Consider the following 230,686-nt stretch of genomic DNA (forward strand, 5'->3'; position numbering starts at 1 on the left):
TGAGGAAATACATTATAGCGATGAACCAGCTATTTCATTAAATCAATTATTAAATTCTTACGATTTGTGGTACGTAGATATTAATGCAACACAAGGTTATGGCGAAACCCCTTTTTTACAAATAGCATTTACAGTGTCTTTTGATCATGGCCGTTTGTATGCTAATAATAACTTAGTTGGCTTTGGAAGTCAAGGTAATGGCTACGGTGTACAAATAGGAACTTATGATGCTTATGATATGATTTTGGATGTAAATCATATTATTGATGGTTATGATAGCTTCGATGTGTACCAAGTAGATTATAATACTATTGAATTATACAATCCTTTTAATGATACCTCTTATTTTTTAGAGGGTTACCAGAAATCTAATTTTGATTATGACTATATCTTCTATGATAACATTCATTATTTCTTACAAGAATACGATGCTTGGGAAAAAACATACACAAGTAATTATGGAGTTTTAAATGATTTTGATAATGAGAATTACCTTCAGTTTTTATCTGGTGGAAATGACGATACATTTAGAAGTTCTCAAGACGTAAACGCTTACAATATTAATAACATTTATTGGGATTTTATAGGGAGTTATGGTGTAGGTAATGTGTCAGGAAATATGTACTTAAAAACATTAACATTAGATTATGATTTCTTTGACAATGAATTCTTTGAACTCAGCGTTATTAATGATAGTAAGATTGCGTTATACCATTCGAGTTCTGGTACTGTTTATGAATTTACAGGAAGAGGATATATACAATATTACAGAAATGCAAATGTAGAAGATGGTAAAGGGGCTAAACAGTCTGAAGAACTTAAAAAACGTAAGCAAAAAACAAAGAAAGTAGAGAATACTAGAGAAAACACAAGAAGCATATAAATAGAAACTTAAATTATATGATAGAATTTAAATTTAGGTGATCTAAGTGACCTCAAAAAAAGATAAAATCATAGAAATGAAACTAAATTTGGTTGGTTATTTAGTTTCAAAACGCTCAGATAAAACACTTGTTTTTCTGAGCGTTTTCTTTTTAATTAGTTGGAAATTAATCAAGATGGTTAGCGTTTGTACCTCTTTGATTAGTTATCCTATAAATAAGTGCTAATATGATTATAGTCTACTTTTTAATGTTTTTATAATTGCTTTAGTAAAATTTCTAGATCTTTAAGTTCATAAGGTTTCTCTGTAATAATTTTAGAAGAATTCAATAAAAAATACATTGGTGTCGCAGAAACACCATAGGTTTTTACAATTGGATTGTCCCATTTCCCTAGGCCAATTTGATGAATAAAATCGGGGTAGTTCTTAATTTCTTTCGTCCAATTTTGGTCATCATCTTCTAATCCAAAGGCGACCACTTTTAAATTTGGTTTGTTTGCTACCATTTTTTTTACTTTAGGCAATTCATTTAAACAGTGGCTGCATGTGCTGCTCCAAAAAATCAATAAGTAGTTTTCAGCTCCTTCTAATTGGTGTAAACTTGTTTTTTTTGCGTTTAAAGTGATTTCAAAATCGGGTGCCTTGCTACCTAAAGATGTGTTTTTAAAAGAAATAAGCATATCTTCTAAAACTTTGTTATTGGTAGATTTTGCTAATTCTAATAAATAATGATCTGTAATATAATTAGCAATAGTATTGTTGTTTAAGGCAACAAAATTATGCCAAAGCATTTCTAATAAACTTGTTTTAATAACCAGGTCATCATTGTTAATTGCTGCTGCAACATCGTCAATATGTTGTTTGTATGTTGCTTCACTTGGATTGGCAACCATATTAAAAACATACGCTGTTACTCGGTCTGTTAAATACGAGGAGCTCTGTAGTAGATAATCGCTAAAATCTACCTGACTTAAATAATGCGCTTTAAGATGTTTAGAATAGGTGCTAATATCTTCGTAGTTCTCTGGGATATATGGTCGGTTGGCTTTTATAAAATTGAAGACTAACTTATCTTTAGCTAATTCTTCATAAGCGGTTTGTGTATCTTTTAAAGTTTTGAAGATAGCATTGAAACCTTTTTTGTCATTATTCGCTTTAGAGTAATAATTACTAATGGTTTGGTTTACCATCTCTATACTTTTTAAATACGACTTCCAGAGCTTGTTTTCATCAGAGACTTTAAACTCAACACCTTTTTCATGACTAAAATTAAAGGCAACACTCTCTTTTCCGTCATAGATAAAATCGAAATTATTTTCTTCAGGTGGAATGGCATACACAATTTTATATATGCCAGGTGTTACGGTAGAATCTAATTGAATTTCAAAATTACCATCACTGTCTAATTGCCCTTTATTGACATAATTGGCGCTTTCTGGTGTTGCTTGGTACAGAAAGGCGTAGCTAAAATCTTTTGCTGGGGAAAATGTGCCTTTTATACTTTGAGCTTGTGATAATAAGGGTAAAATCAACAAGAGGATTAATAATTTTTTCATGATTTAATATGTTTTATATAAAGCTTTTTTATTAATTGTTATTTTATTTTTCTGCCTTTGATACCACTAGCGCAACCGTAAAAATAATTGATATATTCGACTTCAAAATGATCTCTTTTAAAAATTTGAAAAGCATGTTTTGAATTGCCAAATGCTTCTGTATAAATACCTAACATTTTATAAGTTTCAGGGCTGCCTAAAAAGAGCTTTCCTAAGATTGGGATGACGTTTTTTAAGTAGAACATATAAAAAGGTTTCCAAATTTTAGTTTTAGGAACAGAGACGTCAATTAATGAAAATTCACCATTTGGTTTTAGTAGTCTATCAATGACATTTGCTAACGCATTTAACTGTTCTGTATTAAACGTTTTTAGTCCAAAACCTGAAATAACATAATCTGCAGATTTGTCGCTTATTGAATTTTGAAAAACATCCTCTTTTAAAATTGTAATTTTAGATTCAGGAAATTTCAGTTTATTTTTTTCAGCTTGTTTAATCATTTCAGAGGAAAAATCAAGTGCAATTATTTGTGTGTTTTTAGTGTCTTTTTTGAGAATATGTTTCCAACATTCTCCCATCCCTGTCATTAAATCTACAACGACCTTACCATCTTCAACGTTGATTTCTGAAATACATTGTTTTCTCCATCGTTCACTAAACCCAAATGACGTAATGTAGTTCATTTTAGAATACGACCCCGACATTTTATCAAATAGCATTTCAACGAATTTAGGTTCGTAAATTTCTTTCATAAGTTAGAGCTATTCCTCATTACAATTCGTCTTAAATGTCTTCAAAAAGTAAGCCATTATTTCGTTTTAGATCGTATACTTTCAATAATAACGGTTGCTAAAATTAAACTACCTCCAATATAGGTGTTTATTGTTGGAATTTCATTCAAGAAAAAAAAGGCAATTATAATTCCGAAAACAGGTTGCGAACTTCCAATGATACTTGCTGTACTGGCTTTAAAATAACTCAAACTATTTACAAACATTGTATGGCCTATAGATGTTGTAATTAAAGCTAGTAGTAGAACATAAGGATATTGTGTTGTAATGTTAGAGGTATCCATAAAATATAGTACAGGCGCTAATAGTACAGTTAAAATGGTTACTTGATAAAACATAAGCATTGTGCCATTGTACTTCGTAACATGCTTTTGTAATATTAGAATTCTAAGCGCATAACACAATGCCGAAAGTAAACCACACAATAAACCTTGTAATTGGCTACTTGCTATATTAAATTCTGGAGCTAAAATATAAATCCCAAGAAGTACCATAAAACCTAAAAGGATATGTATAGGATCAAATTTAACTTTAGTAAATAAGGGTTCTAATAGGGCAATCATAACTGGAAAGGTGAATAATGAAAGCATACCAGTGGCCACATTTGATAATTTTAGAGCATAGAAATAGGTAATCCAATGACCTCCCATTAAAATGGCAGCAATAATGAAAGTCCAGCGATCTTGGTTGTTTTTTATTTTTAAATTAATGCCTTTGTAAAGACAAAAAATTAAGAGAAAAACTACAGATAAGGAAGAGCGCCACCAAATAATAACTGGTGTAGGCATATCTATAAATTTACCTAAGGCTCCAGATGTACTAATAAAGATGGTTGCTATTGTGAGTAGCAGTAAGTGATTTAAATGGCTTTTTTCGCTCATTTTATACCTGATAAAGCAGATAGTGCTTGTTTAGTCGTTTTTATTTTATCGAAAGTAAGTAATAAGCGCAGTCCATTTCGGGTTTGTTTTTCTTTCATTTTACATTTACTTGCATTCATCTGTACAAATTGTAAGACTTTAGTAAATGCTTCACTCTGATAAAAGCCACTTTGTTGATCTTGAATAAAATAACCAATCATTTTGCCTTGTTTCATAATCAGTTTTTCAATGCCCATTTTTGTGGCAATCCATTTAAGTCGTACACTATCTAATAAATCTGAAACCTGTGTTGGTAGTTCTCCAAATCGGTCAATAATTTCAGTTTCAAATTTAGCGAGTTCTTCTTCGGTTTTTATCGCGTTGAGTTTGGTGTAGAGATTTAAACGTTCCGTAATATTGTTGATGTAATCGTCTGGAAATAGTAACTCAAAATCGGTATCTATAGTTATGTCTTTTACATATTCCTTTGGTTTACCGTCGTCTTTGTATAAATCTGAAAACTCCGTTTCTTTTAATTCGTCTATGGCTTCATTTAAAATTTTCTGATAGGTATCAAAACCAATATCATTAATAAATCCGCTTTGTTCTCCACCGAGTAAATCACCTGCACCACGAATTTCTAAATCCTTCATCGCAATGTTAAATCCGCTACCCAATTCTGTGAATTGTTCTAAGGCTGAAATTCGTTTTCTAGCATCGGCTGTCATTGCCGAATATTCTGGCGTAATAAAATAACAAAAGGCTTTTTTGTTACTACGACCAACACGACCTCGCATTTGGTGCAAATCGCTTAAACCAAAATTGTTAGCATTATTAACAAAAATGGTATTTGCATTTGGGACATCTAAGCCACTTTCTATAATTGTGGTGCTCACCAAGACATCAAACTCACCATTCATAAACGCGAGCATGAGATTTTCTAATTTTTTACCATCGAGTTGCCCATGACCAATACCAATTTTGGCATCAGGCACTAATCGCTGAATCATACCGGCGACTTCTTTTATATTTTCAATTCTATTATGAATAAAAAATACTTGACCACCACGCTGAATCTCATAACTCACCGCATCTCTAATGGTTTCTTCACCAAAACGAATCACATGACTTTCAATAGGATAACGGTTTGGTGGAGCTGTATTAATAACGGATAAATCTCTAGCTGCCATCAAACTAAATTGAAGCGTTCTAGGAATAGGCGTGGCTGTTAATGTTAACACATCAACATTCTCTTTAATAGTTCTCAGTTTTTCTTTAACGGCAACTCCAAATTTTTGCTCTTCGTCAACAATTAGTAAGCCTAAATCTTTAAATTTTACGTTTTTGCTAGCCAATTGATGCGTACCAATAATAATATCAATGTTTCCTTTTTCTAAACCTTCTAAAGTTTCGCGTTTTTCTTTAGCCGTTCTAAAACGGTTAACATAATCAACAGTTACCGGAAAATCTTTTAAACGTTCTTTAAAAGTACGTGAATGTTGATATGCCAATATCGTCGTTGGTACTAAAACAGCAACTTGTTTGCCATTATCTACGGCTTTAAAAGCGGCTCTTATAGCAACTTCCGTTTTACCAAAACCAACATCACCACAAATTAGGCGATCCATTGGTCGTTCACTTTCCATATCAGCTTTTATATCTGCTGTAGACGTGATTTGATCTGGAGTATCTTCATACACAAATGAAGCTTCGAGCTCCAATTGCATATGGCTATCTGGTGCGTACTGAAAGCCTTTTTTTAGTTTTCGTTTGGCATAAAGCTTAATAAGGTTAAAGGCAATTTCCTTAACTCTTGATTTTGTTTTTTGCTTTAAGGTTTTCCACGCTTTACTTCCTAGTTTATAAACGGTTGGTGGTTTGCCATCTTTACCGTTAAACTTAGTGATTTTGTGTAATGAATGGATACTGAGGTATAAAATATCGCGCTCGCCATAAACTAATTTTATGGCCTCTTGCTTTTTGCCTTCAACATCTATTTTTTGTAGACCTCCAAATTTACCAATACCATGATCGATGTGCGTAACATAATCTCCAATTTCAAGATTTGTTAATTCCTTTAAAGTAATGGCTTGCTTTTTGGCATAACCATTTTTAAGATGGAATTTATGATAACGATCAAAAATTTGATGGTCGGTATAAATGGCTAGATGGTGTTCGGTATCTATAAAACCTTGATAAAGTGAAAGCACTACTGTTTTGTAATGCACGGTTTGTTCCGCGTCATCAAAAATATCATGAAAACGTTTCGCTTGCTGTTCGCTTACACAAGCGATATAATTGGTGATGCCCTTAGCGTGATTTTCATTTAAATCTTCAATTAACAGATTGAATTGTTTATTAAATGCAGGCTGTGGCTTAGTGTAAAATGCTATAAGTTGCTGAGCAAAATAGGCTTCATTTCCAAATTCGACTAAAGGATATTCTAAAAACTGACGTTTTAATAAGTCTGAATTACAAAACAATTCTTCAGGTGAAGCCTGCTTAATTTCGCTAGATAAGTTTTTGAAAGCGTCTTCTGCTTTTTCATAAAAATCATCAATTCGTGAAAACGCTAAAGCTGCATTTTTAGAAAAAATAACAGTTTTATTAGAAATGTACTTTAGAAAACTTTCGCGTTGTTCTGCAATCATTTTATTAGCCACATTAGGAATGATGCTCACTTTTTTAATGCGCTCTGTAGAGAGTTGTGTTTCTACATCAAAGGTTCTAATGCTATCTACTTCGTCACCAAAAAATTCAATTCGGTAAGGTTCATCATGTGAAAATGAAAACACATCAACAATACCACCTCTTACTGAGAAATCTCCAGGTTCGGTAACAAAATCAACACGTTTAAATTTGTATTCAAATAAGACTTCGTTAACAAATTCGATGCTTAAATCGTTGCCAACAGAAATTTTTAAAGTGTTCTTTTCAAGTTCCTTTTTGGTGACGACCTTTTCAAAAAGCGCATCAGGATAGGTAACAATAATGCACGGTTTTTTACGCGAATTAATTCGGTTTAAAACCTCGGCGCGTAAGAGTACGTTGGCATTATTGGTTTCCTCAATTTGATAAGGTCTCCTATAACTTCCTGGATAAAACAACACATCTTTAGTGTTTATGAGCTGTTCTAAATCGTTGAGGTAATAGGCGGCTTCTTCTTTGTCGTCAAAGATTAGTAAAAAGGGTTTGTCGGCCGTTTTAAAGGCTTCAGAAACCGTAATTGAAAATGAAGAGCCAACAAGACCTTTTAAATGTGTTTTTGTTTCGCTTTGGGCAATAGCAGTTTGCAGATTTTGCAGTTGCAAAGTCTGTGCGAATGTTTGGGCAATAGATACTTTACTCAAGTTTCTTTGTTTGAAGATGCAAATATAAAATTTTTGAAGTGTTCACTAATGATAATTCTTTGAATAGAATTATATTTGTTCAGAATTATTAATTAGATAATAAATAAAGTATATATATGTCATTTTCAGATTTATTCGATAGCGGATTTAAAAAACGTAATGAAGACCATTTTGCAGCTATTGTAAGAGTTGCAATGAGTGATGGTGTAATCAGCGATAAAGAAAGAGCTTTTTTAGATCGTTTAGCAACACGATTAGATATCTCAGAAGCCGATTATAAATTAATTTTAAAAGATTACGATACCCATTCTATAAATCCACCAACATCTTATGATATGCGTTTAGAGCGTTTATATGATTTGGCGCGTATGGTATGGGTTGATGATATCGAAGGACCGAATCAGCATTGGTTATTAGAAAAGTTATGTGTTGGCTTAGGATTTCATTCTCAAAATGCAAAATATATTGCAGATAAAGCTTTAGCTCTAGCACACGACAAATTAGATTTGGATGCGTTTGTTGAAGAAATGAAAAATATGAATAAATAGTCGTTTTAGACTTTATATTACATAAAAAAAAGCAACCTAATTAGGTTGCTTTTTTTTATTAACACTATTTTTTTATGCTTAATTATTACGCATAAACTCTTCTGCTTTTTCTACCATGTTTTTGCTGCCACAAATAAAAGGTACGCGTTCATGAAGTTCTGTTGGCTCTATGTCCATAATACGTGTGAAGCCATCGCTAGCTTTACCGTTAGCTTGCTCTGCAATAAATGCCATAGGATTACATTCATAAAGCAAGCGTAATTTTCCTTTAGGGTTTTTAGAACTTTTTGGGTACATATAAATACCTCCTTTGATCATGTTTCTATGAAAATCTGAAACCAAAGAGCCAATATATCTACTTGTGTAAGGTCTTTCGCCTTCATCTTCCTGACAATATTTAATATATTTTTTGATGCCTAAAGGGAAATCTAAATAGTTTCCTTCATTTACAGAGTAAATATTTCCATCTTCAGGAAATTGCATGTTTGGATGTGATAAATAATACGAACCAATTGCCGGATTTAATGTAAAACCATTAACGCCATCACCAGTTGTATAAACTAACATTGTAGAGGTTCCATAAACCACATAGCCTGCAGCGACTTGCGCGCTCCCTTTTTGAAGAAAATCTTCTAAAGAAACAGGTGTGCCTAATGGAGTTACACGTCTGTAAACTGAAAAAATAGTACCAACAGACACATTAACATCTATATTAGAAGAGCCATCGAGAGGATCTATTAATACAACATATTTATTTTGGTGGTTTTCATCTTGACTATTAATCGTAATAAAATCATCTTCTTCCTCACTAGCAATACCACAAACAATATTTCTTTTGGTTAAGGTTTGTATGAATTTTTCATTGGCATATACATCTAGTTTTTGCTGATCTTCACCTTGAATGTTAGTGTCTCCAGCAGCACCAATTATATCTACCAAACCGGCTTTATTCACTTCGTGATTCACAACCTTAGCGGCTAAGCGAATAGAGTTAAGAAGTCGGGAAAGTTCCCCAGAAGTGTATTTAAAAGACGTTTGATTTTCAATTATAAATTCTCCTAAGGTTTGATTTCTTTTAGACATGAGTAAATTATTGATTAGTAGCAAGCAAATATCGCATTTTTTAACAAACTATAACGTTTTCGTTCCTTAAAAAATATTGTTTTGTAAAGTCTGTTTAGATTATCTTTGAGTTTTTTATTTTAAAATGAAACAACCAAGATTAGCAGTTATCCAAGACATGCCAAGAGTTTTAGAACTTATCCAAGAATTGGCTACGTTTGAAAAAGAAGCAGATGCTGTAGAAATTACACAGTCTGATTTAGAAAATGATGGTTTTGGTCCTAACCCAAAGTTCACCTGTTTTGTTAGTGAATTTGAAAATAAGATTGAAGGTATTGCTTTGGTTTATCCAAGGTATTCAACATGGAAAGGCCAAATATTGCATTTAGAAGATCTCATTGTAAGTGAAAAATGCAGAGGTAAAGGTTTAGGAACTCAGCTTTTAAATACGGTTGTTAAACATGGAGAGCAACTTGGGGTAAAACGCATTAGTTGGGAAGTTTTAGATTGGAACGAACCCGCCATAAACTTCTATGAAAGTAAAGGAGCAGATGTAAAACGCGATTGGAATGTGGTGCATTTGAATGAGCAAGGAATTAAAAACTATTTAAACCAATTATAATGCGCATTTTTAAGTTTGGTGGTGCATCTGTAAAAGATGCTGATGGTGTAAAAAACTTAGCAAAAGTTTTAAAAACCACAGGGTATGATAATACTTTAGTTGTGATTTCGGCAATGGGAAAGACAACGAATAGAATGGAATTAGTCATCAAAAATTATTTTGAAAATAAAGGTGAGTTACAAAGTGCTATTCATGACGTCATAAAATGTCACAATGATATTTTAGTCGATTTATTTGAGAATAAACGGCACCAAGTATTTACTGATGTGAAGTTGTTTTTTGATGAATTAAACGCCTTTTTTAAAAGTAATAAATCTCCAGATTATAATTATGTGTACGACCAAGTTATTGGCTATGGTGAATTAATTTCAACCACAATCATTAGTCATTATCTTAATGAAATTGGCTTAAAAAATAATTGGGTTGATGTTAGAGAATTTGTGAAAACAGATAATTATTACAGACGCTCAAATGTTAATTGGGAAAAAACTCAAGAGAATATTTCATCTCATTTAGACGCAACTATTTTAAATATTACACAAGGATTTTTGGGTAGTGATGCTAATAACTTTACCACAACCTTAGGTAGAGAAGGGAGTGACTATACGGCGGCCATATTTGCCTATTGTTTAAATGCTGATAGTGTTACGATTTGGAAAGATGTACCTGGTGTTTTAAATGCAGATCCGAGATATTTTGAAAACGCCCAATTGCTGCATCAAATTTCATATAGAGAAGCTATAGAATTGGCATTTTATGGAGCCTCTGTAATTCATCCAAAAACGCTTCAGCCCTTACAACAAAAGGAGATTCCTTTATATGTAAAGTCCTTTTTAAACCCTGAATCTGATGGTACTTGTGTCAGTAAGGGAGATGCGTTAGTCCCTGAAGTTCCGTGCTTTATTGTTAAGAAAAATCAGACGTTAATCTCCTTGTCTTCTTTAGATTTTTCATACATTATGGAAGAAAATATTAGTGAAATATTTAGTTTGTTACATTTATATAAAATGAAGGTTGATGTGATTCAGAATTCAGCAATTAGTTTTTCTGTTTGTATTGATAATTTATTTGATAATTTAGAGAAATTGCTTCAACATTTAAAAGCTAAATTTAAGGTGGTTTGTCATAATAATGTCAGTCTATATACCATTAGACACTATAATGACGTTGTGGTAAATGAGCTTGAGAAAGATAAAGAGGTGTTACTAAAGCAGTTAGCGCAAGGAACAGTTCAAATTGTTACTAAATAAATAGTTGTTACATTTGTTTTATGGGGAAATCATCCGATACTGGTTTAGTAACCGCAAAAGAAGTCGCAAAAGCAATTCATGCAGATAAGTATGGCTTCTTAGGTACTTTTTTTGGTTGGACATTGATGAAGGTCCTTAAAATATCTACGATAAATAAGTTTTATAAGCGAAATAAACATCTAAGTAATGTCGATTTTCTTGATGCTATTTTAGAAGAATTTCAGATTAAGTTTGAAATCCCTGAGGAAGATATGAAACGTCTCCCTAAAGAAGGACCTTATATTACGATTTCTAATCATCCATTGGGTGGCATTGACGGTATTTTACTTTTAAAGTTAATGATAGAGCAGCGCAGTGATTTTAAAATTATTGCCAATTTCTTGTTACACCGAATAGAGCCGCTTAAGCCTTATATAATGCCTGTGAATCCGTTTGAAGGCAGAAAAGACGCAGCGAGTAGCATTGCTGGTTTTAAAAATGCAATCTTACATTTAAGAGAAGGGCATCCGTTAGGAGTGTTTCCTGCAGGAGAAGTTTCAACGTATCGCGATGGTAAATTAGTGGTTGATAAAGAATGGGAAGTGGCTGCTATGAAATTAATTCAGAAAGCCGAAGTGCCTGTCGTTCCTATTTATTTTCATGCTAAAAATAGTCGATTATTTTATAGACTTTCTAAATTAAGTGATACGCTAAGGACTGCTAAGTTGCCTTCAGAAGTATTGACTCAGAAACGTCGTGTAATTAAAGTAAGAGTCGGTAAAGCTATTTCGGTAAAAGATCAAAAGGAACATCCAACGCTTCCAGAATTTTCAGAGTTTTTAAGACGAAAAACGTATATGTTGTCTAAAACATTTGAAGATAAACCTAAGATTTTAGATAATATTCAATCGCAGCTAAAAGTCACAAAAATCCCAAAACGTATTGTGACTCCAATTGCACCAAAAGTAATGATTGCTGAGGTAGATAAGCTTAGAATAAATGATTCTAGACTTTTAGAAAGCAAAAATTATGAAGTGTTTTTGGCGTCTGCAAAAGACATTCCTAATATCTTAAGAGAAATAGGACGGCTTAGAGAAATTACATTTAGAGAAGTGGGTGAGGGGACCAATGAGGCTATTGATTTAGATAAATTTGATACCTATTACCATCACATGTTTCTATGGGATAACGAAAAAAATGTGATTGCTGGTGCGTATCGAATGGGCTTAGGATCTAAGATTTTTGAACGTTTTGGTATCGATGGTTTTTACTTACAAGATTTATTTCGATTTGAACCTGAATTACATAAAATGATGAGCCAATCCATAGAAATGGGACGTGCATTTATCATTAAAGAATATCAGCAAAAGCCAATGCCTTTGTTTTTACTATGGAAAGGAATTGTGCATATTACGTTACGTTTTCCAGAACATAAATATTTAATAGGTGGAGTGAGTATCAGTAATCAGTTTTCTAACTTTTCAAAAAGTTTGATGATTGAGTTTATGAAATCGCATTATTATGATCCTTATGTGGCACAATATGTGCATCCTAAAAAGGAATTTAAGGTAAAGCTTAAAGATGCTGATAAGGATTTTGTTTTTGATGCTACGGCAGCTGATTTAAATAAATTTGATAAGATTATCGATGAAGTAGAACCAGGGGCGCTACGATTACCAGTGTTACTTAAAAAATATATAAAGCAGAATGCTAGACTTGTGGCATTTAACGTTGATCCGTTGTTTAATAATGCCGTTGATGGTTTAATGTATATTAAAATTGAAGACTTGCCAGAAAGTACTGTAAGACCTGTAATGGAGGAGTTTCAAGCGGAATTAGAGCGCAAGTTTGTAGATAGCAATGAAGATAAGTAAGACCAGTGTTTTTGTCTTTTTATTGCCTTTATATTGCTTGTCGCAAACGTTATCAGGACGTGTTATCGATAAAATAACACAACAACCTATTGAAACTGCTGCTGTCTATTTTGATAATACAACAATTGGTACAACTACAAATCGTAATGGTAAATTCTCAATTGAATATTCAGATGCAGTACAATCTACGCTAGTTATTTCTTACTTAGGTTACGATAAAGTTTTAATTTCAGACTATAGAAGTAAGTCTAATGTGAGTATAGAACTTGTTGAAGCAGATAATGCTTTAGATGAAGTTCTTTTGGAATATGATGATGGTTTAACACGAAAACAGAAACTAAAACTGTTTAGGCAAGAGTTTTTAGGAACATCTAAGTTTGGTAAGTCTTGTAAGATTTTAAACGAAGACGATTTAGTTTTAAAATATGATAAAAAGAATAAGGCTTTATATGCTGATTCTAAAACTCCACTCAAGATTTTAAATAGAGCCTTACAATATGAGGTTTTATATGATGTCATGGATTTTGAAATCAACTTTAGGTCCATGAACCTTAAGACCTTCACATTTACAATACATTCAGTAACATATTTTGGAACCTCTTTTTATAAAAGTTTGGATACCACTAAAAAAAGGACTTTAAATCAGAGGAGTAAGGCTTACAAAGGATCGGTACAGCACTTTATGCGCTCGCTATATAACCACAGTCTAAATGAAGAAGGGTATTCCATATTCCACAATAAATTTAGAGTAGACGAATGGTCTTTTTTTACTGTAGAAACTACAGGACATCTAAATTTAAAAAAAGTAACCTTAAAAGAAAAGGTCGCTATTCTTTTTGACAAAAAGAATCAATCTGAAATTCAATTAGAAATTCCAGAATTTTATGTTGACGTGTATGGGAACTATGCGCCTGTAATAGGGGTTTATTTTAGTGGAGTAATGGGGAGTCAAAGAATCGGTGATACTTTACCTTTAGACTATAATTAAGAGATTGAGGAAAAAATAAAAACCCAGAATGTAAATTCTGGGTTTTTAATAAGTTTATAAGGCTTTAAACCATTCTTGGAATTGTTTTCCAAGTAAAAATGTTGGTTTCATTTCGCCACCTAATGCAGCTATAAGGCTCATTAACCATGCTACAAATAAAACAATCCACATGACTAAATTTAAAATAGGAATCCAAGATGTTACAACACCTATTATAATTAAACCTAAAATTTGTCTTATGTAGAAAGATCCAAATTCGGTTTTATTACTGCTATTCATTACAAGAGCAATAATCCACCCAATAAAGGTAATATGGGCAATAATAGCAACATTTTTGCCATCACTGAATACTTCTTTGGCATCATTGCTAAAATCATCAGCTGCTCTTTTAGCATCACGCCCAAATTCTTTAGCATCATCTGAAAATTCACTAGCTTTTTGGCTTATTTTATCTCCTGCTTTTCTAGCATTATCTTTAGCATCGTCCAACATATCGTTAAGATCGTCTCCTAAATCTTTATTATCATCTGACATTTTTTAAGTTTTTTTGGTTAGACTATAAAGTTAGTAAAATAATGTTAATCTACTTACATATTTGTTGGTGTGTAAAATTTAGTAATTATTTATTATCTAAACAACATAATTAAGCCGCCAATAGCTGTAACTACTAAAATAAAGCGTCTGTAATTGATATTCGAAATTAATTTTACAATGTAGGCTCCTAATAAAAATCCGGCAGCGACGGCAGGAAGTAAAACTGAATTTAAGACTAAGGATTCTGCAGTAACGGTGTTCCAAATAAAAATATGAAAAGGCAGTTTTATGAGATTAATAATAAAGAATAACCATGCCGCAGTTCCTATAAATTCGTTTTTTTTAAAACGCATAGTGAGAAAATAAATATTAGCAATAGGACCTGCTAAATTGCCAATCATAGTTGCAAAACCAGTTAAAAAGCCCATACCAGTGGAAAACAATCTATTATTTGGGACGTTGGTGGATTTTCGCTTTTCTAAGTACAGCATTATAATAACAGAAACGAGTATTATAATTGCCATGAGTCTTTTAAAAACAACTTCAGGAATATCATTGCCAACCCATACGCCAACCAACACACCAGCAACCATCCATGGGATTAGTTTTTTTATAACAGCCCAATCGGCATGTCTATTGTAATAAATAACAGCCAATACATCTGCAGAAATGAGCATGGGTAATAAAATACCGGTTGAAGCTTTTTCTCCAAAAACAAAGGCTAGTATCACAACGATTATTATACTTACTCCTTTTATACCAGATTTGGATACCCCTAATAAAAAAACTGCAAAACTAATGGCTAACCATTGTAATGCAGTTAAATGATACGATTGAAGAATTTCTAAATAAGACAAGTGCGTTTTTTTAATCTATTAAATTTATTGAAAAGCACTGTCTACCGGTTCCCAAAGTTCTATCTTATTACCATCATTATCAAGTATCCATCCGAATTTACCATAATCGTATTCTTCCATATCACCGATAATAGTAACACCTTCTTCTTTTAAAGTCTCTAGGAGTTCCTTTAAATTTTCGACTCTGTAATTAAACATAAAGTCCTTTTTTGAAGGCTCAAAGTATTTTGAGTCTTCGGCAAATGGACTCCATTGTGTAGAGCAATCTTTGCCATCTTTGTCTTTCCACCAAAAGGTAGAGCCATAATCATCGGTATTAAAACCTAGATGCTTTTTATACCAATCTTTTGCAGCTTTTGGATCTTTGGTTTTAAAGAATAAACCTCCAATTCCTGTGACGCGTTTTTTCATTTCATCTTGAATTTATTTCAGGATCTCATTAGATGAAACCCTAAATATTATACTTCTCTTTTTTCTACTTTTTCTTTATGTTAGACTCATAAATGGTTATCCACGCATCACAAGTCATTTTTCTAGCAAGTTCTCCTATGAGTTCAAATGGAATCTCATCTATTTTTTTAAATCGGATACAGCTTTTTCCCATATCTAATTTTCGTTTAGAATGCTTTGGATAGGCGTTTACAAACCAATCATATAATTCTGGATTGGCATAAATACCGCTGTGATAAAGATTGACAGAGTTTTTTTGAGACGCAAAACTCATAAACGGTAAAGGTGTTTTTGGATCACAATAATAACCATCTGGATAGATGGAATGTGGGACATAATAACCAATCATGTTGTAGTGTATGCCTTCTTCAAAGCCTTTCGGTAAATTATCTTTTATAACTTGTCTTAATGTTTGCAAAGCGTTTTGGCGTTCTTCGGGAACTTGACTTATATAATCTTCGGGAGATGTCGCTTTGTATGTCATATTTAAAAAGGATATTGTGAGCTTCTAAGTTAGCAAAATTTTGCTTTTATCTTATCAACGATAGTTTGTGAAAGTTTTATATTACTTTCAATTGTCCAGCCTGCGACATGAGGTGAGAGTAAAACGTTTTCAGATGCAATTAAATATTTAAAGGCTTCTGGTACTTGATCTGAAGAAAATAAATTTTCAAAGGATGATTTTTCATATTCTAACACATCCAGTCCTGCTCCGATAATTTTGCCAGATTTTAACGCTGAAACCAGATCTTGAGTTACGACACTTTTACCACGCGCTGTATTAATTAACCAAAACGGTTTTTTAAAGCTTTTGATAAAATCTGAATTGATCATATTTAAAGTTAAATCCGTTTGTGGTGTATGAAGACTTAATACATCTGCTGTTGCTTTTAATTCTTCTAGAGTTACTTGTTTTGCGTTAGCATCACCGACATTGCTTTTTATATCATAGCAGAGGACCTCAACATCAAAGCCTTTTAATTTTTTAGCAAAAGCTTTTCCCATATTGCCATAACCAATAATTCCAATGGTTTTTCCATCTAACTCTAGTCCGCGGTTGTCTTCGCGTAACCATTTGCCTTGTCTAATTTCCCTGTCTGCTTTGTTTAATTTATTAAATAGGGATAATAGCATACCTAAAGTATGTTCACCAACAGCATTTCGGTTGCCCTCTGGTGCAGAAATAAGATATATTCCCTTTTGTTCAGCATAATTACAATCTATATTTTCTAATCCAGCACCAACTCGACCTATGAATTTTAGGTTTGTAGCGGCATCTAAAAAAGCTTTATCAATGGTAAATCGGCTACGGATAATGATACCGTCATATTCTGAAATTTTCGCTTCTATTTCTGATTTTGAAGCCGTGTAATCTTCGTGATTGGTGAATCCTAAATCGTTTAGCTGACTTAGGAGTAAAGGGTGGTTAGAATCTAAGTGTAGTATTTTCATGTTACTCTCCGCGAAAGTGGGAATCTGTTTAATTAATATTTAGACCTGCGAGGTCTTGCGATGTAGTAAAGTTACAAAGTTTTGTGTTGCAATTAGGTATCGATGTTTGTTTAAAATTTATTAAAATCTTGACTGTTTTTAAGGATTTTACATAGATTCTATTTTAGTAAGAGCTTGTGTTTGCTGCGCAGTTGAACGGCACGTTTAAGCTCTTTTACATTTTTACAAAAAAACCAGTAGTGAAAGTTTGGGTTTTGTTGTAATACGTACATAATTTTAAATACCGAGAACCAGTTTAGCGATTAGAAAGTAAATTAAAATTCCAAAAACATCATTACTTGTAGTAATAAAAGGGCCTGTTGCAACGGCTGGATCAATGCCTTTTTTGTCTAAAAAAATAGGAATAAATGTGCCAATTAAAGCAGCCATAACAATTACAGCAATTAACGCAATACTTATAGTTATAGATACTATATAAGGAGTTCCAAATATAAAATGCGTAATAAGGATGGCAACAAGCGAAATTGCTACACCATTGACCAAACCTAGTAAAAATTCTTTAAATAATCGTTTTAAGATTTTACCATCAATAGTACCATTGGCGATACCTTGAACTACAATAGCCGAAGACTGCACTCCAACGTTTCCGGCTGTTGCTTGTATTAATGGAACAAAACTAAGTAATACGATAAAATTACCCATATTATCATTAAACTGTTCTATAATACTAGCCGCGCCAAGACCTCCAAACATACCAATAAATAGCCAGGGTAATCGTGCTTTGGTTAATTTAAGGATACTATCATCAGCCTCGACATCTTGTGAGATACCAGCTGCTAATTGGTAATCTTTATCTGCTTCATCTCTAATAACATCTATAATATCATCAATAGTAATTCTGCCTAAAAGAATCTGGTCATCATTAACTACTGGAATGGCTTCTAAATCGTATTTAGCCATCACTTTTGCAACATCTTCTACATCGTCATTAACATGTACCCAATCTACATTGTCTTTAGCGATATCTGCAATTTTTGTATCGCTTTTAGAAATGATTAAATCTTTTAAAGACAATCTGCCAATAAGTTTGTCATGCTTATCTACAACATAAACAGAGTGTACTCTAGTTACATCTTTAGCTTGCCCTCTAATTCTGCGTAAACAACCTGCAACAGTCCAAGTTTCGTAAACTTTCACTAACTCTTTTGCCATAAGTCCACCTGCAGTATCCTCGTCATAAGCTAAAAGTTCTTGAATTTCATCTCGGTGTTCGTGGTCTTCTATGTATGCAATAACTTCAGCTTGCCGGTTTTCAGGAAGTTCAGCAATCATATCTGCCGCATCATCGGTGTCTAATTCTTCAACCTCTTCGGCAATTTCTTTAGTAGATAGATTTCTAAGTATTTTTTCTCGGATATCCTCATCGAGTTCCATAAGGATTTCCGACGTTGTTTCAGAATCTAGAAGTTTTATAACATAAACAGCATCATCAAGATCTAGGTCATCTAGAATTTCGGCAATATCTGCGTGGTGATACTCATTTAGCAAGACTTTTAAGTCTTTGTCGTTTTGTTCTTCGACAAGGACTTCTACCTTTTCTATAAGTTTATCAGTCAATTGAAATTGTATGTTGTCTTGGATTTCTTCCACTTAATTTTTAATGCTTTTTTAAAATAATGCACTTCGCCCCCTAATTAGTGTAACAGCAGAGGAAATTAGTTGGCGTCATTTTCTATTAACGATGTCAGCTCTATAAACTGTGAAACACTTAGTTGTTCTGGTCGTTGCCCAAATATAGTATTTGCTTTTAAATTATCTGACAGATTAAATGTTTTTAAACTGTTGCGTAATGTTTTCCTTCGTTGTTGAAAACCGGTTTTTACGACTCTAAAAAATAATTTTTCGTCACAAGGCAAGGTGAAGTTCGCTTTACGTTTTAATAAAAGCACTCCAGAATCTACCTTGGGAGGTGGATTAAAAACGGTTGGTGGTACAGTAAATAAATATTCGGCATCGTAAAAGGCTTGCGTTAAGACTGATAAAATACCGTATACTTTTGAGCCTTCTTTAGAGCAGATGCGCATGGCAACTTCCTTTTGAAACATCCCTGAAAACTCAGGAATTTGATGTCTTAATTCTAAAGTTTTAAACAAAATTTGAGAAGATATATTATAGGGGAAATTCCCAATGATAGCAAAGGGTTTATCTTCAAAGACGAGGCTTAAGTCGTATTTAAGAAAGTCTTTTTCTATGATTCTATCCGCAAGATTAAGGTAGTTGTTTTTTAAATAATCTACCGATTCTGTATCTATTTCAATAACATGCGTTGTCGTATCTTTCTTTAGAAGGTACTTCGTAAGCACTCCCATTCCTGGACCAATTTCTAAAACATCATTATACCCTTCAAGAGATAAGCTATCTGCAATTTGCTGTGCAATAGATTCGTCTTCTAAGAAATGTTGGCCTAAATGTTTTTTTGCTCTTACTGTCATGTATTTATTTTTCTAACGAAAGCGCAAAGGCGCAAAAGTGTTATAACACAAAGATACGCTGAGATGCACAGAGATTGGCAGAGTTGTTTAATTATTCTCTATTTCTTGTAAATTTTAGAGAATGATGAGACGCAGAATTTCATAGCGCTATAACTAATGTTTAATGGTTTATTCAAATTTTACGGCATATTCATCTACCACTTCTAACTCAGTTCTAAAGGATAATACTTTATCTCCAAAACGTTGTAATCCTTCGCGTTTTAAGGCTTCTGCATGTTCGGCGTAATACGCATCTAAAGCTTCTCTTGAGTGTGCTCTGTATTGCACAGAATACGTATCTGCTTCAGCATCTTCTATTAAAACTTTAGTGAGTTTGGCTTCTTTAAATTTACCTGTTGCCAAGACCTGTGGAATGTGCTCTTTTATCCATTCTAGCCATTCTTTGGATATGCTTTTATCTATATTAAGAGTAACGTTGTATATGATCATTATTTAGGTATTAGGTATTAGGGAATAGAATTAGGTAATGGAAAATAGATGTGATTTACAAAAGTATTAATTTTTTGGCTTTTATGCATTAAACTATAGAACTGAATACTGCGACTGCAAACTAATTAATACTATCACCACGCAACATCCTAAACTTTTTACGAGCTTCGATAAAATAGATACTATCTTGGTGTTCAAATATTATTTTTTCGTAAAGTAGCTTAGCTTCTTCGGGTTGTGCTAAATGAAGGTTGTAAAGTTCTGCTAAATAGTACAGTGTGTCATCTACCAAAATATCCTCTCCGTAATCTTTAATGATTGTTTTGTAATTAACTTCCGCTTTAGTGTATTGTTTTTTCTTTTCGTAAAGTTTAGCTTGTTGATACAAGGCTTGGTCTGTAATGCTTTCTCCTTTATGTTCTTCTAAAATTTTGTCTAAAAGAGTAATGGCATCATCGGTTTTATTTTGAAAGGCTAATAAATCGGCTTTAGCATAAAACTTTAAAGCCGTTTGTGTGCTGTCTTCATATTTATTGTCTGAAATCAATAACTTTAAGTCTAAAGCGTCATTAGCAATTAATTGCGAGGTTGAAGATTTTAGAATTTTAAGTTGTGATTCTGCCCAATCAAAATCTCCTTTATAATAACTTGTTTTCGCCACTTTAAAACGTGCTTCTTGTGCAATGGTGCTATTTTTTAGGTTGGCCTGAATTTGAGAATAGTAGATTAAAGCTTCGTTAAACTTTTCTTGAAGCACTAAGATGTCTGCCAAGAGTAATTTGATTTTTGCTTTTTGAAATTTTGAAACATTTAAAGTTAAACATGCTTTTAGAAATCGTGTTGCTGTTTCTGTGTCTTTTAGGTTGAAGGCTAAGAAATTACCATAAGAAAGTTGTAGCGGAAGTGTGGCTTCAGTTTTTCCGTATGTTTCGAATAAGGACAGATAAGTGTCATTAATTTGTTGTAATTGCTTGTCATCTGCATTCTTAGTGTCAATTTCTAAAATAGACTGATGTGCACTTAAAATGGCTCCTACATTTTGAGTTGCTTCTAAGATAAAATTGTAAATGTTTTTTGCAGTTTCATTGTCGTTATCCTCTTGGGCTATTGCTGCTAATTCGATAATGCGATATAAACTTTCTTGACTTCGTTTGTAAAGGGCTTTTTCTTGTATAAATGATTTATTATATGCTTTTTCTTGAACGTAGAGCCAGCTCAACATTTCGTACCAATATTCTTCGGGATTTTGTTGTATTTTTTTGAGCAGTAAGCGTCTTAAATAGATGTTATTTTCGTTATCGCTTTGCTCTGTAATGAAATCGCTTAATGCGCGTTTAATGCTATTGAGATGATTTGGTGAGTAGGCGATATAATTTATATAGTTAGAAAACATTAGTTCTATATTGCCTTGGTCTCCATAAATACGTGCTAATTGGAGACTGTAATTTTTGTCAGGTGTTAAAGATTGGCCTATTTCATAAACCTGAATGGCTTTGTCTAAAAGTGAATAATCTTCAAACTTCCTGGCAATAGTGTAAACGTAATTGGGTCTTTCATTTACATACGCTATAGCTTCGTTATAGTTTTTGTTCGCTTTTTCTAGGTCTCCTTTTAATTGGAAATTATAGCCTAAAGCAATCACCATAGTGGGGTTTGAGCCTTGTGATAATTGATGAAGAATAAGTTTTTCAGCATCATCATATTGCTCTACTTGTTGGTATATATCTATAAGTTTGTATGTGTAATTATAGTTGGTTGGTTTTTCTTTAGCTAAATTTTCGTAGATAATCAATGCCTTTTTAAACTCCCCTTTTTTATAATAGCTTTCGGCCTGAGTTTCGCTGTTTTGTGCGAAACCCGTATACCAACCAAATAATAAAAGTAAAACGAAAAATCGCTGTTGCATGTTTGTGTTTTAGTAAACTGTAAAAGTCCTTATAACTCCAAATATAATAAATGACTAAGGTAGATTTAGTGAAAAAAAGTATAAAAAAATGCCTAAACATAAGTTTAGACATTCTACCAGCAAAATAAATGTGCTATTAACCACTATTCTTATAAAATATGATTCAATTATCTTGACTAGATTCTGTTCTATAATATTACTTGTTAATGTAGTCGTTTAACGTTTTCGTTATAACTAAAAAGATTAAAATACTTAATAGCTAAAACAAAACCTTGCTTGCTATAGCAATTAATGAAACGAGTAATACAATCCGTTTTAAATTTTTCATGATAAATTCGATTTAGTCTGGGCTCACTAACTTCTGAAAATTTTATGAATAAAGCGAAGAAATACCATAATAATCGCTGAAATGCACTTTAATTTAACAATTAATATATAATACGTTGTTTTTTATTAGATTATGAAATCATGTCAAAACCTGTATATGGCACTAAAACTTCAGGTATTTTAATACCATCTTCTGTTTGGTAGTTTTCTAATATACCAGCTAAAACTCTCGGTAATGCTAAAGAACTACCATTTAAGGTGTGGCATAATTCGTTTTTACCATCAGCATTTTTAAACCGTAATTTTAAACGATTCGCTTGAAACGTTTCAAAATTAGATACAGAAGATATTTCTAACCAACGGTCTTGTGCTGTTGAAAAGACTTCAAAATCATAAGTTAAAGCTGACGTAAATCCTAAATCACCTCCACATAATCTTAAGATTCTATAAGGTAATTTTAGCTCTTGTAAAATTCCTTTCACATGATTTACCATGCCATCTAGGGCGTTATAAGAATTATCTGGATGCTCAACACGAAGGATTTCAACTTTATCAAATTGGTGTAAACGATTTAATCCTCTAACATGTGCACCATAACTACCTGCTTCACGTCTAAAACAAGGAGTGTAACCTGTGATGCTAATTGGTAGATCGCTTTCGTTTAAAAGGGTATCTCTAAAGATGTTGGTTGCAGGTACTTCTGCTGTTGGAATTAAGTATAAATTATCTGCAGTTACATGATACATTTGTCCTTCTTTATCTGGCAATTGACCCGTTCCGAAACCAGAGGCCTCGTTAACTAAATGTGGGACTTGGTATTCTGTATAGCCAGCAGCAGTATTTTTATCTAAGAAATAAGCGATTAAAGCACGTTGCAATCTGGCACCTTTACCTATGTAAACCGGAAAACCTGCACCTGTAATTTTGTTTCCTAATTCAAAATCGATGATGTTGTATTTCTTGGCTAATTCCCAATGCGGTAAAGCGCCTTCATGTAATTTTGGGATGTTACCTTCTCTAAAGGTTTCTTCATTGTCTTCATCCGTATTTCCTGCTGGTACAATAGGATTAGGAACATTAGGAATTCTGTATAATAATTGAGAAAGGGCTTCAATTTTATCGTTCAGCTCTTGTTCTAAAGTTTTAGTAATTTCCTTTAGTTGCGTGGTTTTTTCTTTAAGAATATTTGCTTTTTGAGCTTCTCCAGACTTATATAAATGACCAATTTCTTTAGACAGAGTGTTAGATTCTGCTTTTGTATTATCTAATTTTGTCTGAATTGCTTTTCGGTCTTCATCAAAAGCAATGGCATCATTTATCATTTCGGTGGCATCTATATTTCGTTTTGCTAAACGTGCAATGATGTCTTCTTTGTTCTCTTGTATAAAAGCAACTTGTAACATATCTATCTATTAAGTTAATACCAGTTGGTATAGGAAAATAAGCCACAAAAGTAAAAAGAAAATGACCAGATAAAAATAAAAAGTTTCTATTTTATATTGTAAAATCTGATTTAAAGGACAATAGGTTTTTACGGCGCGAAACTACGGAAGTTATTATTTTGAAAGTAAGATCCAATCATGGTGTTTAAAGTGGTGCCATTCCTCATTTGCAATATCAACTTTTGGGTCAATAAGGCGCTTTGATGGCTTTCCGTTAACACTCACAAAAGAATTTACAAACACCTGTATTGGGATGCCTTTTTTAGCAAAATCTTGTTTAAGATGTTGCGAAAATTGCCAAATGATATCTGGTTTAGTGCTCGCACCACGTTGCTGTTTTCTGGTTAAATAATCATTTAACTTAATTGGAATAGCTTCATTTGTATCCGCATTAACAACCGAATAAGTGGTTCTACCACTTTTAGAACGCAACATCATTCTCCAAGATAAACGATGACCTTCTTCGGTCCATAACACATCACCTTTAATTAAATGGTGTCGCAGTGGTAAAGCGACTTGAATTATAAAATAAATTGAAAATAAAGATATTAATACGGGGTGGTGTTTTGGAATAATAATTTCATTAGCGTCATAATAGTCTTTGCGTTTTAAGAATATGTTTCTTATGATTTTAGGATCAAAAAAGAACAAACTAAACGCTAGGGACATATAAGGGAAAATTCCAATCTGAAAGACTATAGAATTAAATAAATGAAAGAAAATAGATGCAAAGAAGGCGTATTTTCGGGTGGGTTTGAAAAGTAATAAGGGAATAATTAAGCCATCGAATAAAATGCCTCCATAGGCTAAAATATAGTGTACGGTTTTCTGTTGTAAAAGTTCGCCAACGATGGGGTAATCGGCTTTGCTTTTCATGAGAATTTCTATGACTGAGCCATTTAGCCAATCGGGATATAATTTTGCAGCAGAAGCATAGGTGTATAGAATAAATAACTGTAGCACAAAAATCCATTTACACCAACTAGGCATGGAGATACTTTGAAGAGATGGATTTCGTTTAACATCTAAAGAAGCATAGCGATTTGCAGGTAAAAACACCATTAAAAAGCTTAATAACATCAATAAATAATAGTGATTATTATAGGACGATTTTTGCATGAGATACGTCGCTGTCCACATAAACGCAAACATAAGCATGCTAAATCTATATTTGTAGCCTAACATTATAAAGAGCCCAAAAATGCCCATTACGGCATAGTAGGCATACATCCAATTTCCAGGAAGCGGTTGCAGCCACTCAAATCCAATAAAAGAAAAGGTGAATTCGGGTTCTATTAATGTACGTCTAATCCAGCCGGTAAAAATGGCTCCGAAAGCTTCTAAAGAACACAGTAACCCAAAAATGATTCTAAAAACGATGAGTCCCGAGTTGTCTATATGTTTAAATAGAAACTTATTCATTTACGGTTTTTATATAGCTTGAGGCATTTACCATATCTTTTTTAAGTTGCATTTTTAAGGCCTCTAAATTTTCAAATTTTTGTTCGCTACGTAAGCGTTTTAAAAATTCAATTTTTAATTCAGAATCGTATATGTCTTTGTTAAAGTTAAAAAAATGAACTTCAATAGAACGCGTTTTGCCATCAACGGTTGGGTTGGTACCAATATTCATCATCCCGAAAACCGTTTTGTCTTCAATTATCGATTTTACCACATAAACTCCATTACTAGGAATGAGTTTGTAGGTTGCTGTAACCTTAATATTTGCGGTAGGGAAATCTATCGTTCTACCTAGGCCTTTTCCTTTTATTACAGTTCCGGTGATAAAGAAATTATAGCCTAAATACGAATTAGCTAAGTCCACCTCACCTTGGTTTAAGGCGGTTCTGATTTTTGTAGAGCTCACGGTAACATCTTTTAAATCTTGCGCAGAAATTTCTTCAACTTTAAAATCATAGCGATCAGCAAAGGATTTGAGGTCTGTGATATTAGCACTTCTATTTTTGCCGAAATGATGATCGTAACCGATAACAATTTGTTTAGTGTTTAATTCATCAACTAAAATTTGTTTTACGTAGTCTTGAGCAGAAAGATTGGCAAATTCTTTAGTGAATTTTTTTACAATCACCTCTTTTATGCCATGCGATTTTAGCAATTCTATGCGCTCTTCAATGGTGTTTAATAACTTAATAGAATTGTCCTTTTGGAGCACCATTCTAGGATGTGGAAACAAGGTTAGTACCACCGGAACATACCCTTGTTGTTTAGCAAGAGCTACCACCTGTTTAAGGATTTTTTGATGTCCAATGTGGATACCGTCGAAGGTACCAATGGTTGTTACTTTTGCTGATTTTAGATTCAAATTTAAACGGTATTGCTATTTTTAATTTAGAGGCTGTACGGAAAACAAAACTAAATCTTATTTTCCATTAAATTGATTCATCGTAGTATTTACTCCGGCTAAAGCAAAAGATTTCACCAATTCTGCCGAAATTTTTAAGCGTTCTTTAAGTTGTGCGTTTTCGTCATTAGTCCATTCTCCTAAAACGTAATCAACTTGTCTCCCTTGGCTAAACTCATTACTTATGCCAAATCTAAAGCGGTTATATTTTACCGTTTGTAATTTATCTTGCGTGTCTTTTAGGCCATTATGACCTCCATCACTGCCTTTGGTTTTTAACCTGAGTGATCCAAAAGGAAGGTTTAAATCGTCGGTGACTACGAGTAGGTTTTCTAATGGTATTTTTTCTTTTTCTAACCAGTATTTTATGGATTTTCCGCTAAGATTCATAAACGTACTAGGCTTTAAAAGAATGAGGGTTCTTCCTTTTATTTTTAAAGTGGCAACATCACCAAGTTTTACGGTTTCGAATGAAATATCATTGGTTTCAGCTAAATAATCGAGGATTTTAAAACCAATATTATGTCTGGTATTCGCATATTTTTCGCCTATGTTTCCTAAGCCAACGATTAAGAATTTTTTCATTATATCTTTTTCTGTAAGTTCTACTTTGTCACTAAAACCAAACCATTTTTTAAAAAACGTAATCATGATGTATTTTTAGTTTGTGCAAAAGTAAAAAGAAGTTGAATTAAAACTAATTATATCGTTATGGTCTTTGGTTTTTGAGTTTATTTTTTAGAATGTCCGTTAAATATTATAATGCTTTAATTGATTATAATTTTAGCAATAAATCTATTTCATCACAGAAACAAATATTTGCTTTACTCTGCGTAAATCCGCGAAATTTTCGGGATAAATCTTTTACAACTTTAAGTTTTTTTTCCAATGATTTCGCAGAGGCTCGCAGATGCTTTTTTTGTTAGAATGAAAATAAACGAATATGATATTTTTTTAATATTGATTTTATTAACGCAAATATTATAACTTATAACTCACCTTAAACATCACAATTCTTGGTAAAATAAATGTTCTACTATCACTAATCACAAAAGCATTAAATGAATTCTGTTGTTTAAATTTCACATCAAACAAATTAGTCGCATTAACCTCAAATCCCCAAGGGCTATCTTCTACTTGGTAGAACAACGAGGCATTTGCAGTATCAAAAGTGGTTTTAGTATTTTGACTTTTATTATTGTAATTATCAAAGGTGTAATCTGCTTTAAAGATAAAGTCGTTTAAAAAATCATATTCTAAAATAACTTCTAATTGGTCATTTTCAAATTTAGAGATATTATTTAAGGCTTTATAAGTATTAAAATCTTTGGTATAATTAATTTCTAAGTTAGGATGGTTTTTAAAAGAAGTTTCAATGCCAATCGTTGAAGAAATTGATTTTGAAATATTAAGATTGGTGTCATTATTCAAAATTTGGTAATAATCATTATAACTAAAACGACTACTCAGATTATAACGGATTTTATTGATTTTTTTTGAAACGCGTCCACTAAGCATCCAATTGTGTTCTGGTTGGTCAAACATAATTGATGTATTAAAAGATTCAATACCATTAAGTTCCGAAACTGTTTTTATACTTTCTATACGTTTATTAAAACTGGTATTGAAGTTGAGGTTTAAATTTTTAAACAAACTAAATTTATAATAACTTAAAGATGCGGAATGGTATAATTGATTTTCTAATTGGTTATTCCCTCTATAAACACTATTAAAATTTGAGAGTACAAAATTATTAGCTAATTGATTAATGCCAGGAAAACGCGTATTCAGTTTGTATTTAAAATTCAATTTTTCACTGTTATTGAATTCCACTTTAGTGGTGAACTGCGGTAAAAATAGATTTTTTGAAAACGTTTCAGCATCATCAAATTGTTCAGTCCGCCATAAATAGCCATGATAAAACACAGCGGGTTTAAATGTAGCAATACCAATTTGAAATTTATACTCTAATCCCAAATACGAATCTATAAAGCTGTATCCAAAATCATTACCAAAACCAGCCGAACTAAAATTATTAATACTACCATCACTCAGCAATTGTACATCTTCATTGTAGAAATCATTAAAAGAGGTGTTAATACCAACACTTGTATAAAGGTGGTTAAAGTTATTAAGTACCCAATAATCTTTTATAATGGCATTAAAATTATGTGACGTTGATTTTTTAGTTTGAAGAATATTATACACATCAGCATCTTCCAAAGGGATTAAACTTTGTAAAATCTGTTGATTAGTGAGCCATTCTGTTATGGGTTTATCATTCTGAAAATTATAAGTGGCTTCTAAAGTGGCTGTGTGTGCTTTAGATAATTTACGACTGTAGGTAATATTTTGTTTAAGATGAAGTGCTGCAACATCTGTTAATGTCGTAATTCTATTGTTTTGGTCTGGGTTAATTGTATTTACAAAACCATGACTATCATTATTGGTCGCTTTTACAAAGGCGTTGTAAGCAAAATCTTCTTTATAAGTTGGATCGTAATCTATGGTAACTTTTCCAATAGTAAAAAAGTTGTTAAGATTATTAGTAACCGTTCTGTTTTCTGTAAAAGGGTCTGCAATATTTTGGTAAACATTTAACGTATTGCTGGCCGTTTGGGTTTTAGAGTTAGACGTAATTAAATACCCACTAATATCTGTGTTATTAGAAACCGATTGTCTAATGTTAAGCGCGCCAAATTGGTTATCATTATCCGTGTAATCTTGGTTATTGAGGTATTGGGCAAAATCGCTATTAAAAAGACTAAAATAACTACTTGCGTCATCTAGCAGTTTACCAAAACCACCTTCAAACTCCAAGTAATCTTGAAAACTAAAACTTTTTATGCCTTGGTTATTAAGGTCTCCAATAAAATTAATGTTGGTCTTTGGACTGTAATAAAACAGATTAGGATGTAATAAGTAACGCTCTTTAATACCTGCGCCAACTTCTATATCACCAAACACAAATTTCTTTTTGTCTTCTTTTAATAAAATGTTCATTGCCATATCCTCAGAGTCTTGTAAGCCTTTGAGCATAGCAACCTCATTGTAGTTATCTAAAACTTCTACTTTTTCTACGGCATCTGCTGGTATATTATTTATAGCTAGTTTACTATTACCTGTAAAAAAAGTTTTGTTTTCTACTAAGACTTTGGTCACTTTTTTACCTTGTACAGTTACATTACCTTCTCTATCGACTTCTACTCCAGGTAATTTTTTTAAGGCATCGCGTAGTTTGCGTTCTTCACCAGTAACAAACTTGGTAACATCGTAAGTTATGGTGTCTTTTTTTACGGTAATTGGTGGTGTGTATTTTATATGTACCTCATCTAGTTGGTCTGGGTTTTCTTTGAGGATGAAGTTTTTGGTAATGTCTTGCTCTGTTGTGGTTATCGTAATTGTTTGTGGTTTATAGCCTAAATAACTTACTGTGAGTTCGTAGGTTTGGTTTTTGGATAGACCTAGTTTAAAGCTACCGTTGTTTTCTGTTATGGCGAATTTTATTTCTTGGTCGTTTGCTTGCGGAATGGCTAGGATGTTGGCGTATGGTAAGGGATTTTTAAGAGAGTCGGTTACTTTGCCAAAAACTTTATTTTGTTGGGCATTAGCAAAACAAGAAAATCCTGCTATTAATAGCAGGATTTTTATTATTGGAAACTTTGCTTTCATCAATTTTTAAAATAATCCTTAGCTTTTTTATTCATTATAGCTAAAATACTGTCAGCTTTTTTCTCAGAAATAAGTTGATCTCTTTTAGGAGTTCTAATTCTAATATCTTTATTCAAAAATTCAATTTTATCTGCATAAAGAACATTATTTTTCTCCTTAATTTCGAGTATTAAACCAGGTAATCCATAGTACATTTTTGGACCAAAAGATAAAGGTATTGATGGTGCATACCAAGCTTCAATCGTTTCTCCTTTGTGTTTTCCATAGTGTACTTTACCTACGGCTTTTAAGCATTCGTAATTACCAATACTTTTCTTCTCGTTGACTAGAGACCAATTAATTTTGTCTTCTATTTCTACTTTTAAATTTTTATCAATGAGATAGTAATCATGTATCAATTTACCTTTAGAAGTAAAATATTTTCCATCTGCATCAATAATTAGACTAATAATGTTTAAGTCTAATTTACTGATTGATGAATCTACTAAATCATTTCTGTTAAAAACGGAAATATTGTCTTTACTATTAATCGATAAATTGAAATCTAATAATTCACATTTATTGATCACTTTTTCAAATGACTTTTTAAAATTTGAAGGTCCTTTGAGCGTATCGAGATTAATAGAAATACTTGATTTGTAAGTAACTTTAAGATTCGATTGTCCAAGCGAAAATAAAGGAATAAAAAAAGCTAATATGAGGTATTTTGTCATTTAAAATTGTAATTAAAGTTCAAATCAGTTTTGATTTTCGCATTGTTCAGTATAATCTAATATAAGATCTAATCTGTCCAAAGCGTTCATTTCAAACATACTCCCAATCCAATCCGCAAAATAATGAGCTTGTTCAAAACAAGAGGCACTATCCTCTTGAGCTATTACATTTTGATGAGCATTCAAATTCATTGAACTACCCACAAGCACCACCACAGCCGTTAGGCTAAAAATTCTTTTCTTCATAATTTAAGATTTTTAAACCCATCACTTTTTTTAAGATAGGTTGGTTAATAACTAATGTTTCCCTAAAATTTAGGGAATAGAAGTCTTTTAAATTTAGAAGTCATTTGTAGTTTCTTTTAAAAAATTATAAGCACCATAAATTTTTTAATTTAAGCAATTCGATTTCGATTAATTTTTAAAATATTCTTCAGCTTTTTTGTTCGCAATCTTGATAATACTGTCAGCTTGTTTTTCAGAAATTATGTCCTCTTTTTCAGGGGCTATAATTTTAATTTCATCACTTATGAACTTGATTTTATCTAAATAAAGAATATGATTTTTTTCTTTGATTTCAACTATTAGCCCAGGTAAGCCATGATATGTTTTTGGTCCATAGGGCAACGGTATAGAAGCAGTATACCAAGCTTCTACTGTTTCATTTTTACTTTTACCATATTCTATTGTTCCGATCGCTTTTAAACAAGTATAATCACCAATTTTTTTTACTTCTTTAGTTAAAATCCAATTCACTGTTTTTTCTACTTCAACTTTTAAATTTTTTTCTAACAGAAAATAATCATGAATTAATTTTCTTTTTGAGTTAATATATTTTCCATTAACTTCAAGAATTTGAGAAATTGTGAGTAAATCCATTTTTGATATTGAAGGATCGTTTAAATCATCTTTTTTGAATAATGATAAGCTATCATTTACATTTATCAATAAAACAAAATCAATCAATTTAGATTTCTCTACTGAATTTTTGAATACTTGCTTGAAACGTGCTGGGCCTTGAAGAGTATCAAAATCAATCAATATTTCTGATTTATAGTGAACTTCTATATTTGTTTGACACCATATATTAAAAGGAATAATAAGTAATAGTAAAGAAACAATTTTCAGAAATTTCATTTTTATACGTCATAGAATTTAGGAGCTCTTTCTTGTTCACATAGCCTGGTATATAACAAAGCCATTTCTAGTCGTTCAATTGCTGAGGAACCGGTTCTGGCTGACCACCATTCAGCATAAAGATTTCCTTCTTCAAAGCAAGAAACAGGTAATTCTGCTCCAATTAAATTTTCTGTGTTTGTTGTCATGCTTGTTGCACTTCCAAAAATCATTATTAAGGTCAGTAAGCCCAATACTTTTTTCTTCATAATTTTAAGATTTTAAACCCATCACATTTTTTAAGATAGGTTGGTTAATAACTATCGTCTCCCTAAAACTTAGGGGATAGAAGTCTTTTAAATTTAGAAGTCATTTGTTTTCTCATTAAGGGCATGAGAAGTAGAAGTCATTTTTGTTAGAAGTCTTTTTTGCTATTAATTTTAATTCTGAGGAATAAAAAATAAAAAAGCTTGCGCAAGCTATATGTTTAAACATTTTTGTCGTCCACATTCTTAAGAGCGACTTCTTACATAACTCTATAAAATGCTTTCAACTCTGCAAATCTAAAAAAAAAACAATGTAAATCACCAAATTAAAAACGCTTTAAATGTCAAAAAAATGTTAACTGCGGAAAAACCGTAATTGAAACTGTGAAATAATTAAAACTTTAACAGTTTTACGTTTGGATTTTAATACTAAGTTTTTGTATATGAATACGTTGTTGTGATATGTAGAATGAAATTAATCGTTAAATATTAGAGATTTAAGATAACCATTAACGGCATAATCTATAAATTTTGAAATCATAACATCACTACTATTAATGTTATGGGTCAAACCATCTTCTAATGGGCCGCAACCTCTAGAATAATTGAAATCATTTTGGTAGTTGTTTTCAAATAGGTTCAAGTTGGAAAATAGTTTTGAATTAAATATCTCAGAATTAAGCTCAAAATCAGTGTCAGCTTCCAACATAGAAAACTTAGAATCATTTTGTTGAAACTCAAAACGTAATGGTGTTGCAATTGTTGTGAATTCAGAAGCAGTCAATTCATCATTTAATAATGCAGAAGAATTAAAGTCAGTTGTTTTAAAGTCTAACATTTGTGCAGAACAAAATGAACTTAGAATAAGCATAAAAACTAAAGCGATGCGTAATTTCATTTTAAATGATTTTTCTAATCCTTTAAAAAGAACAAAAAATTATTGATATTTGTAACATAATGACCCGAGCGCAAGAGAAAATTTTCTAGTTCAGGGTATGTTCTTAGCGCGAACAGCATGTAACAATAAAAAGCAATAGTTTTAAACACATGACACCATTCTGGGCCGACATAAAATTGCATCTTCATTTCCTTATTAAAAGGAATCCAGAATAAATACGCCTTATTCCTGCGCAGTCAGGAATCTCTACAAATTTTGTACCTTTAAAGTTGTAAATAAAGTGTCGCCTTGAGCGCAATCGAAAGGTCTTTGTAATATTTAAAACCATTAAAAAAACATGCCATTCTATCATAAATTAGGAAAAATTCCACCAAAACGCCACACGCAGTTTAAAAAACCAAATGGCGATTTTTATTACGAGCAACTGTTTGGTACTATTGGTTTCGACGGTATGTCCACTAATAGCTATCACGAGCAACGCCCAACACAGGTTAAGAGCATAAATAAGCAATACAGTGTTGCGCCCAAGATTGCTAAAGAAAACAATATGCAATCGTATCGTTTTAGAGGATTTCAAGTAAAACCAGAAAACGATTATTTAGACAGTCGTAAAATTGTACTGACCAATAGCGATTGTAATATCATCTTAGCGGCACCAAAGCAATCAACAAAAGATTATTTTTATAAAAATACAGATGCCGATGAATTAATTTTCATCCACAAAGGCACAGGGAAATTAAGAACACACCTTGGGAATTTAGATTTTAAATACGGCGATTATCTCTTAGTGCCAAGAGGTGTGATTTATAAACTCGATTTTGATACGGAAGACAATCGCTTATTTATCGTAGAATCTCGCAGACCAATCTATACGCCAAAACGCTACCGAAATTATTTCGGACAGTTATTAGAACATTCCCCGTTTTGTGAGCGCGATTTAAGGCAACCACAAGAATTAGAAACCTATAATGAGTCTGGTGATTTTCTAATTAAAATAAAAAAACAAGACGATATTTTTGAAATGGTCTATGCTTCACACCCTTTTGATGTGGTAGGTTACGATGGCTATAATTATCCGTACGCGTTTTCAATTCACGACTTTGAGCCCATTACAGGTAGAGTGCATCAACCGCCACCAGTACATCAAACCTTCGAGACTGATGCCTTTGTAATTTGTAGTTTTGTGCCGCGTTTGTACGATTATCATCCGCTCGCTGTTCCTGCACCATACAATCACAGTAACATTGATAGTGATGAGGTGTTGTATTACGTAGATGGTGATTTTATGAGCCGAAATGATATTGCAGCAGGTCATATGTCGTTGCATCCAGCAGGTATTCCTCATGGTCCACATCCAGGCGCAATGGAACGTAGTATTGGTAAAGTGAAAACAGACGAATTGGCGGTAATGGTAGATACCTTTAAGCCTTTAAAAGTAACCGAAGACGCTTTAAAAATTGCTGACGAAGATTATTTTAAATCTTGGTTAGATCACTAAATTGACTAAAATTAAATAGAAGTTTAACAAAGGCTCCATGCTCAGCAAAATGAGTCCCTATTTAAAGTAAAACCAATTGTGGTTCATACAGAGAGGTAAGGTTGAGAATTAAAAAATGAATCAAAATAAATTACCTGCCGATCCGCTATCGCTAATTTTAGGAATATTAGCCTTAGTTATTGGTATTGCAGGCTGTTGTTGTTATGGTGTTACTGCTATTGTTCCATTGGCTATGGCAATTATTGGCTTGGTCTCTGCAAATAAGAGTTTACGTGAATTTGGAGAGAATCCAGAGGCTTATAATCCGCAATCACAAAGTAATGTCAATACGGCTAAGATTATAAATATTATAGCCATTGTGCTTAATGGGCTTGTGTTTTTGGTTGCCCTTGGAGTGTTAGCGTTCTATGGTACATTGCTTTCAACTGCGGTTTTTGATGGCTTAGAAAATGGAAATTTTGAAGATGATTATTATTATGATACAGAAATAGAGTCTGATACTTTGGATTCTTGGGACGATGATACTTATATTATTGAAGAGGAACTAGATTCTACATTAGACGAGGTGTTAGAAGAAACAATTATAGAAAGAGATAGTTTTTAAAAATAAAATATTATGGCAAAAAAAGTAGAAAACGTAAACTACGGTTTAGAAAAAATATTTGAAGGAGCTCAAGATTTCTTGCCCCTTTTAGGAACGGATTATGTGGAGTTCTATGTGGGCAATGCAAAGCAAGCGGCTCACTTTTATAAAACAGCATTTGGATTTCAATCCTATGCGTATAAAGGTTTAGAAACGGGATCAAAAGATTCGGTAAGTTATGTGTTAAAGCAAGATAAAATCCGTTTAGTACTTACAACTCCTTTAAATAGTAAATCTGAAATTAATAAGCATATCGTTCAACATGGAGATGGTGTAAAAGTAGTGGCGCTTTGGGTAGATGATGCTCGTAAATCTTACGAAGAAACAACCAAACGTGGTGCTAAATCTTATATGGAACCAACCGTTGAAACAGATGAATTTGGTGAAGTGGTTAGAGCCGGAATTTACACCTATGGTGAAACCGTACATATGTTTGTAGAGCGTAAAAACTACAAAGGAACCTTTATGCCAGGTTTTGTAGAATGGAAAAGTGATTACAATCCAGAACCAACAGGTTTAAAATATATCGACCACATGGTAGGTAATGTCGGTTGGGGAGAAATGAACACTTGGGTAAAATGGTACGAAGACGTGATGGGCTTTGTTAACTTTTTATCATTTGATGATAAGCAAATCCACACCGAATATTCTGCTTTAATGAGTAAAGTAATGAGTAATGGTAATGGGAGAATTAAGTTTCCAATTAACGAACCTGCAAAAGCTGCTAAAAGATCGCAAATTGAAGAATATTTAGATTTTTATGAAGGTGCAGGTGTGCAGCATATTGCGGTTGCAACCGATGATATTATTACTACAGTATCACAACTGAAATCTAGAGGTGTTGAATTTTTATCCACACCACCAGAAGCATATTACAGAGCTGTACCAGGACGATTAGAAGAGCATAGTCATGCGCTTAGAGAAGATATTGAAACCTTAAAAAGTTTAGGTATTATGATTGATGCCGATGAAGAAGGCTATTTACTTCAAATATTTACAAAACCAGTAGAAGACCGACCAACCTTGTTTTTTGAAATCATTCAACGCATGGGAGCTCGTGGTTTTGGAGCCGGAAACTTTAAAGCTTTGTTTGAGTCTATAGAACGAGAGCAAGAGAAGAGAGGAACTCTTTAATATAAAAAGCGCGTTTAGATGGCTGCCAATAAACGCGCTAATATTAAATACACTGCGAGTTTTTAAGATGTGTAAGTCATAAATTCTACTTGTATTTTTGTTTGGAGTGATGTTAAAATCACTTGAATGGATATATTTAAATCTAACTAATTTATGGGTTCGAATCTAGGATGTTTTAAAAGGGTATTTTAAAGATTTTATAGATTTGGAATAGTAATTGTATTTAAGATAAATGTAACGTAAAAAATGCGTTACATTATTTATATTTACAAACTATAAGTTATGAAACATTTATTTACCATTATATTATTCTTTGTAGGATTTCAAGCTTCAAATGTAACGAAAGAACCAGCCTTTCAAGAAGGTGAATGGTTTAAGTTTGAAATGAGTTACAGTGGCTTTTTAAAGGCAGGAAATGCGACGCTATCTGTTAATGAAACTAAATTACAAGGAAAACCAGTATATCATGTTGTTGGTAAGGGTTGGACCACAGGTGCTATTAAATGGTTTTTTAAAGTTAAAGATCGTTACGAAAGCTATTTCGATAAAGAAACAGGTGCTCCATACAAATTCATTAGAAAAATTGATGAAGGCGGTCATACAAAAGACATAGAAATTAACTTTGATCACGATAATAGGATTGCAGAGGTTAAAAACAAAAAACATAAGAAAATTTCAACCATAAAGACTGAGAAAGATGTTCAGGATATGGTGTCGATGTACTATTATTTAAGAAATAACATTGATGTTGAATCTCTAAAACAAGGAGATGAAATAAAAACCAACATGTTTTTTGATGAAGAAAACTATGGTTTTAAACTTAAGTACTTAGGAAGAGAAACAATAAAAGTAGACATTAACGGTACAGATGTTAAAGTAAAAACCATAAAATTTAGACCATACGTTATGGCAGGTCGTGTATTTAAAGAAGAAGAAAGCTTAACACTTTGGGTAAGTGCCGATAAAAATAAAATCCCTTTAAAAATTAAAGCAGATTTAGCTGTAGGTTCTTTACGTGCAGATCTTGTGGAGTTTAAAGGATTAAAACACTCCTTTAAGATAGAATTCTAAGATTAACCAATATATGTCAGACCAACCAAATTACGACGAAATTATAAAAGCACTTCAAGAGAAGTATGAAAAAATAGATCAAGACACAGACGATCATCTGTACGGTTTACTCTACAGTAAGCCTATCACATATTGGGATTATATTCAAACAGATGCTTTATTAAATTTACAAATACAGCGTACTACCCTTCCCGATGAGATGGTGTTTATTGCCTATCATCAAATTAATGAGTTGATTTTTAAAATGATTCTTTGGGAGATCTCTCAAGTGGCAGAAAAGCAAGATTTAGATGTTGCGTTTTTTGAAAGTAAACTGATGCGTATTAGTCGTTATTTTGATATGTTGTCAACCTCCTTCAATATTATGAGAGAAGGTATGGATGTTGAACAGTATATGAAATTTAGATATACGCTTACTCCAGCAAGTGGTTTTCAAAGTGCGCAATATCGACTGATTGAGTTCTCATCTACCGAATTAATTAACCTTATCGATTATAGATTCCGAAAAGATATTGATAGAGATACGCCTTATACACACGCTTTTGAACATTTATATTGGCAAGCCGCAGGAAAAGACTATAAAACAGGAAAAAAATCCACACTTTTAGTTAATTTTGAAAAACGTTACAAAGATGAGTTTTTAAGGTTTATGGAAACCTACAATACTACAAATCTTTGGACGCGTTTTAAAGAGTTACCCGAAAACGATCAGAAAAACGAAGAGCTTATAAAAGCAATGCGTCATTATGATTATACGGTCAACGTAAGTTGGGTAATGGCACATTACAACGCCGCTAAACATTATATTGATAGTGGTATAGGAGATGGTGAAGCGACTGGAGGAAGTGATTGGAAAAAATATATGCATCCAAAATATCAAAGACGTATTTTCTTTCCAGAATTGTGGAGTGCCGAAGAATTAGAAAACTGGGGAAATAATTTATAATTAGCTTGATTAATGCAGTTAAAACGATTAATAACAATTGCTGTAATTGCAGTAAGTATATATGCTTGTAAAGAAGATAATTCGGCAGAAATAGCCTACGAAAAAGAACAAGCAGAAATTGTTGAAGAAGAAAAAATTCTAGAATTTGGTTTCGACCTCAATAATTACATTGTAAAACGAGATACCATTCAAAAAGGCGATAGTTTTGGCGAAATTCTGCAACGAAATAATATAGGATATCCAGATATTTTTCAAATTGCTGAAAAAACTAAAGACACGTTTGATATCAGAAAACTTCATCCAGGTAAACCGTATACATTACTGTTTTCAAAGGAATCAGAAAACGATAGTCTACCAAGCCCAGAAACGTTTATATATCAACCTGATCAGGTAGAGTATGTTGTGGTAAATTTAAAAGATTCTATTCATGCCTATACAAGTAGAAAACCGATAACCTATGTCGAAAAAACAGCAACTGGAATTATAGAAAGTAGTATTTCAAAAACCTTAGAAGATAAAGGATTGAGTCAGCGATTAGCTTATAAAATGGCTGATGATATATATGCGTGGACTATAGACTTTAGAAGACTTCAAAAAGGAGATCGCTTTAAGGTTATTTATACCGATAAATATATTGATGATAGCATATACGCAGGAGTGCAGGATGTAAAAGCAGCGTATTTTGAACATAATGGAGATTCGTTATATGCTTTTCGGTTTCAAACAGATTCAATCAAAGGTATTGTTGATTATTTTAATGAAGATGCTAAAAATTTACGTCGTGCCTTCTTAAAAGCACCTGTGCAGTTTAGTAGGATTTCTTCACGATACAATCTTAATAGACGAATTGCTTATTACGGCAATAAAGTACGACCACACAAGGGGACGGATTTTGCGGCACCAATTGGTACACCAATTATGGCAACTGCAAACGGAACGGTTGTAGAATCTACTAGACGTGGTGGTAATGGAAAATTTGTAAAAATTAGACATAACGCGACTTACAGTACACAGTATTTGCATATGAAAGCTCAAAATGTAAAAAAAGGTGAGTTTGTAAAACAAGGCGATATTATAGGTTGGGTAGGAATGACGGGGAATACCGGAGGGCCACATGTATGTTATCGTTTTTGGAAAAATGGAAAACAAGTAGATCCTTTTAAGCAAAAACTACCAGAAGCAGAACCTATTTCCGATAGCATAAAGGTTAAATATTTAGACTATATAAAACCAATTAAACAACGGTTAGACAATATTTTCTTTTTAGAAGCAGAACCAAAAGAAAAAGAAAATACAATAACTGAAGATCCAATTTTATAATTAAAATTATGGCATTAAAAGCAACCAACCCAACCACAACAAAAGCTTGGGCGAAATTACAAGCGCATTTCGAAACCATCAAATCAGCACACTTAAAGGATTTATTTGGTTCTGATGCTGAGCGTGCTAATGATTTAACGGTAAAATGGGATGACTTTTATGCAGATTTTTCTAAAAATAGAATTACAACAGAAACCTTAGATTTATTATTTGAATTAGCAAATGAGCAAGACTTAAAAGATGCTATTGCAAAGTATTTTGAAGGTGATATAATTAACGCCACTGAAGGAAGAGCTGTTTTACATACAGCGTTAAGAGCACCTAAAGATGCAGCGGTTTTTGTAGATGGAGAAAATGTAATCCCCGAAATTCACGAAGTTAAAAAGAAAATTGAAAAGTTTACTAATGCTGTAGTTAATGGTGATCATAAAGGACATACAGGTAAAGCTATTACCGATGTTGTAAATATTGGTATTGGCGGCTCAGATCTTGGTCCTGCAATGGTTGTAGATTCGCTTCAGTATTATAAAAACCAACTAACGACGCATTTTGTAAGTAATGTAGATGGTGATCACTATCAAGAAGTGATTAAAAACTTAAATCCAGAAACAACCTTATTCGTTATTGTTTCTAAAACATTTACAACGCAAGAAACCTTGTCCAATGCTAATTCAATTAGAGCATGGTTTTTAGAATCTCAACCAAAAGAAGCGGTTTCTAAACATTTTGTAGCAGTCTCAACTAATATTGAAAGTGTAAAAAACTTTGGGATAGATGAAGCGAATATCTTTCCTATGAAAGATTGGGTTGGTGGTCGTTTTTCTCTGTGGAGTGCTGTCGGATTGTCTATAAGTTTAGCCTTAGGTTACAAACATTTTGAGAGTCTATTAGATGGAGCGCATCAAATGGATGTGCATTTTAGAACTGCAGATTTTAAAGAAAATATTCCAGTGATTTCAGCATTATTAACCGTTTGGTATAATAACTTTTTTAATGCAGAAAGCGAAGCAATTATTCCTTATACACAATATTTAAACCAGTTTGCAACCTACCTTCAGCAAGGTATTATGGAAAGTAATGGGAAAAGTGTAGATAGAAATGGCGATAAAGTTAACTACCAAACCGGAACGTTAATTTGGGGAGAACCTGGAACCAATTCACAACATGCCTTTTTTCAACTAATACATCAAGGAACAAAATTGATTCCAACAGATTTTATTGGCTATGTTGAGTCTTTATATGGTAACAAAGACCATCACAATAAATTAATGTCTAACTACTTCGCGCAAACAGAGGCATTAATGAATGGTAAAACAGAAGCAGAAGTTTTATCAGAATTAAAAGCGCAATCCCTTTCAGAAGATGAGATATCTCAACTTTTACCTTTCAAGGTGTTTGAAGGTAATAAACCTACAACATCACTTCTAATTCAAAAATTAACACCAGAAAGTTTAGGAAAACTTATAGCAATGTACGAGCACAAAATATTTGTTCAAGGTATTATTTGGAACATTTATAGCTATGATCAATTTGGTGTAGAGTTAGGAAAACAATTAGCAAAGACTATTTTAAGTGAAATTAAAAAAGAGGGTCCAAATGCTACCCATGATGCATCTACACAAAATTTATTGGCTTTTTATAAGAAGAACTGTTAAAAATTGTTAAAAAGTTTTAATAATTTTAGCTATGCATGCATAAAAAATAACAATTCTATATTTATCTTCGTATAGCTCAATTGTTAACATTAAGTTAATGTTTTAGCTGTTGTATTGCGTAATTTTGCGCTGATAAAAAACCAATTAACTTAAATTTTATATGAAAAAATTTAGTCTTTTTTTATGTATTGTTGTTTTGACAGGCTTAACAACAATTGCATACGCTCAAAGCTCTATTAAAGGTAAAGTAATAGATGCTGAAACAAATTCACCGCTTCCAGGTGCGAATATCCTTGAAAGAGGAACTTCAAACGGAGTTGATACAGATTTCGATGGTAATTTTGTATTATCAGTTAATTCTAACTCTGGTGAAATAGCAATCTCTTATGTCGGATTTCGAACTAAAATAGTTAAGTTTAGTGGAAGTGTAGATTTAGGTACTATAGCTTTAAACCCTGACAATACTTTAGATGAAGTTGTTGTTGTTGGTACAGGAGTTATTGATTTAGCTAATAGTAGAGAAACACCTGTCGCTGTTTCTACTATTAGAGGTAGAGATATTCAATTAAAATCTTCTGGTAATGTTGAATTTGGTGAAGCTATGAAAAACACACCTTCTGTTTATGTTTCAAACCAAGCAGGTGGATTTGGTGATAGTCAAATTTTCTTAAGAGGTTTTGATCAAACTAATACCGCTTATTTATTAAACGGTCAGCCAATTAATGGTATGGAAGATGGTAGAATGTACTGGTCTAACTGGTCTGGTATGTCAGATGTAGCTAACGTAGTACAGGTTCAAAGAGGTTTAGGGTCTTCTAAATTAGCGATTTCTTCTGTTGGTGGTACAGTAAACATTGTTTCTAAAACTACTGACAAAGAAAAAGGAGGATTTGTAAGGTTTTTAGGAGGTAACGATAGTTATGTTAAAAGTACTGTTAGTTATGATTCTGGTATAAATGAAAAAGGATGGGCTTTTTCTGTATTATTAGATCACTGGCAAGCACATAGAAAATACTCAATTGGTACAGCTGGTCAAGGACAAAATTATATGTTCTCAGTAGGTTATAAGCCAAACGAAACACACACGTTTAACTTCTTATTGACTGGTGCACCTCAATGGCACGACCAAAATTTCTCTCAAGATCTTGAGTTTTATCAAGAATACGGTGAAAAAGCAAACAGTAATTCAGGTTTTTATGAAGGTGAGCGTTTTACAGAACGTCGTAACTTTTACCACAAGCCAGTGGCTAACTTAAACTGGGATTTTGATATCAATGATAAATTAGATTTATCTACAGTATTATATGCATCATGGGGACGTGGTGGTGGAACAGGTAATGTTGGTAACGGTAGAGTTAGAGTTGGTGGAGATGGTTTAAATGCCCAAGAAATTGACTTTGATCAAATCGAAGAAAACAACATTGCTAGTGCAACAACTATTAACGGAGGTCAATATGGTACTTATGGAGATTCTTATTTAAGACGTTCTTCAATGAATAGTCATAACTGGTATGGTTTACTTTCTAACTTACAGTACGATGCTAACGAAAACTGGTCAATGAATTTTGGTGTTGATGCTAGAACTTATAACGGTATTCACTTTAGACAATTAGAAAATACATTAGGTTTAGATGGTTATAACGATAACTTTAGAACAGATCGTCCTAGTGATTATGTAATTACAGAAACTTTTGATGCTGATCCATGGTCTGCTTTATTTAATTCTGCTGATAATGATCAAAGATATGATTACAACTATGAAGAAGTAATTCAGTATTTAGGTGCTTTTGGTCAAGCAGAGTATTCTAATGATAACTTCTCTGCATTTGTTCAAGGTGCGGTTTCTACACAATCTTACCAAAGAGAAGGATTTTTTATAGGACGAGGAAATGGTTTAGGTAAATCAGATAAAGTAAGTAAGGAAGGTTATAATCTTAAAGGTGGTGCTGCATATAAAATTAATACAGAGCACTCTGTTTTTGCTAATGCAGGTTTTTACTCACGTCAGCCTTTCTTAGATAATATTTTTACAGATATTAGATATGATAATGCACTTGCTGAGCCAGATGTAGATAATGAGGAAATTACAGGTTTTGAAGCGGGTTACCGTTTTAAAAATAGAACATTAAGAGTTAATATTGATGTTTATAGTACAGAATGGGGTAATAGATTTTTGTCCATAAACGGTCCCGTTCAGCCTGGTGCAGATGGTGATGTTGGAACTTCTGATGATGAGTTTAGTACTTATAGATTAACAGATGTTACTCAAAGACACAATGGTGTTGAGTTTGATATGGAATACCGTCCGTATGGTGGGTCTTGGTCGTTTAGAACATTTGGTTCTGTTGGAAATTGGAAGTATGATGGTAAAACACCATATACATTACAAAATGATGATACAGGTGATTTTATCACAACTGATGGTAACGTAGATTTAACAAATGTTAAAATTGGTAATGCACCTCAGACATCTTTTGGTTTTGGTTTTAGAGCTGATGTAGCAAAAGGGCTTTCGGTAGATATGGATTACAATATTTACTCTGGTTTATATGAGTTTGTTGATCCTGCGGATGTAGCTGATGCTGCTTTATCTAATGAGGTTTATGAATCTGTAAAATTACCAGCTTATACTTTAGCAGATGCAGGTATAACTTATAAGTTTTCTTTTGGTGATAACCCATTAACATTTAGAGCTAACGTCTATAATTTGTTTAATGAATCTTATATTAACCAAAAAGATGCTTATGGTTACTATTTAGGTATTGGAAGAACTTTCAATGCGAGTTTACGTTATAACTTCTAAAGTTTATAAATCATAAACTATAATAAAAAAGACAGCCAAATGGCTGTCTTTTTTATTATACTATTTTCATACTCATAAAATAGTAGTTTGTTAAATACGATTAAGCACAAATCTAAGTTATTTGGCAATGCACTATTTAAATGTAAAACAAACAAGCTTTAGTTGTTCCTGTTTACGGCTGGTAGATAGCGATAAATGTAGTTGGTTTTTAAAATACACTAAAACATTAAGCTAATCTTTGATTCATGCTTAGAGGGTTTATTCTGAAGATTTGATTAATAATGTTAATTTGAAATGGATTAAAATTTTAATCTTTCCATTCAACACTCTCCATAATACGCGTTATATCTTTCTTTAAATATTCTGAAGCTGGATATATAGAATCATAATTTGGTTTCGCATAGAAGTAAAGCGAACCACTTAAAAAGTGATGTAGACTATCTGTAACGTAAAATTGCGATTGCGATGCTGCGTTTCCTCCAATTTCATATAACATACCATAGACATTTGCTTCTTTGTTTTCAAATAACTTATGAGAAATTTCATCAGCTTTTATAGCGTGTTTTTGTGTAAGGTTTTGGGCGTCTCTCAATAAACTATCAATATTTCCATTTTCAACGTCTTTGTAAGTAAGGTAAATGGTGGCTTTTAAAGTTGGATATTTAATATTAACTCCATTCATATTATTCATATTACCATATGATTTTACGGTTTTAATAGGCTCTGCAAGTTTGTTTTTTTCAAAGGAAAAAGGCAAAGGCACAATAGCTTTTTCATATACAGCAGTTGGATATTCTAATCGTAAATACCCTTTTGGCTTAGGTAATGTATCGTCTCCACAACCTAGCATCAATACGCTTAATATGGGTAAAACTATTCGTTTCATATGGTTTTGTCTAATAACGTGAGTTTAATTTGCTTAATACGCTTTCGTTCTAAAGCTTCTATAGTAAAAACGTAATTTTTGAAATTTATTTTACTTCCTATTCTCGGAAATCCTCCAGAAATCTCTAAAACAAATCCAGCGAGTGTTTCTGCTTCGCCTTTTCTAGATTCAAAATATTCGGCATCTTCTTCAATTCCAACAATTTTATATACATCTTTTAAAGGTGTCTTCCCTTCAAAGCTATAATTGTTATTATTTAATTTGGTGTAAATTAAATCGTCATCATCATACTCGTCACTAATATCTCCTACAATCTCTTCAATAATATCTTCAAGAGAAACCAAACCAGACGTACCACCATATTCATCTACAACAACTGCAAGGTGTACTTTCTTGGTTTGAAACTCTACCATTAAATCGTCTAATTTCTTGTTTTCGGGTACAAAGAAAGGTTCACGTAAAATGGTGGTCCAATCAAAAGTTTTCTTATTTAAATGAGGCAGTAAATCCTTCACGTAAAGCACTCCTTTTATGGTGTCTATATTTTCTTCATACACAGGAATACGCGAGTAACCGTTATGAATAATTTCTTTTATAATGGTTTCATATGGTGTGTTAATGCTTAAAGCAAACAAGTCCATTCGTGGTCGCATTACCTGCTTGGTATCTGTGTTACCAAAAGACACAATACCTTTTAATAGTTTTTGTTCTTCTTTTGTAGTGTCTTCGTCATTGGTTAATTCTAAGGCTTGAGATAGCTGGTCTACACTCAGATTAGAACGTTGCTTTCCAAACTTATTCTGAATTTGAATCGTTATATAGCGCATAGGTAAACTTAGCGGAGAGAAGACAATGTCTAAAACGCGTAAAGGTCTAGCCATAAACGAAGAAAACTTAACACTATTTCTACTGGCGTAAATTTTAGGAATAATTTCACCAAATAATAATATTAAGAAGGTTGCCGAAACGACTTCTATTAAAAAACGAAACAGTTCGTTCGAAATGTTTTTGTAAATGGTTTCGCCTATAAATGAGAACAATAAAACCACCGCAATATTTATAAAGTTATTGGCAACTAATATAGTGGCTAATAGTTTTTTAGGACGTTCTAAAAGTGAAGCAATAATCTGCATAGCAGGAGATTTATTTTCTAAACCTTCATCTAAATCTGTTTTGGTTAGTGAAAATAAAGCCACTTCAGCTCCAGAAATTAAAGCTGAACACATCAATAAAACAATTAGTAAGACAATACTTGTTATAATGGAAGTATTTGATATTAATAAAGAAGAAATTAAAACCGTGGGTTCTGGGTCCAAGATAAAATTATATTAAATGGTTAAAAAGGTAAATCATCATTCTCTTCTGTTTCTACGTTAGTAGGTACAGATGGTTGTGATTGAGAATTCGTATTTGGTGTATTTGGCTTTTTTGACTGCTGTTGGTCTGTTTTAGGTGTTAAAAATTTGAAGTCATCGCATTGAATTTCAGTAGAGTAACGCTCCATGCCTTTGTCATCTGTCCATTTTCTAGTTTTTATTCTACCTTCAATATATACTTTATCCCCTTTTGTAAGGTACTTTTCACAAATTTCAGCGGCTTTATTTCTTACTACAATATTGTGCCATTCTGTATTGGTGACACGTTCATTCGTTTGCTTACTTACATAAGTCTCGCTAGTGGCTAACGGAAAACGACCAACACAATTTTTATCATCAAAATAATGCATCTTCACGTCGTCACCTAAGTTCCCAATTAGCATTACTTTATTTAATGTTCCAGACATAATAATTAATTTTTAATAAGTTGTAAAGTTACTCAATTGCGTAATCACTACTTTAAAAGTAATAAAAAAATGTGATTTCTTTAAGGTTCTAAAAACTGAAATTGTTTATAAAGTCACTTATAAGCACCGGAGACGGGTATTTTGTGAGTGATTTAATGAAAATGGCTTCTTTTGGAAGTGATTCTACCTCAATAATCCAGAACTTAGTGTACAGATGCTGATGTGATAATTTGTGCACAATGTCAATATCATTGTATAGTGAGTAATCTAATGGCTCTATTGTTAATAGGGTGTCTTCAAAATTTAATAGATGAAACTCTTCTGAAGTAAGGCTCTTTTTAGATTCGATAAGGGGAAATTGATAGAGGTGCTGCCAAATTCCTTTTGTAGTGCGTTTTTCAAAAAGCGTTTTTTTATGTTGATCCATAACAACTAAAAAATTAAAGTATTTAACAGTGACTTTTGTTTTCTTTAATTTCACAGGAAGTTCATCGACACGTTGATTTTGGAGTGCGACACAACTATCTTTTAACGGACAAATAGAGCAATCTGGATTTTTAGGTTTGCATTGCATAGCGCCAAACTCCATAATAGCCTGGTTATAGGTTGCTGGTTGGTTAGGGTCTATTAATGTCGAAGCAAGAGTTTTAAACTCTTTTATCCCTAGCGTTGAATTTATTGGAGTTTCAATTCCGAAATAACGCGATAGTACACGGTATACATTACCATCAACTACTGCTGCAACTTCGTTAAATGCAATAGAGGCAATAGCACTTGCGGTATAATCGCCAACACCTTTTAATTGTAATAAATCTTTATAATTGTCTGGAAATTTACCATCCAATTTGTTGACAATATATTTTGCTGTGGCATGAAGATTTCGCGCTCTAGAATAATAGCCTAAGCCTTGCCATAATTTTAAAATTGACGTTTCTGACGCTTGTGCAAGATCAAAAATGGTGGGATATTGGGTAACAAATGCGTCATAATAAGGTAATCCTTGCTTAACTTGCGTCTGTTGTAAAATTATTTCTGATAGCCAAATGTAATAAGGATTGCTGGTTTCTCGCCAAGGTAATTTCCTCTTTTTGTCTGAGTACCAGTTAATTAATTTGAGATTGAAATCCATTTAGTTTTTTTAATGAAAAGCAAAATTAAATGTTTATTGTGTTAAATTTTAATTAATTACGTTTGAACTATTGGAATTAAATTACCTATATTTGCATCCCTTAGAATTTATAGTAACCCTAAAACTAGTAAAAAATGACAAAAGCTGATTTAGTAGCGAAAATATCTGATAAGTTAGGTATAGAAAAAGGTGATGTACAAGCAACAGTTGAAACCTTTATGGAAGAAGTAAAAACATCTTTAGAGAGCGGAGATAACGTATATTTAAGAGGTTTTGGAAGTTTCATTATTAAAACAAGAGCTGAAAAAACAGGTCGTAATATTTCAAAAAATACTACAATAAAAATTCCAGCACACAACATTCCTGCATTTAAGCCTGCTAAAGTATTTTTAGAAGGAGTTAAATCTAATGTTGAGGTTAACTAAGAAAGCATTTAAACAAAATATTAATTTAAAAAGCATTATTTATTATGCCAAGTGGTAAAAAAAGAAAAAGACACAAGGTAGCGACGCACAAGCGTAAGAAACGTAGACGCGCTAATCGTCACAAGAAAAAATAAATTGTTAAAAGTAGTTTTATAACTACTTTTTTCAGTTTTAAAGAAACGTTCTTTGATATAGAATCATTGGTATTTAATAGAGTACCTATGATTTGTTGGATATTACATCCTGTGTCAAATAATTTAGTAAAATCCATCTAACTCAATGAAGAGCTAGATATAAATTAACATTATGAACAAGGAATTAATCGTAAGATCGAGTTCAGATATTGTTGATTTTGCCTTATTAAAAGATGGAAAACTTATTGAATTACACAAAGACGAAGAGGATAACAACTTTGCGGTAGGTGATATTTTTATTGCCAAAATCCGTAAAGTTATTCCTGGTCTAAATGCTGCGTTTGTAAACGTAGGCTACGAGAAAGATGGTTTTTTACACTATCATGATCTAGGACCGCAAATGCCTTCACTTTTAAAATTCATTAAGCGTGTAAGCACAGGGAAATTAAGGGATTACACCCTTAAAGACTTTCCTATGGAAAAAGATTTAGATAAAAATGGCAGCATTGCGAATGCTATAAAATCAAATCAATCCATATTAGTACAAGTAGTAAAAGAACCAATCTCTACAAAGGGACCACGCATTAGCTCAGAATTGTCTATTGCCGGAAGATACATTGTCTTGGTACCGTTTTCTAATCGTATTTCAATTTCACAAAAAATTGAATCGCAAGAAGAGAAAGACCGTCTAAAAAGACTCGTAAAAAGTATTACACCTAAAGGGTTTGGCGTTATTATTCGTACCGTAGCAGAAGGCAAAAAAGTTGCCGAGCTCGATAGTGATTTACAGAATTTGCTGGATCGATGGACAGCAATGTGTAAAAAATTGTACAAATCTCATCACCCAACCAAAGTCTTGGGAGAAATGAACAAAGCATCCTCAATTTTGAGAGATATTTTTAATGATTCATTCTCAGCTATTGTTGTCGATGATGAAGAAATGTATGTACAAGTAAAAGATTACGTGCAACAAATTGCACCAAATAAAGAATCTATAGTGAAGTACTACAAAAATGGTGTTCCAATTTTTGAAAAATTTGGCATAGAACGTCAGATTAAAACATCATTTGGTAGAACGGTCTCTATGGCTAAAGGCGCTTACTTGGTAATAGAACATACTGAAGCACTACATGTTGTAGATGTTAACAGTGGTAACCGATCTAATAAAGAGAAGAACCAAGAAGACACGGCCTTAGAAGTCAACATGATCTCTGCTCAAGAAATTGCCAGACAATTGCGTTTGCGTGATATGGGAGGCATTATCGTTATCGATTTTATTGATATGGGTAAAGCAGAGAACAGAAAAAAGCTTTATAATTATCTTAGAGATGAGATGAAAGATGATAAAGCAAAGCACAAAATATTGCCGCCGAGTAAGTTTGGATTAGTGCAAATTACCAGACAACGCGTTAGGCCAGAACGCAATATTAAAACGAAAGAAGAAAATCCGAATTTAGTAGGAGGGGATGAAATCGAAGCGCCAATTAAAGTGGTGGAACGTATTAATCAAGACTTACAACGTATTTTCAAAAAAGACCATAAAAAGGTGATTCTCAATACACACCCTTTTATTGCAGCCTTTTTAACCAAAGGGTTTCCATCAGTGCGTTCAAAGTGGTTTCTTGAACATAAAAAATGGGTAAAAGTTTTACCTAGAGATGCTTACACTTATCTTGAATACCATTTTTATGATAAAGATGGTAACAAAATCATATAATATCTATTAGAAAAGCCCAACTGAAAATTTTCAGTTGGGCTTTTTGTTTTAAAGGGAATTTGTATTTATTTGTAGCGTCTTTTTGTATTCCAAATAATGGCACTTGAATTACCAAATTTTAAAGTTTTCGTTCCTACTTTACTTTCTACTACTATTCTGTTACTTGTTTTCATAATCTTTATATTTAATATTCTTGGGCTTTTTAAAGCGGGTGCAAATTTACGGCACTTATAAGCTTTAGAAAACAACAGATTTAATAAGATTATATACTAAATTACCTTTATTTTGTTTTTTTTAACAAAAATCAGGATAAAATAAAATAGCTAATAAAAAAAGCCCAACAAAATATTTTAGGTGGGCTTTGGTTTTATAGGTAATTTTAGATTAATCTCTAGACATAAAAATTCTAAGGATATACCAAAATAACAACATTAGTGACGCAAATAAGCCCAATGCCGCAGGAATGTAATCTTCTACACCATAGGTCTTCACTAAATTAGACGTTTGGTATAAGATAGATCCTCCAGCTAATAAACACATACCTACAGAAAACCATAACCCCAAGTCAAAACCAAATAAGGTTCCGGCAATTATAAGCCCAATGGCGATAAAAAATCCAATGGTTAATCCCGTTTTTAAAAATGAAAAATCAGTTTTTGTCATTAATACTGCAGCAGATAAGCCTGTAAATAGGGCTAAGGTTACTATAGAAGCTTGGTAAAGTACATCTGAACCCGAAGGCCCCATTAATTCTGTAACTATATAGAGCATAGGTACAAAGATTAAGGCTTCAAAAAAGATGTAAATACCATATGCTATGTACTGTGTGTTTTTATCTGAAGTTTTCATGGCCATGCCTTCAGCATAATTTGTAGCAAACATAAAACCTCCAAGTAACAGTAGCCATTTATAACCTTGTGTCATAGAGAGCATAAAATTCACAATAGTTTCACTTTGCAGTAAAAGGTATTCAAACAAAATAAAGACAAGAACTCCTCCTGCTACATGTGAATATGTTTTTTTGTAAAAAGCAACACGATCAACTTCTGAAAGGCTACTGACCATAATTTTTTCTGGGAATTGATTTTCCATTTTAGATTTAAGGATTGGTTAGTTTAACTAATGTATGTATTTTTGGTTATAATTCAAATAAAAAGCTCTGATTACTCAGAGCTTTAGTTGTAATTATATGTTTTAAGTTGTTAATCTCTACCTCCAAACACCTGAAGTGCCCAGTAGAGTAAGGACGCTAAAGCTCCAATTGCAGCAACTAAATATGTTCTGGCTGCCCATTTAAGCGCATCTTCAGAACCAGCGTATTCTTCTGGTGTTAGCATATTTTTAGTCTTTAACCATGCTAAAGCTCTATTACTTGCATCGTATTCTACGGGCAACGTAATAAAACTAAATAAGGTGGCAAAGCCCATAAAAACTAAACCAGCTACAGCTACCCAAAAGCCTATACCAATTCCTGCGGCAGCTCCTAAAATTAAGCCACCAATGACTAACCATTGCGACATACCAGAGGTTACACTTACAATTGGGACTAATGCAGAACGCATACCTAAAGCACTATAAGCTTGGGCATGTTGTACCGCGTGTCCACATTCGTGAGCAGCAACCGCAGCCGCAGCCGCATTTCTTTGATTATAAACCGACTCACTTAAGTTAACGGTTTTGTTTTTTGGATTATAATGATCTGTTAACTGACCTGGTGTAGAAATTACTTCTACATCATATATGCCATTGTCGGCTAACATTTTTTCTGCAATCTCTCTTCCAGATAAACCATTTCGCAATTGTACTTTAGAATACTTAGCGAATTTACGTTTTAGTTGATTACTCACTAACCAGCTTACTAAAGCAATAGCGCCAATTAATATGTAATATCCCATCATTCCACTCATACTTTGAAATTTTTAATTCATGTAAATTTATTAAATGAGTAGCAAATAGTGAGCCAAATTTGAGTTAAGAAAATTTGTCAGGATTAAAAATGATAGTAATTAATCTCAAATAGCATCAACATTCCAATTAAAAGCTTCAGCGATTTCTTCATAAACGATTTTACCTTTAACAATATTGAGCCCTTTGGCTAAGGTTTCATCATTCTCACAGGCTGTTTCCCATCCCTGATTTGCTAATCGCAAGACATAAGGTAAGGTAACATTGGTTAAGGCCAAAGTAGAAGTATATGGAGCTGCTCCTGGCATATTAGCCACACAATAATGTACTACATCGTCAATTATAAACGTCGGATCTTCGTGTGTTGTTGCTTTAGTTGTTTCTATACAACCACCTTGATCTACGGCGACGTCAACTAAAACAGTGCCTGGTCGCATATCTTTTAGCATATCTCTAGTAATTAACTTAGGAGCTTTTGCTCCTCGGACTAAGACTCCACCAATAATTAAATCGTGATCTTTAATGCGCTTTCTAATATTATATTCGCTAGAAAATTCAGTCACCACATGGCTAGGCATAACGTCGTTAACGTAACGTAGTTGCTTCATGTTAATATCCATAATAGTGACATGAGCACCTAAACCAGCAGCCATTTTTGCGGCTTGAATTCCAACAATACCTGCTCCTAAAACTAATACACGCCCTGGAGGCACACCAGGCACTCCTCCTAATAATACCCCACGACCTTTAATTGGTTTTTCTAAATATTTTGCCCCTTGCTGAATAGCCATTCTACCCGCTACTTCAGACATTGGTGTTAGTAATGGTAGCGAGCCGTCTTTATCTTCAACGGTTTCGTATGCAATACAAACCGCTTCACTTTTTAACATGGCTTTGGTTAAGGTCTCGCTTGACGCAAAATGAAAATAAGTAAATACCACATGATGCGATTGTATTAGAGGGTACTCTTCAGCAATAGGTTCTTTTACTTTTACAATCATGTCACTAGAGGTGTAAACGTCTGTGATCGTTTCTAGTATTATGGCTCCAGCGTTTATATAATCTAAATCTGAAAATCCACTGCCAAAACCAGCATCTTTTTGAACATAAACCGTGTGTTTGTGTTTGGTTAATTCAAAAACTCCAGCTGGTGTCATACCAACTCTGTTTTCATTGTTTTTAATTTCCTTTGGAACTCCGATTTTCATTTTTTAATGATTTATAAGATTAAAAGCTTTTGAAAATTACTATTAATAAATCTGATGTTCCAAATCTGAATGTCAATTTGAAATCACTTTTACGGAATTACTATTTTGAAGCTTTTAATTTATAAACTTCTGAAAATAGGTTTGATTTTGAGGGTGATATGATATTGAGATAATACGAGAAAGTTTTGGTGAAGTGGAGTTATGATTATTGATACTATAGACAAAATTATAATAGGAGTCAAGCTGACGCATTAGTAGTCGTACAGTGTTAAAGACACTTTAGAAACGGTCTCATCACTAAACTCAATATATAGATGTTCTACTTGGTCGCTGTTAAATTGTGGCGCTAAGCCAAGCTCATATAACATGATGTCTTTTGTCATAGTGAAACTTGGTTGGCCTAAGTATTTTATAACATCAGGTTTCGATTTGTTTAATAAAACGCGAGAGTCAATAAGATCATCTACAATTTTATGGCGAGTCATAGGTCTTGTCTTCCATTGCTCTGCTGTAAAGTGTTCTTCAAAAAAGAAATGTAAAGAGGTGCTAATTATAAATGCGGAAAAGAGTATTAAGCCAATTTGATTTACCTGATTATTACGAAAGTCAAAATAATCTTTGAGCGATTTGTGCTTCTTTTTAGGTGATGGCTTTTCTGAAGATGGTTTATCCAATAACATAAATATGTTTTTCTACAATTAGAGTAATTTAGTTATAATATGTTCTTGAACATATATTTAGAGTAAAATAAATAACCCTTTCGATTTAAGAAAATCAAAAGGGTTAGAATATGTATGTGTTTTAAATATTACCCAACAATATTTACAATCTTACCAGGCACCACAATCACTTTTTTAGGTGTTCTGCCATCTAATTGTGCTATGGTTTTTTCGTGAGCCATAACGGTTTTTTCAATATCACCTTTGCTCATATCCATTGGTAGTTCTAACGTAAAACGCATTTTACCATTAAATGATATTGGATATTTTTTGCTACTTTCTACTAAATGACTCGCCTCAAATTCTGGGAATGCTGCAGTAGAAACAGATGTGCTGTTTCCTAATTGACTCCATAGTTCTTCAGCAATATGTGGCGCATAAGGCGAAATTAAAACCAATAATGGTTCTAAAATGGTTTTGCTTGTACATTTCTGAGCACTTAGTTCATTAACGGCAATCATAAAGGTAGATACTGAGGTATTGAAAGAGAAATTCTCAATATCTTCTTGGACTTTCTTTATGGTTTTATGTAATGTTTTTAAGTTGTCTTTTGTTGGTTCTGCGTCATTGACTTTTAAGCCATTATCATCTACATACAATTTCCATAATTTTTTAAGGAAATTATGAACCCCTGTAATCCCAGCAGTATTCCAAGGTTTGTATTGCTCTAATGGTCCTAAGAACATTTCGTAAAGTCTTAGACTGTCTGCTCCGTAATCTTCTACAATTTGGTCTGGATTAACCACGTTGTATTTTGATTTGGACATTTTTTCGACTTCTCTACCAACTTTATAAACGTTATTTTCAAGTATAAATTCAGCATCTTTAAAATCTTCACCAAATTCTCCATCAGTTTTTAGTCCTTCAATGTCTAATTCGTCGGAAGCGTTGACGTATTGCACTTTGACGTGAATTGGAAGTACATTTTTACCTTCAATAAGTCCGTGAGAATAATAAGTATTAGAATCTTCTTCTCGATAAACAAAAGCACTAGTCCCAAGTATCATCCCTTGGTTAATCAGCTTTTTAAAAGGCTCTTCCACATTCACAAACCCTCTATCTTTTAATAATTTTACCCAGAAACGAGAATAGAGTAGGTGACCTGTAGCATGTTCGCTACCACCAATATATAAATCTACATTTTCCCAATATTTAAGCGCGTCTTCACTTGCAAATACACCATCTCTATTGGCTGCATCTTCCATATAACGGAAGAAATACCAAGAACTCCCTGCCCAACCTGGCATAGTATTAAGTTCTAGAGGATGAATGGTTGTATTATTAATTTTATCATTAGAAACTACAGTATTACTTTCGGTATCCCAAGCCCAAACGTCTGCACGTCCTAAAGGTGGTTCGCCTTCTTCGGTTGGTAAGTATTTTTCAACTTCAGGCAGTAAAATAGGTAAATGTGCTTTGTCTATCATTTGAGGCATCCCGTTAACATAATAGACAGGGAATGGTTCTCCCCAATAACGCTGACGAGAAAAAACCGCATCACGCAAACGGTAATTGGTTTTACCTTCGCCTTGGCCTAATTTTTCTAACTCAAAAATAACGCGTTTAGAGGCTTTTTTATAGTTCATGCCATTTAGGAAATCGCTATTGGCAATTTTCACATGGTCTTTAGAGGCGTAAGCTTCTTCAGAAATATCGGCACCTTCAAAGATATTTGGAATAGGAATATCAAAATGCTTTGCAAAATCGTAATCGCGTTGATCACCACAAGGCACCGCCATTACAGCGCCAGTTCCGTAGCTTGCTAGTACGTAATCTCCAATCCAAATTGGAATTGGCTCTTTAGAAAACGGATGCTCAGCATAAGCTCCTGTAAAGACTCCAGAAATGGTTTTTACATCGGCCATACGATCGCGTTCGCTACGTTTTGCTGTTTTTTCTATATAGGCTTCAACCGCTTCTTTTTGTGCTTCGGTTGTAATTTTAGTCACTAATTCGTGTTCTGGCGCTAAGGTCATAAAAGACACTCCAAAAATAGTATCTGGTCTTGTGGTGAAGACGTCTATTTTGTGAGACGTCTCGACTGCGCTCGACGAGATAGCAGGAATGACATTGAATGTTACAGAAGCTCCAACCGATTTTCCAATCCAGTTTTTTTGAATGTCTTTAAGAGCATCGGTCCAATCAATCGTATCTAGTCCTTGTAGTAAACGTTCTGCATAAGCTGAAATACGCATACTCCATTGGGTCATTTTTTTTCTGACCACAGCATGACCACCACGTTCTGAAACGCCATTAACGATTTCATCGTTAGCTAAAACGGTTCCTAGTTCTGGACACCAGTTCACTTCGGTTTCTGCTAAATAGGTTAATCTGTATTTTAAAAGGATTTCTTGCTGTTGCTCTGAGGAATAATTATTCCAGTCTTCCGCAGTGAAAGTAGCAATATCATCATCACAAGCGGCATTTACCGTTACATTTCCTTCTGCAGCAAATTTTTCAACTAAAGTATTAATATGCTCGGCTTTATTGGAATCGTTATTATACCAAGACTCAAATAATTGAATAAAAATCCACTGGGTCCATTTGTAATATTCCGGATTAGAGGTACGTACTTCACGACTCCAATCGAAAGAAAACCCAATTTGGTCTAACTGACGACGATACGTTTTTATATTCGCTTCTGTAGTTACTGCAGGATGCTGACCAGTTTGAATGGCATACTGTTCTGCAGGTAAACCAAAACTATCATAGCCTTGCGGATGTAAAACATTAAAACCTTTATGACGTTTGTAACGCGCATAGATATCACTAGCAATATAACCTAAGGGGTGACCAACGTGTAAACCTGCTCCAGAGGGATAAGGAAACATATCCAAAACGTAATATTTTGGTTTATCGCTGCTGTTTGAGGCTTTAAATGTTTCGTTTTTTGCCCAGTAGTCTTGCCACTTTTTCTCTATGTCGTTGAAATTGTATGTCATTGTATTGTTTTCCTTGTAATAATGGCGCAAATTTAATAATAACCATCTAAACTGCCTATTTTAAAATCAATAGGTATTATAAAAGAAAACGCACCTTACTAAAGTGTAAGATGCGTTTTAAAATTTAAGGCTTAATAGCTTAGAATTTATAGCCTAAAGCGACTTGAAAGACACTATTCTTAATGTCTGGATTTTCGGCAACCGTTGAAATACCAAAATTATAACGCGCTTGGACAAACATATTAGAGTTAAGGTTATATCCCAAGCCTACATTAGCTCCAACATCAATACTAGAAGCATCTGTATCTTCATCAGGAAGGTCGCTATCAATATATTCGCCTTTATCGTTTACTAGAAATGAAAATTGTGGACCAGCTTCTAAGCTAAAATCTTTTGCTAAATAGTATTTTGCCATAATTGGAATGGCTAAATAATCGACTTTTACTTTAATGACATCTTGTACTTCTGATCCTTGTCTTGAGTATAAAAGTTCGGGTTGAAGCGAAAATTTTTCACTCAATGGGATTTCAGAAATAAGACCAACATGAAATCCGATGAGGCTATTTCTATCTGCATCTCCTCCTGTAAAATTAGAGATGTTAAGTCCTGCTTTGGCACCAAATTGGATGTCTTGCGCATTTGTTTTTTGCATTAATCCTAAAGTTGCAAGTACTACAATAATGTAAAATTTTTTCATAATAATTGATTTTAAAGATAAATTGATAAGTTTAGGGTTATGCAATTATTATGCCAACGGAAAATAGAAATCCTTAATCTTCTAAACGCTAAGTTATTTGGGACTTTTTTGTAGCAATTACAACACTATAAAAAGTTAGCCGTTGTAATAGTTAACATAAGCAAATAGTTTTATATTTTTACATCATAAATTCGGATTAATTCATGGCATCATCTTTTGACAAATATCAAAAACGTAAACTCATATCGTCTTATGTCTCTGTAGTGATAAGTATCGCTTTGGTTTTATTTCTTTTAGGCTGTTTAGGGCTTTTAGTGATTAACTCCAAAAAGGTAGCAGATCACTTTAAAGAACAAGTGGTTATGACGATTTATTTGAATGATACAGCAAAAGAAGTTGAAGTCAATCAGCTAAAAAAGAGTTTAGCGATGGCAGATTATACTAAAGATGCGCTTTATGTGTCTAAAGAAGAAGCTGCCGAATTTATGAAAGCCGAAACCGGTGAAGACTTTATGGATTTTGTAGGTTATAATCCTCTTAAAAATTCAATAGATGTACATTTAAAAGCCGATTTTGTTACTACAGAACAGCTTACCGAAATTACCGAAAGTTTATCTACTAAAGCTTTTATTGAAGAGATCAGATACGATAATGATTTGGTAGAGTTAATGAATGATAACGTTAAGAAAATTACATTTTGGGTGTTAATCATCAGTGCTTTGTTTACCCTTATTGCGGTGTTATTGATTAATAGTTCTATTCGTTTAGCCGTGTATTCTAAACGTTTTATAATTAAGACGATGCAAATGGTTGGGGCTACAAAACGTTTTATTCGTAGACCATTTGTTTGGAAAAGTGTTCAGCTTGGTATTATTGGAGCATTAGTCGCTTTAGCAGGAATGGCTGTTGTATTGTATTATTTAGATCTTACGTTTCCGGAATTAGAACTACTAAAAAACAGCGTATTAATAGGAGCACTTTTTGTTGGAATTTTTCTATTAGGTATTTTAATTACTTGGATTAGTACGTTTATAGCTACGCAACGTTTCTTAAACTTGAAAACGGATCAGTTATATTATTAGTGACGTTTAAATTCAATCTACTTTTCCTGCCTTGATATTATTAATTTTTATAGATCCTTTTTTTAAGGTTTGTAAAGATGAAGGTGTTGTTAAAATGTGTCTTTCTATACTGAAGCATTAGCGTATTTTAAAAATAAATTCATTCTGTTTGCGTTAGCTCTTTAAACTATGAGATATGAACAAATCAGTTAGAAAGTCTATAATTGCCGTCGCGGTTGTTATTCTTTTGGTTTTATTGTTTAATTCTTTAGTTATTTATAATCCAAAATCGGCAGAATGTAAGATTGTAACTGTAAAAATTATTGAACTTAGAGCTGGTCCTACTTATGATATTCAGTTTAAAGATCGCAATGGAGACACGTATTATATCAATAGAGGAATAGAATCTGGTTTAAATTTAGATTCTCTTAACGTAAAAGTTTTAAATAAAACCGTTACTTTTGCACTTACCAAAAATGATTTATGGGCCATCCAAACATATAGCACAACTAGCTATTGATGACCACATAATCTATTCAGAATTTAAGGACTAATGGGAGTACAAAAACGAAAAAACGAATCAAAATCCGAATTTATCTTCGGTAAGAAAAACTATAAATTCTTATTTATAGGTTTAGCCTTTATAGCTATTGGTTTTATTCTTATGTCTGGTGGCGGAAGCGATGACCCTAATGTTTTTGATGAATCTATTTATAGCTGGAGACGTATCCGTTTAGCTCCAACGTTAGTATTAATCGGTTTTGGAATTCAGGTTTATGCGATTCTTTTAAACCCCAATAAGAAGTAATTTTATCGATTTATAAAATCTGTAAACGCTTTAGTGATTTGCTCTAAATAGCGTGTTGTATTTGCTAAGGCGTCTTCTAAATTTTTGGCTTTATTAATAATAGCATCGCTGTAAACAATTCCCATTTGTTTTAATTCTTCGGGCTGTAATTCAATACTTCCACAAAAAGCGGCTACTTTTATTTTATAAGTATTAGCAGAAGTTAAAACGCCACTTAGTGTTTTTCCAGATAGGGTTTGGTGATCTAATTTACCTTCGCCGGTAATGATCCAATCGGCATCTTTAACATAAGTGTCAAAATCTGCAATTTGTTTTATTACTTCAATACCTGGTAAAAGTTCACCATTTAAAAAAGCGATAGCTCCAGCACCCATTCCTCCTGCAGCACCTGCACCTCCTATGGTCTGAGTTTTAAGATTAAAATGTGTATCTAACACTTTGGAAAAACGTTGTAAACCCTTATCCAAATATTCAATCTCCTCTGTGGTAGCTCCTTTTTGCTGAGCATAAATATGCGCTGCTCCATGAGGGCCATAAAGCGGGTTGGTAACATCACAAGCGATTTGAAATTTTATAGACTTTAAACGTTGATCGACTTTAGTTGCATCAATTTTATAAATATTGATAAGTTCCTTGCCAATTGGTTTTACCTCCTTACCATTTTTATCTAAAAAGCGATAACCTAAAGCATGTGCCATACCAATACCACAATCGTTTGTTGCACTTCCTCCAATACCCAAAATAATATGTTGAGCACCCTTATCAATGGCATTAAGAATTAATTCTCCAGTGCCAACTGTTGTGGTATTCATACAGTTTTGATCTGCAGGTTGTAAGAGTTTCATGCCAGAAGCTTCGGCCATTTCAATAAAGGCAATTTTTGAAGTTTCGGAATATAAGAAAGTGGCTGTAACGGTGTTAAATACGGGGTTCATCACCTCGGTTTTAATGATCTCTCCTTTTAAATAATAATTGACCACCTCAATAGTACCATCTCCTCCATCTGCTAAAGGCATTTTTATAACTTTCGCATCTAATGTGGTCTTCAAAATTGGCGCGATACTATTACAGAATTCGAGTCCTGTAAGAGAACCTTTATACTTGTCTGGTGCTAAAATGATTTTCATAAAATTATACGATCTAACTTAATATGTTTGGAATGAAATAACTAACAACAAGTATCAATACGAAAAATGACATTAAAATAATGCTCTCTTTTTTTAATAGATCTTTGGTATGAAACGTATAAGCTAATGCCATAGGTTTAGCAGGTGTTTTAGGTGTTAGCTTACTTACAATGACAGCAAATACAATAGCGATAACAAAACCTGTTAAATTGTACCATATCCAGAATAAATCTGGAACGTTATAAATGCCTAGTTCAGCTAAGGCAGTATGAATTGAAATATCGCCAGAATAGAAATGGCCTTGGTTAAAGAGGTACACTAATTCGGGTAAATATTTAAAAACAAGATTAACAACGACTGCTGTTACTATCGCTGTATTCATTCCAATATGATTCACTTTCTTAAAAAATATAGCAATCACAAAGGCGGCTAGTATTGGGCCGTAAAATAAAGATGAAATCGCATTAATAAGTTCAATTACTGTACTCTCACTATTACCAAAAAGATAGGCTGCCAAAATACAAACCACTCCCCAAAAGACTACTAAACCTTTAGATAGCATCATGTATTTTTTTTCGGAAAGTTTCTTTTCTCCACTGTTAAAAAAGTCTTCAATAGTTACTGCACTTAGTGAATTAATGGTAGAGCTTAAGGAAGACATTGCTGCCGACATAATACCGACCATTAAAATTCCTATAAGGCCGTTTGGCAAATATTTGGTAATAAAAACAGGGACCATTAAATCTGGTTTAATGCCTGATTTTGCATATTCGGCAGGAAAATGAAGGCGTGTGGTTTCTCTAATACTTTCGTAAAATTCAGGAACATTACTTACGAGATATCCAATAATTAATCCCATAATACAGTAGACTAGAACCACAGGGAATCGCAATAAGCCATTGGCTAAAAGTAATTTTCTAATAGTACCTTCGTTTTTAGCAGATAGTAAGCGTTGTGCTTGTGTTTGATCGGTACCATAATATGATAAATACAAGAATAAACCACCTAAAAGCATAGGCCAAAAGCCATACTCTTCTCCGTCAAAAAATCCGAGATTAGAGAAGTCAATCACTTGAAGACGATCCGCATCAAACCCTTTAAAGGTTCCGGTATCTTTCATTAAAGAATAGCCAATAATTAAGCATATAATTAAACCCGAGAATAAAATGATCATCTGAATAGCGTCGCCCCAAACAACCGCTTTCATACCTCCTTGATAGGAGTAAACTAGCGTTACAACACTTATAATGAGTAATGTCCAGTGGAAACTGATACCAACAACAGATTGTATAATTAAAGCCATAGTAAACACCATAACTCCGGTCCCTAAAGCACGACTTATTTGAAAAACAATACTAATTAGTTTTCGCGTAGATTTTGAAAAGCGACGTTCTAGATATTCATAGATACTAACAATACCCGATTGGTATAAGGGAGGAATTATAAAAAACATAATTCCGATCATTGCTAAAGGCACACCAAACTCAAAGGTTAGCCATTTCATACCACCATTGGCTTTAAGACCTACAAATGCAGGTGCAGAAATAAAGCTAATAGCAGATAGTTGCGTTGCCATAGTAGACAAACTCAACGGAAACCAGCCTAAACTTTTACCTCCTAGAAAATAATCATTCGAGTTTTTATTCTCTTTAAAAAAATAACCCATGGCTATAAAACCAATGAGATAAACTGCAATTATTGTATAATCTAACCAATTCATGTCAATTTATTTTTAACTGTATTCTAAGCGAATTTTTGCTATTCGTGTTTTAAAATACGCATTAATATGGCATCAGTTTATCTAATACCATAAATACTTGTAAGTCTATGTCTTAAAATGTTTTAAACTAATTGTAAAATCCTTATAATAGTTTAGTTTTCTTGTGTTTAAGATTTTAATAAGTCGATTAATAAAGCCGCACTCCATGAGAAGTTATTACCTCCGTAACCTGCATTTTCTTTAATGTCTTTTCTAGAATCAAAATATTCGTAAAACCCATATTGCTCTATTAATGCAATAGAATCTTCTTTTACACGATTAGAAATATCAGTAAAGCCGTACGCTTTTAACCCTTTGTAAAGTAACCAGTTTAGGTTAATCCAAACAGGACCTCTCCAATATTTTTTAGGATTGAATCGATCACTTTCTGGATCGAAGGATGCACATAAGTATCGGTCTTCAGTACCAAATTTATCCATCATGGTTTTTACAACACTACCCGCTCTCTCTTTGCTAGGAATACCTGCAAAGATTGGAGTAAATGAAGAGGACGATAAGAATTCTATTTGCTTTTCGTTTCTAAGGTCGTAATGTACATAAGCTCCTAGTTTTTCATTATATAATTTTTCATTAAATCTCGAAACAGCTTTAGTTTGCCATTGACGCAATGTGGTTAGTTTATCTTCAGAATTACCAATGAGTTCATAAAGTTCTATCAATGCTGCATTAGATTTGATAAGCATAGAATTAAAAAGCGGATCTTGAACTAAAAATGGTGACAACTCAGCAATTTTAGCATCGTCATAATTGTGGGCTTTAGCAATTTCTATAAGATGCAAATAGTAATCGTATTCTCTGTTTGTAGGTCTTTGGGCGGCATCTACGTGAGTGGTGTCTCTACGTTCAAAATTATATTTTGGCGGATCCATAGTCTCCCAAATATCATCCCATATCGGAGAATTGTCTGTACCAGACTCCCAATTGTGATAAATGTAAACTAAACCTTCTTTATTAGGATCTCTATGCGTGTAAAAATGCTCATGGTTATTATAAACTTTATCAATATTTTGTTTTATAAAGTTTAGAATATCCTCCTTATCATCAATAATATCATAAAGTTCTTTCAGTACAAAACCTAAAACAGGGGGTTGTGTCATTCCGGTAGTTCTATGACTTTTTGAAGCTAAAGGATGTAATTTTGATAGGTGAAAATCTGGACCAGGGAAATACGTGTCGCTATCATTATGAAAAACGATATGTGGAATAAAACCATTTTCCCATTGCGCACTCAGTAAGGCTTCTACTTCGCGTTTAGCCTTCGTAGCATTGTAATGTGCAAATCCGATGGCAATAAAGCCAGAATCCCAGTTCCATTGAAAAGGGTACAACCCTTCGCACGGAATTGTAAAACCTTTATCTTCGTCAAAGTTATTATTGAGAACTTCTTCTGCTTTCTTAATTAAGTTATTATCTGTCATTGTAAATTGTGAATTTTAAAAGAAAGCATTGACATATAATCTAAACAAAATACGCCAATGCAATCAAGCTATTAATCAATCAAACTTAAAAATTAAATGTTGTTGTTAGGAAAAATCGTCTTGGTAGAATTGGGCGTCCAATGAAGAAGTCCCCATCTCCAGATTGTCCTGAAATACCTGCTCTAGGATTCCCTTCTGTAAGTCCGGCACTGTCAAAAAGATTGAATACCGAAAACCCAACTCTTAGGCTGTTGTTACCTTCTGTTTCAAATGTATATCCAGCACCAATTCTAGCGATTGTTATTGCGTCTAATTCTACATTGTTAGAATCATCTGTAAATTTTGCTCCGGTATGGTTTAAGGTGAAATTAGCATCGAGTTTACGGTTATCGTAATTTAAACCCAAAGAACCTAAAAGATTGGGTTGTCTTCCTATTTCGTTACCTTCATTAATCGTTGTGATACCACCATTTACAAGGTCTTCGGTTTGGTTGGTAGAAATTTCATGATCTTGGTATGTTATCGTCGCAGATGCTGATAAATCAGTTGTGAATCTATAGTTTCCAGTAGCTTCTAAGCCAATGGTTTTTGTAGATTGCTCACTACGTCCCTGATCTACTAACTCGCCACCTACAATAGCCTGATCAATACGAATACGATCACTTAATCCCACGTAATAGACCGCTGCAGAACCTGAGAATTTTGAAGTTCCAAACTTAGCACCAAGTTCTCCTTGAATAATAGTTTCTGCTTCATAATTCGTATCTCTAATACCAGGAGTTGGAGTAAATCCTCTTTGTTGTGGAAAGAAAAAGCCTCTCGAGAAGTTAGCATATAAGTTTGTAGATTCTGTTAGTTCATATAAACCTGCTAAAGATAAGGCCCAGTCTGTTGCTTCAATTTCTCCAGTTACAAAAGTTCCATCAGCATAACGTACATTTTGTAATTCACTTGTTAAGTCAGGATCATTGTATACCTGACTATCTGCAAGTCCACCATTTCTAAACGTTCCTTTAGTAGATTCAATACGCATACCAACATCAAAACGCCATCTGTCAAAAACCATTTCATCTGTAATATAAAATGCCGTTCTACTTTGAGTTAAGTATTTATTAGAAGTCATACCGATTCTATTGTATAACCCTCCTGTAGAATAAATAACATTGTCTCCACTTGTATTGGTGTAGCTTAAATTAACTAAGCGTGGATTATTGTTGAATTCTGATAAAACTCTATACTGGTAATTAACATCTTCTGCTTCTGTTCGAGCTAAAAAAGTACCAAAGGTATAGGTATGATTTCCGTTATCTGAATTTAGGATTAAACTCGCTTCCCCAGAATAATCGGTCATAGGTCTGATTCTATCAATATGTAAGTTTTCAACAACTAAATCACTGTTGTTTATTTGATTTCCAGAACCTCCTTGGTAAGTGGCACTATATGCTGTGTTTCCAGGTGCAATCGCATCAACATAATCTGAAATTGTAATTGGGTTGCCATAATCGCCATCACCACCAACATATAGCGCAAAACTGTGCTTGTAATTGGCATATTTAACTTTAGATTTAAATTTTAAGTTATCACTTAGGTTATAATCAAAATCGGCTAATAAATAACCACCTTTAGTATATACGCCATCGTCTATAGGACTTTCATATGCACCTCCTGGTGTTAAAAATGAGGTGTTTGCTAATTCGCCAGATAATAATTGTTCTACATCGTCACCGTCGTTACCCGCAATACGATCTCTAGAACCACCTTCTAATGGAATTGGTAAATAGAATTGCGCTCTATCGTTTATAAATTGACCATGAATGGTAAATGAACCGTTATCAAATTTTTGCTTAATATTTGCTCTTAGTTGAAACCCTCTAGTGTCTAAACCTGTATCTATAGGTCCACTATCTTTTCGTACAAAACCAGTAACGGCATAGTAAGTGTTAGAGTCTTCACTACCTAATTTGCCACCAGTATAAAAATCAGTCTTTAACCGTCCTTGATCTCCGTATTCTAAGTTAATAATATTTTCTTCATTAGAATCTCCTGTCTTGCTTGTATAATTAATAATCCCAGCTACAGAGCCAGCGCCATATAATACTGCCGCACCACCTCTAACAAACTCAACTCCTTTAAATCCAATATCCGGACGTGCATAAACATCATGAGCAGATGAGTTTAACCCAAATGTGCTCATTAAAGGCATTCCATCGTATTGAAGTGGATTAAATACATATTGTCCACCAGAAGGTAATCCTCTTACAAATAAGTTGGTTGCTGTTTCACCACCACCACCTTCGGCAGTAATACCCGGAATACTTCGTAAAATATCGGCTTGACTATTTGCAGAAAGTTTTGTTATTTCTTTTTGCTTTACTGAGCTGATAGACATTGGTGTATCTTTTTGTGATCTAAACGTAGAAGATGCTGTAAGTACAACTGTATCCAAGGTATTGGTTCCTTCCGCTAAAACCACATCTACAGTAATAGCGCTACCATCACAATTAATTGTTTTTTCAAAAGTTTCAAATCCTACGTAAGATACTTGAATCATTTGTTCTCCTGATAAGTTAGTGGTAAATGTAAAATTTCCATCAAAATCAGTTATGGCACCCGAAGTGCTTCCTTTAATGATAACATTAGTACCCATAATTGGCATACCAGATGCATCAGTAACCTTTCCGCTAATTTCTGTTTGCGAAAAAACAGTAAACGCACTTATGAAAAGAGCGAATGCAAGTAGAGATTTTTTCATTTATTTATAGTTTTATTGTTATTTGAGTAAATCTATTGTCAAATTGTTAAGTTTGTGTCAAAAATATTACGAAATTAATACGCAAACGTTTGCGGTAACGTTTGCATTAAATAGATTTAAGTTGAAAAGTAAAATTCCAACCTTAAAAGAGATTGCTGAAAAGTTAGAATTGTCTATTTCTACAGTTTCGAGAGCATTAAATGATCATCCAGATATAAGTGAAGCCACAAAAAGGCGGGTCAAAGATTTGGCTATGGATATCAATTATATTCCTAATATTTTCGCAAAAGGTTTTAGAACACATAAAACAAATATTATTGGTGTTATTGTGCCGAGTATTACTCACTATTTTACAACAACATTGATGCGAGGTATTTTGGAGGAAGCATCACTTCAAGGTTATCGTGTTATTGTTTCAGAATCGAATAATGATATCAATAAGCAAACTGAAATGCTAAATACGATGATTCAATTTGGTGTTGACGGAGTCTTAATGTCTTTATCAAAGATGACGAGAGATATAAGTTCTATATTAAAAGTAATGAATACGCTTCCTTTAATTTTATTTGATAAAGCATCTAATAAAATACCTTGTACTCAGGTGGTAATAAATGAAGAAGAAGCGGCTTATAATGCTGTAGAGCACCTTATAAATATTGGTAAAAAGAGAATTGCAATTATTAAAGAGTCTGAATTTTCATATAACTCTGAAAAACGTTACGAAGGATATTTAAGAGCTTTAAAAGAACACAATTTGCCAATTGATGAAAAGATAATACTTAGTGTTGATGACATTTCTATTAAACAAGGTAAAAGGATGGCTAACGTTTTAATGAGTTTAAAACAAAAACCAGATGCAGTTTTTGCCATAACCGATGGTGCTGCTATCGGAGTCATTAAAACTTTAAAGAAGCTCAACGTAAATATCCCCGAGGAAGTTGCTGTTGTTGGTTTTAGTAATTCTATAAATTCTACCATAATAGAACCTATGCTCACAACAATAGATCAACCCGGTCAGAAAATTGGAGCTACTGCGGTTAAATATTTAATTGAAGAAATTAATAATCCTAATGATGCGCTTATTAATAAAACGATAGCAATACGAAGCCATTTAATAATTAGAGAGTCTACATTTAAAGTTTGATAAATAACATTCATTTTACTTACTTTTGCGCGGTATAGATACTTTTACCATATGGAAATTATAGACGCTATTATTTTAGGAATCATTCAAGGACTTACAGAGTTTTTACCTGTATCATCGAGTGGTCATTTAGAACTTGGAAAAGCGATACTTGGTGATAGTTCTGTGCCTAAAGAGAGTTTGCTTTTTACTGTGGTACTTCACTTTGCAACAGCATTAAGTACCATTGTGATTTTTAGAAAGGATATCCTTCAACTTATAATGGGGGCTTTAAAGTTTGAATGGAATGAAGATTTACAATTTATATCAAAAATTGCCTTGTCCATGTTGCCTGCCGTTATAATAGGTGTCTTTTTTGAAGACGAATTAGAACAACTATTTAATGGAAATATCTTGTTAGTTGGCTGTATGCTTATCGTTACAGCAGTATTACTATTCTTAGCAGATAAAGCAAAGGATACACAAAAGAAAGTTTCCTTTTCTAACGCTTTTATCATTGGTATATCTCAAGCGATTGCCATGTTACCTGGTATATCGCGTTCTGGAGCTACAATTTCAACATCGGTTTTATTGGGTAACGACAAAACTAAAGCAGCCCGTTTTTCATTTTTAATGGTGGTGCCTCTAATTTTTGGTAAAATAGCAAAAGACCTTTTGGGAGGTGAATTAACATATGATAGTTCTAATTTTACAGCGTTAAGTATTGGTTTTATCGCTGCATTCGTCGCAGGTTTATTTGCTTGTACATGGATGATTTCTTTAGTTAAGAAAAGTAAACTATCCTATTTCGCTATCTATTGTGTTGTGGTAGGTGTTATTGCTATAATTTGGTCTCTCGTATAAATGAAAACTAAAGAAGATTATTTAAGTGGACAAGTCTTACTAATAGACAAACCGTTAACATGGACCTCTTTTCAAGCGGTTAATAAATTGCGTTGGGAAATTAGACATGCTTTTGATATTAAGAAGATTAAAGTTGGTCATGCCGGAACTTTAGATCCATTAGCGACAGGTTTATTGGTGATTTGTACTGGTAAAATGACCAAGCAAATCAACATTTTTCAAGGCCAGGAAAAAGAATATACCGGAACTTTTGTTATTGGTAGTACAACACCTTCTTTTGATTTAGAAACTGAAGTTAATGAAACGTTTCCTACAGACCATATTACCGAAGAATTAATTCAAGATACAATTCCCCAATTTATAGGTAAAATTGAACAATATCCACCTGTATTCTCTGCAATTAAAAAGGATGGAAAACGTTTATACGAATTTGCAAGAGCAGGTGAGGAGGTTGAAATAAAATCAAGACAGGTTGAAATTACTGAATTTGAGATTACTGAAATCAGAGGCTTAGAATTACATTTTAGAGTGGTGTGCAGCAAAGGGACTTACATTAAATCTTTAGCGAACGACTTCGGAAAAGCCTTAAATTCTGGGGCATATTTAGCATCATTACGACGCACACGTATTGGAGATTTTAAAGTGGAAAATTCGCTAACACCAGAAGATTTTATAGCTAATTTACCTTCTAAAGCGTGATTTAACACCGGTTTAAGATAGGTGCTTAATCTATTTCTTCATTATAGTCGTATCTATTAATAGACTAAAACTATTTTATACTGAATTTTGTTGATCAACATAAAGCCGCAATAATAACATTTCTTTTAGCAGGAATTGTTGTCTTTGGTATGTTCAGTCTACAACTGAAACTTCAGGATAATTTAATTACTGAAAGTTATTATTTAATAGAGCCAGAACCTGAAAAAACAGAAAAAGAACTTCAGGATATCGAAGCTGAAAATGGAAAATCTACTAATAAAGCATTTAACGAAGACGAAGAGTTTAAAGAGATGATGCGTAACTTTAAAACCGTTAGCGCTAATGATTTTGAACGCACAACAAAAGCGATAGAAGAGGCTAAAGCAAGTGAAGTACAAGAAGAAACGAGCATAACAAAATCGTATACTAGCAGTAGTGCTTATGCTTTAAATTCAGAAGAAACCCAATCTTACAAAAAATTACAAGAGGAGTTAAAACAGCGCCTTAAGAACAAAAAACTAGCAGATGAACATGCAAAAGCCAAAAGCACATTAACATACTCTTTAAAAGGGAGAACCTTAACCTATTATAAAACCCCACGTTATTTATGTGAAAGTGGTGGAAAAATAGTGGTTAGCATAAGAGTGAATAACGCAGGTGATGTTATAGAGGCTTACATAAATGGATCATCTAACTCCGATAATCAGTGTTTAATAGACCACGCCATTGCTTATGCCAAATCAGTTCAGTTTGATACGTCAGACAAGAAAAAGCAACTAGGTACTATTACCTTTTTGTTTAAAGGGAAATAATGTAGTGGCTTCGACTTCCCTCAGCCACCAAAATTTCTTACTTATTTTAATAAGCTAACCAAATCTTCAATCGTAGATTGACCTTTATCCTTATTATACCAACGTTGTAAATCTTCTTTAAACTCTGGAGTTAACATACCGTGTTCAGCTTTATAAGCTTGCACCATGTTTGTCGCAACGGTAGGTCGTGGTCCAAAGGTGTTTAAAACAGCATTAGTTTCAGTATCTAACATTATTAATTTTGGAATTGATTTACCTCCATTAGTTAAAAACTGATCCATTAGTGCTTCGTTTTCATCTCTTAGGACTACTTTATAATCAATATTATCGTTGAGCTCAGCGACTTTATTAAAAATGGGCATAATATGAGCAGCATCTCCACACCAACTTTCAGAAATGACTAACCAAGTTATTTTTTTATCAAAATTTTTAATTATGCTTGTCATGTCTTCAGAAACTTTAGCCGTTTTATCCCAACGTCTCATACGTCTGTCGTTTAGTTGTGTATATTCAACTAAAGCCTCTGTTTTGTCGTTTCCCGTGGTAGATTTTTCTTCTACTAATTGGGTTACTAGGTTTCTGTATTCAGTATAAGTCATACTGTTCTTAAGACTTTCTGAAATAATATCTTTTACTGTAATTGTGTCTGTTTCCATAGGATAAAAATAAGAATCTATTGCCATTTTTTATGCAACAGTTGTTACATTAGTAGCACTAATTTATATTCCTTACAAGATGACTAAAAACAGATGTGGTTGGTGTGTTGGCGATCCGTTATATGAAGCATATCACGATAAAGAATGGGGTGTTCCGGTCTATGATGATGCCACGTTATTTGAGTTTTTAATATTAGAAACTTTTCAAGCAGGTTTAAGTTGGATTACGGTTTTAAAGAAACGCGATAATTTTAGAAAGGCTTTTGATAACTTCGATTATAAGAAAATTGCCAATTATACAACTTTAAAAGAAGAAGCATTATTGCAAGATGCAGGCATTATTAGAAATAAGCTGAAAGTAAAGGCGACAATAACCAATGCACAAGCTTTTATGAAAATTCAGGAAACGTTTGGGTCATTTTCCAAATACATTTGGGATTTTGTGGATGGTAAACCGATAAAGAATCGTATTGAAAACTATAAAGATGCCCCAGGAAACACCGCTTTAAGTGATGCTATAAGTAAAGATTTAAAAAAACGTGGTTTTAAATTTGTGGGTTCAACGGTGATTTATGCACATATGCAAGCCACAGGAATGGTAAATGATCATGAAGTGTCGTGCTTTAGATATCACGAGGTATAAGATAATTAAGAAACTCTGCTCTAGAAATGTTTTTGGCGCCTAAACTTTCGAGATGGTTAGTGTGTATTTGGCAGTCAATTAAGTTATAATTAGAGTTTTGGATAAAGGTTATAAACCCAACTTTACTAGCATTACTTACTTTAGCAAACATGCTTTCGCCACAGAAAACAGCACCATTAATGTCTATACCATATAAGCCACCAACTAAGACTTCGTTTTGCCAAACTTCAACCGATTTAGCGTAACCAAGTAGGTGTAATTTATGATAAGCATTTATCATATCGTTAGTTATCCATGTACCATGTTGGTTAACACGTTTGGCTTGAGCACAATTTTCTACGACGGCTTTAAACGCTTTATTTGTTGTCACTTCAAAGTGGCCTTTTTTTAAGACTTGTTTCATGCTTTTAGAGACTTTTAAGTCCTCTGGAAATAGAACAAACCGTGGATCTGGTGACCACCAAAGTATGGGATCTTCATCTTGATACCATGGAAATATGCCTTCAGAATACGCGTGTAATAAGCGTTCTGCAGACAAATCTCCTCCAACCGCGAGAAGGCCTTCAGCAGAAGCTTCTGATACTTCTGGAAATTCAATTTTGTGAGTTAAAAAGTGCATATTTAAAACTGTGATGGTATTTCCGCCGTTAAAATTAAGGTTTTAGCTTTGATGCTAATAGATTTTTGTTGATATTTGAGTTGATCTTTATGTGATAAATTTGTTCATCATTGCTTTTTTAAGTTTGTATGTAAAGGTCAAACCTAAAACCAAAGTACTAAGTCCTGATTAACCATCAGGACTTTTTTATGATATATAAAGTGATAAAACAAAAAAAGACCTATTTTAATTAAAAACAAGTCTTTTTTATATGTGTTTAATCTTTCTTTTTTTAGAAAGGTAAATCGTCGTTATCACCTTCATTTAAATCATTAACAGGCTCAAAAGCTTCTGTTGGTGGTACAGGAGGCATATCTCCACTTGCAGCTTGCGCTTGCACAGCTTCAATTCTCCAACCTTGTATAGAATTAAAGTATTTAGTTTCACCTTGTGGGTTTACCCATTCTCTACCTCTTAAGTTAATATTGATTTTAACTTGCTGACCTACTTGGTAGCTGTTTAGTAAATCACATTTATCTTGAACAAACTCCACCATAATGTGTTGTGGGTACTGCTCTTCTGTAGTCACTACAATCTCTCTTTTTCTAAATCCATTACTACCAAAGGTTTGAGTCTCACCTACCATCTTAATTCGTCCTTGTACTTCCATTTTTGCTTAATCTATAAATTTTATAATACTTAATTTTTTTTCAGACTACGAAAGTAATAACTTCCAAGCACTTTCTACGTCTCCAAAGCTCAAATAATTTTGAGCCAACTTGTGTTTTTCTCTGTGAGATGCCGTTTTAATGCCTGGATAACGCTCACTAATGTCTTCAATAAACTTATTAACATCGTCTGTATTTGGCAAAGCTTCAACATTAGCTAACATTCCAATGTTATTACCTGTTAAAATCATGCTGTTTTTTATGTCATCGGGCATGTTATCCACTCCAATACCCAGAGATGTTAAAGGTTTAGGGATTTCAAAAAAGCCTTCTTTAGCTCTGCTGTAATAACTTCCTCCAGCGCGTGCTACTAAATCTAAGGCTTCTTGGTTTATGGTTAGGTCTGCGTTTAACACCTCTTCCGAAATGTGAAGTTTTACGACTTCACAAATTACTAAATTTCCAGCTCCTCCTTCTGAACCTAAAGCAATAATATCATTGACTTTACATTCTAATTGAATAGGGGATTCTGCCACTCTAAAGGGGGTTACTTTATCTGAAGGTAGCATAGATAATCCTGCTTTTTCAAATTCGTTGATACCTTCAGGATATTCTGTACTTGCTAGAGACATTTGATGTACCAAATCATAATTTACTACATTAATAACCACTTCTTTGGTAGCTTCAACATTATGTAAGGTATGTTTGGAGGTATTGTCTCTAACCCGTCTTGCAGGTGAGAAAATTAGAATTGGTGGATTAGCACTAAACACATTAAAAAAGCTAAATGGTGATAAATTTGGATTTCCGTTGCAGTCTATAGTACTTGCAAATGCAATAGGTCTTGGTGCAACAGCACTTAATAGAAAGCCATGTAAAATACTAGTTTTTAGATCTTGAGGGTTAAATGAAGCCATGTAGTTCGCTGGTTTTTAACAAATATAATTATATTGAATTGTTGATAAAAGTATTTTGTAGATTACTAAGAACAATAATATCAACAATTTTACATTATATTTAAAAATGATTTAAACCTAACTAATGATCCTTAGCTTTAACCGAAATGTAATCCGTTGGATTATTATAGCCTCATCTTTTATTATTATTTCTCTTATTCTTTGGAATACCTATACGTTTTTTCAAAATTTTAAGGCCGAAGAACGTTCTAAAATGAAAACATGGTCTATGGCTTTAATAGATATTGGAACAATAAAAGCTAATGATGAGGTTAATGAAGTCACAGGCCATGTGATTACAGAAACCATAATTAGTACTCCGGTTTTAGTAATTGATAATAATGGAGAATTAAGTACTTCTAGAAATATTGACGAATCCTTACTATCTAATCCTGCAGAAGTAAAAAAACTTGTAGATAAGTTTAAGGATGAAAATACACGGATTGAAGTTAATATGGGGACTAAGTCCAAGCAATTTATTTACTATGGTAATTCGCCATTATTAAATAGATTGAAATACTATCCATTGGCCTTGCTGCTCATTATTCTGCTCTTCGGAGCCGTTGTGTATTTCTTTTACCGAAGTTCTAAAATTGCAGAACAGAATAAACTTTGGACAGGTATGGCAAAGGAAACCGCACATCAAATTGGGACTCCTTTATCATCTTTAGTGGGTTGGACAGAAATTTTAAAGACCGAAGCAGTTAACCCAGAGTATATTGTTGAAATTGAAAAAGACATTGATAGGTTACAAACTATAACGGAGCGTTTTAGTAAAATAGGATCGGTGCCAACGCTTAAAAGTTTGGATATTGTTGCCGTTACCAAATCGTCTTACGAGTACTTAAAATCGAGATTTCTAAGCTTATTAATTTTGAAATCGTTATCCCAGATCGCGAGATACCTGTTAATTTGAATGAAGAGCTTTATAGTTGGACTATTGAGAACTTGGTAAAAAACGCTATTGATGCGATGAGAGGTAAAGGAGATTTAAAACTTGAACTTACACAACTTGAAAACCAAGTATTCATTAATATTTCAGATACAGGAAAAGGCATTCCAAAGTCGTCGTTTACTAAAATATTTGAACCTGGTTATACCACTAAAAAACGCGGTTGGGGACTTGGATTGTCTTTAGCAAAACGTATTGTTGAAGATTACCACAATGGAAAAATAAAAGTGTTGACTTCAGAATTAGGAAAAGGAACAACGATACAAATTATATTAAAACAAGTTTAGATTATAATTTATTGGTAAAAAAGAGGAGTGTAGTTTCTAGTAAACAATAAGTTAGCATTTTTATTTTAAATTAAAAATATCAAAATTTTAGTTTAAATTTGGGCATGAATTCGTCAAGATATTTCACTTTAAAAGAAGCAAGGATAGGTAATAACTGTCCGGAATGCTATAGTAACGATAGTTTAGAGCTCACCTTGAAGCAAAAGCTAATCGAAACTAAATTTTATAAGGCCATCACTGATGAGACGGTAAGTCAACTTTGTTGTTTAAATTGTGAAGTACAGATTTTTCCAATCCGCTGGACGGATGATATTGAACGTGTCGTTGATTATCACAATAGAGGGCTTAAAAGAAAACCGAAGTCGACAAAACTAAAGCCAATTTCTTGGGCATTAATTAGTGGTTTTGTTTTAATCATAGTTGTAATAGTCTTATTTGCAACCGGAGTCTTTTCAAAATAAGTATTATAAATACGATTTAATCTTTTCGGCTATAACTTTAAACTCTTCTGGTGTTACTTTTTGTTTGGTTGTAAAGCTTGCATCGTTCATGGTATGTAACGGAATTAAATGTACATGAGCATGGGGTACTTCTAAACCAATGACAGACATGCCAATGCGCTCACAAGGGACCGCTTTTTCTAAGGCAATGGCGACACGACGCGAAAATTTCATTAAACCTAAATAGGTGGCTTCGTCTAAATCAAAAATTTTATTGACTTCTTTTTTAGGAATACATAAGGTATGTCCTTTAGAATTTGGATTAATGTCTAAAAATGCAAAGAAATCTTCTGTTTCAGTGATTTTATACGAAGGGATTTCACCTGAAATTATTTTTGTAAAAATAGTGGCCATAATCTAGTAATTATTGTCTTCTATAAATATAAAAAGATTCCTTCAATGAGGAATCTTTTTTATAATATTACTTTGGTGTTTTGTTTAAAATATAAGGATTGTTATCTAGAAATTTCTAGAATATCAAATTTCATTATACCACTTGGGACTTGTATTTCGGCAGTATCTCCTACAGATTTACCTAATAAACCTTTTCCAATAGGTGAATTTACTGAGATTTTACCACTAGCTAAATCGGCTTCACTTTCGGCGACCAAAGTATAAGTCATTTCCATACCATTGATTTGGTTCTTAATTTTAACTTTTGATAGGGCTAAAACTTTAGTCAAATCTAATTGCGATTCATCAATGATTCTTGCTCCAGCTAAAATTTCTTCCATTTTAGAAATTTTCATCTCTAACATACCTTGTGCTTCTTTTGCAGCATCGTATTCTGCATTTTCACTTAAATCACCTTTGTCTCTAGCCTCTGCAATTGCTTGTGATGCCTTAGGACGTTCCACATCTTTAAGTTGGTTTAACTCTTCTCTTAATTTTTTTAAACCTTCAGCTGTGTAATAAGATACTTTACTCATAATTTAATCGTTTTAAATATAACAAGTTCTAATTAGCAGATTCTTTATTATTTTTGAGCCTGTCTGAAAATCAGACAGGCTCAAAAATAACTGTAGATGTTATATACTTTTTAGACGTTTGTTATTCTATAATTATAATGTTAGCATAAAAAAAAATCTCGCGCTGACGAGATTACTATGCAAATATATAAAATATTTACCGTATTGTTGAATTAATAGTAAATTGCCCTTCAAAAATTGAAGTTAAAGTTTAGAAAAAATGTTAATAATTTAAAAGCTAAAGAGCAAAGCGAGTGTTCTCGTGGCTTTAGACGATTTTATTTTTTCAATTATCTAAATTTCAAACTATTAAAAAAAAAATAAACCTGTGAAGAAATTATTTTTAATACTAAGTTGTATTATTGTTTTTGGCTGTAGCAAAAACGACCCTATTTATAATTGTAACTATTTATTGGATGTTGGAGTGAATTTAACCGTGAATCTTAACCTTCCTCAATTTAATCAACTTTTATTTCCTATAAATGCGATAAGAGTCGAAAATTATGGCAATAACGGAATTATTCTTGTACGAACGAATGCAGATTCAATTTTAGCTTGGGATGGTGCAGATCCTAACCATACCTCTTCCTCATGTTCTAAATTAACAATTGTAGGTTTAAATGCGGTTTGTGGCTGTGAAGATGGTAATGAGTATAGTTTAATTACAGGGACGGCAATTGGTGATAATGCTCAACCCTGTACGTTAAAACCATACAGAGTTGAGCCTATCGGCAATAATAGTTATTATATTAGTAATTAGAATTTTAAAGTTACTCCAACCAAAAAGTTAGTAGTGGCTTGTGGATAAAAACCGGCTCCTTCAATAGTTGCAATACTTCCTGGGGTAGACCAGCTGTCATCATACGTGTAATAATAGCCATTAGACACATATTTTACATTGAAAATATTATTGACTAAACCTGAAAATACAATAGCATCAAAAACAGATGCTGTTTTTAAAGTATAATTAATGTTGAAATCGTTAATAAAGAAACTGTCTAGCTTTGATAAGTCTGCTTCAGTATTACTCATAAATTGTTCACCAACATATTTACTTAATAAAGACATTTGTAGATTCTCAATAGGTTGAAAAACGATGGCATTAGCCGCAACAAAACTTGGTGAAAATGAAATGTCTGTATTGTTTAAATTTTGTGATTCTCCATCAAAAGAGAAGCTTAACTCATCTACTTTATTAGCGCTGATTGTCATATTTGGTTGTAACGTTAATTTAGACGTTATAGGAACAATAGCTTCTAGTTCCAAACCTATACGGTAACTCTTATCTACATTTTGTCTTATAGGATTTCCTACATCGTCAGATTCTCCGGTGAGTACTAACTGATTTTTGTAAAACATAAAGTAAGTGTTTGCACTAAAGTTAAAATTGTTCTTTTTATGTCTCCAGCCTAATTCAAAATCATTAAGCTGTTCTGGTTTTATACTTTGATCAACTTCAAAATCGGTTCGGTTGGGTTCTCTGTTGGCTCTTGCATAAGAGAAGTAGAGATCATTGTTAGAATTTAAAGAATAGGTGATTCCGGCTTTTGGATTAAAAAATGTAAAATCTTTATCTACAGCAAACTCTACAAGATCAGACGTTGTACCCATCGTTTTGTAAGTAACATTTCTAACTTGTAAATCTCCGTATAAACTTATTTTTTCGTTGAGTCTGTAATTGGCTTTAGTAAACATAGATAAATCGTTTTTTATACTATTGCCATCATAATAACGATCTCTAATTTCAGTTTGACTGGCGTATTCTGCCCAAATCACTTCACCAAAATGGTCACCATCGTAATGACTATAAGAACCACCAAAAATTAAATTAAGATTGTCGTCTTTATAGCTAGCGTTAGCATTGATGACATAAAAATCATTGTCTAACCAGCGCCTTCTAATTAAATCGGTTTCATCAATGATTTCTCCATTGAAATCTATAGGTTCAAAGCCATATTCGTCAAAACTTTCGTCTTCTTTGTATTGTTCAAAATACCCTTGACCTTTGGTGTAATTTAAGCCTAATGTGGTTGACCATTGGTTGTTGTAGCGCTGGTTCCAATGTAATTGGTAGTGATTTTGGCTGTAATTATCGACTTCATTATCGTAAAATTGTATAACACCATTATCATCGGTGTATTCTCCTGCTGTGTTATACGTACGGTCGTCTTTTAGTTTCTCTAAATCTTCTAAGCCATTCCAAGACTGATACGTGACTTCCTTACCACCAAAAGTGATAGCTTTAATTAAGGTATTATCATCAACATAAGACCCTTGTAAAAAATAGGATTTTAAATCGGCCGAAGCACGATCAATATAACCGTCTGAGGCAATATTAGACAGACGACCAGCAATTTCAATGTGGTCATTGATTAAACCTGTGCTGAATTTTACCGTATGTTTTCTTGTGTTATAACTTCCAAAAGAATTTGCAATTTCCCCTGAAGCTTCTTTTGAAACAGCATCGGTTAACACATTAATACTAGCTCCAAAAGCACCAGAACCATTGGTAGAGGTTCCTACACCACGTTGTAATTGTAGACTTTCTGTAGACGATGCAAAATCACCAAGATTAACCCAAAAGGTTCCTAAAGATTCGGCGTCATTATACGGAATACCGTTGATGGTAATATTGGTAGATTGCGAGCTTACACCACGAACTCTAATGCCAGTGTAACCAACTCCTGCACCAGCATCTGTAGTCGTTACTACCGAAGGTAAGAAGTTAAGTAACATTGGAATGTCTTGTCCTAAGTTACGTTTAGCTAAAGCTTCTTTGGTCACATTAGAATGCGTAATTGGCGATTTAGCATCAACTCTGACGGCTCTTACCAGAACTTCGTCTAGTTTTTCAACTTTGGTTGAGTCTTGTTGTTTTTCTTGTCCATACGCTGAACAAATACCTAAAAATGCAATTGAAAGGGTTAATTTCTGCCTGCTTTTTTTTGAGAGATTGTTGAATAAAAATTTCATACGACTATAGTATTATAATCGAATAAAAAGAGGTCATTATTCTTGATTAATAATTAATTATTGTGAGCTTATAACAGCTGTTATTTGGCCTAGTCATTTCTTATTTTGAATTTCTTTTTTGTCTACCATTAGGCGTCTTTAAATTCAGAAGTAAAAAATAAACATTGAAAACCTTATAGCACCTGCCAAAAACATCCAAAAGACATTTTCTTTGCGCTTGTTTCCTAAACAGCATTACCTGTTCTAGGTTCAATGGGTATGATCTCAGCCACTTATTGGCACCCCTTTATTGAGAACGCGGCAAAGATATAACGGATTTTAGAATTGCGAATAATGAATTATGGATTATTTTCGAATTTAAAGTATGATGTCTGTTCGAGTGAAATTCTTTTTTTAGAATGTTGTATCGAGAATTTTTTGAAAGTATATTAAAGCTTCTCGATACAATTCCTCATGTTTCGGAATTACTCGAAGTGACGGAAGTGGTTACTCAAGTGATGGTGGCTTCCGATTTGCTTTTTTATCAGCATTAATGCGTTTTGCTTTTAAACGTTTTCGCTTCACTGATCTTGGAACTCTAGTTGAAATTCGTTTTTTTTCTTCTTTTAAGCCTTCTTGAATTAGTTCTAAAAACCGCTGCGTTACTAAGGCTTTATTTCTAAACTGACTTCGACTTTCGTCGCAGGCTAGAATTAAAACACCATCTTTGGTTAAGCGATTGTTTAAAAATTCGGAAAGCTTTTGTTTTTCCTCATCGTTAAAAACAGTTGAGCTGCTAAGATCGAAGTACAATTCAGCTTTTGAAGATACCTTATTTACATGTTGCCCTCCGCTTCCCGAGCTTCTGACGTATTTGTAGGTTATTTCAGATTTAAGTAAAGTTACATCCACTATTATTTAATTTGATGTGGTGATTTTAATAAATCGTTTACAGTTTTTACAGGATTAAATGTAATGATTGGCACTTCCACAAAAATGGTATTCCAATGCGCCATACTTCCATTCCAAAGTCCTGGTAATTCTAAGGCTTTTAAATCCTTCCCGTTTTTAGTTTTCTGGGTTATAAAAGCGGCATTGTGATCTACATAGTTTTCTAAATCGAATTTTTCACCTTTATAATTTTTTACACCACAGACCAAATCTACGGGATTAAAATGCGTTGCATTTTTAAGAATGTCTTCTTGTTTGGGATCATTTAAATTGATTTGTGCCGACTCAACAATTTGAAGCGATTGGTTAGATTTATGATCTTTTACCCAAAATGGACCACCTCCCGGTTCACCTTCATTTTTTACCATACCGCAAACGCGAATAGGTCGGTTTAATTTTTCTTGTAAATATTCAATCTTATAATAATCCGTATATTTTTTGTATTCATCAGATATTTTGACGCTTAATTTGTGCGTTAAGAAATTTTCTATAGCAGCTAAAGTGCCTTTATCAACGGGTTTTGCATCTAATTCTTGTAAATATTTAAATGCTTTCGTTTGTAATTTAATTAAGATGCCTGCTAATACTTTTTTATACTTTGCTAATTCATCTTTGTATTTATAAACGACAACGTTATCTATATTCTTTATAAAAATAATATCTGCATCTAAGGCATTTAAGTTTTTTAATAAGGCCCCATGTCCAGAAGGTCTAAATAGTAAGGATCCATCAGGTTCTCTAAATGGTCTATTCTTTAAGGTTACGGCAATAGTGTCAGTTGATTGTTGTTGGTATGAAAACGATATTTCGAATTTTACTCCGGTATTTTGTTCAATCTGATTTTGAATAGTTTTAAACTCTTTGATGAATTTTTTTTCATAAACTTCTGAAATTGTAAAGTGAAGTTTTGCTAGTCCATTACTTGATGCGTACAAGGCCGATTCATATAAATGTTCTTCAAATGCTGTAGATATATGGTTGTTCTTGTAATGATGAAAAGGGAGTAATCCTTTTGGTTGGTTTCCAAAGTTGAGTTGATTTTCATCTAACATTGCCTTAGCAAAATGCCAAACCTTTTCTTGATTAGATAAGTTTTCATAATCTATTCCTTTAGATTTTAATAATTCTAATACCTGATTGTAAAATGGAAACTTCTCTAAGCCTACCATAAACAATGATAACTCTCTAAGGTTGTTTCTGTTAATATAGGAATTAAGAGATTGCTCATTCGAATTATATTCACTGACAAATTTGAATAGAAATTTGAACATACGTGTTGCTGCTCCAGAGGCTGGAACAAACTTTAATAACGATTTTTTATCTTTCTCTTTTTCAAATAATGCAACATACGTTTCAATTATAGCATCATTTAAGGGCATGATTCCATGATTCAATGTGGCAGCATCAGAAACATTTGTAAATGGAATTCCAGTTTCAAAAATCTCGATTTGTTTTTTTACCTCAAATAAAGTTAAATCGTTAGATTCTATTTGGTGAATATCGTTTTCAGTAAAACTCATGTCTTGTTTATTAATAATTTATCAATATGTTTAACAGCTAATTCTAGTCGCTCCTTTTTATTGCCTTTTAATAGTACATACGGTAGTTGATGTTTTATTAAAGCGTTCTTAAAAGCGTTAAACATAGCTTCGCGCTCATTGGGTTTGTCTCTTAAATCGTCGGCTTCCCAAGGAGTATCAATATTAGTTAAAAAGTAAAGATCGTAAGAATTTTTTAGAGCATATGTTTCTAATATCGGGTCACATGTGCCGTTGTAATAGGTTTCGCTATAGACTTTGGTTTCCAATAAATTAGTATCGCAAATTAACACTGAGTCTGTTTGTTTAGCTAGTTCATTTTCAAGTTTCATTTGTCCAATTGCTATTGGCAATAGATCTTTAGTTTCGCAGGTTTTCTGTTCATTATCCCATTTGTCTTGCAGATAATCGCGAGCATATTCTGGTGCCCAAACGGAATTGTAGTGTTTGGCTAATTGCTTAGAAAGGGTTGTTTTTCCAGTGGATTCAGGTCCAAACAAAACAACTTTTATACAGTTTGAAGGTTGTTGTTTAAGTTCTTTTTCCATGCTAAATAACCAAATATTGCTATTACTGTAAATCCTAAATATTGAAAACTTGTAAACGTAAAGCCTTTATAGAAATATAAAGGTACAGAAATCACATCTCCTATAATCCAGAAGATCCAATTTTCTATTTTTTTCCTTGCCATTAACCACATACCTACAAAAAATATGGCTGTTGTTATAGTATCGACATAAGCGACCCAACCATTCCATTTGTCAAAGGTTTTATAAACAATGAAGACAAATATGAGGGTTGCAATAAATATGGCGAGACTTAGTTTTTTTTCTTCTGTCGTGGTTTTTGATATTTGTGTAACGTGTGTGGCATCGACTTTGCGTGTCCATATATACCAACCATAAACACTCATACAAAAGTAGTAAGCGTTAATCATCATATCTCCAAGAAGTTCCCATTTTAGTAGAAGGTAAACAAAAATAAGCGTGCTTATCATTCCTGTTGGAAAAACAAGAAGTTTATTCTGTTTGGAATACCAAACCGATAAAAAACCAAAAATAACGGCTACAATCTCTAAAACAATATCAGTGGTTTCGTACTCAAAATATTGTGAAAACAGAAAATCAAAAATGTGGTTCATAGTCGCTTCGGTCTGTTTTTACAATTTTCATTTGTAATACGGCAATATCAATTTCTGAAAATGAACGTTTTATTTCTTGCATTAAAAACGGCATTAATGTATCGTAATCACCATAAATTTGAGTACTCAAAGGGTTTTCTAAAACTGTGAATTCTGAAGCTCGTAAGTGTTTTATAAAATCAATAATATGAGGTTCGTAATCGTCTTTTAATGGTGATAATTGTAATTCTATTGATATTTTCATTGTAGTTATCTTAATCTTAATCTTATTCGTTGAATGTTGGTTGAATTTTTAATTCATCAAAAAAAGCGTCGTCTTCTTCAAAAGCAGTTCCAATGACAACAATATCTGCTCCTGATTTGTAGGCGGCTTCCATTTCTGTTTTGGTTCTTATACCTCCACCAACGATTAGAGGGATGTTTAATTGTTGTTTAACTTCGGAAATAATATGAGGCTCAATAGCATGTGTTGCTCCACTACCAGCTTCGAGATAGATGAGTTTCATGCCTAATAATTCTCCTGCTTTTGCGGTATCTTTTATAATTTGAAGGTCTTTTCGTTGTATTGGCTTTGTTTCGCTGACGCGTTGTACGGCCGTTTCTTTTCCATTTTCAATAAGTAAATAACCTGTTGGGATAATTTCAAGATGAGTCTTGGCTAATTTTGAAACGGCTTCTACCTGTTTCCCTATAAGATAGTCCGGATTACGACCAGAAATTAAGGATAAAAATAAAATCCCATCCGCTTTATCTGTAATTTGAATGACATCTCCAGGAAATAATATTATAGGAATTAGGGTGTGTTTTTTTATTTCTACGACCAAGGTTTCAGTTAAACCTTCGTCAACTTCACTTCCTCCTACAAAAATATGTGTGGCAATAGACTGGTTGACTTTAGCCATAAAACTTGCAACGGTTTCAATTGCCATCTTATCTGGGTCTATTAAAACAGCTAATTGTTTAATGCCCTTTTCTGAAGCGTCGATTATATTTTTGAAGAGATTATTATTCATTACGGGACCACATAAGCACAAGTAAAACCTTCAAATTCTAAAAAAGCGGTATTATATCTGTACTTTTTGTTTTTATAATCTATCCAAGCGACGGTTTCTCCATCTTTTAACATAAACGGGATGACTAAAAAATGGTCTTTAAATAACATGCCAGGAGTAGCAAAAAGTTTGTAAAGGGATTCTTTTATTCCCCAAATGACGGTAAGTCTCTTAATATAATCTTCGTCTGTAGGTTTTAAATAATTGTATTCATAATCGACAAACTTATGCGCAATAACTCCTATTTTTTCACGTTGCTTTTCAATATCAATACCAACTTCATTATCACTAACAATAACTCCAGAAAATGTAAACGAATGTGTAATGGAAATGTGTTTACCATCGTTAAGGTGTGGTTTTCCGTTTTCGTCATAATATAAATCCTGATCTGTGTACCCAAATTCGTGTAACAAATGTCTAACGCTTAAAAATCCGCGTTGATGTAGCTCACTTTTCATACCCAATACGCGTTGTAAGCTTTGTGGTTTTAAATCTAAAGATTGAATCAAAGCATCGTATGATTCTTCAATCTTCCAGATTTTAACAGTAGTTTGTGAATTTACACTAATGGATTTGTATAGTGGCATTTAGAATTATGAATGTTATTGATTATCTTTGCACGGCCTAAGGCAGATTAGCATTTTTTAGAAAAGCGAATTTAACTATTTAAGTGTTAACCCCAAAGGTGTTTCAAAATATATAAACAAAGAAAATAATATGAGTACAAAAACTGTTGCTTACGTACCTAATAAGGTAAAGGATATGTCGCTTGCGGCTTGGGGAAGAAAAGAAATTGAATTGGCTGAAGCAGAAATGCCAGGCTTAATGAGTTTACGTGAAGAATATAAAAACGAGCAACCTTTAAAAGGAGCACGAATTGCTGGTTGTCTTCATATGACAATTCAAACGGCAGTTTTAATAGAAACGTTACAAGCTCTTGGAGCTGAAGTCACTTGGAGTTCTTGTAATATTTTCTCTACGCAAGATCAAGCTGCTGCCGCCATTGCTGCTACAGGAACTGCGGTTTATGCATGGAAAGGATTAACAGAAGAAGAATTTGATTGGTGTATTGAGCAAACATTATTCTTTGGTGAAGATCGTAAACCATTAAACATGATTTTAGATGATGGTGGTGATTTAACCAATATGGTTTTAGATCGTTACCCTGAATTAGCGGATGGAATTAAAGGACTTTCTGAAGAAACAACAACTGGAGTTCACAGACTTTATGAGCGTGTAAAAAATGGTACGTTAACGATGCCTGCAATTAACGTAAACGATTCTGTAACAAAATCTAAGTTTGATAATAAATATGGTTGTAAAGAATCTGCAGTAGATGCCATTCGTAGAGCAACAGATATTATGTTAGCTGGTAAACGTGTTACTGTTTGTGGTTATGGTGATGTTGGTAAAGGTACAGCGGCTTCTTTTAAAGGTGCTGGTTCTATTGTAACGGTTACTGAAATTGATCCTATTTGTGCTTTACAAGCTGCAATGGATGGTTTTGAAGTAAAGAAATTAGAAACTGTTGTTGCTAATTCTGATATTATTATCACTACTACTGGAAATAAAGATATCGTTCGTGCTGAGCATTTTGAAGCGATGAAAGACAAAGTTATCGTTTGTAATATTGGTCATTTTGATAACGAAATCCAAATGGATTGGTTAAATAAAAACTATGGTAACACTAAAGATACGATTAAGCCACAAGTTGATAAATACAACATCAACGGAAAAGATATTATCATTTTAGCTGAAGGTCGTTTAGTAAACTTAGGTTGTGCAACTGGTCACCCAAGTTTTGTAATGAGTAATTCATTTACAAACCAAACTTTAGCGCAAATTGAACTTTGGAAAAATAGTGATAAGTACGACAATGACGTCTATATGCTACCAAAGCATTTAGATGAAAAAGTAGCAAAATTACACTTAGAAAAAATAGGTGTTGAGCTTACAGAGCTTAAAGACTACCAAGCGGAATACATTGGTGTAACCGTTGAAGGTCCTTATAAGCCTGAGCATTACAGATACTAATAAATTCCTGCGCAAGCAGAAATCTTATAATTGAAAAATCCCAAGCATTAGTGTTTGGGATTTTTTTATGTTTACGTCATTGCGATTAGCTTTTTAGTGACGTGGCAATCTATTTATTTGGAATTATTATTTTTAGAGTAATTTAATTTTTAGCATAATTATGATGCTTTTTTATGTGGTTCTCGATATGAAATTGCAGAAAAAGCAATTTCACTCGAACTGACGATGCTGTTTTATAGTTATGAAGATTCCGTCACTTCGAGTGATTTTTGAGGCACGATAAAATTGTATCGAGAAGCTCTTAAGTTAGAAACAAAAAAGACCTCAAAGGTTTCAAAAACCTTTGAGGTCTAATATGTTCTTGTCAGCAATTATCAATTAAGCAACCAATCACTAACAACTAATTCCGTTTCTTACGTTTTTTGTTTCGCTTCTTTTTCTTAGAACTATCTTTTTTAGGATGTACTAACTCCATTTCATCAATTAAATGTTTGGCGCCAGCATATTTGTCAACTATAAAAAGGACATAACGTAAATCTACCATAATGTTTCGGCAAATTTCTGGGTCGTAATTCATATCACTCATAGTCCCTTCCCAAACACGGTCAAAGTTTAATCCAACTAAATTTCCATGAGCATCGATCGCAGGACTTCCTGAGTTTCCGCCTGTAGTGTGGTTTGTTCCTAAGAAGCAAACAGGTACTTTTCCGTTGCTATCTGCATATTGGCCGTAATCTTTGGCTTCGTATAACTCAATTAATTTTTGAGGGACATCAAATTCATAATCATCTGGAATGTATTTTTCAATAACACCATCTAAATAACTTACAGGATTATAATACACTGCATCTCTTGGTGAGTAGCCTCGTACTTGTCCGTAAGTAACACGAAGCGTGCTATTAGCATCTGGAAAATAACGTTCGTTAGGTAAGGCTTCCATAAGCGCTGTCATGTATTTTGTCTGAAGTGCAGTAATAGGTGCATTTTTTTGTTGGTACTCAGCGTCTATCGTATTAAAAAACTCAGCGATAATCGGTTTTGCATACGCATACGCAGCATCATTATTTAGATTTTTTATGACTTCATCGGCATTTCCTTCAAGTAATTTTAAAGCTGATTCTAAATTGGTAAATGCGGTATTATCATAAATAGTAGGATCTACAGGTTTTCCATATAAAGGCATTACATTTTGATAGACGCCTTTGTCTAAATCAACATCGTAATTTTTGTGGATTCCTTGTAAAGTTCCTGTTAAGCTAGCTTTTGCTCTGTCAAGACTTGCAGGATTAGCAATTAATGCTTGCTCAACCTGGTAGGCTCTAAAGGTCATTTGCATTAATTCGTTAGTCACTAAAAAGACTTCAATAAAATTTCTACGTTTAATGTTTATCGGTGCAAAATCTTTATAAAGTCGGTCAAATTCTGGTAGAATGTTTCCGTATTTATCTTCTAACCCTTTTTCTTTTAAGGCCTTGGTGAAAGTCGTTTCAAAAGCTTTACGTTTTTCAACGGCGTTACTTTTCTTAATACCTAAATTTTCACCGATCCACTTTTTCCAAGCGTTTGCAATTCGAGCTTGCTTAGAGGCATATTTAATTCTAATATCGTCGCTTTCTTTCATTTTTTGATCAATGACTTTTAAAGCAGCTTCTCGAATAGCAATGTTTGTTGGGTTAAATTCTTTTGTAATATGTTCAATGGCAACTGCTGGTAAATATTCGCTAGTAGTCCCAGGGAAGCCAAACACCATAGTAAAATCCCCTTCTTCAACACCATCTAAAGAGATTGGAAGAAAATGTTTTGGTGTATACGGTTTGTTGTCTTTGCTGTATTTGGCAGGACGATTATTAGCATCTGCATAAATTCGGAATAATGAAAAATCACCAGTATGTCTTGGGAATACCCAGTTGTCGGTGTCACTTCCAAACTTACCAATACTTGTTGGAGGTGCCCCAACCAAACGAATATCTTCAAAACGTTCTGTTACAAAAAGGAAGTACTGATTGCCTTCATAAAAGGCTTTGGTTTTGACATCTTGCCATGATTCTCTTGGCCAAGATTTTAAAACGGTATTGCTATTTTTCGAAATTAAGGATTGCTTTTCAGTTTCGGTCATCTCGTCAGTGATTCCGTTTAAAACCACTTCTGAAACATCATGAATACTTACTATAAATTCTATATACAAACCTTCATTTGGTAATTCTTCTTCCAAATTCATGGCCCAAAATCCATCTTTTAAATAATCATTTTCTAAAGAAGAATGGGATTGAATTTGTCCAAAACCACAATGATGATTAGTCAATACCAAACCTTGATTTGAAATGACTTCACTGGTACAGCCACCATTAAAATGACCAATGGCATCTTTTAAGCTAGAATTATTGACATCATAAATGTCTTGAGCGGTTAATTTACTGCCCAAACTATGCATTTCGTCTTCGTTCATACCTTCTAAAAGTGAAGGAATCCACATACCACCTTGTTGGGCTGAGACTTGAAAAACAATAAAAAAGAAAAGAAGTTTTAATAAGCGCATAATTAATATTATTTGTGTTTTTGTAAAGATAGAAAAGCTTGTTTTATATCTTTAATGTTTTCGCAGATAAAGATCATTTTTTTATGAAATAAGCATGTTAAAAGTTTTATCATTCAAGGTGGTGATTCCTAGCGTATAGCAAGTGACGTTTGAAAAATAATAGCTGTAAACATATGAATTTCAATTCCAAATTACCTAAAGTCGGCACAACCATTTTCACTGTAATGAGTGCGTTGTCAAATGAACATAATGCCTTGAACCTTTCGCAAGGCTTTCCTAATTATCCGAGTTCTCAAAAATTGAATGATTTGGTTACTAGAGCCATGAATAATGGGTATAACCAATACGCACCAATGGCCGGAAATTTAGAGTTGCGATTAGCTATTTCTAATAAGTACGAACGCCTTTATAATAGTACCTATCATCCTGAAAAAGAAATCACAGTAACAGCAGGAGCAACCCAAGCAATTTTTACAATTATTTCAGCTTTTATAAGACCAAATGATGAGGTAATTATATTTAAGCCCGCCTACGATTGCTATGAGCCTGCTGTTGAAATTAACGGAGGGAAAACAATTTCGGTACAATTATCTGCTCCAAATTATAACGTCAATTGGGAAGAGGTGGCTTCAAAAATTTCGTCTCAGACAAAAATGATTATTATTAATTCGCCACACAATCCAAGTGGAACGATATGGTCTAAAGAGGATATGCTTCAACTTCAAAAATTAACTAATAACACTAATATTATTGTATTAAGTGATGAAGTTTACGAACATATTGTTTTTGACGAGGCACAACATCAGAGTGCTTGTTTGTTTAAGGATTTAAAACAACGTAGTTTTATTACGGCTTCTTTTGGTAAGACATTCCATAATACGGGCTGGAAAATTGGGTATTGCTGCGCGCCAAAAGCATTAATGTCTGAGTTTAGAAAAGTGCATCAGTTTAATGTGTTTTCGGTACATCACCCTTCGCAAAAGGGTATTGCCGATTATATGCAAGATGCAGAAACCTACTTGGGATTAAATGCTTTTTTTCAGCGGAAACGCGACTTGTTTTTAAATCTGATTTCAGAATCTAGATTCAAATATCAACCCTCACAAGGGACCTATTTTCAAGTTCTAGATTATTCTGAAATCACGGATGAACACGATGTTGATTTTGCTAAACGATTAACTATAGATTTTAAATTAGCGGCCATTCCGCTTTCGGTCTTTAATGCTAATCATAAAGATGATAAGGTATTACGATTTTGTTTTGCTAAAACCGATGAAACTTTGATTAAAGCCGCAGAAATTTTATTAAAAATTTAAGTTACTTTTAGTAGAATTCTGTGTCATAGGCTTGAACAGTTAAACCCTAAAACAATGAAATATTATATTATCTTATTATTCTTAAGCTTATCGCTAACGACTTTTGCACAAGAAGTAACAAAAGATGGCAAAATTTACGAAGTTAAAAACGAAAAAATATTTTTAGAAGGTAAAGATGTTACGGCAACTTTAAGTTTAGAAGAAAAAGCAGTTATTTTTAAAGAAGCTGCTGTGATTACAGAAAAAATTAAAGCAGAAGCCGCAGTAAAGTTGGAAGCAGCAAAAGCTGAAGAAGTTGAAGCCAAGGCTAAATTAAAAGCCGAAGAAGCGAAGGCAGAAGCCGTAAAATCTGAAAAGGCGGCTGCAAAACTTAAGAAAGAAGAAGAAAAAGCTGTAAAAGAAAAGGAGAAAGCGGCTAAACATTTGGAGAAGGAAAAAGCGGATGCTGAAAAAGCGCAGAAGAAAGCAGAAAAAGCTCAGAAAAAAGCTGAAAAGGCATTAAAGAAAAAAGAAAAGCTCCAAAAGAATTTTGAAAAAGCTGAAAGTAATTTGAGCAAATCACAGAAAAAATATGAAAAGCTAAAAAGAAAAGGTAAGCTATCACCTCAAGACGAAATTAAGTGGCTTGATAAACTAGAAAAGCTTACAGACAAAGTCGCTAAAACAAAAAGTAAATTATAGAATTACGTTTTGTTAATGTATTAGAGCAATTTAAAAAGCAGATAGACCATCGCATCTGCTTTTTAGGTTGCTTTTTTTTATATCTTTTTTTTGAATTCAAATTTGTAATTTTAAGCTATGAATAAAGAATTGAACGTTGCGATTATTCAAACTGATTTAGTTTGGGAAAATCCGGAAGAAAATAGACGTGTTTTAAACCATAAGATAAATGCTATTTTAACAAAGGTTGATCTTATTGTGTTACCAGAAATGTTTACCTCTGGTTTTACGATGAATCCTGATAAGGTTGCAGAAACTATGGATGGTGACACCCTAACTTGGCTAAAAGAAAAAGCAAATGAAAAGCAAGCTGTAATTATGGGAAGTCTTGTGATTTCAGAACACGATAATTTTTATAATCGTATGGTTTGTGTGGAGCCTTCAGGGAGAATTACAACTTACGATAAACGTCATACCTTTACTTTGGCAGGAGAGCACAAGGTTTATACTGCTGGAACTGAAAAAGTGATTTTTAACTATAGAGGTTGGAAAATTTGTCCGCTAGTTTGTTATGATTTGCGTTTCCCGGTTTGGGCTAGAAATGTTGAGGATTACGACGTTTTAATCTATGTGGCTAATTGGCCAAAAGTTCGTATTAAGGCTTGGGATGCCTTATTAGAAGCTAGAGCAATTGAGAATATGACCTATTGTGTTGGAGTAAATAGGGTAGGGTTAGATGGCAATAATCATGAGTATTCTGGTCACTCGGCTGCATATGATGTTTTAGGAAACAGAATGGATGACTTATCAGAAAACGAGGATGCTACAGCAATCGTAGTTTTAGAAAAAGATACGATTACTAAATACCGAGAAAAATTGAATTTTTTAAATGATAGAGATGACTTTAATCTAAAAGTATAAACTCTTCAACAAAGTCAAAATTAGACCTGACTTCTTCGATGGGTTCGGAGTAACTAACACGTTCGGGTTGTATGCCTAATAAGAAATTTCCAGTATCATATTTGCCATTTTCATTAGTGTCAAAAATGGCACGTAATTTATATTTTCTAGGGACTAAATTTCTAAAATCTACCACAGGATTGTCTTTTGCATAACGCTCATACATTACCTCTCCTTTTTCACTCACCAATTGTATAATTAATGGGAATTTAGCATTTCTAATATTAACTCTTATATTTCCATATTCAGATTTCATTTTGGTTTTAATAGAATAAGTTAAGGTATCTGTATTTGTACCTTCATAGAAATCGGTAAATGTGCCAGGAAGCATCGTAAAGGTGTAATTCTGACCTTCTTGTTTATCAATTGGGAATTTATAAGTATTAAAAATAGAGTCGTATTCTACCTTTAGTGGTACGGCTAAAGAATCTTTGTCTATAATCTTTATTTTGGTTGTGTCAATTTTGGTCAATGGAATATTGGCTTCTATTGTAAAATCTTCATTAAAATTTAATAGACCTTGTGCTGTTGGTTTAATCGTTAATGAATCTCCTTTAATCGTTCTAAAACGATGTTTAAAGGTGTCAATTTGTTTGTCATTACTAACGATGAAAAATGTGGTGTCAATTTCAAATTTTGGTTTATACCAATAGTACAGAGTATCTGTTTTTTTGTCTTTGACAATTCGTGTTTTGTAACCTTCAGGTGTATCTCCTAGGACTTTAATTCGCATAGACTCATAATCGCCTTCATAAGGGAAGATAATTCTTGTTTCTCCATCTTGCGATGGTTTTATAGCTTTGTAATTTACTTTTTCGCTAAAAAGTTTAAGTTTGTACGATTCCTCGGTGGGTACGGTAATAAAATCTTCTTTAAAACCTATTTTGTCATTTTTTTGATTGAACATGTAATTGGAGTTCTTATCTTTTAATGCAATTAGTTTATAAGTTCCTGCTTTAATATTGTCAATACTAAAAGAGGTAAGACTATCAAGTGTATTCGTAATGTATCTTGGTTTTTGTTTGTATACAATAGAATCTGTATATGTAGAATCTACCTCATATAACATTACCGAAATAAAGGTATCTGGTTCTTCTTTTAAAGCATCAACAACATAACCTTTTACCGACAATGAATCAATAACATTTCCTGTAGAGAAGACATAGCGATAATAAGGGTAAGGGTTTTCTTCGTTGTTATCTACAATACTTTCACCAAAATTAAAAGCATAGGTTGTATTCGCTTCTAAAGTATCTTTGATTTTGATTGAAATGTAATCACTGGCTCCACTCATTGGTGTTACAACAGGATCTGAATTCATTGGAGGTGAAACAATAAGTTGTTTTCTAAGGTCCTTTATTTTAACGTATTCATTAAAATAAATTTTAATCTCATCACCTTTAAAATTGGTTGAGAAATTTTCGGGTACAGAACGGGTGATTTCTGGAGGTAAAATATCTTTTTCTCCACCACTAGGCATACCTCGGTTAGCACAACTTGCAATCGTTACTGTTGCAAAAATCAGAATTAAAATTCGCATTAAATATATACGCATCTACTTAAAATAATTTAGCACAAAGAAACAATATAATTTATTTAGAAACGAAAAAATCAATCTGCAATTGCCATAGTAGCAAGACTTAACTTAATATTATTAATTTTTAACAAAACCGTAGCACAAGCTTCAACAGTGGCTCCAGTTGTAATAATATCATCAACCAATAAAATATGCTTACCAACTAAGGATTGGTTTTCAGAAATATTAAATAGGGCTCCATCGTCATTCCAACGTCTAATTCGTGCTTTAAAAACTTGAGTTTTAGTCGATTTAATTTTTATTAAAACCGAATCATTATAAGCTGCATTTAAAGCTTTCGCAATTTCCTGGCCAAATTTGGCGACCTGATTATAACCGCGTTTTCTCAATCTCGATTGATGTAACGGCACAGGTACAACAGTATCTATATGTTTATAAGCTCTAATAGATGCTAATTCTGCACCTAACCATTTTCCTAAGAATTCACTAATGTGTTCATGACCTCTATATTTTAAATTGTGAAGCATTTGCTGTACCATTCCTTTTTTAGAAAAGTGTAATAATGCGGTAGCGTTTTCTAATTTAACACGTCCGTAAAGAACTTTTTTGACGGCTTCGGTATTATCAAAATGAAAATTAGTTACAGGCAAATGATGTCTGCAAGAGACACATAAGACCTCTTCATTATCCGCTAAAACATTGTTGCAGGCTTCGCAAACTGTTGGAAAGAACAAGTTTAACAAGTTTTTCATCATTTAATCGATTAAAATAAAGTTAGACTTCATTTAACTCTAATTTCGCTTTAAATTAATAAAATTAATAATGATAGTTAACCCTCAGCTATTTAATTATAGATTAATTATTAGTTCTTTATTAGTTGTTTTAACTGTTTTAGGAATATATAGTTTTAGTAAATATAAGTCCATTGAATCTTACGAAGATTTCTTAAAACAAGAAAAAGGTTTGATAGAAACAGAGCTATCAGAACTACTCTTAAGTTATGATGAGCTAAGTCAGGACTATAATTTTATGACGTCTCAGCTTACGGAAGCAAAATTAGAAGCGCGTAATGCTTTAGATTCTTTGAAATTATTAAATAGTGATTTATCCATTATCACTAAGTTTAAAGATCAGCTTATCGTATTAAAATCTAAGAATAAAGTACTGCTCAGTACTGTGGATTCTCTAAATTCTGCTAACAGAAAATTGCAGAATGAAAAACGTTATGCTTTAAATACGATAAAAAATAACAGAGTAAAAATTAATGGCTTAGAAGCGGTTAATGATTCATTGTACAAAACCATTGATCATGCTGCCATCATAAAGGCTAGCAATATTAAGGCACAATCTTATAAATTAAAATCTGGAAAAAAACGATTTACAGATCGGGCAAAACGTGCCAATGCTATTGATGTTTGTATTACTTTAAATGAAAACCCATTAGCTTTAGAGGGTAAAAAAGATATTTATATACAGATTGTGAGTCCACAAGGTAATGTAATAGCGGATAAAGGAGAAGTGTTTTACGGTGACACCTCGTTAAATTACAGTCAAAAGGAAGTTGTGTATTACCAGAAAGAGAACCTAGAGATATGTATAGCGATCCTTGCTAGCAATGAGGATCAACCCTTCTTAAAAGGCTATTATTTTATTAATGTTTTTCATGAAAATGTTAAATTAGGAAGCACAAGTCTTAACTTAAAGTAAATATTACACATAATTAAGTTATAATTTTTTAAAAACCGTTCTGTTAATCAGAGCGGTTTTCTATTTTTGCAGTATTATGGCAAACGAAGATCAATTTAAAAAAGTAATCTCTCACGCAAAGGAGTATGGTTACGTGTTTCAGAGTAGTGAAATCTACGACGGACTTAGTGCAGTATACGATTATGCTCAAAATGGAGTAGAATTAAAAAAGAATATAAGAGACTATTGGTGGAAAGCCATGGTACAAATGCATGATAATATTGTAGGTATTGATGCTGCAATATTTATGCATCCAACCACATGGAAGGCTTCTGGCCACGTCGATGCATTTAGTGATCCTTTAATTGATAACAAGGATTCTAAAAAGCGATATAGAGCCGATGTTTTAGTAGAAGATTATTGTGCTAAAATTGAAGCTAAAATTGAAAAAGAAGTTAAAAAAGCTGAAAAACGCTTTGGAGAGGCTTTTAATAAGGAAGAATTTGTTTCTACTAACGGACGTGTTGTTGGTTATCAAGAAAAAATTGATGCTATTTTAAAACGTTTAGGGCAATCTTTAGAAAAAGAAGATTTAGCAGACGTAAAAGCATTGATTGAAGAATTGGAAATTGCTTGTCCTGTAGCAGGAAGTCGTAATTGGACCGATGTTAAGCAATTCAACTTAATGTTTGGTACCAAACTAGGAGCTTCGGCAGAAACTGCGATGGACTTATATTTAAGGCCAGAAACCGCTCAAGGTATTTTTGTAAATTTCTTAAACGTTCAGAAATCAGGACGTATGAAGATTCCTTTCGGAATTGCACAAACAGGAAAGGCGTTTAGAAACGAGATTGTTGCAAGACAATTTATTTTTAGAATGCGCGAGTTTGAACAAATGGAAATGCAGTTTTTTATTAAGCCAGGCACACAAAAAGAATGGTTTGAGCACTGGAAAGAAACACGTATGAAATGGCATTTGTCACTCGGAATGGGTGAAGAAAACTACCGTTTCCACGATCATGAAAAATTAGCACATTATGCAGACGCTGCAACAGATATTGAGTTTAAATTTCCATTCGGATTTAAAGAATTAGAAGGTATTCACTCACGTACGGATTTCGATTTGAAACAACATGAGAAATTCTCTGGTAAAAAACTACAGTATTTTGACCATGAAGATAATGCCAGTTATACACCTTACGTTTTAGAAACGTCTATAGGTTTAGATCGTATGTTCTTAGCGGTGTTTTCAAACGCTTTAGTGGAAGAAGAATTAGACAACAATACCACTAGAACGGTTTTAAAATTACCAGCCGTATTAGCACCTACAAAAGCGGCAATTTTACCATTGGTTAAAAAAGATGGCTTACCTGAAGTGGCAAAACAGATTGTAGACGATTTAAAGTGGGATTTTAACGTTACTTACGATGAAAAGGATGCCGTTGGAAGACGTTACAGAAGACAAGATGCTAATGGAACACCATTTTGTATTACTGTAGATCATGATACTTTAGAGGATCAATCGGTTACCATTCGTCATAGAGACACTATGGAACAAAAGCGTGTTAAGATTGAAGATTTAAAAGATATCATTAAAGCAGAAGTTGATGTGAAGCATTGGCTAATGAAAATGAAGTAAAAAATGCCTTTTAAAAGGACTATCAAGGATAAAAAACGCCCAAACAATATTGTTTTGGGCGTTTTTAGTTTATAAAATTAATTGGTAGAAGAAATCTCTTATAAGTTAATGGCTATGTCCACCTTCACTTTCATTCATCAACATACCTATTCCTTTTACTAATATTTGCTTGTTTTTTAAATCTTCGGTATTTAAAACTTCCACAGCATCTTCGGTTTGTTTTCCTAAGTCTAATTTTACTTTTTGAAGCTGAAATTCTCCCTCTTTTTCTTCCTCTAAAACTAAGACATACGTATCATCGTCTAAAGAAACTAGAGCTTCTTTTGGCAAGCCCATCTTGTTGCTACGATCAGTAATAATTTCAGCTTCAACAAACATACCAACAATAAAGTGTTCATCTTCATTATCTACATGACCATGAACATGCACGCGTCTGCTCGCTTCATCAATGGTGGTGCCAACCAAATGGACTTCTGCATCAAAGGTGTCTTCTGAAGCTTCAGGAATTTGAAAACGAATGTTTTGCCCTTTTTTAACCTTCATAATATCTTTTTCAAAGACCATTAATTCTAAATGGATATGGTCGGTGTCTACAATTTCTAAAATTACATCACTAGGTGAAACATAGCTGCCATTACTTACATTTACGTTACTTACAGTGCCTGATAATGGTGCATATAGATTAATAGTTGAAGAAATTTGTCCTTGCACTACACGTTCTGGGCTAATATTCATCATTTGTAGTTTTTTGCGTAAACCATTATAATGCGCCAAATTGCTCTTGTATGCACTTTCGGCTTTGAGGTAATTTTTTTCTGATGTTATTTGCTCTTCAAATAAGGTTTTTTGTCGGTTGAATTCCGATTTCAAGTAATTCAATTGCTCGGCTACTTCTAAGTAATTTTGCTGAATTTCAACATACTCGGGATTTTCAAGCGTAACTAAAAGTTGTCCTTTTTTTACTTCACTTCCAATTAATAAAGGTGTTTTGGTAATATAACCACCTATAAAAGTAGAAATACTCGATTTACTTTGTGGAGGCACATCAATCATGCCGTTGACGTTTATGCTTTCGTTAAAATTGAATGTACGCAAGCGTCCAAACGCCATGTTTTCGCTTTCAAACTGAGCTTTTGTAATGCTGGTATAATCAGGTGCTGTAGGTGCAACTTCTGGTGTGCTGTTAGTTTCGTTACCGCAAGCCGTAAAAACAAATGCGAATAAGAGGATATAGATATATAGATATTTCATTTTTAAAAGATATTTAAAATAAGGTGATTAATGTTGATAACGGTTTGGTTGTAAGCGTTTAAGTTATCTAGATAAGACAGCTCAATATCTTTTGCCGTTTCGATACTTTGGATGTATTGGAAAAAGTCAATTTCCCCTTCTTTAAAGGTTCTGTTGGCTGTTTTTATGATTTCATTTTTTAAACGTTTGCCTTGTGTGTCGTAATAGTTAATGGCTTCTTCATACTTGTTTAAAGTCGTTAAAAGCGATTGGTATTCTGATGATAATTGCACTTTATAATCCTGTTTCTGTTCGGTTATAATTTCTTTAGCAATTTTTGAAGCTTTGATTTTTGAAGAATTCCCAAAGAAGAGTAACGGAATTTTTATCCCAAATTGATAGCCTCTAAGTTGATCATTCAACTGACTATTCGTGCCCTGAAAATACTCAAAACTTAGATCTGGTAAAAGACTTTGCTTTTCTGATTTATAAAGGGCATCTTGATAATTTTCAGCATGTTCAAAATAAAGTAATCCCGAATTATTGGTCAGCGAAGGACGATCTATAACAAGTTTTTCTAAATCTTGATCTATAATTGCAATGCTATCCACTTGCACAATAGCTTTTAATTGTTCTTTTGAAAAAGCCACATCTTGTAAGGCTTGTTTATAAAGGGTTTGCAATTGTTTTTGCTTAGATTGAGCTGTAATGGTTTCTAAATAATTGGTTTCCCCTAGCTCAAAACGGCGTTCTGATTTCTGTGCAAAATCTTGATACAAACTATCTAAAAACCGATAGGTTTCTGCACGTTGTTTAGCATAACGCAATTGATAATAGCTAGAATAGACTCGTTTTTTAACCTGTTGAAATTGGATATTATATTTCGATTCTTCTAAATGAATTAGAGCTTTATTTGCTCTTTTATCCGCAAAATAAACTGTAGGGAATTTAAAATCTTGGGCAATTCCGAAGACCTTTAAGGGCTCATTATTTATCGCTAGGTTATTTTGGTCATAATTATAATACAACCCTGTTTTATCAAAACTAAATGCGCTGCCAACGTAGGCTTCACTTTTTTCAATTTGTAAATTAGAGGCTTTTAAACTCGCATTATTTTCTATCGCTAAATTTAAAGTTTGCTCAACGGTAAGTTTAGATTGTGCATTGCCATTCCACATAAATAGAAAACCAATAATAGTTACGACTGCTGTTTTGTTAATTTTAAGAATGGTTTTCTTTTTATACCAGGTATATAATACCGGTAAAACAACTAAGGTTAGAAATGTTGCGGTAAATAAGCCTCCAATAACTACGGTGGCTAATGGACGCTGTACTTCAGCACCAGCGTTGGTAGAAATGGCCATGGGTAAAAAACCGAGTGCTGCGGCTGTAGCGGTTAACAATACAGGTCTTAAACGTTCGGTGGTACCTCGTTTTACTAAGGCTTCAATATCGTCCATGCCTTCTTCTTCGTGTAAGGCTTTAAAATGTTCAATGAGTACAATGCCATTAAGTACAGCAATACCAAAAAGGGCTATAAAGCCAACACCTGCGGAAATACTAAATGGTAAGTCGCGCATCCACAATAATAAAACACCACCAACAGCCGATAATGGAATTGCAGAATATACAATTAAAGCTTCTTTTATCGAATTAAATGCGAAATACAACAACACAAAAATTAATGCTAAGGCAATTGGGACTACTACGTAGAGACGGTCTTTAGCACTCTGAAGATTTTGAAACTGACCTCCATAAGTAATAGTATAGCCTACAGGAAGTTTTAATTGTGCATCAATAATTGCTCTAACATCTTCTACAACAGATTCTAAATCGCGATTTCTTACATTGATACCAACAACAATACGACGTTTTGTATCATCTCTTGATATTTGTGCAGGCCCTTTGGTGTATGTGATTGCTGCTAGTTCACTCAGAGGAATCTTACTACCATTGGGTACATCAATGTATAAATTTTGAAGACTTGCCAAATTTTTTCGACTAGTCTCGTTTAATCGAATGACTAGGTCGAAACGTTTTTCTCCTTCAAATACATTGCCAACAGTTTCGCCGGCAAATCCCATTGAAATAAGATGATTAACATCTGAAATGTTTAAACCATAACGGGCAATTTTATGTCGATTGAAAACTACGCTCATTTGTGGTAAACCTTCTACTTTTTCTACCGTAATATCGGAAGCACCTTTTACATTCTGCACTAAGGATTTTACTTCTTCAGCTTTTTTTGCTAAAATGGATAAATCTTCTCCAAAAATCTTAATAGCAACATCGGCTCTAACTCCTGTAATTAACTCATTAAATCGCATTTCTATAGGTTGGGTAAATTCGACTTCTAAACCTGGAATAATTTTTAAGGCTTCTTTAAATTTATCGGCTAATTCGTCTTTATTATCTGCTGAAACCCATTCTTTTTTGGGTTTGAGCTTAATAATAACATCACTTTCTTCCATAGACATAGGGTCGGTTGGAACTTCTGCGGCACCGATTCTGGTTACAACTTGGTCGACTTCAGGAAAATTGTCTAATAGAATCTGTTCTATTTTAGTAGTGGTCTCTATAGTTTTGCCAAGAGAAGTTCCTGTTTTAAGAACGGGTTGAATTACAAAATCACCTTCGTCTAAAGTCGGTACAAATTCGCCTCCCATTTTGCTGAATAAAAACACACTTGTGGCTAATAAAATTACGGAAAGAATAAGAACTGTTTGTTTGTGTCCTAAAGACCACTTAATAACAGGTTCGTAGCGTTTTTTGATGAAGTTCATCAGTCTTACCGATACGTTTTTTGAAGATGGCACACTTGGTTTCAAAAATAAAGAAGCCACCACAGGAACATAGGTTAAGCATAGAATCATTGCACCAATTAAGGCAAAACTAAAAGTGAGTGCCATGGGTCTAAACATTTTACCTTCAACACCACTTAAAGTTAAAATAGGAATGAAAACGATTAAGATGATTAATTGACCAAAAACAGCTGAATTCATCATTTTTGAAGCACTTTTCAGTGTAATGCTGTCAATTTCGGTCTGTTTAGCTTCTTTATTTAGGGTTTTTAGTTTGTCGCTTTCAGAGATAATTCGAAATGCAATGAACTCTACAATAATAACCGCACCATCAATGATAATCCCAAAATCGATGGCACCAAGACTCATTAAATTGGCATCCACTCCAAAGGTGTTCATCATGGAAATGGCAAATAAAAGACTCAAGGGAATTACAGAAGCAACGACCAAACCAGAACGTAAATTACCAAGTAATAAAACCACTACAAAAATAACGATGAGCGAGCCAAGGATTAAATTTTCTGAAACTGTAAAGGTGGTTTTGTTAATAAGTTCGCTTCGTTCTAAAAACCCATTGATGTAAACTCCTTCAGGTAGCGTCTGTTGAATAGAGGCGACGCGTTCTTTTACAGCATTAATAACAGCTTGAGAGTTTCCATCTTTAAGCATCATAATTTGCCCTAAAACTTTTTCGCCTTCTCCGTTTCCGGTAATAGCACCAAAACGTGTTGCACTGCCATACCCAACTTTAGCGACATCTTTAATATAGATAGGAGTTGAGGTGTTTTTTACCACTATATTTTCAATATCCGTTAAGGATTTTACCAAACCTTCACCGCGTATAAAAAAAGATTGATTGTTTTTTTCGATGTAACCTCCACCTGCCACACTGTTGTTTTTTTCTAGAGCATTATAGATTTCGGTGATTGAAATGTTCATGGCATTTAATTGTCTCGGATTAATAGCAACTTCATATTGCTTTAAAAATCCTCCCCATGTATTTACTTCAACCACTCCTGGAATTCCTGAAAGTTGTCGTTTTACTAACCAATCTTGAATGGTTCTTAAATCCGTTGCTGAATACTGATTTTCATAACCTGGCTTTACATCTAAAATGTATTGATAAATTTCTCCTAAACCTGTGGTAATAGGCCCCATTTCTGGGCTGCCAAAGCCTTCGGGGATTTTTTCTGAAGCCGACTTAATTTTTTCGGCAATAAGTTGTCTAGGTAGGTAGGTGCCCATTTCATCTTCAAAAACAATGGTAACTACGGATAACCCAAATTTAGATACAGAACGAATTTCTTCTACTCCCGGTAAATTAGCCATTTCTAATTCTACCGGATAGGTAATAAACTGTTCTACATCTTGCGTGGATAAATGGCGTGATGTGGTAATAACTTGTACTTGATTGTTGGTGATATCTGGAACAGCTCCAATAGGAATTTGACTTAACGATAGTATTCCGAAACCAACAATAAGAGCTGTAAATAGAAATATAATCAGCTTGTTTTTTAAGCTGAACTTAATAATGTATTCTAGCATAATTCATAAATATTAAAATATAATGGATGACTGTTTATAGGAAAACAGAATTATAGTCTAAAGTGAATTATGCGAACTTGGGTGGTTGAAAAACAGAAGTTTTTTCGAAGTTAGTATGTGGTTCTGTGTAATAAAAGTTGAAAGGGATCTCGGTGAAGTCGTGTTGTGTAAAATCAAAAACAACAGTAAAATCTATAAAATGTATACTTGTATGTGAACATAGATGATGTGCATCTTTAAAAGGTAAATCTTTATGTTCTTTGTGATCATCTTGGTGATTGTCTTTTACGTTACCATAATGTTCTGCTAAAAACTGAAAAAAAGTATCACCATACATTTCTTTATGAAACTCAGCGTGATCCAATAAAACACTAAACTTAGAAAGATCTTCTATGCCTATATTGAAACTTTGAACAAGAATCATAAGTGAATATGTAAACGCAACTAGCTTACTCATAACGAATGCTAAGATACAAATTTTTGGATGTAGTTATGTAATAAAGGTTACATGGACTAAAAATAAGTTTTCAACGTAACAATAACGTAATACGTTTTTTATTTTATTGTAAAATCTTATGAGCTAAATATGTAGCGTCTTTTTTGATACCGCCTAATGTGGCAGAACCTCGTGTATGCAACCATGGTAATCCAATAAAATAGAGCCCTTTTGTGGTGCTAAGACCTCTATGATGTTTTGGGTAGCCGTCAGCAGTAAGCTCTAAATTCTCTATCCATTCAAAATTAGGTTTATAGCCCGTAGCCCAAACTATGTTTTTAATATCAGTAAGTTCTGCTGTTACCGTTTTTATAGTGTTTAACTCAGCATCCACGGTATGGCCAACCAGAGTTATGTTATTGCGTTTTATAATCGTTTTTACGTCCGTACCAATTATCGGTTGCTTAGATTGATTAATTTTTTTTCCAATCCATGAGTTTTTACTAAAATTTAGAAACCCTGTTTTTGTAAACCACCACCATAATGTCTTACCTAAAAATTCTTGAGGAAGAGTTCTAATAGCTGTACTCCCTGAAAAATAAGTGGTATTGGATGTGTTTCTAGAGATCTCATCCAAAATTTGAAAACCACTATCTCCTCCACCAACAACCAAAGTAGAACCTTTTTGTAACTGATCTGAGTTTTTGTAATAATTACTATGTACCTGATAAATGGTGTCTGAAATCTTATTGTGAAACTTTGGAGTGTACGGAATATGAAATGGGCCTGTAGCTATAATAACATGCTTGCAAGTAATTTCCTGTTGATTCGTTTTTATGATAAAATGAGTGTCCTTTTTTTTAATATATTTCGCAAGGGTGTTTAATTGAACGGGGAAATCAAATGCCTCTACATATTTTTTAAAATATGCGGCCACTTCATATTTATCGGGATAATGTCCTTTAGGTGCAGGGAAAGGCATTCCGGTTAAATGATTAAATTCAGTAGGCGTAAATAATTTTAAAGAATCCCAACGATTAAGCCAAGATGCTCCAATTTCGTCTTCTCGGTCAATTATTAAAAAATCGTTTTGATTTTGTTTTAAAAAATAAGCCATAGAGAGACCTGCTTGTGCAGCACCTACAATTACAAAGTCTTTCATTACTGTGTTTTGTTGTTATTCTGGGAGTATACCAATTTAAACGGTCCTACACAAATTGTAAAGGCACGTATTTAAAAGTGTTTTAGACTTTTTTAGAAATAAGCCTTTAACTGAACGGTTCCGGTATGTATCATTTTAGAGGTTTCCGATTTTCGTCCAAAATAATTCAAATTCAAATCTAAGTATTTAGTCAATTTTTTCTGTACTAATAAACTCCAAGTAAAGTTTTTTCCAGGTTGTAAGCCTTCGAGCATTTGGTAGGCAACAGGTGAATTGGCATTACCTTCAAATTCATTTTGAAAGAAATTAAATGCTCCTGTTAATGCAATTTTTTGAACGTTATTATAAGTAAAGGATAAGCCGTAGTTACTCTGAGCTAAGGTTTCTAAACTTCCAATGGTATTGTCTTTGGAGGTGTATTGGTAGAAAATATCGAATTGCGCATTGTCATTAAATAGATACGATAGTTTGGGCTGAAATCGAGTTTCGTCAATATTGAAATTTCGATTGCTAAAATTTTCGCTTATACTTTCATTACTACCAAAACTACTCAACATATTTGCTAGCCAATTTGTAGAGAATTTATGATTGAAATTCAGTTGATGGCTGGTTAATTTGTTTTCTTGAAATCCTATAGATAATAAACTTCGGCTGGTATTGGTTAGAAACGTATAAGAAGTGGTGTAATGTTGTTTTCCTTTATTGTAAAACAGTACGTTTCGTACACTATTGTTTAAGGCTAATTGATTGTTTTCGTCATTTTTAAAAGGATTAAGGTTAAAATTATTGCCTTCACGTTTTATTTTTCGGTCAATTAAATACGATGTTTGATTGTAGAAATGAGAAAAGAACTTTTTCGTTTTGTTTTCAGATGTACTCCATTGCTGTGTGTTAAGCGTTAAGGTTTGACTCAGTCGGTTTTGATGCGTACGTACAAAAACTTGATTAGGCAATAATACTCTGATATAGCTTCCTTGATCTGCAAATTGAGCAATTTCAAATTCATTTAATTCTTGAATTCCATTCTCATTGTAATCAATCCATGTGTAGGCACCTTGACCAGCCTCTACTTCAACATAAGTAAAATCTTGTTGAGGTAAAGTCCCTGAATTGGTTTCAAAACTGGTATTCCATAAGATAAGGTTATTAAATAGTTTCTGATTAAAATTTAAGCGGCTATTTAAACTTTGCTCGTCTTCTATGCTGTTATCTTCTGATTTTAAATCTCTATAGTTTACAAAGAGCTGAAGATTGGTGTTTTTATTCTGAATTAATCGCGATTTTAAATAATAGGTGTTTGAATTGTTCACACGTTCCAAAGTATTGTTTCGTAAACTATCATTAAAACGCTTAATATAACCCACTTCTGCAAATACTTTGGTGCTATCTCCAACACCAATAAATGCTTCATAGGATTTATATTTTTGACTTAAAGGCGTTAAAGAATCTGTAGTAATATCGCGTTGTTCATTATCTTCTATTCCTAGTTTTGCTCCAACCCATTTGTTGTTTTTTCCGTATACGACGCGATTAAAAGAGCGTAAAAATGTGGAACGATTAATAGTGCTTTCATTATTTAAGATGCTCGAATTGGAAAAAATTCTAAAATTACCTAAACGTAAATTGGTAGTGATTTGATGTCGGTTACCATTAAAGTTTTCGGAGTAGTTTAAATGTTCAAAATTATACGTTGCGGTACCTTTTTGTGAATGTGACAATCGCAATCCTGTGGTCAATAATAATTGATTACCATAGTTGATATTTCCTTGGTCCGTTTCGGAAGTCTCTAAATTCCAATCGCGGCTAAATTCTGCTCTATACAAACGTTGGATGGTATTAAAATCTTTTTGTATAAAATCAGCATCAACGAGAGCTGATAAATTCCATAGACTATCCGTTTGGATAACCTTTTGATTTAAGGTGAATTTTCCTGCATAGCCATCATTATTGGTGTCATCTATACTTGAAAATAAATTGTCGTCTTTTTTGCTTCCTGCCAATTCAAAAAAGATATCTGTTTTTTCAGAAGGTTTGTATTGCCCGTTAACAACGGCAATCTGTAAACGTTCTGGCGCAATTAATTGCACAATTGGGTCATAATTTCCTTGTGGTATGCCTGCGATTGGAGGAACATATTCAAAAATATTACTAATTGCCGTAGAATTACTTAAAACGTAGTTTCCTTGATTGGTACCTACTAAAGTAAAGCGTACATTAAACAATTCGTCCTCTGGATTATTAGAGAAGACGAATATTTCTTCAGATCCTAGGGTTTCTTTTTTATATAAAATTCGGTTTTCAGAGTATGATGCTTCTGTTGCAGAAGGTGCGGTCATTAAACTGGTATTGTCACCTGCCGCTGCTAAAATTTGAGTTTGTTCTGTAGAAAGGTTTTGTTGTAAGGGTTGATTTTTAGCGTCGCTTTCAGAATAAACGGACACGTTAAGCTTTAAGGTTTCGGTCTCAAAGTTGGCTCCACCAAAAATCGTAAATCTTGAATAATTACGCTCACTAAATTGGTAGTCCACTGTTATTCGCATTTCGGAAGTAATGGGGAATGTAGAGTTGAAAATAATTTCTCCTGCGTTATAATCTATGATATAATCGTTGTTTTCTCCGCGTTCTAAAGGGACTCCATTTACATAAACGGTTTCACTACCAGATACGACAAGAACATACAATTCATTGTTTGAACCGCGTAATTTGTAAGGACCTTGATTGCCTTCTTGAGCTGTAAATTGTGTGGTCGTAAATTGACCACGAACCAAGGCACCAGAGGCAAAAACAGAGGTTTTGTCGCTTATATTGGCATTCACCAATAAACCTTGTACACGTTTTGAAAAATTAGCAAAATAACTTTTAGTATTCTCTAAATCGATGTCTCCTGCTCGTATGTTCCAATCGTCGCTAAATAGCTCTATAAACACTTGGTCAAATTCGTCTAAACGTTGTGAATAACCACTTTCTTGTAGCGGAATATTGGCATCTTGAATGGATGCTCTTAATGATACTTTATCACTTAGTTTTCCTGAAATCTGTAAATCGAGTTCACTATTTAATACAGAATTTTGATTGTTTCCAATGGTTACTCCTCTCGAAATACTACCAGATGTTGTTAAGCCATCAAATGGAGTAAAGGTGTTCTTTTTTGTGGTGTTTTGAAGCGTGTATAATTGCTGAAATTCCGAAGAGCGTTCTATAACAACCGCATCATCGAGTTGTTTGTATACCTTGGTTAAGAAATTAGGATAACGTAAATAATCTATGGTAATGGTATCAATTTTTGTCGGTTGCTTAAAACGTAATAGTGCTTTTGCAAAATCAACAACGTACAGTGTGGAATCTAAGATGATGTTATCTTTTGTTCGCACTGTAAATTGCGACGGATTAATACTAACAGAGTCAATTTGAATAGAATCTTTAACCGCGACTTTCTTTTGCCTAAAATTGCTATGCTGTTCTTGGGAATAGCCCAAAAAGGAAGATAGAATTAATAGAAAAAATAGCGAATTCTTCATGTAGAATAATAACTGCTGAAAGCTTAAAATATTTTATCGTTAAAAGGAGCTTAAAATAATGGTGTAAAAGTAGCGTATTATTTAATTTAGCAATTAATCAGAATATGACGAAATGAAAATAGTATCCTATAATGTAAATGGAATCAGAGCTGCTGTAAATAAGGGCTTTGTAGAATGGCTGAAAGCAACAGATCCTGATGTGGTTTGTTTGCAAGAAATTAAAGCGATGGAAGATCAACTCGATCTTAATTTGTTTACCGAAGCGGGTTACAATTTTAACTATTGGTTTAGTGCACAGAAAAAAGGCTATAGTGGTGTTGCCATGCTGTGTAAAACAGAACCTAATCACATCGAATTTGGTACAGGAATAGAATCTATGGATTTTGAAGGGAGAAATATCAGAGTCGATTATGATGATGTTTCCGTAATGAGTATGTATTTGCCGTCTGGTACTAACGACGCGAGATTATCGCATAAGTTTGAATATATGAATCTTATTCAACAGTATTTAACGGAGCTTCAAACGGAAAAGCCAAATCTAGTTGTTTGTGGCGATTATAATATTTGTCACGAAGAAATCGATATTCATAACCCTAAAATGAAAGGTGTTTCAGGGTTTTTACCAGAAGAACGGGAGTGGTTAGGTGCGTTTATTGATAGTGGATTTATCGATAGTTTTAGATATTTGCACCCAGAGCGTCAGGAATATTCTTGGTGGAGCTATAGAGCAAACTCTAGAGCCAATAATAAAGGTTGGAGATTAGATTATGCCATGGTAAGCAAACCATTACAAGAAAAAATAAAACGCAGCGTTATACTTACGGAAGCAGTGCACAGTGATCATTGCCCGATTATGCTTGAATTGGATTTATAAGTTTTAATTTTAAGCATTTACAATAAAGATTAATACACAAAAACAGCCTCAAAATTATGATTAAAAAACTTTCAATTTTAGTATTAACAATAACACTTTTTTCATCTTGTGTTTCAAAGAAAATCTACACAGATCTTGAAGATAAATACGCAGACCTTAAAAAGGAAAATCGTAGTATGTCAGATGAAGTTGAAGAGTTAACTAAGCAAAACACATCGCTCAACAATAGTTTGGAGCAATTACAATCGGCCTACGACGCTGCTGTTGCTGATCGTGATAAGCTTCAGGCGGATTATGCCGCAGCCAAAACAAATCTTGAAACTTTAAAAGCGTCCTACAAAGCTCTAGAAGAAAATAGTTCGGCATCAATTGCAAAAAACTCACAAAAAAACAGAGAGCTTTTGGCGCAGTTAGAGGCTAAAGAACAAGCGTTAGCAACAGAAAATGAACGCTTAAAGACTCTGAAACAAGAATTAGAAAGTCGCTCGCAACGTGTGGCAGAATTAGAAAATGTTATTGCCTCAAAAGATGCGGCAATGCATAAATTAAAAGATGCCATCTCTAAAGCCTTAACTAATTTTGAAGGTAAAGGTTTAACTGTTGAGCAGCGCAATGGGAAAGTTTATATTTCTATGGAAAATAAATTGTTATTTGAGTCAGGAAGTTGGTATGTTGGTGCGCAAGGAAAGCAAGCGGTAAAACAATTAGGAAGTGTTTTAGCTGAAAACCCTGAGATCTCAGTTTTAATTGAAGGCCATACGGATAATGTCCCATATAAAGGTAACGCACAATTAAGTGGCAACTGGGATTTATCTGCAAAACGTGCTACGGCCATTGTAAATATCCTTAGAGAGAATGATGCTATTAATCCTGAAAATTTAACTGCGGCAGGTCGTGGAGAATTTGCACCAATCGCTTCAAATGAAACAGCAGAAGGAAGAGCTAAAAACAGACGAATCGAAGTGATTTTAACGCCGAAATTAGATGAGATTTCTAAATTATTGAATGAGATATAACAAATTCTTGCAAACGCAGGAACCCTTAGGTTATAAACCTTAACAAACATTTAGACCTCACAAGTTGTTATTACCTGTGAGGTCTTCTTATTTTTGTTTGTCATGTTGGGTTAAGTATTATTAAATGCAAAATATCTTTTGCTTAAAGATAGCTTAGGTAGTAAGTCGAAACCCAGATAAGAAAATTAAGTATCATTAAAATGAGATTCCTGCTTTCGCAGGAAGTGCTATGAAATACACAACACTACCAAACACGGATATAAAGGTTAGTAAAATTTGCCTTGGCACTATGACTTGGGGTAACCAAAATACTCAAAATGAAGGGTTTTCTCAAATGGATTTTGCTCTAGATAAAGGAGTTAATTTTTTTGATGTTGCCGAATTATATCCCGTGCCTGCAACGAAGGAAACCTATGCAGAAACCGAACGTATTATTGGGAATTGGTTTGAAAAAACAGGTCACAGAGATAAAGTGGTTTTAGCTACAAAAATTGCTGGTACCGGAGATTATACAGCACATATTAGAACTAATGGTTTTAGTAAAGACGCCCTTAATGATGCGGTAAATAATAGCTTAAAGCGTTTAAAAACGGATTATATTGATTTGTACCAATTACATTGGCCAGAGCGTAGTACTAATACTTTTGGAGTACGAGATTATAAGCATAATCCTAATGATAAATGGGAAGATAATTTTAATGAAATTCTTCACAATTTAGATGCGATTATAAAATCGGGTAAAATAAGACAAGTCGGTATTTCTAATGAAAAAGCTTGGGGAACCATGCGCTATTTAGAAGCATCTAAAAACCATAATCTGCCAAGAATGATAACGATTCAGAACGCATATTCACTTATATGCCGATCATTTGAAGGGGATTTAGCAGAAGTTGCCCATAGAGAACATATAGGTTTATTGGCGTATTCTCCTTTAGCATTTGGAGTTTTATCTGGTAAATACATAAAAGGCACAGCAGCAAAGAATGCACGTTTAAACGTGTATTCTCATTTTTCACGATATAATAGCGCTAATGCTACAGAAGCAACAAAACGCTATTTAAAGATCGCTGAAGCTAATGGTATGTCTTTAGCTCAAATGGCTTTAGCGTTTGTAAATGAGCGTCCTTTTTTAACAAGTAATATTATTGGGGCTACAAACCTTAATCAGTTGGAAGAAAATATCGAGAGTATTAATATCTCCTTATCTAATGAGGTTATGAAAGCGATAAATGCAGTACATGCAGAGATACCTAATCCTGCAACATAATTTAGTTTTATATAAAACTAGGTTAGCATGCTTCTATGAGGTGGGCTTTTTTATATAAAACTTAAATTTTAATCTGCCGATTAATTTGTTCTTGTAAAGAAATAAACGTCTCAGTTCTAGAAACTCCTTTTATGCTTTGTATTTCAGAATTAAGGACGTGCATTAAATGCTCATTGTCTTTAGATAGTATTTTAATAAAAATAGACCAATTACCAGTGGTGTAATGACATTCTATAACTTCAGGAATTTTTTGAAGTTGCTTTACGGCCTCAGGATTACTAATGGCTTTGTCGAGATAAACGCCTACAAAAGCCATGGTAGTATAACCTAAAGCTTTGGGATTAATAATGAATTTGGAACCGGCTAAAAGTCCAGATTTTTCTAGTTTCTTTAAACGTTGGTGAATAGCTGCGCCAGATATTCCAACATTTCGAGCGATTTCAAGAATTGGTGTTCTGGCATCTTCCATTAATGCACGCAGTATTTTTTTATCAATACCATCGATATAAATACCATTATCGTTAATCTTCATGAATTTAGATTCTAATAATTTGAAAGCTAAAGATAGAAAAAGCGTTTCAATTTGAAACGCTTTGATTCTTTAATCTATATCATTCTTTCTTTAAATACTTAAAGGATTGTAGCCTAAATAAGGCACTTCATGCTCTTTAAAGACAATATCATAAGATTCTAATTCCTTTAAAATTGGAGTATAAACCTCTTTTGTAATTGGAATTTGAACTCCTGGAGTTTTAATTTTACCGTTAAGAATCGCTAAAGTTGCAATCGCTACTGGTAAACCTACGGTTTTTGCCATTGCTGTATAGGTTTGATCTTGACCAAGGGTTACCATAGTAGCATCAATTTGGTGTTTTTTACCATCTAATTCGTATCCGAATTTATGATACATTACAATCATATCCTTATCTTGTTGACTAAGTGTCCAACTATCCATTAAGATTTTCTGAAGAATTTGAGCAGGCGTACCTTTATCAAGTTCTACCATCTTTTTTGGATTAAAAATATCGAGTTCTAAAAACTTATCCCAAACGATGTCATCTTGATCAATTTTAAGGGCATGTCTAAATTTAAGCTCTACAGAATCGGTTGGGCTATATGGTAAAAATGAATTAACAAAATCGCGATAACTCATATTAATGCTGTCATCAATGGTGTAACTATCATCTGTCATTCCTAATTGAACAAAGGCATTCCAAGCTCTACTAAAGCCAACGCGTCTAATAGTTCCACGATATAAAGTTTTAACATGGTCTAAACCATAAACTTTTTGGTATTTTAAAGAATCTCTGTTGGCATAGCCCTCAAAACGTCCGTAACCTTCAACATCTAAAAATTCGGTACGTCTAAATAAACGATTATAAGGAATGTACTTAAATTGGTTTTCCTGTAAAAATTTAGCAGCACCACCTTGTCCTGCAAGTACAACGTTTCTAGGATTCCAAGTAAATTTATAATTCCAAAGGTTATTATCACTTTCAGGGGCAACTAAACCACCTGTAAATGATTCAAATAAAATCAATTTGCCTCCTTTAGCTCTAATACGGTCAATCACGTGCATTGCACTCATATGATCTACACCGGGATCTACGCCAATTTCATTCATAAAAATAAGATTATTGGCTTTAGCATCGGCATCTAAGGCTTGCATTTCTGGACTGACATAAGATGCGGTAACCATATTCTTTTTGTAAGTAATACAGTCTTTGGCTACTTCAATATGAAAACGCGCAGGCAGCATTGAAACGACAATATCTGCTTTTTTAACGGCAGCAACTCTAGATTCGGCATTAAAGACATCCAAATGAATAACATCTGTATTGGGATGAGATCCAACCAGCTTTTTAGCGTTCTCTACATTGAGATCTCCAATGGTAATATGAAGCTTTTCGGTTTGTGAATTGTCAAGTAAATATTTTATAAGATAAGAACACGATTTTCCTGCTCCAATGATTAATATGTTTCGCATAATGGGTTTATATAACTAATTTTGTATTCTACGAAAGTAAGAAATACAAAAGGCAATCAAAACCGAAAGCATATTTTAATTATGAACAAGACATTATTAATTACAGGAGCGATTTTAGGAATTTTGGGTATTATTTTAGGTGCTTTCGCAGCGCATGGTTTAGAGAAATTGGTGGATGCAGATGCTATTAAATCGTTTGAAACTGGAGTGCGGTATCAAATATATCACGCGTTTTTTCTTTTAATTGTAGGCAGTACATCAATAGTGCAATTAAAAACAAAAAAAAGTATCTTTTATATGGTGCTTTTGGGAGTTTTATGCTTCTCAGGTTCTATTTATGGATTGGCTACAAATGCGCTTTCTAGCTTTGATTTTAAGACCATTGCACTCATTACTCCGTTAGGTGGGTTACTATTAATTATGGCTTGGATATTACTGTTAATAGGTATAATTAGAAATAAGATGGATTAATGTTAATCAAAGTCGTTGTTTCAAAATAATATTTTAGTTTTGCAGAACTAAACAACACAAATATTATGGCAAATCATTCCCAATCAACGAAATCGATTTCGTTGGATCAATATGGAATTAAAAATGCAACAGTTAATTATCAATTATCTTCAGATGAACTTCATGCTGAAACCATTGCTAAAGGCCAAGGAGTAGAATCTTCTTCGGGTGCTTTAGCGGTTAATACAGGTGAGTTTACGGGTCGTTCTCCAATGGATAGATTCATTGTGAAGGATGATGTCACTAAAGATAGAGTTTGGTGGGGAGACATCAACATTCCGTTTGACAGTGATAAGTTTCAAAAACTTTACGACAAAGTAGCTGATTATTTGTCTGAAAAAGAAATTTATGTACGTGATAGTTATGCTTGTGCAGATGAAGATTACAAGTTAAATATTAGGGTCATTAATGAATACCCTTGGTGTAACATGTTTGCACATAACATGTTTTTAAGACCAACGGAAGAAGAATTACAAGACTTTACACCCGAATGGACTGTGGTAAATGCTCCAGGTTTTATGGCCGACCCTAAAGTTGATGGTACACGTCAACATAATTTTGCGATTTTAGATTTTACGCGTAAAATTGCTTTAATTGGAGGAACAGGGTATACTGGTGAAATTAAAAAAGGCATCTTTTCAGCTTTAAACTTCATACTTCCTGTTTATAAAAATACATTACCAATGCACTGTAGTGCTAATGTTGGTAAGAATGGTGATACAGCAATTTTCTTTGGCTTATCTGGAACGGGAAAAACAACGCTTTCTACAGATCCTAATCGTAGTTTAATAGGTGATGATGAGCATGGTTGGACAAAAGAAAATACCGTGTTTAATTTTGAAGGAGGTTGTTATGCTAAAGTCATCAACTTGTCTCAAGAACAAGAACCTGAAATTTATGCAGCGATTAGAAAAGGTGCAATTTTAGAAAATGTAATCATGGATGATAAAGGCAATGTTGATTTTGCTGATACATCTATTACACAAAACACAAGAGTAAGTTATCCAATTTATCACATTGATAATATTAGAAAACCGTCTATAGGAAGCAATCCAAAAAACATCTTTTTCTTAACGGCAGATGCGTTTGGTGTGTTACCTCCAATTTCTAAATTAACCCCAAGTCAGGCCGCATACCATTTTATTTCTGGTTATACAGCTAAAGTTGCGGGTACAGAAGCAGGTGTCGTAGAGCCAGTGCCAAGTTTTTCTGCTTGTTTTGGCGCTCCTTTTATGCCTTTACATCCAACTGAATATGCTAAAATGCTAAGCCAAAAAATGAAAGAGGCTGGTGTAAATGTATGGTTGGTTAATACAGGATGGACAGGTGGTCCTTATGGTGTTGGTACACGTATGAAGTTAAAGTACACACGTGCTATGATTAATGCCGCTTTAAATGGAGACTTAAACGATTATACTTATGAAGATTATCATATACACTCTGTCTTTGGAGTGGCTCAACCAAGAACTTGTCCTGGAGTACCAACAGAAGTGTTAAGTCCAAGAACAACTTGGGATGATGATGATGCTTATTATACTATGGCATTTAAATTATCTAATGCCTTTAGAGAGAACTTTAAAAAGTACGAATCTTATGCTTCTGAAGAAATAAGACGTGGTGGTCCACAACGTTATGCTTTTTAAGGATAACTGAAGTTGTCAATAAAAAAAAGCGATTCTAAATTTAGAATCGCTTTTTTTTATGCCTTTATAAGTTTTACTATTTTCCTTTGTTTACAGAATCAATATACTTCTGTAGTGCCATTGTCATTGACGGTGTTTCAGGTGTTGGTGCAGAAATATCTACGCGCAATCCTTTTTCCTTAACAGCTTTAACAGTTGTGTTTCCAAAGACAGCAATACGTGTTTCATTTTGCTTAAAATCTGGGAAGTTATGGAATAAAGATTCTATGCCAGATGGGCTAAAGAACACTAAAATATCATAAGTCACATTTGATAAATCAGATAAATCACTAATTACTGTTTTGTAAAATGTAGCTTGTTTCCAGTTGACACCTAATTCGTTTAATAATTCAGGTATTACAGGCTTAACTTTATCTGTTGTAGGTAATAAAAACGATTCGTCTTTATATTTTTTAATTAATGGCATTAAATCTTCAAACGTACGTTTTCCAACGTATATTTTTCGTTTTCTGTATACTACATATTTCTGTAAATAATAGGCTACTGCTTCAGACTGGCAAAAATACTTCATTGAGTCTGGAACTTTAAAACGCATTTCGTCTGCAACTCTAAAAAAATGATCTACTGAATTTCTACTTGTAAGTATAATGGCTGTATATTTAGTAAGATCAACTTTTTGTTGTCTTACGTCTTTAGATGATACACCTTCAACGTGAATGAAGGGTCTAAAGTCCACTTTTACTTTTTGCTTTTCTTGCAAATCAAAGTATGGAGAGTTCTCTATTTTAGGCTCTGGTTGTGATACTAAAATTGTTTTCACTTTCATACGTAAACATGGTGTTTTTAAACGTTATACTCCCTAATTACCTTAAATAAAAGTACATAAGGGCCGATTTCGAGAGCGCAAAGATACAACAAAAAATAGAAAAAATTTGGATTAATTAATTTTTGATGGGTTTTAAATGAAGATAAAAAACCAATGACATTAATAAGGCAAACAATAGATAACGCTGAGGTTATTATAATACTCATGCTTATGTCAGTGTACAGTAAAAACAAATTTGCAATTAAAAAGAGAAGACCAGAAAAATTCTTGAATGTTGTCTTTTGAAATAAGTAGTCATCAATTAAACTATCTATTTCAAAAAGGCTGCCAATGAGGCGTTCTAAAAGCGTTTTTATAATTATAATAGTAGAAACAGCAAAGACTAATTTTAAGAATGAAATAAGCTCAAAATTAAGCGGTGACACAAATGTGCTATAAGTAAAGTATATAAATATGCTTAGTGATAGCGAAAGGTTAATAAATAAAAAGCTATCAAATTGATCTATAAATTTTTGATCCTTAGCGTATATTTTAAGGTATTTTGAATTTCCAATGACATATAAGAAATCATTGAAGCGTAGCGTATTTAAATATTTAGCAACCACGATGGTAAACAATCCTATCATTGTAAAAATGGTAAACCATTCGTATGTTATATAATTTCGCATGCTGCTAAATTATAAAAAAATGAGCTTACAATTAGAAGTACGATTCATATCTATCAAAAAAGTTAATTCCCGCATTTAATCCATTAAAAACTTTATTTTTGTTGAAATTCTAAGAAACCACTCCTAAGAGTGTTTAAAAGTGAGTTAATGTCTGACGCAATAGTCATCATCCCTACCTATAATGAGATTGAAAATGTAGAATCAATCATTAGAGCTGTGTTTTCACAACAACAGAATTTTCATGTGCTTATTGTAGATGATAATTCGCCAGATGATACAGGTGCAGCGGTTAAAATGTTACAACAAGAATTTAAGGATCAGCTATTTCTGTTAGAACGCAAAGAAAAGAGTGGTTTGGGAACCGCTTATATTGCTGGATTTGAATGGGCATTAGAAAAATCCTATCACTATGTTTTTGAAATGGATGCTGATTTTTCACACAATCCAGATGATCTTTCAAGGTTGTATGCCGCTTGTGCTGCGGGTGCAGATGTGGCCGTAGGCTCACGATATGTTAAGGGAATTACGGTTGTTAATTGGCCAATGTCACGTATTCTTTTGTCTTATGGAGCATCGCGCTATGTGAGGTTAATAACAGGGATGACAGTTAAAGACTCTACAGCAGGATTTATCTGTTATAAAAGAACGGTGTTAGAGACCATAAACCTTAAGAAAATAGAATTTGTAGGCTATGCGTTTCAAATTGAAATGAAATTTAAAGCACACAAAAAAGGTTTTAAAATTGAAGAAATACCAGTTATCTTTAAAGATAGAACCAAAGGAAAATCTAAAATGAGCGGAGGCATTATTACTGAAGCTATTTTTGGAGTAATTAGTTTAAAAATTAAAAGCTTATTTGCTAAGTAAACTTATATGAAGCGAAATACCCTCATAAAAAACGCGAGAATCGTCAACGAAGGAAAAATTATTGAAGGTGATATTCTTATAGAAGATCATATTATTAAAGAAATAGATACTTCAATAAGTGTTAAGTCTGCAGATGTATTGGTGATTGATGTGGAAGGCAATTATGTGTTTCCAGGAATGATTGATGATCAAGTGCATTTTAGAGAGCCAGGATTAACGCATAAGGCGAATATAGAATCTGAATCTAAAGCAGCTATAGCTGGCGGAATTACGTCGTTTATAGAGATGCCCAACACAAATCCCCAAACGACTACTGTAGAGAAATTAGAAGAGAAATTTGCTATTGCCGCAAACTCATCGTATGCTAATTATTCGTTTATGTTTGGTGGTACTAACGATAATTTAGACGAAATTTTAAAAGTCGATCCCAAAACGGTTGCAGGTCTAAAATTATTTTTAGGATCTTCAACTGGAAATATGCTAGTTGATGATCCTAAAGTCATAGAAAAAATATTTTCGAGTACAGATATGGTTATTTCGGTGCACTGCGAGGACGAAGCAACGATAAAAGCAAACTTAGCAAAATATAAAGCAGAGTATGGTGATGATATTCCAATGGAAATGCATCCAAAAATAAGAAGTGAAGAAGCGTGTTATATATCGTCTTCTAAAGCTATAGAATTAGCTAAGAAAACAGGGGCTCGATTGCATGTGTTTCATGTTTCAACAGGAAAAGAAACCAGTTTGTTTTCTAATAAAATACCTTTAAAGGATAAAAAAATTACAGCTGAGGTATGTGTACATCATTTATGGTTTACAGATGAGGATTATGCTAAAAAGGGAAGTCATATAAAGTGGAATCCTGCAGTCAAATCAGCAAAAGATAGAGAGCAGCTTTGGAAAGCCTTATTAGATGACAAAATTGATGTTATTGCCACAGATCACGCACCACATACTTTAGAAGAGAAAACTAATAATTATACAAACGCTCCTTCTGGAGGCCCTTTAGTACAGCACGCGTTAGTGGCTTTAATGGAAGCGCATCATCAAGGAAAAATTTCTGTAGAAAAGATCGTAGAGAAGGCGTGTCATAATCCAGCGATACTGTTTAATGTTGAAAAACGTGGTTATATTAAAGAAGGTTATTTTGCCGATTTAGTTATTGTAGACCCTCAAAGTCCTTGGACGGTTAATAAAAGTAATATTCTTTACAAATGTGGCTGGTCGCCTTTTGAAGGTAATACATTTAAAAGTAGAATTACACATACTTTTGTAAATGGACGATTGGTATATAACAATTTTAACGTTCTAGACGTTAAAGCAGGAGAACGATTAACCTTCAATAGATAAGATGGTAAAGCAAATCAGTGTTATTTTGGTGTTGGGTATTTTGGTGTTGGCCTGTAATGGTTCCGATCGATCAAAAAAACCAGAGAATTTAATATCAAAAGATCAAATGGTAGATTTGCTATACGACTTATATGTGGTTAATGCGGCTAAGGGAGTAAATCGGTCAATTTTAGAAAAAAATGATTTTGATCCAGAATATTATATTTTAAAAAAGCACGGTATAGATAGTGCGCAGTTTGCAGAGAGTAACACTTATTACACCTTTGATACCGAAACTTATAAAGAGATGGTCGATGAGGCAAAAGAGAGGTTAGAGTCTGAAAAGAAGCGCTATGAGGCTATAAAGAAACGAGAAGAAGATTCCGTTAAAAATCGTAGAGATTCAATTACTAAAAATCGAAAATTCACAAAAGATTCACTTGACAAAAAATTAGATACTCCTAGTTTTATCAATGCGAAGCCTAAAGATTTTTAAGAAATAATTGACAGACATCTTCTATACTGTTGTCTATAGACTTAAATTTTAAATTTAAGCTGTTTTTTATTTTTGAAGCATCATAATTTGTGATACTTACCGCAGATTTTGCCGTTTGTTTAGACAAATTTCTACGTTTACCAAACAGTTTATGATTAAGCCAGTCTAATCTCCAGCCAATGGCTAATAGCCACGGTTTAGCTTCTTTTGTCGGTGGTTTAACACCTAATTGTTTTGCTGTTTTAGTAAAAAAGGATTTAAAGCTTAAGTTTTCTGAAATTAAAATAAACCCTTCATTTTTAATACTGCTCTTCATGAGCTGTTCCATGGTATTTACCACATCCCAAACATCAATATAACCAGTAATACCTTTAGTGTAATAAGGAAGACCTTTGTAAATGCGTTTAAATAAACTACCACTGCTACCTCCATTCCAATAGCCCGCTCCTAAAATAATACCGGGATTTACAATCACAGCATCTAAACCTTCTTGTGTACCTCGCCAAACTTCAAGTTCGGCTCCGTATTTTGTAATAGCATAAACACTATTTTCTTCTTCGGCGTTCCAATCGGTTTGTTCATTTATCAGTTTTTCAGGATTACTGTGGTGACCAATGGCAGCAATAGTGCTCACATAACATAATTTTTTAATCTTATGACTGATAGATAGATTAACAATGTTAGCCGTACCTTCAATATTAATTTTTCTTAATTCGTTATACTTATCGGGTTCAAACGAGACAAATGCGGCACAATGATAGACCTGTGAGATATTTTTAAAAGCAGCTTCAAGTTTAGGAATATCATTTACGTCTGCTTCAACCCAATCAATCTTGTTAAAAAGTGTTTCAGCATCATTTGAAAAGTAGGAGAAAACATTTTTTACACGTGCTAATGTTTGTTCTCGTCTGTAAATCGCACGTATAGGCGCATCACTTTTCAAAAGTTGAAAAAGTAGATGAGAACCAACTAAACCTGTACCACCTGTAACTAAAATCATTGTGTAAAGTTACGTTTTTTAAGCCTTATTTTTAATGTGAATTTTTGTTTTATAAATAATTGGTCTAATAAATCTCAGCTTCGGTAAATTGAGTTAAAATTGTCTTTTGTCTTTAAAAGTGGAAACATATCTTTGCGTAAATCAATTTGAAACTAAAAAGCAATGGCAAATAAGTTTGTAGAAGAATTACGTTGGAGAGGAATGGTACACGATATCATGCCTGGTACTGAAGAACAATTAGACAGTGAGATGACTACTGCCTATATTGGTTTTGATCCTACATCAGATTCATTACACATTGGTAGCTTAGTGCCAATTATATTATTAGTTCATTTAAAAAAAGCAGGTCATAAGCCTGTGGCTTTAGTCGGAGGTGCTACTGGTATGATTGGTGATCCTTCTGGTAAAAGTGACGAACGTAATTTATTAGATGAAGTTGCTTTAGCACATAACGTTGCGGGAATAAAAGGTGTGTTATCGCGTTTTTTGGATTTTAATTCGGATGAAGAAAATGCTCCAGTTTTAGTGAATAACTACGATTGGATGAAAGATTTTAGCTTTATCGACTTTGCAAGAGATGTTGGTAAACGAATCACTGTAAATTATATGATGGCTAAAGATTCTGTAAAAAAACGTTTTTCTGGTGACGAAGGAAGCGTTGGTATGTCTTTTACAGAGTTTACTTACCAATTAATTCAAGGTTACGATTTTCATCATTTGTACAAAACCATGGGGTGTAAACTTCAAATGGGAGGTAGCGATCAATGGGGAAATATAACAACAGGAACGGAATTGGTTAGACGAATGCACGATGGCGAAGACCAAGCAAAAGCCTATGCCATGACCTGTCCTTTAATTACAAAAGCCGATGGTTCTAAATTTGGAAAGTCTGAAGGTGGAAATGTTTGGTTAGATGCCGATAAAACTTCGGTTTACAAATTCTACCAATTTTGGTTAAATTCTACAGATGAAGATGCCGAAAAGTACATTAAGATTTTTACGTTTTTAGATAAAGAAACGATTGAAAACTTAATTAAAGACCATAAGGAAACTCCGCATTTAAGATTGTTGCAAAAACGCTTAGCCGAAGAGGTTACTATTTTTGTACATAGCAAAGAGGATTACGATAATGCTGTTAAAGCTTCTAAAATATTGTTTAGTAAAGATTTTAAAAATGAAATTAAACAATTATCAGAAACGTTGTTTTTAGATGTTTTTGAAGGTGTAAAACATGCTAAAATTTCACTGGCAGAATTTAATGAAGGTTTAGATATGATAGGTGCCTTAGCAGCTAAAACAGGGTTTTTGAGTTCTAATGGTGATGCAAGACGTGCTTTAAAAGAAAATGCTATAGCGGTTAATAAAGAAAAGGTAAAAGAGGACTACTTATTATCGTCAGAGGATTTAATTCATGATAAATATATAATTCTGAGTAGAGGAAAGAAAACCAACTTTATTTTAGAAGTGGTTTAAATATAAAAAATTTTAAACCGTATAAAATCTCATTGGTGGTTGTCAATGAGATTTTTTTGTATAAAAAAAGTGCCCAAAATTACTTCTGAGCACATCTAACCAATTATTCAACTATTACTAAAAAGCTTTCGTTTTCATAACAATAGCTAAGTCGTACTAAAATAATGTTCCTTACAAAGCCATTAAATTACAGCCTCTAATATCTGAGTTGTCAAACCTTCCAATGATCTCAAAATGGTCATTATCATAGACTTTTCCCAAATCTTGGGTAGCAATAAAAGAACAAGAATTAATATTGGCTAAATCAATAACATTAATTCCTCCTGTTTTATTAGGCTGCTGAATCGTTAAGGCATCTTCAGTATCTCGTGTTAATATTTTCATCCATGGTGGACATTCAAAAACACCATTTCCTTTTGAATAGGCTTGACTTAAAAGTTCTGTCATGCCATATTCACTGTGGATGTGTTTAACACCAAAACCAGATTGTAAAATTTGATGCAGTTCTTGTCTGATAATTTCTTTTCGACGGCCTTTCATTCCGCCGGTCTCCATAACGGTTGTATATTTTAATTTCAATTGATAAGCTTCAACTAAATCTAATAGGGCAAATGAAACCCCTATCAGTAAAGTTTTTTGTTGTTTGCTTTCTAATAGGTGTAATGTTTTGGCTAATTCGTCAAGGTTGTTAAGATAAAATCCACTTTCCTTTTGATTGGACTTATCAATTAAATCATTGACCATATAAATCAACGAAGATCCGTCACGTTCTAAATAAGAAGGTAATAATGCTAAAACAACATAGTCTTCAATATTGCCATAAAAGTGCTTAAAACCTTTTAAATAGCTCGCTTCGTATAATTTTAAATCTGTAATTAAATGTTTACTAGTAACACTTCCCGTGGTGCCAGAACTGCTAAAGGTTTTCTCAATAGGATGAGAGGCGCTTAAAACATTATGAGACTTAAAAAATTGGATAGGCAAAAACGGAATATCAGAAACATGTTTAACATCAGAAGGATGTTTATATAATAAGTCGCAAAACGAACGGTAAACTTTATTGTTTTTAAACTGAAATTTAAAAACGTCTATAGCTAAAGCGTTAAACTCAGCATTAGATTTTATATTGAAAATAGCTTCTTTAGAAATCATGCTGCAAAAATATGGAAAATAAAAAAGCGTAGCTCAAAATTTTGAGCTACGCTTTAAATATGTATGTAATAAAATACGTCTTACTTAATCACTAATTTCTTAGTTGTAGAAGCATTGTTTTGAGTAATTTTTACAATGTATACACCAGACTTTAAGTTGGCAACATTTAATATGTTGTTAGTTAAAGTTTCGTTTTTAACTTGCTTACCTAAAATATCGAATACTTGTACAGAAATAGCATCGCTATTTGTAGAAGAGATTGATACAGACCCTGTGTTTGTTGGGTTAGGATATAAGCTAAATGTATTAGCATTAAAATTAGTAACGCTTAATGGTGCTGCGATATCGCTAGCATATCTTGGGAAAATTTGGTATTCTGTACCATACTGACCACCTAAACCAGTAATACTTGAAGCTGTTGTTGGAATTGCAGTACCAATTAAATCTTCATCACCAAATGCAACTCTAGCAATAGTGACGTCAGTTCCGTCTGCTACGTTGTAGTTTGTGTTATCAACAAATACACCTGTATCTTCAAATGTTACATTGTTTAAAGTAATTAATCGGCTTTCGTAATTTTCTCCGTTATTAATAAGTTCAGAAGCACTAATAACTATTGGTGTTAAAGTTGTACCAGTAGAAGATGCTGAAGTTATGTTTGCAGTTGGGATAAATTGAAGTGTTCCGTTAAATTCAGTAAGTTGACCTTTTAAACCAGTAATACCATCACCAATGTTTAAAGGAGCTGCTAATATACCAGCAATATCGTCAATAAGTATTCCTGCTCCTGCATCTTGAATATATTTTTGGTTTCTAGTACCTTCAGTAACAATATAAGATATGAATGCCTCACCTGTTAATTCATATAAACCACCAAGTGTAGATGTTCTTAATTCAGTAATGTTAGCGACTTGACTTATAGATGAAACACTAAATGTTATTGTGTCAGAATCAATGACTCCACTTCCATCAATTAATTCAGCTACAACAGTATATATTTGTCCATCAACTGTTGTAATAGGAAATGGGCTAACTGCATTTGCAGTAGCTACACCGTTTACTGTTATAGTAACACTTTCACCACCTACTAAATTATCTGTAGAAAACTCAAGGTTTATAGATAACGTCCCTGGTGCTAATGCCGCATTGTTACTTGGGCTAGTTATAGTAATGCTAGGAGCCGTACTTCCTACTGTAGAGTATACACCAACACCACCAATTAAAGTCTCAAATGTATCTGTTCCACCTTGGCAAGTCCCTAATCCATCTAAAGCACCTGCACCACCAAATACCCAGTTAGATTCAACAAAACCACCATCTGGTCCTGTACCATTGACTCTAGTTGCATAAGAATCTTTGTATTCCCACGCTAGTCCATCACCATCAGTACTATCAACACCGTATTGATCAATAGCCACAGTATCGTTAGATGTAAGTACAATTCTAACTCTATCATCACCATTCAAATTCATAGTATTTGATTCTAAAATATTAGCTGATGCTAGTGAAGGAAATTCACTTACTATGGCATCTGCACTACCTCCTGTAGTAATGTAAACAAAACCATCTGTTACAGTACCAAGAGCAGAAAGGTCTTGTGGGTTTGCCCAATCTGTATTGGAATTAGTTTGGTTCTGTAAAGTGTACAAAGCAAAGTTAACCTCTCCATCAGCATAGATCTCTAGTAATTTAGGGTTTCCTCCAGAACAATCACCATCGACAATTGTAGTAATTATTGGACCTTGAGCAAAAGCTATAAGCCCAATGAACGTAAATAATAAAAAGTAAATTTTCTTCATAATTGATTTTTTATAAAAGTTAGATTACAAATATAACAACAAATAGTGAATTTTAAGAATCAGATTCGTTAATACTTATCATTTTACAATATGTTAACATCGTAAATGTCAGGCCCTTCTAAGGTTCAATAATTTATGTTTGCAATGTTAGGGAATTGTTATCAATTCAAGATTTATAAACAGTTAACAGGTATATAATTTATATTTACATTTATTTAAAAACGTAATTCAATTGAAAAAGAAAGATATTAAGATTCTTTTAGTAGACGATGACCTAGATATTTTAGAAATAGTAGGTTTTAATTTAGCAGCAGAAGGCTATCAAGTTATTAAAGGTGAAAATGGTGAAGAAGCTGTTAAATTAGCAAAAAAACACTTACCGCATTTAATCATCATTGATGTAATGATGCCAAAAATGGATGGTATAGAAGCGTGCGAACGTATTAGAGAGCAACCGAGTTTAAGCGATACCATTATTACGTTTTTAACAGCAAGAGGTGAAGATTATTCGCAAGTGGCCGGATTTGAAGCTGGTGCGGACGATTATATTGAGAAACCTATAAAACCAAAAGTTCTTATTAGTAAAGTAAAAGCTTTACTTCGTCGACTTAAGCATTCTGAAAGTAATGCTGAAACCGTTATGGAAATTGGTGATTTGGTGATTTATAAGGAGGAATATAAAATTACGATTAACGGTAAAGAAACAGCATTACCTAGAAAAGAGTTTGAATTGTTATCTTTGTTAGCAACCAAACCTGGTAAGGTTTTTAAACGCGACGAAATTCTAGATAAAGTCTGGGGAAATGAAGTTGTTGTTGGAGGAAGAACTATAGATGTTCATATTAGAAAACTCCGTGAAAAAATTGGAGATAAATCCTTTAAGACCGTAAAAGGTGTTGGTTACAAGTTTGTGGACTAATGCAATATCGTAATCTTAAAAAAACTTATAAATTTGCTTTTCGGACAGCACTATATGTTACGTTGTTTACAACGTTGCTTATTAGTCTTTTTCTGCACTATTACCATGTCATTAATTGGCATTTTATTTTTTACCCATTAATATGCTTTCCTTTTTGTTTTTTTATAATTCAATATAGAGTTGAGCGCTTTATCTACAGACGTGTTAAGAAAATATACGATGACTTAACATTGCTAGAGTCTACCAGTCTAAGGCAACAACCCATTACTACAGATATGGGAACCTTAACCAAGGAGATTGATAAATATGCCAAAAACAAAAAATTTGAAATTGAAACCTTAAAGGTTAGAGAGGAATATCGAAAAGAATTTATTGGCAATGTCTCACACGAATTAAAAACCCCTCTATTTACAGTTCAAAGCTATTTACTAACATTGTTAGAAGGTGATATTGAAGATGAAAAAATTAGAAAAAAATATCTAGCAAGAGCCAGTAAGGGGGTTGAGCGCTTAACATATATTATTAAAGATTTAGACATGATTACCAAATTGGAAGTTGGTGTTCTTAGTTTAGAGAAAGAGAATTTTGATATCGTTAAAGTGGTTCAGAATGTATTTGACCTTTTTGAGATGAAATCCGCAAAAAAGCAGATTACTTTAACTTTTGATATCGATTACCCAGAACCTATTATGGTTTATGCCGATAAAGAGCGTATTCAACAAGTGTTAACCAATCTTGTCGTTAATTCTATTAAGTACGGAAGAGAAAAAGGGACGACAGAGGTTAGTATCGAAAATCTTATTAAAAATAAAGCCATTATTAGAGTTACTGATAATGGTGAGGGGATTGCTAAAGCAAACCTTAAGCGTCTTTTTGAGCGGTTTTATCGTGTAGACAAAAGTGGCTCTCGAAAAGAAGGAGGATCTGGTTTAGGGCTGTCTATTGTAAAGCACATTATAGAGGCACACGAAGAAAAAATATATATTGAAAGCGAATTAGGGGTTGGTAGTGAGTTTTCATTTACTCTCGAAAAGACCAAATAACCTCTTATAGTTTATTTCATACGCCTGTGATCTAAAACCACTATAATGTTTAACTTTAGAAAGCATATCAATATTAAAATCATCTTGCATAGAATAAGGAGCAACACCTTCTGATTCAAATTTTTTAGCTAAATATTGTTGTTCAAATTGTCCTGGTGTAGGAATAAAAAAAGCTTTCTTTTCTAGTGTTGCTAAATCCATTATAGTCGTATATCCAGATCGACTGAGTATAACTTCGCTTTTATTAATAGCGATTTCTAGCTCATGGCTTGTCATAAAATTATAGATCATCACATTGTCAATAATTTCTTGTTGTTGCTCAGCTTCTACTTTACCCTTTACAAATAAGACTTTTCCATTGTAGTGTTTTAAGTCACTCAAAAGTTTGTCTTGTAAAAAAGTACGTTGAGGTTCAGGACCAGAAAGCAAAACCAAAAGATTGTATTCGCATTCTATAGCACGTTTTTTAAATCGGGTTAAAGGGCCTAAATATTTTATGGTGGTCATAACATTATCTGTATGACCTAATTCTCCACTTAAATTAATCGGGCCGCTATGATCCGGAACCCAACATTCATTAAATTTTGAAATTATGTTTTGATGTAGTTTACTACTGAACCAAGTTGTGTTTCCACTTAAAACACGTAATTGGTGTGTGATAAAGACTGAAGGGATTGCAGGATGTCTAATACCAAATCTATTATCTGAAATAATTCCAGAAATAACTTCTGTTTCAACTAAAGTTTGAATACGCTTTTTCTCTCTTTTAATCGTTTTTAAAAGATGAGGTGCGTCTTTTATTAATTTCATTTTAAAGCCATTGGCTTTTTTAGCATAAGTAATATTATAAGAAGGTAATTCAAAGGCTTTAAGGTTTGGGAATTCTTTTTTTAACAATTCTAAAGCCACACCATCACTGGCGAGTACAGGTTCAAAATTATGAGCGATTAATGCATTTATAATAGGAATACATCTTGTAGAATGCCCTAAACCCCAATTTAATGGTGCCACTAAAATCCGTTTTCTTGTATTCAACTTATATCGTGTTTCTTAATTTTAGATTGTATTAAACAAAGGTAAACCTAAAATGTTTGCTTAATTTTACCGAATTATTAATAAATCTAAAATTTGTGGGAAGTAAAAATAAACTCAAGCGCTTTAGGGAAAACGAAACCTTTCATAATGTATATCAACCAACACGAGAAGAATTGGTTGATGCAACATATAAATTAAAAGGAAAATGGAAAACGGAAGTTTTTAAAAACAACAATCCGTTGGTTTTAGAATTAGGTTGTGGTAAAGGTGAATATACTGTTGGTTTAGCAAAACGGTATCCGAACAAAAACTTTATTGGAATAGATATTAAAGGTGCGCGTTTTTGGAGAGGCGCAAAAACAGCGATTGAAGAAAACATTCCTAATGCGGCATTTATTAGAACACAAATAGAATTAATTACATTCGTTTTTGAAGAAAATGAAGTCGATGAGATTTGGATTACCTTCCCAGATCCACAGATAAAATATCAGCGTACAAAACATAGAATGACGAATTTACAGTTTTTAGATCGCTATAAAATAGTCTTAAAACCAGGAGGCTTAATGCACCTAAAAACGGATAGCGAATTTATGCACGGTTACACGTTAGGTTTGTTACACGGTCTCGGTCACGAGGTGTTGTATGCTAACCATAATGTTTATAAATTAGAAGGTAGCCCAGAAGAAGTCACTGAGATTCAAACCTTTTACGAAAGCCAGTATTTAGAGAAAGACAAAGCAATTACGTATATTAGATTCAAAATCAACTAAAGTTTGAGTATTACTGTTATTTTTTTTCTTGGGCTTTTTGTCGCACTTGTCGGAGTAATACCTCCTGGATTGCTCAATATGACGGCGGCAAGAATTAGCCTAAAGGAAGGAGCTGGTCGTGGTATTATGTTTTCTACTGGTGTATGTATTGTGGTTTATATTCAAACTTATATTGCCGCAATTTTTGCAAGATATTTATCGAATCATCCCGATATTGTAGAGATTTTACAACGTGTTGCTTTTGTTATATTTGTTCTAATAACGGTTTATTTTTTGATGTTAGCATCGAAACAAAAAGAACCAAAACAAGAAACTGAAATAAAAAGTAAACACGGTAGATTATTACATGGTATGCTATTGTCTACACTTAATATCTTTCCTATTCCGTACCAAGCTTATATGACCATTACATTGGTGTCTTTTGGTTGGATGAATTTTGAAAAATTAAGCATTGTTACCTACGTTACAGGTGCTGCAACAGGAACTTTTGTAATGTTGTATTTCTATATTTTCTTTTTCGATAAGATTAAAGACCGAAAATTCACTTCACAAAAAAGTATGAATTATAGTATTGGTATTATTACAGGTTTTGTTGCTTTAGTAACATTTATCAATATTGTAAGAGAGCTCTAAATGAAACCGGAAACACTTAGTTTTTTTGAAAAAGTTTATGATGTTGCTCGCAAAATTCCTTATGGAAGCGTTACAAGTTACGGAGCGATTGCCAAATATTTAGGAGCAGGAAAAAGTGCGAGAATAGTAGGGTATGCTATGAATGCCTCGCATAATAAAGATGTGCCAGCACACCGCGTTGTTAACCGAAAAGGACTGTTAACAGGGAAACATCATTTTGAAGGGACTAATTTAATGCAGCAGCTTCTAGAAAATGAAGGTGTTGAAGTTGTAGAAAATCAAATCCAGAATTTAGAGGCTATTTTTTGGGATCCTGCTAAAGAACTTTAGTTATTTTAAGTTTTATAATTAAGTAGGAATGACTTTACCTCCTCATTACGGAAATTGGTAGCCAATTTAGACGTCATTTTATATATTATTTCAGGTTGACTTTTTCGTCTGTCTCTACAACGATTAATAAACCAAATCTATCTATTGCACAATTCAATTTTAGCGCTTCAAATTCTAAAGTTTTCTAAGTACCTTTGCACATAGAATTAATCTTAATAAAAAGAGATTAGGCGCTGTAATTTAGATACTTTTCTCTCTACTCATAATTGATATGAAACTAAAAAAACAAGATATACTTAACGCTTTAAAAACTATAACAGCACCTGGTGAAGGTGAAAATATGGTAGATAGCGGAGCTGTAACTAATGTCGTCACTTTTGCTGATGAGGTAATTGTTGATATTACAATAAGAAATCCAAGTCTTCAGGCACGTAAAAAAACTGAAGTTGAAATTTTACAAACCATTCATAAAAAGGTTTACGAAAAAGCTAAAATAAAGGTCAATGTAAAAGTTGATGCCGCAGCTACGCAGCCTAAAAATGAGATTAAAGGAAAAGCAATTCCAGGTATTCAGAATATTGTAGCCGTTGCTTCGGGTAAAGGAGGTGTAGGAAAATCTACAGTAACAGCAAATTTAGCAGTGACTTTGGCTAAAATGGGCTTTAAAGTTGGTGTTTTAGATGCTGATATTTACGGACCATCAATTCCTATTATGTTTGATGTAGCGAATGAACGTCCATTATCTGTAACTATAGATGGGAAGTCTAAAATGAAGCCTGTAGAAAATTACGGTGTTAAAGTATTATCTATAGGTTTTTTTACAAAACCAGACCAAGCCGTTATTTGGAGAGGCCCAATGGCGTCTAAAGCATTAAACCAAATGATTTTTGATGCAGCATGGGGAGAATTAGATTTCTTATTACTCGATTTACCTCCAGGGACAGGCGATATTCACTTAAGTATTATGCAGGCATTACCTATTACAGGAGCCGTTGTGGTAAGTACACCTCAAAATGTAGCTTTAGCAGATGCTAAAAAAGGTGTAGCTATGTTTCAACAAGATAGTATTAATGTCCCAGTTTTAGGGATCATTGAAAATATGGCTTACTTTACTCCAGCAGAACTTCCGGATAATAAATATTATATCTTCGGAAAAGAGGGAGCAAAACATTTAGCAGAAGATTTAAAAGTGCCGTTTTTAGGAGAAGTTCCTTTGATTCAGAGCATAAGAGAAGCCGGAGATTTAGGGAGACCAGCAGCAATGCAAACGGCAACTCAAATTGAAGAGGCTTTTGAAAACATAACGCGAGCGGTTGTTCAGCAAGTTGTAAATAGAAATGAAGATTTACCAGCTACCGAAGCAATAAAAATTACAACCATGGCAGGTTGCTCTGCCGTAAACAAAAAGTAAATGAGCTCAGAAGAACTTAAAATGAATGTTGAAAAAGCATTAGATGAAATCCGTCCGTTTTTACAAAGTGATGGTGGTGATATTAACTTATTGTCTATAGACGATGGTAAGTTTGTAAAAGTTCAACTCGTAGGTGCTTGTACATCTTGTAGTGTAAATCAAATGACATTAAAGTCTGGTGTAGAGATGACGATTAAGAAATATGCACCACAAATCGAAAAAGTTATTAATGTAGAATAAGAAATGTGACATTTGTCACATTATTAATAAAAACACATTAGTAGTTTTGCTTTCAATTTTATAGTCATGATTACAACAGATATACTTATTATTGGTGCTGGTCCAACAGGCCTTTTTACGGTTTTTGAAGCCGGACTTTTAAAACTAAATTGCCATTTAATTGATGCATTACCACAACCAGGTGGCCAATGTTCTGAGCTTTATCCTAAAAAACCTATTTATGATATTCCAGCTTATCCTGAAATTTTAGCAGGTGATTTAACAGAGAAACTCTTAGAGCAATGCAAGCAATTTGAACCTGGATTTACATTAGGTGAGCGCGCAGAAACCATAGAAAAACAAGAGGACGGAAGTTTTATTGTAACTACAAATAAAGGGACAAAGCATAAAGCGCCTGTAATTGCGATTGCAGGAGGTTTAGGAAGTTTTGAGCCACGTAAACCGTTATTAGATAATATTACAGATTTTGAAGATTGTGGAGTAGAATACATGATTAAAGAACCAGAGCTTTATCGCAATAAAAAAGTGGTTATTGCCGGTGGTGGAGACTCGGCTTTAGATTGGAGTATCTTTTTAAGTGATATTGCTTCGAGTGTAACATTAATTCATAGACGAAACGAATTTAGAGGACATCTAGACTCTGTAGAGAAAGTTCAAGAATTAAAAAATAGTGGTAAAATAAATCTAATCACTCCGGCTGAAATCACAGCAATTAATGGAAATGGTAAGGTTGAAAATGTAGAAGTCACTAAAAAAGGAGAAGCACCTATTTTGGTAGAAACCGATCATTTTATTCCGCTTTTTGGATTATCTCCTAAATTAGGTCCTATTGCAAATTGGGGACTAGAGATAGAAAAAAATGCCATAAAAGTTAATAATGCTTTAGATTACCAAACCAATATACCAGGTATTTACGCTATTGGAGATGTTAATACCTATCCTGGGAAATTAAAATTAATTCTATGTGGGTTTCATGAAGCGACATTAATGTGTCAATCGGCTTATCAAATTATAAACCCTGGGAAACGTTATGTTTTAAAATATACCACAGTTGCAGGAGTTGATGGATTTGATGGCACACGAAAAGAAGCGCCAAAAGCTGTAGTGAAAGCTATTGATTAAAAAAAACGCTGTTAGTTCCCCAAAAAAAATTAAGGCCTAGACTTAGTAGCATGTGGTTGCTTAATGAAGTCGGTTTGTGAGATTTTTATAATTAACTAATTTAAACTCTTAGAACTCCGCGTGAGTTTTGTGAGTCTCCGTGAAAAATTATGGAACAAGATATAAATATTACAATCATTGATAGAGATGGTGTAAAGCATCAAATTGAAGCTCCAACAGATATGGCTATGAACTTAATGGAAGTTGTTCGTTCTTATGAACTAGCTCCAGAAGGGACTATTGGGATTTGCGGTGGTATGGCTATGTGTGCCTCTTGTCAATGTTATGTGTTAAGCGATACGGAATTGCCTGAAATGCAAGACGACGAAGAAGCTATGCTTTCTGAAGCATTTAATGTTAAAGAGAATAGTCGCTTAGGTTGTCAAATTCAAATGACTAATGACATGGAAGGTCTGGAAGTGGAGTTGGCTCCTGAGTCATAACAAACTCCAGCGAATGCAGGAAGTGCATAATTATATTAACAAGTCTACGCCTTAATAAGAATGCGAAGTAAAATGGACATGGTAATTGGTGTTACAGTTATAAAGCGGATGTACCAAGTATAGTATTTTTCATCTTTTAAATCTTCGGTAGTAATTGTTGAATATATTCAGAACTCTAGAAATTATAATTACCATTCAGAAGTACATTTATAAAAGTGCCATAAAAAATTATGTCGTTTTATAATCGGCTAAGTTTGTTGGTCCTTCTAATAAAAAGCGATCTATTTTTAATGTGCCGCTGTCGGTGGTTACAATTTGCCATTTTATAAGTGAAATAGCTCCATTTTCAATTTCTAGACCTGTAATACTTCTTGGGTGGACACAACTTCCATCATTAAAAAAAGCAATGTCACCTGGCTCAGGAAAACGCGGTCTGTGCGTGTGTCCAACAATGGTAATTTGATTGTTGTTTTCAATAATCCATTTTTTTGTGCGCCGTTCTACTTTAATAAGCTCTTTGTAGTTTTTAGCTGGTGTTGTTGGATCGGCAATACCCATAACATTTAGTGGCTTCCATAAGATACGAACTAAAAAACGACTCCATTTCCAAAACGTATAATTCCACCAATCGGCTTGATGACCATGGGTTAAAAATAAGTTTTGGTTGGTTTCTGTATGTTTTAAAATGATAGCTTCATGATATTGAATACCACAAAATAAATCTTCATCATTTCCTGTTTTTGGGTCAAAAAAAGTAGACAAATGCTTTTCTACATATTTAGGGTCACGATACACCATATCGTGGTTGCCCCAAATCATGTGTAGACGATTTTCATCGTGAAATTGCTTCATCAACATATACACATTTTTGTGTGCATAAAAGATAGATTCAAAGGACAGATTTTCCCACAACTCATCTCCATCTCCAATTTCACAATACTGAAATCCTTCATTATAATAATGCTTTAGGGCATGAAAATAAATGTTGCGATTGTTGGCGAAATCATCCGCAAAACTGTTATCACCTCTGTGGCAATCGCTAAATAGTATAAGCTTACTAGAATCATCAAAGTTGATAATTTTAGCATTTTTGAAAGCGCGATCTAATCTCGATTTTGAAGACATGTATATTCTTTGTTCGACTAATTTAAACAAAAAATGCTTCCCAATAATGAGAAGCATTTTTATGAATTCTAGTTTATAGCCATTAGGCCTTTAAAAAGACCTGAAATTATAGGTTTTAAATTCTATTTAAAGGCGTTTAAACCTGTGACATCTAAACCTGTAATTAATAGATGTATATCGTGAGTACCTTCATAAGTAACCACACTTTCAAGGTTCATCATATGACGCATAATACTATATTCGCCAGAGATTCCCATACCACCTAACATTTGTCTAGCATCACGAGCTATGGTAAGTGCCATATCTACATTGTTACGTTTTGCCATAGAAATTTGAGCAGATGTCGCTGTTCCGTTTTCACGCATCACCCCTAAACGCCATGCTAATAATTGGGCTTTGGTGATTTCGGTAATCATCTCAGCTAATTTCTTTTGTTGTAATTGAAATTGTCCTATAGGCTTTCCAAATTGCATACGCTCTTTACTGTAACGTAAGGCTGTATCGTAGCAATCCATAGCAGCTCCAATGGCTCCCCAAGCAATACCAAAACGTGCCGAATCTAAACACCCTAATGGTGCTCCCAATCCAGATTTGTTTGGTAATAAATTTTCTTTAGGCACTTTTACATTATCAAAAATAAGCTCTCCTGTAGCAGAAGCTCTAAGTGACCATTTGTTATGTGTTTCTGGTGTAGAAAAGCCTTCCATACCACGTTCTACAATAAGCCCGTGAATTCGTCCTTCTTCATTTTTAGCCCAAACTACGGCTACATTACAAAAAGGAGAATTACTAATCCACATTTTAGCACCATTTAAAAGGTAATGGTCTCCCATATCTTTAAAATTAGTTACCATACCTCCTGGGTTAGAACCATGATCTGGTTCTGTAAGTCCAAATGAGCCAATCCATTCACCAGAAGCTAACTTTGGTAAATATTTTTGACGTTGTGCTTCGTTACCATATTTCCAAATAGGATACATTACTAAAGACGATTGTACAGATGCCGTACTACGTACACCTGAATCTCCACGTTCAATTTCTTGCATTATTAAACCATAAGAAATTTGGTCTAATCCTGCTCCACCATATTCTTCAGGGATGTATGGACCAAAAGCTCCGATCTCAGCTAATCCTTTAACGATTTGTGTAGGAAACTCTGCTTTTTGAGCGTAGTCTTCTATAATTGGAGACACATCGCGTTTTACCCATTCTCTGGCTGCATCGCGTACTAACTTGTGCTCTTCTGTAAGTAATTCATCAAGATTGTAATAATCTGGTGCTTCGAATAAATCTGGTTTCATTCTAATTTTGATATTTATAACTTCTAATTTTGAGAATTTACCAAAATAGAAGGTGTTATTTTATAAGTTTAACAAAAGTAACGAAAACGATAGCATTGCCCAACAATAGATTTACATTTTCAGATAAAAATCTTTAGTGAGATTAATATAGTCTTCTGTGTATTGGTGACGTGCAGTTTCAATAATGAGTTCAGAGATTTCATGGTCTTGTTGCTGAAAACTAAATTCTAATAAACTGCGTTTAATTTCGGAATTAGGATTGCCTTTAACACGACGTAAACGTTTAGGAAACAATCCTACTTTTGAAGCTAGGTTAATAAAGTGAGCTTCTTCCTTATATGGAAGAATTACAGATAATAAACCATTTTCGGATAGTAAATTTACAGCGGCAAAAATTAAATGCTCAAAAGGCATGGCATCATTAAAGCGCGCCAAATCTCTTGCCTCGTTATCCGTTTTATAATCTTCAGAATAGAATGGGGGATTGCAAATAATTAAATCGAATTCGTCCTCAATTTCTTCTACAAATTCTAAAAGCGAAGCGTGATAACAAAATAAGCGGTCTGCCCAAGCTGAATTTTCAAAATTCTCAGAACACTGTTCATAGGCTTCAGCATCAATTTCTAAAGCTTCAATATTTTCAGCATGGCTTCTTTGCGCTATCATTAGAGATAAAATACCTGTTCCTGCTCCAATATCTAAGACAGAAAACGGATTATGATCAAGAGAAGTCCAAGCACCAAGTAATACTCCATCTGTACCAATTTTCATGGCACAACGATCTTGATGGACTGTAAATTCTTTAAATTTAAAAGGCAGCGAACTCATTAGTCTTCAAGATATAAATCAATGAGTCCTTCAGGCGTATTAACTTCTATTGTTTTATGTGTTCTATCAACCTTAACAATAAATTCATCGTTCATAGGAATTAAGATTTCAATGCCGTCTCTATCAATTTCAAATAAAGATTGTGCTGTAGAATCATTAATCCCAGTTATAGTTCCAACCTCGCCAAAATTTTTATCCTTAATGGTAAAACCAATTACTTCATGAAAATAAAACTTATCGCCATCGAGTTTTGGGAGCAAATCTAGAGGTAGGTATAATTCTGTTTTTATTAATGCATCTGCATCAGCTTCTGTATCTACATCTTCAAATTTTAAGCGTAATAAATCAGATTTGTGTAATTGTGAAGCTTCAATAAAAAAAGGCACTAGATTACCTCTTAAATCAATAAAAACAGCATCTAAATTATCGTATAAGTCAGGTTCGTCTGTATCAAGTTTAGCTAAAAGTTCTCCTTTAAAACTGTATTTTTTTACAATTTTCCCTAAATAAAAACAATCTTCTTTTTTCATGACAAATTTTATTTGTCATCCTGAATTAGTTTCAGGATCTCAATTAATATTAGTAAATATTCAGTTTTTTTAACAGTATTTATTCAATTGAGTATTTATTCGATATAAAATACATAATTGAACAAAAAAAACCCAGACTATGATAGTCTGGGTTTAAAAGTATAAAATAAATTTTTTACTCTTCTTCGTTAGAAGCTTCAGTTGCAACATCTTCTGCTACTTCTTCTTCAACAACTGGCGCAGCTGCAGCGATACGTGCTTCATTTACTGCTTTTTCAGCTTCAAGTGCTTTAGCTTTAACTTCAGCGTCTGCTTTAGATAAACCATCAGATTTAGCTTCAATTTTAGCTGCTTTTTCTTCCAACCAAGCATTGAATTTTGCTTCAGCTTGCTCTTCAGTTAATGCACCTTTTCTAACTCCACCAGCTAAATGGTGTTTAAGCAGCGCTCCTTTATAAGATAAAATTGCTTTTGCTGTGTCAGTAGGTTGTGCACCATTTTGTAACCATGTTACAGCTCCGTCAACATCTAATTCGATAGTTGCAGGATTGGTGTTTGGATTGTAAGCCCCTAATTTCTCAAGGTATTTACCATCTCTTTTAGCGCGTGAATCCGCTGCTACGATCCAATAATAAGGTTTCCCTTTCTTACCGTGTCTTTGTAATCTAATTTTTACAGGCATAATAATTAATTAATGAGGTTCTCGACCTCTGTTATTAATGAGGGCGCAAAGATACTATAATTTTTTATATATCGCTGTTATAAATCATTTTAACTACTAAGAAGTCCACTTTAACTAAAAGAAAATTATCAGTTAGGCTGATTATTAAAAATTATTATACTTTTGACACTCTTGTTTCGTTATATTTGAAGCAATAAAATTACCTTTTAGAATATGAAAAAACTAATCCTCTTATCTCTTGTTTTTCTAACAATATTTAGCTGTGGTGACGAAGTAGAGTTTAATACACCTGCTTTTCAGGGTGATCGTGAAAATGCACTTTGGAGAGCTAAAGCGTTTTCAGCCAGCATCCAAGCCAATGGCTTTTTAACTATTACAGGAACAAATAATTATGAAACCGTAAAACTAACAGTACCATCGGTAATTGAGTCCGATTTTATTGTTGGTGATATCGATGTTATTGAAGCTGAGTACATTGATGGCTTTGGTACCACATTCTCTACCAATAACAAACCTGATGAAAGTGTTTCAATTTATCCGGAATTAGGGGAAATTAGTATTGAAGAAATTGATGTCGTTAACAAAACCTTTACAGGGACCTACCGGTTTTTAGCTTTTGATGCTTCAGGAATGAACGCGGTTGGATTTACTAATGGAATTTTTTATAAAGTCCCTTTAATTTCGGGAGAATTTCCAACAGATCCTATTACTTGTGTTGATGTTGAAGTGGCTACCCAAGTTGCTTTAGCGGCTTATGAAGCTACATTTTCTTCAGGTTTAGAATTTGTAAATAGTGCAGCTTATTTAGCGGCATGTAGTGCTTATTCAGAAGCTTTAACGAATCAGCGCATCTATTGTGGAGATTCTGATGGTGCTTTGCAAGCTATAATAGATGGGTTAGGAGATTGTCAGATTTCTTGTGATATTGCTACTGCAAATGTTGTAGAGGCACATTCACAATATACAACAGCAACTATTGGTAATTATAATGAAAAATGCGCACAATACTTACTTTTCTTACAAGAACAAATAGATATTTGTGGAGATGCAGATGGAAGTGTTCAAGCAGAAATAGATGGTTTAGATTGTGGTGATGCTGATGGTGACGGTGTTCCTGATGCTTATGAAGATTTTAATGGTGATGGTGATATTGAGAATGATGATACCGATGGAGACGGAGTGCCAAATTATTTAGATAACGATGACGATGGTGATGGTGTGTTAACACAGTTTGAAGCTAAAGATGTAAATGGTAATCCTATTGATACCGATGGTGATGGTGATGTCGATTATTTAGATAATGATGATGATGGTGATACCTTGTTAACCATAAATGAAAATGCAGATCCAAATGGTGATGGTAATCCTGATGATGCGGTAGATACAGACGGAGATGGTATACCAGATTATTTGCAAGCTTAACACATTTAATATAGTATAAGAAAAAAGCGTCACCCATTATAGGGGACGCTTTTTTTATGTTTAAAACTCTTTGTAATTTCATTTCAGAAAAGTACAAATTCTATGTAATTTTATAAGCTAACTTTTTGAAGACTATAATTGTAATTTTTGCTGATTATAAGCGTTTTATGCTTTAGTGTTCTTGCAGTAAAAACACACGATTTAATAATAAACGACAGAACAACGCATGTACTTAATATTCGATACTGAAACCACAGGATTACCAAAACGCTGGGATGCCCCAATTACCGATACTGATAATTGGCCAAGATGTATTCAGATTGCCTGGCAATTGCATGATGGTATGGGGAATTGTATAGAGCATCAAGATTATTTGGTACAACCAGACGGGTTTAATATTCCTTATGATGCCGAAAAAATTCACGGCATTTCGACGGAATTAGCACAAGAACAAGGGGTGCCACTAGCTGAAGTTTTAGAAAAGTTTAATGCTGCTTTGTCTAAAACAAAATTTGTTGTTGGTCAGAATGTAAAGTTCGATTTAAATATTATGGGTGCAGAATTTGTGCGTGAAAACGTTACAAATCCACTTCAAGAATTACCTGTTTTAGATACCTGTACAGAACACACCGCAAGCTTATGTCAATTGCCTGGTGGACGTTACGGAAAGTTTAAATTACCAACTTTAACGGAATTACACGAGTATTTATTTAATAAACCATTTTCTGAAGCACACAATGCTACTGCCGATGTAGAAGCGACCACGCGTTGTTTTTTAGAGTTAATAAGACGAAAACAATATACTAAGGAAGAGTTAGATGTTGAACCTGAGTATTTTGAGAAGTTTACGCAAGAAAATCCTGCCGAAATTCAACTTATTGGTTTAAAACATATCAATCTTAAGAAGGAAAGTGCAAAGATTAACGCACGCCTTCAAAAAGAACAAGCGGTACCTACAAGCATTGATAAAGAAGCGGCATCACAACTTAAGGATGTTGATTTTGCGCATTTACATAACCATTCTCAGTATTCTATTCTGCAATCAACAATTAGTATTAAAGACTTAGTGGCTGCAACAGCTAGAGAAGGCATGCCAGCAGTAGCTTTAACTGACCACGGAAATATGATGGGAGCCTTTCACTTTGTGACAGCCGTTTCCAATCATAATAAAGGTGTAAAAGCACAACACAAACAAGCAGAAGAAGCCGGATTAGAAAAGAAAGGAAAAATTATAAAACCAATTATTGGTTGTGAGTTTTTTGTCTGTGAAAATCACGCAGATAAAACCAGAAAAGACAATGGTTATCAAATTGTATTGATGGCTAAGAATAAAAAAGGCTATCACAATTTAGCGAAATTATCATCGGCCGCCTTTACAGACGGTTTTTATTACGTCCCAAGAATTGATAAAAAACAGATAGAACACTACAAAGAAGATTTAATTTGTTTAACAGGAAATCTCTATGGGGAAGTGCCAAGTAAGGTTTTAAATGTTGGAGAAAATCAGGCAGAAGAAGCCTTATTGTGGTGGAAAGAAACGTTTCAAGATGACTTGTATGTTGAAATAATGCGTCACAATCAAGAAGACGAAAATCGTGTCAACCCTGTGTTAATTAAATTAGCGAAAAAGCATGATGTTAAATTGGTAGCGACTAACAATACTTATTATGTCGATCAAGAAAATGCCAATGCCCACGATATTTTATTGTGTGTAAAAGATGGAGAAAAACAGGCAACACCTATTGGTCGTGGTCGTGGTTATCGTTATGGTTTGCCAAATCAGGAATATTACTTTAAATCTTCAGAAGAAATGAAAGCACTCTTTAGAGATGTGCCAGAAGCCATTGTGAATATTCAGGAAGTTGTCGATAAAATTGAACCTTACGAATTAGCGCGAGATGTCTTATTACCGGCTTTCGATATTCCTGAAGAATTTAAATTTGAAGAGGATTTAGTAGATAACGGTAAACGCGGTGAAAATGCTTTTTTACGTCATTTAACATATAAAGGAGCCAAAATCCGTTATGGTGAAATTACTCCAGAAATTGAAGAACGTCTCGATTTTGAGTTAAGCGTTATCGAAAAAACAGGGTATCCAGGATATTTCTTAATTGTAGAAGATTTTATTCGTGAAGCCAGAAAAATGGATGTTTCCGTTGGTCCTGGTCGTGGATCGGCAGCAGGTTCGGTGGTTGCTTATTGTTTGTGGATTACCAATATTGATCCGATTAAGTACGATTTACTTTTTGAGCGTTTCTTAAATCCAGATCGTGTAAGTATGCCCGATATTGATATCGATTTTGATGATGAAGGTCGAAGTCGCGTTATGGATTATGTTATCGAAAAATATGGTTCCAATCAAGTTGCGCAGATTATTACCTACGGAACTATGGCGGCAAAATCATCGATTAGAGATACCGCTAGGGTTTTAGATTTACCATTAAATGAAGCCGATCATATTGCCAAGTTAATTCCCTTGATGTCCAAACTCGGAAAGATTTTTGGTTTAGACGAAAAGGAATTGGCTAAAAAATTCCGTGCAGAAGATTTAGAAAAAATTAATGAGCTTCTAAATATTTCCGATGGTGATGATTTACAAGCAGAAACCTTAAATCAGGCACGAATCTTAGAAGGTTCGGTTCGTAATACAGGTATTCATGCCTGTGGTGTTATTATCACACCAAGTGATATTACCAATTATGTACCAGTGTCTTTAGCTAAGGATTCTGACTTATATGTTACCCAATTTGATAACTCTGTCGTAGAAAGTGCAGGGTTGTTGAAAATGGATTTCTTGGGATTAAAAACCTTAACGTTAATTAAGGATACCGTTAAGCTTGTAAAAGCCAAGCACGGTATTTTGCTCGATCCAGAGAATTTTCCTTTGGATGATGTGAAAACTTATGAGTTGTTCCAACGTGGTGAAACGGTTGGTGTGTTCCAGTATGAATCGCCTGGTATGCAAAAACACATGAAAAATCTTAAGCCAACGGTTTTTGATGATTTAATTGCCATGAACGCCTTGTATCGTCCTGGTCCAATGGAATATATTCCAAGTTTCATTGCGCGTAAACATGGTGATGAAGAGATTGTGTACGATTTACCAGAAATGGAAGAGTACCTTAAAGAAACTTACGGAATTACAGTTTACCAAGAGCAAGTAATGCTACTGTCTCAAAAATTGGCCGATTTTACCAAAGGTGAAGCCGATGTCTTGAGGAAAGCCATGGGTAAAAAGCAGATTGCGGTTTTGGATAAAATGAAACCAAAATTTATTGAGCAAGCTGGTGCTAAAGGTTTAGACAAAACAAAATTAGAGAAAATCTGGAAGGATTGGGAAGCCTTTGCGAGTTACGCCTTTAACAAGTCGCACTCTACATGTTATGCATGGATTGCGTACCAAACCGCCTATTTAAAAGCGCATTATCCAGCAGAATATATGGCTGCGGTATTATCCAATAACATGAACGATATTAAATCTGTAACCTTCTTTATGGAAGAGTGTAAACGGATGCGATTACCCGTTTTAGGACCAGATGTTAATGAGAGTTTTTATAAATTTTCGGTAAATAAAGATAATGCCGTTCGTTTTGGAATGGGTGCCATAAAAGGGGTTGGTCATGGAGCCGTTAAAACGATAGTAGAAAACAGAAAAGAAGGTGGGCCGTATAAGTCTATTTTCGATTTAGCTAAGCGTATCGATTTGCGAGCAGCCAACAAGAAAGCATTTGAAGGGCTTGCTAACGCAGGAGGCTTTGATTGTTGGGCAGATACACATAGAGCACAATATTTTGCAGACGATGGTGATGGAATTACCTTTTTAGAAAAAGCGGTTAAATATGGTGCCAAACATCAGGAGAATGAAAACTCAGCTCAGGTCAGTTTGTTTGGTGAAGCTAGTGATGTGCAAATTGCAGAACCCTTTGTACCACCTTGTGAAGATTGGGGAACGATGGAGAAATTATCGCGAGAACGCGAAGTGGTTGGTATTTATATTTCAGGCCATCCCTTAGATGATTTTGCTATTGAAATGAAGACGTTTTGTAACGGAGTGGTGGCGCATTTTAATGATTTGGAAGCTATTGTAAATAAGGAAATTACTTTTGGAGGTGTTGTTACAGATGTACAACATCGTGTAAGTAAACAAGGTAAAGGTTGGGCTATTTTTACGATTGAAGATTATACCGATAGTTTTGAATTCCGAATTTTTGGAGAAGATTATTTAAAGTTTAGACACTTCTTTGTAATCAATTCTTTCGTTTATGTCAGAGCTTTTGTACGTGAAGGTTGGGTCAATAGAGATACTGGTAAAAAAGGAGAACCACGAATTCAGTTTAATAATTTTCAGTTGCTACATGATGTGATGGATACCTATGCTAAAAAGTTATCCATCCAATTAAATATTAAAGATTTAGAAAGGGAAACAGTTTCTGTATTATATGACTTAATAAAATTCCATGAAGGCAACCAAACCTTAAATTTTGTGGTCTATGATAATATTGAAAAAATTAAAGTGCAGATGCCAAGCCGAAAAAATAAAGTCAAGATTTCGCAACAGCTGTTAAATAGTTTGAAGGAGCATGATATAATGTATAAGTTGAATTAGTATTTGAAATGAACACGAAAATGGAAGATTCTTTTATTATTAAATCAATACACTATAAAAGATTATTTGAGGAAAAGGTTTTATCTATAAATCTAAATTTCGTAGATGACAGAATAGGAGAAGAAAGGTTAAATTCTATAAGAAGTTCAAAATTTAATAAAAACGAGCTATAGTAAACATTGGTTAGAATTTCGTTTTTCATGATTCCATTTTCGATTAACACATTAAATTTAAGAAATCTACAGTATTATTTGGAATAGTCATTCCAATGTATTTATATTTGCAACGTGAATAAAAAAGAGGCCATATTATCATCTGCACTTATACTGCTTACAGAGAAAGGAGTTCATAATACACCAATGTCTGCTATTGCAAAAGCTGCCGGAACAGGAATGGGAACCATTTATAACTATTTCCCTAACAAAGCGTCCTTAATCAATGAGATTTATGTAAATATAAAGGCCAAAGAAAAATTAGTGTTTTTAGATTTTGATGTAGAACAACCAATAAAAACACAATTTGAAAATTATCTAAGATCTATTATTGATTTTTTTATTGCGAATCCTGCTTATTTCAAATTTATGGAGCAATTACAAGCGTCTCCAATTATTACTAAAGAAAGTAGAGAAGAAGGAGGGAAATCTGTTGCTCCAGTCCATGAACTATTAGTAAAAGGTCAACAAGAGCGCATTATTAAAGCTATAGAATTAGATGAAATATTAATGTTTATTGGTGGTGCTATTTTGGCTTATTTAAGATGGTATTTTCACCAGTCAGAAACAAAAACGACATCCCTTAAAAATCAAACACAAATGGTTTGGGACGCCATTAAAGAATAAAAAAATTTATCTAATAATTGGAATGAATATTCATTCCATAAACTAATAATTATGAAAAAAAATGTATTAATTACAGGAACATCAACAGGAGTAGGGTTTGAAGCTTCAATACTATTTGCTAAGAATAATTATAAGGTCTATGCTACAATGCGAAACCTAAAAAAAGCTGACCAACTCAAAAAGAAAATAGAAGAATAAAATTTGGATATTGAGTTACTGCCTTTAGATGTCACTAAAATTGACTCCATTACATCTGCGGTTGAGACCATTATAGAAAAACATGGTAGAATAGATGTGCTGGTTAATAATGCAGGAGCCGGATTTGCCAAAACAACTGAACAATCTACAGAAGATGAAATTAGATGGGTGACTGAAGTGAATTATCACGGAGTGGTATTCTGTACACAAGCTGTGCTGCCTTATATGAGAAAACAAAAGAGTGGTCAAATCATAAGTATTACCTCTGTTGGTGGTTTAGTCGGACAGCCATTTAACGAATTGTATTGTGGAGCAAAGTTTGCCGTAGAAGGTTTTATGGAAGGTTTAGCAACTTATGTCAGTGATGCTTTCAATATTAAAATCACTTGTGTAGAACCAGGAGGAATTGCTACAGCATTTATGACGTCTGCCATCGAAAAAACCGCTGTTGAAGGTCAATTTGCAACTGGAGAATATCAACCAATCTTTGAACGATATATGGCAGGAAATCAAAAACGAGCAAATGAAAGTGAAAATCAGGTGTATCAAACAGGAGCTGAGGTTGCAGAAGTGGTTTTAAATGTCGCACAGCATGAACAGCCACCACTGCGAATTAGAACCTCAAAATGGGCTGAAGATTTTTGTGAACTAAAAACGCAAGCCGATCCGGATGGCACTAAGATTGTTAATCAGATAAAGGCTAGTTTTTTATAAGCAATTCGTATGAAAACAATATACTAGATATCTACAGGCGTCATTTCTGCATTTCTATTGTTAAGTTCGTATTCTTACCTGTTTAGTAAAAGCACTATTGATGGCATTAAAGCATTGAGTTTTCCTGACTATTTTAGGATAGAGTTGGCAGTACTAAAAGGTATAGCAGCTATTATATTAGTACTGCCATTTGTATCCTCGCAGTTAAAAGAATGGACTTATGCTGGGTTGGATTATTCCTAGTAACGGCATTAGTTGCACATGTTAAGCATAAGGATTCCATATTTATAATGTTATTGCTCTTTGTTTTAATGGGGATTTTAATAGTTTCAAATATTTATATGCATAAATATCTAAAATAAATACGATGGTAATAATGCATACAAAAATAACGGTTGAGCTATTCAAACGATATTAAATTTTATACATTTATGGTCAGGGCCAAGCCTAAAAATTAGTGCATAATATGTTATTTGAAAACCCATTATTTTTAATTCCATTCAGTAGCGGACTCATCTTTTGTGTCCTAGGATGGTTTATGTACAAATTTCCACCAAAGAAGATCAATAGCATCTATGGGTATAGAACAGCAAGTTCTATGAAAAATCAACAGAGATGGGATTTTGCACAACTATATGCCTCTAAACAAATGATAAAGTACGGACTGCTACTTTCAGTAGTTGGATTCATAGGTTTGGTATATCAACCCACTGAAGGGATTTCTACAATTTTAGGTCTGGGTTTAATGATTGTAATGGTTAGTCTATTGATTTTTAGAGTGGAGAATAAGATAAAAGAAAGGTTTCAAGATACAGAATGAAAGACATCCCAATACATTTAAAAGCCATTTGATGGCGTTTTAAAAGGAAGATAGTGCTCTAATGCATGTGTTTTTTTGATTGTAATAAATAAAATAGACAGACTTGTCTGTTTTTAAAAGTAATTGATATATTTGCATTATGAAACATGCCGAAGTAAAACATAGAATTATAGAAACGGCCTCATTTTTATTTTATAAGAATGGGTATAATTCTACAGGTATTAATCAAATTATTGCCGAAGCAGGCATTGCTAAGGCAACCCTTTACAATCATTTTAAATCTAAAGAAGCGATTTGTCTGGCATATCTTCAATATAAGAATAGCCATTTTCTAGAGAATTTAAAAAATTTCACAACGTCAAAACCCAAAGGAAAAGGACAGATTTTAGCCCTATTCGATTTCCTTCAACTGTTTTATCAGGACAAAGATTTTAATGGGTGTTGGTGTATAAAAACCGTTTCAGAAATTCCAAAAGACAATGAGATCATTCGAAATGAAATTCAATCTCAAAAAAATGATTTCATTACACGTATCGCAACACTAATCACAAACAATTTAGAAGATATTAAAAGTGAAGAAGTAAATTCACTAGCAAGACAAATTTACTTACTCTACGAAAGTGCTGTTGGAGAAAGCCACCTACATCAAGAAGACTGGCCTATTCTTGAATCTAAAAATTTATGTAAAAAAATAATCGTTTAAAAAAATTTGAACACAAAAAGACAGACTTGTCTGTCTGTAATTGATAATTAAATAAAAATGCAATGAAAGAATTTGAAAATAAAGTAGCCTTAGTTGTTGGCGGCACAAGTGGAATAGGTAATGCAACTGCAAATGCCTTATTAGAAGGAGGAGCAACAGTACATGTTGTAGGTAGAAATACCAATAAAATTGCCGATGCACCAAATTTGGTTAAACACACGGCAAACATCTCTAACACGATTGAAGTAGACGCTTTAATCGCAAAAATAGATGGTTTAGATAACTTAGACTATTTGGTAAATGCCTCAGGAATTTTTGGTCCTAAACCTTTTTTAGACCATACGATGGAAGATTATAATTCGTATTTAGATCTAAACAGAGGCTTCTTTTTTATCACACAAAGTGCTGCTAAAAAGATGAAAGCAACTCAAGGTGGTGCTATCGTCAATGTAGGTTCTATGTGGGCAAAACAAGCAGTTAAAGCAACACCTTCTACAGCTTATTCTATGCAGAAAGCAGGGTTGCATTCGCTAACACAACATTTGGCTATGGAATTGGCAGATGATAATATTCGCGTCAATGCCGTGTCGCCGGCTTTAGTAAATACTCCTGTGTATCACGGTGTTTTTGGAGGTGAAGACGCAGCTAAAGAAGCATTGGTTGGCTTTAATGGCTTTCATCCTATAGGTCGTTTTGGTGAATCGGAAGATGTTGCCAATAGTATTGTATTCTTATTGTCAGACAAAGCGGCTTGGGTAACAGGTGCGATTTGGGATACCGATGGTGGTGTTATGGCTGGTAGAAATTAAAAGCATACTACAATTACTAAGTCATAACTTGAGGTTATGACTTTTTTATTCCTCAAGTCTCAAAATACTTTTGATACTTAAATCAGACGAAATATAACAATGAAACAATTTGTAATAATTTTATTGGTATCATTAGCTTTAATGGGCTGTGAGACTAAATCAGGCGACACAAAAAAACAGTTCTTTTTACCACCAGCGACGACTTATAATTATGTAGCCATTGCTAGTGTAAAACTGTTTTATAGAGAAGCAGGAGACAAAAATAACCCAACCATAGTTTTATTGCATGGTTATCCCTCGTCCTCACATTCGTATAGAAACCTTATTCCTATGTTGGCAACACATTACCATGTTGTAGCACCAGACAATTTAGGGTCGGGTTACAGTACCCATTTAAATCCCACAACGACAACATACACTTTTGATCTATTGGCAGATTATACGCAGCAGTTAATGGATACGCTTCAAATTAAGAACTATGTGATGTATATGCAAGATTTTGGAGCTCCTGTGGGCTATCGCATGATGATGAAAAATCCAAAACGTATTCGCGCTTTAATTGTTCAGAATGCGAATACATATTTAGACGGTTTAACGCCTCAACGACAAGAGTTTTTTAGAACGGCACAAACAGATACGTCAGAAGCCAAACACCAATTTTTATATCGTTTAACAAGTGAAGATGCTATAATAAACCAGCAGTATTTGTTTGATTTAGAGGCTTCAAATATTAATATACAAAGTCCGGATGCGTGGACACATGATTTGGCATTTCTAAAGTCTGAAAGTGATAGAAAAATTCAGGTACAGCTTTTTCAAGATTATAATACCAATTTGATTCGCTATCCGAAATGGCAAACCATGTTAAGAGCACAGCAACCAAAAACCCTAATTGTTTGGGGAAAAAAGGATTTAAAATTTAAGGCAGATGGAGCGAAGGCTTATTTAAGAGATTTACCCAATGCGGAGTTACACTTATTGGATGCTGGTCATTTTGCCGCAGAAGAAAAAACAAGAGATATTGCAAAGCTGATTTTAGAATTTTTGTCTAAGAATGCTATAGAATAACAATTTATAAAGATTTGGCTTAAAGCTTAATAATTACGCAGAATTTGCGCAAAGGATGGTAGCGGCATCCTTTTTTGCCATTAAAAGCAAAAAAGATATAGCGGACAGCCTGGTTTATGCGCCCAAAAAAGTGAATATATAAGTCGCCTATATGGCTATAATCAAAACATATACAGCCATTGTAAGGTTTGCGAAATATTTTGACTAATTTTGCAGTTACATCCGTATAGGGGTGTACAAAAAACGAAGTACAATACAATTAAAAAATAAATATTATGGCATTAGAAATAACAGATGCAAATTTTGAAGAGACAGTATTAAAGAGTGCGAAGCCAGTAATGGTTGATTTTTGGGCTGCATGGTGTGGACCTTGTCGTATGGTTGGACCAATCATTGACGAAATCAGCACAGAATACGATGGTAAAGCTGTAGTTGGGAAAGTAGATGTTGATGCGAATCAAGAATTTGCTGCTAAATATGGTGTAAGAAACATACCTACAGTATTAATTTTTAAGGACGGTGAAGTTGTTGGTCGTCAAGTTGGAGTAGCACCTAAAAATGCTTATTCAGACGCTATCGACGCCCTTTTATAGTCAATACTCTAAAAGAAATGATAAAAGGTTTGCCAATATGGTGAACCTTTTTTAGTTTGGACAAGTAACAGTCCTTTTCTTCTTGTGCTAAACACAATCGAAGTATAGGGAGTTAGGAGAGCATTATGGATTTACAACAAGAACTTAATAAAACAGGTGGATTTAAAAACCTCGAATTGTTAGCAAAACAAGTCGTTGAAGGTTTTATTGCTGGTATGCATAAAAGTCCGTTTCATGGGTTTTCTGCAGAGTTTGCCGAGCATAAAATTTATAATCCTGGGGAAAGTACCAAACATATCGATTGGAAACTCTATGCGAAAACAGACCGTTTGTATACTAAACGTTATGATGAGGAAACCAATTTACGCTGTCATATTATATTAGATAATAGTAGCTCTATGCATTATCCGGAAACGGCTGGAACGTCTATAGCTAATCTTAATAAGATTACGTTTTCCGCATTAGCAAGTGCGTCTTTAATGTATATTCTTAAAAAGCAACGCGATGCCGTAGGCTTAAGTATTTATAGTGATAACTATGATTTCTATGCTCCAGAGAAAGGAAGTGAACGCCATCATCAGATGTTATTACATAAATTAAGTGAAGCAGTGGTTTCTAAACCACAAACAGAAACAACAGAAACGTATCGCTATTTACATCAGATTGCTGAAAAGATGCATCGAAGGTCTTTGATTTTTGTCTTTACAGATATGTTTCAAACGTCGGAAGATGACGAAAAACTGTTTGAAGCTTTGCGACATTTAAAGCATAATAAACATGAAGTGGTCTTATTTCATGTTTTTGACAAAGAAAAGGAGCTTACTTTTAATTTTGATAATAGACCCAAGCGATTTATTGATGTTGAGACTGGAGATCACATTAATTTATATGCTGATATTATAAAAGAAAACTATGAAAGTGCTGTAAAAGATTACTTTACAGATTTGAAAATGAAGTGTGGGCAATATAGAATTAAGTATGTTGAGGCCGATATAAATGCAGGATTTAATAGCATTTTAACGACCTATATGTTAGAGCGACAAAAATTTATTTAGATTATTTTTTATTTTTTTACTTTTTTGTTTGTAGAATTGAAAATGCAGTGTATATTTGCACTCGCAATTATGCAACGGTCTGGTAGTTCAGCTGGTTAGAATGTCGCCCTGTCACGGCGAAGGTCGCGGGTTCGAGTCCCGTCCAGACCGCTAAAATTGCAAAACTAAAGCTTCAAGAAATTGAAGCTTTTTTTAGCGATTAAAAGATGTTGTGTTGTTCCAAGAGCAATCTTGGAAGTAGTTTACCAGAGCAATTTGGTAATCCAATGAAAGGCTTTCCTTTTTTCTGAATAAGAAGATTGGGATGCTTTTTTGTTTTTTGGCCTTTTTTGTTCTTAAAAAGGTGCCCTATGCGGTATATTATTTTCTTTTAAGGTGTCTTGTTTTATTTTCTTATTAAATGATTTGTTAATCACTTAACAAGAAGGTAGGTAATAAACTCTACCAGGTTTGTGTGGGGAAGTCTCACTTTAAAAAATAATAAGAGCTTTGTTTGGTCTTTTTTTTTTGTTCTTTTACAGTTATATACCACAATCCTTAAAGAAAAAAAAGATGTATAGACTTACTCAATTTATATTATTTGCAGTTATGACTTGTTGTTTCAATTTAGGTGCGCAAGATCAAATTGGGGAGGATATTACATTTGGAGAAAACAACTCATATGAATTTGGAAATTCGGTCTCCGTATCTTTAGATGGCTCAAGGATGATTACCAGTCATTTGCCTACTAATCGTGTTGGTAATCATGAGGTTCGGGCTTTTGAGAATATTGAAGGCGCATGGAGTCCGTTAGGTCAAATAATTATACAAGATGGTTATGGTTTTGGTCTTTCTGTTGCGATATCTGGTGATGGAAGTCGTATCGCTGTTTATTCGAAAGAGACTTCAGGGATTAATTTTAGTTATGGACATGTGAGAGTTTATGAGTATAATGGAGCAGAGTGGATTCTGTCAATCTTATGTGAGTTCAACAGGAGTGTTAGGTGCGCAGACGATTAACTCGCTTACTTATAATTATAGCAATTTACAACCTTTTGAAAGTAGGGTAATTGATGTCGTATTAAATACGGAGCCTCCTTTAGCTGTAAATGCTGATGATATTTTGCCACTATCAGTGGTGATAACCTCAGGTCAAACAGATATTGATTTATCTAATAATCATTTTGAATTTAATCAAATAGTTGTTAATTCTTATGATCCCAACGATAAACAAGTGGTGCAAGGAAATAGAATTGCAATTGACGATATAAACGAGTATTTACATTATATTATTCGTTTCCAAAATACAGGCTCAGCTAGTGCTATTAGTGTAAGGGTAAGGGATGTCTTAAATGATAAATTAGATTGGGACACGTTTGTACCGGTATCATCGAGTCATGCTTATACAGCTCAAATAACTCAAGGTAATTTGGTAGATTTTATTTTTGAAAACATTCTATTGCCGGCAGAACAAGAGGATGAGTCTATGAGTCATGGTTTTGTTGCATTTAAAATAAAACCTAAAACTGATGTTAGTGTGGGAGATGTGATAGATGGGAATGCAGAGATATATTTTGATTTTAATTCGCCAGTTATCACTAATACGGTTAGTACGGAAGTTGTTGATGATTTCCTGAGTATTAATGAGGATAGTTTAGAAGATTCCTTTAGATTTTACCCAAATCCAGTAAATAATATAATTTACTTATCTGCAAGTTTAGGAGTTGATATTAAGGTTGTTAAAGTCTTTTCTATTGAAGGTAGGTTAGTTTTGGAGGATAATCAAGGGGGAAAGAAATTAATTTAAAATCGTTACCTAAGGGTGTCTATTTCCTTAATGTAGTGTTGAGTAGCGGAAATATTACTAAAAAAATTATAAAAAAATAGACATCTTATTACTTGAATAAGTAGGCTTAGTTAGATGCTATTGGTTTTTTTTTTTTTTATGAGTGGAAACGGTGGGTTGTTTTAGTGTACAAAGGATTCGTTGAAACCGCTAAAATTGCAAAACTAAAGCTTCAAGAAATTGGGGCTTTTTTTAGCGATTAAAAAATGTTTCGTGGTTTCAAGATAGAGCTTTGAAGTAATTTGCCAGAGAAAGTTGGTAATCTAAAGAAGGGTTTTCTTATTTCTGAATAAGAAGATTAGTGTGCTTTTTTTGTTTAAAGTACTATGGGTTAAAAAAAACAGTGTTTGTCATTAAAAAAATAGCAGTCCTGCTAATCGCAATTAATTAACGATAAAACAAAAGGAGCTACATAAGATTGTGGCTCCTTTTTTTGTTCGTAATCGTTCGTGTGTATTTAGGATAAATCTTACGCAATTAAATAACGCAAAAATGTTAACTAAAATACAAGTTTTCAACATGTTATAAACAGGTATTTTGCATTTTGTCGAGCAAAAATAACGTTTTATCGGTGATATATTAGGGAATTACAGAAATACACTTATATTTGTATTTTCTAATAGGCTTTAAAAACGCTAAAAAAGAAAAGCATTTTAATTCATTTTACTATAGATATGTATGTGTCTAAAAAACGTCCCTCGTTTTAAATTTTAGTATGCTTTTAGGTTACCCCCTAAAACAGTTAATAATCCATTTCCCTCCCTCTGTGTATCGCTTTGCGTTACCGTTATTGATGTTAACTTATTTTAACCCTAAATAAATACTTATGAAAACCCTAAAAATTACTTTAGCTTTAGTCGCTGTTCTATTATTAACTGTATCTGGAATGAAATCAAAAGATGTTGCTGTCAATACCGATGAGCCAACATATAAGGAATATAGTCCAAAAGATTTATTAGCTATTGACAAAAAGAAATTGAAATTGCAAACGCAAGGATAATATTATATTGTTTTTTTTATATACTGAACAAAGCTCTCATATAACTATGAGGGCTTTAATTTTTATGTAATTTCTAATTTTAGTCTATTTTTGATACAAATCATTAAACTTTGTTGAAGCGTATATTTTTTGTAGTTTTTATTATTCACATCACATCTGATGTCATTTATGCTCAAAGTAAAGTCATAGATTCCGTCAATGCATTAATATTGAAATCTAAGGACGATACATATTCATTAGATGAACGATTTAAATATGCGAGTACTGCGTCAGAACTAGCAAAAAAGGCGAAAATAGACTCTTTGGTCTTAAAAGCAAATAGGAGTTTATCTACCCAATATTTTTACTTAGAGGAGTATGATAAATATGTAAGTTTAAACAAAGCCAATTTAGACTTAGCAAAAACTCTTAATGATTCTTCGGCTGTAACCGTAGCTGGTTCTAATTTAGGATCGTATTATAGGTACATGCAACAGAACGATAGTTCTTATTTTTTTTATTCTAAAGCATTAAAATTTTATGGCAGTAAGGAGATTTCAGAAGAAAAAGCAAATGCGCTCTTTTATTCGGCAGATCTCCAACAAATGGCAAAAATTTATACAGCGGCTGAAGATGATGCTGTAAAGGCGCTTTCAATTTTAAATAGATTGCCAGAAACAGAATATCGCTTAGATATGTATTGGAGTCTTTATAATTTGTTGGCTATTAATTCTAATGAGGCAGAAAATTATGATAAAGCTATAGAATATTATGATGAATCAATTACGTATGCAAAAGCGATGGAAGATGGATTCATTAATGAAATTTACTCTATAAATAACAAAGCAAATGTTTATCGTAAAATAGGAAAATATAAAGAGGCTATTGATTTGTATGAGAGTCTCTTGCCTTTAAAATCAAAATACGAAGACGAGGATCCTACGTTTTATGCGGTACTTCTTAGTCATATTAATAAAGCTAAGTTTGAATCCAATAAGTATGATTTTAAGGAACTTGAAAGTGACTATAAAAAGGCTTATAAAATTGTTGAAAGTTTAGATGATGAAATAACCTTAATGCACTTGTCATTAGATTTATCTGAGTTTTACTTGAAAAATAAACATAAAGATTCGGTTGTAAAATATGGAGCGAATGCTTTAGAAATAGCAAAGCGAGTTTCTTCAAATCAAACTAGATTACAGGCGTTACTTGCTATGTCAAAGGCTGTTGATGGCGATCAGGCAAGACCATTGTTATTAGAGCATATTCAGCTGTCAGATAGTCTTAGAGCGGTAGATAGAAAAGTTAGAAATAAATTTGCAAGAATAAAATTTGATACAGAACAAATTGAAGCTGAAAACAAGCAGATATCAAAAGAAAACCTCTATTTGCTGATCTTGTCAATTGGCTTATTACTAACGGTTATTTTGGTTTATATCGTTATTTCTCAGCGTGCAAAAAATAGAAAGTTAGAGCTGATGCAAATTCAACAGAAAGCAAATGAAGACATTTATAACTTAATGCTTGTTCAACAAGATAGAGTAGATGAAGCTAGGGCTAAAGAAAAAACAAGAGTATCAAAAGAGTTGCATGATGGAGTTTTAGGTGGTCTTTTTGGAGTGCGATTAAGTTTGGATAGTATTAATTTTCAGGAAGGCAAAGAAGTGATGATGACTAGAGCAAAATATATTAGTCAACTTCAAACAATTGAACAAGATATACGAAAAATCTCACACGAACTAAATACCGATTTCGTATCTGGTTCTGGTTTTATGGATATCGTTAAGGAGCTTATTGAGACGCAAACAGAAGCATATAATTTAGAACACAAATTTAAATATACAGATGATATCAATTGGGATTTAATAGCCAACAAAACAAAAATAAATATATATAGAATCATTCAAGAATCTATGCAAAACATCTATAAACATGCCAATGCAAAAGTTGTTGAAATTAGTATTTCACTTGAAAAAGACTTAATTTGCTTGAGTATTGTTGATGATGGATCTGGGTTTGATACTTCAAAAAGTAGAAAAGGTATTGGTCTAAAAAATATGAGCTCACGTGTTAAGGATATTGACGGTACCGTAACTTTTATATCGCAACCTGGCAATGGTACAACAGTTAATGTAAAATTCCCTTATACAAACTAAAAATCACATGGAACACATCAAAATTTTAATGGTGGATGATCACCCAATAATTATTGAAGGCTATCAAAATGTGTTAATGGCAACTAAAAAAGAGAATCAGACGTTGTATATTGATACGGCTAATAGTTGTGATACTGCCGTTGTAATGATAGAACGCGCAGCAAAAAAATACCCTTATGACGTTTGTTTTTTTGATATTAGCTTACCTGGATTCTGAAGATGGTAAATATACCTCAGGAGAAGATTTAGCATTACTAGCAAAACGATTAATGCCAAGGGCTAAGGTTGTTATTTTAACAATGTTTAATGAAACTTATAGAATTCATAATATTATAAAGGAAATCGATCCTGATGGGTTTCTTATAAAAAGTGATTTAACATCTATGGAGTTGGCGGATGGTTTTCAACAAATCTTAAAATCACCACCTTATTATAGTAGTACAGTAAGTCATTATACCAAAAAAACAATTTCGAGTGATATTTATGTCGATGATATTAATCGAAAAATTCTACATTTATTGTCGCAAGGGATAAAAACAAAAAATCTTAAGGCATATATCGGTATTTCTACAAGTGCGATTGAAAAACGTAAGAAGCAGCTTAAGATTTTGTTTAGTATTGACGATGGAAAGGATGAAACCTTGTTAAAAGAAGCGCGAGAAAAAGGTTATTTATAAAAATAATAAAGAAATATCGTGTTTTTTTGCGTTTAAAAAGATCTTGAATCTACCGTTAAATACGGAAACTACGGTTTTACCACAGCAAGCTTACGGTTTTACCACAGCAAGAAGTTAAATTACTTCAATATATTTGTCGTATCAGCAAGAGTTAATTAATCCCTTATTAAGTAATTGTTGAGTTAATAGCAAGAAAATAAAACCTAGTCACATCTTATGTGACTAGGTTTTTTCTATATAGCGTATGTGCTATGTTAATACCAACTCGCATTGTGTTCTGAGAGTTTTACAATAAAAAAGCCCAAATAAATTATAGCTACAATAAATTTTAAAAAGGTAGATGCTATAAATCCTAAAAACGAACCAAAAGCGGCTTTCAATGCTTTGTTGAAATCATTGCGATGCTTCATTTCTCCTATAAGAGCACCAATGAAAGGACCAATTATAATACCAAACGGAATAGGAGAAAACAAACCAATAATTAAACCTAAGGTCGTTCCAATCATTCCGGCTTTACTGCCTCCAAAACGTTTAGTGCCGAGGGCTGGAATAACATAGTCTAAGACATAAATAATAATTGCAATTAAAAGCGTAACGATTAAAAACGTTTGACTCAATTCTACACCTTCTGTAAAATGAAGTACCAAAAGGCCAGCCCAGCTTGTAAGTGGTCCAGGTAATATTGGTAAAAAGCTACCTAGAATGCCTAAAATCATTAAAAGTAGCGCGATAATCACTAAAAATAGTTCCATAATAAATATAAAATCAATTCTATGATAAGTCGGTATAAATAGCTAAATGTTACATTTTTGTAACTAAATAATTAGTTTCAACTAATTATTTAGTTATATTTGTGATGTGTTAAATAAATAAATAGCAGTTCTATGAAACAGTTAACAAAAGCAGAAGAGGAAATTATGCAAGTGTTATGGCAACTTAAAAAAGCCAATGTAAAGTCTGTAATAGAAACGTTGCCAGAGCCTAAACCGGCCTATAATACGGTATCTACTATAATTAGAATTTTAGAAAGTAAAGGTTTTGTAAACTATGAGAAAAAAGGAAAAGGACATGTTTACTTTCCTATAGTTGCTAAGGAATCTTATAGTAATCAGTCTATTAATAAATTAGTAGATAATTATTTTCAAGGTTCTTTTAAAAGTATGGTGTCGTTCTTTGTTCAGAAAAATGACGTAGATGTTGAGGACATTGAAACCTTACTCAACGAAATCAATAAAAACAAACATTAGTAGTTCTTTTATTATAAAAATTGAACGCTATCTAGTATACAAAGTTCAATAAGAGCACTAAACAATTAAATAGTAACAAATTAAAAAATTATGTTGTATTCTATTCTTCAAATTATCGCGTTTCAAGCGTTGTTTTTATTGATATACGATTTGTTTTTAAAGCGCGAAACCTTCTTTAATTACAATAGAGCGTATTTAATAATTACGTCTGTATTAGCGCTTGTGTTACCATTTCTTAAGTTTCCTCAACTAAAAACAATGGCCACAAAAGATATGGTCATTCATTTACCAGAAGTGTTTATTGGAACAAAAACACCAACGGTTTACGACATTCAAACGGCAGAACTAGCTGGTATTATTTTAGAGGAGCCAGAAACTCCACTTTGGCAAATAATTGCAGTAATAGGCATTGTAATAGCATCATTGATTTTTCTAGCTAAAATCACCAAATTATATTGGTTAAAACATAAAAATCCTAAACGTTGGAAAGGTAATGTCCTTATTGTTAAGCTTATAAAAAGTAGTGCGGCATTTTCGTTTTTCAACACCATATTTTTAGGAGAACATATTTCAGAGTCCGAAAAACCAACGATTTATAAGCACGAACTAGTGCATATTGAAGAATATCACACCATAGATTTATTATTTTTTGAGTTGCTTAGAATCGTATTCTGGTTTAATCCTTTAGTCTATATCTATCAAAATAGAATAAAAGAATTACACGAATATATTGCCGATGCCAAAGCGGTAAAGCAAAGTGGTAAGGCAGATTATTACACCAGTTTACTCAATCAAGTATTAGACGTTAATCAGGTCTCTTTTACCAATACATTTTTCAACAAATCATTAATCAAAAAACGAATCGCTATGTTACAAAAATCAAAATCAAAACAATTGCATCTCATAAAATACGCCTTGTTAATTCCTATGGTTTTTGGGATGTTAATTTATACGTCTACAGAAGTTAGAGCGCAGCAAAATAAAGAGCAAAACGAGCAAGTTGTTGATCAGGAAATTACTGATGAAGCCTTGACTATTAAATATTACAATGAGTTGGTTGCTATGAAAAAAGCCGGAGCTGATTTTAATGAGCTTTTTGAATTTTCGGGATTTAGTGAGAATAGTTTAGAAAAGTATCTGCCGTCTAAAGAAGAGTTTTTAAAAATGCATGCTTTTAGATTGTATATATCGGATAGTTATGTTCAAAAAAAATCAGAAAATGGAACACTCAATGAAGGGGATCTCGATTATTTTGAATTTATGAAAGAAAGCAGGTATAAAAACTATGCAGAATAAACCGTACAAAAATACAAAAGCAGCAAAAGAACATTGGGAGTTATATACTCAAGATGGTATTCTTAAATTATTTGTAGAAGATTTAGCAAATAAAACAAAAGAAGAAGAAGCTAGGTTTAATGGCTTGATAAAGCAGTTAGAAAGTGATTCATATTTTAAAAAACTTGTAGTTACAGACGGTATACAGACGTTTGCAATAGATTCTTACACTTCAAGCCAAACTACAGAAACAGTTATAGAGATTGATGAAAACATAGAAGTTCCTTTTTCAGTTATAGAAGAAACTCCAACGACATTTGAATGTAAAGATTTAGAATCTAATAAAGAACGAAAAGACTGTTTTAATAACTTTGTAACCAAGCACATCGGTAAAAACTTTAATACAGATATAGGTGATAATTTAAGTCCAGGAAAAAAACGAATCTTTGTACAATTTAAAATTGATAAAGATGGTACTGTTAAAGATATTGTAGCTAGAGGTCCAAGTCCAGAACTAGAGACAGAAGCTAAGCGTGTTATAGCAACTTTACCGCAGTTTATTCCAGGTAGACAAAAAGGTGACGTTGTGGTTGTGCCTTTTTCTATTCCTATTGTTTTTCAGATTCATGGAGATTCTAAAAACGTAATAGATCTTAAAAAAGATAGCTTACAAGTGCTAGAAAGTATGAGGAAACGTGCTGTAGAGCGTTTAAACGATAAAGAAAATGTGCCTTTTAGTGTCGTTGAAATAGCACCAGCTCACCCGAGTTGCGTAGATCGGTCTTCAGAGGCAGACAAAAGAGCATGTACGGTGAGTACTATTAATTCATTTGTAAATAAAAATTTTAATCTCAATTTAGCGCAATCATTGGGATTGTCTTCTGGTAAAAAACAAATTTTTGTGCAATTCACAATAGATAAAAATGGGGATACTAAAACGATTATAGCTAGAGGGCCACATCCTAAATTAGAAGATGAAGCCGTTAGAGTTATAAAATTACTACCACAATTTATACCTGGGCAACAAAATGGTGAACTTGTAAATGTGCCGTTTTCTTTACCAATTGAATATCAAATTCACGGCTCTAAAAAGTAATAATTTTAATTGCGTATGAAACTATTTTTTGGACTATTAGCGGTCGTGATTACCTTAACTTTAAATGCACAAAACTCTAAGGCGAAAGCAGATCATCTCTATAATAATGGCAACTTTTCCAAAGCTATAGAGGTTTATAAATCTTTAGATAATTTAGAGGAGGTTTACGATGATATTGCAAAAGCGTATATGGCCATAGGGAATTATGGAGAAGCCCTAAATAATTATGAAAAAGCCATACAAGCAAATGCAGATGACCTTTTGTTGCAGTATGAATACGCAAAATTGTTAGCAAGAACAAAACAATATAAAGACGCTAATCAGCGATTTTCAAACTTAATTGCATCCGATAGTTTAAACCCTAATTACTATTATGAATTAGGTGTGGTTTTAGAAAAGCAAAAAGACACTACGGCATTACGGCAGTTTCAAAAAACATTTAAGCTGGATGCAACACATCAAAAAGCCATTTTTAAAATAGCCAAACATCATTTAATAAAACGAAATTTTATAGAGGCACATCGTTATATAGATAAAGGATTAGAAAGTTATAAAAACAATATAGAGCTTATCAGTTTAAAAGCCCAAACCTATTACCATCAAGACTATTATACCCATGCTGTTGTTTGGTTTAATAAATTGTTGGATTTGGGCGAAAAATCTGAGTTCATACATGAAAAGCTAAGCTTGAGTTACGCGCAAAATTCAGATTACGAAGACGCCATTTATCACAGGAAGCAAGCCTTAAAATATAACCCAAACGATGCTAGTGCAATATTTGTTATTGGTACGTATTACGAGAGATTAAGTGATTTTGAAAACGCAGAAGCGTATATTTCTAAAGCCATAAAACTTCAAGATCGATCGTTAGCAGACGAGTATCAACGACTGGGAACGCTTTATAATCGACAGAAAAAATACGATCAAGCGATTAAAGCCTTTCAGAAATCGTTAAAAGAAGATCCTTCCAATATCATGGCCGAGTTTTATATTCTTAGAACTAAAGATGAATATTATGCTGATATAGATAGTAAAATTAAGCTGTATGAGCAATTTATTGAGAAGAAGGCAAAAAGCCCATTTTTGAGCTATGCTGAAGGTCGACTCAAAGAATTAAAGCAAGAAAAGTTTTTAGAAGAAGAATAATTCCTCATAAAAAATGAAATCAACGCATAGTGCTAAGGTTTCAATCTAAAAGCGAAGTTGTCTAGCCACTTTTTGGATAAAATATCGTACTTTTCGCTATCAGAACACTAGTAATGAATCGAATTGTTTGTCTTTTAATCTTGCTTTTTGCAACCTCTTGCAATTATTTTGAAAAGAAGAAAGTTTATCCTGAAGATTTACTTGAGGAAGAACTGCAAACCTTTAATTGGAATGAAGTAGATACATATCCTACATTTAGTAATTGCGATTCTGTAGCTGAAAAAGAAGACCGTAAAACTTGTTTTCAAAACACCTTAATTGGTAGTGTAAATCAATATTTACAGGCACAAAATTTAGTGGTTTCTAATAATGTTAATGATACGATTAGGCTAAAGATACTAATTGACAGAGCAGGGTTTTTAGAAGTAGAATCTATTACAATGCATCCCGAAACTATTCAAGAAATCCCTGAAATAGACAGTTTGTTACGTCAGAGTTTAAAAGGTATTCCTAAAGTATATCCAGCCATTAAAAGAAATCAACAAGTCACTACTGCCTTTGAGTTGCCTGTTATTGTGCGTATTAATTAGGTACTCGGTAACGACTTACACTTTAAAGGTTCTGCCTTTCCATTCATAAGATTTAAAGAAACCTAATAAAGCCACACTAACATTGAAAAAAGGATAGAGGACGCTCGAAAATAAATAGGAGCGTAGGAGGTTTTTCTGTTTAAAAAAACGCGTCGTTTTAAAGATTAGTAAGAAATCTATACTCAGCTTTATAATCAATAACGCCATAGCTATTTTTAGGGTTATCAAATTAAAATAAACCGCAGGAAGTAGGCCTAAAAAGATCGCATTTCCTAATAGAACGACCAACCCCACTAATTTAACAAACCAATTCTTGTTTTGGCTGGTTTTTGAAGCCCAACGTAAACGTTGCTGAATTAATTCTTTAATATTTTCTGAAGGATTCGTAGTGACGATGGCATTTTTAGATTTAAGGTAATTGACCTTTTTAGCATCGTGTTTTATAAATTTTTCTAAAAGAAAGACATCATCACCACTAGCGATGCGGTTGTTGCCTTCAAAACCTTTAACACGATTAAATTGAGATTTGAGATACGCAAAATTAGCACCATTGCACATTAAGGGTTTTTTAATGCCAAAACTACCAATTGTACTGCCTTGTAAACTCAAAATATCTAAAGTTTGAAAGCGATTTAAAAATGTCATTTTACCATGGTAAGTCACAGGCGCAACAATACAGTTTGGGTGTTGTGTTTGAATGTACTTATCAAAAGTATCAAGCCAATATTTAGGAAGGACACAATCGGCATCAGTAGTTATAATCCAATTACATTTTGAATGTTGTATGGCCGTAGTTATCGCGTCTTTTTTAGGGGAATTGGAGTGTCTTTTGTTCTTAATTATAGAAATATAATCAGTTAGGGGAAAACCCTGTTTTATAGTTTGTATATCAAGATAATTAGTAATTATAGCAACCGAATCATCTTCAGAATCATCATCGACTAAAATAACTTCAAACATCGATTTTGGATAATGTAATCCTAAAATAGAATCCAATAATTGAGGCAGGTTTTTAGTTTCATTTCTGAACGGAATAATCACTGAGAATTTCGTTTTAGACGGTAAATCGTGTACATTAAATTCCTCAATTTTATCAAATCCATAATTCAGCCCTCCAATAATAAATAAGTAAATAATAATGATAAAAATAAATACAAATGACACCATTATACTGTGGGTTTTGGAAGTTTAAAGTTAAGTACAAAATAGCTTCCAAAGACACTTGGAATTACAAAATTAAGCAGCCACATTAAGCTTGTAACGGATAAAATGATAAATTCATTGACGTCAATATAACTAAACAAAAATACAGCGATGCTTCCTTTTATAACCACATCAAAAATTGAAATGGTTGGCACTATTGAAGCTAGTAAATACATACTCGATATAATCATCATGGCATCGTAATATTTAATGTCTACACCAAATACAGTCAGCAAATAATAAAATTGAAAGGAAAATATAAGATATCTGATTAGGGACAATAATAGATTTAAACCATGCGTTTTTAGAGAAAGGGATTTTATAAAACCTATAACAGCGTTAAGAGAAAATCCTTTTATGTTAAATCGTTTTTGTTTTGCTAGGAATAGCGCAAATAAGCCAATTACGATACCTATTGTAAAAAGCTGAATGATTTTGTAATAGTTGATGATAATAGGATAGCGGTTTACAAAATAAATAAAACCCAAACCTCCTAAAATCGTGGTGATGGTCATTTGTGCCGTATTGCCTAATAAGTTTAACAATACAATTTTTGTTCTATAGGTTTTGGTGTAATACATGGCTTTTGCTCCATAGTCTCCTATTCGATTTGGTGTTATTAGTGATGCTGTTAATCCTCCTAGACTTTGTTCTAATGCCGATTTAAACGAAATGGGTGTCATAATGTTGACTAAATGTTGCCATTTTATAATTTCAAGAAACCAATTAAAACAGCTTAATCCGACTAAAATAATGATGTTTTTTGCTGAAAATGCGTTGTTTTTGTTTAAAAAGGACACAAAATTGTCGAATTCTAAATTTTCGTTATCAACAATTTTAGTGTAAATAAAATAAAATGCACCAACTACAATACTCAACTTAATAAGCACAAAGAAGAATTGTTTAGTTTTGTAAGGTACATCGTAACGCATACTACAAATAAAATCAAAAACTAACAGATGCAATACTATTTTAAACAATACCTTTTCTTTTTTATTATCGTTTTTATAACGTTTAATAGCCAGGCACAATTGAAAGATACAGCAAAGTGGAAAGCGCTTTTTGCTGTTGGTGTTAATTATCCTACCACAGATGGATTTGTAAAAGGTTCTTATGCCAAGTCTGTGAATTTTCCAACCGTTAATTTGGGAATTCAACACAAGCTAACACCGCAATATGGAGTAAGGTTAGATTTTGGTTTTAATCGGTTTAAAAGCGCTGAGGATACACCAGAGTTTAAAATAAACTATACCAGAATCAACGCACAGTTTATATATGATCCAACAGCATATCTTACATTTTTACCAATGCGATTACGAACGGTTGCACATGCAGGACCTGGGGTGTCTTTTGTAAAACCATTAGGAACATTAGGCGATAACAAACAGACTTTTGTAAATCTCTTAGGAGGCTTAGAACTGCATTATGCTATAAATAAAAAAGTTTCTGTTTATACTGATGTCTCGTATATCTATGGTTTAACGTCTTTAGATGATTATAATCCTGTTTTAAGTGGTTTAGGTGCTTTTAATGGTAGTGTTTTTAACCTTACCTTTGGCTTGGCAGTTGCTTTAGATGGTTGCCGATACTGTAATTAAAAGCATGAGTAAAGAAAAAATTATTTTAGGCATAGATCCAGGAACTACGATTATGGGGTTTGGACTCATAAAAATTGTGGGTAAAAAGATGGAATTTCTGCAACTTAATGAGCTTATGCTAAAAAAGTATGACGACCATTATTTAAAACTCAAACTTATTTTTGAACGTACGGTAGAACTCATAGATACCTATCATCCTGATGAAATAGCGATTGAAGCTCCCTTTTTCGGTAAAAACGTACAGAGTATGCTTAAATTAGGACGCGCACAAGGTGTTGCTATGGCTGCAGGTTTGTCGCGCGAAGTGCCTATTACCGAATATGCTCCTAAAAAAATTAAAATGGCAATTACCGGAAATGGAAATGCCAGTAAAGAGCAAGTCGCTAAAATGCTGCAAAGTATGTTAGGGCTTAAAACTATTCCTAAGAATTTAGATTCTATGGATGGTTTGGCAGCAGCCGTTTGTCATTTTTATAACGAAGGTCGTTTTGAGGTTGGTAAGAGTTATTCGGGTTGGTCTGCTTTTGTGAAGCAGAACGAAGGTCGCGTTAAAAAATAAGCCAATTGCAATCGGATTATTCAGTTAAAAACAGAACATGAGAATCATCATTTTACTTGTTGTATTACTTCAATCTTTAGTAGGATTCAGTCAAGGGCAAGTTGAAATGAATGATATTGCTTATGAAAACTATTACCAATCTCAAAAAATTAAAGATTCATTAGTTATTGAATTGAAACGCATAAATAGTAAGGATTCTACATTTATAATCGCTTTAGATACTTCAGAGAAACTTTGGAATCTGTTTGTAGATGAGCAATTTAAACTGAAATTTGCAGCTTACGAATCTTGGGAAACGAGACGAGAAATTTATGGCAGTCAGTTTGATATGCTCTATTATAATTTTTTGAAATTGTACTGCGATTTAAGGATTTCAACCTTATATGACTTGTTTGAAGAATAAGATAAAATTTGAATGTAATTGATTTTCAAAAATCTGACTGAATACTAAAATTTAAAATGAGCGGCATCTATATCCACATACCATTCTGCAAGCAAGCGTGTCATTATTGCGACTTTCATTTTTCAACCTCTTTGAAGAAAAAAGATGAACTTATAAATGGGTTGTGTCAAGAATTAGAACTTAGAAAAGATGAATTCAAAAATACAGTAGTTGAAACCATCTATTTTGGAGGAGGAACACCAAGTTTGTTAACTAACGATGAATTACAGTTTTTGATTGATTCGGTTTATAAATCCTATAAAGTTTCAGAAGCCCCAGAAATTACACTTGAAGCCAATCCAGATGATTTATCTAAAGAACGCATCATAGCACTCTCTAAGAGTCCAATCAATAGGTTATCTATAGGTATTCAATCCTTTTTTGAAGCGGATTTAAAACTGATGAATCGTGCACACAATGCCACCGAAGCTAAATCGTGTTTAGAAGAAGCCACTAAGCATTTCGATAATATTTCTTTAGATTTAATTTACGGTATTCCAGGAGCTTCAAATGCGCAATGGTTGGCAAATATAGAAATGGCTTTAAGTTTTGGAGTGCCTCATATTTCAAGCTATGCATTAACCGTTGAGCCTAAAACGGCTTTGGCGTCTTTTATTAAAAAAGGCATTATAGATAATGTGGATGACGAGCAAGCGCATGAACAATTTCATATGTTGAAAGATAAGTTAGAAGCTTCTGGATTTGTACATTACGAACTCTCTAATTTTGGAAAAGACGGGTATTTTAGTAAAAACAATTCGGCCTATTGGCAAGGGAAATCTTATCTCGGAATTGGACCGTCGGCTCATTCGTTTAATGGAAAACAACGGGGTTGGAATGTCAAAAATAATTCCAAATACATAAATGCTTTAGCACAACATGAGTTGCCCATTGAGATTGAAACGTTAACACAAACCGATCAGTACAATGAATATATAATGACAGGTTTGCGTACCATTTGGGGAGTTTCATTTCGTAAAGTAGAAGAAGACTTTGGTGTCGTTTTTAAAGATTACTTAATTGAGCAATCCAAAGTTTTTATAAATCAACAATTATTGTATATTGATGATGGCCATTTACGCGTCACAAAAAAAGGACAGTTTTTGTGTGATGGTATTGCCAGCGAATTATTTAAAATCAACTAAGCGTGTTAGCAACAATACAATTCAAATCGAAAAAAAGAACTATAGATTTATCACAACCTTTAGATATTTCAATACCTCTAACAGGAAAACCTAATAATGTTAATGCATGGTATTTAGACCCTCCTAAAATTGAACCTGAAATTATAGATGGTGAAATTGTAAGTGTGGCTAATGGAGCTGTGGTAAATTTTAATACCATTACGTTTAATCCGCATTCGCATGGTACACATACAGAAACGGTTGGTCATATTACAGAAAAAGTCTATTCTATAAACCAATATTTAAAACAGTTTTTCTTTTTAGCGGAAGTGGTAACCGTTGCTCCAGAAAAGCAAGGTGAGGATTATGTGATTTCTAGAAAACAATTACAGTTTGCTTTAGGCAATAAAAAACGCGAAGCCATTGTGATTAGAACCATCCCAAATACGCGTGATAAATTCATTAAACAATATTCTAATACCAACCCAACGTTTATGTTAGAAGATGCCGCAGAGTATCTAAAAAACAAAGGAGTAAAACATCTTCTTGTTGATTTGCCTAGTGTAGATAAAGAGCAAGATGGAGGCGAACTCTTAGCGCACAATGCGTTTTGGAATACTAAGGGGAAATTACGTTTAGATGCTACAATTACAGAATTTATTTATGTGTCTAATAAAATATTAGATGGCTGTTATATGCTTAATCTTCAAATTGCACCTTTTGAAAATGATGCAAGTCCGAGTAAACCTATATTATATAAGGTCATAGCGTAATTATGAAATTTGTTTTAAAGCTCGAAGAATTAGGAATGTTTATGTTTGGAATTTTCCTGTTTAGCCAACTTAGTTATGCTTGGTGGTGGTTTTTAACTTTAATTTTAGTACCAGATATTGGTATGCTGGGATATATTTTTAATCCTAAAATAGGAGCAATAGTCTACAATATTTGTCATCATAAAGGATTAGCGATACTTATTTATTTTCTTGGCATGTATTTTGAAATTGAAGAGCTAAAATTAATGGGTGTTATTTTATTTGCTCATGCATCGATGGATAGAATCTTTGGCTACGGATTAAAATTTGATGACGCATTTAAAAACACGCATTTAGGAGAAATAGGTAAATAGCATGGAAACATTTTTTATAATCATTATTAGCATTTTAGTGACTTTAGGGTTGGTTACTATATATAAACAATGGAAGACCAAAAAAGTTTCTAATGAACAGTCCATTTTAATATTAGACAAAATAAAACGCGTCTGTAAATTTGTTACCGTTGAAGGTGATTTTGCAGAGATCTATCATTATGAAGACGTAAAAGAAAAGTTCTTAAAATTAATTTCTAGTCGAAAAAAAGCTTTAGTCGTCATTAATGCTAAAGCGCATGTTGGTTTCGATTTGGGTAAAGTGCAAATGTCTTCAAACGCTAAAACAAAAACAGTTCATTTAACACATTTTCCACAGCCAGAAGTGCTATCTATTGAAAGCAATATAAATTATTATGATAAGCGAGATGGTATGTTTAATAAGTTTGAAGCTGCCGATTTAACGGAGTTACAGACTAGAGCTAAAACACATATTATGGATAAGGTCCCAGAAAGTGGTTTGTTTAATATTGCTAAACAAGAAGCTTTAGAGACCATTCACCTTATTGAAAATTTAGTAGAAACGATCGGTTGGAAATTAGATTATTCAGCGTTGAAAATTGAAGGTGGAGACGATAAGGCATTATTAAAATAAATTTATAGTATTCTATATTTTTTGTAAGGTTTGTATTTAAAGGGTATAAGGCAAGATTTGAATAGGTTAATTGTTTAAATTTAAGGCAAATTAACCAAGAGCATGAAATCTTGCATTTTTATTTATTTGTTTGTTTTGTCGTTGTCCTTGGGATATTCACAAAATAGATATCAAAACGATAGCTTAACGATTCTTGCTGATTCTTTGCATCTAAAAGGGGAGTACGATCAAGCTATTGCTATTAGAAAGCAGGCCTTAGAAACTCAAAATAATTTTTCTGAAGCTTATAAAGCTTATCTTAAAGCTAAATTTTTTCATACCAACTCTGCCAGTTTAGAACTTAAAAGTTATGACTACCATAATGTCGATAAAACTATTACTAAAAAAGTTCGTGAACAGTATTTAGATAGTGCTTTGCAATCGGCTATAAGCGCCAGGGACTTATATAGTAGAGCGAAACATCCAGATAGAATATTTCAGTACCAAATTCAAAACCGTATATATCATCAAACCGCTTATTTAGGGAATTGGGAACACGCTTTAGAACAGGCTCAATTGGGATATGAAATTTTAAAAGATACACTCTCTAATAAAGATAAATCCTTTGTGGATTTAATTTATGATATTGGATTTATTTATGGAAAACTAGGTGATTATTCTAAAGCCGTTGAAAACTATCAATATTCACTCGATTTATATAAAAGTATTAATGGAGAAAACAACACTGATGTTGCTTTAGCTTATAATAATATTGCTGTAGAGTACAGGTATATAGGATTGAAGGCAAAGGAATTAGAATCCCTTTTAAAAGCAAAAACCATTTGGGAAGCCCTTAATGAAAACGATAATCAACAGTTCCTTTACAGTTGTTATGGAAATTTATTTTATTGGTATTCCTACTATGGAGATTTTGATAAAGCAGAAGAGTATATTCTAAAAAAAGATAAATTAAGAACCATTGCTAAAACCTCTAAAAACAATCTTCTATTAAGAAATAAGGAGGAAATTTACGAAGATCAATTGTCTAATTGGTACGATTTAATGTTGCATTATTCTCGAAAGAAGGACACACTTAAAACCGTTTATTATACAGATACGATTATAAAAACTATTGATACACGTGAAAAATTATCCAGGTTTGAAGTCAACACTTTAAGCGCTACATTAAAATTTTACGCCTCAATTATCGCAACTAAACAGCCTGAAAAAGCGTTGCAATTGTTAAATAAAACCATTGCCATAACAGAAGATTATAAAACGGAGTATTACACCAAAGCGTTCAGTACTAAATTATATAAAGCAGAATTACTCATAGAAGGAAGAAAATTTGATGAAGCTTCAATTTTGTTAGATCAATTAAAGGATTTTAAAGAGAATGAAGCGACTTCAAGCCAATTTAAGTTGGCGATTTTAAATGCGAAATCAGCACAAGGGTTAGACCAAAAGGAAGCATCAAAGCACTATTTTGATGAAGCTTTTAGAGTAGTGAATAACTCTAATAAAACGATTGAAGATTTAAAACTTGAAGATTTAAAACCTTTAATTTCATTTGAAACGATTGCTGGATTCTTGGCCATGGGCGATTTTTATTTTGAACGTTATAACGAAGACCATTCTAAAATAAATTTAGAAAAAGCGACACAGCGTTATGTTTTGGCCTCTGAAATTTACAATCAATTGTATTTAGGGCAGCGCTATAACGAAAGTTTGTTTTTAAACTATAATGCTATAAATAAAGGCTTGTTAAAAGTGGCTTCTGCGCAACCCGATGATATGAGTTTGTTATCTGAAATTTTAAATAGTATTGAGAATAATGGTTCAAAATTAACGTGGTCTAAATTTGTGTTTAACAACCAAAGACAGCAGCTAAATATTCCACAAAGCTTAATGAATCAAGAAGAGAATATTAAAGCCCAACTTAACTTTTATCAGAAGGCTTTAATTGATTTGAAACAAGATTCAGACGAAAAAAAATCACTTTGGCAGAACAAGATTTTCAAACTAAAGAATGATTTAGACAAGGTGCAAGATGCCATAAAACAACAAAATCAAACCTACTATCAGTTTAATGTGCAACACTTCGATATTAAAACGTTGCAAGAGGATTTAAAAGATAACGAAGGCCTTGTAAAATATATTTTTACGGAGGATAAATTATATCCTTTTTTAATAACTAAAAGTCAGATTAAAATCTTGCCACAAAGCGATAAAACAATTGTGATAAGTGCTTTAAAAACATGCTTATCGACTTTAAAAGAAAGAACACCAAATTATCAAGAATCATTTAAGAGGTTATCAACTTTGTTATTGCCTCAACTAAATTATGGAGATTATGAGAAACTCACCATTATTCCTGATGGTGCAATACATTATTTGCCTTTTGAAGCGCTTCTTTTGGAGGAGAACATGCCTTTGATAAGCTATGGATCTTCATTATTGCTTTATCAGGAACAGAAAAAAATTAAATCAAGCTTTGAAAAGGTGAAAATAGGAGCGTTTTCAGCTTCTAATTTGATGTCAAAATTACCTAAAGCGTCCAGTGAATTAAATGCGATTCTGAACATTTTTAATGGAGATGCCTTTTTGAATGCTTCTAAGTTAGATTTTATGAACCAGGCTAATAATTTTAATGTATTGCATTTGGCCATGCATTCAAATATTGATGAGGTCCACCCTGAATTTTCATCACTTAATTTTTATGGTGAAAAAGATAATCAGTTATTTATTTCAGAATTGTATAACGAAACTTTAAAGGCTAATATGGCGGTTTTAAGTGCCTGTGATACCGGAAATGGCTTTTATGAAAATGGCGAAGGTGTTATTAGTTTGTCTCGTGCTTTTAATTATGCAGGAGTGCCAAGTACAGTGATGAGTTTATGGAAAGTAGAAGACGAAGCTACTGCTAAAATAATGTCGTATTTCTATACGCATTTAAAGCAAGGTGAATTTAAAGATGAAGCACTTAAAAATGCCAAATTAGACTACATAAAACACACCGATGACGACTTGCTAAAACATCCTTATTATTGGTCTGGTTTTGTTATTAGTGGTAATACCGATGCTCTTGTAGGGACGCAATACTATTGGGTATATGTGCTTATTGGACTTTTTGTAGGTGTTCTCTTTTTTAGAAAACGATTAATTCAATTCTTTAAGAAGTGATGTTGCTTCCGCTTTTTTAAAGGTTTCACCAGAATCTAGTAACGCGTTTAACTCGTGTTTCGCTTGGTCTGTTTGTTTTATTTTTAGATAGGCTAAGGCTAAATACCAATGCGAGCGATGGGTTAATATATCTGAATATTTTAAATGTTCCTTGAATTTTTCAATAGCCAAATTGGGGTCTCCTAAAGCCAAAAGACTATTGCCTTCATAAAATAAGAGCTCAGATTGTTTTGACGTTTGATAGGAGGATTCAAATAAAGCTATAGCTTGTTTATAATTTTGTTCATTATAAGCTATAAATGCATTATTTAAAATGGTTTCATGATCTGTTGATCGTACAATAGGTGATGTTACATTTTTTGAAGGTTCAAAATAGGTTGCAAATAATTTTTCTTCATTACGATTTGAAGTCATGAAAAAATTAATACTAAACATTATCAATATAAGTCCTGCAGCTGCAATTAGAGGCTTTAACCATGGTTTTGTAGGTTTTTTTTCTTCCTGAATATATTCAGATTCATAAGATTCTAATTGTTGTTTAAATTGCGCATCATCTTCGGTTTCAGTAACTGTTCTCACAGCTTTAAGGAAATCTACTTCTTGTTTAAAATCGGCATCAGTATCGTAAAGTCTTTGGAATTCTAGAGATTCGTCTGTTGTCAACCGCTTAGAAAAATACTTTTCTATTAGTGTTTCGTTAATCATTTTTTAGGGGATTTTTTATCAGGTTTTTTAGTGTTTTCAGGCAGCGTGATTTTTGACTTCGCACTACGGCTTCATTTTCATAACCCTCTAAAGTTGCTATTTCATCATTAGTTAGTCCTCTGTAAAAACTTAATGTTAACATTTGCTGGCAACTTTTTCCTAATTGCTTAAAATAATGGCGAAGTAATTCTTGCTCTTTGGTAAGCTTTTCTGATGCATCTACAGCGATTTCTTCATAGTCAGCGTCTACCTTATGCAGTAAAAGATCATAAGATTGCTTAGAGGAATATTCTTTTAATTTATTGTAAATAAGATGTTTTCCTATACCAAAAAGATAGGTTTTAAAGCTGCAATTGACGTCCTGTAGTTTTCCTGAAATGGCGTGTTTTCTAATCGCTAAAAACGCTTCTTGATAGATGTCTAAGCTATCAGCTTCTGCAATGTTATATTTTTTAGAAAAGAAAATAAACTCATTTCTATAATCGCCATAAATCACTTTGATGAGCTTGGTGTCATCGTTTTTTAAAGCATCAACAAAATGTTGTTCCATAGAAATTTAGAATTTTTTTTTAGAAGATGTTAACATCTGTGATTTTTCCTTCACTAAAGATAAATCATTCTAAATCAAATCAACATGAAAAGTAAAAATACTTGTGTTATTGTATCTATTGTTTTTTGCTTGTTTTCTATCTCAACATCTCAAGCTCAGTTTCTAAATAAACTTAAAAAACGAGTAGAGCAAAAGGTGGAAAACGCTGTCATTGAAAAAGCCGCTGATAGAGCGTCTGAAAAAGCTGCTAAATCCATGGATAAGGCTTTTGATAGTAATCCATTTGGGGGTAGCAAAGAAAAAGCCGAAGCCTCTTTAGTTGCCGATTCTTATGATTTTACTTGGAAATATTCTTTAAAAATGACCACCAAAGAAGGCGAAATGGTTTTTGATTATTATTTAAAACCAGGTGCTTCTTATTTTGGATTTACTACCGCTGTTATGGAAAGTATGTTTACGGTTATGGATAATGAAAACAAGGTAACTGTAATGTTTATGGAATCTGAAGGCAATAATATAGGTATGGTGAACCAAATGCCAGAATTAGATCTTGAAGAAACAAATAACGAATCGGACCAATTTAAATTTGAAGTGCTACCAGAAAAAACAGTAAATGGTTTTAACTGCAAAGGAGTTAAAGCCACTAATGCGGAGTATGAAATGGTCATGTATTTTACTAACGAAACCGAAGTGAGTTTTGATGATATCTTCAAAAACAAAACCACTAAAATACCAACACAGCTTAGAGATTATTTTGATCCTAATGAGAAAACACTCATGATTTCTATGGATATGCAAAATTTAAAAAAGAAAAAAGAAAGCGCAACGATGGAGTGTATTGGCTTGGAGGACGTGAAGCGGAACATAGAAAAATCGGATTATAAATTCATGTAAAAAAGAGAAAAATTTAAAACATCATCTATGAGAACAGGTTCTAATATATTAAAAACACTATTGCCACTTATGCTTCTGATCGTTTTTATGACGTCTTGTAAGGAAGATTCAAAATCTTCTGGCACGACTGAATCTAAGGTTGTTGAGGGGGTGTTGAATGAAGTGACTGGTAAAAATGAAAATATAAATGATAAATATGCAGAACTACGTAAAGAACTAGGTACAAAAACACCATTAACTAATGAGCAACTTATTGAAGCATTTCCCAAACGATTAAAAAATCTAAGTATAGATAAGTCAGAAGAACATAAGCTTGAACCTAAACTAATTGGAAGTCAAAATGTTGCAGGACATTTTGGAGATGATACTATAAGAATTGAAATTTTAGACGCAGCTGGCCAGAAAGCTGTTGGTGCGATTATACCTTTAAAAATGTTAGAGCTTAATAAAATAACTTCCGAGAGTAATAATACTATAAGATATTCAAAAAAAGAGCGAAACGGGATATTGACTTTTGGTACTGATCACGATGAAAATACTAAAGCAGATTTTCAATCTGAATTGAGATTTCTCTACAACAACCGGTTTTATGTAACGGTAGAAGGTAAAGCAATGGATACTAACGCACTTTGGGATGCCATGGGAATTGAAAACCTACAGAAGTTTAAAAATTTATAGCAATAGGTAAAGCCTGTAATTTATAGTCATTCAGTAGGTTTAAAACTAGAAGAAGGAAGGATAGAATACAATCAATAATAAAAACACAACTCATAAAATTATCTCATGGTCAAATTTCTAAAGAAGCTTAAAATAAACATTATAAAGATCAATTTACTAATTCTATTGTTTTCTATGATGGCATTAGCCTGTAATAACCAGGGAAACAAAGAGGATAGCTCTCAAAATAAGATAGCAGCAAAAAATGAAAACCCGATAAAAAGGGCTGTTATTGATTCCCCTTGTGAATTGGTTTCGTTACATGAAATAAAAAGCATGTTTGCCATTGAAGAATATCCTATAGAACTGAAGGATGTAGTTTACACCTATCCAACTTGTATTTATAAATGGGAAGACGGAAAGGTCACTACATCAAGATCATTTGGAGGTCAGGAATTTAAAACGGCAAAGCCTAGTGAAGTTTTAATTGTGATGGTAAAAAAAGCTAACGAAGCCATGTTTAAGCAATCCACATCAGTTTACAAACAGCCTCAAGAAATTTCCAATTTAGGAGCTGTGGCTGTTTGGGATTCTAGGATGTCTCAGTTGACGTTTCTATCAAGCAATTATATGTTTCATGTACATGTTAAAGTCTCTAATGACGACCATGATAATAAACAAAAAGCCATAGCGGTTGCTCAACTTATTATCGGAAAAATCTAGGTATAAAAGGTGTAACAAACCATAAATATCAAATTAAATACAGTAAGCAATAACCTTTTAAAACAAAAACGATGAAACTATTATTTTATGCTTGTGTCTTGTTCGGACTTCAATATGGTTTCGCACAAAACAATACTGTTGTTTCTGGAGGCACTGCTTCCGGCAGTGGAGGTTCGGCAAGTTATACCGTTGGACAAATAGATTATAGTGCAGTAAGCAGTGCAGATGGTTCTATAAGCCAAGGTGTGCAACATGCTTTTGAAATTTCAACACTTGGTATAGATGATTTTCCAACCATTTCCTTAGACATGATGGTGTTTCCCAACCCTACAACATCAAAAGTTACGTTGAAAATAGGAAATTATACTTCCGAAGCCCTTAGATATGAGGTCTATGACATATATGGAAGAAAACTACAATTCAATAAAATACTTGAGGTTGAATCAGAAATTCTATTCAACCAATTGCCGTCGGCAACCTATTTGTTAATGGTGTTTGACCAACGTCAATTATTAAAAACATTTAAAATTATTAAAACCAATTAATCATGAAAATATTGATTCCAATTTTAAAGAGGTTATTTGTAGCCATAGCTATTTTATGTTACCTACCTAGTGTGTTCGCTCAATCGCCTCAGAAAATGAGTTACCAAGCGGTAGTTCGCGATGCGAGTAATACTCTTGTTTCAAACACCAACGTAAGTATGCGTGTAAGCATTTTACAAGGCACAGCAACAGGTACAGAGGTTTTTAAAGAAACCTTTAGCAATACACCTACTAACATAAACGGACTTGTAACTATAGAGATAGGCACAGGTACTCCAGTTACAGGCACTTTTTCAGGTATTAATTGGGCAAATGGACCTTACTTTATTAAAACAGAAACCGATCCTAATGGCGGTTCTAATTATACCATTACCGGCACCAGTGAATTAATGAGTGTACCATACGCATTATATGCGGCTTCGAGCGGTTCTGCAAACACAAGTGCATGGAATTTAACAGGAAATACAGGCACAAATAGTAGTACTGATTTTATTGGAACTACGGACGATGTGGATGTTGTTTTTAAAAGAAACAATGCCAACGCTGGTTTAATTGGGGAGACCAATACGGCTTTTGGTAATTTTTCATTATCAGCAAATACTACCGGTATTAAAAATACAGCCATAGGTACATCGGCACTTATATCCAATACTACAGGGCCTTCAAATACGGCTGTTGGTACCAATGCCCTTACTGCAAATACTACAGGCGGTTTTAATACAGCAGGTGGCGATTCTGCCCTTCGTTTTAATACCACAGCATCCAAAAACACGGCTTATGGTTATTATGCATTAGCTTATAATACCACAGGTAATTTCAACGTAGCTAATGGGTTTGAGGCCCTTTATTCTAATACCAAGGGAGATTATAACACCGCCAATGGCGCCAATGCACTCTATTCTAATACCATAGGATATGATAACACTGCAAATGGAAGATCTGCACTTTATTCTAATACCATAGGAATAGCCAACACCGCCAATGGCGCCAGGGCACTTAATTCTAATACCACAGGAAATAATAACACTGCAAATGGAAGTTGGGCACTTTATAAGAATACCACAGGATATGAAAACACTGCAAATGGAAGATCTGCACTTTATTCTAATACCGTAGGACTATCCAACACCGCCAATGGCGCCAGAGCACTTTATTCTAATACCACAGGATCTGATAACACTGCAAATGGAAGTTGGGTACTGTATTATAATACCACAGGAGGTTTTAATACCGCCAATGGAAGTTGGGCACTTTATAAGAATACCACGGGAGATTATAACACCGCCAATGGAAGTTTTGCACTTTATTCTAATACCACAGGAAATAACAACACTGCAAATGGAACATCTGCACTTTATCTGAATACCACAGGAACAAGCAATACTTCAAATGGGTTTAGGTCCCTTTTTTATAATACCACAGGTGATTTCAACGTAGCTAATGGGTTTGAGGCCCTTTATTCTAATACCACGGGAGATTATAACACCGCCAATGGCGCCAAAGCACTTTATAAGAATACCACAGGATATAATAACACTGCAAATGGAAGATCTGCACTTTATTCTAATACCACAGGATCTGATAACACTGCAAATGGAAGTTTGGCACTGTATTCTAATACCACAGGAAATAACAACACTGCAAATGGTTTTCGTACACTTAATTCTAATACCACAGGAAATAATAACACTGCAAATGGAAGATCTGCACTTCGTTACAATAGGATAGGAATAAGAAACACTGCAAATGGCTTTGAAGCACTTTTAGAAAACACTACGGGTGATAGAAACACCGCAACTGGAGATGCTTCTCTGCATGAAAACACTACAGGTAATAGCAATACAGCTATTGGTGTAGCAACACTTTATAATAATACAACAGGATCTTTAAATACTGCCTTAGGTTATAATGCCCTTTCTACCAACACTACGGGCAGTAATAATATTGGTATTGGTTACAATGCTCAAGTTCCTAGTGCTACAGGGGCTAACCAAATACGCATTGGTAACACGGCAGTTACCTACGCTGGTACACAAGTAGCTTGGACCATTACTTCAGATAAACGCTTAAAAGATAATATTGAAGAAAGTGCCTTGGGCTTAAATTTTATTAATGCTTTAAACCCGGTTTCTTATACGAGACGTAATGATGACAGCAAAAAAATAGAATATGGGTTTATTGCCCAAGAAGTTGAGCAAGTGCTTAAAAATAATAATGTCACCAATTCGGGTATTATTACAGTAGATGATCAAGATATGTATAGTATGCGTTACAACGATATTATAGCACCTTTGGTTAAAGCCGTACAGGAACAACAAAGCATAATAGAAACATTAACAAAACGCCTAGAAAATTTAGAAAAACAATTAAAACCATAAACCAAATGAAAACTCAAAAACACATGACACGCTCAAACACTTTATTAATCAGTTTACTCATAACTTTTATGGGAGTAACGGGCTGTGGTGGCTCAGATGACGATGGTGGCGACTTTAATAATACAGATTGTAATAATTGGTCAGAACAATATTTGGCTCAAGCCAATGCGTATTCGGAGGCGTCTAATACTTATGCTACCAATCCAACTTTAGCCAATTGCCAAAATTATAAAACGGCTGGCTTAAATTTTATAGAGGCCTTAGAAGGTGTTATTGATTGTGTGCCAAATGCCAATAGACAAGGTTTTTTAGATGATATAGAGCAGTATAAAGAACAAATTAATGCAACAGACTGCAATTAAATAAAAGCTTTCCAACTGTCTGGTTTTTCTAAATAAACTAGACAGTTTAAAAAAAGAATTACATAACCAATACAACTGTTTATCATGAAAAAACAACGTCAATACATGCCTATAATTACAATGGCTTTTCTTTTTATAGTTATTAATTCTTATTCTCAACCAACTTTACTCAAGGATATTAATGTGGGTTCGGGATCCTCTATGGAATATACCCAGTTTACTAAAATCGGAGACAGATTATTGTTTGTTGCAAATGACGGCAATGGATCTGAGAGGTGGATTACTGATGGCACACCTTCTGGAACAATGCGACTAGAAGATTATACTGGGAATTTGGCTGATACTATATATGCAGGGGCGTTAGGCAAGGGTTTATTTAAAACAAATGGAAATGAGATTAATTATGTATTCGCAAATATGGGATTTACGCTTGTAAATCGAGTTACAAAAGTTAATGAAACATGGTTTTTTGTAGCAAATATTGATAGTCAAAATAAGGAAGAGTTATGGAAGTCCGACGGTACTGAAGCTGGTACTGTGTTAGTAAAAAAGTTTAGACCTAATTCTTATGATTACGCTTACACTAAAAATTTAATTGCTGCACCTAACGGAACAGATCTTTTTTTTTCAGCAAATGATGGAACAGGTATGGCTTTATGGAAGTCTGATGGAACTACGGATGGAACTACAATAATTAAACATTTTTCCAATACACCACAGCACGAAATTGGAAACTTCATTAACTTTAATAATGAAACTTATTTTTGGGCATATAACGCTGCAGGGTATGATTGTTTGTGGAAAACCGATGGAACCGAAGCAGGAACGGTATTGGTCAAAGAAAAGATAGAAACTAATCTTGCACAAGGACATGTTATCGTTTATAACGATAAGCTTTATTTTCATGGGCAAAGACAATTGTCTCCATTTAATTATGGATGGGAATTATGGGTTTCAGACGGTACCGATGTAGGAACATACTTGTTTTTTGATATTAACCCAGATATTCCAGACAACGTAATTTTAGGAGGTAATCCATCTGGTTTAATATTGGTTAATGGTTTGTTGTTGTTTAAGGCAAATACGGTTTTGAATGGAACAGAACTATGGGTAACCAATGGAACAGAAAATGGAACTTTTATGTTGAATGATGTTTATCCAGATACTAATTCGGGAGTTATCAGTTATTCAAGTGCAACACATGAATTAAATAAATTGTTTTTTACAGGTTTTGATGGTGATCAAAGAATGTTGTGGGAAACTGATGGGACTGTCTCAGGAACGATTCCATTATATGATATTTCTGAATCAGATCTACAAATGTCTACATATACAGGATACATCAATAACAAACTTATATTTTTAAAAGAAACAATAGCGTACGGAAAGGAGTTATGGAGTTTTAACCATACACTTTCTGTTGATGATTTTGATAAAGGAGAAAAATTTCATGTTTACCCAAATCCAGTGGTCAATAATCTAACCATTGTAAATTCTATTTCTAAACCTTATCACCTAAAAATTTTTAATCAATTGGGGCAAATGGTATTAGAACAATATAATGATAAATCAGAATTAGAATTAGATGTTTCAACCTTGTCAAAAGGTCTTTATTTTTTAAATATGACTTCTGAAAGTGGCAATGCTGAAACCATGAAATTTTTAAAACAATAATAATTTAAACCATGAATAAATTGAAAATACAAATGAAAATAATTGCTTTAGTTGCTCTTTTAATAATGACTTACTCATGCAATTCTCCTAGTGATGAAGAAAGTTTACCTGACGCAGAAGGAGTAACCAATGTATATGCTTTGGTTAAGGAATATGATGGTTCAAATTTTGAAATTAAGGTTTGGAAAAATAATGATGCGACACCTTTAAATTTAACCCATACGACGTCTGTAACTGCGGAAACAATGTATGTGTCAGATTCTGATGTATATGTAGGTGGATCAGAATATAATGGAACAAAGCACGTCGCTAAAATATGGAAAAATGGAGTTTCAACAGCATTAACAGATGGTTCAAATAACAGCGGAGTTTCTTCAGTTTTTGTTTCTGGGAATGATGTATACGCTGGTGGATATGAGAAAACAGACGGTATACAAGATATCGCCAAAATTTGGAAAAATGGAATAGCAACATCCTTATCAGAGAATAGAAGTCGTGTAAATTCAATTTTTGTAGATAATAATGATGTGTATGCCGTGGGGTACGAAGAGATTAATTCTGACCGAATAGCAACATTATGGAAAAACGGAGTGGCAACCTCTTTCGATGAAGACGATAAATTTATTTCTCTGAATTCAGTTAGTGTGTCTAATGGTAATGTTTATATAGTAGGAGAGGAATTTATTCCGGGTTTCTCAATAGAGCCCGATTTGCATTTTGCAAGAGTATGGGTGAATGGAATAAAAACAGAATTAGAAACTACTTACTTCCCTGAGCCAAAATCCATATTTGTTACTGGAGATGATGTTTATGTTGCAGGAAGTGAGTATGTTATTGGTACCGAAAAAACAATTGCTCAATTTTGGAAAAACGGAGTAAAAACAACTCTCACTAATGGTGTTAATAGAGCGCAAGGTCTTTCTGTTTTTGCATCCGATTTAGATGTGTATGTAGGTGGTTATGAATATAACGGCTCAAAGGATGTCGCCAAAATTTGGAAAAATGGGGAGCCGACAATTTTAACAGATGGTACTAGAAGCGCAAGTGTTACAGCTATTTTTATTACGAAAAGCTAAAATAAGTAAAGCCAAATTCATTAAAAACTAAAACTAATGAAAAACACACTCTTATGTATTATTAGCATTTTAGTAGTCAATTTGATACAAGCTCAAAACCATTCAAAAATTGAAGACTATCCTTTTGGAAGTTTAGATGTTGCTGTTATGGTACTGCCTTTTGGTATGGAACAGCCTATAAAAATAGGACACATGTCAAAATCAGGAGACATAAAGTTTGATATTCCCAAGGAGCTTCCTCAGCTATCAAAAGAAATGGAAGACAATTTTATGAACGATGTGGCTTATACGCTTTTTGATGTTTGTGATACTAGCATGGTTTATGGAAAAGAAAATATTAAATCCGTTGAAACCGGAGCGCTTTCACTTTGGACTACCGACAAGCGTTATGTCGGTGTAATTTTTACAGTTTCGGATGAGAAGCTCTTACCTTGGATAGAAGATCCGGGTTATAATGCGCCTATTTTAGGATCGTATTTCGAATTGATTTATGTAGCCGCTTCCTTTAAGTACAAAGGAGAATGTACACAAACAAGAATGCTAGATGATGGAGATGCAGAAATACGATTTAACTATGATCTCGACTTAAAAGCCGGTTTTAACTTCATTGAATATAAAATAGATCGTATTTATAAAACCGACCCAAACGTCATGGCTTCTTTCCCAGATAAAATTTCGGTAAGCAACGTCGAAGACATCCCAAATTGTAAATGGATAGGAAAGTATTTTTAAGATGCTATAAAATTTAGTAATTTTAAACACGTTCAAAGACTAAATTTTGAACGTGTTTTTTTTATGAATATAGAGGATTATAGAAATTATTGTCTAAGCAAAAAAGAAGTCACCGAACATTTTCCTTTTGATGAAGATACCCTTGTGTTTAAAGTTTGTAATAAAATGTTTGCACTAACATCTCTAAAAAAATGGGAGGAAGGAAATGCTTTTATAAATTTAAAATGTGATCCTGAATACGCTCAAGAATTAAGAGCAGAATACGACAGTATAAAACCAGGGTACCATATGCACAAGCAGCAATGGAATAGCGTCTATGTGCATACAGGAGAGCTTTCTCCAAAACGCATTACAGATTTAATTGATCATTCTTATGAGATGGTTGTAAAAGGCTTATCTAAAAAACTACGAGAAAGTCTTAATTAATTTTACATTTGCATAATACAATATTTATTATGTCATTAGAAAGAGAACTACAAAAACGCAGTGGCTCCAAATGTGAGCTTTGCGGCAACGAAGAAAAATTATCGGAATATACAGTTTCGGATATTAAAGAAAACGGATTAAAAACAGTTCTATATGCATGCAATGTGTGTACAGAGCAAATGAACGATTCAGATGCTATTGACGCCAACCATTGGAGATGTCTTAACGATAGCATGTGGAGTGAGCACGATGCTGTAAAAATTATGGCTTGGAGAATGTTGAATAGAATAAAAGCAGATTGGACGCAAGATTTGTTAGCCATGATGTATATGGAAGATGATATCTTAGAACTAGCAAAAGCGTCTGGTGATGGAGAAGATGAAGCTGATAAATTAATTCATCGTGATGTAAATGGAGTGATTTTAGAGCATGGTGATTCTGTTGTCCTTATTAAAGATCTTAAAGTCAAAGGTTCTAGTATGGTTGCTAAACAAGGAACAGCAGTTAGAAACATTAGATTAGATCATGAAAACGAAACTTATATTGAAGGCAAGGTCGATGGTCAGCAAATTGTGATCATTACAGAATATGTAAAGAAAATCTAAATTGTTTTAATCGGGTTTATAATACATAAACCACTTACTTATTCTAATAAGTGTAAAATTCAAAAGCCTGATTCTTAATTGATTCAGGCTTTGTTTTTTCTGCAATTCATTGGTTTTAAAACGTGTTGTTTATCGAAAAAATGAACAACCCTCCTCAAGTTATCTAGGCTAATTAACGCTTCGTCGAATATATCTCAAAAAAATCACATAAATGTCTGATATTGTGGTTATCCCTCTAAATAATATCATAAAGTATACTGATTAATAGCCTCAATTAGTATGAACACTTAAACATTATTTATTATGGACTTACAAATTACAAATTACAACAATCGTTTTCAGATTAAAGGAACTTTAAACAAGTTAAATCTAAAAACATTCAATGCGCAATTTTCTAACATATTTGATAAACTTGATGATATTTTATTAGATATCGAACAAGTAAGTAGTATCGATAGAGCAGGAGTGATGGCCTTAGCAAAATTGCATAATGAGTCTATTACTAAATCTAAACGATTATCTATTATAGGATTAGGATGTAAAGAATTATATCAGCATTTTAAATCTGAAGAACCTAAACAGACCATGGTGGTTTCACATGCCGTTGTTGCTGCTTAACCCAAAATAAATTCTACTAACGTATATAAACAAAGTGTATCCTAAGTATCTATGGTAATAGATAGGTGTTTAGGAGCTGCTTTGTTTTTTTAGTCTTGTGGACTCGATTTCAATTTCAACAAGACATATCAGCTACAATTTTCCATTTGCCATTTATCTTTTTAAAGATAATGATGAAAACACCATTGGCATCACCAACTTCGCGTTTTAGGTGGTACTCTCCCATCACCCAATAATTATCTCCTTCAATTTTTGAAATATCATTAATCACAAATTTTAAAGTCCCACTTTCTGTTTTTGTAGGATAGCCTTTTTTGTAATTCGCTAAAGTCTGGTCCCAACCACGAGTTAAGCCTTTACTACCATAAAATTTAAGGGAATCGCTTTTCCAGTAGCCTTGCATAAAACCTTCTAAATCATGATTATTCCACGCGATTTCTTGCTCTGCCATTACAAGGCGGATTCCAACTTCAGCAAGTTCTTTAGAATCGCTATGTGTTGTTGTTTCTTTGGTGACATCGGCCTTAATACTAATACAGCTAAAAGATAATAAGGCTAGTGCAATTGCGACACTATATTTCATAAGAATGGGGTATTGTTTTCAAGCTAAAAATAACAACTAATTTCTTAAAGAATACCGTTTTGTTGTTTTAAAAAAGCATCAGCTTGATTTTGCATTAGTGTCCGTGCATGCTTTCGTTTGTAATTCATAACCTCTTCCTCATCAGCAATTTCATTGTAAACTCTATTGTTAATGGTATTGTCTGTTTTTAGAAGTAGTTTTCGTTCTGCTATTTTTTGCATGCTCCAGGTCTTAATTGCGGTTTCTTGATCTTCTAGTTTATAATCAAATTCGCCTTTTGGCGCTAATAGTTTGGCAATAATTGGAGACGTTTCAATCGCTAAAAACAAAAGAAAAATAAAGAAAGATGGTAACCAAGGTAATTTACCTAAAGCAGTAATACGTGCCATGAGACCATCAAAATTATCAATAATGGGTTGCGATGTTTCAACATTAGTAGTATAATCTGCTTGAAGCGTTGCGATTTGGGTTTCAAGCGCTTCGATTTTAGTTTTAGTATCAGATTTTAATTTTTGTAACTCGGCTAATCCAGCATCATGCTTGTCGCGCTTTTCCTTATATACTGGACCTTTGCCTAAGAGTTTAGAACCCGCTGTGCCTTCAGCTTCTGAGATATAAGTATCATATAAACCATTGACTTCCGATTCTTTGGCAGCAATTTGAGTATTTAAGCCTAAAATTTCACTTTCAAGCGCAGCAATTTTAGGACTAAACTGTTCCGCAATTTGATTTTGATTCGCTAAGGTTAATTCGTTTTTTTGTTCTAATAAAACTTGATTAATTTCTTTTTCAAAAATCTTTAATTCTAATGGTTTTGAAATGACTACAGCAATAATAAGTGCTAAAAAGAGTCTTGGGGTCGCTTGAAGGATTTCATCTAAAATATTGTCGCGCTTTTTAATGGTTGAAACAATATAGCGGTCGAGATTAAAAATGAGTAAACCCCAAATTAGTCCAAAGAAAATTGAAGTATACAGATTGTCAAATACGGTAAAAAGTGCATAACTAGCAGCAATGGTTGCCATAACAGCGGTAAAGAAAACGGTAGCTCCAATACCAGCATATTTGTTCTGTTCGCCAATGGAGCAGTCGTTTAAAATGTCGGTGTCAGCGCCAGAGCAAAGGATGAAGAATTGCTTTAACATAAGTGATTGATTTTTGATTGATTACCTATTAGAACGCTAAAAGTTTCCATTTGTTACAATAAAGTGCTAATTTGGATAAAAATTTATCATCATATAGTACGTGTTATTGATGATTTATTAATAAACTTTCACTAAAGACAATCTTATAATCAATCATAAAATACAATAGATGAAAAAACAACTATTCATTAGGAAAAAACGTCAATTCCGAACTTTACTTAAGCAAATTGAGAGCTTTAAGCAAGAAGGGACTTGGGACGATTTAGCATCAAAAACTAAAACTAATTTATTACATAAATTAAACAGATTTTATAAAGTCTTAAAATCACATCTTACATTCTCTGAATGGAGACGATGGGTATATCCAAGTTTTGCAATGTTGGGTTTTTTATCAATGTCTAATTCTCTTTCTGCACAAACACTAAACACGTTTGAGGCAGGTGTTGTGTTGCAATCAAACGGATCTGATATTTATGCAGGAGCAGCTAATCCTACTTTTGCGGATTTGGATGGTGATACCGATTACGAATTGTATTTAGGTCAGTTTGGGTATGGTTCACTTATAGTTGAAAATTTCGGAGAGTTTAATACAAATACCATGGAATTTGGAACTTCTACAAGTTTGATCGATGTACCAAGTTCAGGTTTTTTTGAGTACAGCTCACCAGTTTTTGCAGATTTTGATAATGATGGTGATTTAGATCTTTTAGTTGGTATTAGTGGCGGTGGGATAGAGTTGTTTCTTAATGACGGAAATAATGCTTTTACATTTGATTCAGCAGTATCAGCAGACGGATCAGCTATTAGTGTTGGTAACGAAGCAAAACCTGCAATTGCAGATTTTGATGGAGATGGTGATTTAGATTTAATTGTTGGTGTACATACAGGTACTATTTCGTTTTTCGAAAATACAGCAGGATCAGGCAATCCTATGGTTTTTGCTGCAGGAGTAAACGTTCAGGCTGATGGAGCTGATATTAATTTTCCTCCAAATCCCCCTACTCAGGCTTATCCATCACCAGATTTTGGGGATTTAGATGAGGATGGAGATCTAGATTTAATTGTTGGTGAAAATGCTGGATTTGTAACTTTCTTTGAGAATACAGCAGGAGCAGGTAATGCTATGGTTTTTAATGCAGGTGTTAAATTACAGGCAGCTGGAGTAGATATTGAAACAGGTCTTGCCACAGTAGCGGTTGTTGATTTGGATAAAGATGGTGTAGTAGATTTGGTTATAGGAGAAGCTTTAGGTGATGTAACGTTCTACAAAGGAGTGAGTTCTAATTTAAGTGTTTCTGACTTTGATAGTCAAGCACTATTACATGTATTTCCTAATCCAGTAAAAGATGTTTTTACTATTGAAACAAGTCTTGAAATTAGTAGCGTAGAGCTATTTGATATTGCTGGTAAACAAATAGAAATTCAATTGGGAAATACAAATGAAGTTGATATTTCTAATTTAGCTTCAGGTATTTATCACGTTAAAATCTATGATAATAACAACAGAACGACGACAAGAAAAATAATAAAAAATTAATTTTTGTTTTTATCTTTTATAAGATGCTACTCTAATTTGGAGTAGCTTCTTTTTTTGTTTTAATATTTACAAATAATGAATCCAGAACAACCTATCTCACCATTTCAATTAGAACATACACCTCAAGTTCCTGAGCTTTTATATAAGTTACAATGTAGTATTGTCCTTTCTACTTTTCAAGCTGGTAAAATTGTGACATTATCTCCTGTCAATGAAGATAGAATAACACAATTGGCTCGAAATTTTAATAGACCCATGGGAATTACTTTTACAGATAATTATGAAAAATTAGCTATTGCATGTGAAAATGAAGTTATTCAGCTTAAAAACTCAGAAATACTAGCTAAAAACTATCCTAAGAAACCCAATACGTATTCTAATATGTACTTTCCAATGAGTACAAATTATACCGGAAAATTAGATTTACATGATTTATCGTTTGGAGCAGATAACAAGCTTTATGCAATAAATACCTTATTTTCTTGTATTTCTACTTTTGATAATGATTATAATTTTAAGTCGTATTGGAAACCTGATTTTATAACTGAATTAAAGCCAGAGGATAGATGCCACTTAAATGGTATGGCTATGAAGGATGGTAAGCCAAAGTATGTTACGGCATTTAATACTGGAAATACAGCTAAAAGTTGGCAGAAAGATTTAACAAAAACAGGTGTGTTAATAGACGTAGACACTAATGAAATTATTTTATCTGGTTTAGGCATGCCACATACTCCTAGGTTTATAAACGGAAAGCTGTATTTACTATTATCTGCGACTGGACAATTAGTCGAGGTTGATGTCGAAAATAAATCGTATACAGAGGTTATAAATTTAAAAGGCTTTGTACGAGGGATGTCTTTTTATAAAGATTATTTATTTATAGGACTCAGTAAGTTGCGTAAAAACTCATCTAGTTTTGCACATTTAGATGTAGCAAAATTATCTAATTATGCAGGTGTTGCCATAGTGCATTTACCAACTAAGAGTTATCAAGGTCTATTAAAATACAAAACATCTGTAGACGAAATTTACGATTTAGAGATTCTACCAGATTTTTTACGCCCTAATATTTTAAACAACTTAACAGATATGCATAAGCAAGCCATACTTACAGAAGATAGCTGTTATTGGGTTGGATAATAAAAAACCTCGAAGCATTTTCGAGGTTTTTTAGACTTTTAGAAGAAAAAGATTTTTAACCTGCAATCGTTATTACAACAGGTGAAACTTTAATATCAGAATCATCTTTAATTTTAATATAATGAGCTCTGTGTTTATTTTCACTTTATTAAGTTTTGTAAAAGCGATAAGATCTTTATTGTTACTTTTTATTAGCTGAGTTAGTTTACCTAGAATTTTGAACGTAAACACGGTTAGATTTTATCATTAACGACGGTCAAAATGCGAGATGCATACTAGTCAGTTTTTCCTTTCACACCGATAAGAATAGGCTTTTTAGATATATAGATTAAGGGGTGTTCAGTATCTGTTTTCTGCGCGTTAATATTTAGTTTAGGATGTTTTTTTACCAAATCAATAGCTTTGTCAGATGATATTGATTTTCCTTCACTAAAAAATTTCGCATTGGTTTTAGCCATTTTAATCACAAAGTCTAATGTTGACTCTGGTGCTGCAGGTGGTGGTGGTGGCGGAAATTTAGGAAATAGTTCAGCATTTTTCTTCTGTTCCGTTGTCATAGAATTATAAATGCGCTTGTGTTTTTCGACATCTTTTTGTTTAACGATAGGGTAAGTGTTTTTATTAGGGTTTGCTTTTGCCTTTGCGACAGTAGTATTTATTTTCTTAGCCCAAGCATTATATTCGGCGATTTGTTTTGCTGATGGTGTTTGTTGGTCTGAAAAATGGCTTTCAATTGCAAAAGGCGTGTTGCCTTTAGCTCTGTTTATTTCCTGATTTGGTGTAACAATGCGATAAAATCCGTAATCTTGAAGTGAATTGTAGATAAACCATGTTTCCTTATTCGAAATTTCTTTGGTGGATTTTACATGAATATTCATCATATTATTTCGAATTTCAGGCGTAATGTCTTGATGCAATTGATTAAATACATCTACAAATGTTTCCTTTGTTGCTTTTAATCCATCTATCAAATATGAATTTTCGTTTAATACTTTTAGCTCAATACTTCTTGGATAGATCTTTTTTTTCTCAGCACTTGAAAGTTTAACTAAGTAGTTTCCGTCAGCATCTTTTTGAGTTGTCATATTTGTGCGTTTGCCATTTTTGTTTGTGGCAATAGCTTTTGCTTCTTTAGCAGAAATTTTTTCATCATCTAAATAGAACGTAGCATCTTCGTTTTCCATTTCAATAATATATTCTAAAAACGAAGGATTATATACACTTTGCATGTCACCAGCGTTTGGACCTCCTTTAGATGTTTGTTTTGCAGGCGGAGGTGGAGGCGGAGGTGGAAAAGTCGCTATTTCTTCTGCTGTTAACTCGCTACGTTTTTTATAATATGTTTTACCATTAAGGGTAATTTGTACATAAGGTTTTATTGGTGAAATAGGTCTTTTTACTTTTGCTTTATTTTCTTTAGACATTCTAAAATATAGTCCTCCTAAATCTGAAAACAATTCATCCATTTCTTTTTGTACGTCAGCTGATTTATGGATGTAATGTGGTTCAGTTGTTCTTAAGGATTCGTAGATGTCGTATTTTTTATTATAATCTCTAAATTCTTCTATCATAGCTGCTTCTAGAAAAAATTCAACTTTATCCCACTCTACTTCGTTGACGGTATAAAGAACTTGGTGTTTTTTTAGTATAATGAGTGCTTTAAAATATATAACTAGAGAGGTTTCTTTGTCTGAACTAAAACTGAGATTATAGGTCTCTTTATGAGAAAGTTCCTTTAGAAATGACTCTAATGATTCTAAACTTCCTAATTTATCATTTATTAAAATTTGATTGCCATGTGATATTTGAACTTTAATTGTTTTTGAGTCTTTAGATATTTCAATCCATTTTTTTTACATTCTCATCTGGTTCATATTGAATTTGAGAACTTTCATTAGGCTCTATTTCAATATATTCCTTTTCAGCAAAATTGTAAAAAAGAACGGCAATAATTGGCAATACTAATAAAGTACTTAGCCAAATTCTGGTTTTTGATGTTTGTGTTTTCATAACTGTAAATCGTTTTTTGATTGATGAATAATTGATGGCACTCGATAAGTGATGATTTTGAGTGTTTGATGAAAATTGTAATAAAATAGTTTGGTAGGTTTTAGCATCCGAACCTTGTTGTAACACGGCTTGATCTGCTAAGAATTCGTGATTTAGTTTTACATGATGTTTTAAAATGTAAATCAAGGGATGAAACCAAAATGCAATTTGAAGCAACTCTAGGATTATAATGTCTAAACTGTGTAATTGCTTGGCATGGGTTTCTTCATGTAACACTACTTCTTTCGGAATGTGATTAGATTCATACCTGGTTTTATTAAAAAAGATATACCTAAAAAAGGAATGTGGAATGAGATTTTCCTGCAATAATACATAAATGAAAGAGCGGTTTTTTATGGTTACATTTTTAGAAATGCGACGCTGCATTTGGAAGAGATTATTTAAAAATCGTAAAGCGAATAACAAGGCTCCAATACCATAAATAAACCAAAGCGTCGTTTCTAAATCAAAAAAGGAAGGTTCTTCGGGGATTTCAATAAAAGCAGGTTCAATGTTTATGAATGTTGTTGCCGTTTCAAAAGTGGACACTGTAGGTTCAACATATTCCGTTATGGTTAATTTTGGAATGATTAAAGCTAAAGTCAAAGCACCCAATAAATAAAACCGTTTAAAATGATGCATGTTTTGGCGTTCTAAAAAGAGTACATAGACCAACCATAAGATGACTAAGCAAACCGAAAATTTAAGTAAATACGTTTCCATAATTATCTGTTTTTAATTTCTGTGTCTATGATTTTCTTTAGTGCTTCTAATTCTTCTTTGGTTAAATCGATTTTACGTGTAAAGAAGGATGCAAATTGCGAAGCACTATCATTAAAAAAGGTTTTAATGAGTCCGTTGACATGCTTAGAAAAATAATCTTCCTTTTTAACGAGCGGAAAGTACTCTCTCGATTTTCCGAAAGTTTTATAATCTACGAAACCTTTACCAATCATCCGTTTTAATAATGTCGCAACAGTTGTGGTGGCTGGTTTTGGTTCTGGATAGAGGTCTAATAAATCTTTCATAAAGGCTTTTTCGAGCTTCCAGAGGTGTTGCATTAGTTGTTCTTCGGTTTTTGAAAGTTGCATGCTCTACGTATTTAGAATTAACTCTACAAATGTAGAGAATAAATTTTATTCTACAAGTGTAGAGTTTAAGTATCTATTAAGTCTGTAAATAATATTTAGAATTTTTAAATGTAAAAAGCCTTATGATTTACAGTAATCATAAGGCTTTTCGTAATGTTATAAGCTTCTTGTTTAGCGCTTATTTATTTTGATAATTCTGTAAAATATTTATAGAACCACGGAATAGTTTCGATACCTTTTAAGTAATTCCATACTCCAAAGTGCTCGTTTGGTGAGTGAATAGCATCGCTATCTAAGCCAAAGCCCATTAAAATAGTTTTACTCTTTAATTCTTGTTCAAAAAGCGACACAATAGGAATACTTCCTCCACTACGTTGTGGAATAGGTGTTTTACCAAAGGTTTGCTCATAAGCTTTTGATGCTGCTTTGTAACCAATACTATCAATTGGAGTGACATAACCTTGTCCTCCATGATGAGGTGTTACTTTTACGGTTACTCCTTCGGGTGCAATACTTTCAAAATGTGATTTAAATAATTGGGTAATCTCTTCCCATTCTTGATGTGGTACTAAGCGCATTGAAATTTTAGCGTAAGCCTTACTTGCAATTACGGTTTTAGCCCCTTCGCCAGTATAACCTCCCCAAATACCGTTGACGTCTAACGTTGGTCGGATAGAATTACGTTCATTTGTAGAGTAGCCCGCTTCACCATACACTGCATTAATATCTAATGCTTTTTTATAAGCTTCTAATGAAAATGGAGCTTTTGCCATTTCTGCACGTTCAGCATCCGAAAGATTTTCAACTTTGTCATAAAATCCAGGAATGGTAATATGATTGTTTTCATCGTGAAGCGATGCAATCATTTTTGTTAATACGTTAATCGGATTTGCTACAGCGCCTCCATAGAGTCCAGAATGTAAATCACGGTTTGGTCCTGTAACTTCAACTTCAACATAACTTAAACCTCTTAGTCCTGTAGTTATAGAAGGTACATCCTTTGCAATCATGCCTGTGTCTGAGATAAGAATAACATCATTGGTCAGTTTATCTCTATTTGCAGCAACGAATTTGGCCAAGTTAACACTACCAACTTCCTCTTCACCTTCAATCATGAATTTTACATTACAAGGCAATTCATTAGTCTTGGTCATATATTCTAAAGCCTTTACATGCATATACATTTGACCTTTGTCGTCACATGCTCCTCTAGCAAAAATGGCTCCTTCAGGATGTGTTTCTGTTTTTTGAATGATAGGATCAAAAGGAGGTGAATTCCATAAATCTAAAGGATCTGGTGGTTGCACATCGTAATGTCCATATACTAAAATCGTTGGTAATGTTTTGTCTATAATTTTTTCGCCATAAACAATAGGGTACCCTTCAGTTTCGCATATTTCAACGAAGTCACAACCTGCATTTTCAAGGCTTACTTTAACAGCATCAGCCGTTTTTAAGACATCACCTTTGTATGCAGAATCCGCACTAATTGATGGAATTTTTAATAATTCGATAAGTTCGTCTAGAAAACGATCTTTGTTGTCGTTGATATAAGATTGTATCGATTGCATAATTGTAATTCGGTTTGTAACAAAAATAGGAATTATAAGAAGAATAAATTAAGCAATAGTCAACTTTAAGTTTTTATTTAGATGGAGTGTTTGAAGTTGGTATATTGAATCAATTCTACTAAAATCAATTGTTTCAGATGCATATGGAATAAAATGAATTGATGTAAAATTCTTGAATATTTAATATTTGATTATTAAAACTATTGTTTATATTTGCATCCCAATATTTATTGGTTGAATGCAGGCGTGGTGGAATTGGTAGACACGCTAGACTTAGGACTTATCCAAGGAAAAGTTGAATAATTATTGAAATGCAGGTGTGGTGGAATTGGTAGACACGCCAGACTTAGGATCTGGTGCCGCGAGGTGTGGGAGTTCGAGTCTCCCCACCTGTACAAAATCCGAAGAGAAATCTTCGGATTTTTTTGTTTAAAATTGTTTCAAAAAAACGTCAGGTACAACATAGGTACAACATTTTGTTATTTTTTTAAATTCATTTAAATTGATAGTATTTCAATACAAGTTGAGATAAAGTTTATGTTAAAATTTAATTTGTCATTGAGAATAACAATACTTTATTAATCAATATTGTTTATAAAAAAAAGTAATTATATACTGTTTGCCTTTTGTCTAATACTCATCAATAAAACTTAAGTCTGTAAATAATATTTCCCTGTTCTAAAGTTTTCGTTTGGTAAAAATGTAAATTATTACCAAACTTAGTCTTCTACTCTTAATATGGGTTAAGGAATTAATAATAAGTCTTTTAAATATTAACTTGAATTCAATGATGTTTAGTGTTTGTGAGTTGTTTGTATTGTTTTGATAACCATACAAATAGTAAGGTTCAACCTTACTATTTGTATGGTTCATTTCTGATTTAATTAAGGTGTTTCATCTATTTTTGGGTTTTTAAATATTTAGGCAAATTTATAGTGAAAACATATCAGACCATGAAAACCAAATTGTTTTTAATTTCAGTTATTTTTAATGTTCTTATTATTAATTCTCAAGACGGAACAGGTCCTGATTTTGAAAATTTTAACAGATACACGCAAACTAATTTCTCTACACCAGAAGTTAAAGCTTTTGAAAAAGTTTCTTTAATTCCTAATAATCTGTCAACAGGTAAATTAGGATTAGTAATCCCAATTTATACGATAAAGGCAGGGAGGTTAACTTACCCAATAAAAATTAGTTATAATTCTGGTGGTATTAAAGTTGATGAGCAAGCTTCAGAAGTTGGTCTAGGTTGGAATTTATCTAAAACGGCTATTACTAGACAAATTGTAGACGGAAATGATTTTGATAATGTAGGGACTCAATGGCTAGACCCTGTTGGTGGTGGTATATCGTTAAATGATTCAGAATATCAAGAACATGTTGACGTATTGCTTCATGATCAAAAACATAGAATGGGATATTTTCTCAAAAAGGCTGAAAATAAAAAAGCTAGTGTTGGATATAAGACAATAGATGAAATGCCTGATTTGTATTCTCTTATCTCTGCTGATGGTTTTACTACTAAGTTTTATTTTTCTAATCCAGAAACTGCTCCTGTAGAATTAACAGAAGGAAGCTCTATTATAAGTGGTGATAAAATAAAAGAGTACTATCCAAACCCTCAATATGATACAAATATTTTGTCATCTTTATATTATTTTCCGATGTATGATTTTGGAAAAATTGAAGTTACAAGCAAAGATGGAATAAAATACACATTTGAAGATTATGATGTTTCTATATCTAATTCATATGAAGCTCCTACCGGAACAGGTCTTGATTATGTCGGCTACCTAGCTGTTCCTCAGGTTTCTTCGTGGCATATTTCAGAGATAGAGGATTTATTAACGGGAGACAAGATAGAGTTTGAATATCAAACATATAATGCAGACCCTTATTCTGAAAGTACATACGTTTCGGGAGTTGCTTTGCAACCGGAAGCTCTTATAGTTCATGAGTCTATTAAAACGATCCCTAAAAGATCTTGGTTTAATGCAAACTTCAATATGTGTACTGCTAGACATATGAAGGCTGGTTACGAATATGATAATCATAAAATGGTATATAAAAGACATAATTACACTCGTTTTTATGTTAAGAATAGACTAGTAAGTATAAAGTTTAAAGGTGGTAGAGTCGATTTTGATTGGGGGGCAAATAGATTAGATTTGTATAACACGAAAATATTAAACAATATCAGTGTTTACAGCAAAGAAGATGGTTTTACAATTGCAAATAAACTTATAAATAGGTTCGATTTTACCTTTGATTATTTTGATTCAGGTGGGGTGAATTATTATAAAAGTAAGCGTCTTAAATTAGAAAGTGTTAAAGAAATGGGAAAGCCAAGTTATGTGTTTTCTTATTTTAATGAGAATGACTACTTTCCTGAAATTACTAGCAATAAGAAAGATTTTTTAGGGTACTATAATAGTGCTGTAACCCAAGGTCAAGGTTCGCATATAGTACCTAATCTCTATTATTATCCAAATCAAAACGAAAACTCCATATTGCCTTTTAATATAGCGGGTGTTACGAATTATCCTATATACGGTGATTATAGCGATATACCTACTTTGTCTGATGTAAAAAGATGGTCGTTGGAATCTATAAGATACCCGACAGGTGCAAGAACTAATTTGATTTACGAATTAAATGAAATTAATATATTTAATCAAAATGTAACTACATCGGGATTAAGACTTAAATCGAGTACCATAATAAACGAAAATGATACTGTAAGAAGTATTAACTATTCATATATCAACACTGATGGGTCTAGTTCAGGAACTTTAGTGAATCCACCAGATTATGGAAGACCAACAACTATTATTACTGGACAAGCTTGGGATCCAGGCTTGTCAGAATGGGATAGTGCATATATTTATGATACTTTTATTATTAACCAATATCCCAAAATTGATGCAGATTTAACTAATGGTAATTATGTGTCCTATAGTAATGTTAAGGAAGAAGAGTCAGGTAATGGTTATACTCTATATTCATTTATTTCAAATGAAACTGATCCTAATGAGTATATTAGAGCTGAACCAGGTCAAGAACAAATAAATTTTTTTACAGGAGGAAGTATGTGTGAAAGCCGTTTCGCTATAAGAAATAGTGCTTATGGGCTTGATTTTTATACCGATAATTCTTTTAAGAGAGGTAAGCTACTTTCTAAAAAAATATTTGATGTCAATTCTAACATAAAGCAAGAAACCATAAATGTTTACTCAGAAAATATAACTTTCGAAAGTGAAAGTTTTAGAAAGAGATTTTTTAGAGGAAAAAACACCTACGTAAATGATGCCAATGATGATTTCGAAAATATGATAGATATAACTAAAACATATAAAAAAAATACTCACAAGCTCATAAAATCTAGGAACTTAGATTATTTTAACGGAGAAATCGTGGAGGTAAGCGAAGATTTTCTATATAACAATATAGGGTTATTAACGTCTAACATAAAGCATATAAATTCTAATGAAAGTTATATAAATAACTACAAGTATGTTAATGATACAGATATTTCAGAAACAGGGATTTCTCAACTTCATTTAATAAACTATCTGTCAGATTTGGTTGAGAAAGATGAAATTTATAATACTAATAATTTAAACGAAAGCATAAACGGTTTTAAAAAAGAATATAGTGCTAATGGATTTGTAGAAAAAATCTTTACAAGTCAAAAAGGTAATCCTTTTGTGAGAGAATTTGATTTTGATTCCTATGATAGTAGAGGCAAGCCTAAACAATTTAAAGATAAATCGGGAAAAATTACTTCCTTATTTTGGTCAAATGATTTGCTACTAGCAAGAGTTGAAAATGCAACTTACAATAGTATTAAAAATTATATTCAGACTAATAATGGCTACAATATTGAAAATTGTGAATCGGGAAACTGTGCTCAATATTTTTCTGAAACCCTCAAATTTGCATTCCCAAATGCTCAAATATATTCATATGCCTATGATAGTGCATTAGAAAATGCAATTAGCGTAACGGATGCAAAAAATGAAACCTTTTATTATATATATGATTCATATGGCAGGTTGATACACGTTAAAGACCAATATGGTAATTATTTAAGTTCAAACGATTATAACTACAAACAAAACTAAAATAGACATGAATAAGTTACTATACATTTTAGCAGCCTTAACAGTGTCAAATATGGTTTTTGCACAAACAGACACTAAAAATTATATTCTAACAACAACTTATCAGAAAGAGTTTAATGGGGGATATGAAGATTATACTAAGACTTTAAATATCCAAGATTTGTTTTATTATAATCAAGGTGCGGACCTTTTTAATGCTCAAGTACAAGCCCAAGTAAAAATTGTGGATAACATTTTAACTTTCGAAATACAAGGACAATGGGACTCTAGTTTGTTTCGATTAAAAACAGGTTCTATTGCCCAATTGAACCAATCATTACAAAGTGAGTCGATCGAGCTTGGTGAGTTGCAAGCGCAGAACGGTTCTACAGGCTATTTTGCGAGAATTAATAATGGTGTTTTAGAGTTTTACCAAACTAACGAACAGCTAAATGCTGAAATAAATACTTTAACAACTATAAATTTTACACCATCTAGCCCAATTCAATATGGTACTAATTTAAATTATATTGATTGTTTTGGAGGAGTTGGTTCTGTTAATGGTTCTGGGAGTATTTATATAGAGAATGATGTGATTACTTTAGATTTAGACGCTCAATTAAATCAGTATTGTAATATTAAGTTAGGCAATATTCAATATCTCAACACTTCATCTCAAATTCCGGATACGGAATTAGGATATTTAATTAATAGCTCAGGCGGTCAAACAGAATATAAAGCTAAAATAGAAAACAATTGGTTGATCTTTTACTCAGATACTTTAACTATTCCAAATGAGATACAGTACTCTCATTCTCATAGTTTAATAAGTGTCACCGGAGATGAAAAAAATGAAACAATCACTTATTTTGACGGACTTGGTAGGCCTGTTCAAGATATAGCAATTCACGCAGGTGGACAAGGACAAGATATTATCACTCCAATAACTTACGATGATTATGGTAGACAAAATATAGATTATTTACCTTATTCTAGAGATATCTCATCGTCGGATTTTGAAGAGGTTTTAAACTTAAATACTCAATATTTAACAAAGTACCCTGACGATTTTAATTCTTTTACAATACCTAATCCATTTGCACAAACTGTATTTGAAAAATCCCCGTTAAGCAGTATTAAAGAAAGAGCAGCACCTGGTTTTGATTGGAGATATGACCATGACAATGTTGTAACAAATAATATTCAAGTTCCTATACCATTGAATTTTTCCACAACGGTTGATACAAATTTGCTTAGTTATTATCCGAATAGTGGTAGTACGTTAGGTCAAATTAATTTGACTGTTAGTAATTCTGAAATAAATATAGTCTTTGATATGATTATGCAACAACAAGAATTAAAAGTTGGGCAAATATTCTATTTAGACACAGCTCCTTATGTTATAGACAACTATTTCGTAGGGCAACTTATAGATGAACAAGGTGTTTTAATTCCTTATTTTGTGCAAATTCAAAATAATTACTTGGTTATTACAACGACTGATTCCAATTATAGAGTAGAAGGCTTAAATTGCACCCTTAATTTATCTGTTGACATTCCTCCTGCAGAATATATAACTTATCAAACAGAAGAATCTACAAATAATACAATTAGGTATCAATATGGTACAAATTCTCACGATAGTGATATCAAACATTTTGGTGTTGAGTTTATTGGTGACTCACAAGAAACTGAACTTGTGTACATAGGAAATTATTCAGCATCTCAACTTTATAAAACTATTATAAAAGATGAGAATTGGCAACCTAATCCAAACCCCAATATTATAGAGAAAGATAATACATCTGAAGAATATAAAGATAAATTTGGACGCATTGTTTTAAAGAGAGCTTACGAAAATAATATAGCCCATGATACATACTATGTCTATGATAAATTTGCAAATCTTACATACGTAATTCCTCCATTAGCTTCTGATGGAATATTAGAAATGGGAGGTCAAGGATTTCGAGTAGCTTCCCAAGTTAACTATCCATGGACAGATTTTGCTGAAGTAGATTTAGCCTTTGCTGAAAATTATAATAAGAAATTAATAGAGTATAAAAACGAAGATTTATTAAATGCCGATTTAGAAAATGAGTATGGTGGACAAGGGGGATTCACCGTTTCTACTTTTGAAAATAGTGACTTAGTTACTTTAAACTTTACATTCTTTGCTTCCAAAGGTTTGTCATTAAAGCAAGGAGAATTATTATCATTGAAAGATTTTGGGAATTTTAAAGATACTGAATTGGGAAGTATTGTTGGAGATGATTTTAAATATTTTTTTATTATAAAAGGAAATGCAATAGTTATTGAAAAAAGTGGAGAAGGAAAAGGGGAACTCACAAGTGTTAACGAAACTTTTAGTAGTGATACAAAACTTACTTATTCACAGGATTATCTATGGACGACTTATTCTGATGTGGATTCCAAATTTGCTTCTGAATTTGAAAAAACTGTTAGTAATTTAGCTAAAGAAACAAATCAAAGTATCTTAAGTACATTTGTAGAAAATAAGTATGGTGCTCAGGGGGGACTTAATATAAGTATTGATGATAGTGATATTATAACAATAAATATTAATAGCAGATCCAATACACCGTTAAAATTAAAACAAGGATTAGTGATTCCTTTAAATACTAAACGAAATATAGGTGATAGAGAGTTGGGAAGTATTTCTGGATCTGGGTATGATTATTATTTTGCCATACGTGAGAACAGTCTTTTTATAAATGGATATGGATCAATAAACAATTTAAATACTGTTTTTACAACTCCACCACCTCCGTCGCCACCTAATATTACACCAGGAACGGTTGGCGGTTTGTGTTATATTTATCATTATGACAAGAGAAATAGAGTAATAAATAAAAAAATCCCAGGTAAGGGGTGGCAGTATACAGTATATGACAATGTAGATAGACCTATTCTTATTCAAGATGCTAAAATGAGATTAGATAACCAATGGCATTTTACTAAATATGATGTATTTGGTCGTAAAGTATATACGGGTATTTATACTTATATTCCTACAGGTTCAGAAGCAAATGAACAATTAGAATTACAGAGTCAAGTAGATGCTCAAAATAACCCAAATTGGTTTGAAAATAAGATTTCTAATTATCAGACTATTAATGGAGTTGATATTTATTACAGTAACTATGCCTTCCCTAATGATGCTAACCTAGTTATTCATACGATTAACTATTACGACGATTACAGTTTTGATATTCCTAATGAGTTAGGTATTTTTCAAAACACCTATAATCAAATTTTAGCTACAAATACCAAAACTTTAGCAACAGGGAGCAAAGTTAGAGTGCTTGGTACAGATAATTGGATAACTAGAGTAAGTTATTATGATTATAAAGCCAGACCTATTTATATAACTAGTTACAATTCTTATCTCAACAGCATCGATAAAGTAGCCAGTCATCTAGATTTTGTTGGTAGAGCTAAGGAAACTAATACAGTACATGTTAAGGACAGTAACGACCCTATTGTTGTTGAAAATCGTTTTACTTATGACCATGTTGGTAGGTTATTAACACAAGTACAGGTTATTGGGAACAATGAAGAACTTATAGTAAACAATCATTATGACGAGTATGGGCAATTAGAAAGTAAAAATGTTGGTGGTATGGTAGCTGCTTCCACTCCCGAGGATTCTCAGGGATTACAGACCATAGATTATAGCTATAATATCAGAGGTTGGTTAAAAGCAATAAATGAAGGTACTACTTCTGGGGATGATTTATTTGGTTTTAAAATTAACTATAATACTCCAGAATATATAGGAGTTAAAAGTTTGTTTAATGGGAATATCAGTGAAACTTATTGGCAAACTGCGAACGACCATAAATTGAGGAGTTATGATTATCATTATGATGCATTAAATAGAATTAAACTCGCCAATTATCACGGTAATTATGCATTGGTTGCCAATTCTAGTGAGACGGAAGATTACAGTGTTTCTAATATTAACTATGATAAAAACGGTAACATAAAGCAATTATGGCGTTCGGGTTTAAGAGTTGAAACTAATGAGATTGGCCTTATAGATGTTTTAAACTACACCTATGAACCTCGAAGTAATAAACTATCGGCTGTTAACGACTATACCTCGCAAGATGGTTTTGTAAATGGAAGCAATCAAAATAATGAATATATTTATGACGTTAATGGTAATATGACTAAAGACTCAAATAAAGGTATTGTAGATATTCATTACAATCACCTTAACTTGCCAGATTATATCTCTAAACCAGAGTATCACCAATCATATACAGAATACAATAGTATTAATTATACCTATGATGCCTTGGGTAATAAATTAAGGAAGAAAGTGAGGAATCAAAATAATTATAATGTATCTTATGCTATTACCGATTACAATGGTGATTTTATATATAAGTACACCTCAAATAGTTCAGGTTCTACACCAGCAAAGCTAAGGCAAATCCAAATACCTGAAGGCTATTTTGAGATTGTTAATCCGTATGGCGGTTTATCTAGTGGTGAATATGTATATGAATATAAAGATCATTTGGGTAACGTTAGACTGTCCTACTCGGACAGTGATGATTCAGGTGATGTGGATAGTTCAGAAATTTTAAAAGAAAGTAATTATTATCCCTTTGGCCTTGAACATGAAGGATATAATAATGTTGTGCAAGGTGTAAGAAATAATATAAAAACCTATCAAAGTCAGGAATTTACAGAAGAATTACAATTAAATACTCATGAATGGAAATACCGCGTCAGTGATCCTGCAATTGGACGATTTTGGCAAGTAGATCCACTTGCTGAAAAGTATGAATGGATGTCGACTTATCAATTTTCTTCTAACCAACCAGTTCATGCACGAGAGTTAGAGGGTATGGAAAGTATGGCTGATCATAGTTTGCGGTTACAAGTTGCTGAAAAGCTATCAAAACGAGATGGAAGCGACTTAGTTGAAAACTATAAGGATCTATATAGGGCTGAAAATGGGGCAATGGATATTGTCAGTGCTTTTAAATCATTCTTTCCAGAAAATGGGGCTGCTAGAGACTTAATCGATCATTATGCTGGTGAAACAGGTACTGAATATGAATTAAGCCAAAAACAACTTATAGAAGTCTATCCATTAACAGATGGAGGTGGAAATAGAATTGATCTAAGCCTTAGTAATTCTGATTTTTTAAGTGTAGGTGACTTATCTCCGGGAGAAAGCAAACCTTTTAAGGATGAGGTTCCTGTTTATGCCGGTACTGCTGGAACTCTTGGGAATTTTACTTTAACAAGAGAGGGTGAAATATCATTAAATTCTGTAACTGGGTTGAGAGAATTTACTGGAACTTTTAAGTTTAACGATATTTTTGACTTTAACGCAGCCGACCATAGGGCGTGGAATGTAGAGTTACAAGTAACTATAGCAAGAAATTTACTGCCTGGTATTCCTTTTAATGTTTTTGGTAATTTGCCTGTAAACCAAATTAATGGACGAGATGTTACAACAACATTTAATAATATTACTATCTTTCCTGCAAATCAACCTAAGCCAGGACCAACTGAGGAAAGGCAAGATGAAACTGACTAATTATTAATCTATAATTCATTTATGAAAGTAATTAAATTAAAAAACCTCTTGCTACTTTTATTAATTGTTAATTTTAGTTGTAATACAGAAATTAAGATAAAAGATTATTCAGAAAGGTTGAAAATAGATTTTCCGGCGGACATGAATTTAATCTATTTTAACAGGGAAAATCAGTTTCAGGATTATAGTATTTTATCAATTTACAAATTGTCATTTAACCAAAAAAACTTTTTGTTGGATGAAATCATTGGAAATTTATGTAATTCTTTAGATGAAAATGTGTCTAGTCATTCTTTACATTGGCACCGGTGTGATGATTTCTATTCTTATAATTATACGGATCAAGAAAAAGGAGTAATTATAAATGTAATATTTGTTGCGAAAAATAATATAAGTACTGTAACAATTCAGGAAATAAAGATTTGACTATTGTTTTAAACTTGTTTTTTAAAATGAAAGGTTAGTAATTAAAATAAGGTAACCATACATTCATAAAAGATTACCCGAAACTCCGCAACAAAACGCTAGCCTGCAAATAATACTTCCCACTCCTAAAGTTTTTCTTTTTTTCAAAATGCAGATTAATAATCTCTCCAAACTTGGTTTGTTGCTCTAATTGAAAGATAAGCTGATTAATAGCATTATAATTACCCTCCAACTCAAATTCATATGTATTAATTGTAAGGTCATTTTTAGAAATAGTGTGCGGTTCTAAAAAGCTAACGACTTTAAGGTTGTTGTCATTCGCAAATACATTGATAACCTTTAAAAGATTATTTTGAATCGAAGAACCATCTAATTGGTATTTGGTTAGGAGTGAATCGTAATACACTTCTTTTTGTTTTAATAGCGATAATTGTTTAGGAGCATTTTTAAACAATAATTCTTGCGCCTTCAAAGCGTTGTATTGCTTTTTTTGTTGTAATGTATTGCTTATTGCTAATTGATAACATAGTATTAAAGCAATTAAAAAACCGATAATTAGCGCTATGTTTTTCTGTTTTTTACTCATTGCTCAAAACTATTTTAATACTAAAATCGGATGTATTTGAGGTAGTTGACTTATAGTCAATAATTTCCACCTTATCAATCCAGTCTTCTTGCTCTAAAAAAGCTATCCAATTTGAAAACGCATCACTATTACTTGATGCACCAGAAATACTGATACTATTTCGTTCTAGTTCAATTACTTTTTCTGCTTTAATTCGTTTTAACAAGGGCTGATAGTTAAATCCTGAAAGCAGAATAGATTTAGGTAAGCTTAGCATAATGCTATTACTGTAAAATGAGCTTTTTGAGCCATTACTTTTTAACAAATCATCAACCATTTTTTGTTTTTTACTAACTATTTCATTGAGTTTTAGGATTTGACCTTTAGTAGATTGATTGATTTCTGAAACCTGCTTTAAAGCGCTAACCTTATTATAGTAATGATTAAAGAAAAAGAAATTGAGGAGCAGAAGAACCAATAAAAATAAACCTCCAAACTTTAAGAACTGAGAAAAAAAGCGAACTTGTTTAAAATCGTTTATTAAGGATAGTCTTTTTTCTTCAAAATTTGTTGTAGTAGTACTATTTTTAAGTACAGATTGTAAGGCAGCTGAAAATGATAAAATCTGATCATTAGACACGGTTAAACCATTAACATCATAATTATTAGGTTCTACTTCATCTTTTTTAATTTGGACAATATAACTGTCATTAATAGTTGTTATAGCATTTGATGTATGAATTGTTCTACTATTTGTAAATGACTTTACTGTAGAAATAATTGTATTGCCAAACGATATATCAATTATATGAATGTTTTGCTCTGAATAATCTTTAATTATCGAATCTATATAGTCTTTTCTACATAACGAGATAAAGTGAATATTCTTTTCCGAAAGTACTTCAAAATAAAAGTCATCCAAATTGATATTAGGAAATGCCTTATATACAGTTTTTAAAGTATCACCTTGTTTACTTTCAATAGTTTTAGAAAGAACCTTACCGTTATTAATAACGAGTGCAATATGTTGATTTTTGGAAAGCTTTTTAGAGGCTTCTTCTATAGTCTCAACTTTATACGTTAATTTTACATCCAGTTCATTTCTAAACTGTTTTATAAGACAAACCTGTAAAACATCATTCTCATAGTCAGAGTAGTGTTCTATGCCACAATAACGGTTTCCATATTTTAAATATTTGAGGATCTTATTTACCATTAGTAGATAACGGTTGGTTTTATTAAAACAGATAATTTAGATTTTTTCGCAGTTCTAACTTGCCGACTAAATAAGTATTTAATGATAGGAATTCTTGCTAAAAATGGTACGCCTGAGCCTGAATTGTTTTTAGAATTTTCTTCTAAACCGCCAAGGATAGCAATATCTTGATCTTGCATTCTAATAATTGACGTAAAAGTTCTGGAATTGATATCAGGTGGTGCATCATCTGCGATTCGAGCTCCGAAGCTTGATTGGATCACATTAATATCTAATAAGATATGACCATCGCCAGATACAGAGGGTTTTATGGTTAAACCTAGTTCAGCCTCAATAGGAACGTAATTGACTATTTCATTGGTAATAGGGTTTTCAACACCTATGATACTTCTGTCCGTAATTGTGTAATAGGAAGTCTGTCCATTGGAAAAATTAGCGCGATGGCCATTTAATGTTGCTAACTTGGGCGTAGATAATATTTTGAAATTACCATTGGTTTCCATTGCTTTAATTTTTGCAAAAAAGTTAGGAACTACTCTACCTAAATTAAAACTGCTAAAGTCATTAAAACCACCTATTATTTTATTCACAGTTTGAGCCCCTAAAGTTAATTCAGTACTAGGGTATATCGCTCCTTGAGTACTTACAGCATCTTCGCCAATTCCCCATTCAATGCCAGTGTCAGTAGTGGAATTCCTATTGACTTCAATAATCATGACTTCAATTAATATCACAGGAACAGGTTTGTCAATTTTATTAATAAATGATTTAAAACGATTTATTTTCGCACTAGGACCGGTAACATAAAAGCTATTAAGTTCAAAATCCGTTTTAAATTCCAGTCCCTCTTTGATTTCATCAGGTACAATGCTTAATAGATCCGTATTTTTAGTATTCAAATTATTAAATGCGGAATTTACATTATTACCAGTATTTCGAAAGCTGGAATTTGTTCCGTTTTGATTGGGAGAATAGTTGTTATTTGACTGACCAACTATATTGGGGCTTGTTCTATAACTATTATTAAAATTGTTACTAATTGAACCTCCTCCTTGAGGATCAGATAGTAGTTCTACTGAACGATATTGTAAATATACAATTTCAACTTTACGAACGCTTAGTTGCTTTTCTGTTCCAAAAAGTAGACGTTACCTTCTTTTTTAAATGTAAATACCTTGCTTGGATTGCTAACGTTATTTTGTGCGTTACCGGGCTGTTGATTCGTTGCGTTATTTGATATAGATGATCCTGATGAATTAGACTCGAATATTTTAACCAAGAGGTCGTCGAAACTAATACTCTTCGTTTTAAAAGTCACTGTTCCTGCTTCGGTTAGTGGAGTGGCTGTAAACACATCAATATTAAGTTCATTTCCGATATCATCAATTATATCTACAACTAACGTGTTAGCCAGATCAACCTCAATAATTTGTTTTTCCAGATCCAGGATTTTAAAATAGAAATTGGAATTACGACGTCTTACTGGTCGTTGTGCAGGTTGATTAGCATTACTAGTATTTGTATTACTAATTGCAGTATTATCTTCAAACACAAAAAAGCCATCTTTAGATTTTTCTACATATAAGTTGTTTGCAAAAGCAAGCTTATCCATAGCAGCTTCAAACGTGATATTTTGAATATATGCAGTAAGTGCTCTATTTTCGAGTCCAGGAGAAAATACCAAGTTTTTACCTGTTTCGTCCATAATCTGCTTAAATACATCATATAGTTTGTCTGCCTTGGCATCTATTGAAATTGTATTTACATTTGGGTTGTAAGAAATAGGAATAACTCGCTTTTTTGGTTCTTCCGGTGTCTTTTGGTAAGATTTTACTGATAAGATATTTCCTGTGAAATCAATAGTTAAATTGTATTCTTTACAAAGATACACTAGAAGGTCGGTAACTATAACATTCGGAAATTTTGGAGAAATCGATATTTGATTCAGCTCTTGAGAGACATTCAAATTCAGCTTATGTACTTCAGCTAAAGCAAGTAAAAAGTTAGATAAACTAATATTGCTGACACTCACTTCTGTGTTCAGGTTTTCCGTTAGTCCTGCATTTTCTGTTGATAAAACAGTTAATTGATTTTTTATTTTTTGAATACGTCCATCTTCTTTTTGTGCAAAGACAAAAGTGAGGTTGACGAATAATAGTATGTATAATATTTTTTTCATATTACTTTCCTGTATGGAGGACATTGCTTTAATAAGCTTAATCTTTTTTGTATTATTTAATCTGTAAGTAAAGCATAAACTTCATCAATAGATGTTATTCCTTCCTCAAGTAATTTTATAGCATTACTTTTTAAAGTTGAAATGTTATTTTCCTTTATATAAGCATCAATTTCTAAATCATTTTCTTTGATGTTATGAACTAATGTTTTTGTTATGGGAATGATTTCATAAATGGCTTTTCTTCCAGAATATCCTGTGTGAAAACAATTGTTGCATCCTATGGCTTTAAAATGAGTATTAAAATACTTTGGTATTTCAAAATTTGAAGGAAATAAATCCTTTGTAACATTTGCTTCCTCTTTACAATTATCACATAATTTTCTAACTAATCGCTGGGCTACACTAACATTTAAAGTGCTAGCTATTAAGAACGAAGGAATGCCCATGTCAATTAATCTAGAGATTGTTGCCCAAGCTGAATTGGTGTGAATTGTAGATAGTACTAAATGACCAGTTAAAGCGGCACGAATAGCCATATTAGCTGTTTTTGCATCACGAATCTCACCAACCATAATAACATCAGGGTCTTGACGTAAAAACGTGCGTAAAGTGCTTGCGAAATCAAGTCCTATATTTTCTTTGAGCTGAACTTGGTTAACTCCCTCTAGGGTGTATTCTATGGGGTCTTCAATTGTTAAAATATTGGTTTGGTCATCATTGAGCAACTTTAGGGTAGCATATAATGTTGTAGTTTTACCAGAACCTGTCGGTCCAGATATTAGAATAATTCCATTTGGCTTTTTGACGGTTTCTTTATAAGTTTTGAGTTCCTCTTCAGTAAAACCTAATTCTTTTAATTGAATGTGGTTAGCATCTTTACTTAAAATACGTAATACTATTTTTTCACCATGAAGTGTTGGCAAAGAGGAGACTCGAATATCAAATTCATTAGTATTCGTTTTTATTGTAATACGACCATCTTGTGGTAAGCGTTTTTCAGAAATATCTAGTCCTGCTTTTATCTTTAACTTGTTTACAATAACAGGATACTCTTGTAATGGAATAATAAACTGTTCCTTCAGTTTTCCATCCAAACGAAATCGTACACGACACTTATGTTCATAAGGTTCAAAATGAATATCACTGCTTCCGATGTCTTTAGCAGTAAATAATAGTTTTTCTAAAAAATCTGTACTGTAATGTAAATCTTCGGTTTGGTTTTGATTGCTTTGTCTAAAATTGACACTTAAATATTGTTGAATGTTTTCAGAAGTATCTTCAATCAATTTGATATTCTTATTTAAAACAATTTGTAATTCTTGTTTTAGAGCATCTGAGATTTTGTCTGTTTTAAAGGTTAATGTTCCATTTAGGGCTTCAACAGGAATTATGCGATAATGGTAGGCTTGCTCACTAGAAATGAGCTGTATTAAGTTTGTGGTTATGTCGTAATCGCCTTTCAAATTAAATGGTATAAACAGATTCTAAAATTCCTATCCAATTAGATATATAAACTATTGCAAAAAATAAACTTAAATAACCTGCTAAAGGAACCGTGTGATGTTTTGAATTCTTTTTTAATAGGAGGTGTAATATTAATGAAAAGATAAGTCCAAAGACAAATAAAACAATAAATGAGATGCTCGAAAAACTAAATATTAAAGCAAAAAACAACAAGCTATCGCCTAATCCAAATGTATTAGATATTGAAGTCTTTAGTTTCAATTTAGAATATAAAAATATCACTGTCATTAAGATTAGTACAAAAGCAAGATTTATAACTATGGTGGCATAAAATAGTTGGGAAAGAGTATTTTGATATAATAAAATTCCAGCGCACAGCCCTACAAGAGGACATAAAAACCAATAAACTTGTCGCTCTTTTGTATCTTGAAACAGTACCATAATTAAAGTGGTTAATAATATTATTTTTAGAATAACCACATTAATCTTTTACAATTTGTTTTGGAGCTCCATTTTCGTCAATTTCCCAAACATTAAAAACCCCATCACCATCAAAATCAGTTACTGCGGTGGCACGGGCTTTAAAGCTACTGTTAGTGGCACTTAAAATCTCATAGCTGTAATTAGCTCTGCCATTTTCATTAACTGTCTTTGGGGCTTCAAAATCAATCTCATTTAAATCGAAAGAATATTTTGAATACATGTAGCGATGTGTCGTCTGAGAATTATAAATATGGCTTAACTGTAATTGAGCCTCTGTACTTTTTGCTTTGCTAATTAAAGGCATTAAGTTTGGTAATGCAAGCAATAGTAAAATACCAATAATAACTAAAACGACTAAAACTTCTTGAAGGTTGTATGCGCCTACTTTCATAAAAAATAAATTAAAGCTAAATATACCATTTGAGAATTACAATAATTAAAAATCAACCTTACTTTTGGTAAGGTATTTTTTAAAGAAAGCCTTCTTCTAATACGATTTTAATAAGTGTTTCATCATCTTTGCCTTCGGCGTTAAATAAGGATTTTATTTGTCGTTTTCTTTTTTCAATTGCACCGATTGATAGCGGTAAGCATGAGACCAAATCTTTAGTTTTTGTGCCTTTCCATAATTCGTAAAGCATTATTTTATTTAGAGCATCTAAGCTGATGCTACTTGATATTTTTTTATGTATTAATTCTAAAACACTAGAACTATAGAAACGTTCATCAAGAAGCACCTTTGTAAATGCTTCAATCAAAATCTGAGCTGTAATATCTCCTTTAAGAAGCATAGATTTTGGTTTTACTCTTTGTAAAACACTACTAAGAACTAGGGTTTCGTAATATCCCGTAATAATTATAATTTTTATCCTAGGAAATTTTCTCTTTAAGAGCACCCCTAAATCTTCACCTGATTTAAATAGTCTGTCTTTAGATTTCGGTAATTGCATGTCAAGCAAAGCAACATCTATAAGTGCATTAGTTTTAATGATCTCAATTGCAGAATCGCAACACATTGCTGTGAGTACGTGCAACTCGTAATTAGGATTGGACTCCTTAAATATATCTAAGTAAACAGAATAGGCTTGGATGATAGCGGGGTGGTCATCTACCAAAAGGACATTGATGTGCTTTTTCATATATATGTTGTGTTCAGATTGAATTTTAACATTTTAGTGGAAACCTCACGAAAAGTATTTACAAAAATTGTTTTTAACAAATTTATCCATGAAAATTCGTTAAAAATTAATGGATACTTATAGAATTATGGTTATTGTTTAGCTTTATTGCCAAACAGGTGTATTGGTTTTTTAAAATGTTTAATATTAAGAATTTAACCTTACCAAAAGTAAGGTTGATTTTCTAACTTTTTTTTTTATTTATACTAATTTCGTAATAGGCATAACTTAATTTATGGAGTTTCTAGTTGTATTTTTAAAATAAAAGTTTCATGTATAAATTCTTAGGTAGGTATGATAAAAATTAAACACTATTTTTTAGCGCTAACATTTCTATTTCTAATTTTTAATGATGTAGTAGCTCAATCTCAAGACCAAAACTACATTAAGACGACAGAATATTTAGAAACTGTTATGATAGATAGTGAGTTCACCTCAAGTTTTGGAGGTTGGTTACCTAGAGGGAGTGTTGATCTTTCACTAGAGAATGGAAGAGTTAAGGCTAACGTTAATAGTGCTTGGGAGGGAGTAGAACACTCTTTAACTGGGTTTGTTACCTCTATGGGGGAGGTTCTTAATATTAGTATAACCCTAGATAAGGGAAATACACAATCTAATGTTAGAATTTATTTTAAAGAGACTGATCCTAATGGGAATTTAGTCAATTACAGAACCCTGAGTAGTAACGTGCAATCTGGGACTCATCAATATAGTCATACTATGTTGACTACGGGTAATAGCATGACATTGAATGTGGATAAGGATGATACCAATACAAGTTCAAATACTTATTTTTATATAGATCACATTAGTCTAAAGCAAGGTGGAGTAGCTAATACAATAGAAAAAATTGAAAATGTAACTTACTTTGATGGTTTTGGAAAAGTAAAGCAATCCATAGGTGTTAAACAAACTCCTAATCAAAAAGACATATTACAACATGTTGAATATGATGAATTTGGAAGAGCCTCAAAACAATATTTAGTATTACCGACAGCACAAAATTCTGGGAACTATATCTCAAATCCTGTTTCTCAGATTACAAATTATTATCAATCTAATTTTGCGGACCAACATCCTTATTCAGAAGTTAGGTATGATAATTCTCCTTTAAATAGAAAATTAGAATCTACATCTCCAGGGGATGCTTGGCAAATAATAAACAATTCTGACACGGACCATACTGCTAAGTATGAATATGGATTAAATACTACCAATGAAGTCTTTCGTATTGACATAAACGAAAATAATGCCTCAAATCCTTTTGCCATATCTTATTACGCAAGAGGGGAACTAATAAAAAACACCATAAAAAATGCTAATTGGAAACTTAGTGACGGATTGCTTAATACAAAAGATGTTTTTACTGATAAAAATGGAAAAAAAATAGTAGAATTCAGTTATGAAAATAATAATGGTACGATAAAAAAATTAAGCACTTATTATGTTTATGATGATAACAGTAATTTAAGATATGTACTTACACCAAAGCTTGTCGATCAAATTCAAGGTGTAACATTGGATGATTATTATGAAACTTGGTTAGAAAATGATTTTTTAGAGCAAGGTGATGCGGGACTGCTTAATACTTCGTTTTCAGTTATAAATAATAGGCTGTCTTTTAGGGCAAAAAGGTTGCATGGTGGTCTGTCGTTATCTCAAAAGATCTTAAAGAATCAAACAGTTAAAATTCTAAATACTTCTAGCCCTATTCCTGATATGGTTTTGGGTCCAATAAATGCCTATTTTAACCAATTAGTAGATCCCTCTGGTAATCCTATTTCTGCGCAAATAGGTGTGGCTAAAATTGTAAATGGAAATTTAGTTATAGATAGAACTTCTGCGGCTGCATATGATACTATATCTATTGCAATATATATAGATTTAAATATTTTTCCAGTAGATCAACAACAGCTAGATGATTTAGCATTTCAATATAAATATGACGAATTCAACCGACAAATAGAGCAAAAAGTACCTGGGAAAGATTGGGAATACGTGGTCTATGATCAATTGGATAGACCAATTTTGACTCAAGATGCCAACTTAAGAGGACAAGATAATTGGTTGTTTAATAAATATGATGTTTTTGGTCGCGTAATTTATAGTGGACTTTACACAAATAGTGCTACTCGTGTAGCTTTACAAACGCAAGTAGATGATTTTATTAATTCAAACACAAACAAAGCTAATGTAGAAACTAGAACACCTGTACCTGTTCCTTTTGGTGGGGTGAATTTAAACTATTCAATTGGTGCATTTCCTAATAATAATGTTGAAGTTTTAACGGTTAATTATTTTGATGATTACAATTTTACAGATTCTAGCTTGCCAACTATGCCTACACAAATTTTGGGGCAAGAGGTAACCGATAGAACTAAAGGTTTATTAACAGCTACATGGACTAAAGTCTTAGGGTCAACAAATGTTTGGTCTAAGAGCTATACATTTTATAACAAAAAAGCGCAAGTGATTGATGTTTATGAAAAAAATCATTTAGGAGGTTATACTGAAAATAAAAGCAAGTTAGATTTTAGGGGTAAAGTTGAAGAATCAGAAACTAATCATAAACGTCTTAATTCGAGTACTAATCTTAAAATTGTAGATTATTTTGAATATGACCATGTAGAACGGCCAACAAAGCATTATCAAAAAATTAATTCTCAGCAAGAAGAATTAATAAGCTTAAACACATATAATGAATTAGGTCAATTAGAGTCTAAAAAAGTAGGTGGGGCAAATTCGAGTAGTCAAGGTTTGCAAACTATGGATTATACTTATAATATTAAAGGTTGGTTAACAAACTTAAACGATGTTAATAGTTTAGGGGCAGATTTATTTGCTTACAATTTAAAGTATAATGATGCTATTGAAGGTAGTGCCGTTTCAGACCCAATGTATAACGGTAATATTAGACAATCGATATGGAAGTCTGCTCATAATAACACTAAGAAGAGTTATGTCTATAACTACGATAAGTTAAATAGATTTGAGAGATCTAATTACAGAGAAGGCAACACACTTACTTCTGGGGCGGGCAAGTTTGAAACCTACAGTCTTCGCTATGATACTAACGGTAATATTAAGACCTTGAGCCGTAATAACCAATCGGGTACCCAAATGGATAAGTTAGGATATGCTTATGATGATGGAAATAAGTTACTATCCATAGGAGATCTTACAAATAACACATCTGGATTTAATGATGGTTATACTGCACAAACAGGCTCTTTTGAACCTCACGATTATTATTATGACTCTAATGGAAATCTTATTAAAGATAAAAACAAAAACATTTCGCTCATAGAATACAATCATCTAGATTTAGTAGAAAGAGTAACTATTGGTATTGGTAGAAAAATTGAGTTTACTTACGATGCTAATGGTACCAAGCTTCAAATGAAAATGTTTTTGGGTAATAAGGCTGTCACTGTGGATTATTTGGGTGGCTTTCAATATGTCAGTACACGATTGCTATCTTTCCCTACAGCAGAGGGTTACGTAATTAATGATGTGGGTACTTATAAATATGTGTACACATACTCTGATCATTTAGGTAATAATAGATTAAGCTATCATGATTCTGATAATAGTAATACTGTTTCGTCGTCTGAAATACAGTCCAATACAGATTACTATGCCATGGGACTTATACATGACGGACAGTATGTGTCAGGATATGCCTCTAGACATAATTATAAATTTCAAGGGAAAGAGCTGTTAAATTATGGAGACTATAACATGTACGATTTTGGTAGTCGTATGTACGACCCTTCTGTTGGACGGTGGTTTAATACAGATCCTCAGAATCAGTTTTCGAGTCCTTATTTGGCAATGGGTAATAATCCTGTGATGTTTATTGATCCTAACGGTGAAATAGTACCACTATTGGTTATAGCTGGTGCAGCAGTTATTGGCGGTGCGATTAACGTAGCAGCAAATTGGGATAGAATAGATAATTTTTGGGAAGGTTTGGGTCATTTTGGAACAGGTGCAGGTACTGGGGTGGCTTCTGTGACAATGGGGCCAGCGGGAGCAGTTGCTGTGTCTACGTTGGCTGGCGCACTAGATGAGGCTATTCAAGGGGGAGATGCTTCACAGATTTTTCAAGGAGGTGTTCAAGCTGGAATTGGATCAGGAATAGGTCTAGGTGTCGGGAAATACATCGGGAAAGGATCAAACTTACTTTTCAACAAATGGAAAGTTACTTCCCCTTTTCTCAAGAATTTGATTGGAGGCTCAATTGGAGGCTCAATTGGAGGCGGATTAACAGGTGGGCTCTTTTCGGCCGGTAGTGGTGGAGATTTTTGGGATGGTGTTGGTCAAGGGGCTAAAACTGGCCTTATTTATGGAGGTATTAGTGGTGGTGGTAATTCTATTTTTCAATCATATGCACATAATACAAATCCTTTTACTGGTAAAGCAATTGATATTAATAAAGTTAAAATTAGAAATAGTGGAGTTAATAGAATTAAAAATTATTTAAGGAACTCTGGGGATATTGATTTCGATATGGCTAATGAAGTTATGATTAGACGACTTGATAACATTACTTCGGGAAGATTAAATGCTACGAGCATTGATAAAAACTTTTATACGCATGAATTGAGAGAAATGTATTTGAAGAATTTTAATGGACTTAATCATAATAAAGCTCATGAACAGAGTCTGAAAGACTATAATATAGATTATAAAAAGTATTTTTATAATCAAATATATACAAAAGAAGCGATACGCACAGGCGACGCATATTTTAAATGGAAAGAAACAAACATAATTGACTAAAAAATGAAAAGATCAATGCGTTTTTGGAAATGGAATGAAGATTTCAATTATTCTAAATTTAAATTAGGTGAGGGGATTTCTGAATTAATTGAGAATAAAACATTAATTAAGGACAGTATTAACTCATCAAAATTCCATGTTATTTCAGGCCTACCTGAGTATATTATTGTTGAATCAAATAAAATTAGTTCTATATTTTTTGAAAAAAAATTTTTACAAATTGATGAATTTGATATTTGGAATATGCGCATGACTGAGTTTATAAGAACTATGGATGATTTTTTAGAACCTTGTGAACACAATTTCCGAGGAGATGTATTAACAGTTCTATTTAGGGATGTTTTTACAGGTTATGCTGAAGTAAAAAGAAATGAGATAATTCTAAGCAAATAACCTTTATTATAAATGTGTTGTAGAGGTTTTTTTTAAAATTTTTAGAAAACGTAAACATTGTAGTAAGTAAATAATAGTTTGATTGCAATTTATGATTATACGAAATGAGTTTAAATATTTTTAATTTTTATCCAAGCAAAACTGAATAAATTAAGAGCTGCTATGATAAACTAAAATACAAATTGAAAAATGAATATATATAAGATGAAAGCGCTTTTAACGGTCTTTTTTTTAATCTGCTTTACAAGTATAGCTATATCACAGGAGAAAGAAGTAATCAAAACGCCAATCCAAGAGTCTGGCTTAGGTGCAAAATCTTCTGTTAGTGAAGAGGTAGGCATGCCTCAAGAAAATTTAGCTAGAAATGCCGCAGCTATATCAGTAGGTGACCACGATGTGGGGACACCGTCTGGTTCTACGTTTCAATTAGGTACAGATATAACAGGAACTATACAAAATAGTATCAATCAAGCTACAGGTAAAGTGGCTTTTTCTGTTCCGTTGTCCGCTATAAATGCTGGACCTGTGTCTTATAGTTTGGGTATAGGATACAATGGACAGTCTAGCTTTAAAAATGGTAGTCAACTTAATAAATATAGTCCTGTTTCTACAATTGGTGTTGGGTGGTCTTTACCAATTTCTAAAATTGTTGTAAACAATAAACAAACAACAACTAGAGAGGACGATGATTTTTATTTAATAGATGGGGCGACCAACACAAAATTGATATGTACGGATAGAACAGAGTATGTATGGGAATTTGCATTAGAAAAACATGCAAATTGGATAATTAAATATCATAGAGGGTTTGATATTATTGTACAAGACCCTATAACAGGTCAATTTGAAATAGTATTTAAAGACGAAGATTATTGGTCTATTATAAAAGATGACGGAATAACTCATTATTTTGGATATGCTGATAATACACAATTTAATGCCCCTTTGCCAAATGAATCATCAAAATCAAAAGAAGTAGTTTCTACTTGGGGTAACTGGATAGGCGATTCTAATCAGCAGCCAACAGGAGTCAGCACAACGGTATGGAATATAAGCAGAATTGAAGACCAATGGGGAAATAGATTAGATTTTGAGTATGAACTTACGGAAGGAAAACAAAATATTTCACAAAGTAGTCATAAGCACACTGAGGCTAGCTACTTGACAGAAATAACATCGTCAAAGGGTGCTAAGATTAAATTAAACTATAGTCTTAAGAATGCTTTTTCAGAATTTTATGAACCACATCGAGAAATAAGTGAACCAGATGCGTATCAAGAGCGTTATGAAAAAAAGTTTTTGCAAAGCGTAGAAATTTTTAACACTAATAACAAAGTTGTAATGTCATACGACTTTAGTCATAACATAGAATCTATAGGTAGTAATAATAAACGGTATTTAACCGGAATTACCCAAAAAAATCATTATCAAGGACAAATTAATTCTTTACCATCACAGACTTTCGAATACCATTATTCTGGTACTTTTCAAGGAGGGTTAAAGAAAATTAATTATCCTTCAGGAGGATCCGTTACTTATAACTATTTAAATAAATCCCTTTTTTATAATGGCTCAACTATACAAAATGGAATAACAGGATATGCGTTTTATGCAGCAAATGTTCATAATAACTACAGTTTATTGGTGCTTCATTCACAAGACCCTATAGGTAGTACTGGAAAATATAGATTTAAAATAAAGCGTATTTGGTGGAATGGTCAACAATGGGAGGAGGATATTTTTACTTTTCCGCATTTAATTGCCTTAGATGGTAATAATTACGTCAAGGATTTTTATGCAGTTTTTGAAGAAGATTTTTATGGGTTTGCCTATGATACTGGTGATAGGGCAGATTTATTTTTATTTCATAAAGAAAAAAATGGACATGATTGGAAATATACAAGTTTTTCTTCCAATCATATCGGTAGTGGCAATCCAAGCTTACTTTCTGGTGATAATTTTATTGCACTAGCATCGCATCATACGGGTCGTATTTGGATAAAAACTTGGAACGGCACAACTTGGTATTCTAAACTTATACAACAAGGTTCTGGTCAGTATTATTATGCTGCTAGAAATAATTTTATATTAGCCTTGGATGAAGATGGCGGTGCAGATATGATTACAGGTGTCGGACATGAAGATAATTATTATATGCATTATCTTGATATTGAGCACCAATGGAAAACCAAATCTTGGTCTGCCTATGCATATCCAAGAATACATGGTATAGAAAAACCTAGTTATTTTTTTCCTTCCAATGCAATTTCAGGTTTTGTGGCTGATGATAATCCAGAACTTTTTTTAAGATGGGATTCTAGTTACAACTTAATTGCAGTAGATGATGTTATAGGGTCATATGATGACCGAAACCCTCTTATTCCTTCCGGGAATAGCGGTATGTTCACGCTTCTAGACTTTTTCTATAAATCCCCGATTAAATCGAGAAGGTTTAATGGCGTTAATTGGGCTAATGGAGATGTTGGTGGATCGAGTTATTATGGTGCAACAAATTTTGGTGTGGATTTTATGACTTTTCAAGATCATCCAGGTTTAAATACGGGATATTTAAAGTATAATCCTAACTTTAATATATTTGAATGGGGATCTCTAAATAGTACTGGGATTAGCTCAAATCATACGGGTAACGGCATAACAAGGGATTTTATTGTGGCAGGTAATGAAATTTTTGCGAATAACACACAAGGAGGTCCTAGCTTATTATCTCCTATTGCGAGTATCGGAAATTATATTAATAAATTCACTTACACAGACGGTTTAAGTCAAGCTTACGTTCAAAAATATACTACTTCTAATAACTTCGCGGGTGCAACATATCTTTATGTAGATAAAAAAAATGGGTTTGTTGGTCAGAAAGATTTAGGTATGAAATACCAAATAAATTATAATACGTTTGGTAGAAATAAGGCTTTTGGCGGTAACTATCCATTTTTGTCTCCTAAGACTATGTGGCTAAGAAGTGAAAGTGTAAATGGATCATTTAATCCCTACCTATATAGGATTATTGATAATAGTTTTAATGAACAGGTCTATGATATTGTAGTAAGTAGTATAAAACTGGATGATGATAATGGAAGTGATAGAATAGTTAACTATACATATAATGATGCGTATTCATCCGTAAATAACGATGTAACATATTATGGAGAAGTAATTGTTGAAAATAAAGGTTATGGTTCAAATTCTATTGGAAAGATAAAAAAGATATTTAATACGGGCTCACAAGATGTCCAAATGGCAGGATTACAATTAGAAGAACATATACTAGACATAAATAATAATATTGAAAGAAAAACAATAAATACTTGGAATAAATTCATAAAAAATAACACAACAGGAGTCAGTCATTACATTGGTCTAACTAGTAAAAAAGAAGAATTATTTTTTGATGGAAATTCTTTAGAAACTTTAACGAATTACAATTATAATTCAAATGGTCAATTGATTTCTAGATATTCAACGAATAGTAAAGGACAAACAGAAAGTCAACATTTTCGATATGCACATCAGCATTATAGTTTTGTTAGTGATAAAAATATGATATCAAGCGTTTATGAAACAACCACAAAATTAAGTAATGAAATTGTGGATGTAAAACGAACAATTTGGGATAATATCAATAATAAAGTATATATTAAAGAAAAGTGGTCAGGACCCGAACTTTCAAAATTGCGTTTAGATAGTGAAGTAACATATGTTGATTCTTATGGAAATCTTCTCGAAGTTACTAATGGTAAAAATGTATATAATTCAACTCTTTTAGGTTACTCAAACCTATACGAAGTTGCCTCTATAGTTAATGCAAGGCATCAAGATGTAGTAAATGAATTAGATGTTAATTACTCTCAACTACAGAACTTAAGTTCAGAAAATTTAAAAATTGAACTTATGAAACTATATGAGCGATTACCTAATGCATTGATTAGTCTAACTTTCTATGATGACAACGGTCGAGTTATAAGTAGGGTAAATGAACGTAAAGAAGAGGCTTATATGTACTATGATCTCAATGGAAGAATTGATTATTTAACTGACGGTTATGGAAATGTTTTAGAAAAAAATGACTATAATTTCGGAAATTAATTATAACATAAATACTTTAAATAAAGAGGGATTTATTTATGTTTCCTTTGTTATTGTTTAAAAGTTAAAATGCGTAATTACCTATTTATACTAGCATTCTTTGTTTTCTTTTCTGTCAAGGGACAGAATGAAGCTAATATTTGGTACTTTGGATTCAATGCTGGCTTAGATTTTAATTCTGGTTCGCCTGTTGTTTTACTTGATGGAGCATTACATACCAACGAGGGGTGTGCCACGATTTCTGATACTGATGGTAATTTGTTGTTTTACACAGATGGTGTTTCAGTTTACAATAAAGATCATAATGTAATGCCTAATGGATTTGACCTGTCAGGTAGCTGGTCTAGTACGCATTCGGCTATAGTTATTCCTCAGCCTAATGAAGATGATAAATATTATGTTTTTACTGTAGATGTTTATAATGAGGGAGATACAAATGGATTGCAGTATTCAGAAGTGGATATGTCGTTAAATAATGGTCTCGGCGATATTACTGTAATTAAAAATACACCTTTAGAACCCATAGTTAATGAGAAAGTTATTGCTGTGTTAAATGAGAATGAGGATGGCTACTGGGTAGTAAGTCATCGTCACAATACTGATGAGTTTATAGCGTTTGAAGTTAACAGTTTAGGAGTTAATCCTATACCTGTTGTTTCTGCAGTTGGTTCGCCAACAGGTTTTTTAAATATAGGTGGTCAAATTAAGATTTCACCTGTAGGCAATAAGCTCGCTGTTGCTAGAGGCGGCGAAGTTCAATTATTTGATTTTGATAATGGCACAGGAATTATAAGTAATCCTATGACTTTAGATTCAACTGTCAATTCATATGGTGTTGAATTTTCTCCAAATGGTAACTTGTTATATATAGCTTTTTATGGTGGGGTTTATCAATATGACCTTCAGCAGGGTAATGAGTCTGATATTATTTCGTCGAGGATCACACTGAGAAATATACAAAATGAAGGTTTCGCTTCAATGCAGATAGGACCAGATGGTAAAATATATATCGCCAGAACAGAACGTTTTTTTTTAGATGTTATTGAGAACCCTAATGTACTTGGATTGGGGTGTAACTATGTAGATGCTGGGGTTATTCTTCTTGGGAGAGAGTCAAGACTTGGTTTGCCAACATTTATGCAATCATTCTTTAACGTTGGGTTTCAAGTAGAAAATGGTTGTGAGGGTGATGTTACTGAGTTTAGCTCTAATATTTCTCAATCTTATGATACTCTGATTTGGGATTTTGGAGATGGAAACACCTCAACGGATGAAAATCCTACACATACCTATGCCAATGCTGGTGCGTATGAAGTTTCGCTTTCGGTTACTGCTGGTGCTGAAAATTCTGTAGATGCTAAGACCATTAGTGTTTATGAACTTCCAGTAGTCACACCAATTGTAGAGTTAAAACAATGTGACGATGATTTAGACGGTTTTACCAGTTTTAACCTTAATGAAGCCAATGCTGAGATTTCTGTGAATCATATCAATGAAACTATTACCTATTACGAATCTCAATTAGATGCTGAGAATGAGAGTAATGCCATACTAAATATTACAGATTATGTAAATCAAGTGGTTAGCATGGATAGCATTTGGGCTAGAGTAGAAAATAGTAATGGTTGTTATGCTATTTCTCAAATTAATCTAATCGTCTCTACTACGCAAATACAACTTTCTTTTATAAGGGATTTCTACCAGTGCGATGATGGTGTAGATACTACAGATGGCATTGCAACTTTTGACTTGAGTTCTGTTAATAATGAAGTGCAAGATTTGTTTCCTACTGGTCAGCAGCTTACCATCAACTATTACAGTAATCTAGCAGATGCTTTGGCAGAAGTTAATGCTATAACGGATATAAGTAATTATCAGAATATAGGCTACCCAAACACACAAGATATATTTATTCGTGTAGATAGTACTTTAGATAATGATTGTTTGGGGTTAGGGCATCATATTACCTTACATGTAGAGAATATTCCAATTGCTAATGCAGTAACTATTGTAGATAAATGTGATGATGATGGCGATGGTAATTTTGCTTTCGATACTTCTACAATTGAAACAACACTATTAAATGGACAGACCAACGTTACGGTAAGTTATACAGATGGCCTTGGAAACCTATTATCGAGTCCATTGCCAAATCCATTTAACACAGCTTCACAAACCATAACAGCAAGAGTCACCAATGCAACATCCCAAGATTTAGACGGTGCTTGTTATGATGAGACACCAATAGTTTTTACTGTAGATGCGGCAGCAGTAGCGCATCAGGTTACCGATATTATAGTTTGTGATGATGCTAATAACGATGGTCTAGTTAATTTTGATACTTCTACTATTGAAGCCACAATTTTAAATGGGCAATCGGGTATGGAGGTTAGCTATTTTGATAGTTACGGTATGGCATTACCAAGTCCATTACCAAATCCTTTTACCACAACAACACAGAGTATAACAGTCAGAGTTGAAAATCAATTGAGTGCCTCTTGTTACGATGAGACCGTAATAAATTTTATAGTAAGTCAGCAACCTATTGCCAACCCAATAGCTGATGATTTTGTATGTGATGATGTATTGAATGATGGCGAACATACATTTACACTATCGGATTATGATGCACAAATTCTAAACGATCAGTCTTCAGTAACTTTTGAAGTGTTTTATTTTCAAAATGAAGTTGATGCGATAGCTAATATAGACGTATTGCTAAATTCTTATACTGTGAATTCTACGGCTCAAACGGTATTTGCAAGAATTCAAAATCGCAACAATCCTAATTGTTTTGATATAACCACGTTTCAATTAGGTGTTCATTATTTACCAATAGCGCATCAACCAGAACCGCTTTTTACTTGTGATGATGAGAGCAATGATGGCATAGCTGTTTTTGATTTAAGTAGTCAAAATACAGCTATTTTAAACGGACAATTGGATACAGTGAATATAGTGACTTATTATGTATCGTTAGAAGATGCTGAAAATAATACTAACGCATTAGGAGTAAATTTCACAAACACTCAAAACCCACAAACGATTTATGCAAGGATAGAAAACTCTAATTTGTCAGAATGTTACACTACAACATATTTTCAGCTTTTCGTAAAAGAACAACCCGAATTGTTGATGGATGATGAAACGCCAATTTGCGAAGGAAACACCGTTCAGCTTATTGCAGATATAGGTTATGATTATTACACTTGGTCCACAGGCCAGACCACAAGAAGTATTATGGTTGATGCGCCTGGAAATTACACTGTTACAGCGTCTAATGCTTACGGAAGTCTAATTTGTAGTACTGAAAAAACTATTAGTGTTGTCATTTCCAATATTGCTAGAATAACCGATATTGAAGCTGTAGATTGGACACAGAACGCTAATGCAATTTCTGTATTTGTTGAAGGCAATGGTGACTATGAGTATTCAATAGATGGTTTTAATTATCAAGATGAAAGTATTTTTAATGGATTAATAATTGATGAATACACTGTATATGTGAGAGACAAAAATGGCTGTGGTATTGTCAGTGAATCTATTTATCTTCTTAATTACCCTAGATTTTTCACACCAAATGGAGACGGTGACAATGACTATTGGCAGATTAAAAATTCTGTAAAAGAGCCATTAAACAAACTATATATTTATAATCGCTATGGTAAACTCATCATCCAATTACGACCAAATGATTTTGGTTGGGATGGGACACTAAATGGCAGTAAACTTCCTAGTAGTGATTATTGGTTTGTTTTAGAGCGCCAAAATGGTAAGACCTATACGGGTCATTTTGCGTTGAAGAGATAAAACAATGATTTCTTTCCTCGCTATCAAAAAAATCAAAAAACTTTATCTCATATTTTTTTAAGCTTGAATACAATTCGTGTTAACATAAACTTCATTTTGGCTTTTAGATATTTTTCAAAACTTAATTCTTGAAAGGCAACCTTACTAATTGTAAGGTCGAACCTTGTTAATTGTAAGGTCTATTCTGTAACAAATTATTTCTTTTAATATAATTTTAACCAAATCAAAATTCTTATCTCTTTTTAATCCGATACTTATGAGTAGATGTTTATTTTTCTTAGTTTTTCTAGTAAGTTATTCTAATACTTTTTCGCAAGATAATAGTTACGTTAATAATAATTCTTCGTTTGACAAGAGTTATGACACAAATGAAGGTGTAACAATACCTTTATATAATATAGATGCAGGAGGATTCTCAATTCCAATTTACTTGTCTTACAATACAATAGGGCAGCCATTGACTGAAGTCCCTTCTTCTGTAGGATTTAATTGGCAATTAATAGCTGGTGGTAAAATCAGGAAACAAATCAATCATTTATCTGATGAATCTAAGGATGGTTGGTTTTTTAATAATCGGAGTGATGATTATCAAGAGGGTTTTTACCATGGAACTAATACCTTTATAGCGGAAGATCTCTTTGAAAAAGTCGACGCAAGTCCTGATTTATTTGAGATGCAAACGAGTAATGGTGAGTACATCGAATATTTATATGACAGATCTCCAACAAATTATTTACATGCAGTTATTTTGAACCAAAATGGAAACTTTAGTTCCAGAGGTATTTTTACCGATTTTCAACACTTGCAAATGAATGGATTTGAGGATCCAGATTATGAGTATTATACAGATGATAATCACTGCGAAATACAAATAAAGAATAATCAAGGAGTCAATTACCTATTTAGAAAAGGAATTAAAAGAGCAAGACCTTTTGAATTAGACAGACAAGGAAGACGAACAGATTCTTTAGATTATCAAAATTATTATTTGCATAAGGTTACTACTGATAGAAATTCTAAAGAAATAAAATTTGAGTACATTGATAGTAAGCTTAAAAAACTCATTCCTCATACTGGTGCAACGAGAAGGAAAACGAATTCAGATCCCTATAACCCACCTGCTCCAGGTGATCCAATAGTTGCGGATGGTTATTTTCGGGATATTTCTGTTGAGGACGTCTCACGAAAAGATGTTTCCAAGATTACTACTGATAACCAAACAATTCAGTTTACCTACAAATTTCACAATTATAATAATTCTTTAGAAGGGATTACACCATCAGTGGCAACTACAATTTTAAATTCGTTGACGTCACAATCTGTTAAGTTATTAGATGAAATAAAAATTTATGATACTAAAGGTAGGTATGTCTCTGGGTATAAGTTTTTTTATACAAATCAAACACAAAATCCAGGTTTGTATGAAGGAGATTTAAAAATTAAATATATAACTAAGTTAGGTAGGAATCAGAAAGATAGTTATGTCTATAAAAAATTCGATTATTATTATGGAGCAAGAGCATCTGCAATGTCTCTAGCTACAGATGTTTTTGGTTACTACAACGGAGAAATTTATAATGGAAATTGCCCTACAATTCACCCACAGTGCTTCTATAAATTGCCAAATGAATCCGAGATGATAAAAGGAATGCTTAAGTCGGTTACTAATAAAAACGGTGGAGTAACTGAATATGAATATGTAGAAAATTCTTTTGGTGATATGTATTACGGTGGACTTTTAGTATCGGCAGTAATTAAGAAAGATAATGATGATTTGTTAAGTAGAACTGAATATACATATGAAGACCCAGAAGGATTTGGATTACCAGTATATGATAATAATCAATATGAGCAATTAGAAATACCACCTAATGTTTATGAAGACGGCTTTTTCGAATTTGGTTATTCTCATTTTCCTTGGTTCACATATTATACAAGGATAGACCCAAAAGTAGAGTATTTAAATCTCCGTTATTTGACTGTATATGGATTGAGTAGCGTACCATACAGTTATTTAAGAAATACACCAACTCTAGATTATATTTACAATCAAGAATTGCAATTACAAGATCTTAATCAAGTTAAATTTGGTTCATTTTATAGTAAGGTGACTTCAAAGAAATTTAATGTCATAAACGGTGTTTCTGAAAAAGGTCATATGATTAACTATTATAGACCTTCTATGTCAAGTTATAATTTAGAGAAAATACTTTTTCGGAAAGAATATTACAATAATAATAATGAAAAGATCAAGGAAGAAAAATACAATTATGAAGTTAAAAATATAGGCGGTGTTGACTCTTTTAAATTTGATAATGTTCATTTACATCAAACTGCTACAAGTAGTGGTGCTGTGAGATATGTTATCAAAAATAATTATAGATACATATTTGAGGATGTTCTTAGAAGTGAAGAAACAATAGAGTTTGATGACTCAAACGAAATAACTAAACATTTCATTTCTTCATTTACCTATCTAAATGAAGAGAATAGTACTCCAGATTATACTAGAGTTAAGGAGGTTATTAATTCATTTAACAATATACCTTTCGAGAAAATTGAATTCAAGTATCTAGCGGATTTTCAACAAGAGGCGCAACATTTGCAATACCTACAATGGTTTATTAACCCTGTATTTGAAAAGAATCATTGGGTTAAGTCAGCTAATAACTGGAAATTAAAAGGTTCCCAAATTAATGATTTTTTACAGGATGGTAAATTAAATAAAACGGGCTCAGTTATAGGTAATTCATTGAGCGGGAGTTATTTTGATGAAACTAACTATACCCCTCCTTATTATGACGCTTCAGAAAATTTAATATCTCTTGGAGAAGATTTTATTGAATATACTTATGATACTGAAGGACATCTAAAATCAGAAAGTAATTTAAGAACTCAAACCAAAAAAATATATCAGAGAAGCGATGAGTATGATGGTTTATATGTTGATGCTATATTAATTACAAATGCAGACGTTGATTTAAGCAGTAACATTTTTATCAAAAAAAGCTTTGAAGGTCTGCAAAGCATTAACATTATAAGTTTTGATAGAGCTTTTTCAGGAAAACAAGTTTTTAATGGTAGTAGTTTAGAATTAGGCAATTATTCAGAGCCTTCAAAAGTTTCTTTTTGGGGCTATCATAATGACAAATGGCGCTATTATTCTTACTCACATACCGGAGGACCAATAACAATAACTAAACCTCCCGAAGTGGATTTTATTGATGAAGTTAGAGTACAGCCGCTAAATTCTAGTATGCATAGTTTTACATATTTACCATTAGTCGGTGTTACAAGTAGTTTAGATGATTCAGGACTAGGTGAACGAACAGAGTATGATTTATTTGGTAATCCACTTTATTTGTTTGATAAGGATTACAATATACTTAAAGAGTTTAGATACAACAGTGAATTAATTGAAATCAACGATTAAATTTTATATACTATGTTAAAAAATATATTTATTTATTTCATTTTACTATTTAGTATATCAGCATCGGGTCAAATACACTCAGATGAAGCCTTCGATGAATTTAATTATGTTAAAGCGCTAAGTCCCCAAGAAAGAGTGAATTATTTGGAAACAGGTTCTTGGCAATTTAGGCATTGGTTTTATTCTGAAAATGGTCATTATTGGTCATTACGTTATACAGATCCTAATAATGTCCGTATAAATTATATTGTTAAATTTTACAAATATTTTTTAGACAGTGATAATGATAATTTTATGGATGAGAACAATTATGTTTGTTTTTATTCTAAAAGGACTACTACCAATTCTAGTTTTTCAACTACAGATCCCGAGTCAATCAAGTCCAATAATTTTATGTATAATAATTTAGGTGAAATAATGGGGGACATTTACCGTAGGAGTATTCAATATTTGGGTGTTACTTGGAAAAGAATATATCAATCAGATGATCGATATGGTAATGATCATTATTCCGAAAACTTTTCTGATTTTTTTGATTGTGATGATAACAATTATAATCTTGGAGCATCCACAGTAGTAAGGTATTGGGTAGATAATGATGGGGATGGGTATGGAACTTTTTTCGGAAGTAGATATTTTCCTTTAGGTTGTCCTAGTGACGGGTATTCTCTCAATAGAGATGATTGTAATGACAATGATTCTAGTATCACCACACAACCTGTAAATTGGTACGAAGATAGGGATGAGGATGGTTATGGCAATCCAAATGCTGGAGGTATGACAGCTTGTAGAATGCCAACGGTCCCTAGTGGAATAAAATTTGTTAACAATAGTGATGATTGTAATGATTTGAAACCAGAATATAACAACGAGGATTTAATTTGGTATGCGGATTTTGATAATGATGGTTTTGGGGATGAAAATGATTATATAATTGCTTCTTGTCCTCAAATTGGTTATGTTTCAGCAAATTCCTATTTTGATAAGTGTCCAACTGAAGCAGGAACTAGAGATGGCTGTCCAATAATTCAATATGACTTTGATAATACTAATCAAAACTACACCTATGAAAGGGTGTATCTAGAAGAATTTAAGGTTAATGAATTACAAAGTGTAACTAGCGAAGATGTTCTTGAGCAAATTTCATATTATGATGGAGCAAAAAGGACAAAACAACAAATAGCCTTAGGTATTGCATTAAATGGTAAAGATATAATGCAGCATTTTGAATACGACGGTAACGGGGAAAGGACTAAGTCATATTTACCATTTATGAACACCACAAGTGGAATGTACGAACCTAATGCTTTAGCTGGTACATTGAATTATTACAACACCTCAGATTATGAAAACACTACAAACCCATATTCCGAAACAATTACAGAAGCATCACCTTTAAAAAGAGTTTTAGAACAAGGAGCACCAGGAGAAGATTGGTTGGTAGACAAAGAAAGTGACTACGACCATACCATAAAATATGAGTATGACGTTAATACGGCAAACAGCATTAAAAAATTTAGCGTTATTCATTCCAACGATTTTATAGAAAACACAGAGCTTAATTATGATGGTTTTTACGCCAATAATGAACTGTATAAGGTGACAGTAAAAAATGAAAATTGGAAACCTAACCCAAACCCAAGTGTAATTGAAAAAAATAATACAGAAGAAACTTATAAAAATCATCTTGGTCAGGAGGTGTTGAAAAGGGTGTATGTTGATAACGAACCTCATGATACATATTATATTTATGATGATTTAGGTAATCTAACGTATGTGTTGCCTCCTAAAGCATCAGACCAAATTTTAGACTTTGGGGAACAGGCTTTTAGAGTTGCTGCTCAGACTAATTATTCATGGGTAAACTTAGTTAGTATAGATAAAAGTTTTGCTGAAGAATATAATAAACAACTTTTAGATTATGATAATGTTAATATTTTAAATGCTGATATTGAAAACAAATATGGTGGTCAAGGGGGATTCTCAGTCACCACTTTTGATGATAGTGAGTTGGTTACTTTGAGTATTAGTTTTTCATCTATAGATGAATTTGAACTTAAACAGGGAAATCTAATTTCATTAAAACCTTATGGTAAATTTAAAGATTCCGAAATCGGTCGTATTTCAGGTGTTAATTATAATTATATATTCAGTATTAAAAATAATACTATTGTTATAGAAGGTGGAGGTAAATTGAGTAGTGTAAATAGTACACTAAATAGTAACACGAAATTAGATTACGACAAAAATTATTTATGGGTTCAATATATAGATGTAGATGAAAAATTTGCTTATGAACATGAAGAAGAGGTAAATCAAATAGCTAAAAATACAGGCGAAAGTATTTTAAACATTAATGCAGTGAATCAATATGATGGACAAGGTGGTCTTAATGTAACAATTGATTCAAATGATAATATTACACTAACTTTTAATAGTTCTCATGCGACACCTTTAAAACTGAAAAATGGTGCTATATTTAGTTTAGGTTCTAAACGGAGATTACAAAATCGAGAACTAGGAAGTATTTCAGGGATAAACTTTAATTACACTTTCGATTTAGAGAATAATACAATTATTGTAAGAGGTACAGGTGTCGTTACATCGTTTAATGGTATTGTATTTTCACCTCCCCCACCTCCTCCACCTATAATAATCCCACAAACGGTAGAAGGACTCTCTTATATTTATCATTACGATTATAGAAAACGAATTGTCGAAAAGAAAACTCCAGACAAAGGTTGGGAGCATATTGTATATAATAAACTAGATCAACCTGTTTTAACACAAGATGCAAAAATGCGATTAAATAACGAATGGTTATTTATAAAATACGATGCGCTTGCAAGGCCAATTTATTCTGGATTATACAAATATGAACCTACGGGTTCTGATAATAATTCTGCAAGAATTGAACTACAGGATATACTAGATAACCAAACGTTTTTATTTGAAAGTAAAATAAATAGTATTCAAAATATAAACGGAACCAGTATTTTTTACACAAACAATACATATCCTAATACTAATGATTTAGAATTACATTCTATCAATTATTACGATGATTATAATGGTTTAGAAACTGGTAATTCTGATCTGATAAAAAGTGAAGGAGACTTTGTTTATGATGAGTCTATAACAATGGCAACAAGAAATCTGCCAACATTAAGCAAGACACGTGTATTGGGTACAGATAATTGGATCACTAGTGTAATTTATTATGATGAAAATGCGACACCCATTTATGTGGCAAGTAAAAACGATTATTTAAATACACTTGATATAGTGGAAACAGATTCAGACTTTGTTGGCAAAGTTTTAGAAACCAAAACGTACCATGGGAAACAATATTCTAATGATATTATAACAGTAGATAAGTATACTTATGACCACGCTGGCAGACTTTTAACACAGACACAGAGAATTAATGATGCCACACCAGAATTAATCGTTAATAACACCTATAATGATTTAGGGCAACTCATTTCTAAAAAGGTGGGAGGAATTGTAGATTCAGGCGCACCAGAAGATTCAGAAGGGCTTCAAACGGTAGATTACAGTTACAATATTAGAGGTTGGTTAAATACAATTAATTCTGGTGTGATAAGCGGTAATGATTTATTCGGCTACAAATTAAACTATAATACTATAGAGTTAAATGGATCCACTCCTTTATTTAATGGGAACATTAGTGAAACACATTGGATGTCAAAGGGGCATCATAATGAGTTTACATCAAGAGCATACGCTTATAATTATGATGAGATCAACCGTCTTGAAGGAGCCAATTATTTTTTAATAAACTCAAATGTTAACGAAGATTATAGTGTAAAGATGAACTATGATAAAAATGGTAATATTTTGGCGCTTGCCAGAATGGGGCAAGTGATTACAAACACTATTGTTAATAATACGCCAACAGAAAGTATATCTATGGATTATATTGATATTTTAAGCTATAGTTATGGAGATAAAAGTAATCAATTGAAAGACATAAAAGATACGGCTACAAAAGAAGGATTTATAGATGATAATGATTATGGTGAATCTGGTGTTAACGATTATAACTACGATATCAACGGTAATTTAACTAAAGACATAAATAAGAAAATAAGCATAACATATAATCATTTAAATTTACCTGTAGAAATAAAATATCGTAGCTCTAACGCTAAAAAAATTGAATATACTTATGCAGCAGATGGCAGAAAACTGAGTAAGGTTGTAACAAATGATGGCAACATTACTACAAATTTATATGCTGGTAAATATATTTATGAAAATAACAGGCTTAAAGTTTTTTTGCAGCCAGAAGGTTATGTTGAACCCAATAGTTCTAATGGTCTTAACTATGTATATCAATATAAGGACCACTTAGGGAATGTACGACTGTCCTATAAAAAGAACATCCTAGAGACCCACTTAGATGATGCTTTTTACACAGAATATGACGGGTGGACTTTCCAAGGCGGTTCTGCTAACGGAAGTATTGAATTGGAAAATGGCAGGTTAAAGGTCAATGTTAAGGAAGCCTTTAATGGGGCGCAGTTTTTGTTGGGAAGTGATTTTAGTATAGGAGATAAAATAGAGATACACTTAGATCTGGACAAAGGTACAACGGACAGGGTAAGGATACTTCTTATTGAGTCTGATGGTAATGGCAATTGGTCTGGGCATGAGTTGGAAAATGATGCTGATACTAATAGTTATAGTTTTGTACATACCATAACCACTTTGGTGCCAAAGTTATCTTTAAAGGTAGACAAAAGTAATACCAACAATGGTGTCGATACTTATTTCTACTTGGATAATGTTTCCTCTTCTTTGTTTCAACTTGAAATTGTCAAAGAAAATAGCTACTATCCCTTTGGTTTAGAGCATCAAGGAGACTTTAATATAACATCTGCTGATGCTAATACTGTAGCAAGCAAGTTTAAATACAATGGCACGGAGCTAGAGGAAAGTTTTGGTATAAACCTTTACGAAATGCCATTTAGACAGTACGATCCAGCTATCGCACGTTGGACATCTATTGATCCTGTCACTCATTTTTCTATGAGCCCATATACAGGTTTTGATAATAATCCCGTATATTGGTCGGATCCTAGTGGTGCTAATTCCCAAGATTTTGATTATGAGAATGATTATGACCGAGATTATTCTGGAGATCCGAGGGAATCAAACCAAATATATGATGATCCAATTGATGAAAATTGGCTAAGAGAATATCTTCGTACTATGGGTTGGGATCTAGGTGCTTTGGATCAGGTTATTATTGTAGGAAGCAGAAAAGATGAAGATAATGGTGGCGATTATTATGATGAATTCGATGATTGGTATTATGATGTAGATTTTGATCTTGATAAAGGGTTTGATGGAAGTGATAATGGACCAACTTGGAGAGAGGCTTCTAAAGCAATTGAAATTGGTTTTTCTGCGTTAGAAAATAGGCAAAAATATCTTTCTACTAATTACAAGACATCTTATGGTACTGCTACATCTAGTGCTGCTAAAATTACTAGCCAAACAAGAGGTTTGTATGCATCAGTTGCTAAAAACGCCAGAATAGGAGGTGCATTTGTTACGGTTGTTACAGGTTCTATTGATATTGCCAATGGTATTAAAGCAGATGGAGGAGAATTTGGAATAAATGCTCAAATAGCCACAGGAGGTATGGCAGGTGGCTTGGCAGGTGCTTGGGCAGGTGCTAAAGCAGGAGCTTTATTAGGTGCTTTGATACCTATTCCTGGAGCCGCTTTGGTTGGTGGTTTTGTTGGTGGAATTGCTGGGGCATGGTATGGAGATATGAAAGGAAGAGAAATTGCAGGAAATTAAATTAGAATGAATAAATAATTAATGTGTGGAAAGAATATTTAATATAGTTCATTATTGTTTATATGTATTAGATTATAAATTACATTTATTGTCTAATAAAATTAACCCTTTTCTGTTAATTTATAAAATACCATATATTAAAAAACGTGACAAAAAGTTGGATCGTAGTAGTTACAAAGTTTATAATGATACATTTGGTAATACAGGTTATGGTTTGAGCATTACTGTTTCTGGAATTATTTTATCCTCAACAGTTTTTTTATTGTTACTATCTCTTTGCCAACTGACCATAAAAATATGTCATCTTAGTTTTACATTAAATAATTATTTTTATGCCA

General features: G+C 33.0%; 195 protein-coding genes, 2 tRNA genes and 2 pseudogenes (1 of these 199 cut by a window edge). 108 read left to right on the forward strand and 91 right to left on the reverse strand.

All coding sequences use genetic code 11. From position 1 onward, the window contains the following. Nucleotides 1–883, forward strand: the 3' portion of a protein-coding gene (locus tag ACXGSQ_RS04560) for a nicotinic acid mononucleotide adenyltransferase (RefSeq protein ID WP_458628444.1). The gene continues 65 nt to the left of window position 1, outside the view; the window shows 883 of its 948 coding nt (coding positions 66–948); its start codon lies off the left edge, out of view; the stop codon is at nucleotides 881–883. A 254-nt stretch (nucleotides 884–1,137) separates the two neighbouring features. Here ACXGSQ_RS04560 and ACXGSQ_RS04565 read toward each other — a convergent pair whose 3' ends face one another. Genes ACXGSQ_RS04565 through mfd form a run of 4 tightly spaced genes read right to left on the reverse strand, consistent with a single transcriptional unit; the run spans nucleotide 1,138 to nucleotide 7,440 of the window. Beyond that, the gene (locus ACXGSQ_RS04565) at nucleotides 1,138–2,439 is read right to left on the reverse strand and encodes a TlpA family protein disulfide reductase (RefSeq protein ID WP_458628445.1); all 1,302 of its coding nucleotides are present in this window, start codon (nucleotides 2,437–2,439) and stop codon (nucleotides 1,138–1,140) included. A gap of 38 nt (nucleotides 2,440–2,477) precedes the next feature. Then, on the reverse strand, nucleotides 2,478–3,191 hold the full coding sequence (locus tag ACXGSQ_RS04570) for a class I SAM-dependent methyltransferase (protein ID WP_458628446.1): 714 nt from the start codon (nucleotides 3,189–3,191) through the stop codon (nucleotides 2,478–2,480). A gap of 56 nt (nucleotides 3,192–3,247) precedes the next feature. Further along, nucleotides 3,248–4,111 carry a DMT family transporter gene (locus ACXGSQ_RS04575; RefSeq protein ID WP_458628447.1) on the reverse strand — a complete coding sequence of 288 codons (864 nt, stop codon included), beginning with the start codon at nucleotides 4,109–4,111 and terminating at the stop codon, nucleotides 3,248–3,250. Continuing rightward, nucleotides 4,108–7,440, reverse strand: a complete 3,333-nt coding sequence (gene mfd, locus ACXGSQ_RS04580) for a transcription-repair coupling factor (RefSeq protein WP_458628448.1) — start codon at nucleotides 7,438–7,440, stop codon at nucleotides 4,108–4,110. The genes ACXGSQ_RS04575 and mfd overlap by 4 nt, the downstream gene beginning before the upstream one ends. A gap of 116 nt (nucleotides 7,441–7,556) precedes the next feature. Here mfd and ACXGSQ_RS04585 point away from each other — a divergent pair, with 116 nt between their 5' ends. Continuing rightward, complete coding sequence (locus tag ACXGSQ_RS04585; RefSeq protein WP_458628449.1) at nucleotides 7,557–7,988, forward strand: TerB family tellurite resistance protein; 432 nt, start codon at nucleotides 7,557–7,559, stop codon at nucleotides 7,986–7,988. Nucleotides 7,989–8,066: 78 nt separating this feature from the next. Here the strand turns inward: ACXGSQ_RS04585 and fbp are convergent, their stop codons facing one another. Further along, nucleotides 8,067–9,071 (reverse strand): class 1 fructose-bisphosphatase, encoded by a 1,005-nt coding sequence (gene fbp, locus ACXGSQ_RS04590; protein WP_458628450.1) that lies wholly within the window; start codon nucleotides 9,069–9,071, stop codon nucleotides 8,067–8,069. A gap of 124 nt (nucleotides 9,072–9,195) precedes the next feature. On the opposite strand from fbp, the gene ACXGSQ_RS04595 reads away from it, so the two are divergent. The 4 genes from ACXGSQ_RS04595 to ACXGSQ_RS04610 are packed head-to-tail and all read left to right on the forward strand — an operon-like array spanning nucleotide 9,196 to nucleotide 13,763. Next, entirely contained in the window at nucleotides 9,196–9,672 is a 477-nt protein-coding gene (locus tag ACXGSQ_RS04595) for an N-acetyltransferase family protein (RefSeq protein ID WP_458628451.1), read from the forward strand. After that, nucleotides 9,672–10,922: an aspartate kinase gene (locus ACXGSQ_RS04600; protein WP_458628452.1), complete on the forward strand. Its 1,251-nt coding sequence runs from the start codon at nucleotides 9,672–9,674 to the stop codon at nucleotides 10,920–10,922. The genes ACXGSQ_RS04595 and ACXGSQ_RS04600 overlap by 1 nt, the downstream gene beginning before the upstream one ends. Before the next feature lie 20 nt (nucleotides 10,923–10,942). Beyond that, nucleotides 10,943–12,775: a GNAT family N-acyltransferase gene (locus ACXGSQ_RS04605; protein ID WP_458628453.1), complete on the forward strand. Its 1,833-nt coding sequence runs from the start codon at nucleotides 10,943–10,945 to the stop codon at nucleotides 12,773–12,775. Continuing rightward, a complete protein-coding gene (locus ACXGSQ_RS04610; RefSeq protein ID WP_458628454.1) occupies nucleotides 12,762–13,763 on the forward strand; it encodes a carboxypeptidase-like regulatory domain-containing protein in 1,002 nt (333 codons plus the stop codon). The genes ACXGSQ_RS04605 and ACXGSQ_RS04610 overlap by 14 nt, the downstream gene beginning before the upstream one ends. A 54-nt stretch (nucleotides 13,764–13,817) precedes the next feature. Here the strand turns inward: ACXGSQ_RS04610 and ACXGSQ_RS04615 are convergent, their stop codons facing one another. The 19 genes from ACXGSQ_RS04615 to ACXGSQ_RS04705 form a co-directional block, all read right to left on the reverse strand. Then, on the reverse strand, nucleotides 13,818–14,297 hold the full coding sequence (locus tag ACXGSQ_RS04615) for a YtxH domain-containing protein (RefSeq protein WP_458628455.1): 480 nt from the start codon (nucleotides 14,295–14,297) through the stop codon (nucleotides 13,818–13,820). 92 nt (nucleotides 14,298–14,389) lie between these two features. After that, complete coding sequence (locus tag ACXGSQ_RS04620) at nucleotides 14,390–15,154, reverse strand: sulfite exporter TauE/SafE family protein (RefSeq protein ID WP_458628456.1); 765 nt, start codon at nucleotides 15,152–15,154, stop codon at nucleotides 14,390–14,392. 24 nt (nucleotides 15,155–15,178) lie between these two features. Beyond that, nucleotides 15,179–15,565, reverse strand: coding sequence for a VOC family protein (locus ACXGSQ_RS04625; protein ID WP_458628457.1), 387 nt, complete (start codon nucleotides 15,563–15,565; stop codon nucleotides 15,179–15,181). Between the two features lie 64 nt (nucleotides 15,566–15,629). Beyond that, nucleotides 15,630–16,088 carry a DUF1801 domain-containing protein gene (locus tag ACXGSQ_RS04630; protein WP_458628458.1) on the reverse strand — a complete coding sequence of 153 codons (459 nt, stop codon included), beginning with the start codon at nucleotides 16,086–16,088 and terminating at the stop codon, nucleotides 15,630–15,632. Between the two features lie 29 nt (nucleotides 16,089–16,117). Continuing rightward, entirely contained in the window at nucleotides 16,118–17,056 is a 939-nt protein-coding gene (locus ACXGSQ_RS04635; RefSeq protein ID WP_458628459.1) for a 2-hydroxyacid dehydrogenase, read from the reverse strand. Between the two features lie 276 nt (nucleotides 17,057–17,332). Next, nucleotides 17,333–18,706, reverse strand: a complete 1,374-nt coding sequence (mgtE, locus tag ACXGSQ_RS04640; RefSeq protein ID WP_458628460.1) for a magnesium transporter — start codon at nucleotides 18,704–18,706, stop codon at nucleotides 17,333–17,335. Nucleotides 18,707–18,771: 65 nt separating this feature from the next. Further along, a complete protein-coding gene (gene rsmA / locus ACXGSQ_RS04645) occupies nucleotides 18,772–19,548 on the reverse strand; it encodes a 16S rRNA (adenine(1518)-N(6)/adenine(1519)-N(6))-dimethyltransferase RsmA (RefSeq protein ID WP_458628461.1) in 777 nt (258 codons plus the stop codon). 168 nt (nucleotides 19,549–19,716) lie between these two features. Further along, nucleotides 19,717–20,037 (reverse strand): DUF4286 family protein, encoded by a 321-nt coding sequence (locus tag ACXGSQ_RS04650; RefSeq protein ID WP_458628462.1) that lies wholly within the window; start codon nucleotides 20,035–20,037, stop codon nucleotides 19,717–19,719. Between the two features lie 121 nt (nucleotides 20,038–20,158). Continuing rightward, nucleotides 20,159–21,943 carry a tetratricopeptide repeat protein gene (locus ACXGSQ_RS04655; protein ID WP_458628463.1) on the reverse strand — a complete coding sequence of 595 codons (1,785 nt, stop codon included), beginning with the start codon at nucleotides 21,941–21,943 and terminating at the stop codon, nucleotides 20,159–20,161. A 458-nt stretch (nucleotides 21,944–22,401) separates the two neighbouring features. Continuing rightward, a complete protein-coding gene (gene serS, locus ACXGSQ_RS04660) occupies nucleotides 22,402–23,673 on the reverse strand; it encodes a serine--tRNA ligase (protein ID WP_458628464.1) in 1,272 nt (423 codons plus the stop codon). Between the two features lie 153 nt (nucleotides 23,674–23,826). Beyond that, on the reverse strand, nucleotides 23,827–25,134 hold the full coding sequence (locus tag ACXGSQ_RS04665; RefSeq protein WP_458628465.1) for an HTTM domain-containing protein: 1,308 nt from the start codon (nucleotides 25,132–25,134) through the stop codon (nucleotides 23,827–23,829). Next, nucleotides 25,127–26,035, reverse strand: a complete 909-nt coding sequence (locus ACXGSQ_RS04670; RefSeq protein ID WP_458628466.1) for a bifunctional riboflavin kinase/FAD synthetase — start codon at nucleotides 26,033–26,035, stop codon at nucleotides 25,127–25,129. Before ACXGSQ_RS04670 ends, ACXGSQ_RS04665 begins: the two co-directional genes overlap by 8 nt. Before the next feature lie 57 nt (nucleotides 26,036–26,092). After that, entirely contained in the window at nucleotides 26,093–26,725 is a 633-nt protein-coding gene (gene pth, locus ACXGSQ_RS04675) for an aminoacyl-tRNA hydrolase (protein WP_458628467.1), read from the reverse strand. A 330-nt stretch (nucleotides 26,726–27,055) separates the two neighbouring features. Further along, nucleotides 27,056–29,746, reverse strand: coding sequence for a carboxypeptidase-like regulatory domain-containing protein (locus tag ACXGSQ_RS04680; protein ID WP_458628468.1), 2,691 nt, complete (start codon nucleotides 29,744–29,746; stop codon nucleotides 27,056–27,058). Beyond that, entirely contained in the window at nucleotides 29,746–30,459 is a 714-nt protein-coding gene (locus ACXGSQ_RS04685) for a GLPGLI family protein (RefSeq protein WP_458628469.1), read from the reverse strand. The genes ACXGSQ_RS04680 and ACXGSQ_RS04685 overlap by 1 nt, the downstream gene beginning before the upstream one ends. 24 nt (nucleotides 30,460–30,483) lie before the next feature. Beyond that, nucleotides 30,484–30,705, reverse strand: coding sequence for a hypothetical protein (locus tag ACXGSQ_RS04690; RefSeq protein ID WP_458628470.1), 222 nt, complete (start codon nucleotides 30,703–30,705; stop codon nucleotides 30,484–30,486). Between the two features lie 168 nt (nucleotides 30,706–30,873). Next, nucleotides 30,874–31,596: a GLPGLI family protein gene (locus ACXGSQ_RS04695; RefSeq protein WP_458628471.1), complete on the reverse strand. Its 723-nt coding sequence runs from the start codon at nucleotides 31,594–31,596 to the stop codon at nucleotides 30,874–30,876. A gap of 2 nt (nucleotides 31,597–31,598) precedes the next feature. Further along, nucleotides 31,599–31,844, reverse strand: coding sequence for a hypothetical protein (locus ACXGSQ_RS04700; RefSeq protein ID WP_458628472.1), 246 nt, complete (start codon nucleotides 31,842–31,844; stop codon nucleotides 31,599–31,601). A gap of 472 nt (nucleotides 31,845–32,316) precedes the next feature. Further along, a complete protein-coding gene (locus ACXGSQ_RS04705; RefSeq protein ID WP_458628473.1) occupies nucleotides 32,317–32,739 on the reverse strand; it encodes a hypothetical protein in 423 nt (140 codons plus the stop codon). 337 nt (nucleotides 32,740–33,076) lie between these two features. Here ACXGSQ_RS04705 and ACXGSQ_RS04710 point away from each other — a divergent pair, with 337 nt between their 5' ends. From ACXGSQ_RS04710 to ACXGSQ_RS04745, 8 genes are all read left to right on the forward strand, one after another. Further along, nucleotides 33,077–34,237 (forward strand): homogentisate 1,2-dioxygenase, encoded by a 1,161-nt coding sequence (locus ACXGSQ_RS04710; protein ID WP_458628474.1) that lies wholly within the window; start codon nucleotides 33,077–33,079, stop codon nucleotides 34,235–34,237. Nucleotides 34,238–34,352: 115 nt separating this feature from the next. After that, nucleotides 34,353–34,841: a CCC motif membrane protein gene (locus ACXGSQ_RS04715; RefSeq protein WP_458628475.1), complete on the forward strand. Its 489-nt coding sequence runs from the start codon at nucleotides 34,353–34,355 to the stop codon at nucleotides 34,839–34,841. Nucleotides 34,842–34,853: 12 nt separating this feature from the next. Next, nucleotides 34,854–36,014, forward strand: a complete 1,161-nt coding sequence (hppD, locus tag ACXGSQ_RS04720) for a 4-hydroxyphenylpyruvate dioxygenase (protein ID WP_458628476.1) — start codon at nucleotides 34,854–34,856, stop codon at nucleotides 36,012–36,014. Nucleotides 36,015–36,296: 282 nt separating this feature from the next. Continuing rightward, complete coding sequence (locus ACXGSQ_RS04725; protein ID WP_458628477.1) at nucleotides 36,297–37,085, forward strand: DUF3108 domain-containing protein; 789 nt, start codon at nucleotides 36,297–36,299, stop codon at nucleotides 37,083–37,085. A 13-nt stretch (nucleotides 37,086–37,098) separates the two neighbouring features. After that, nucleotides 37,099–38,031 (forward strand): tryptophan 2,3-dioxygenase family protein, encoded by a 933-nt coding sequence (locus ACXGSQ_RS04730; RefSeq protein WP_458628478.1) that lies wholly within the window; start codon nucleotides 37,099–37,101, stop codon nucleotides 38,029–38,031. 12 nt (nucleotides 38,032–38,043) lie between these two features. Then, a complete protein-coding gene (locus tag ACXGSQ_RS04735; RefSeq protein ID WP_458628479.1) occupies nucleotides 38,044–39,351 on the forward strand; it encodes a peptidoglycan DD-metalloendopeptidase family protein in 1,308 nt (435 codons plus the stop codon). Nucleotides 39,352–39,359: 8 nt separating this feature from the next. Then, on the forward strand, nucleotides 39,360–41,006 hold the full coding sequence (pgi, locus tag ACXGSQ_RS04740) for a glucose-6-phosphate isomerase (RefSeq protein ID WP_458628480.1): 1,647 nt from the start codon (nucleotides 39,360–39,362) through the stop codon (nucleotides 41,004–41,006). Between the two features lie 160 nt (nucleotides 41,007–41,166). Further along, nucleotides 41,167–43,809: a TonB-dependent receptor gene (locus ACXGSQ_RS04745; RefSeq protein WP_458628481.1), complete on the forward strand. Its 2,643-nt coding sequence runs from the start codon at nucleotides 41,167–41,169 to the stop codon at nucleotides 43,807–43,809. A 307-nt stretch (nucleotides 43,810–44,116) separates the two neighbouring features. On the opposite strand, the gene gldD is transcribed toward ACXGSQ_RS04745, so the two are convergent. The 4 genes from gldD to mutY form a co-directional block, all read right to left on the reverse strand. Further along, nucleotides 44,117–44,695 carry a gliding motility lipoprotein GldD gene (gldD, locus tag ACXGSQ_RS04750; RefSeq protein ID WP_458628482.1) on the reverse strand — a complete coding sequence of 193 codons (579 nt, stop codon included), beginning with the start codon at nucleotides 44,693–44,695 and terminating at the stop codon, nucleotides 44,117–44,119. Continuing rightward, on the reverse strand, nucleotides 44,692–46,011 hold the full coding sequence (locus tag ACXGSQ_RS04755; protein ID WP_458628483.1) for a gliding motility-associated protein GldE: 1,320 nt from the start codon (nucleotides 46,009–46,011) through the stop codon (nucleotides 44,692–44,694). Before ACXGSQ_RS04755 ends, gldD begins: the two co-directional genes overlap by 4 nt. Nucleotides 46,012–46,031: 20 nt before the next feature. Continuing rightward, on the reverse strand, nucleotides 46,032–46,478 hold the full coding sequence (locus tag ACXGSQ_RS04760) for a single-stranded DNA-binding protein (RefSeq protein ID WP_458628484.1): 447 nt from the start codon (nucleotides 46,476–46,478) through the stop codon (nucleotides 46,032–46,034). An 88-nt stretch (nucleotides 46,479–46,566) separates the two neighbouring features. Beyond that, on the reverse strand, nucleotides 46,567–47,607 hold the full coding sequence (gene mutY / locus ACXGSQ_RS04765; protein WP_458628485.1) for an A/G-specific adenine glycosylase: 1,041 nt from the start codon (nucleotides 47,605–47,607) through the stop codon (nucleotides 46,567–46,569). A gap of 134 nt (nucleotides 47,608–47,741) precedes the next feature. On the opposite strand from mutY, the gene ACXGSQ_RS04770 reads away from it, so the two are divergent. Both ACXGSQ_RS04770 and ACXGSQ_RS04775 read left to right on the forward strand, forming a co-directional pair. Continuing rightward, nucleotides 47,742–48,032, forward strand: coding sequence for an HU family DNA-binding protein (locus ACXGSQ_RS04770; RefSeq protein WP_008270198.1), 291 nt, complete (start codon nucleotides 47,742–47,744; stop codon nucleotides 48,030–48,032). Nucleotides 48,033–48,338: 306 nt separating this feature from the next. Further along, nucleotides 48,339–49,883 carry an Rne/Rng family ribonuclease gene (locus ACXGSQ_RS04775; RefSeq protein ID WP_458628486.1) on the forward strand — a complete coding sequence of 515 codons (1,545 nt, stop codon included), beginning with the start codon at nucleotides 48,339–48,341 and terminating at the stop codon, nucleotides 49,881–49,883. Between the two features lie 384 nt (nucleotides 49,884–50,267). Here ACXGSQ_RS04775 and ACXGSQ_RS04780 read toward each other — a convergent pair whose 3' ends face one another. The 6 genes from ACXGSQ_RS04780 to ACXGSQ_RS04805 form a co-directional block, all read right to left on the reverse strand. Next, nucleotides 50,268–50,975 carry a Bax inhibitor-1/YccA family protein gene (locus ACXGSQ_RS04780; protein ID WP_458628487.1) on the reverse strand — a complete coding sequence of 236 codons (708 nt, stop codon included), beginning with the start codon at nucleotides 50,973–50,975 and terminating at the stop codon, nucleotides 50,268–50,270. A 110-nt stretch (nucleotides 50,976–51,085) separates the two neighbouring features. Further along, a complete protein-coding gene (locus ACXGSQ_RS04785; RefSeq protein ID WP_458628488.1) occupies nucleotides 51,086–51,781 on the reverse strand; it encodes a zinc metallopeptidase in 696 nt (231 codons plus the stop codon). A 114-nt stretch (nucleotides 51,782–51,895) separates the two neighbouring features. Beyond that, nucleotides 51,896–52,996, reverse strand: coding sequence for an alanine dehydrogenase (ald, locus tag ACXGSQ_RS04790; protein ID WP_458628489.1), 1,101 nt, complete (start codon nucleotides 52,994–52,996; stop codon nucleotides 51,896–51,898). A gap of 251 nt (nucleotides 52,997–53,247) precedes the next feature. Next, entirely contained in the window at nucleotides 53,248–53,676 is a 429-nt protein-coding gene (locus ACXGSQ_RS04795) for a hypothetical protein (RefSeq protein WP_458628490.1), read from the reverse strand. A gap of 128 nt (nucleotides 53,677–53,804) precedes the next feature. Next, complete coding sequence (gene leuS / locus ACXGSQ_RS04800) at nucleotides 53,805–56,657, reverse strand: leucine--tRNA ligase (RefSeq protein WP_458628491.1); 2,853 nt, start codon at nucleotides 56,655–56,657, stop codon at nucleotides 53,805–53,807. A 139-nt stretch (nucleotides 56,658–56,796) separates the two neighbouring features. Beyond that, nucleotides 56,797–57,354, reverse strand: a complete 558-nt coding sequence (locus ACXGSQ_RS04805; RefSeq protein ID WP_458628492.1) for a porin family protein — start codon at nucleotides 57,352–57,354, stop codon at nucleotides 56,797–56,799. A 203-nt stretch (nucleotides 57,355–57,557) separates the two neighbouring features. Here ACXGSQ_RS04805 and ACXGSQ_RS04810 point away from each other — a divergent pair, with 203 nt between their 5' ends. The 3 genes from ACXGSQ_RS04810 to ACXGSQ_RS04820 all read left to right on the forward strand — a co-directional run bounded on the left by ACXGSQ_RS04810 (nucleotide 57,558) and on the right by ACXGSQ_RS04820 (nucleotide 59,223). After that, complete coding sequence (locus tag ACXGSQ_RS04810) at nucleotides 57,558–58,436, forward strand: cell division protein FtsX (protein WP_458628493.1); 879 nt, start codon at nucleotides 57,558–57,560, stop codon at nucleotides 58,434–58,436. A 175-nt stretch (nucleotides 58,437–58,611) separates the two neighbouring features. Next, the gene (locus tag ACXGSQ_RS04815; RefSeq protein ID WP_458628494.1) at nucleotides 58,612–58,935 is read left to right on the forward strand and encodes a hypothetical protein; all 324 of its coding nucleotides are present in this window, start codon (nucleotides 58,612–58,614) and stop codon (nucleotides 58,933–58,935) included. Between the two features lie 33 nt (nucleotides 58,936–58,968). After that, nucleotides 58,969–59,223: a DUF3098 domain-containing protein gene (locus tag ACXGSQ_RS04820; protein WP_458628495.1), complete on the forward strand. Its 255-nt coding sequence runs from the start codon at nucleotides 58,969–58,971 to the stop codon at nucleotides 59,221–59,223. A gap of 2 nt (nucleotides 59,224–59,225) precedes the next feature. Here the strand turns inward: ACXGSQ_RS04820 and ACXGSQ_RS04825 are convergent, their stop codons facing one another. From ACXGSQ_RS04825 to ACXGSQ_RS04840, 4 genes are all read right to left on the reverse strand, one after another. Further along, complete coding sequence (locus ACXGSQ_RS04825) at nucleotides 59,226–60,350, reverse strand: glycerate kinase (RefSeq protein WP_458628496.1); 1,125 nt, start codon at nucleotides 60,348–60,350, stop codon at nucleotides 59,226–59,228. Between the two features lie 13 nt (nucleotides 60,351–60,363). Then, on the reverse strand, nucleotides 60,364–62,070 hold the full coding sequence (locus ACXGSQ_RS04830; protein ID WP_458628497.1) for a sodium:solute symporter family transporter: 1,707 nt from the start codon (nucleotides 62,068–62,070) through the stop codon (nucleotides 60,364–60,366). A gap of 167 nt (nucleotides 62,071–62,237) precedes the next feature. After that, nucleotides 62,238–63,548 (reverse strand): MGH1-like glycoside hydrolase domain-containing protein, encoded by a 1,311-nt coding sequence (locus ACXGSQ_RS04835; RefSeq protein ID WP_458628498.1) that lies wholly within the window; start codon nucleotides 63,546–63,548, stop codon nucleotides 62,238–62,240. Nucleotides 63,549–63,633: 85 nt separating this feature from the next. Then, nucleotides 63,634–66,300 carry a TonB-dependent receptor domain-containing protein gene (locus ACXGSQ_RS04840; RefSeq protein WP_458628499.1) on the reverse strand — a complete coding sequence of 889 codons (2,667 nt, stop codon included), beginning with the start codon at nucleotides 66,298–66,300 and terminating at the stop codon, nucleotides 63,634–63,636. Nucleotides 66,301–66,421: 121 nt separating this feature from the next. On the opposite strand from ACXGSQ_RS04840, the gene ACXGSQ_RS04845 reads away from it, so the two are divergent. The 4 genes from ACXGSQ_RS04845 (at nucleotide 66,422) to ACXGSQ_RS04860 (ending at nucleotide 69,798) form a co-directional block, all read left to right on the forward strand. Beyond that, a complete protein-coding gene (locus tag ACXGSQ_RS04845) occupies nucleotides 66,422–67,444 on the forward strand; it encodes a LacI family DNA-binding transcriptional regulator (protein WP_458628500.1) in 1,023 nt (340 codons plus the stop codon). Between the two features lie 51 nt (nucleotides 67,445–67,495). Continuing rightward, a complete protein-coding gene (locus ACXGSQ_RS04850) occupies nucleotides 67,496–68,287 on the forward strand; it encodes an undecaprenyl-diphosphate phosphatase (RefSeq protein WP_458628501.1) in 792 nt (263 codons plus the stop codon). Beyond that, nucleotides 68,288–68,986 carry a tRNA pseudouridine(55) synthase TruB gene (gene truB, locus ACXGSQ_RS04855; RefSeq protein WP_458628502.1) on the forward strand — a complete coding sequence of 233 codons (699 nt, stop codon included), beginning with the start codon at nucleotides 68,288–68,290 and terminating at the stop codon, nucleotides 68,984–68,986. 149 nt (nucleotides 68,987–69,135) lie between these two features. Next, nucleotides 69,136–69,798, forward strand: a complete 663-nt coding sequence (locus tag ACXGSQ_RS04860) for a hypothetical protein (protein WP_458628503.1) — start codon at nucleotides 69,136–69,138, stop codon at nucleotides 69,796–69,798. Nucleotides 69,799–69,839: 41 nt separating this feature from the next. Here ACXGSQ_RS04860 and ACXGSQ_RS04865 read toward each other — a convergent pair whose 3' ends face one another. Then, the gene (locus tag ACXGSQ_RS04865) at nucleotides 69,840–70,481 is read right to left on the reverse strand and encodes a thioredoxin family protein (protein ID WP_458628504.1); all 642 of its coding nucleotides are present in this window, start codon (nucleotides 70,479–70,481) and stop codon (nucleotides 69,840–69,842) included. Nucleotides 70,482–70,533: 52 nt separating this feature from the next. Between ACXGSQ_RS04865 and ACXGSQ_RS04870 the strand changes: the two genes are divergently transcribed. After that, complete coding sequence (locus tag ACXGSQ_RS04870) at nucleotides 70,534–71,097, forward strand: DNA-3-methyladenine glycosylase I (protein WP_458628505.1); 564 nt, start codon at nucleotides 70,534–70,536, stop codon at nucleotides 71,095–71,097. Here the strand turns inward: ACXGSQ_RS04870 and aat are convergent. From aat to ACXGSQ_RS04885, 3 genes are all read right to left on the reverse strand, one after another. Then, nucleotides 71,078–71,716, reverse strand: coding sequence for a leucyl/phenylalanyl-tRNA--protein transferase (gene aat, locus ACXGSQ_RS04875; protein WP_458628506.1), 639 nt, complete (start codon nucleotides 71,714–71,716; stop codon nucleotides 71,078–71,080). The two genes, ACXGSQ_RS04870 and aat, sit on opposite strands and share 20 nt — an antisense overlap. 271 nt (nucleotides 71,717–71,987) lie before the next feature. Next, complete coding sequence (locus ACXGSQ_RS04880) at nucleotides 71,988–72,365, reverse strand: DUF3127 domain-containing protein (RefSeq protein ID WP_458628507.1); 378 nt, start codon at nucleotides 72,363–72,365, stop codon at nucleotides 71,988–71,990. 45 nt (nucleotides 72,366–72,410) lie between these two features. Beyond that, nucleotides 72,411–73,280 carry a flavin reductase family protein gene (locus ACXGSQ_RS04885; protein WP_458628508.1) on the reverse strand — a complete coding sequence of 290 codons (870 nt, stop codon included), beginning with the start codon at nucleotides 73,278–73,280 and terminating at the stop codon, nucleotides 72,411–72,413. A gap of 124 nt (nucleotides 73,281–73,404) precedes the next feature. Here ACXGSQ_RS04885 and ACXGSQ_RS04890 point away from each other — a divergent pair. After that, nucleotides 73,405–74,558: pseudogene (locus ACXGSQ_RS04890) on the forward strand (sensor histidine kinase). Nucleotides 74,559–74,662: 104 nt separating this feature from the next. Then, the gene (locus tag ACXGSQ_RS04895; RefSeq protein ID WP_458628509.1) at nucleotides 74,663–75,019 is read left to right on the forward strand and encodes a hypothetical protein; all 357 of its coding nucleotides are present in this window, start codon (nucleotides 74,663–74,665) and stop codon (nucleotides 75,017–75,019) included. A gap of 3 nt (nucleotides 75,020–75,022) precedes the next feature. Here ACXGSQ_RS04895 and ACXGSQ_RS04900 read toward each other — a convergent pair whose 3' ends face one another. After that, nucleotides 75,023–75,412 carry an HIT family protein gene (locus tag ACXGSQ_RS04900; protein ID WP_458628510.1) on the reverse strand — a complete coding sequence of 130 codons (390 nt, stop codon included), beginning with the start codon at nucleotides 75,410–75,412 and terminating at the stop codon, nucleotides 75,023–75,025. A 101-nt stretch (nucleotides 75,413–75,513) separates the two neighbouring features. After that, entirely contained in the window at nucleotides 75,514–75,987 is a 474-nt protein-coding gene (greA, locus tag ACXGSQ_RS04905) for a transcription elongation factor GreA (protein ID WP_458628511.1), read from the reverse strand. Between the two features lie 367 nt (nucleotides 75,988–76,354). Here greA and ACXGSQ_RS04910 point away from each other — a divergent pair, with 367 nt between their 5' ends. Further along, nucleotides 76,355–76,786: a hypothetical protein gene (locus ACXGSQ_RS04910; protein WP_458628512.1), complete on the forward strand. Its 432-nt coding sequence runs from the start codon at nucleotides 76,355–76,357 to the stop codon at nucleotides 76,784–76,786. Here the strand turns inward: ACXGSQ_RS04910 and ACXGSQ_RS04915 are convergent. The 8 genes from ACXGSQ_RS04915 to ACXGSQ_RS04950 form a co-directional block, all read right to left on the reverse strand. Next, nucleotides 76,783–78,999, reverse strand: coding sequence for a TonB-dependent receptor (locus tag ACXGSQ_RS04915; RefSeq protein ID WP_458628513.1), 2,217 nt, complete (start codon nucleotides 78,997–78,999; stop codon nucleotides 76,783–76,785). The two genes, ACXGSQ_RS04910 and ACXGSQ_RS04915, sit on opposite strands and share 4 nt — an antisense overlap. A gap of 486 nt (nucleotides 79,000–79,485) precedes the next feature. After that, on the reverse strand, nucleotides 79,486–79,890 hold the full coding sequence (arfB, locus tag ACXGSQ_RS04920) for an alternative ribosome rescue aminoacyl-tRNA hydrolase ArfB (protein WP_458628514.1): 405 nt from the start codon (nucleotides 79,888–79,890) through the stop codon (nucleotides 79,486–79,488). 2 nt (nucleotides 79,891–79,892) lie between these two features. Further along, nucleotides 79,893–81,449 carry a DUF4301 family protein gene (locus ACXGSQ_RS04925; protein ID WP_458628515.1) on the reverse strand — a complete coding sequence of 519 codons (1,557 nt, stop codon included), beginning with the start codon at nucleotides 81,447–81,449 and terminating at the stop codon, nucleotides 79,893–79,895. After that, nucleotides 81,446–82,015, reverse strand: a complete 570-nt coding sequence (locus ACXGSQ_RS04930) for an AAA family ATPase (RefSeq protein WP_458628516.1) — start codon at nucleotides 82,013–82,015, stop codon at nucleotides 81,446–81,448. The genes ACXGSQ_RS04925 and ACXGSQ_RS04930 overlap by 4 nt, the downstream gene beginning before the upstream one ends. Next, nucleotides 81,976–82,608 (reverse strand): nicotinamide riboside transporter PnuC, encoded by a 633-nt coding sequence (gene pnuC, locus ACXGSQ_RS04935; RefSeq protein ID WP_458628517.1) that lies wholly within the window; start codon nucleotides 82,606–82,608, stop codon nucleotides 81,976–81,978. The genes ACXGSQ_RS04930 and pnuC overlap by 40 nt, the downstream gene beginning before the upstream one ends. Beyond that, nucleotides 82,592–82,852 (reverse strand): hypothetical protein, encoded by a 261-nt coding sequence (locus tag ACXGSQ_RS04940; RefSeq protein ID WP_458628518.1) that lies wholly within the window; start codon nucleotides 82,850–82,852, stop codon nucleotides 82,592–82,594. Before ACXGSQ_RS04940 ends, pnuC begins: the two co-directional genes overlap by 17 nt. A 22-nt stretch (nucleotides 82,853–82,874) precedes the next feature. Then, nucleotides 82,875–83,621, reverse strand: coding sequence for a phosphoglycerol geranylgeranyltransferase (locus ACXGSQ_RS04945; protein ID WP_458628519.1), 747 nt, complete (start codon nucleotides 83,619–83,621; stop codon nucleotides 82,875–82,877). After that, nucleotides 83,621–84,247 carry a 4'-phosphopantetheinyl transferase family protein gene (locus tag ACXGSQ_RS04950; protein ID WP_458628520.1) on the reverse strand — a complete coding sequence of 209 codons (627 nt, stop codon included), beginning with the start codon at nucleotides 84,245–84,247 and terminating at the stop codon, nucleotides 83,621–83,623. Before ACXGSQ_RS04950 ends, ACXGSQ_RS04945 begins: the two co-directional genes overlap by 1 nt. A gap of 130 nt (nucleotides 84,248–84,377) precedes the next feature. Between ACXGSQ_RS04950 and ahcY the strand changes: the two genes are divergently transcribed. Continuing rightward, entirely contained in the window at nucleotides 84,378–85,694 is a 1,317-nt protein-coding gene (gene ahcY, locus ACXGSQ_RS04955) for an adenosylhomocysteinase (RefSeq protein WP_458628521.1), read from the forward strand. Between the two features lie 400 nt (nucleotides 85,695–86,094). Here ahcY and ACXGSQ_RS04960 read toward each other — a convergent pair whose 3' ends face one another. Continuing rightward, the gene (locus ACXGSQ_RS04960) at nucleotides 86,095–88,230 is read right to left on the reverse strand and encodes a S46 family peptidase (protein ID WP_458628522.1); all 2,136 of its coding nucleotides are present in this window, start codon (nucleotides 88,228–88,230) and stop codon (nucleotides 86,095–86,097) included. A 173-nt stretch (nucleotides 88,231–88,403) separates the two neighbouring features. On the opposite strand from ACXGSQ_RS04960, the gene ACXGSQ_RS04965 reads away from it, so the two are divergent. The 3 genes from ACXGSQ_RS04965 to ACXGSQ_RS04975 all read left to right on the forward strand — a co-directional run bounded on the left by ACXGSQ_RS04965 (nucleotide 88,404) and on the right by ACXGSQ_RS04975 (nucleotide 91,127). Continuing rightward, nucleotides 88,404–89,546: a methionine aminotransferase gene (locus ACXGSQ_RS04965; protein ID WP_458628523.1), complete on the forward strand. Its 1,143-nt coding sequence runs from the start codon at nucleotides 88,404–88,406 to the stop codon at nucleotides 89,544–89,546. Between the two features lie 54 nt (nucleotides 89,547–89,600). Next, complete coding sequence (locus ACXGSQ_RS04970; protein WP_458628524.1) at nucleotides 89,601–90,227, forward strand: hypothetical protein; 627 nt, start codon at nucleotides 89,601–89,603, stop codon at nucleotides 90,225–90,227. Nucleotides 90,228–90,344: 117 nt separating this feature from the next. After that, complete coding sequence (locus ACXGSQ_RS04975) at nucleotides 90,345–91,127, forward strand: amidohydrolase (protein ID WP_458628525.1); 783 nt, start codon at nucleotides 90,345–90,347, stop codon at nucleotides 91,125–91,127. On the opposite strand, the gene ACXGSQ_RS04980 is transcribed toward ACXGSQ_RS04975, so the two are convergent. Both ACXGSQ_RS04980 and ACXGSQ_RS04985 read right to left on the reverse strand, forming a co-directional pair. After that, nucleotides 91,111–92,721 (reverse strand): Ig-like domain-containing domain, encoded by a 1,611-nt coding sequence (locus ACXGSQ_RS04980; protein WP_458628526.1) that lies wholly within the window; start codon nucleotides 92,719–92,721, stop codon nucleotides 91,111–91,113. The two genes, ACXGSQ_RS04975 and ACXGSQ_RS04980, sit on opposite strands and share 17 nt — an antisense overlap. A 56-nt stretch (nucleotides 92,722–92,777) precedes the next feature. Next, nucleotides 92,778–93,455, reverse strand: a complete 678-nt coding sequence (locus ACXGSQ_RS04985) for a ComF family protein (protein WP_458628527.1) — start codon at nucleotides 93,453–93,455, stop codon at nucleotides 92,778–92,780. Nucleotides 93,456–93,525: 70 nt separating this feature from the next. Here ACXGSQ_RS04985 and ACXGSQ_RS04990 point away from each other — a divergent pair, with 70 nt between their 5' ends. After that, nucleotides 93,526–94,410, forward strand: coding sequence for a hypothetical protein (locus tag ACXGSQ_RS04990; RefSeq protein WP_458628528.1), 885 nt, complete (start codon nucleotides 93,526–93,528; stop codon nucleotides 94,408–94,410). Nucleotides 94,411–94,486: 76 nt separating this feature from the next. Continuing rightward, nucleotides 94,487–96,028, forward strand: coding sequence for a glycine--tRNA ligase (locus tag ACXGSQ_RS04995; RefSeq protein WP_458628529.1), 1,542 nt, complete (start codon nucleotides 94,487–94,489; stop codon nucleotides 96,026–96,028). A gap of 105 nt (nucleotides 96,029–96,133) precedes the next feature. On the opposite strand, the gene ACXGSQ_RS05000 is transcribed toward ACXGSQ_RS04995, so the two are convergent. The 5 genes from ACXGSQ_RS05000 to ACXGSQ_RS05020 all read right to left on the reverse strand — a co-directional run bounded on the left by ACXGSQ_RS05000 (nucleotide 96,134) and on the right by ACXGSQ_RS05020 (nucleotide 106,720). Beyond that, entirely contained in the window at nucleotides 96,134–97,279 is a 1,146-nt protein-coding gene (locus tag ACXGSQ_RS05000; protein ID WP_458628530.1) for an efflux RND transporter periplasmic adaptor subunit, read from the reverse strand. Between the two features lie 2 nt (nucleotides 97,280–97,281). Continuing rightward, nucleotides 97,282–101,604: a CusA/CzcA family heavy metal efflux RND transporter gene (locus ACXGSQ_RS05005; protein ID WP_458628531.1), complete on the reverse strand. Its 4,323-nt coding sequence runs from the start codon at nucleotides 101,602–101,604 to the stop codon at nucleotides 97,282–97,284. 67 nt (nucleotides 101,605–101,671) lie between these two features. After that, entirely contained in the window at nucleotides 101,672–102,061 is a 390-nt protein-coding gene (locus ACXGSQ_RS05010) for a hypothetical protein (protein WP_458628532.1), read from the reverse strand. Between the two features lie 103 nt (nucleotides 102,062–102,164). Further along, nucleotides 102,165–103,202, reverse strand: coding sequence for a flavin-containing monooxygenase (locus tag ACXGSQ_RS05015; RefSeq protein WP_458628533.1), 1,038 nt, complete (start codon nucleotides 103,200–103,202; stop codon nucleotides 102,165–102,167). Between the two features lie 92 nt (nucleotides 103,203–103,294). Continuing rightward, nucleotides 103,295–106,720: a hypothetical protein gene (locus ACXGSQ_RS05020; protein ID WP_458628534.1), complete on the reverse strand. Its 3,426-nt coding sequence runs from the start codon at nucleotides 106,718–106,720 to the stop codon at nucleotides 103,295–103,297. A gap of 112 nt (nucleotides 106,721–106,832) precedes the next feature. On the opposite strand from ACXGSQ_RS05020, the gene ACXGSQ_RS05025 reads away from it, so the two are divergent. The 3 genes from ACXGSQ_RS05025 to ACXGSQ_RS05035 all read left to right on the forward strand — a co-directional run bounded on the left by ACXGSQ_RS05025 (nucleotide 106,833) and on the right by ACXGSQ_RS05035 (nucleotide 109,877). Then, the gene (locus ACXGSQ_RS05025) at nucleotides 106,833–107,594 is read left to right on the forward strand and encodes an exodeoxyribonuclease III (RefSeq protein WP_458628535.1); all 762 of its coding nucleotides are present in this window, start codon (nucleotides 106,833–106,835) and stop codon (nucleotides 107,592–107,594) included. A 56-nt stretch (nucleotides 107,595–107,650) separates the two neighbouring features. Then, nucleotides 107,651–108,610, forward strand: a complete 960-nt coding sequence (locus ACXGSQ_RS05030; RefSeq protein ID WP_458628536.1) for an OmpA family protein — start codon at nucleotides 107,651–107,653, stop codon at nucleotides 108,608–108,610. A 229-nt stretch (nucleotides 108,611–108,839) separates the two neighbouring features. Next, a complete protein-coding gene (locus ACXGSQ_RS05035) occupies nucleotides 108,840–109,877 on the forward strand; it encodes an aldo/keto reductase (RefSeq protein ID WP_458628537.1) in 1,038 nt (345 codons plus the stop codon). A gap of 61 nt (nucleotides 109,878–109,938) precedes the next feature. Here ACXGSQ_RS05035 and ACXGSQ_RS05040 read toward each other — a convergent pair whose 3' ends face one another. Further along, on the reverse strand, nucleotides 109,939–110,409 hold the full coding sequence (locus ACXGSQ_RS05040) for an Lrp/AsnC ligand binding domain-containing protein (RefSeq protein ID WP_115815785.1): 471 nt from the start codon (nucleotides 110,407–110,409) through the stop codon (nucleotides 109,939–109,941). Nucleotides 110,410–110,499: 90 nt separating this feature from the next. Further along, nucleotides 110,500–111,864, reverse strand: a complete 1,365-nt coding sequence (locus ACXGSQ_RS05045; RefSeq protein ID WP_458628538.1) for a saccharopine dehydrogenase family protein — start codon at nucleotides 111,862–111,864, stop codon at nucleotides 110,500–110,502. A gap of 81 nt (nucleotides 111,865–111,945) precedes the next feature. Here ACXGSQ_RS05045 and ACXGSQ_RS05050 point away from each other — a divergent pair, with 81 nt between their 5' ends. Together ACXGSQ_RS05050 and pckA are read left to right on the forward strand one after the other, a co-directional pair. Next, complete coding sequence (locus tag ACXGSQ_RS05050) at nucleotides 111,946–112,335, forward strand: DUF423 domain-containing protein (protein WP_458628539.1); 390 nt, start codon at nucleotides 111,946–111,948, stop codon at nucleotides 112,333–112,335. A 65-nt stretch (nucleotides 112,336–112,400) separates the two neighbouring features. Beyond that, a complete protein-coding gene (gene pckA / locus ACXGSQ_RS05055) occupies nucleotides 112,401–114,017 on the forward strand; it encodes a phosphoenolpyruvate carboxykinase (ATP) (RefSeq protein WP_458628540.1) in 1,617 nt (538 codons plus the stop codon). Nucleotides 114,018–114,093: 76 nt separating this feature from the next. On the opposite strand, the gene ACXGSQ_RS05060 is transcribed toward pckA, so the two are convergent. Both ACXGSQ_RS05060 and ACXGSQ_RS05065 read right to left on the reverse strand, forming a co-directional pair. Then, nucleotides 114,094–114,843: a uroporphyrinogen-III synthase gene (locus ACXGSQ_RS05060; protein ID WP_458628541.1), complete on the reverse strand. Its 750-nt coding sequence runs from the start codon at nucleotides 114,841–114,843 to the stop codon at nucleotides 114,094–114,096. Nucleotides 114,844–114,860: 17 nt separating this feature from the next. Then, nucleotides 114,861–115,511, reverse strand: a complete 651-nt coding sequence (locus ACXGSQ_RS05065; protein ID WP_458628542.1) for a DUF4271 domain-containing protein — start codon at nucleotides 115,509–115,511, stop codon at nucleotides 114,861–114,863. Between the two features lie 147 nt (nucleotides 115,512–115,658). Here ACXGSQ_RS05065 and ACXGSQ_RS05070 point away from each other — a divergent pair, with 147 nt between their 5' ends. From ACXGSQ_RS05070 to ACXGSQ_RS05080, 3 genes are read left to right on the forward strand one after another with little or no spacing between them, the layout of a single operon-like run. Next, entirely contained in the window at nucleotides 115,659–116,378 is a 720-nt protein-coding gene (locus tag ACXGSQ_RS05070) for a polyprenol monophosphomannose synthase (protein WP_458628543.1), read from the forward strand. 6 nt (nucleotides 116,379–116,384) lie between these two features. Further along, nucleotides 116,385–117,728, forward strand: coding sequence for a dihydroorotase (locus tag ACXGSQ_RS05075; RefSeq protein WP_458628544.1), 1,344 nt, complete (start codon nucleotides 116,385–116,387; stop codon nucleotides 117,726–117,728). Nucleotide 117,729: 1 nt separating this feature from the next. Continuing rightward, nucleotides 117,730–118,203 carry a DUF4296 domain-containing protein gene (locus ACXGSQ_RS05080; RefSeq protein ID WP_458628545.1) on the forward strand — a complete coding sequence of 158 codons (474 nt, stop codon included), beginning with the start codon at nucleotides 117,730–117,732 and terminating at the stop codon, nucleotides 118,201–118,203. Here the strand turns inward: ACXGSQ_RS05080 and ACXGSQ_RS05085 are convergent. Next, nucleotides 118,190–119,203 (reverse strand): SDR family oxidoreductase, encoded by a 1,014-nt coding sequence (locus ACXGSQ_RS05085; RefSeq protein ID WP_458628546.1) that lies wholly within the window; start codon nucleotides 119,201–119,203, stop codon nucleotides 118,190–118,192. The genes ACXGSQ_RS05080 and ACXGSQ_RS05085 overlap by 14 nt on opposite strands. Before the next feature lie 162 nt (nucleotides 119,204–119,365). Here ACXGSQ_RS05085 and tyrS point away from each other — a divergent pair, with 162 nt between their 5' ends. Next, nucleotides 119,366–120,676, forward strand: coding sequence for a tyrosine--tRNA ligase (gene tyrS, locus ACXGSQ_RS05090; RefSeq protein WP_458628547.1), 1,311 nt, complete (start codon nucleotides 119,366–119,368; stop codon nucleotides 120,674–120,676). Nucleotides 120,677–120,847: 171 nt separating this feature from the next. Here tyrS and ACXGSQ_RS05095 read toward each other — a convergent pair whose 3' ends face one another. Together ACXGSQ_RS05095 and ACXGSQ_RS05100 are read right to left on the reverse strand one after the other, a co-directional pair. Beyond that, complete coding sequence (locus ACXGSQ_RS05095) at nucleotides 120,848–121,828, reverse strand: LuxE/PaaK family acyltransferase (RefSeq protein WP_458628548.1); 981 nt, start codon at nucleotides 121,826–121,828, stop codon at nucleotides 120,848–120,850. Nucleotides 121,829–121,908: 80 nt separating this feature from the next. Continuing rightward, nucleotides 121,909–123,627, reverse strand: coding sequence for a T9SS type A sorting domain-containing protein (locus tag ACXGSQ_RS05100; protein ID WP_458628549.1), 1,719 nt, complete (start codon nucleotides 123,625–123,627; stop codon nucleotides 121,909–121,911). 232 nt (nucleotides 123,628–123,859) lie between these two features. On the opposite strand from ACXGSQ_RS05100, the gene ACXGSQ_RS05105 reads away from it, so the two are divergent. Beyond that, a complete protein-coding gene (locus ACXGSQ_RS05105; RefSeq protein ID WP_458628550.1) occupies nucleotides 123,860–124,546 on the forward strand; it encodes a response regulator transcription factor in 687 nt (228 codons plus the stop codon). Then, entirely contained in the window at nucleotides 124,546–125,589 is a 1,044-nt protein-coding gene (locus tag ACXGSQ_RS05110) for a sensor histidine kinase (protein ID WP_458628551.1), read from the forward strand. Before ACXGSQ_RS05105 ends, ACXGSQ_RS05110 begins: the two co-directional genes overlap by 1 nt. Here the strand turns inward: ACXGSQ_RS05110 and ACXGSQ_RS05115 are convergent. Beyond that, complete coding sequence (locus ACXGSQ_RS05115) at nucleotides 125,563–126,624, reverse strand: glycosyltransferase (protein WP_458628552.1); 1,062 nt, start codon at nucleotides 126,622–126,624, stop codon at nucleotides 125,563–125,565. The two genes, ACXGSQ_RS05110 and ACXGSQ_RS05115, sit on opposite strands and share 27 nt — an antisense overlap. Nucleotides 126,625–126,719: 95 nt before the next feature. Between ACXGSQ_RS05115 and trmB the strand changes: the two genes are divergently transcribed. The 7 genes from trmB to ACXGSQ_RS05150 all read left to right on the forward strand — a co-directional run bounded on the left by trmB (nucleotide 126,720) and on the right by ACXGSQ_RS05150 (nucleotide 131,612). Further along, the gene (trmB, locus tag ACXGSQ_RS05120) at nucleotides 126,720–127,394 is read left to right on the forward strand and encodes a tRNA (guanosine(46)-N7)-methyltransferase TrmB (protein WP_458628553.1); all 675 of its coding nucleotides are present in this window, start codon (nucleotides 126,720–126,722) and stop codon (nucleotides 127,392–127,394) included. A 3-nt stretch (nucleotides 127,395–127,397) separates the two neighbouring features. After that, nucleotides 127,398–128,027: a LysE family transporter gene (locus ACXGSQ_RS05125; RefSeq protein WP_458628554.1), complete on the forward strand. Its 630-nt coding sequence runs from the start codon at nucleotides 127,398–127,400 to the stop codon at nucleotides 128,025–128,027. After that, entirely contained in the window at nucleotides 128,028–128,357 is a 330-nt protein-coding gene (locus tag ACXGSQ_RS05130; RefSeq protein WP_458628555.1) for an MGMT family protein, read from the forward strand. It abuts the gene before it with no gap. Nucleotides 128,358–128,628: 271 nt separating this feature from the next. Next, entirely contained in the window at nucleotides 128,629–129,768 is a 1,140-nt protein-coding gene (locus ACXGSQ_RS05135; RefSeq protein WP_458628556.1) for an Mrp/NBP35 family ATP-binding protein, read from the forward strand. After that, the gene (locus ACXGSQ_RS05140) at nucleotides 129,769–130,008 is read left to right on the forward strand and encodes a NifU family protein (protein WP_458628557.1); all 240 of its coding nucleotides are present in this window, start codon (nucleotides 129,769–129,771) and stop codon (nucleotides 130,006–130,008) included. Nucleotides 130,009–130,074: 66 nt separating this feature from the next. Further along, a complete protein-coding gene (locus ACXGSQ_RS05145) occupies nucleotides 130,075–131,130 on the forward strand; it encodes an NAD(P)/FAD-dependent oxidoreductase (RefSeq protein WP_458628558.1) in 1,056 nt (351 codons plus the stop codon). Nucleotides 131,131–131,279: 149 nt separating this feature from the next. Further along, nucleotides 131,280–131,612, forward strand: coding sequence for a 2Fe-2S iron-sulfur cluster-binding family protein (locus tag ACXGSQ_RS05150; protein ID WP_458628559.1), 333 nt, complete (start codon nucleotides 131,280–131,282; stop codon nucleotides 131,610–131,612). Between the two features lie 228 nt (nucleotides 131,613–131,840). Here ACXGSQ_RS05150 and ACXGSQ_RS05155 read toward each other — a convergent pair whose 3' ends face one another. The 5 genes from ACXGSQ_RS05155 to ACXGSQ_RS05175 form a co-directional block, all read right to left on the reverse strand. Then, nucleotides 131,841–132,737: a metallophosphoesterase family protein gene (locus tag ACXGSQ_RS05155; RefSeq protein ID WP_458628560.1), complete on the reverse strand. Its 897-nt coding sequence runs from the start codon at nucleotides 132,735–132,737 to the stop codon at nucleotides 131,841–131,843. Nucleotides 132,738–132,859: 122 nt separating this feature from the next. After that, nucleotides 132,860–134,038, reverse strand: a complete 1,179-nt coding sequence (locus ACXGSQ_RS05160; RefSeq protein WP_458628561.1) for an acyl-CoA dehydrogenase family protein — start codon at nucleotides 134,036–134,038, stop codon at nucleotides 132,860–132,862. Between the two features lie 111 nt (nucleotides 134,039–134,149). Further along, nucleotides 134,150–134,866 carry a tRNA1(Val) (adenine(37)-N6)-methyltransferase gene (locus ACXGSQ_RS05165; protein ID WP_458628562.1) on the reverse strand — a complete coding sequence of 239 codons (717 nt, stop codon included), beginning with the start codon at nucleotides 134,864–134,866 and terminating at the stop codon, nucleotides 134,150–134,152. Beyond that, nucleotides 134,866–135,396 carry a ribosome maturation factor RimM gene (gene rimM / locus ACXGSQ_RS05170; RefSeq protein WP_458628563.1) on the reverse strand — a complete coding sequence of 177 codons (531 nt, stop codon included), beginning with the start codon at nucleotides 135,394–135,396 and terminating at the stop codon, nucleotides 134,866–134,868. Before rimM ends, ACXGSQ_RS05165 begins: the two co-directional genes overlap by 1 nt. 175 nt (nucleotides 135,397–135,571) lie before the next feature. Beyond that, a complete protein-coding gene (locus ACXGSQ_RS05175; protein WP_458628564.1) occupies nucleotides 135,572–136,078 on the reverse strand; it encodes a 30S ribosomal protein S16 in 507 nt (168 codons plus the stop codon). Nucleotides 136,079–136,291: 213 nt separating this feature from the next. On the opposite strand from ACXGSQ_RS05175, the gene ACXGSQ_RS05180 reads away from it, so the two are divergent. From ACXGSQ_RS05180 to ACXGSQ_RS05270, 19 genes and pseudogenes are all read left to right on the forward strand, one after another. Next, nucleotides 136,292–137,500: a DUF6252 family protein gene (locus tag ACXGSQ_RS05180; protein ID WP_458628565.1), complete on the forward strand. Its 1,209-nt coding sequence runs from the start codon at nucleotides 136,292–136,294 to the stop codon at nucleotides 137,498–137,500. Between the two features lie 226 nt (nucleotides 137,501–137,726). After that, the gene (gene dnaE / locus ACXGSQ_RS05185; protein ID WP_458628566.1) at nucleotides 137,727–142,106 is read left to right on the forward strand and encodes a DNA polymerase III subunit alpha; all 4,380 of its coding nucleotides are present in this window, start codon (nucleotides 137,727–137,729) and stop codon (nucleotides 142,104–142,106) included. Between the two features lie 287 nt (nucleotides 142,107–142,393). Further along, nucleotides 142,394–142,945 carry a TetR/AcrR family transcriptional regulator gene (locus ACXGSQ_RS05190; protein WP_458628567.1) on the forward strand — a complete coding sequence of 184 codons (552 nt, stop codon included), beginning with the start codon at nucleotides 142,394–142,396 and terminating at the stop codon, nucleotides 142,943–142,945. Nucleotides 142,946–142,996: 51 nt separating this feature from the next. Then, a pseudogene (locus ACXGSQ_RS05195) lies at nucleotides 142,997–143,857 on the forward strand (SDR family oxidoreductase). A 27-nt stretch (nucleotides 143,858–143,884) separates the two neighbouring features. Beyond that, on the forward strand, nucleotides 143,885–144,100 hold the full coding sequence (locus tag ACXGSQ_RS05200; RefSeq protein ID WP_458629320.1) for a DoxX family protein: 216 nt from the start codon (nucleotides 143,885–143,887) through the stop codon (nucleotides 144,098–144,100). A 295-nt stretch (nucleotides 144,101–144,395) separates the two neighbouring features. Next, entirely contained in the window at nucleotides 144,396–144,677 is a 282-nt protein-coding gene (locus ACXGSQ_RS05205; RefSeq protein WP_458629321.1) for an SdpI family protein, read from the forward strand. A gap of 139 nt (nucleotides 144,678–144,816) precedes the next feature. Continuing rightward, a complete protein-coding gene (locus ACXGSQ_RS05210; RefSeq protein ID WP_458628568.1) occupies nucleotides 144,817–145,380 on the forward strand; it encodes a TetR/AcrR family transcriptional regulator in 564 nt (187 codons plus the stop codon). 62 nt (nucleotides 145,381–145,442) lie between these two features. Next, the gene (locus tag ACXGSQ_RS05215) at nucleotides 145,443–146,189 is read left to right on the forward strand and encodes an SDR family NAD(P)-dependent oxidoreductase (protein WP_458628569.1); all 747 of its coding nucleotides are present in this window, start codon (nucleotides 145,443–145,445) and stop codon (nucleotides 146,187–146,189) included. A 99-nt stretch (nucleotides 146,190–146,288) separates the two neighbouring features. Further along, the gene (locus tag ACXGSQ_RS05220) at nucleotides 146,289–147,257 is read left to right on the forward strand and encodes an alpha/beta fold hydrolase (RefSeq protein WP_458628570.1); all 969 of its coding nucleotides are present in this window, start codon (nucleotides 146,289–146,291) and stop codon (nucleotides 147,255–147,257) included. Between the two features lie 275 nt (nucleotides 147,258–147,532). Further along, nucleotides 147,533–147,850 (forward strand): thioredoxin, encoded by a 318-nt coding sequence (trxA, locus tag ACXGSQ_RS05225; RefSeq protein WP_458628571.1) that lies wholly within the window; start codon nucleotides 147,533–147,535, stop codon nucleotides 147,848–147,850. Between the two features lie 125 nt (nucleotides 147,851–147,975). Continuing rightward, nucleotides 147,976–148,905 (forward strand): DUF58 domain-containing protein, encoded by a 930-nt coding sequence (locus ACXGSQ_RS05230; protein ID WP_458628572.1) that lies wholly within the window; start codon nucleotides 147,976–147,978, stop codon nucleotides 148,903–148,905. 76 nt (nucleotides 148,906–148,981) lie between these two features. After that, a tRNA-Asp gene (locus tag ACXGSQ_RS05235) sits at nucleotides 148,982–149,055 on the forward strand. A gap of 402 nt (nucleotides 149,056–149,457) precedes the next feature. After that, nucleotides 149,458–149,904 carry a hypothetical protein gene (locus ACXGSQ_RS05240; protein WP_458628573.1) on the forward strand — a complete coding sequence of 149 codons (447 nt, stop codon included), beginning with the start codon at nucleotides 149,458–149,460 and terminating at the stop codon, nucleotides 149,902–149,904. Next, entirely contained in the window at nucleotides 149,867–150,691 is an 825-nt protein-coding gene (locus ACXGSQ_RS05245) for a DUF7619 domain-containing protein (RefSeq protein ID WP_458628574.1), read from the forward strand. The genes ACXGSQ_RS05240 and ACXGSQ_RS05245 overlap by 38 nt, the downstream gene beginning before the upstream one ends. Continuing rightward, nucleotides 150,682–150,771 (forward strand): T9SS type A sorting domain-containing protein, encoded by a 90-nt coding sequence (locus tag ACXGSQ_RS05250; protein WP_458629322.1) that lies wholly within the window; start codon nucleotides 150,682–150,684, stop codon nucleotides 150,769–150,771. Before ACXGSQ_RS05245 ends, ACXGSQ_RS05250 begins: the two co-directional genes overlap by 10 nt. 785 nt (nucleotides 150,772–151,556) lie before the next feature. Further along, on the forward strand, nucleotides 151,557–151,730 hold the full coding sequence (locus ACXGSQ_RS05255; RefSeq protein WP_458628575.1) for a hypothetical protein: 174 nt from the start codon (nucleotides 151,557–151,559) through the stop codon (nucleotides 151,728–151,730). Nucleotides 151,731–151,843: 113 nt separating this feature from the next. Continuing rightward, on the forward strand, nucleotides 151,844–153,865 hold the full coding sequence (locus tag ACXGSQ_RS05260; RefSeq protein ID WP_458628576.1) for a tetratricopeptide repeat-containing sensor histidine kinase: 2,022 nt from the start codon (nucleotides 151,844–151,846) through the stop codon (nucleotides 153,863–153,865). A 7-nt stretch (nucleotides 153,866–153,872) separates the two neighbouring features. Continuing rightward, nucleotides 153,873–154,082 (forward strand): helix-turn-helix domain-containing protein, encoded by a 210-nt coding sequence (locus tag ACXGSQ_RS05265; RefSeq protein ID WP_458628577.1) that lies wholly within the window; start codon nucleotides 153,873–153,875, stop codon nucleotides 154,080–154,082. Then, nucleotides 154,042–154,542 (forward strand): DNA-binding response regulator, encoded by a 501-nt coding sequence (locus ACXGSQ_RS05270; RefSeq protein ID WP_458628578.1) that lies wholly within the window; start codon nucleotides 154,042–154,044, stop codon nucleotides 154,540–154,542. The genes ACXGSQ_RS05265 and ACXGSQ_RS05270 overlap by 41 nt, the downstream gene beginning before the upstream one ends. Nucleotides 154,543–154,796: 254 nt before the next feature. Here ACXGSQ_RS05270 and ACXGSQ_RS05275 read toward each other — a convergent pair whose 3' ends face one another. Beyond that, the gene (locus ACXGSQ_RS05275; protein WP_458628579.1) at nucleotides 154,797–155,294 is read right to left on the reverse strand and encodes a DUF456 domain-containing protein; all 498 of its coding nucleotides are present in this window, start codon (nucleotides 155,292–155,294) and stop codon (nucleotides 154,797–154,799) included. Nucleotides 155,295–155,426: 132 nt separating this feature from the next. Between ACXGSQ_RS05275 and ACXGSQ_RS05280 the strand changes: the two genes are divergently transcribed. From ACXGSQ_RS05280 to ACXGSQ_RS05300, 5 genes are all read left to right on the forward strand, one after another. Next, complete coding sequence (locus ACXGSQ_RS05280; RefSeq protein WP_458628580.1) at nucleotides 155,427–155,789, forward strand: BlaI/MecI/CopY family transcriptional regulator; 363 nt, start codon at nucleotides 155,427–155,429, stop codon at nucleotides 155,787–155,789. Between the two features lie 90 nt (nucleotides 155,790–155,879). Next, nucleotides 155,880–157,085 (forward strand): M56 family metallopeptidase, encoded by a 1,206-nt coding sequence (locus ACXGSQ_RS05285; protein ID WP_458628581.1) that lies wholly within the window; start codon nucleotides 155,880–155,882, stop codon nucleotides 157,083–157,085. Continuing rightward, nucleotides 157,075–158,160, forward strand: a complete 1,086-nt coding sequence (locus ACXGSQ_RS05290; RefSeq protein WP_458628582.1) for an energy transducer TonB — start codon at nucleotides 157,075–157,077, stop codon at nucleotides 158,158–158,160. The genes ACXGSQ_RS05285 and ACXGSQ_RS05290 overlap by 11 nt, the downstream gene beginning before the upstream one ends. Before the next feature lie 15 nt (nucleotides 158,161–158,175). After that, nucleotides 158,176–159,306 (forward strand): tetratricopeptide repeat protein, encoded by a 1,131-nt coding sequence (locus ACXGSQ_RS05295; RefSeq protein WP_458628583.1) that lies wholly within the window; start codon nucleotides 158,176–158,178, stop codon nucleotides 159,304–159,306. 113 nt (nucleotides 159,307–159,419) lie between these two features. Continuing rightward, nucleotides 159,420–159,896 (forward strand): hypothetical protein, encoded by a 477-nt coding sequence (locus tag ACXGSQ_RS05300; protein ID WP_458628584.1) that lies wholly within the window; start codon nucleotides 159,420–159,422, stop codon nucleotides 159,894–159,896. A gap of 15 nt (nucleotides 159,897–159,911) precedes the next feature. Here ACXGSQ_RS05300 and ACXGSQ_RS05305 read toward each other — a convergent pair whose 3' ends face one another. Beyond that, entirely contained in the window at nucleotides 159,912–161,063 is a 1,152-nt protein-coding gene (locus tag ACXGSQ_RS05305; protein ID WP_458628585.1) for a glycosyltransferase, read from the reverse strand. After that, nucleotides 161,063–162,079 carry a hypothetical protein gene (locus ACXGSQ_RS05310; RefSeq protein WP_458628586.1) on the reverse strand — a complete coding sequence of 339 codons (1,017 nt, stop codon included), beginning with the start codon at nucleotides 162,077–162,079 and terminating at the stop codon, nucleotides 161,063–161,065. The genes ACXGSQ_RS05305 and ACXGSQ_RS05310 overlap by 1 nt, the downstream gene beginning before the upstream one ends. Nucleotides 162,080–162,130: 51 nt before the next feature. Here ACXGSQ_RS05310 and ACXGSQ_RS05315 point away from each other — a divergent pair, with 51 nt between their 5' ends. The 8 genes from ACXGSQ_RS05315 (at nucleotide 162,131) to ACXGSQ_RS05350 (ending at nucleotide 169,723) form a co-directional block, all read left to right on the forward strand. Beyond that, a complete protein-coding gene (locus ACXGSQ_RS05315; RefSeq protein ID WP_458628587.1) occupies nucleotides 162,131–162,697 on the forward strand; it encodes a cell envelope biogenesis protein OmpA in 567 nt (188 codons plus the stop codon). Between the two features lie 4 nt (nucleotides 162,698–162,701). Next, a complete protein-coding gene (gene ruvC, locus ACXGSQ_RS05320; RefSeq protein WP_458628588.1) occupies nucleotides 162,702–163,256 on the forward strand; it encodes a crossover junction endodeoxyribonuclease RuvC in 555 nt (184 codons plus the stop codon). 37 nt (nucleotides 163,257–163,293) lie between these two features. Next, nucleotides 163,294–163,659 carry a hypothetical protein gene (locus ACXGSQ_RS05325; protein WP_458628589.1) on the forward strand — a complete coding sequence of 122 codons (366 nt, stop codon included), beginning with the start codon at nucleotides 163,294–163,296 and terminating at the stop codon, nucleotides 163,657–163,659. Nucleotides 163,660–163,715: 56 nt separating this feature from the next. Continuing rightward, nucleotides 163,716–164,843 carry a radical SAM family heme chaperone HemW gene (gene hemW / locus ACXGSQ_RS05330; RefSeq protein ID WP_458628590.1) on the forward strand — a complete coding sequence of 376 codons (1,128 nt, stop codon included), beginning with the start codon at nucleotides 163,716–163,718 and terminating at the stop codon, nucleotides 164,841–164,843. Between the two features lie 2 nt (nucleotides 164,844–164,845). Then, nucleotides 164,846–165,595, forward strand: coding sequence for a cyclase family protein (locus tag ACXGSQ_RS05335; protein ID WP_458628591.1), 750 nt, complete (start codon nucleotides 164,846–164,848; stop codon nucleotides 165,593–165,595). Nucleotides 165,596–165,597: 2 nt separating this feature from the next. Further along, nucleotides 165,598–165,948 (forward strand): DUF4260 domain-containing protein, encoded by a 351-nt coding sequence (locus tag ACXGSQ_RS05340; protein ID WP_458628592.1) that lies wholly within the window; start codon nucleotides 165,598–165,600, stop codon nucleotides 165,946–165,948. A 1-nt stretch (nucleotide 165,949) separates the two neighbouring features. Continuing rightward, entirely contained in the window at nucleotides 165,950–166,561 is a 612-nt protein-coding gene (locus ACXGSQ_RS05345; RefSeq protein WP_458628593.1) for a DUF4230 domain-containing protein, read from the forward strand. Between the two features lie 147 nt (nucleotides 166,562–166,708). Beyond that, nucleotides 166,709–169,723, forward strand: a complete 3,015-nt coding sequence (locus ACXGSQ_RS05350; RefSeq protein ID WP_458628594.1) for a CHAT domain-containing protein — start codon at nucleotides 166,709–166,711, stop codon at nucleotides 169,721–169,723. Here the strand turns inward: ACXGSQ_RS05350 and ACXGSQ_RS05355 are convergent. Both ACXGSQ_RS05355 and ACXGSQ_RS05360 read right to left on the reverse strand, forming a co-directional pair. Beyond that, the gene (locus ACXGSQ_RS05355; protein ID WP_458628595.1) at nucleotides 169,700–170,428 is read right to left on the reverse strand and encodes a tetratricopeptide repeat protein; all 729 of its coding nucleotides are present in this window, start codon (nucleotides 170,426–170,428) and stop codon (nucleotides 169,700–169,702) included. The two genes, ACXGSQ_RS05350 and ACXGSQ_RS05355, sit on opposite strands and share 24 nt — an antisense overlap. Continuing rightward, the gene (locus ACXGSQ_RS05360; RefSeq protein ID WP_458628596.1) at nucleotides 170,421–170,978 is read right to left on the reverse strand and encodes an RNA polymerase sigma factor; all 558 of its coding nucleotides are present in this window, start codon (nucleotides 170,976–170,978) and stop codon (nucleotides 170,421–170,423) included. Before ACXGSQ_RS05360 ends, ACXGSQ_RS05355 begins: the two co-directional genes overlap by 8 nt. 84 nt (nucleotides 170,979–171,062) lie before the next feature. Between ACXGSQ_RS05360 and ACXGSQ_RS05365 the strand changes: the two genes are divergently transcribed. The 12 genes from ACXGSQ_RS05365 (at nucleotide 171,063) to ACXGSQ_RS05420 (ending at nucleotide 181,668) form a co-directional block, all read left to right on the forward strand. Next, nucleotides 171,063–171,872, forward strand: a complete 810-nt coding sequence (locus ACXGSQ_RS05365; protein WP_458628597.1) for a DUF4412 domain-containing protein — start codon at nucleotides 171,063–171,065, stop codon at nucleotides 171,870–171,872. A gap of 27 nt (nucleotides 171,873–171,899) precedes the next feature. Next, complete coding sequence (locus tag ACXGSQ_RS05370; RefSeq protein ID WP_458628598.1) at nucleotides 171,900–172,550, forward strand: hypothetical protein; 651 nt, start codon at nucleotides 171,900–171,902, stop codon at nucleotides 172,548–172,550. Nucleotides 172,551–172,655: 105 nt separating this feature from the next. Next, entirely contained in the window at nucleotides 172,656–173,252 is a 597-nt protein-coding gene (locus ACXGSQ_RS05375; RefSeq protein ID WP_458628599.1) for a hypothetical protein, read from the forward strand. A 71-nt stretch (nucleotides 173,253–173,323) separates the two neighbouring features. Beyond that, nucleotides 173,324–173,797: a T9SS type A sorting domain-containing protein gene (locus ACXGSQ_RS05380; protein ID WP_458628600.1), complete on the forward strand. Its 474-nt coding sequence runs from the start codon at nucleotides 173,324–173,326 to the stop codon at nucleotides 173,795–173,797. Between the two features lie 2 nt (nucleotides 173,798–173,799). Beyond that, nucleotides 173,800–176,175, forward strand: coding sequence for a tail fiber domain-containing protein (locus ACXGSQ_RS05385; protein WP_458628601.1), 2,376 nt, complete (start codon nucleotides 173,800–173,802; stop codon nucleotides 176,173–176,175). A gap of 5 nt (nucleotides 176,176–176,180) precedes the next feature. Then, nucleotides 176,181–176,537 (forward strand): hypothetical protein, encoded by a 357-nt coding sequence (locus ACXGSQ_RS05390; protein ID WP_458628602.1) that lies wholly within the window; start codon nucleotides 176,181–176,183, stop codon nucleotides 176,535–176,537. An 84-nt stretch (nucleotides 176,538–176,621) separates the two neighbouring features. Further along, nucleotides 176,622–178,211, forward strand: coding sequence for a T9SS type A sorting domain-containing protein (locus ACXGSQ_RS05395; RefSeq protein ID WP_458628603.1), 1,590 nt, complete (start codon nucleotides 176,622–176,624; stop codon nucleotides 178,209–178,211). Between the two features lie 11 nt (nucleotides 178,212–178,222). Beyond that, on the forward strand, nucleotides 178,223–179,287 hold the full coding sequence (locus ACXGSQ_RS05400; protein WP_458628604.1) for a hypothetical protein: 1,065 nt from the start codon (nucleotides 178,223–178,225) through the stop codon (nucleotides 179,285–179,287). A 36-nt stretch (nucleotides 179,288–179,323) separates the two neighbouring features. Continuing rightward, nucleotides 179,324–180,019 carry a hypothetical protein gene (locus ACXGSQ_RS05405; RefSeq protein ID WP_458628605.1) on the forward strand — a complete coding sequence of 232 codons (696 nt, stop codon included), beginning with the start codon at nucleotides 179,324–179,326 and terminating at the stop codon, nucleotides 180,017–180,019. A 63-nt stretch (nucleotides 180,020–180,082) separates the two neighbouring features. Beyond that, complete coding sequence (locus ACXGSQ_RS05410; protein ID WP_458628606.1) at nucleotides 180,083–180,445, forward strand: MmcQ/YjbR family DNA-binding protein; 363 nt, start codon at nucleotides 180,083–180,085, stop codon at nucleotides 180,443–180,445. 29 nt (nucleotides 180,446–180,474) lie between these two features. After that, nucleotides 180,475–181,050: a PhnA domain-containing protein gene (locus ACXGSQ_RS05415; protein ID WP_458628607.1), complete on the forward strand. Its 576-nt coding sequence runs from the start codon at nucleotides 180,475–180,477 to the stop codon at nucleotides 181,048–181,050. 303 nt (nucleotides 181,051–181,353) lie between these two features. Then, on the forward strand, nucleotides 181,354–181,668 hold the full coding sequence (locus ACXGSQ_RS05420; protein WP_458628608.1) for an STAS domain-containing protein: 315 nt from the start codon (nucleotides 181,354–181,356) through the stop codon (nucleotides 181,666–181,668). Nucleotides 181,669–181,783: 115 nt separating this feature from the next. Here the strand turns inward: ACXGSQ_RS05420 and ACXGSQ_RS05425 are convergent, their stop codons facing one another. Further along, nucleotides 181,784–182,251 (reverse strand): YybH family protein, encoded by a 468-nt coding sequence (locus ACXGSQ_RS05425; RefSeq protein ID WP_458628609.1) that lies wholly within the window; start codon nucleotides 182,249–182,251, stop codon nucleotides 181,784–181,786. Nucleotides 182,252–182,295: 44 nt separating this feature from the next. Beyond that, a complete protein-coding gene (locus tag ACXGSQ_RS05430; protein WP_458628610.1) occupies nucleotides 182,296–183,396 on the reverse strand; it encodes a DUF4407 domain-containing protein in 1,101 nt (366 codons plus the stop codon). A 169-nt stretch (nucleotides 183,397–183,565) separates the two neighbouring features. Between ACXGSQ_RS05430 and ACXGSQ_RS05435 the strand changes: the two genes are divergently transcribed. Both ACXGSQ_RS05435 and ACXGSQ_RS05440 read left to right on the forward strand, forming a co-directional pair. After that, on the forward strand, nucleotides 183,566–184,933 hold the full coding sequence (locus ACXGSQ_RS05435) for an FG-GAP-like repeat-containing protein (RefSeq protein ID WP_458628611.1): 1,368 nt from the start codon (nucleotides 183,566–183,568) through the stop codon (nucleotides 184,931–184,933). Nucleotides 184,934–185,008: 75 nt separating this feature from the next. Continuing rightward, a complete protein-coding gene (locus ACXGSQ_RS05440; RefSeq protein ID WP_458628612.1) occupies nucleotides 185,009–186,076 on the forward strand; it encodes a TIGR03032 family protein in 1,068 nt (355 codons plus the stop codon). Nucleotides 186,077–186,351: 275 nt separating this feature from the next. Here ACXGSQ_RS05440 and ACXGSQ_RS05445 read toward each other — a convergent pair whose 3' ends face one another. The 4 genes from ACXGSQ_RS05445 to ACXGSQ_RS05460 form a co-directional block, all read right to left on the reverse strand. Further along, a complete protein-coding gene (locus ACXGSQ_RS05445; protein WP_458628613.1) occupies nucleotides 186,352–187,647 on the reverse strand; it encodes a hypothetical protein in 1,296 nt (431 codons plus the stop codon). 268 nt (nucleotides 187,648–187,915) lie between these two features. After that, a complete protein-coding gene (locus tag ACXGSQ_RS05450; RefSeq protein ID WP_458628614.1) occupies nucleotides 187,916–188,848 on the reverse strand; it encodes a M56 family metallopeptidase in 933 nt (310 codons plus the stop codon). Nucleotides 188,849–188,850: 2 nt separating this feature from the next. After that, nucleotides 188,851–189,216 carry a BlaI/MecI/CopY family transcriptional regulator gene (locus ACXGSQ_RS05455; protein ID WP_458628615.1) on the reverse strand — a complete coding sequence of 122 codons (366 nt, stop codon included), beginning with the start codon at nucleotides 189,214–189,216 and terminating at the stop codon, nucleotides 188,851–188,853. A gap of 182 nt (nucleotides 189,217–189,398) precedes the next feature. Further along, a complete protein-coding gene (locus ACXGSQ_RS05460) occupies nucleotides 189,399–190,787 on the reverse strand; it encodes a dipeptidase (protein ID WP_458628616.1) in 1,389 nt (462 codons plus the stop codon). A gap of 313 nt (nucleotides 190,788–191,100) precedes the next feature. Between ACXGSQ_RS05460 and ACXGSQ_RS05465 the strand changes: the two genes are divergently transcribed. The 4 genes from ACXGSQ_RS05465 (at nucleotide 191,101) to ACXGSQ_RS05480 (ending at nucleotide 200,903) form a co-directional block, all read left to right on the forward strand. Continuing rightward, nucleotides 191,101–191,182: transfer RNA gene (locus ACXGSQ_RS05465), tRNA-Leu, on the forward strand. A gap of 558 nt (nucleotides 191,183–191,740) precedes the next feature. Continuing rightward, entirely contained in the window at nucleotides 191,741–194,914 is a 3,174-nt protein-coding gene (locus ACXGSQ_RS05470; protein ID WP_458628617.1) for a hypothetical protein, read from the forward strand. 7 nt (nucleotides 194,915–194,921) lie between these two features. Next, on the forward strand, nucleotides 194,922–200,477 hold the full coding sequence (locus tag ACXGSQ_RS05475) for a DUF6443 domain-containing protein (protein ID WP_458628618.1): 5,556 nt from the start codon (nucleotides 194,922–194,924) through the stop codon (nucleotides 200,475–200,477). Nucleotides 200,478–200,498: 21 nt separating this feature from the next. Further along, nucleotides 200,499–200,903, forward strand: coding sequence for a hypothetical protein (locus ACXGSQ_RS05480; protein WP_458628619.1), 405 nt, complete (start codon nucleotides 200,499–200,501; stop codon nucleotides 200,901–200,903). A 73-nt stretch (nucleotides 200,904–200,976) separates the two neighbouring features. On the opposite strand, the gene ACXGSQ_RS05485 is transcribed toward ACXGSQ_RS05480, so the two are convergent. From ACXGSQ_RS05485 to ACXGSQ_RS05505, 5 genes are all read right to left on the reverse strand, one after another. Next, a complete protein-coding gene (locus tag ACXGSQ_RS05485) occupies nucleotides 200,977–201,489 on the reverse strand; it encodes a hypothetical protein (RefSeq protein ID WP_458628620.1) in 513 nt (170 codons plus the stop codon). Continuing rightward, complete coding sequence (locus ACXGSQ_RS05490; protein WP_458628621.1) at nucleotides 201,482–202,684, reverse strand: hypothetical protein; 1,203 nt, start codon at nucleotides 202,682–202,684, stop codon at nucleotides 201,482–201,484. The genes ACXGSQ_RS05485 and ACXGSQ_RS05490 overlap by 8 nt, the downstream gene beginning before the upstream one ends. Continuing rightward, on the reverse strand, nucleotides 202,684–203,418 hold the full coding sequence (locus tag ACXGSQ_RS05495) for a type II secretion system protein GspD (protein ID WP_458628622.1): 735 nt from the start codon (nucleotides 203,416–203,418) through the stop codon (nucleotides 202,684–202,686). The genes ACXGSQ_RS05490 and ACXGSQ_RS05495 overlap by 1 nt, the downstream gene beginning before the upstream one ends. A 383-nt stretch (nucleotides 203,419–203,801) precedes the next feature. Then, nucleotides 203,802–204,863 carry a hypothetical protein gene (locus ACXGSQ_RS05500; protein WP_458628623.1) on the reverse strand — a complete coding sequence of 354 codons (1,062 nt, stop codon included), beginning with the start codon at nucleotides 204,861–204,863 and terminating at the stop codon, nucleotides 203,802–203,804. Between the two features lie 56 nt (nucleotides 204,864–204,919). Next, a complete protein-coding gene (locus ACXGSQ_RS05505; RefSeq protein WP_458628624.1) occupies nucleotides 204,920–206,326 on the reverse strand; it encodes a GspE/PulE family protein in 1,407 nt (468 codons plus the stop codon). A 176-nt stretch (nucleotides 206,327–206,502) separates the two neighbouring features. Here ACXGSQ_RS05505 and ACXGSQ_RS05510 point away from each other — a divergent pair, with 176 nt between their 5' ends. Next, on the forward strand, nucleotides 206,503–206,658 hold the full coding sequence (locus tag ACXGSQ_RS05510) for a hypothetical protein (RefSeq protein WP_458628625.1): 156 nt from the start codon (nucleotides 206,503–206,505) through the stop codon (nucleotides 206,656–206,658). Nucleotides 206,659–206,808: 150 nt separating this feature from the next. Here ACXGSQ_RS05510 and ACXGSQ_RS05515 read toward each other — a convergent pair whose 3' ends face one another. Both ACXGSQ_RS05515 and ACXGSQ_RS05520 read right to left on the reverse strand, forming a co-directional pair. After that, on the reverse strand, nucleotides 206,809–207,201 hold the full coding sequence (locus ACXGSQ_RS05515) for a prepilin-type N-terminal cleavage/methylation domain-containing protein (RefSeq protein ID WP_458628626.1): 393 nt from the start codon (nucleotides 207,199–207,201) through the stop codon (nucleotides 206,809–206,811). 79 nt (nucleotides 207,202–207,280) lie between these two features. Then, nucleotides 207,281–207,949 carry a response regulator gene (locus ACXGSQ_RS05520; RefSeq protein WP_458628627.1) on the reverse strand — a complete coding sequence of 223 codons (669 nt, stop codon included), beginning with the start codon at nucleotides 207,947–207,949 and terminating at the stop codon, nucleotides 207,281–207,283. 333 nt (nucleotides 207,950–208,282) lie between these two features. On the opposite strand from ACXGSQ_RS05520, the gene ACXGSQ_RS05525 reads away from it, so the two are divergent. The 6 genes from ACXGSQ_RS05525 (at nucleotide 208,283) to ACXGSQ_RS05550 (ending at nucleotide 230,348) form a co-directional block, all read left to right on the forward strand. Next, nucleotides 208,283–212,773, forward strand: a complete 4,491-nt coding sequence (locus ACXGSQ_RS05525; RefSeq protein WP_458628628.1) for a DUF6443 domain-containing protein — start codon at nucleotides 208,283–208,285, stop codon at nucleotides 212,771–212,773. Between the two features lie 3 nt (nucleotides 212,774–212,776). Further along, nucleotides 212,777–213,166: a hypothetical protein gene (locus ACXGSQ_RS05530; protein WP_458628629.1), complete on the forward strand. Its 390-nt coding sequence runs from the start codon at nucleotides 212,777–212,779 to the stop codon at nucleotides 213,164–213,166. A gap of 189 nt (nucleotides 213,167–213,355) precedes the next feature. Beyond that, nucleotides 213,356–217,270, forward strand: a complete 3,915-nt coding sequence (locus ACXGSQ_RS05535) for a hypothetical protein (protein ID WP_458628630.1) — start codon at nucleotides 213,356–213,358, stop codon at nucleotides 217,268–217,270. A 69-nt stretch (nucleotides 217,271–217,339) separates the two neighbouring features. Next, nucleotides 217,340–221,080 carry a T9SS type B sorting domain-containing protein gene (locus ACXGSQ_RS05540; protein ID WP_458628631.1) on the forward strand — a complete coding sequence of 1,247 codons (3,741 nt, stop codon included), beginning with the start codon at nucleotides 217,340–217,342 and terminating at the stop codon, nucleotides 221,078–221,080. 256 nt (nucleotides 221,081–221,336) lie between these two features. Continuing rightward, nucleotides 221,337–224,513 (forward strand): hypothetical protein, encoded by a 3,177-nt coding sequence (locus tag ACXGSQ_RS05545; RefSeq protein WP_458628632.1) that lies wholly within the window; start codon nucleotides 221,337–221,339, stop codon nucleotides 224,511–224,513. Nucleotides 224,514–224,525: 12 nt separating this feature from the next. Then, nucleotides 224,526–230,348 carry a DUF6443 domain-containing protein gene (locus ACXGSQ_RS05550; protein ID WP_458628633.1) on the forward strand — a complete coding sequence of 1,941 codons (5,823 nt, stop codon included), beginning with the start codon at nucleotides 224,526–224,528 and terminating at the stop codon, nucleotides 230,346–230,348. Nucleotides 230,349–230,686 lie beyond the last annotated feature (338 nt).

The organism is Winogradskyella sp. PC D3.3, from assembly GCF_054366245.1.

Coding starts and splice junctions, on each gene's coding strand:
- ACXGSQ_RS04565 (WP_458628445.1), bottom strand. CDS start 2,439: ATGAAAAAATTATTAATCCTCTTGTTGATTTTACCCTTATTATCACAA.
- ACXGSQ_RS04570 (WP_458628446.1), bottom strand. CDS start 3,191: ATGAAAGAAATTTACGAACCTAAATTCGTTGAAATGCTATTTGATAAA.
- ACXGSQ_RS04575 (WP_458628447.1), bottom strand. CDS start 4,111: ATGAGCGAAAAAAGCCATTTAAATCACTTACTGCTACTCACAATAGCA.
- ACXGSQ_RS04585 (WP_458628449.1), top strand. CDS start 7,557: ATGTCATTTTCAGATTTATTCGATAGCGGATTTAAAAAACGTAATGAA.
- fbp (WP_458628450.1), bottom strand. CDS start 9,071: ATGTCTAAAAGAAATCAAACCTTAGGAGAATTTATAATTGAAAATCAA.
- ACXGSQ_RS04595 (WP_458628451.1), top strand. CDS start 9,196: ATGAAACAACCAAGATTAGCAGTTATCCAAGACATGCCAAGAGTTTTA.
- ACXGSQ_RS04600 (WP_458628452.1), top strand. CDS start 9,672: ATGCGCATTTTTAAGTTTGGTGGTGCATCTGTAAAAGATGCTGATGGT.
- ACXGSQ_RS04605 (WP_458628453.1), top strand. CDS start 10,943: ATGGGGAAATCATCCGATACTGGTTTAGTAACCGCAAAAGAAGTCGCA.
- ACXGSQ_RS04610 (WP_458628454.1), top strand. CDS start 12,762: ATGAAGATAAGTAAGACCAGTGTTTTTGTCTTTTTATTGCCTTTATAT.
- ACXGSQ_RS04615 (WP_458628455.1), bottom strand. CDS start 14,297: ATGTCAGATGATAATAAAGATTTAGGAGACGATCTTAACGATATGTTG.
- ACXGSQ_RS04625 (WP_458628457.1), bottom strand. CDS start 15,565: ATGAAAAAACGCGTCACAGGAATTGGAGGTTTATTCTTTAAAACCAAA.
- ACXGSQ_RS04630 (WP_458628458.1), bottom strand. CDS start 16,088: ATGACATACAAAGCGACATCTCCCGAAGATTATATAAGTCAAGTTCCC.
- ACXGSQ_RS04635 (WP_458628459.1), bottom strand. CDS start 17,056: ATGAAAATACTACACTTAGATTCTAACCACCCTTTACTCCTAAGTCAG.
- rsmA (WP_458628461.1), bottom strand. CDS start 19,548: ATGACAGTAAGAGCAAAAAAACATTTAGGCCAACATTTCTTAGAAGAC.
- ACXGSQ_RS04650 (WP_458628462.1), bottom strand. CDS start 20,037: ATGATCATATACAACGTTACTCTTAATATAGATAAAAGCATATCCAAA.
- ACXGSQ_RS04655 (WP_458628463.1), bottom strand. CDS start 21,943: ATGCAACAGCGATTTTTCGTTTTACTTTTATTATTTGGTTGGTATACG.
- serS (WP_458628464.1), bottom strand. CDS start 23,673: ATGTTACAAGTTGCTTTTATACAAGAGAACAAAGAAGACATCATTGCA.
- ACXGSQ_RS04665 (WP_458628465.1), bottom strand. CDS start 25,134: ATGAATAAGTTTCTATTTAAACATATAGACAACTCGGGACTCATCGTT.
- pth (WP_458628467.1), bottom strand. CDS start 26,725: ATGATTACGTTTTTTAAAAAATGGTTTGGTTTTAGTGACAAAGTAGAA.
- ACXGSQ_RS04680 (WP_458628468.1), bottom strand. CDS start 29,746: ATGAAAGCAAAGTTTCCAATAATAAAAATCCTGCTATTAATAGCAGGA.
- ACXGSQ_RS04685 (WP_458628469.1), bottom strand. CDS start 30,459: ATGACAAAATACCTCATATTAGCTTTTTTTATTCCTTTATTTTCGCTT.
- ACXGSQ_RS04690 (WP_458628470.1), bottom strand. CDS start 30,705: ATGAAGAAAAGAATTTTTAGCCTAACGGCTGTGGTGGTGCTTGTGGGT.
- ACXGSQ_RS04695 (WP_458628471.1), bottom strand. CDS start 31,596: ATGAAATTTCTGAAAATTGTTTCTTTACTATTACTTATTATTCCTTTT.
- ACXGSQ_RS04700 (WP_458628472.1), bottom strand. CDS start 31,844: ATGAAGAAAAAAGTATTGGGCTTACTGACCTTAATAATGATTTTTGGA.
- ACXGSQ_RS04705 (WP_458628473.1), bottom strand. CDS start 32,739: ATGAAATTACGCATCGCTTTAGTTTTTATGCTTATTCTAAGTTCATTT.
- ACXGSQ_RS04710 (WP_458628474.1), top strand. CDS start 33,077: ATGCCATTCTATCATAAATTAGGAAAAATTCCACCAAAACGCCACACG.
- ACXGSQ_RS04715 (WP_458628475.1), top strand. CDS start 34,353: ATGAATCAAAATAAATTACCTGCCGATCCGCTATCGCTAATTTTAGGA.
- hppD (WP_458628476.1), top strand. CDS start 34,854: ATGGCAAAAAAAGTAGAAAACGTAAACTACGGTTTAGAAAAAATATTT.
- ACXGSQ_RS04725 (WP_458628477.1), top strand. CDS start 36,297: ATGAAACATTTATTTACCATTATATTATTCTTTGTAGGATTTCAAGCT.
- ACXGSQ_RS04730 (WP_458628478.1), top strand. CDS start 37,099: ATGTCAGACCAACCAAATTACGACGAAATTATAAAAGCACTTCAAGAG.
- ACXGSQ_RS04735 (WP_458628479.1), top strand. CDS start 38,044: ATGCAGTTAAAACGATTAATAACAATTGCTGTAATTGCAGTAAGTATA.
- pgi (WP_458628480.1), top strand. CDS start 39,360: ATGGCATTAAAAGCAACCAACCCAACCACAACAAAAGCTTGGGCGAAA.
- ACXGSQ_RS04745 (WP_458628481.1), top strand. CDS start 41,167: ATGAAAAAATTTAGTCTTTTTTTATGTATTGTTGTTTTGACAGGCTTA.
- gldD (WP_458628482.1), bottom strand. CDS start 44,695: ATGAAACGAATAGTTTTACCCATATTAAGCGTATTGATGCTAGGTTGT.
- ACXGSQ_RS04760 (WP_458628484.1), bottom strand. CDS start 46,478: ATGTCTGGAACATTAAATAAAGTAATGCTAATTGGGAACTTAGGTGAC.
- mutY (WP_458628485.1), bottom strand. CDS start 47,607: ATGGATTTCAATCTCAAATTAATTAACTGGTACTCAGACAAAAAGAGG.
- ACXGSQ_RS04770 (WP_008270198.1), top strand. CDS start 47,742: ATGACAAAAGCTGATTTAGTAGCGAAAATATCTGATAAGTTAGGTATA.
- ACXGSQ_RS04775 (WP_458628486.1), top strand. CDS start 48,339: ATGAACAAGGAATTAATCGTAAGATCGAGTTCAGATATTGTTGATTTT.
- ACXGSQ_RS04780 (WP_458628487.1), bottom strand. CDS start 50,975: ATGGAAAATCAATTCCCAGAAAAAATTATGGTCAGTAGCCTTTCAGAA.
- ACXGSQ_RS04785 (WP_458628488.1), bottom strand. CDS start 51,781: ATGATGGGATATTACATATTAATTGGCGCTATTGCTTTAGTAAGCTGG.
- ald (WP_458628489.1), bottom strand. CDS start 52,996: ATGAAAATCGGAGTTCCAAAGGAAATTAAAAACAATGAAAACAGAGTT.
- ACXGSQ_RS04795 (WP_458628490.1), bottom strand. CDS start 53,676: ATGTTATTGGATAAACCATCTTCAGAAAAGCCATCACCTAAAAAGAAG.
- leuS (WP_458628491.1), bottom strand. CDS start 56,657: ATGACATACAATTTCAACGACATAGAGAAAAAGTGGCAAGACTACTGG.
- ACXGSQ_RS04805 (WP_458628492.1), bottom strand. CDS start 57,354: ATGAAAAAATTTTACATTATTGTAGTACTTGCAACTTTAGGATTAATG.
- ACXGSQ_RS04810 (WP_458628493.1), top strand. CDS start 57,558: ATGGCATCATCTTTTGACAAATATCAAAAACGTAAACTCATATCGTCT.
- ACXGSQ_RS04815 (WP_458628494.1), top strand. CDS start 58,612: ATGAACAAATCAGTTAGAAAGTCTATAATTGCCGTCGCGGTTGTTATT.
- ACXGSQ_RS04820 (WP_458628495.1), top strand. CDS start 58,969: ATGGGAGTACAAAAACGAAAAAACGAATCAAAATCCGAATTTATCTTC.
- ACXGSQ_RS04825 (WP_458628496.1), bottom strand. CDS start 60,350: ATGAAAATCATTTTAGCACCAGACAAGTATAAAGGTTCTCTTACAGGA.
- ACXGSQ_RS04830 (WP_458628497.1), bottom strand. CDS start 62,070: ATGAATTGGTTAGATTATACAATAATTGCAGTTTATCTCATTGGTTTT.
- ACXGSQ_RS04835 (WP_458628498.1), bottom strand. CDS start 63,548: ATGACAGATAATAACTTAATTAAGAAAGCAGAAGAAGTTCTCAATAAT.
- ACXGSQ_RS04840 (WP_458628499.1), bottom strand. CDS start 66,300: ATGAAAAAATCTCTACTTGCATTCGCTCTTTTCATAAGTGCGTTTACT.
- ACXGSQ_RS04850 (WP_458628501.1), top strand. CDS start 67,496: ATGGAAATTATAGACGCTATTATTTTAGGAATCATTCAAGGACTTACA.
- truB (WP_458628502.1), top strand. CDS start 68,288: ATGAAAACTAAAGAAGATTATTTAAGTGGACAAGTCTTACTAATAGAC.
- ACXGSQ_RS04860 (WP_458628503.1), top strand. CDS start 69,136: ATGTTCAGTCTACAACTGAAACTTCAGGATAATTTAATTACTGAAAGT.
- ACXGSQ_RS04865 (WP_458628504.1), bottom strand. CDS start 70,481: ATGGCAATAGATTCTTATTTTTATCCTATGGAAACAGACACAATTACA.
- ACXGSQ_RS04870 (WP_458628505.1), top strand. CDS start 70,534: ATGACTAAAAACAGATGTGGTTGGTGTGTTGGCGATCCGTTATATGAA.
- aat (WP_458628506.1), bottom strand. CDS start 71,716: ATGCACTTTTTAACTCACAAAATTGAATTTCCAGAAGTATCAGAAGCT.
- ACXGSQ_RS04880 (WP_458628507.1), bottom strand. CDS start 72,365: ATGGAAGTACAAGGACGAATTAAGATGGTAGGTGAGACTCAAACCTTT.
- ACXGSQ_RS04885 (WP_458628508.1), bottom strand. CDS start 73,280: ATGGCTTCATTTAACCCTCAAGATCTAAAAACTAGTATTTTACATGGC.
- ACXGSQ_RS04895 (WP_458628509.1), top strand. CDS start 74,663: ATGAATTCGTCAAGATATTTCACTTTAAAAGAAGCAAGGATAGGTAAT.
- ACXGSQ_RS04900 (WP_458628510.1), bottom strand. CDS start 75,412: ATGGCCACTATTTTTACAAAAATAATTTCAGGTGAAATCCCTTCGTAT.
- greA (WP_458628511.1), bottom strand. CDS start 75,987: ATGAGTAAAGTATCTTATTACACAGCTGAAGGTTTAAAAAAATTAAGA.
- ACXGSQ_RS04915 (WP_458628513.1), bottom strand. CDS start 78,999: ATGAAATTTTTATTCAACAATCTCTCAAAAAAAAGCAGGCAGAAATTA.
- ACXGSQ_RS04925 (WP_458628515.1), bottom strand. CDS start 81,449: ATGAGTTTTACTGAAAACGATATTCACCAAATAGAATCTAACGATTTA.
- ACXGSQ_RS04930 (WP_458628516.1), bottom strand. CDS start 82,015: ATGGAAAAAGAACTTAAACAACAACCTTCAAACTGTATAAAAGTTGTT.
- pnuC (WP_458628517.1), bottom strand. CDS start 82,608: ATGAACCACATTTTTGATTTTCTGTTTTCACAATATTTTGAGTACGAA.
- ACXGSQ_RS04940 (WP_458628518.1), bottom strand. CDS start 82,852: ATGAAAATATCAATAGAATTACAATTATCACCATTAAAAGACGATTAC.
- ACXGSQ_RS04945 (WP_458628519.1), bottom strand. CDS start 83,621: ATGAATAATAATCTCTTCAAAAATATAATCGACGCTTCAGAAAAGGGC.
- ACXGSQ_RS04950 (WP_458628520.1), bottom strand. CDS start 84,247: ATGCCACTATACAAATCCATTAGTGTAAATTCACAAACTACTGTTAAA.
- ahcY (WP_458628521.1), top strand. CDS start 84,378: ATGAGTACAAAAACTGTTGCTTACGTACCTAATAAGGTAAAGGATATG.
- ACXGSQ_RS04960 (WP_458628522.1), bottom strand. CDS start 88,230: ATGCGCTTATTAAAACTTCTTTTCTTTTTTATTGTTTTTCAAGTCTCA.
- ACXGSQ_RS04965 (WP_458628523.1), top strand. CDS start 88,404: ATGAATTTCAATTCCAAATTACCTAAAGTCGGCACAACCATTTTCACT.
- ACXGSQ_RS04970 (WP_458628524.1), top strand. CDS start 89,601: ATGAAATATTATATTATCTTATTATTCTTAAGCTTATCGCTAACGACT.
- ACXGSQ_RS04975 (WP_458628525.1), top strand. CDS start 90,345: ATGAATAAAGAATTGAACGTTGCGATTATTCAAACTGATTTAGTTTGG.
- ACXGSQ_RS04980 (WP_458628526.1), bottom strand. CDS start 92,721: ATGCGTATATATTTAATGCGAATTTTAATTCTGATTTTTGCAACAGTA.
- ACXGSQ_RS04985 (WP_458628527.1), bottom strand. CDS start 93,455: ATGAAAAACTTGTTAAACTTGTTCTTTCCAACAGTTTGCGAAGCCTGC.
- ACXGSQ_RS04990 (WP_458628528.1), top strand. CDS start 93,526: ATGATAGTTAACCCTCAGCTATTTAATTATAGATTAATTATTAGTTCT.
- ACXGSQ_RS04995 (WP_458628529.1), top strand. CDS start 94,487: ATGGCAAACGAAGATCAATTTAAAAAAGTAATCTCTCACGCAAAGGAG.
- ACXGSQ_RS05000 (WP_458628530.1), bottom strand. CDS start 97,279: ATGAAATATCTATATATCTATATCCTCTTATTCGCATTTGTTTTTACG.
- ACXGSQ_RS05005 (WP_458628531.1), bottom strand. CDS start 101,604: ATGCTAGAATACATTATTAAGTTCAGCTTAAAAAACAAGCTGATTATA.
- ACXGSQ_RS05010 (WP_458628532.1), bottom strand. CDS start 102,061: ATGAGTAAGCTAGTTGCGTTTACATATTCACTTATGATTCTTGTTCAA.
- ACXGSQ_RS05015 (WP_458628533.1), bottom strand. CDS start 103,202: ATGAAAGACTTTGTAATTGTAGGTGCTGCACAAGCAGGTCTCTCTATG.
- ACXGSQ_RS05020 (WP_458628534.1), bottom strand. CDS start 106,720: ATGAAGAATTCGCTATTTTTTCTATTAATTCTATCTTCCTTTTTGGGC.
- ACXGSQ_RS05025 (WP_458628535.1), top strand. CDS start 106,833: ATGAAAATAGTATCCTATAATGTAAATGGAATCAGAGCTGCTGTAAAT.
- ACXGSQ_RS05030 (WP_458628536.1), top strand. CDS start 107,651: ATGATTAAAAAACTTTCAATTTTAGTATTAACAATAACACTTTTTTCA.
- ACXGSQ_RS05035 (WP_458628537.1), top strand. CDS start 108,840: ATGAAATACACAACACTACCAAACACGGATATAAAGGTTAGTAAAATT.
- ACXGSQ_RS05040 (WP_115815785.1), bottom strand. CDS start 110,409: ATGAAGATTAACGATAATGGTATTTATATCGATGGTATTGATAAAAAA.
- ACXGSQ_RS05045 (WP_458628538.1), bottom strand. CDS start 111,864: ATGCGAAACATATTAATCATTGGAGCAGGAAAATCGTGTTCTTATCTT.
- ACXGSQ_RS05050 (WP_458628539.1), top strand. CDS start 111,946: ATGAACAAGACATTATTAATTACAGGAGCGATTTTAGGAATTTTGGGT.
- pckA (WP_458628540.1), top strand. CDS start 112,401: ATGGCAAATCATTCCCAATCAACGAAATCGATTTCGTTGGATCAATAT.
- ACXGSQ_RS05060 (WP_458628541.1), bottom strand. CDS start 114,843: ATGAAAGTGAAAACAATTTTAGTATCACAACCAGAGCCTAAAATAGAG.
- ACXGSQ_RS05065 (WP_458628542.1), bottom strand. CDS start 115,511: ATGCGAAATTATATAACATACGAATGGTTTACCATTTTTACAATGATA.
- ACXGSQ_RS05070 (WP_458628543.1), top strand. CDS start 115,659: ATGTCTGACGCAATAGTCATCATCCCTACCTATAATGAGATTGAAAAT.
- ACXGSQ_RS05075 (WP_458628544.1), top strand. CDS start 116,385: ATGAAGCGAAATACCCTCATAAAAAACGCGAGAATCGTCAACGAAGGA.
- ACXGSQ_RS05080 (WP_458628545.1), top strand. CDS start 117,730: ATGGTAAAGCAAATCAGTGTTATTTTGGTGTTGGGTATTTTGGTGTTG.
- ACXGSQ_RS05085 (WP_458628546.1), bottom strand. CDS start 119,203: ATGATTTTAGTTACAGGTGGTACAGGTTTAGTTGGTTCTCATCTACTT.
- tyrS (WP_458628547.1), top strand. CDS start 119,366: ATGGCAAATAAGTTTGTAGAAGAATTACGTTGGAGAGGAATGGTACAC.
- ACXGSQ_RS05095 (WP_458628548.1), bottom strand. CDS start 121,828: ATGATTTCTAAAGAAGCTATTTTCAATATAAAATCTAATGCTGAGTTT.
- ACXGSQ_RS05100 (WP_458628549.1), bottom strand. CDS start 123,627: ATGAAGAAAATTTACTTTTTATTATTTACGTTCATTGGGCTTATAGCT.
- ACXGSQ_RS05110 (WP_458628551.1), top strand. CDS start 124,546: ATGCAATATCGTAATCTTAAAAAAACTTATAAATTTGCTTTTCGGACA.
- ACXGSQ_RS05130 (WP_458628555.1), top strand. CDS start 128,028: ATGAAACCGGAAACACTTAGTTTTTTTGAAAAAGTTTATGATGTTGCT.
- ACXGSQ_RS05135 (WP_458628556.1), top strand. CDS start 128,629: ATGAAACTAAAAAAACAAGATATACTTAACGCTTTAAAAACTATAACA.
- ACXGSQ_RS05140 (WP_458628557.1), top strand. CDS start 129,769: ATGAGCTCAGAAGAACTTAAAATGAATGTTGAAAAAGCATTAGATGAA.
- ACXGSQ_RS05145 (WP_458628558.1), top strand. CDS start 130,075: ATGATTACAACAGATATACTTATTATTGGTGCTGGTCCAACAGGCCTT.
- ACXGSQ_RS05150 (WP_458628559.1), top strand. CDS start 131,280: ATGGAACAAGATATAAATATTACAATCATTGATAGAGATGGTGTAAAG.
- ACXGSQ_RS05155 (WP_458628560.1), bottom strand. CDS start 132,737: ATGTCTTCAAAATCGAGATTAGATCGCGCTTTCAAAAATGCTAAAATT.
- ACXGSQ_RS05160 (WP_458628561.1), bottom strand. CDS start 134,038: ATGAAACCAGATTTATTCGAAGCACCAGATTATTACAATCTTGATGAA.
- ACXGSQ_RS05165 (WP_458628562.1), bottom strand. CDS start 134,866: ATGAGTTCGCTGCCTTTTAAATTTAAAGAATTTACAGTCCATCAAGAT.
- rimM (WP_458628563.1), bottom strand. CDS start 135,396: ATGAAAAAAGAAGATTGTTTTTATTTAGGGAAAATTGTAAAAAAATAC.
- ACXGSQ_RS05175 (WP_458628564.1), bottom strand. CDS start 136,078: ATGCCTGTAAAAATTAGATTACAAAGACACGGTAAGAAAGGGAAACCT.
- ACXGSQ_RS05180 (WP_458628565.1), top strand. CDS start 136,292: ATGAAAAAACTAATCCTCTTATCTCTTGTTTTTCTAACAATATTTAGC.
- dnaE (WP_458628566.1), top strand. CDS start 137,727: ATGTACTTAATATTCGATACTGAAACCACAGGATTACCAAAACGCTGG.
- ACXGSQ_RS05205 (WP_458629321.1), top strand. CDS start 144,396: ATGTACAAATTTCCACCAAAGAAGATCAATAGCATCTATGGGTATAGA.
- ACXGSQ_RS05210 (WP_458628568.1), top strand. CDS start 144,817: ATGAAACATGCCGAAGTAAAACATAGAATTATAGAAACGGCCTCATTT.
- ACXGSQ_RS05215 (WP_458628569.1), top strand. CDS start 145,443: ATGAAAGAATTTGAAAATAAAGTAGCCTTAGTTGTTGGCGGCACAAGT.
- ACXGSQ_RS05220 (WP_458628570.1), top strand. CDS start 146,289: ATGAAACAATTTGTAATAATTTTATTGGTATCATTAGCTTTAATGGGC.
- trxA (WP_458628571.1), top strand. CDS start 147,533: ATGGCATTAGAAATAACAGATGCAAATTTTGAAGAGACAGTATTAAAG.
- ACXGSQ_RS05230 (WP_458628572.1), top strand. CDS start 147,976: ATGGATTTACAACAAGAACTTAATAAAACAGGTGGATTTAAAAACCTC.
- ACXGSQ_RS05240 (WP_458628573.1), top strand. CDS start 149,458: ATGTATAGACTTACTCAATTTATATTATTTGCAGTTATGACTTGTTGT.
- ACXGSQ_RS05255 (WP_458628575.1), top strand. CDS start 151,557: ATGAAAACCCTAAAAATTACTTTAGCTTTAGTCGCTGTTCTATTATTA.
- ACXGSQ_RS05265 (WP_458628577.1), top strand. CDS start 153,873: ATGGAACACATCAAAATTTTAATGGTGGATGATCACCCAATAATTATT.
- ACXGSQ_RS05270 (WP_458628578.1), top strand. CDS start 154,042: ATGACGTTTGTTTTTTTGATATTAGCTTACCTGGATTCTGAAGATGGT.
- ACXGSQ_RS05275 (WP_458628579.1), bottom strand. CDS start 155,294: ATGGAACTATTTTTAGTGATTATCGCGCTACTTTTAATGATTTTAGGC.
- ACXGSQ_RS05280 (WP_458628580.1), top strand. CDS start 155,427: ATGAAACAGTTAACAAAAGCAGAAGAGGAAATTATGCAAGTGTTATGG.
- ACXGSQ_RS05285 (WP_458628581.1), top strand. CDS start 155,880: ATGTTGTATTCTATTCTTCAAATTATCGCGTTTCAAGCGTTGTTTTTA.
- ACXGSQ_RS05290 (WP_458628582.1), top strand. CDS start 157,075: ATGCAGAATAAACCGTACAAAAATACAAAAGCAGCAAAAGAACATTGG.
- ACXGSQ_RS05295 (WP_458628583.1), top strand. CDS start 158,176: ATGAAACTATTTTTTGGACTATTAGCGGTCGTGATTACCTTAACTTTA.
- ACXGSQ_RS05300 (WP_458628584.1), top strand. CDS start 159,420: ATGAATCGAATTGTTTGTCTTTTAATCTTGCTTTTTGCAACCTCTTGC.
- ACXGSQ_RS05305 (WP_458628585.1), bottom strand. CDS start 161,063: ATGGTGTCATTTGTATTTATTTTTATCATTATTATTTACTTATTTATT.
- ruvC (WP_458628588.1), top strand. CDS start 162,702: ATGAGTAAAGAAAAAATTATTTTAGGCATAGATCCAGGAACTACGATT.
- ACXGSQ_RS05325 (WP_458628589.1), top strand. CDS start 163,294: ATGAGAATCATCATTTTACTTGTTGTATTACTTCAATCTTTAGTAGGA.
- hemW (WP_458628590.1), top strand. CDS start 163,716: ATGAGCGGCATCTATATCCACATACCATTCTGCAAGCAAGCGTGTCAT.
- ACXGSQ_RS05340 (WP_458628592.1), top strand. CDS start 165,598: ATGAAATTTGTTTTAAAGCTCGAAGAATTAGGAATGTTTATGTTTGGA.
- ACXGSQ_RS05345 (WP_458628593.1), top strand. CDS start 165,950: ATGGAAACATTTTTTATAATCATTATTAGCATTTTAGTGACTTTAGGG.
- ACXGSQ_RS05355 (WP_458628595.1), bottom strand. CDS start 170,428: ATGATTAACGAAACACTAATAGAAAAGTATTTTTCTAAGCGGTTGACA.
- ACXGSQ_RS05360 (WP_458628596.1), bottom strand. CDS start 170,978: ATGGAACAACATTTTGTTGATGCTTTAAAAAACGATGACACCAAGCTC.
- ACXGSQ_RS05365 (WP_458628597.1), top strand. CDS start 171,063: ATGAAAAGTAAAAATACTTGTGTTATTGTATCTATTGTTTTTTGCTTG.
- ACXGSQ_RS05370 (WP_458628598.1), top strand. CDS start 171,900: ATGAGAACAGGTTCTAATATATTAAAAACACTATTGCCACTTATGCTT.
- ACXGSQ_RS05375 (WP_458628599.1), top strand. CDS start 172,656: ATGGTCAAATTTCTAAAGAAGCTTAAAATAAACATTATAAAGATCAAT.
- ACXGSQ_RS05380 (WP_458628600.1), top strand. CDS start 173,324: ATGAAACTATTATTTTATGCTTGTGTCTTGTTCGGACTTCAATATGGT.
- ACXGSQ_RS05385 (WP_458628601.1), top strand. CDS start 173,800: ATGAAAATATTGATTCCAATTTTAAAGAGGTTATTTGTAGCCATAGCT.
- ACXGSQ_RS05390 (WP_458628602.1), top strand. CDS start 176,181: ATGAAAACTCAAAAACACATGACACGCTCAAACACTTTATTAATCAGT.
- ACXGSQ_RS05395 (WP_458628603.1), top strand. CDS start 176,622: ATGAAAAAACAACGTCAATACATGCCTATAATTACAATGGCTTTTCTT.
- ACXGSQ_RS05400 (WP_458628604.1), top strand. CDS start 178,223: ATGAATAAATTGAAAATACAAATGAAAATAATTGCTTTAGTTGCTCTT.
- ACXGSQ_RS05405 (WP_458628605.1), top strand. CDS start 179,324: ATGAAAAACACACTCTTATGTATTATTAGCATTTTAGTAGTCAATTTG.
- ACXGSQ_RS05410 (WP_458628606.1), top strand. CDS start 180,083: ATGAATATAGAGGATTATAGAAATTATTGTCTAAGCAAAAAAGAAGTC.
- ACXGSQ_RS05415 (WP_458628607.1), top strand. CDS start 180,475: ATGTCATTAGAAAGAGAACTACAAAAACGCAGTGGCTCCAAATGTGAG.
- ACXGSQ_RS05420 (WP_458628608.1), top strand. CDS start 181,354: ATGGACTTACAAATTACAAATTACAACAATCGTTTTCAGATTAAAGGA.
- ACXGSQ_RS05425 (WP_458628609.1), bottom strand. CDS start 182,251: ATGAAATATAGTGTCGCAATTGCACTAGCCTTATTATCTTTTAGCTGT.
- ACXGSQ_RS05430 (WP_458628610.1), bottom strand. CDS start 183,396: ATGTTAAAGCAATTCTTCATCCTTTGCTCTGGCGCTGACACCGACATT.
- ACXGSQ_RS05435 (WP_458628611.1), top strand. CDS start 183,566: ATGAAAAAACAACTATTCATTAGGAAAAAACGTCAATTCCGAACTTTA.
- ACXGSQ_RS05440 (WP_458628612.1), top strand. CDS start 185,009: ATGAATCCAGAACAACCTATCTCACCATTTCAATTAGAACATACACCT.
- ACXGSQ_RS05445 (WP_458628613.1), bottom strand. CDS start 187,647: ATGATAGAAGAATTTAGAGATTATAATAAAAAATACGACATCTACGAA.
- ACXGSQ_RS05450 (WP_458628614.1), bottom strand. CDS start 188,848: ATGGAAACGTATTTACTTAAATTTTCGGTTTGCTTAGTCATCTTATGG.
- ACXGSQ_RS05455 (WP_458628615.1), bottom strand. CDS start 189,216: ATGCAACTTTCAAAAACCGAAGAACAACTAATGCAACACCTCTGGAAG.
- ACXGSQ_RS05460 (WP_458628616.1), bottom strand. CDS start 190,787: ATGCAATCGATACAATCTTATATCAACGACAACAAAGATCGTTTTCTA.
- ACXGSQ_RS05470 (WP_458628617.1), top strand. CDS start 191,741: ATGAAAACCAAATTGTTTTTAATTTCAGTTATTTTTAATGTTCTTATT.
- ACXGSQ_RS05475 (WP_458628618.1), top strand. CDS start 194,922: ATGAATAAGTTACTATACATTTTAGCAGCCTTAACAGTGTCAAATATG.
- ACXGSQ_RS05480 (WP_458628619.1), top strand. CDS start 200,499: ATGAAAGTAATTAAATTAAAAAACCTCTTGCTACTTTTATTAATTGTT.
- ACXGSQ_RS05485 (WP_458628620.1), bottom strand. CDS start 201,489: ATGAGTAAAAAACAGAAAAACATAGCGCTAATTATCGGTTTTTTAATT.
- ACXGSQ_RS05490 (WP_458628621.1), bottom strand. CDS start 202,684: ATGGTAAATAAGATCCTCAAATATTTAAAATATGGAAACCGTTATTGT.
- ACXGSQ_RS05500 (WP_458628623.1), bottom strand. CDS start 204,863: ATGAAAAAAATATTATACATACTATTATTCGTCAACCTCACTTTTGTC.
- ACXGSQ_RS05510 (WP_458628625.1), top strand. CDS start 206,503: ATGCTCGAAAAACTAAATATTAAAGCAAAAAACAACAAGCTATCGCCT.
- ACXGSQ_RS05515 (WP_458628626.1), bottom strand. CDS start 207,201: ATGAAAGTAGGCGCATACAACCTTCAAGAAGTTTTAGTCGTTTTAGTT.
- ACXGSQ_RS05520 (WP_458628627.1), bottom strand. CDS start 207,949: ATGAAAAAGCACATCAATGTCCTTTTGGTAGATGACCACCCCGCTATC.
- ACXGSQ_RS05525 (WP_458628628.1), top strand. CDS start 208,283: ATGATAAAAATTAAACACTATTTTTTAGCGCTAACATTTCTATTTCTA.
- ACXGSQ_RS05530 (WP_458628629.1), top strand. CDS start 212,777: ATGAAAAGATCAATGCGTTTTTGGAAATGGAATGAAGATTTCAATTAT.
- ACXGSQ_RS05535 (WP_458628630.1), top strand. CDS start 213,356: ATGAATATATATAAGATGAAAGCGCTTTTAACGGTCTTTTTTTTAATC.
- ACXGSQ_RS05540 (WP_458628631.1), top strand. CDS start 217,340: ATGCGTAATTACCTATTTATACTAGCATTCTTTGTTTTCTTTTCTGTC.
- ACXGSQ_RS05545 (WP_458628632.1), top strand. CDS start 221,337: ATGAGTAGATGTTTATTTTTCTTAGTTTTTCTAGTAAGTTATTCTAAT.
- ACXGSQ_RS05550 (WP_458628633.1), top strand. CDS start 224,526: ATGTTAAAAAATATATTTATTTATTTCATTTTACTATTTAGTATATCA.